Origin of the sequence: Serratia sp. CY33525 (assembly GCF_052169115.1) — a bacterium.
GTDB classification, from domain to species: Bacteria; Pseudomonadota; Gammaproteobacteria; order Enterobacterales; family Enterobacteriaceae; genus Serratia; species Serratia sarumanii.
In genome coordinates this window covers 386,635-617,320 of sequence record NZ_JBJNLK010000002.1, presented here as the reverse complement: position 1 = coordinate 617,320, position 230,686 = coordinate 386,635, and the positions used below count along the sequence as shown (strand labels likewise).

The 230,686-nt window shown below is 57.7% G+C and carries 207 protein-coding genes and 1 other annotated feature (2 of these 208 running past the window's edge); of the genes, 90 read left to right on the top strand and 117 right to left on the bottom strand.

All coding sequences use genetic code 11. The features are described from left to right. From cydD to infA, 4 genes are all read left to right on the top strand, one after another. A protein-coding gene (gene cydD / locus ACJ8IM_RS07920; RefSeq protein WP_033654255.1) for a heme ABC transporter permease/ATP-binding protein CydD crosses the window boundary here: on the top strand, positions 1-887 show its 3' portion. The gene continues 880 nt to the left of window position 1, outside the view; 887 of the gene's 1,767 nt are visible here — the last part of the coding sequence; its start codon lies off the left edge, out of view; its stop codon occupies positions 885-887. A 2-nt stretch (positions 888-889) separates the two neighbouring features. Next, the gene (gene cydC, locus ACJ8IM_RS07915) at positions 890-2,629 is read left to right on the top strand and encodes a heme ABC transporter ATP-binding protein/permease CydC (protein WP_033654256.1); all 1,740 of its coding nucleotides are present in this window, start codon (positions 890-892) and stop codon (positions 2,627-2,629) included. A gap of 29 nt (positions 2,630-2,658) precedes the next feature. After that, on the top strand, positions 2,659-3,384 hold the full coding sequence (aat, locus tag ACJ8IM_RS07910; protein ID WP_033637838.1) for a leucyl/phenylalanyl-tRNA--protein transferase: 726 nt from the start codon (positions 2,659-2,661) through the stop codon (positions 3,382-3,384). Positions 3,385-3,489: 105 nt separating this feature from the next. Further along, positions 3,490-3,708, top strand: coding sequence for a translation initiation factor IF-1 (gene infA, locus ACJ8IM_RS07905; RefSeq protein WP_002211347.1), 219 nt, complete (start codon positions 3,490-3,492; stop codon positions 3,706-3,708). Positions 3,709-3,913: 205 nt separating this feature from the next. Here infA and clpA read toward each other — a convergent pair whose 3' ends face one another. Both clpA and clpS read right to left on the bottom strand, forming a co-directional pair. Then, positions 3,914-6,193 (bottom strand): ATP-dependent Clp protease ATP-binding subunit ClpA, encoded by a 2,280-nt coding sequence (gene clpA / locus ACJ8IM_RS07900; protein ID WP_025302261.1) that lies wholly within the window; start codon positions 6,191-6,193, stop codon positions 3,914-3,916. Between the two features lie 27 nt (positions 6,194-6,220). After that, on the bottom strand, positions 6,221-6,541 hold the full coding sequence (gene clpS / locus ACJ8IM_RS07895; protein ID WP_004928347.1) for an ATP-dependent Clp protease adapter ClpS: 321 nt from the start codon (positions 6,539-6,541) through the stop codon (positions 6,221-6,223). 355 nt (positions 6,542-6,896) lie between these two features. On the opposite strand from clpS, the gene cspD reads away from it, so the two are divergent. Further along, complete coding sequence (cspD, locus tag ACJ8IM_RS07890; RefSeq protein WP_004928349.1) at positions 6,897-7,118, top strand: cold shock-like protein CspD; 222 nt, start codon at positions 6,897-6,899, stop codon at positions 7,116-7,118. A gap of 87 nt (positions 7,119-7,205) precedes the next feature. On the opposite strand, the gene macB is transcribed toward cspD, so the two are convergent. Both macB and macA read right to left on the bottom strand, forming a co-directional pair. Then, entirely contained in the window at positions 7,206-9,152 is a 1,947-nt protein-coding gene (macB, locus tag ACJ8IM_RS07885) for a macrolide ABC transporter ATP-binding protein/permease MacB (protein ID WP_033654257.1), read from the bottom strand. Next, positions 9,152-10,267 (bottom strand): macrolide transporter subunit MacA, encoded by a 1,116-nt coding sequence (macA, locus tag ACJ8IM_RS07880; protein ID WP_033637836.1) that lies wholly within the window; start codon positions 10,265-10,267, stop codon positions 9,152-9,154. Before macA ends, macB begins: the two co-directional genes overlap by 1 nt. 194 nt (positions 10,268-10,461) lie before the next feature. Here macA and ACJ8IM_RS07875 point away from each other — a divergent pair, with 194 nt between their 5' ends. Continuing rightward, on the top strand, positions 10,462-11,415 hold the full coding sequence (locus ACJ8IM_RS07875) for a VirK/YbjX family protein (RefSeq protein WP_033654258.1): 954 nt from the start codon (positions 10,462-10,464) through the stop codon (positions 11,413-11,415). 17 nt (positions 11,416-11,432) lie between these two features. Here the strand turns inward: ACJ8IM_RS07875 and ACJ8IM_RS07870 are convergent, their stop codons facing one another. After that, positions 11,433-13,091, bottom strand: coding sequence for an ATP-dependent endonuclease (locus tag ACJ8IM_RS07870; protein WP_033637834.1), 1,659 nt, complete (start codon positions 13,089-13,091; stop codon positions 11,433-11,435). 187 nt (positions 13,092-13,278) lie between these two features. On the opposite strand from ACJ8IM_RS07870, the gene ACJ8IM_RS07865 reads away from it, so the two are divergent. The 5 genes from ACJ8IM_RS07865 to ltaE all read left to right on the top strand — a co-directional run bounded on the left by ACJ8IM_RS07865 (position 13,279) and on the right by ltaE (position 20,076). Next, on the top strand, positions 13,279-14,175 hold the full coding sequence (locus ACJ8IM_RS07865) for a lysine exporter LysO family protein (RefSeq protein ID WP_004928363.1): 897 nt from the start codon (positions 13,279-13,281) through the stop codon (positions 14,173-14,175). A 180-nt stretch (positions 14,176-14,355) separates the two neighbouring features. Beyond that, positions 14,356-16,005, top strand: coding sequence for a hydroxylamine reductase (gene hcp / locus ACJ8IM_RS07860; protein WP_101455805.1), 1,650 nt, complete (start codon positions 14,356-14,358; stop codon positions 16,003-16,005). Between the two features lie 56 nt (positions 16,006-16,061). After that, positions 16,062-17,063, top strand: a complete 1,002-nt coding sequence (hcr, locus tag ACJ8IM_RS07855; RefSeq protein ID WP_101455804.1) for an NADH oxidoreductase — start codon at positions 16,062-16,064, stop codon at positions 17,061-17,063. Positions 17,064-17,261: 198 nt separating this feature from the next. Beyond that, positions 17,262-18,983, top strand: a complete 1,722-nt coding sequence (gene poxB / locus ACJ8IM_RS07850) for a ubiquinone-dependent pyruvate dehydrogenase (RefSeq protein WP_060418405.1) — start codon at positions 17,262-17,264, stop codon at positions 18,981-18,983. A gap of 76 nt (positions 18,984-19,059) precedes the next feature. Then, entirely contained in the window at positions 19,060-20,076 is a 1,017-nt protein-coding gene (ltaE, locus tag ACJ8IM_RS07845) for a low-specificity L-threonine aldolase (RefSeq protein WP_033646651.1), read from the top strand. A gap of 30 nt (positions 20,077-20,106) precedes the next feature. Here ltaE and ACJ8IM_RS07840 read toward each other — a convergent pair whose 3' ends face one another. Both ACJ8IM_RS07840 and ACJ8IM_RS07835 read right to left on the bottom strand, forming a co-directional pair. Beyond that, entirely contained in the window at positions 20,107-20,802 is a 696-nt protein-coding gene (locus ACJ8IM_RS07840) for an N-acetylmannosamine-6-phosphate 2-epimerase (RefSeq protein WP_079656394.1), read from the bottom strand. Next, the gene (locus ACJ8IM_RS07835; protein WP_033654651.1) at positions 20,799-22,355 is read right to left on the bottom strand and encodes a PTS transporter subunit EIIC; all 1,557 of its coding nucleotides are present in this window, start codon (positions 22,353-22,355) and stop codon (positions 20,799-20,801) included. The genes ACJ8IM_RS07840 and ACJ8IM_RS07835 overlap by 4 nt, the downstream gene beginning before the upstream one ends. Positions 22,356-22,522: 167 nt before the next feature. On the opposite strand from ACJ8IM_RS07835, the gene ACJ8IM_RS07830 reads away from it, so the two are divergent. After that, positions 22,523-23,350, top strand: a complete 828-nt coding sequence (locus ACJ8IM_RS07830) for a MurR/RpiR family transcriptional regulator (RefSeq protein WP_033646657.1) — start codon at positions 22,523-22,525, stop codon at positions 23,348-23,350. Here ACJ8IM_RS07830 and ACJ8IM_RS07825 read toward each other — a convergent pair whose 3' ends face one another. Next, complete coding sequence (locus tag ACJ8IM_RS07825) at positions 23,351-23,698, bottom strand: DUF1294 domain-containing protein (protein WP_033654657.1); 348 nt, start codon at positions 23,696-23,698, stop codon at positions 23,351-23,353. 150 nt (positions 23,699-23,848) lie between these two features. On the opposite strand from ACJ8IM_RS07825, the gene ACJ8IM_RS07820 reads away from it, so the two are divergent. Beyond that, a complete protein-coding gene (locus ACJ8IM_RS07820; RefSeq protein WP_033654650.1) occupies positions 23,849-25,288 on the top strand; it encodes a DUF2867 domain-containing protein in 1,440 nt (479 codons plus the stop codon). A 158-nt stretch (positions 25,289-25,446) separates the two neighbouring features. Further along, positions 25,447-26,457, top strand: a complete 1,011-nt coding sequence (locus ACJ8IM_RS07815; protein ID WP_033654649.1) for an NAD-dependent epimerase/dehydratase family protein — start codon at positions 25,447-25,449, stop codon at positions 26,455-26,457. On the opposite strand, the gene ACJ8IM_RS07810 is transcribed toward ACJ8IM_RS07815, so the two are convergent. Together ACJ8IM_RS07810 and ACJ8IM_RS07805 are read right to left on the bottom strand one after the other, a co-directional pair. Beyond that, entirely contained in the window at positions 26,458-27,294 is an 837-nt protein-coding gene (locus ACJ8IM_RS07810) for an N-acetylmuramoyl-L-alanine amidase (RefSeq protein WP_033654648.1), read from the bottom strand. 119 nt (positions 27,295-27,413) lie between these two features. After that, positions 27,414-27,737, bottom strand: a complete 324-nt coding sequence (locus ACJ8IM_RS07805; RefSeq protein WP_033637822.1) for a heavy metal-binding domain-containing protein — start codon at positions 27,735-27,737, stop codon at positions 27,414-27,416. 159 nt (positions 27,738-27,896) lie between these two features. On the opposite strand from ACJ8IM_RS07805, the gene ACJ8IM_RS07800 reads away from it, so the two are divergent. From ACJ8IM_RS07800 to ACJ8IM_RS07765, 8 genes are all read left to right on the top strand, one after another. Next, positions 27,897-28,439 (top strand): lipoprotein, encoded by a 543-nt coding sequence (locus tag ACJ8IM_RS07800; RefSeq protein ID WP_033637821.1) that lies wholly within the window; start codon positions 27,897-27,899, stop codon positions 28,437-28,439. A gap of 264 nt (positions 28,440-28,703) precedes the next feature. Then, the gene (gene artP / locus ACJ8IM_RS07795) at positions 28,704-29,432 is read left to right on the top strand and encodes an arginine ABC transporter ATP-binding protein ArtP (protein WP_038884338.1); all 729 of its coding nucleotides are present in this window, start codon (positions 28,704-28,706) and stop codon (positions 29,430-29,432) included. Positions 29,433-29,464: 32 nt separating this feature from the next. Further along, entirely contained in the window at positions 29,465-30,196 is a 732-nt protein-coding gene (artJ, locus tag ACJ8IM_RS07790) for an arginine ABC transporter substrate-binding protein (RefSeq protein ID WP_033637819.1), read from the top strand. A gap of 9 nt (positions 30,197-30,205) precedes the next feature. Next, the gene (artQ, locus tag ACJ8IM_RS07785; protein WP_033637818.1) at positions 30,206-30,922 is read left to right on the top strand and encodes an arginine ABC transporter permease ArtQ; all 717 of its coding nucleotides are present in this window, start codon (positions 30,206-30,208) and stop codon (positions 30,920-30,922) included. Next, complete coding sequence (artM, locus tag ACJ8IM_RS07780; RefSeq protein WP_033637817.1) at positions 30,922-31,590, top strand: arginine ABC transporter permease ArtM; 669 nt, start codon at positions 30,922-30,924, stop codon at positions 31,588-31,590. Before artQ ends, artM begins: the two co-directional genes overlap by 1 nt. A gap of 199 nt (positions 31,591-31,789) precedes the next feature. Further along, positions 31,790-32,524, top strand: coding sequence for an arginine ABC transporter substrate-binding protein (gene artJ / locus ACJ8IM_RS07775; RefSeq protein ID WP_033637816.1), 735 nt, complete (start codon positions 31,790-31,792; stop codon positions 32,522-32,524). Between the two features lie 101 nt (positions 32,525-32,625). Continuing rightward, complete coding sequence (locus ACJ8IM_RS07770) at positions 32,626-32,877, top strand: type II toxin-antitoxin system Phd/YefM family antitoxin (RefSeq protein ID WP_004928423.1); 252 nt, start codon at positions 32,626-32,628, stop codon at positions 32,875-32,877. Continuing rightward, positions 32,867-33,151: a type II toxin-antitoxin system RelE family toxin gene (locus ACJ8IM_RS07765; protein ID WP_033654647.1), complete on the top strand. Its 285-nt coding sequence runs from the start codon at positions 32,867-32,869 to the stop codon at positions 33,149-33,151. The genes ACJ8IM_RS07770 and ACJ8IM_RS07765 overlap by 11 nt, the downstream gene beginning before the upstream one ends. On the opposite strand, the gene rlmC is transcribed toward ACJ8IM_RS07765, so the two are convergent. The 9 genes from rlmC to ACJ8IM_RS07720 form a co-directional block, all read right to left on the bottom strand. After that, positions 33,148-34,275, bottom strand: coding sequence for a 23S rRNA (uracil(747)-C(5))-methyltransferase RlmC (rlmC, locus tag ACJ8IM_RS07760; protein ID WP_033654646.1), 1,128 nt, complete (start codon positions 34,273-34,275; stop codon positions 33,148-33,150). The genes ACJ8IM_RS07765 and rlmC overlap by 4 nt on opposite strands. Positions 34,276-34,344: 69 nt before the next feature. After that, entirely contained in the window at positions 34,345-34,824 is a 480-nt protein-coding gene (locus ACJ8IM_RS07755) for a YbjO family protein (RefSeq protein ID WP_049197168.1), read from the bottom strand. Positions 34,825-34,928: 104 nt separating this feature from the next. After that, the gene (potI, locus tag ACJ8IM_RS07750; RefSeq protein ID WP_016928360.1) at positions 34,929-35,774 is read right to left on the bottom strand and encodes a putrescine ABC transporter permease PotI; all 846 of its coding nucleotides are present in this window, start codon (positions 35,772-35,774) and stop codon (positions 34,929-34,931) included. Next, the gene (gene potH, locus ACJ8IM_RS07745; RefSeq protein WP_033646669.1) at positions 35,771-36,733 is read right to left on the bottom strand and encodes a putrescine ABC transporter permease PotH; all 963 of its coding nucleotides are present in this window, start codon (positions 36,731-36,733) and stop codon (positions 35,771-35,773) included. The genes potI and potH overlap by 4 nt, the downstream gene beginning before the upstream one ends. A gap of 24 nt (positions 36,734-36,757) precedes the next feature. Then, entirely contained in the window at positions 36,758-37,891 is a 1,134-nt protein-coding gene (gene potG, locus ACJ8IM_RS07740) for a putrescine ABC transporter ATP-binding subunit PotG (protein WP_033637812.1), read from the bottom strand. 123 nt (positions 37,892-38,014) lie between these two features. Next, entirely contained in the window at positions 38,015-39,124 is a 1,110-nt protein-coding gene (gene potF, locus ACJ8IM_RS07735) for a spermidine/putrescine ABC transporter substrate-binding protein PotF (RefSeq protein ID WP_033637811.1), read from the bottom strand. 406 nt (positions 39,125-39,530) lie between these two features. Beyond that, positions 39,531-40,010: a YbjN domain-containing protein gene (locus ACJ8IM_RS07730; protein ID WP_004938666.1), complete on the bottom strand. Its 480-nt coding sequence runs from the start codon at positions 40,008-40,010 to the stop codon at positions 39,531-39,533. Between the two features lie 135 nt (positions 40,011-40,145). Continuing rightward, positions 40,146-41,048, bottom strand: a complete 903-nt coding sequence (rimK, locus tag ACJ8IM_RS07725) for a 30S ribosomal protein S6--L-glutamate ligase (RefSeq protein WP_033637810.1) — start codon at positions 41,046-41,048, stop codon at positions 40,146-40,148. 54 nt (positions 41,049-41,102) lie between these two features. Continuing rightward, entirely contained in the window at positions 41,103-41,405 is a 303-nt protein-coding gene (locus ACJ8IM_RS07720) for a YbjC family protein (protein ID WP_033646672.1), read from the bottom strand. 230 nt (positions 41,406-41,635) lie between these two features. On the opposite strand from ACJ8IM_RS07720, the gene ACJ8IM_RS07715 reads away from it, so the two are divergent. Then, entirely contained in the window at positions 41,636-41,899 is a 264-nt protein-coding gene (locus ACJ8IM_RS07715) for a GrxA family glutaredoxin (RefSeq protein ID WP_004938676.1), read from the top strand. Positions 41,900-41,944: 45 nt separating this feature from the next. Here ACJ8IM_RS07715 and ACJ8IM_RS07710 read toward each other — a convergent pair whose 3' ends face one another. Then, positions 41,945-42,334, bottom strand: coding sequence for an inner membrane protein YbjM (locus ACJ8IM_RS07710; protein ID WP_033637808.1), 390 nt, complete (start codon positions 42,332-42,334; stop codon positions 41,945-41,947). 294 nt (positions 42,335-42,628) lie between these two features. Here ACJ8IM_RS07710 and ACJ8IM_RS07705 point away from each other — a divergent pair, with 294 nt between their 5' ends. After that, positions 42,629-44,317, top strand: coding sequence for an aspartate:alanine antiporter (locus ACJ8IM_RS07705; RefSeq protein ID WP_072008430.1), 1,689 nt, complete (start codon positions 42,629-42,631; stop codon positions 44,315-44,317). A 508-nt stretch (positions 44,318-44,825) separates the two neighbouring features. On the opposite strand, the gene ACJ8IM_RS07700 is transcribed toward ACJ8IM_RS07705, so the two are convergent. The 4 genes from ACJ8IM_RS07700 to ACJ8IM_RS07685 form a co-directional block, all read right to left on the bottom strand. Next, positions 44,826-45,176, bottom strand: coding sequence for a hypothetical protein (locus tag ACJ8IM_RS07700; protein ID WP_133159876.1), 351 nt, complete (start codon positions 45,174-45,176; stop codon positions 44,826-44,828). A gap of 184 nt (positions 45,177-45,360) precedes the next feature. Next, positions 45,361-46,053, bottom strand: a complete 693-nt coding sequence (locus ACJ8IM_RS07695) for a 4-hydroxythreonine-4-phosphate dehydrogenase (protein WP_033654641.1) — start codon at positions 46,051-46,053, stop codon at positions 45,361-45,363. Positions 46,054-46,085: 32 nt separating this feature from the next. Next, complete coding sequence (gene pdxA, locus ACJ8IM_RS07690; RefSeq protein ID WP_033654640.1) at positions 46,086-47,087, bottom strand: 4-hydroxythreonine-4-phosphate dehydrogenase PdxA; 1,002 nt, start codon at positions 47,085-47,087, stop codon at positions 46,086-46,088. Then, on the bottom strand, positions 47,084-48,199 hold the full coding sequence (locus ACJ8IM_RS07685; RefSeq protein ID WP_033654639.1) for a four-carbon acid sugar kinase family protein: 1,116 nt from the start codon (positions 48,197-48,199) through the stop codon (positions 47,084-47,086). Before ACJ8IM_RS07685 ends, pdxA begins: the two co-directional genes overlap by 4 nt. A 112-nt stretch (positions 48,200-48,311) precedes the next feature. Between ACJ8IM_RS07685 and ACJ8IM_RS07680 the strand changes: the two genes are divergently transcribed. Then, positions 48,312-49,217: a LysR family transcriptional regulator gene (locus ACJ8IM_RS07680; protein ID WP_051917640.1), complete on the top strand. Its 906-nt coding sequence runs from the start codon at positions 48,312-48,314 to the stop codon at positions 49,215-49,217. A gap of 55 nt (positions 49,218-49,272) precedes the next feature. Here the strand turns inward: ACJ8IM_RS07680 and eco are convergent, their stop codons facing one another. Next, entirely contained in the window at positions 49,273-49,785 is a 513-nt protein-coding gene (gene eco / locus ACJ8IM_RS07675) for a serine protease inhibitor ecotin (protein ID WP_033637803.1), read from the bottom strand. Positions 49,786-49,927: 142 nt separating this feature from the next. After that, entirely contained in the window at positions 49,928-50,773 is an 846-nt protein-coding gene (locus ACJ8IM_RS07670; protein WP_101455802.1) for a 5'-methylthioadenosine/S-adenosylhomocysteine nucleosidase, read from the bottom strand. A 147-nt stretch (positions 50,774-50,920) separates the two neighbouring features. On the opposite strand from ACJ8IM_RS07670, the gene ACJ8IM_RS07665 reads away from it, so the two are divergent. Together ACJ8IM_RS07665 and ybjG are read left to right on the top strand one after the other, a co-directional pair. Continuing rightward, the gene (locus ACJ8IM_RS07665; protein ID WP_101455801.1) at positions 50,921-51,655 is read left to right on the top strand and encodes a phosphatase PAP2 family protein; all 735 of its coding nucleotides are present in this window, start codon (positions 50,921-50,923) and stop codon (positions 51,653-51,655) included. Positions 51,656-51,660: 5 nt separating this feature from the next. Beyond that, positions 51,661-52,266, top strand: coding sequence for an undecaprenyl-diphosphate phosphatase (gene ybjG, locus ACJ8IM_RS07660; RefSeq protein ID WP_033654636.1), 606 nt, complete (start codon positions 51,661-51,663; stop codon positions 52,264-52,266). Between the two features lie 37 nt (positions 52,267-52,303). On the opposite strand, the gene ACJ8IM_RS07655 is transcribed toward ybjG, so the two are convergent. After that, positions 52,304-53,140, bottom strand: a complete 837-nt coding sequence (locus ACJ8IM_RS07655; protein WP_060421614.1) for a hypothetical protein — start codon at positions 53,138-53,140, stop codon at positions 52,304-52,306. Positions 53,141-53,352: 212 nt separating this feature from the next. Between ACJ8IM_RS07655 and deoC the strand changes: the two genes are divergently transcribed. The 4 genes from deoC (at position 53,353) to ACJ8IM_RS07635 (ending at position 58,688) form a co-directional block, all read left to right on the top strand. After that, positions 53,353-54,033: a deoxyribose-phosphate aldolase gene (deoC, locus tag ACJ8IM_RS07650; protein ID WP_033637798.1), complete on the top strand. Its 681-nt coding sequence runs from the start codon at positions 53,353-53,355 to the stop codon at positions 54,031-54,033. A 152-nt stretch (positions 54,034-54,185) separates the two neighbouring features. Further along, complete coding sequence (gene deoR / locus ACJ8IM_RS07645) at positions 54,186-54,950, top strand: DNA-binding transcriptional repressor DeoR (RefSeq protein WP_033637797.1); 765 nt, start codon at positions 54,186-54,188, stop codon at positions 54,948-54,950. 979 nt (positions 54,951-55,929) lie between these two features. Continuing rightward, a complete protein-coding gene (locus ACJ8IM_RS07640) occupies positions 55,930-57,228 on the top strand; it encodes an HAAAP family serine/threonine permease (protein ID WP_004938697.1) in 1,299 nt (432 codons plus the stop codon). A 92-nt stretch (positions 57,229-57,320) separates the two neighbouring features. Beyond that, positions 57,321-58,688 carry an L-serine ammonia-lyase gene (locus ACJ8IM_RS07635; protein ID WP_101455800.1) on the top strand — a complete coding sequence of 456 codons (1,368 nt, stop codon included), beginning with the start codon at positions 57,321-57,323 and terminating at the stop codon, positions 58,686-58,688. 54 nt (positions 58,689-58,742) lie between these two features. Here ACJ8IM_RS07635 and ACJ8IM_RS07630 read toward each other — a convergent pair whose 3' ends face one another. From ACJ8IM_RS07630 to ACJ8IM_RS07590, 9 genes are all read right to left on the bottom strand, one after another. After that, a complete protein-coding gene (locus tag ACJ8IM_RS07630; protein WP_041034282.1) occupies positions 58,743-59,408 on the bottom strand; it encodes a response regulator transcription factor in 666 nt (221 codons plus the stop codon). Beyond that, complete coding sequence (locus ACJ8IM_RS07625) at positions 59,405-60,793, bottom strand: FKBP-type peptidyl-prolyl cis-trans isomerase N-terminal domain-containing protein (RefSeq protein ID WP_101455799.1); 1,389 nt, start codon at positions 60,791-60,793, stop codon at positions 59,405-59,407. Before ACJ8IM_RS07625 ends, ACJ8IM_RS07630 begins: the two co-directional genes overlap by 4 nt. Then, positions 60,790-61,212 carry a hypothetical protein gene (locus ACJ8IM_RS07620; RefSeq protein ID WP_047568423.1) on the bottom strand — a complete coding sequence of 141 codons (423 nt, stop codon included), beginning with the start codon at positions 61,210-61,212 and terminating at the stop codon, positions 60,790-60,792. Before ACJ8IM_RS07620 ends, ACJ8IM_RS07625 begins: the two co-directional genes overlap by 4 nt. 24 nt (positions 61,213-61,236) lie before the next feature. Next, positions 61,237-61,791: a fimbrial protein gene (locus tag ACJ8IM_RS07615; protein ID WP_101455798.1), complete on the bottom strand. Its 555-nt coding sequence runs from the start codon at positions 61,789-61,791 to the stop codon at positions 61,237-61,239. A 50-nt stretch (positions 61,792-61,841) separates the two neighbouring features. Continuing rightward, positions 61,842-62,480: a fimbrial protein gene (locus ACJ8IM_RS07610; protein ID WP_060428350.1), complete on the bottom strand. Its 639-nt coding sequence runs from the start codon at positions 62,478-62,480 to the stop codon at positions 61,842-61,844. Positions 62,481-62,551: 71 nt separating this feature from the next. Next, positions 62,552-63,316 carry a fimbria/pilus periplasmic chaperone gene (locus ACJ8IM_RS07605; RefSeq protein WP_101455797.1) on the bottom strand — a complete coding sequence of 255 codons (765 nt, stop codon included), beginning with the start codon at positions 63,314-63,316 and terminating at the stop codon, positions 62,552-62,554. Between the two features lie 81 nt (positions 63,317-63,397). Continuing rightward, positions 63,398-65,932 carry an outer membrane usher protein gene (locus ACJ8IM_RS07600; RefSeq protein ID WP_049234301.1) on the bottom strand — a complete coding sequence of 845 codons (2,535 nt, stop codon included), beginning with the start codon at positions 65,930-65,932 and terminating at the stop codon, positions 63,398-63,400. A 46-nt stretch (positions 65,933-65,978) separates the two neighbouring features. Beyond that, positions 65,979-66,515 (bottom strand): fimbrial protein, encoded by a 537-nt coding sequence (locus ACJ8IM_RS07595; RefSeq protein ID WP_033654626.1) that lies wholly within the window; start codon positions 66,513-66,515, stop codon positions 65,979-65,981. A gap of 78 nt (positions 66,516-66,593) precedes the next feature. Continuing rightward, a complete protein-coding gene (locus ACJ8IM_RS07590; RefSeq protein WP_025302212.1) occupies positions 66,594-67,115 on the bottom strand; it encodes a fimbrial protein in 522 nt (173 codons plus the stop codon). Positions 67,116-67,780: 665 nt separating this feature from the next. Here ACJ8IM_RS07590 and ACJ8IM_RS07585 point away from each other — a divergent pair. The 3 genes from ACJ8IM_RS07585 to ACJ8IM_RS07575 all read left to right on the top strand — a co-directional run bounded on the left by ACJ8IM_RS07585 (position 67,781) and on the right by ACJ8IM_RS07575 (position 69,672). After that, positions 67,781-68,110 carry a hypothetical protein gene (locus tag ACJ8IM_RS07585; RefSeq protein WP_033646709.1) on the top strand — a complete coding sequence of 110 codons (330 nt, stop codon included), beginning with the start codon at positions 67,781-67,783 and terminating at the stop codon, positions 68,108-68,110. Between the two features lie 133 nt (positions 68,111-68,243). Further along, positions 68,244-69,161 carry a fimbrial protein gene (locus tag ACJ8IM_RS07580; RefSeq protein WP_103830106.1) on the top strand — a complete coding sequence of 306 codons (918 nt, stop codon included), beginning with the start codon at positions 68,244-68,246 and terminating at the stop codon, positions 69,159-69,161. Between the two features lie 19 nt (positions 69,162-69,180). After that, on the top strand, positions 69,181-69,672 hold the full coding sequence (locus tag ACJ8IM_RS07575) for a fimbrial protein (protein WP_223181936.1): 492 nt from the start codon (positions 69,181-69,183) through the stop codon (positions 69,670-69,672). Between the two features lie 98 nt (positions 69,673-69,770). On the opposite strand, the gene ACJ8IM_RS07570 is transcribed toward ACJ8IM_RS07575, so the two are convergent. Further along, on the bottom strand, positions 69,771-70,976 hold the full coding sequence (locus ACJ8IM_RS07570) for a serine hydrolase (RefSeq protein WP_033637786.1): 1,206 nt from the start codon (positions 70,974-70,976) through the stop codon (positions 69,771-69,773). A gap of 466 nt (positions 70,977-71,442) precedes the next feature. Between ACJ8IM_RS07570 and ACJ8IM_RS07565 the strand changes: the two genes are divergently transcribed. Both ACJ8IM_RS07565 and ACJ8IM_RS07560 read left to right on the top strand, forming a co-directional pair. Beyond that, entirely contained in the window at positions 71,443-72,810 is a 1,368-nt protein-coding gene (locus tag ACJ8IM_RS07565) for a pyridoxal-phosphate dependent enzyme (protein WP_033654625.1), read from the top strand. A gap of 12 nt (positions 72,811-72,822) precedes the next feature. Continuing rightward, complete coding sequence (locus ACJ8IM_RS07560) at positions 72,823-73,968, top strand: trans-sulfuration enzyme family protein (RefSeq protein ID WP_033637784.1); 1,146 nt, start codon at positions 72,823-72,825, stop codon at positions 73,966-73,968. Between the two features lie 59 nt (positions 73,969-74,027). Here ACJ8IM_RS07560 and ACJ8IM_RS07555 read toward each other — a convergent pair whose 3' ends face one another. Further along, positions 74,028-75,050, bottom strand: coding sequence for an isopenicillin N synthase family dioxygenase (locus ACJ8IM_RS07555; RefSeq protein ID WP_033654624.1), 1,023 nt, complete (start codon positions 75,048-75,050; stop codon positions 74,028-74,030). 288 nt (positions 75,051-75,338) lie between these two features. On the opposite strand from ACJ8IM_RS07555, the gene ACJ8IM_RS07550 reads away from it, so the two are divergent. Continuing rightward, positions 75,339-75,995, top strand: a complete 657-nt coding sequence (locus tag ACJ8IM_RS07550; protein WP_033654623.1) for an HAD family hydrolase — start codon at positions 75,339-75,341, stop codon at positions 75,993-75,995. An 89-nt stretch (positions 75,996-76,084) separates the two neighbouring features. Further along, a complete protein-coding gene (locus tag ACJ8IM_RS07545) occupies positions 76,085-76,705 on the top strand; it encodes a glutathione S-transferase family protein (RefSeq protein WP_033637781.1) in 621 nt (206 codons plus the stop codon). Between the two features lie 13 nt (positions 76,706-76,718). On the opposite strand, the gene ACJ8IM_RS07540 is transcribed toward ACJ8IM_RS07545, so the two are convergent. Continuing rightward, entirely contained in the window at positions 76,719-77,819 is a 1,101-nt protein-coding gene (locus ACJ8IM_RS07540) for a PQQ-dependent sugar dehydrogenase (RefSeq protein WP_033654622.1), read from the bottom strand. Between the two features lie 131 nt (positions 77,820-77,950). Between ACJ8IM_RS07540 and ACJ8IM_RS07535 the strand changes: the two genes are divergently transcribed. Beyond that, a complete protein-coding gene (locus ACJ8IM_RS07535) occupies positions 77,951-78,370 on the top strand; it encodes a GNAT family N-acetyltransferase (protein ID WP_033654621.1) in 420 nt (139 codons plus the stop codon). Positions 78,371-78,381: 11 nt separating this feature from the next. Beyond that, complete coding sequence (gene corA, locus ACJ8IM_RS07530) at positions 78,382-79,365, top strand: magnesium/cobalt transporter CorA (protein ID WP_033637778.1); 984 nt, start codon at positions 78,382-78,384, stop codon at positions 79,363-79,365. Between the two features lie 62 nt (positions 79,366-79,427). Here the strand turns inward: corA and ACJ8IM_RS07525 are convergent, their stop codons facing one another. The 4 genes from ACJ8IM_RS07525 to speB form a co-directional block, all read right to left on the bottom strand. After that, the gene (locus tag ACJ8IM_RS07525) at positions 79,428-80,240 is read right to left on the bottom strand and encodes a nitrilase-related carbon-nitrogen hydrolase (protein ID WP_033654620.1); all 813 of its coding nucleotides are present in this window, start codon (positions 80,238-80,240) and stop codon (positions 79,428-79,430) included. Continuing rightward, positions 80,237-81,664: a purine-cytosine permease family protein gene (locus tag ACJ8IM_RS07520; protein WP_033654619.1), complete on the bottom strand. Its 1,428-nt coding sequence runs from the start codon at positions 81,662-81,664 to the stop codon at positions 80,237-80,239. Before ACJ8IM_RS07520 ends, ACJ8IM_RS07525 begins: the two co-directional genes overlap by 4 nt. 34 nt (positions 81,665-81,698) lie before the next feature. Next, on the bottom strand, positions 81,699-83,084 hold the full coding sequence (locus tag ACJ8IM_RS07515; RefSeq protein ID WP_033654618.1) for a sodium:solute symporter: 1,386 nt from the start codon (positions 83,082-83,084) through the stop codon (positions 81,699-81,701). 76 nt (positions 83,085-83,160) lie between these two features. After that, positions 83,161-84,093: an agmatinase gene (gene speB, locus ACJ8IM_RS07510; protein WP_033654617.1), complete on the bottom strand. Its 933-nt coding sequence runs from the start codon at positions 84,091-84,093 to the stop codon at positions 83,161-83,163. 248 nt (positions 84,094-84,341) lie between these two features. On the opposite strand from speB, the gene ACJ8IM_RS07505 reads away from it, so the two are divergent. After that, positions 84,342-85,247: a LysR family transcriptional regulator gene (locus ACJ8IM_RS07505; protein ID WP_033654616.1), complete on the top strand. Its 906-nt coding sequence runs from the start codon at positions 84,342-84,344 to the stop codon at positions 85,245-85,247. Here the strand turns inward: ACJ8IM_RS07505 and ACJ8IM_RS07500 are convergent. Further along, on the bottom strand, positions 85,238-86,428 hold the full coding sequence (locus ACJ8IM_RS07500) for an MFS transporter (protein WP_033654615.1): 1,191 nt from the start codon (positions 86,426-86,428) through the stop codon (positions 85,238-85,240). The two genes, ACJ8IM_RS07505 and ACJ8IM_RS07500, sit on opposite strands and share 10 nt — an antisense overlap. Before the next feature lie 137 nt (positions 86,429-86,565). On the opposite strand from ACJ8IM_RS07500, the gene ACJ8IM_RS07495 reads away from it, so the two are divergent. Then, the gene (locus tag ACJ8IM_RS07495) at positions 86,566-87,450 is read left to right on the top strand and encodes a LysR family transcriptional regulator (protein ID WP_033637772.1); all 885 of its coding nucleotides are present in this window, start codon (positions 86,566-86,568) and stop codon (positions 87,448-87,450) included. A 15-nt stretch (positions 87,451-87,465) separates the two neighbouring features. On the opposite strand, the gene ACJ8IM_RS07490 is transcribed toward ACJ8IM_RS07495, so the two are convergent. After that, the gene (locus ACJ8IM_RS07490; protein ID WP_033654614.1) at positions 87,466-88,290 is read right to left on the bottom strand and encodes an SDR family oxidoreductase; all 825 of its coding nucleotides are present in this window, start codon (positions 88,288-88,290) and stop codon (positions 87,466-87,468) included. 229 nt (positions 88,291-88,519) lie between these two features. Here ACJ8IM_RS07490 and hisL point away from each other — a divergent pair, with 229 nt between their 5' ends. From hisL to hisIE, 9 genes are all read left to right on the top strand, one after another. Continuing rightward, positions 88,520-88,567: a his operon leader peptide gene (gene hisL / locus ACJ8IM_RS07485; RefSeq protein ID WP_100396937.1), complete on the top strand. Its 48-nt coding sequence runs from the start codon at positions 88,520-88,522 to the stop codon at positions 88,565-88,567. Continuing rightward, positions 88,543-88,669: a sequence feature (His leader region), on the top strand. (Overlaps the previous gene by 25 nt.) Before the next feature lie 68 nt (positions 88,670-88,737). Beyond that, positions 88,738-89,637: an ATP phosphoribosyltransferase gene (gene hisG / locus ACJ8IM_RS07480; protein ID WP_033654613.1), complete on the top strand. Its 900-nt coding sequence runs from the start codon at positions 88,738-88,740 to the stop codon at positions 89,635-89,637. Positions 89,638-89,641: 4 nt separating this feature from the next. Further along, positions 89,642-90,949 (top strand): histidinol dehydrogenase, encoded by a 1,308-nt coding sequence (hisD, locus tag ACJ8IM_RS07475; protein WP_033654612.1) that lies wholly within the window; start codon positions 89,642-89,644, stop codon positions 90,947-90,949. After that, positions 90,946-92,034 carry a histidinol-phosphate transaminase gene (gene hisC / locus ACJ8IM_RS07470; RefSeq protein ID WP_033654611.1) on the top strand — a complete coding sequence of 363 codons (1,089 nt, stop codon included), beginning with the start codon at positions 90,946-90,948 and terminating at the stop codon, positions 92,032-92,034. Before hisD ends, hisC begins: the two co-directional genes overlap by 4 nt. Next, positions 92,031-93,098, top strand: a complete 1,068-nt coding sequence (gene hisB / locus ACJ8IM_RS07465) for a bifunctional histidinol-phosphatase/imidazoleglycerol-phosphate dehydratase HisB (protein WP_033637767.1) — start codon at positions 92,031-92,033, stop codon at positions 93,096-93,098. Before hisC ends, hisB begins: the two co-directional genes overlap by 4 nt. Further along, entirely contained in the window at positions 93,098-93,688 is a 591-nt protein-coding gene (gene hisH, locus ACJ8IM_RS07460) for an imidazole glycerol phosphate synthase subunit HisH (RefSeq protein WP_033637766.1), read from the top strand. The genes hisB and hisH overlap by 1 nt, the downstream gene beginning before the upstream one ends. Before the next feature lie 5 nt (positions 93,689-93,693). After that, complete coding sequence (gene hisA, locus ACJ8IM_RS07455; protein WP_033654610.1) at positions 93,694-94,431, top strand: 1-(5-phosphoribosyl)-5-[(5-phosphoribosylamino)methylideneamino]imidazole-4-carboxamide isomerase; 738 nt, start codon at positions 93,694-93,696, stop codon at positions 94,429-94,431. After that, positions 94,413-95,189, top strand: a complete 777-nt coding sequence (gene hisF, locus ACJ8IM_RS07450; protein ID WP_033637764.1) for an imidazole glycerol phosphate synthase subunit HisF — start codon at positions 94,413-94,415, stop codon at positions 95,187-95,189. The genes hisA and hisF overlap by 19 nt, the downstream gene beginning before the upstream one ends. Then, entirely contained in the window at positions 95,183-95,803 is a 621-nt protein-coding gene (hisIE, locus tag ACJ8IM_RS07445) for a bifunctional phosphoribosyl-AMP cyclohydrolase/phosphoribosyl-ATP diphosphatase HisIE (protein ID WP_033654609.1), read from the top strand. Before hisF ends, hisIE begins: the two co-directional genes overlap by 7 nt. Before the next feature lie 74 nt (positions 95,804-95,877). Here the strand turns inward: hisIE and gndA are convergent, their stop codons facing one another. After that, entirely contained in the window at positions 95,878-97,284 is a 1,407-nt protein-coding gene (gene gndA, locus ACJ8IM_RS07440) for an NADP-dependent phosphogluconate dehydrogenase (RefSeq protein ID WP_004938815.1), read from the bottom strand. A 1,027-nt stretch (positions 97,285-98,311) separates the two neighbouring features. Here gndA and ACJ8IM_RS07435 point away from each other — a divergent pair. The 7 genes from ACJ8IM_RS07435 to ACJ8IM_RS07405 all read left to right on the top strand — a co-directional run bounded on the left by ACJ8IM_RS07435 (position 98,312) and on the right by ACJ8IM_RS07405 (position 107,312). Further along, the gene (locus tag ACJ8IM_RS07435) at positions 98,312-99,139 is read left to right on the top strand and encodes an ABC transporter permease (protein WP_033654608.1); all 828 of its coding nucleotides are present in this window, start codon (positions 98,312-98,314) and stop codon (positions 99,137-99,139) included. Continuing rightward, entirely contained in the window at positions 99,129-100,451 is a 1,323-nt protein-coding gene (locus tag ACJ8IM_RS07430; protein WP_033654607.1) for an ABC transporter ATP-binding protein, read from the top strand. Before ACJ8IM_RS07435 ends, ACJ8IM_RS07430 begins: the two co-directional genes overlap by 11 nt. Then, on the top strand, positions 100,444-103,212 hold the full coding sequence (locus ACJ8IM_RS07425; protein WP_051917638.1) for a glycosyltransferase: 2,769 nt from the start codon (positions 100,444-100,446) through the stop codon (positions 103,210-103,212). Before ACJ8IM_RS07430 ends, ACJ8IM_RS07425 begins: the two co-directional genes overlap by 8 nt. Beyond that, positions 103,202-104,251, top strand: a complete 1,050-nt coding sequence (locus tag ACJ8IM_RS07420; protein ID WP_072008428.1) for a glycosyltransferase family 4 protein — start codon at positions 103,202-103,204, stop codon at positions 104,249-104,251. Before ACJ8IM_RS07425 ends, ACJ8IM_RS07420 begins: the two co-directional genes overlap by 11 nt. Before the next feature lie 61 nt (positions 104,252-104,312). Then, entirely contained in the window at positions 104,313-105,425 is a 1,113-nt protein-coding gene (gene wecB / locus ACJ8IM_RS07415) for a non-hydrolyzing UDP-N-acetylglucosamine 2-epimerase (protein ID WP_033654605.1), read from the top strand. Then, on the top strand, positions 105,422-106,507 hold the full coding sequence (locus tag ACJ8IM_RS07410; RefSeq protein WP_033654604.1) for a glycosyl transferase: 1,086 nt from the start codon (positions 105,422-105,424) through the stop codon (positions 106,505-106,507). The genes wecB and ACJ8IM_RS07410 overlap by 4 nt, the downstream gene beginning before the upstream one ends. Then, positions 106,488-107,312, top strand: a complete 825-nt coding sequence (locus tag ACJ8IM_RS07405; RefSeq protein ID WP_072008427.1) for a glycosyltransferase — start codon at positions 106,488-106,490, stop codon at positions 107,310-107,312. Before ACJ8IM_RS07410 ends, ACJ8IM_RS07405 begins: the two co-directional genes overlap by 20 nt. Before the next feature lie 88 nt (positions 107,313-107,400). On the opposite strand, the gene rfbD is transcribed toward ACJ8IM_RS07405, so the two are convergent. From rfbD to galU, 25 genes are all read right to left on the bottom strand, one after another. After that, the gene (rfbD, locus tag ACJ8IM_RS07400; RefSeq protein ID WP_033654602.1) at positions 107,401-108,279 is read right to left on the bottom strand and encodes a dTDP-4-dehydrorhamnose reductase; all 879 of its coding nucleotides are present in this window, start codon (positions 108,277-108,279) and stop codon (positions 107,401-107,403) included. After that, the gene (gene rfbC / locus ACJ8IM_RS07395; RefSeq protein ID WP_033642476.1) at positions 108,279-108,812 is read right to left on the bottom strand and encodes a dTDP-4-dehydrorhamnose 3,5-epimerase; all 534 of its coding nucleotides are present in this window, start codon (positions 108,810-108,812) and stop codon (positions 108,279-108,281) included. Before rfbC ends, rfbD begins: the two co-directional genes overlap by 1 nt. Positions 108,813-109,493: 681 nt before the next feature. Continuing rightward, positions 109,494-110,507 carry a UDP-glucose 4-epimerase GalE gene (gene galE, locus ACJ8IM_RS07390; RefSeq protein ID WP_033654601.1) on the bottom strand — a complete coding sequence of 338 codons (1,014 nt, stop codon included), beginning with the start codon at positions 110,505-110,507 and terminating at the stop codon, positions 109,494-109,496. Positions 110,508-110,683: 176 nt separating this feature from the next. After that, on the bottom strand, positions 110,684-112,057 hold the full coding sequence (gene cpsG, locus ACJ8IM_RS07385) for a phosphomannomutase CpsG (protein ID WP_033654600.1): 1,374 nt from the start codon (positions 112,055-112,057) through the stop codon (positions 110,684-110,686). A 12-nt stretch (positions 112,058-112,069) separates the two neighbouring features. Then, the gene (locus ACJ8IM_RS07380; RefSeq protein ID WP_033654599.1) at positions 112,070-113,494 is read right to left on the bottom strand and encodes a mannose-1-phosphate guanylyltransferase/mannose-6-phosphate isomerase; all 1,425 of its coding nucleotides are present in this window, start codon (positions 113,492-113,494) and stop codon (positions 112,070-112,072) included. Between the two features lie 274 nt (positions 113,495-113,768). After that, a complete protein-coding gene (locus ACJ8IM_RS07375; protein ID WP_016928415.1) occupies positions 113,769-115,145 on the bottom strand; it encodes a TolC family outer membrane protein in 1,377 nt (458 codons plus the stop codon). A gap of 2 nt (positions 115,146-115,147) precedes the next feature. Continuing rightward, a complete protein-coding gene (locus ACJ8IM_RS07370; RefSeq protein ID WP_033637755.1) occupies positions 115,148-116,479 on the bottom strand; it encodes an HlyD family type I secretion periplasmic adaptor subunit in 1,332 nt (443 codons plus the stop codon). 52 nt (positions 116,480-116,531) lie between these two features. Further along, entirely contained in the window at positions 116,532-118,304 is a 1,773-nt protein-coding gene (locus ACJ8IM_RS07365) for a type I secretion system permease/ATPase (protein ID WP_033654598.1), read from the bottom strand. A gap of 389 nt (positions 118,305-118,693) precedes the next feature. Then, positions 118,694-121,699 (bottom strand): beta strand repeat-containing protein, encoded by a 3,006-nt coding sequence (locus ACJ8IM_RS07360; protein WP_308317387.1) that lies wholly within the window; start codon positions 121,697-121,699, stop codon positions 118,694-118,696. A gap of 1,381 nt (positions 121,700-123,080) precedes the next feature. Then, a complete protein-coding gene (locus tag ACJ8IM_RS07355) occupies positions 123,081-124,910 on the bottom strand; it encodes a hypothetical protein (protein ID WP_144337697.1) in 1,830 nt (609 codons plus the stop codon). 67 nt (positions 124,911-124,977) lie between these two features. Then, the gene (locus ACJ8IM_RS07350; RefSeq protein WP_051917650.1) at positions 124,978-126,144 is read right to left on the bottom strand and encodes a hypothetical protein; all 1,167 of its coding nucleotides are present in this window, start codon (positions 126,142-126,144) and stop codon (positions 124,978-124,980) included. A 56-nt stretch (positions 126,145-126,200) separates the two neighbouring features. Beyond that, positions 126,201-127,595 (bottom strand): undecaprenyl-phosphate glucose phosphotransferase, encoded by a 1,395-nt coding sequence (wcaJ, locus tag ACJ8IM_RS07345; RefSeq protein WP_033654977.1) that lies wholly within the window; start codon positions 127,593-127,595, stop codon positions 126,201-126,203. Positions 127,596-127,751: 156 nt separating this feature from the next. Further along, on the bottom strand, positions 127,752-128,846 hold the full coding sequence (locus tag ACJ8IM_RS07340; RefSeq protein ID WP_080289928.1) for a glycosyltransferase: 1,095 nt from the start codon (positions 128,844-128,846) through the stop codon (positions 127,752-127,754). Between the two features lie 18 nt (positions 128,847-128,864). After that, positions 128,865-129,917, bottom strand: a complete 1,053-nt coding sequence (locus ACJ8IM_RS07335) for a glycosyltransferase family 4 protein (protein WP_033654951.1) — start codon at positions 129,915-129,917, stop codon at positions 128,865-128,867. 55 nt (positions 129,918-129,972) lie between these two features. Then, positions 129,973-131,103 carry a glycosyltransferase family 4 protein gene (locus ACJ8IM_RS07330; RefSeq protein ID WP_033654952.1) on the bottom strand — a complete coding sequence of 377 codons (1,131 nt, stop codon included), beginning with the start codon at positions 131,101-131,103 and terminating at the stop codon, positions 129,973-129,975. Between the two features lie 31 nt (positions 131,104-131,134). Then, positions 131,135-132,151: a polysialyltransferase family glycosyltransferase gene (locus tag ACJ8IM_RS07325; RefSeq protein WP_033654953.1), complete on the bottom strand. Its 1,017-nt coding sequence runs from the start codon at positions 132,149-132,151 to the stop codon at positions 131,135-131,137. A 52-nt stretch (positions 132,152-132,203) separates the two neighbouring features. Next, on the bottom strand, positions 132,204-132,710 hold the full coding sequence (locus tag ACJ8IM_RS07320; protein ID WP_072008442.1) for an acyltransferase: 507 nt from the start codon (positions 132,708-132,710) through the stop codon (positions 132,204-132,206). Continuing rightward, entirely contained in the window at positions 132,707-133,945 is a 1,239-nt protein-coding gene (locus ACJ8IM_RS07315) for an oligosaccharide flippase family protein (protein WP_033637744.1), read from the bottom strand. Before ACJ8IM_RS07315 ends, ACJ8IM_RS07320 begins: the two co-directional genes overlap by 4 nt. After that, complete coding sequence (locus tag ACJ8IM_RS07310) at positions 133,946-136,186, bottom strand: N-acetylneuraminate synthase family protein (RefSeq protein ID WP_033637743.1); 2,241 nt, start codon at positions 136,184-136,186, stop codon at positions 133,946-133,948. Positions 136,187-136,189: 3 nt separating this feature from the next. Beyond that, complete coding sequence (locus ACJ8IM_RS07305) at positions 136,190-136,879, bottom strand: acylneuraminate cytidylyltransferase family protein (protein WP_033637742.1); 690 nt, start codon at positions 136,877-136,879, stop codon at positions 136,190-136,192. A 99-nt stretch (positions 136,880-136,978) separates the two neighbouring features. Then, positions 136,979-139,132: a tyrosine-protein kinase Wzc gene (gene wzc, locus ACJ8IM_RS07300; RefSeq protein WP_033654955.1), complete on the bottom strand. Its 2,154-nt coding sequence runs from the start codon at positions 139,130-139,132 to the stop codon at positions 136,979-136,981. Between the two features lie 12 nt (positions 139,133-139,144). Continuing rightward, positions 139,145-139,579 carry an arsenate reductase/protein-tyrosine-phosphatase family protein gene (locus tag ACJ8IM_RS07295; protein ID WP_072008443.1) on the bottom strand — a complete coding sequence of 145 codons (435 nt, stop codon included), beginning with the start codon at positions 139,577-139,579 and terminating at the stop codon, positions 139,145-139,147. A gap of 10 nt (positions 139,580-139,589) precedes the next feature. Then, the gene (locus ACJ8IM_RS07290) at positions 139,590-140,726 is read right to left on the bottom strand and encodes a polysaccharide export protein (RefSeq protein WP_033654956.1); all 1,137 of its coding nucleotides are present in this window, start codon (positions 140,724-140,726) and stop codon (positions 139,590-139,592) included. Positions 140,727-141,159: 433 nt separating this feature from the next. Then, complete coding sequence (locus ACJ8IM_RS07285) at positions 141,160-142,053, bottom strand: sugar phosphate nucleotidyltransferase (RefSeq protein ID WP_033654957.1); 894 nt, start codon at positions 142,051-142,053, stop codon at positions 141,160-141,162. A gap of 53 nt (positions 142,054-142,106) precedes the next feature. Then, positions 142,107-143,003 (bottom strand): UTP--glucose-1-phosphate uridylyltransferase GalU, encoded by an 897-nt coding sequence (galU, locus tag ACJ8IM_RS07280; RefSeq protein ID WP_033638708.1) that lies wholly within the window; start codon positions 143,001-143,003, stop codon positions 142,107-142,109. A 609-nt stretch (positions 143,004-143,612) separates the two neighbouring features. Here galU and ACJ8IM_RS07275 point away from each other — a divergent pair. Further along, positions 143,613-145,196 carry a TerC family protein gene (locus ACJ8IM_RS07275; protein ID WP_033654958.1) on the top strand — a complete coding sequence of 528 codons (1,584 nt, stop codon included), beginning with the start codon at positions 143,613-143,615 and terminating at the stop codon, positions 145,194-145,196. A gap of 31 nt (positions 145,197-145,227) precedes the next feature. Here ACJ8IM_RS07275 and dcuC read toward each other — a convergent pair whose 3' ends face one another. The 4 genes from dcuC to udk all read right to left on the bottom strand — a co-directional run bounded on the left by dcuC (position 145,228) and on the right by udk (position 149,982). Further along, complete coding sequence (dcuC, locus tag ACJ8IM_RS07270) at positions 145,228-146,580, bottom strand: anaerobic C4-dicarboxylate transporter DcuC (RefSeq protein WP_033654959.1); 1,353 nt, start codon at positions 146,578-146,580, stop codon at positions 145,228-145,230. A gap of 175 nt (positions 146,581-146,755) precedes the next feature. Further along, the gene (gene asmA / locus ACJ8IM_RS07265; RefSeq protein WP_033654960.1) at positions 146,756-148,588 is read right to left on the bottom strand and encodes an outer membrane assembly protein AsmA; all 1,833 of its coding nucleotides are present in this window, start codon (positions 148,586-148,588) and stop codon (positions 146,756-146,758) included. Between the two features lie 44 nt (positions 148,589-148,632). Then, positions 148,633-149,214, bottom strand: coding sequence for a dCTP deaminase (dcd, locus tag ACJ8IM_RS07260; protein WP_004938917.1), 582 nt, complete (start codon positions 149,212-149,214; stop codon positions 148,633-148,635). A gap of 126 nt (positions 149,215-149,340) precedes the next feature. Further along, positions 149,341-149,982, bottom strand: coding sequence for a uridine kinase (gene udk, locus ACJ8IM_RS07255; RefSeq protein ID WP_004938922.1), 642 nt, complete (start codon positions 149,980-149,982; stop codon positions 149,341-149,343). Between the two features lie 231 nt (positions 149,983-150,213). On the opposite strand from udk, the gene ACJ8IM_RS07250 reads away from it, so the two are divergent. Continuing rightward, the gene (locus tag ACJ8IM_RS07250) at positions 150,214-150,843 is read left to right on the top strand and encodes a phosphatase PAP2 family protein (RefSeq protein ID WP_033654961.1); all 630 of its coding nucleotides are present in this window, start codon (positions 150,214-150,216) and stop codon (positions 150,841-150,843) included. Between the two features lie 45 nt (positions 150,844-150,888). Here the strand turns inward: ACJ8IM_RS07250 and apbC are convergent, their stop codons facing one another. Continuing rightward, positions 150,889-152,001, bottom strand: coding sequence for an iron-sulfur cluster carrier protein ApbC (gene apbC, locus ACJ8IM_RS07245; RefSeq protein ID WP_033646773.1), 1,113 nt, complete (start codon positions 151,999-152,001; stop codon positions 150,889-150,891). 159 nt (positions 152,002-152,160) lie between these two features. On the opposite strand from apbC, the gene metG reads away from it, so the two are divergent. The 8 genes from metG to sanA all read left to right on the top strand — a co-directional run bounded on the left by metG (position 152,161) and on the right by sanA (position 161,915). Continuing rightward, entirely contained in the window at positions 152,161-154,188 is a 2,028-nt protein-coding gene (metG, locus tag ACJ8IM_RS07240) for a methionine--tRNA ligase (RefSeq protein WP_033654962.1), read from the top strand. Between the two features lie 222 nt (positions 154,189-154,410). Then, positions 154,411-155,478 (top strand): sugar ABC transporter substrate-binding protein, encoded by a 1,068-nt coding sequence (locus ACJ8IM_RS07235; RefSeq protein ID WP_033654963.1) that lies wholly within the window; start codon positions 154,411-154,413, stop codon positions 155,476-155,478. A gap of 130 nt (positions 155,479-155,608) precedes the next feature. Beyond that, complete coding sequence (locus tag ACJ8IM_RS07230; RefSeq protein WP_033654964.1) at positions 155,609-156,823, top strand: MFS transporter; 1,215 nt, start codon at positions 155,609-155,611, stop codon at positions 156,821-156,823. A gap of 138 nt (positions 156,824-156,961) precedes the next feature. Then, positions 156,962-157,369 carry a CidA/LrgA family protein gene (locus ACJ8IM_RS07225; RefSeq protein WP_033654965.1) on the top strand — a complete coding sequence of 136 codons (408 nt, stop codon included), beginning with the start codon at positions 156,962-156,964 and terminating at the stop codon, positions 157,367-157,369. Beyond that, positions 157,366-158,061, top strand: a complete 696-nt coding sequence (locus tag ACJ8IM_RS07220; protein WP_033646779.1) for a CidB/LrgB family autolysis modulator — start codon at positions 157,366-157,368, stop codon at positions 158,059-158,061. Before ACJ8IM_RS07225 ends, ACJ8IM_RS07220 begins: the two co-directional genes overlap by 4 nt. Positions 158,062-158,198: 137 nt before the next feature. After that, on the top strand, positions 158,199-159,083 hold the full coding sequence (gene cdd / locus ACJ8IM_RS07215) for a cytidine deaminase (protein ID WP_033654966.1): 885 nt from the start codon (positions 158,199-158,201) through the stop codon (positions 159,081-159,083). Positions 159,084-159,304: 221 nt separating this feature from the next. Next, positions 159,305-161,002: an NAD-dependent malic enzyme gene (locus ACJ8IM_RS07210; protein ID WP_033637726.1), complete on the top strand. Its 1,698-nt coding sequence runs from the start codon at positions 159,305-159,307 to the stop codon at positions 161,000-161,002. 169 nt (positions 161,003-161,171) lie between these two features. After that, the gene (gene sanA / locus ACJ8IM_RS07205) at positions 161,172-161,915 is read left to right on the top strand and encodes an outer membrane permeability protein SanA (protein ID WP_033637725.1); all 744 of its coding nucleotides are present in this window, start codon (positions 161,172-161,174) and stop codon (positions 161,913-161,915) included. A gap of 124 nt (positions 161,916-162,039) precedes the next feature. Here sanA and ACJ8IM_RS07200 read toward each other — a convergent pair whose 3' ends face one another. The 8 genes from ACJ8IM_RS07200 to ACJ8IM_RS07165 form a co-directional block, all read right to left on the bottom strand. Further along, positions 162,040-162,432, bottom strand: coding sequence for a tautomerase family protein (locus ACJ8IM_RS07200; RefSeq protein ID WP_033654967.1), 393 nt, complete (start codon positions 162,430-162,432; stop codon positions 162,040-162,042). 239 nt (positions 162,433-162,671) lie between these two features. Beyond that, a complete protein-coding gene (mglC, locus tag ACJ8IM_RS07195) occupies positions 162,672-163,682 on the bottom strand; it encodes a galactose/methyl galactoside ABC transporter permease MglC (protein WP_004938953.1) in 1,011 nt (336 codons plus the stop codon). Between the two features lie 11 nt (positions 163,683-163,693). Next, positions 163,694-165,202 carry a galactose/methyl galactoside ABC transporter ATP-binding protein MglA gene (gene mglA, locus ACJ8IM_RS07190; protein WP_033637724.1) on the bottom strand — a complete coding sequence of 503 codons (1,509 nt, stop codon included), beginning with the start codon at positions 165,200-165,202 and terminating at the stop codon, positions 163,694-163,696. A gap of 99 nt (positions 165,203-165,301) precedes the next feature. Beyond that, complete coding sequence (gene mglB, locus ACJ8IM_RS07185) at positions 165,302-166,294, bottom strand: galactose/glucose ABC transporter substrate-binding protein MglB (RefSeq protein WP_033637723.1); 993 nt, start codon at positions 166,292-166,294, stop codon at positions 165,302-165,304. Between the two features lie 264 nt (positions 166,295-166,558). Continuing rightward, the gene (gene galS / locus ACJ8IM_RS07180; RefSeq protein WP_033646782.1) at positions 166,559-167,596 is read right to left on the bottom strand and encodes an HTH-type transcriptional regulator GalS; all 1,038 of its coding nucleotides are present in this window, start codon (positions 167,594-167,596) and stop codon (positions 166,559-166,561) included. Positions 167,597-167,723: 127 nt separating this feature from the next. Further along, complete coding sequence (gene yeiB, locus ACJ8IM_RS07175) at positions 167,724-168,896, bottom strand: DUF418 domain-containing protein YeiB (RefSeq protein ID WP_033654968.1); 1,173 nt, start codon at positions 168,894-168,896, stop codon at positions 167,724-167,726. Between the two features lie 79 nt (positions 168,897-168,975). Further along, positions 168,976-169,641, bottom strand: coding sequence for a GTP cyclohydrolase I FolE (gene folE / locus ACJ8IM_RS07170; RefSeq protein ID WP_004938969.1), 666 nt, complete (start codon positions 169,639-169,641; stop codon positions 168,976-168,978). 244 nt (positions 169,642-169,885) lie between these two features. Beyond that, on the bottom strand, positions 169,886-171,043 hold the full coding sequence (locus tag ACJ8IM_RS07165; RefSeq protein WP_442516234.1) for a YbfB/YjiJ family MFS transporter: 1,158 nt from the start codon (positions 171,041-171,043) through the stop codon (positions 169,886-169,888). A 105-nt stretch (positions 171,044-171,148) separates the two neighbouring features. On the opposite strand from ACJ8IM_RS07165, the gene ptrR reads away from it, so the two are divergent. The 3 genes from ptrR to fghA are packed head-to-tail and all read left to right on the top strand — an operon-like array spanning position 171,149 to position 174,080. Then, a complete protein-coding gene (gene ptrR, locus ACJ8IM_RS07160; protein ID WP_033654969.1) occupies positions 171,149-172,069 on the top strand; it encodes a putrescine utilization regulator PtrR in 921 nt (306 codons plus the stop codon). A gap of 29 nt (positions 172,070-172,098) precedes the next feature. Beyond that, positions 172,099-173,223: an S-(hydroxymethyl)glutathione dehydrogenase/class III alcohol dehydrogenase gene (locus ACJ8IM_RS07155; RefSeq protein WP_033637718.1), complete on the top strand. Its 1,125-nt coding sequence runs from the start codon at positions 172,099-172,101 to the stop codon at positions 173,221-173,223. A gap of 14 nt (positions 173,224-173,237) precedes the next feature. Further along, positions 173,238-174,080, top strand: coding sequence for an S-formylglutathione hydrolase (gene fghA / locus ACJ8IM_RS07150; protein ID WP_033654970.1), 843 nt, complete (start codon positions 173,238-173,240; stop codon positions 174,078-174,080). A gap of 39 nt (positions 174,081-174,119) precedes the next feature. Here the strand turns inward: fghA and ACJ8IM_RS07145 are convergent, their stop codons facing one another. From ACJ8IM_RS07145 to ACJ8IM_RS07110, 8 genes are all read right to left on the bottom strand, one after another. Then, positions 174,120-174,428, bottom strand: coding sequence for a CcdB family protein (locus ACJ8IM_RS07145; protein ID WP_033654971.1), 309 nt, complete (start codon positions 174,426-174,428; stop codon positions 174,120-174,122). Positions 174,429-174,430: 2 nt separating this feature from the next. After that, positions 174,431-174,673 (bottom strand): type II toxin-antitoxin system CcdA family antitoxin, encoded by a 243-nt coding sequence (locus ACJ8IM_RS07140; RefSeq protein ID WP_078061989.1) that lies wholly within the window; start codon positions 174,671-174,673, stop codon positions 174,431-174,433. Positions 174,674-174,754: 81 nt separating this feature from the next. Further along, entirely contained in the window at positions 174,755-175,663 is a 909-nt protein-coding gene (gsiD, locus tag ACJ8IM_RS07135) for a glutathione ABC transporter permease GsiD (protein WP_172448764.1), read from the bottom strand. Between the two features lie 9 nt (positions 175,664-175,672). Further along, complete coding sequence (gene gsiC, locus ACJ8IM_RS07130) at positions 175,673-176,593, bottom strand: glutathione ABC transporter permease GsiC (protein ID WP_033637716.1); 921 nt, start codon at positions 176,591-176,593, stop codon at positions 175,673-175,675. A gap of 52 nt (positions 176,594-176,645) precedes the next feature. Next, positions 176,646-178,181: a glutathione ABC transporter substrate-binding protein GsiB gene (gene gsiB / locus ACJ8IM_RS07125; RefSeq protein WP_033654972.1), complete on the bottom strand. Its 1,536-nt coding sequence runs from the start codon at positions 178,179-178,181 to the stop codon at positions 176,646-176,648. A gap of 23 nt (positions 178,182-178,204) precedes the next feature. Then, a complete protein-coding gene (locus ACJ8IM_RS07120) occupies positions 178,205-180,082 on the bottom strand; it encodes a dipeptide ABC transporter ATP-binding protein (RefSeq protein ID WP_033654973.1) in 1,878 nt (625 codons plus the stop codon). 19 nt (positions 180,083-180,101) lie between these two features. Continuing rightward, positions 180,102-181,058, bottom strand: a complete 957-nt coding sequence (locus tag ACJ8IM_RS07115) for an isoaspartyl peptidase/L-asparaginase family protein (protein WP_033654974.1) — start codon at positions 181,056-181,058, stop codon at positions 180,102-180,104. A gap of 357 nt (positions 181,059-181,415) precedes the next feature. Then, positions 181,416-181,952, bottom strand: coding sequence for a DUF924 family protein (locus ACJ8IM_RS07110; RefSeq protein WP_033646798.1), 537 nt, complete (start codon positions 181,950-181,952; stop codon positions 181,416-181,418). A gap of 157 nt (positions 181,953-182,109) precedes the next feature. On the opposite strand from ACJ8IM_RS07110, the gene moeA reads away from it, so the two are divergent. Then, the gene (gene moeA, locus ACJ8IM_RS07105) at positions 182,110-183,348 is read left to right on the top strand and encodes a molybdopterin molybdotransferase MoeA (RefSeq protein ID WP_033654975.1); all 1,239 of its coding nucleotides are present in this window, start codon (positions 182,110-182,112) and stop codon (positions 183,346-183,348) included. Positions 183,349-183,350: 2 nt separating this feature from the next. Beyond that, positions 183,351-184,106, top strand: coding sequence for a molybdopterin-synthase adenylyltransferase MoeB (gene moeB / locus ACJ8IM_RS07100; protein WP_101455791.1), 756 nt, complete (start codon positions 183,351-183,353; stop codon positions 184,104-184,106). A gap of 51 nt (positions 184,107-184,157) precedes the next feature. On the opposite strand, the gene ACJ8IM_RS07095 is transcribed toward moeB, so the two are convergent. Next, a complete protein-coding gene (locus ACJ8IM_RS07095) occupies positions 184,158-185,750 on the bottom strand; it encodes an ABC-F family ATPase (RefSeq protein ID WP_033637709.1) in 1,593 nt (530 codons plus the stop codon). Positions 185,751-186,427: 677 nt separating this feature from the next. On the opposite strand from ACJ8IM_RS07095, the gene ACJ8IM_RS07090 reads away from it, so the two are divergent. Continuing rightward, entirely contained in the window at positions 186,428-187,732 is a 1,305-nt protein-coding gene (locus ACJ8IM_RS07090; protein ID WP_033653367.1) for an MFS transporter, read from the top strand. A gap of 22 nt (positions 187,733-187,754) precedes the next feature. Here the strand turns inward: ACJ8IM_RS07090 and cynR are convergent, their stop codons facing one another. Further along, a complete protein-coding gene (cynR, locus tag ACJ8IM_RS07085) occupies positions 187,755-188,654 on the bottom strand; it encodes a transcriptional regulator CynR (protein WP_033653368.1) in 900 nt (299 codons plus the stop codon). A gap of 114 nt (positions 188,655-188,768) precedes the next feature. Here cynR and ACJ8IM_RS07080 point away from each other — a divergent pair, with 114 nt between their 5' ends. Beyond that, a complete protein-coding gene (locus tag ACJ8IM_RS07080; RefSeq protein ID WP_033653369.1) occupies positions 188,769-189,422 on the top strand; it encodes a carbonic anhydrase in 654 nt (217 codons plus the stop codon). A gap of 19 nt (positions 189,423-189,441) precedes the next feature. Continuing rightward, on the top strand, positions 189,442-189,912 hold the full coding sequence (gene cynS, locus ACJ8IM_RS07075; protein ID WP_060457391.1) for a cyanase: 471 nt from the start codon (positions 189,442-189,444) through the stop codon (positions 189,910-189,912). 115 nt (positions 189,913-190,027) lie between these two features. On the opposite strand, the gene ACJ8IM_RS07070 is transcribed toward cynS, so the two are convergent. Together ACJ8IM_RS07070 and ACJ8IM_RS07065 are read right to left on the bottom strand one after the other, a co-directional pair. Next, complete coding sequence (locus ACJ8IM_RS07070) at positions 190,028-190,525, bottom strand: AAA family ATPase (protein ID WP_033653370.1); 498 nt, start codon at positions 190,523-190,525, stop codon at positions 190,028-190,030. 167 nt (positions 190,526-190,692) lie between these two features. Then, the gene (locus ACJ8IM_RS07065) at positions 190,693-191,589 is read right to left on the bottom strand and encodes a LysR family transcriptional regulator (RefSeq protein ID WP_033653371.1); all 897 of its coding nucleotides are present in this window, start codon (positions 191,587-191,589) and stop codon (positions 190,693-190,695) included. 132 nt (positions 191,590-191,721) lie between these two features. Here ACJ8IM_RS07065 and ACJ8IM_RS07060 point away from each other — a divergent pair, with 132 nt between their 5' ends. Then, positions 191,722-192,453: an isochorismatase family protein gene (locus ACJ8IM_RS07060; RefSeq protein ID WP_033653372.1), complete on the top strand. Its 732-nt coding sequence runs from the start codon at positions 191,722-191,724 to the stop codon at positions 192,451-192,453. A 31-nt stretch (positions 192,454-192,484) separates the two neighbouring features. Here ACJ8IM_RS07060 and ACJ8IM_RS07055 read toward each other — a convergent pair whose 3' ends face one another. After that, entirely contained in the window at positions 192,485-192,832 is a 348-nt protein-coding gene (locus ACJ8IM_RS07055; protein WP_033653373.1) for an antibiotic biosynthesis monooxygenase family protein, read from the bottom strand. Positions 192,833-193,007: 175 nt separating this feature from the next. Here ACJ8IM_RS07055 and ACJ8IM_RS07050 point away from each other — a divergent pair, with 175 nt between their 5' ends. From ACJ8IM_RS07050 to ACJ8IM_RS07030, 5 genes are all read left to right on the top strand, one after another. Continuing rightward, positions 193,008-193,691, top strand: a complete 684-nt coding sequence (locus ACJ8IM_RS07050; RefSeq protein WP_033653374.1) for an ArsR/SmtB family transcription factor — start codon at positions 193,008-193,010, stop codon at positions 193,689-193,691. A gap of 74 nt (positions 193,692-193,765) precedes the next feature. After that, the gene (locus ACJ8IM_RS07045; RefSeq protein WP_033653375.1) at positions 193,766-194,473 is read left to right on the top strand and encodes a glutathione S-transferase N-terminal domain-containing protein; all 708 of its coding nucleotides are present in this window, start codon (positions 193,766-193,768) and stop codon (positions 194,471-194,473) included. A gap of 131 nt (positions 194,474-194,604) precedes the next feature. Then, a complete protein-coding gene (gene phoA / locus ACJ8IM_RS07040; protein ID WP_033653376.1) occupies positions 194,605-196,032 on the top strand; it encodes an alkaline phosphatase in 1,428 nt (475 codons plus the stop codon). 461 nt (positions 196,033-196,493) lie between these two features. Continuing rightward, positions 196,494-198,074: a malate:quinone oxidoreductase gene (locus tag ACJ8IM_RS07035; protein ID WP_033653377.1), complete on the top strand. Its 1,581-nt coding sequence runs from the start codon at positions 196,494-196,496 to the stop codon at positions 198,072-198,074. Positions 198,075-198,280: 206 nt separating this feature from the next. Continuing rightward, on the top strand, positions 198,281-198,739 hold the full coding sequence (locus tag ACJ8IM_RS07030; RefSeq protein ID WP_033646824.1) for a helix-turn-helix domain-containing protein: 459 nt from the start codon (positions 198,281-198,283) through the stop codon (positions 198,737-198,739). A 73-nt stretch (positions 198,740-198,812) separates the two neighbouring features. Here the strand turns inward: ACJ8IM_RS07030 and ACJ8IM_RS07025 are convergent, their stop codons facing one another. Genes ACJ8IM_RS07025 through ACJ8IM_RS07010 form a run of 4 tightly spaced genes read right to left on the bottom strand, consistent with a single transcriptional unit; the run spans position 198,813 to position 203,779 of the window. Continuing rightward, on the bottom strand, positions 198,813-199,880 hold the full coding sequence (locus ACJ8IM_RS07025) for a fimbrial protein (RefSeq protein WP_033647471.1): 1,068 nt from the start codon (positions 199,878-199,880) through the stop codon (positions 198,813-198,815). A gap of 14 nt (positions 199,881-199,894) precedes the next feature. Further along, positions 199,895-202,489: a fimbria/pilus outer membrane usher protein gene (locus tag ACJ8IM_RS07020; protein WP_033646825.1), complete on the bottom strand. Its 2,595-nt coding sequence runs from the start codon at positions 202,487-202,489 to the stop codon at positions 199,895-199,897. A 12-nt stretch (positions 202,490-202,501) separates the two neighbouring features. Next, entirely contained in the window at positions 202,502-203,188 is a 687-nt protein-coding gene (locus tag ACJ8IM_RS07015) for a fimbrial biogenesis chaperone (RefSeq protein ID WP_033646826.1), read from the bottom strand. 48 nt (positions 203,189-203,236) lie between these two features. Next, on the bottom strand, positions 203,237-203,779 hold the full coding sequence (locus tag ACJ8IM_RS07010) for a fimbrial protein (RefSeq protein WP_033647475.1): 543 nt from the start codon (positions 203,777-203,779) through the stop codon (positions 203,237-203,239). 512 nt (positions 203,780-204,291) lie between these two features. Between ACJ8IM_RS07010 and ACJ8IM_RS07005 the strand changes: the two genes are divergently transcribed. From ACJ8IM_RS07005 to ACJ8IM_RS06995, 3 genes are all read left to right on the top strand, one after another. After that, positions 204,292-205,008, top strand: coding sequence for an EAL domain-containing protein (locus ACJ8IM_RS07005; RefSeq protein WP_033637688.1), 717 nt, complete (start codon positions 204,292-204,294; stop codon positions 205,006-205,008). A gap of 21 nt (positions 205,009-205,029) precedes the next feature. After that, positions 205,030-205,620 (top strand): LuxR family transcriptional regulator, encoded by a 591-nt coding sequence (locus tag ACJ8IM_RS07000; RefSeq protein WP_004939094.1) that lies wholly within the window; start codon positions 205,030-205,032, stop codon positions 205,618-205,620. 186 nt (positions 205,621-205,806) lie between these two features. Beyond that, positions 205,807-207,432, top strand: coding sequence for an FMN-binding glutamate synthase family protein (locus tag ACJ8IM_RS06995; RefSeq protein ID WP_033653380.1), 1,626 nt, complete (start codon positions 205,807-205,809; stop codon positions 207,430-207,432). A gap of 109 nt (positions 207,433-207,541) precedes the next feature. Here the strand turns inward: ACJ8IM_RS06995 and betA are convergent, their stop codons facing one another. The 3 genes from betA to betI form a co-directional block, all read right to left on the bottom strand. Continuing rightward, positions 207,542-209,209, bottom strand: a complete 1,668-nt coding sequence (gene betA, locus ACJ8IM_RS06990) for a choline dehydrogenase (protein WP_033637685.1) — start codon at positions 209,207-209,209, stop codon at positions 207,542-207,544. A 138-nt stretch (positions 209,210-209,347) separates the two neighbouring features. Next, the gene (betB, locus tag ACJ8IM_RS06985; protein ID WP_033653381.1) at positions 209,348-210,820 is read right to left on the bottom strand and encodes a betaine-aldehyde dehydrogenase; all 1,473 of its coding nucleotides are present in this window, start codon (positions 210,818-210,820) and stop codon (positions 209,348-209,350) included. 14 nt (positions 210,821-210,834) lie between these two features. Beyond that, a complete protein-coding gene (gene betI, locus ACJ8IM_RS06980) occupies positions 210,835-211,437 on the bottom strand; it encodes a transcriptional regulator BetI (RefSeq protein WP_033653382.1) in 603 nt (200 codons plus the stop codon). Between the two features lie 399 nt (positions 211,438-211,836). Here betI and ACJ8IM_RS06975 point away from each other — a divergent pair, with 399 nt between their 5' ends. Continuing rightward, positions 211,837-213,876, top strand: coding sequence for a choline transporter (locus ACJ8IM_RS06975; protein ID WP_033653535.1), 2,040 nt, complete (start codon positions 211,837-211,839; stop codon positions 213,874-213,876). 44 nt (positions 213,877-213,920) lie between these two features. On the opposite strand, the gene ACJ8IM_RS06970 is transcribed toward ACJ8IM_RS06975, so the two are convergent. The 4 genes from ACJ8IM_RS06970 to ACJ8IM_RS06955 all read right to left on the bottom strand — a co-directional run bounded on the left by ACJ8IM_RS06970 (position 213,921) and on the right by ACJ8IM_RS06955 (position 216,205). Continuing rightward, complete coding sequence (locus tag ACJ8IM_RS06970) at positions 213,921-214,391, bottom strand: YkgB family protein (protein ID WP_033637683.1); 471 nt, start codon at positions 214,389-214,391, stop codon at positions 213,921-213,923. A 65-nt stretch (positions 214,392-214,456) separates the two neighbouring features. Then, positions 214,457-214,747, bottom strand: a complete 291-nt coding sequence (locus ACJ8IM_RS06965; RefSeq protein ID WP_033653383.1) for a pentapeptide MXKDX repeat protein — start codon at positions 214,745-214,747, stop codon at positions 214,457-214,459. 59 nt (positions 214,748-214,806) lie between these two features. Next, positions 214,807-215,583 carry a molybdopterin-dependent oxidoreductase gene (locus tag ACJ8IM_RS06960; protein ID WP_033653384.1) on the bottom strand — a complete coding sequence of 259 codons (777 nt, stop codon included), beginning with the start codon at positions 215,581-215,583 and terminating at the stop codon, positions 214,807-214,809. A gap of 10 nt (positions 215,584-215,593) precedes the next feature. Then, positions 215,594-216,205, bottom strand: coding sequence for a cytochrome b/b6 domain-containing protein (locus ACJ8IM_RS06955; RefSeq protein ID WP_033653385.1), 612 nt, complete (start codon positions 216,203-216,205; stop codon positions 215,594-215,596). A gap of 150 nt (positions 216,206-216,355) precedes the next feature. Here ACJ8IM_RS06955 and ACJ8IM_RS06950 point away from each other — a divergent pair, with 150 nt between their 5' ends. Continuing rightward, positions 216,356-217,069, top strand: a complete 714-nt coding sequence (locus ACJ8IM_RS06950; protein WP_033653386.1) for a response regulator transcription factor — start codon at positions 216,356-216,358, stop codon at positions 217,067-217,069. Positions 217,070-217,072: 3 nt separating this feature from the next. Continuing rightward, positions 217,073-218,539, top strand: a complete 1,467-nt coding sequence (locus ACJ8IM_RS06945) for a sensor histidine kinase (RefSeq protein WP_033653387.1) — start codon at positions 217,073-217,075, stop codon at positions 218,537-218,539. Here ACJ8IM_RS06945 and ACJ8IM_RS06940 read toward each other — a convergent pair. The 9 genes from ACJ8IM_RS06940 to ACJ8IM_RS06900 all read right to left on the bottom strand — a co-directional run bounded on the left by ACJ8IM_RS06940 (position 218,536) and on the right by ACJ8IM_RS06900 (position 229,413). After that, positions 218,536-219,195 (bottom strand): fimbria/pilus periplasmic chaperone, encoded by a 660-nt coding sequence (locus ACJ8IM_RS06940; protein ID WP_072008395.1) that lies wholly within the window; start codon positions 219,193-219,195, stop codon positions 218,536-218,538. The genes ACJ8IM_RS06945 and ACJ8IM_RS06940 overlap by 4 nt on opposite strands. Positions 219,196-219,213: 18 nt before the next feature. Beyond that, positions 219,214-220,848 carry a fimbrial adhesin EcpD gene (gene ecpD / locus ACJ8IM_RS06935; RefSeq protein ID WP_033653389.1) on the bottom strand — a complete coding sequence of 545 codons (1,635 nt, stop codon included), beginning with the start codon at positions 220,846-220,848 and terminating at the stop codon, positions 219,214-219,216. Continuing rightward, the gene (locus tag ACJ8IM_RS06930) at positions 220,838-223,390 is read right to left on the bottom strand and encodes a CS1-pili formation C-terminal domain-containing protein (protein ID WP_051917614.1); all 2,553 of its coding nucleotides are present in this window, start codon (positions 223,388-223,390) and stop codon (positions 220,838-220,840) included. Before ACJ8IM_RS06930 ends, ecpD begins: the two co-directional genes overlap by 11 nt. Before the next feature lie 17 nt (positions 223,391-223,407). Next, the gene (locus ACJ8IM_RS06925) at positions 223,408-224,076 is read right to left on the bottom strand and encodes a hypothetical protein (RefSeq protein WP_033646845.1); all 669 of its coding nucleotides are present in this window, start codon (positions 224,074-224,076) and stop codon (positions 223,408-223,410) included. A gap of 77 nt (positions 224,077-224,153) precedes the next feature. Beyond that, the gene (gene ecpA, locus ACJ8IM_RS06920; protein WP_033646847.1) at positions 224,154-224,741 is read right to left on the bottom strand and encodes a common pilus major fimbrillin subunit EcpA; all 588 of its coding nucleotides are present in this window, start codon (positions 224,739-224,741) and stop codon (positions 224,154-224,156) included. A gap of 428 nt (positions 224,742-225,169) precedes the next feature. Next, entirely contained in the window at positions 225,170-225,799 is a 630-nt protein-coding gene (locus ACJ8IM_RS06915) for a helix-turn-helix transcriptional regulator (RefSeq protein ID WP_033653391.1), read from the bottom strand. Positions 225,800-225,967: 168 nt separating this feature from the next. Further along, on the bottom strand, positions 225,968-226,807 hold the full coding sequence (locus ACJ8IM_RS06910) for a winged helix-turn-helix domain-containing protein (RefSeq protein WP_033646852.1): 840 nt from the start codon (positions 226,805-226,807) through the stop codon (positions 225,968-225,970). Between the two features lie 516 nt (positions 226,808-227,323). Then, positions 227,324-228,745, bottom strand: a complete 1,422-nt coding sequence (locus ACJ8IM_RS06905; protein WP_033653392.1) for a heavy metal sensor histidine kinase — start codon at positions 228,743-228,745, stop codon at positions 227,324-227,326. Continuing rightward, positions 228,742-229,413 (bottom strand): heavy metal response regulator transcription factor, encoded by a 672-nt coding sequence (locus ACJ8IM_RS06900; protein WP_033637675.1) that lies wholly within the window; start codon positions 229,411-229,413, stop codon positions 228,742-228,744. The genes ACJ8IM_RS06905 and ACJ8IM_RS06900 overlap by 4 nt, the downstream gene beginning before the upstream one ends. 140 nt (positions 229,414-229,553) lie before the next feature. Here ACJ8IM_RS06900 and ACJ8IM_RS06895 point away from each other — a divergent pair, with 140 nt between their 5' ends. Together ACJ8IM_RS06895 and ACJ8IM_RS06890 are read left to right on the top strand one after the other, a co-directional pair. After that, positions 229,554-230,180, top strand: a complete 627-nt coding sequence (locus ACJ8IM_RS06895; protein ID WP_033653393.1) for a hypothetical protein — start codon at positions 229,554-229,556, stop codon at positions 230,178-230,180. 12 nt (positions 230,181-230,192) lie between these two features. Then, on the top strand, positions 230,193-230,686 hold the 5' portion of the coding sequence (locus tag ACJ8IM_RS06890; RefSeq protein ID WP_033637673.1) for a cytochrome b/b6 domain-containing protein. 112 nt of this gene lie beyond the right edge of the window; 494 of the gene's 606 nt are visible here — the first part of the coding sequence; the start codon lies at positions 230,193-230,195; its stop codon lies off the right edge, out of view.

Below are 230,686 nucleotides of genomic sequence, written 5' to 3'. Positions count from 1 at the left end.
TGATTCTGGCGCCGGAGTTTTTCCAACCGCTGCGCGATCTCGGCACCTTCTACCATGCCAAGGCGCAGGCGGTCGGCGCGGCGGAAGCGCTGGAAACCTTCCTCAGCGCTGAAGGCGAGCAGATGGGCAACGGCACGCGGCAACTGCCCGCCGATCAACCGCTGACGCTGCAGGCGAACGCGTTGGAAATCCTGTCGCCGAACGGCGTACTGCTGGCCGGGCCGCTGAGCTTCACCCTGCAACCGCAGCAGCGCGTGGCGCTGGTCGGGCTGAGCGGCGCCGGTAAAAGCTCGCTGCTGAATCTGCTGCTCGGCTTCCTGCCCTATCGCGGATCGCTGACCGTCAACGGCGTCGAGCTGCGTGACCTGTCCGCAGAAAACTGGCGCCAGCAGCTGAGCTGGGTCGGTCAGAACCCGCACCTGCCGGCGCAAACCCTGCGCGCCAATATCCTGCTGGGCTGCCCGCAGGCCGACGAAGCGCAGCTGCAGCAGGCGGTGGAACTCGCCTACGTCAGCGAACTGCTCCCTTATCTGCCGCAGGGGCTCGACACTGAAGTGGGCGACAACGCCGCCCGCCTGTCGGTCGGCCAGGCGCAGCGCGTGGCGGTCGCCCGGGCACTGATCGGCCCGCGCCGCCTGCTGCTGCTGGATGAACCGGCCGCCAGCCTCGATGCCCACAGCGAGCAGCGGGTGATGCAGGCGTTGAACGCCGCTTCGCATCAGCAAACCACCCTGCTGGTGACGCACCAGTTGGAAGACACCGAAGACTACGATCAGATTTGGGTGATGGATAACGGGCGCATCGTGCAACAGGGCGATTACGCCACCCTCAGCGCCCAGCCGGGCCTGTTCGCCACTCTGATCGCTCATCGCCGCGGGGAGCTTTAATCATGCGCGTTTTGCTGCCGTTTTTGGCGTTGTACCGCCGCCATAGCCTGCTGATTAGCCTCGGCATCCTCTTGGCGATCGTCACTCTGCTGGCCAGCATCGGCCTGCTGGCGCTCTCCGGCTGGTTCCTGGCCGCCTCGTCGCTGGCCGGATTGGCGGGCCTGTTGACCTTTAACTACATGCTGCCGGCCGCCGGCGTGCGCGGCGCGGCGATCTTCCGCACCGCCGGGCGCTACGCTGAGCGCGTGGTCAGCCACGACGCCACCTTCCGCGTGCTGTCGCATCTGCGGGTGTTCACCTTCAGCAAGATCCTGCCGCTGACGCCGGGCGGCATCGCCCGTTTCCGCCAGGCCGAGCTGCTCAACCGCCTGGTGGCGGACGTGGACACGCTGGATCACCTTTATCTGCGGGTGATCTCGCCGCTGATCAGCGCAGCGGTGGTGATCCTGGTGGTCACCTACGGCCTGAGCTGGCTGGATCCTGCACTCGCCCTGACGCTGGGCGGCATCCTGTTGCTGTTGTTGCTGCTGGTGCCGCCGGTGTTTTATCGCGCCGGCAAGCCGATCGGCGGCCAGCTTACCGCGCTGCGCGGCCAATACCGCACCGACCTGACCGCCTGGCTGCAGGGGCAGGCGGAATTGGTGGTGTTCGGCGCCGTCAACGACTTCCGCCAGACGCTGAACGCCACCGAACAGCGGTGGCAACGCCGCCAGTGGCAGCAGGCCTCGCTGAGCGGCATGGCGCAGGCGCTGATGATCCTCGCCAGCGGGCTGACGGTAACGCTGCTGCTGTGGCTGACCGCCGCCGGCATCGGCGGCGATACCCAGCCCGGCGCGCTGATCGCGCTGTTTGTCTTCGCCGCGCTGGCGTCGTTCGAAGCGCTGATGCCGGTCGCCGGCGCCTTCCAGCACCTCGGCCAGGTCATTGCCTCCGCCACGCGGGTCAAGCAGATCATCGATCGTCAGCCGGAGGTCACCTTCCCGGCCGCCGGCCCGGCCGCCGCCGATCGGGCTCAGCTTAGCCTGCAGCAGCTGAGCTTCACCTACCCCGACCAACCGCAGCCGGTGCTGCGCGACGTCACGCTCGAGGTCGCGGCCGGCGAACACATCGCTTTGCTCGGCCGCACCGGCTGCGGCAAGTCCACCCTGCTGCAGCTGCTGACCCGCGCCTGGCGCACCGACGGCGGAAAAATTCTGCTCAACGGCGAACCGCTGGAGGATTATGATGAAGCCACGCTGCGTCGGATGACCACGGTCGTCAGCCAGCGGGTGCATATCTTCAGCGATACGCTGCGGGAAAACCTGCGGCTGGCCGCGCCGGATGCCGACGACGCTTGCCTGAGCGAGGTGCTGCGGCAGGTGGGGCTGGATAAATTGCTGGACAGCGACGGCGGGCTGAACGCCTGGCTGGGCGAAGGCGGCCGGCAGCTGTCCGGCGGCGAACAGCGCCGCCTGGGCATCGCCCGCGCGCTGCTGCACCCGGCCCCGCTGCTGCTGCTCGACGAACCGACCGAAGGGCTGGACGCCGAAACCGAGCAGCAGATCCTGGCGCTGCTGCGCCGGCATTGTCAGGGTAAAACGCTGATCCTAGTGACGCACCGTCTGTACGGCCTGGAGCATCTCGACCGCATTTGCGTAATGGACGACGGCCGGATTGTCGAACAGGGCGATCACGCCACCCTGATGCGCCGGCAGGGCCGCTATGCCCGCTTTCGCAACCGTATCAGCAACCTGGCGCCGTAATCGGCCCGTAGAGGACGCAGAGACCCCGTATGCGCATCGTGAAGCTTTCCCCACAGTCGCTGGCGTTCCCCTCGCCTGAAAGCGCCCTGCGCGACCCTAACGGCCTGCTGGCTATCGGCGGCGACCTGACGGCGCCGCGGCTGCTGGCGGCCTACGAGCGCGGCATCTTCCCCTGGTATTCGCCGGGGGAAGCCATCCTGTGGTGGTCGCCCGATCCGCGTGCGGTGCTGTTCCCGACAGAGTTTCATCTCAACCGCAGCCTGAAACGCTTTTTGCGCCACGATCCGTTTCGCATCACGCTCAATCACGACTTCGCCGCGGTGATCGCCGCCTGCGCCCACCGGCCGGATGAAGGCACCTGGATCGGCCCGGAGGTGCAGCGCGCCTATCAGCATCTGCACCGCCTCGGCTACGCGCACTCGGTGGAGGTATGGCAGGATAATCAACTGGTCGGCGGCATGTATGGCGTGGCGCAGGGCGCGTTGTTCTGCGGCGAATCGATGTTCAGCCGCGTCACCAACGCCTCAAAATGCGCATTGATGGCCTTTTGCCGCCATTTTGCCGCTTATGGCGGGGAATTGATTGACTGCCAGGTGCTGAACGCTCACACTGCCCGCCTTGGCGCGCGTGAAATTCCGCGCCGTCAATTTTTGCAGCAGCTCAGCACCCTTCAACGGCGGCCTTTGGCGCCGGCGTGCTGGGAGCCGCAAGTCATATCCCCACAGCCGGCTGAACCGCCCTCTCCAGTAAACTAATTGGTGGAAACGGTGCAATGTTCACCGACACATCTTTACATAATGGGGGTTTTTCGGCATTATCTTGCCGGTTAAAAACTAAGGTAGTTAGACCTAGAGGATTCGATGGCCAAAGAAGACAATATTGAAATGCAGGGCACCGTTCTTGATACGCTGCCGAACACCATGTTCCGCGTTGAATTGGAAAACGGGCACGTGGTAACCGCACACATCTCCGGTAAAATGCGTAAAAACTATATCCGCATCCTGACGGGCGACAAAGTCACTGTAGAGCTGACCCCGTACGACCTGAGCAAAGGCCGCATTGTCTTCCGTAGCCGTTAATCGGCTCACCGCGCGCCACACGTTGGCGGCATCGAGGATGTAATCCCTCGGGAGCCCTTTCCGTTTACCCCCGCAGCGACGTTACACAACGGGTTGCAGGTGCGCAGGTAAACTGAGAGGGCTCACTCGTTTCTGTTGTACGGTGAATCTCACCCATAAAAAAAGCGATGCCGAAGCATCGCTTTTTCTTTGCCTGAAGGCGGCCTTAGTGCACCGCGCCCTCGTCCGCCTTGCGCTTGGCGGCGCTGAGGAAGTGGTAGGTCAGCTGTTTCTTGTCCTTGTCCAGCTCGACCTTCACGGAGCCGCCGTCCACCAGCGAGCCGAACAGCAGTTCGTTGGCCAACGGTTTCTTCAGGTTCTCCTGCATGACGCGCGCCATCGGACGAGCGCCCATCGCGCGGTCGTAGCCCTTCACCGACAGCCAGTCGCGCGCTTCGTCGCTCACTTCCAGCGAGACGCCCTTCGCATCCAGCTGCGCCTGCAGTTCGACAATAAACTTGTCGACCACCTGCTGGATCACCTCGGTAGACAGATGGTTGAACCAGATGATGTTGTCCAGACGGTTGCGGAACTCCGGCGTAAACACCTTCTTGATCTCTTCCATCGCGTCGGTGCTGTTGTCCTGCTGCACCAGGCCGATCGATTTGCGTTCGGTTTCCCGCACCCCGGCGTTGGTGGTCATCACCAGGATCACGTTGCGGAAGTCCGCCTTGCGGCCGTTGTTGTCGGTCAGCGTGCCGTTGTCCATCACCTGCAGCAGCAGGTTGAACACGTCCGGGTGCGCCTTCTCGATCTCATCGAGCAGCACCACCGCATGCGGATGCTTGATCACCGCATCGGTCAGCAGCCCGCCCTGATCGTAACCGACATAGCCCGGAGGCGCGCCAATCAGACGGCTGACGGTATGCCGCTCCATGTACTCGGACATGTCGAAACGCAGCAGCTCGATATCCATCGCCTTGGCCAACTGTACGGTGACCTCGGTTTTCCCGACCCCGGTCGGCCCGGCGAACAGGAAGGAACCGACCGGCTTGCGCTCGTGGCCCAGGCCGGCGCGGCTCATCTTGATCGCTTCGGTCAGCGCTTCGATCGCCTGATCCTGGCCGAACACCAGCATCTTCAGGCGATCGCCCAGGTTTCTCAGCACGTCGCGATCGCTGGCCGACACGGTTTTCTCCGGGATGCGAGCGATGCGCGCCACCACGGATTCGATATCGGCCACGTTGACGGTTTTCTTGCGCTTGCTGGCCGGCATCAACCGGCTGCGGGCGCCCGCCTCGTCGATCACGTCGATCGCCTTGTCCGGCAGATGACGATCGTTGATGTATTTCACCGACAGCTCCACCGCGGCGCGGATCGCCTTGGCGGTATAACGCACGTCGTGGTGCGCTTCATACTTGGTCTTCAGGCCGTTGATGATCTGAACGGTCTCTTCCGCCGTCGGTTCGGTGATGTCAATCTTCTGGAAACGGCGCGCCAGGGCACGATCCTTTTCGAAGATGTTGCTGAACTCCTGGTAGGTGGTCGAGCCGATCACCCGGATCTTGCCGCTCGACAGCAGCGGTTTGATCAGGTTGGCGGCATCCACCTGCCCACCGGAAGCCGCGCCGGCGCCGATGATGGTGTGAATTTCATCGATGAACAGAATGCTGTTCTGATCCTGCTCCAGCTGCTTGAGCAGCGCCTTGAAGCGCTTCTCGAAGTCGCCGCGGTATTTGGTGCCGGCCAGCAGTGAACCGATGTCCAGCGAATACAGCGTGCAGTCCGCCATCACTTCCGGCACGTCGCCCTGCACGATACGCCAGGCCAGGCCCTCGGCGATGGCGGTCTTGCCGACGCCGGATTCGCCGACCAGCAGCGGGTTGTTTTTACGACGGCGGCACAGCACCTGAATCGCGCGCTCCAGCTCACGATCGCGGCCGATCAACGGGTCGATGCCGCCCACACGGGCCAACTGATTGAGGTTGGTGGTGAAGTTTTCCATACGGTCTTCCCCTCCGGACTGCTCTTCGTTCACCGGGTTTTCCGCATTCGGCGCTTGGCCCGGCTCGTCTTTACGCGTGCCATGTGAAATGAAGTTCACCACGTCGAGACGGCTGACGTCGTGTTTGCGCAGCAGATAGGCCGCCTGCGACTCCTGCTCGCTGAAGATGGCCACCAACACGTTGGCGCCGGACACTTCGCTGCGGCCGGAAGATTGCACATGGAAGACCGCGCGCTGCAGCACGCGCTGGAAGCTGAGCGTCGGCTGAGTGTCGCGCTCTTCTTCGCCGGCGGGCAGCGTCGGTGTGGTTTGTTCGATGAAGGCTTCCAGCTCCTGGCGCAACGCGGCCAGATCCACCGTACATGCCTCAAGCGCTTCTCGCGCGGCAGGGTTGCTCAGCAACGCCAGCAACAGGTGCTCCACGGTCATAAACTCGTGTCTGTGCTCACGCGCCCTGGCGAAAGCCATGTTGAGACTGAGTTCCAGTTCTTGATTGAGCATAAGCACCTCCCCAATAGATTGCCTTATTCAGGCTTTTTCCAGCGTACAAAGCAACGGATGCTCGTTCTCCCTTGCGTACCGGTTCACATGGACGACTTTGGTTTCCGCCACCTCGGCGGTAAAAACACCACAGATCGCCTTGCCTTGATAGTGGACCGTGAGCATCAGTTGCGTTGCGCGTTCAATATCATAAGAAAAGAACTTTTGCAGAACGTCAATCACAAATTCCATCGGTGTGTAATCGTCGTTGTTAAGTATAACTTTATACATAGACGGCGGTTTTACCGCATCGATTTGTTTTTCTTCGGCCAAGTGTTCAAAGTTTAGCCAGTCGTTGTTATTGCCCATCGCTGCTCATCTTCTCTGCTCTGCCCTCAGATATGGGGGCAGGTTTCGGTTATTCAAAGTGGGGATAGTTACTATTTTATCATCTTCGGCATCGTCCCGCCGCACTGTAACGTGCGCAAAAAAACGGGCCAATTGTGACTGAATCGTGGCAATAGCGTTACCTGCTTCAAACTTTGGTGAACTGCTCCCCGCCGACAAAAGCCGATCCCTTGACGCCCCGATCATTTGCTCTAGAGTGTAAATTCGTGGCTGGTGGTCTTTTAACCACCCCTTGTCCACCCTGCTACCCGCCCACGGCGGGTGCGAAATCAGTTATTCATCTCACTTAAAATAGCGTTGCGAGGGATGTAAAAGCATGGAGACGGGTACTGTTAAATGGTTTAACAACGCCAAAGGTTTTGGCTTCATCTGCCCAGCCGGCGGCGGCGAAGATATTTTCGCGCATTATTCCACCATCAAGATGGATGGTTACAGAACGTTGAAGGCGGGCCAGCAGGTCAGCTTCGACGTGCATCAAGGGCCGAAAGGGAACCATGCCAGTCTTATTGTGCCGGTGGAAAGCGAGGCGCTGTCCTAAACGCTTCCGGCAAAGTCGCGCTGCACTGAGCGTGACTGCGATAAAAATGCCAGCCGCCGTGTGACTGGCATTTTTTATGCCTGTTACCTACTCGCGCGCCAGCGCATCGATCGGATTCAGCCGCGCGGCATTGCGCGCCGGCAGATAGCCGAACACCACGCCGATGCCGGTGGAACAGAGGAACGCACTCAGCAACGCCGCCGGCGGGAAGCTGATCTGCCAGCCCGGCAATACCAGCTGCACCGCCAGGCCGATGGCGAACGACAGCGTAATCCCCAGCGCGCCCCCCACCAGGCAGACCAGAACCGCTTCGATCAGGAACTGCTGCAACACGTCGCCGGAACGGGCGCCCACCGCCATGCGGATGCCGATCTCGCGCGTGCGTTCGGTCACCGACACCAGCATGATATTCATCACGCCGATGCCGCCGACCACCAGCGAAATCACCGCCACCAGCGTCAGGAACAGCTGCAGCGTGCGGGTGGTTTTCTCGGCGGTTTGCACCAGGCTGTCCATGTTATAGGTGAAGAAGTCCTTCTTGCCGTGGCGCAGCGTCAACAGGCGCGACAGCTGCTGTTCCGCTTCCTTGCTGTCGTAGCCGTCGCGGATGCGCACGGTGATCGAGTCAAAATAATTGTTGCCCATCAATCGGTTGGCCATGGTGCTGTAAGGCACCCACACGTTCAGCGTCTTGCTGCTGCCGAACATCGACTGCTTCTCCCTGGCCACGCCGACCACCGTCGCCGGCATGTTGCCTACCAGGATCACCTCACCCACCACGTTCTTCTGGTGCGGGAACAGCCGCCGCTGGGTATTGGCGTCGATCACCACCGTCTGCGCCTGCGACTGCACCTGCATCGAGTCGATGCCGACGCCCTGGGTAAAGCTCATGCCGTACACGCGGAAGAACTGCTCGCTGACGCCGTTGACGTTGGCCGCCGCGTCGACGTTGCCCAAGCGCAGCCGCATGCTGCTGCTGATGCTCGGCGACAGCGCGCTGATGTACGGCTGTTCGCGCAGCGCATCGAGATCGCCGTATTTCAACGATTGCCGGTAGGTCGGATCGTCGTCGCCGAAGTCCTTGCCGGGATAGATATCGACGGTGTTGGTGCCGATAGATTTAATGTCCGCCAGCACCATCTGCTTGGCGGCATCGCCGATCACCAGGATCGACACCACCGAGGCGATGCCGATAATGATGCCGAGCATGGTCAGCGCGGTGCGCATCTTGTTGGCCGCCATCGCACGCCAGGCCATCACCAGCGCCTCGCGGAAACGGCCGCCCACCTGCCGCCAGGAAGGTGCCGCAGTGGCCAGCGCCAGCGGCTTGGCCTGCGCATTCTCCTGCTGTGCCGGACGCGAATCGGCGATGATCTCGCCATCGCGGATCTCGATGATCCGCTCCGCCTGGCACGCCACCGCCGGATCGTGGGTCACCAGGATCACCGTGTGGCCCTGGGCGCACAGCTGTTTGAGGATCGCCATCACCTCTTCGCCGGAGTGGCTGTCGAGCGCGCCGGTCGGTTCATCCGCCAGGATCACCTGCCCGCCGTTCATCAGCGCGCGGGCGATGCTGACGCGCTGCTGCTGGCCGCCGGAAAGCTGGCTCGGCCGGTAGTTGACGCGCTCCCCCAGCCCCAGACGCCGCAACAGCGCCTCCGCCCGCTCGCGCCGCGCCGCTTTGCCCAGCCCCGCGTACACCGCCGGCACTTCGACGTTGTGCGCTGCGCTCAGGTGCGGCAGCAGATGATAGCGCTGAAAGATAAAGCCGAAATGCTCGCGCCGCAGCTGCGCCAGCGCATCGTCGCTCAGCGTCGCCACATCCTGCCCGGCCACCCGATACACGCCGGCGCTCGGCTTGTCCAGACAGCCGAGAATGTTCATCAGCGTCGATTTGCCGGAGCCGGAGGCCCCCATGATCGCCACCATTTCACCGGCGTCGATGCTCAGGCTGATCCCCTTCAGCACCTCCACCGTCTGCTCACCGGAACGGTAGCTGCGGCGGATGCCGCTCAGCTGCAACAGCGCCGCCATCAGCCGGCCTCCACGCCGCCGCGGCTGACGATCACCTCATCGCCCGCCTCGAGGCCGCTGAGGATCTGCACGTCGATATTGTTACGCAGGCCGATAGCCACCTCGCGCTTCTCTTCCTTGCCCTGCTTCAGCACCGAGACGTGGTAGCGATTGTCGGCGATCTGATCGCCCAGCGCCGCCAGCGGGATCACCAGCGCCTGCTCGACGCCGGCCAACTGAATATGCACCTGCGCCGTCATTTGCAAGCGCAGCAGCCTTTCCGGGTTGGGCACTTCGAAACGCGCATAATAGAAGATGGCGTTGTTGACCTTTTCCGGCGTCGGCTGAATGTCTTTCAGCACGCCGTCGAAGCGCCGGGTCGGATCGCCCAGCACCGTGAACCAGGCCTTCTGACCCGGCTTGAGGTTGATGACGTCGGCCTCCGACACCTGCGCCTTCACCAGCATGGTGCCGAGATCCGCCAGCGTCAGAATGTTCGGCGCCTGCTGCGCCGCGATCACCGTCTGGCCCTGCAGCGTGGTGATCTGCACCACGTCGCCATCCATCGGCGCCTCGATGCGGGTATAGGCCAGGTTGATCTTGGCGGTATCCAGGCTGGCCTGGTTCCGCGCGATCTGCGCATTGATGGTGCCCACCTGCGCTTTCTTCACCGCCAGCTGCGTCGCCGCCTGATCCAGATCCTGGCGCGACACCGCCTGCAGCTTGGCCAGCGCCTGGTTGCGCTGCAGCGTGACCGCCGCCAGCTGCTGTTCGGCCTGCGCCTGCAGCAGTTGAGCATGCAGTTCACGCAGCGTCGCCTCGCCTTCGCGGATGCTGTTCTGCGCCTGTTGCGGATCGATAACGCCCAGCAACTGGCCTTTCTTCACCTTGTCGCCGATCTCGACATACAGCTTTTCCAACTGCCCGCTGACCTGCGCGCCGACGTCAACCTTGCGCACCGCGTCCAGCTGGCCGGTCGCCAACACGTTCTGCTGCAGATCGCGTTTGCTGGCTTTCACCGTTTTGAAATCGGTTGGCGCCGGATGGCGAAAGTGCCAAACGGCCGCCGCGGCAAGCGCCGCAATGACCGCCAGAACGAGTATCCAGCGGCGTTTATGTCCTGTAAACCCTGTCAAAATTGACCTGCCTGTGCTTGTGAATATCAACCGCCCATTGCGGCGGCGGAGCTAAATTAGCACGCACCGTAGGGAATAACTAAACCTTAGCTCAACACAATGTGGAGACACGCCTGGTTACAGTTCAGCATTGAACTCCCGTTTAGTGAAGCCTTGATGAAATAGCGCCATTCAATACAGCCAAGGATTTCATCATGTCACAGCTCAGCTACCCACTCGCCTCCGCCCGGCCGCTTAACGGCTGGCAACTGATGACGGCGCTGATCAATGGCGAAAAGGCGCCAAGCAACGCCTGGAAAAAGCCCGCGTTTCGCCTGAAGTTTCTCGGCCGTTCGCTGCTCAACTGGCGCACCACCAGCGGCCTGCTCAGCACCCTGGCCAGCAACCCGCTGCTGGAGGAGATCCTGAGCGCGCAGCCGAACCTGCCGTGCAAACTGCATCGCCCGTACCTGGCGGCCAACATGAGCAAGATAGAATGCCTGTTCGCCCTGCGCGATCATTACGATCTCATCGCGCAGCGCATGCCGCTGAAGATGCGCCTCGGCCACCTCGGCCCGCAGCCTTTCGTGCTGGCCCGCGCGATGGGCAAAAACGGAGCGCCGATCGCGCTGGAACTGGCGGCGATCGACAAGCTGAATAAGGAAGGGGAAGCCACGCTGCTGCTGCGCAACGCCAACGGCGTGATGCTGGCGGAGATCACCTTTGCGCTGATGCATTATCAGCAGCAGCCGACGCTGTTCATCGGCGGCCTGCAGGGCGCAAACCATGAGGTGCCGCACGCCGAGATCCAGCACACCACCAAAGAGTGCCACGGCCTGTTCCCCAAACGGCTGGTGCTGGAAGGCATCTGCACGCTGGCGCGGCACCTCGGCATCCGCCAGATCGTGGCGGTCGGCAACGCCACCCATATCTATCAAAACTGGCGTTACCAGAGTAAGAAGAAGGACCAACTGCACGCCGATTACGATCAGTTCTGGCTGTCGATGGGCGCCAAACCGCTCGACAGCGGCTATTTCCTGCTGCCCGAGCGCATCGCCCGCAAGCCGATCGAAGAAGTTGCCAGCAAGAAGCGCGCCGAGTATCGCCGCCGCTATCAGCTGCTGGACGAGCTGGAACAGGGATTGGCGGCGCATTTCTGCGCCCGATAACGCCCGGAGGGCCGTCGTCAGTCCGCCCGGCCGCGCGCCAGCCAGATCACCCGTGAGAACATTTTCTTCAGCAGCGGCGGCACCGAGTCCGTGCCCCATTCGCCGGCCTGCATCGCGACCTCGATCGCCAGATCCGGCTTCGACGAGTGGTGGACCGCTTTCAGGATCACCTTGCGCACCGGCATTTGCGCGTTGATCGGCACCGACGCCATCCGGTGATAGACCGGGCCGAACCCTTCGCGGAACATGAAGTGTTCCATATCCGGCGCCGGCAGCGCGGTCAGCCGATCGCGTTCGTTGTCTTCATGATTGTCCAGCAGGCTGCGCACGGTATTGGCGTACTTTTTGCCCGCCTCATCGCCGTCCACCAGCGCATGCCACTCGATGCCCATGCGGCGGGCGAAGCGCAGCAGCGGCTTCAGGCCGCACTGGGCGAACTCGATGACCCGCACCCCTTCCGCCTCGAAATGGTAGCCGCACTGCCGCGCCAGCTCGTTCAGCAGCCACACTTCGGTCTCGCCCTCCACCAGCAGCCAGCAGCGGGCGAACAGCGACGACGGCCGGTTGAAACGGATGTGAAACGCGATGCGCCGCCCGTCTTCGGCGCTCAGCCCGCGCGGCCCGAGACGGTAGGTCGCGACCCGCCCCGACTCGCGCACCAGCCGGCAGACGTGCTCCACCGGCACCAGCGACACCAGTTCGCTGGAGTTGGTGGTGGTGATGCGCTGCAGCGGCAACTGATTGAGCAGCCCCCAGGCCACCGACAGCATAATCGGGTGCAGGCGAGTTTCCGGGTCTTCCACCAGCAGCAGCGGCCGTGCATGCGCATCCAGCTTGACGTCGCCCTTGGCCTGCAGCAGGGTGGAAAACATCCCCAGCAGGATCAGGCGCATGCTGCGGCTGTTCGGCTCGGCCACCATACGGTTGATGCCGTCCAGCGCACGCCAGGCATCCTGCTCCGGTTCGCCGCCGCGGCGGCGCGGCCGCGTCACCTGCGAACTTTGCTCAGCGAAGTAGTGCTCCAGCAGTTGCTGCATGGCCGCCAGCCCCTGACGCAGTTCGCCGTTGGTCAGCTTCTGCGGATTGCGCACCAGCTCGCGCGTCAGCTGATCCAACTGCTGCGCCAGCGCCTGGGTATCGGGTTTGCGTTCATCGCCGAGGCTGCTGGGGCGCAGGCGACGAATAAAGCGCGCGTCGCGCAGGCGCAATACCGGATGAATGCGGATGATGGCGTGGGCCAGCTGTTCGATATGGTGCAGTTGAAAGGCGTTGCCGTCGGCGTCGAGAAAACCGCGCCAGGTGCACACCGTGCCGTCGTCGGCCAGCTCGCCTTCGCAGCGGTAATGAATGCGGCTCAGACCATCTTCGCCCTTGACCCACAGCGGCGTCAGGTGGCGATAGCGCGGCAGGTGCGCATGGCCGATGTCTTTTTCGCAGAAGGTGAACACCACCTGCAGGTGGCGCTCTTTGGCCGCCTCTTCTCCGGGCGGGAAATGGAAGTCGTGCGCCTCAAACCGATACAGCTTCTGCTCCGGCGCTAGCAGCAGCGTCAGCGCATCCAGCAGGCTGGATTTACCCCAGGCGTTTTCGCCGAGCAACAGCGTGTTGTCGTCCAGCATCAGGGACAGCCGGTTAATGCCGCGAAAACCTACAATTTCGATACGCTCCAAGAACATCCGCCGCCTCCCGTGCGCGCCGTCGCCTCGTCAATGAGGCAACCTTCACAGAGCATGGTCAAAAAACCCCTTGCAGGTCAAGCGGCCAACGTCAAATCTGCCGCTTTACTCCGGCCGGGCTTTTGGTTAGCGTGTGCTCCTCGCCGCCGTTCGGCGCGCGCCAAAACTCAAGGACACAAGCTGCACCATGTACTCAGGACTGTTGATTATTCTGTTACCGCTGATTGTCGGTTACCTCATTCCCTTACGCCATCGCCCGCTGCTGGTGCTGATCAACCGGCTGCTGAGCTGGATGGTGTACGTGATCCTGTTTTTCATGGGTATCAGCCTGGCGTTCATGGAAGATCTCAGCAGCAACCTGGTGCTGATCTTCCAATACAGCGCGGTGTTCTTCTTCTGCATTCTCTGCGCCAATCTGCTGTTGCTGGCGCTGCTGGAGCGGCGCATGCCGTGGCGCAGCAGCCATAAACAGGAAAAGCTGCCTTCGCGCGTGCACATGGCGCTGGAGTCGCTCAAGCTGTGCGGCGTGGTGCTCGGCGGCTTCCTGCTCGGCCTGACGCAGTGGCAATGGCTGCAGTTCGCCCATAAAGGCAGCGAATATGCGCTGATCTTCCTGCTGTTGCTGGTCGGTATTCAGCTGCGCAACAGCGGCATGACGCTGCGCCAGATCGTGCTCAACCGCCGCGGCACGCTGGTGGCGTTGGTGGTGACCGTCGCGTCGCTGGCCGGCGGCGCGCTGGCGGCGCAGCTGCTGGGGCTGCCGGTCAAGGCCGGGCTGGCGATGGCCTCCGGCTTCGGCTGGTATTCGCTGTCGGGTATTCTGATCACCGACGCCTACGGCCCGGTGATGGGCAGCGCCGCGTTCTTCAACGATCTGGCGCGCGAGCTGGTGGCGATCATGCTGATCCCGACGCTGGTGCGCCGCAGCCGCTCCACCGCCCTCGGCCTGTGCGGCGCCACCTCGATGGACTTCACCCTGCCGGTGCTGCAGCGCAGCGGCGGGCTGGACATGGTGCCCCCCGCCATCGTGCACGGCTTCCTGCTGAGCCTGCTGGCGCCGGTGCTGATCGCCCTGTTCTCCTGATCCTCTCCCCTGGGGGCCGGCCGGCCCCCAAAGCGTAATAATTCCCATCCGCACGGCAAAATTGCGCTAAATCAAACTTGCCCGCAGTAGTCGCACAAAAGCCTTTTGCAACCCCGATCGCCGATCTATGCTTTTAAACAAGCATTACAAATGCAACTTTAAAAATAAAAGGAAGCGACTATGTTCTGTGTGCAATGTGAACAAACCATCCGTACCCCGGCAGGCAACGGCTGCGCGTATGCTCAGGGCATGTGCGGCAAGACGGCGGAAACCTCCGATCTGCAGGATCTGCTGGTGGCGGCGCTACAGGGCCTCTCCGCCTGGGCGCTGCAGGCGCGTTCGCTGGGCATCGTCGATCACGAGATCGACAGCTTCGCCCCGCGCGCCTTCTTCTCCACCCTGACCAACGTCAACTTCGACTCCCAGCGCATCATCGGCTACGCGCGCGAAACCCTGCTGCTGCGCGATTCGCTGGCTGCCCGTTGCCGGCTGCTGGATGCCGGCGTGCGCGTCGATCACCCGATGGCGGCGCTGCAGCTGGCCGGTGACGATATGCCTGCGCTGCTGCAACAGGCGGCGCAGTTTGCCCTCAACGGCGACAAGGCCGAGGTCGGCGACGACGTCCACGGTTTGCGCATGCTGTGCCTGTACGGCCTGAAAGGCGCCGCGGCCTATATGGAACACGCGCACGTGCTCGGCCAGTTCGACGAGCAGCTCTATGCCGACTACCACGCCTTTATGGCCTGGCTCGGCACTCGGCCGCACGACGTCGACACCCTGCTGAACAACGCCATGGGCATCGGCAAGATGAACTTCAACGTGATGGCGATCCTCGATCGCGGCGAAACCCAGGCCTACGGCGATCCGCAGCCCAGCGCGGTCAACGTGCGCCCGGTGGCCGGGAAAGCCATTCTGATCTCCGGCCACGATCTGAAAGATCTGCGCATGCTGCTCGAACAAACCGAAGGGCAAAACGTCAACGTCTACACCCACGGTGAAATGCTGCCGGCGCACGGCTATCCGGAGCTGAAAAAATTCAAGCATCTGGTGGGCAACTACGGCAGCGGCTGGCAGAACCAGCAGACGGAGTTCGCCAAATTCCCCGGCCCGATCGTGATGACCTCCAACTGCATCATCGATCCGAACGTCGGCAACTACGGCGATCGCATCTGGACCCGCAGCATCGTCGGCTGGCCGGGCGTCAACCATCTGGAGGGCGACGACTTCGGCGCCGTGATCCGCCAGGCGCAGGGCATGAACGGCTTCCCTTACACCGAGATCGAGCACCTGATCACCGTCGGCTTCGGCCGCCAGACGCTGCTGAACGCCGCCGACACGGTGATCGATCTGGTGTCGCAGAAAAAACTGCGCCACGTCTTCCTGGTCGGCGGCTGCGACGGCAGCCGCGACGAGCGCAGCTACTTCACCGACTTCGCCCGCAGCGTGCCGCAAGACTGCCTGATCATGACGCTGGCCTGCGGCAAGTACCGTTTCAACAAGCTGGACTTCGGCACCCTGGAAGGGCTGCCGCGCCTGCTGGACGTCGGCCAGTGCAACGACGCCTATTCCGCCATTATGCTGGCGGTCAAGCTGGCGGACACGCTCGGCTGCAGCGTCAACGAGCTGCCGCTCAGCCTGGTGCTGTCGTGGTTTGAACAGAAGGCGATCGTCATTCTGCTGACGCTGCTGTCGCTGGGGGTGAAAAACATCGTCACCGGCCCGACCGCGCCGGGCTTCCTGACCGACAACCTGATGGCGATCCTCAACGAGAAATTCGGCCTGCGTCCGATCACCACCGTCGAGCAGGATATCAACGCGCTGCTCGCCTGATGCCATTACGTTATGGGGCCGCCTGCGCCGGCCCCTTTGCTTTTTGAGGTGCCCCGATGACTCAACCCACTCCGCTTTGCCCGAACCGCATGCAGGTACATTCCATCCAGCGCGAAACCGCCGACGTCTGGACGCTGAACCTGATATGCGACGTTTTCTACCCTTATCAGGCGGGCCAGTTTGCGCTGGTCAGCATCCGCAACAGCGAGGAGACGCTGCGCGCCTATACGCTCTCCTCCTCGCCCGGCCAGAGCCGCTTTCTCAGCATCAGCGTGCGCTGCCTGCCGGACGGCGTCGGATCGCGCTGGCTGACGCAAGAGGTCAAGCCCGGCAACACGCTGTGGCTGTCCGACGCGCAGGGCGAGTTCAGCTGCGAGCGCCACCCGGCCGATCGTTATCTGATGCTGGCCGCCGGCTGCGGCGTGACGCCGATCGTCTCGATGTGCCGCTGGCTGACCGCCAACCGTCCGGCCTGCGATATCGCCGTGATCTTTAACGTGCGCACCCCCGCCGACACGATTTTCGCCGATCAATGGCGCGCGCTGTGCGCCGCCCATCCGCAGCTGCGCCTGACGCTGATGGCCGAGCGGGATCTGCAACCCGGTTACCTCAGCGGCCGCATCGATGAACAGACGCTGCGGCAGGCGGCGCCGGATATCGCCGAACGCACGGTGATGACCTGCGGCCCTGCGCCCTACATGGACCACGTGGAGCAGCTGTGCCGCCGGCTCGGCGTGCCGGCCGAGCGTTTCCATAAAGAGCAGTTCCACACGCCGGCGGCGCAGGCCGATGCCACCGAAGGGCTGACGCTGCGCGCCGCCCGCCCGCTGCGCGAATTCCGCGTGCCGGTCGGCAGCACGCTGCTGGCGGCGATGGAGGCCAATGCCCTGCCGGTCAACGCCGCCTGCCGCGCCGGGGTGTGCGGCTCGTGCAAAACCCGCATCCTCGAGGGCGACTACACCACCACCAGCACCATGACGCTGAGCGCGGAAGAAATAGCGCAAGGCTACGTGCTGGCCTGCAGTTGCCAGCTGCAGGGCGACGTCACGCTGGCGTGATCCCCTGGCCCCATCGCCGCGATGGGGCATTTATCGGCAAGTTCCCCCCTCCCCGCCCGGTTACACTTCCCCCGTCCTACGCTCTTTACCCTTCCTGACCGCATCTCGTCCACCGCCGGTAAGCTATGCTTGCAGTTGTTCTGCTGCCGCTCACCGGATCGAGTACACATCGTTTTTTAAACCATGTTTGGGGGAACCATGAAGCAAACCGTAGCCACACTGATCGCCAAAACGCTGGATCAAGCCGGCGTAAAACGCATTTGGGGCGTGACCGGCGATTCGCTCAACGGCCTGAGCGACAGCCTGCACCGCATGGGCACCATCGAATGGCTGGGCACCCGCCATGAAGAGGTGGCCGCCTTCGCCGCCGGCGCCGAAGCCCAGCTCACCGGCCAGTTGGCGGTGTGCGCCGGTTCCTGCGGCCCCGGCAACCTGCACCTGATCAACGGCCTGTTCGACTGCCACCGCAACCATGTGCCGGTGCTGGCGATCGCCGCGCACATTCCTTCCAGCGAAATCGGCAGCGGCTACTTCCAGGAAACGCATCCGCAGGAGCTGTTCCGCGAATGCAGCCACTATTGCGAGCTGGTTTCCAACCCGGAACAGCTGCCGCGCGTGCTGGAGATCGCCATGCGCAAGGCGATCCTCAACCGCGGCGTCTCGGTGGTGGTCCTGCCGGGCGACGTGGCGCTGCGCATGGCGCCGGAAGACGCGCCCCTGACCTGGCATACCCCGGCGCTGCCGCTGGTGCAGCCGCCGATGAGCGAGCTGAACAAGCTGGCGGAAACGCTGAACAAGGCGAAAAACATCACCCTGATGTGCGGCAGCGGCTGCGCCGGCGCGCACGATGAGGTGGTCAAGCTGGCCGAGCTGCTGCAGGCGCCGGTGGTGCATGCGCTGCGCGGCAAAGAGCATATCGAATGGGATAACCCTTACAGCGTCGGCATGACCGGGCTGATCGGCTTCTCCTCCGGCTACCACGCGATGATGAACGCCGACACGCTGGTGCTGCTCGGCACCCAGTTCCCCTACCGCGCGTTCTACCCCACCAACGCCAACATCATTCAGATCGACATCAACCCCGGCAGCATCGGCGCACACTGCCCGGTCAATATGGCGCTGGTGGGCGATATCCACACCACCCTCACCGCCCTGCTGCCGCAGCTGGAGCCCAAGCGCGACCGGGCGTTCCTCGACAAGGCGCTGGAGCATTACCGCAACGCGCGCAAGGATCTCGACGGGCTGGCGACCGCCAACGACGACCAGCCGATCCACCCGCAGTATCTGGCGCAGCAGCTCAGCCGGTACGCCAGCGACGACGCCATCTTCACCTGCGACGTCGGCACGCCGACGGTGTGGGCCGCCCGCTACGTGAAAATGAACGGCAAGCGCCGCCTGCTCGGTTCGTTCAACCACGGTTCGATGGCCAACGCCATGCCGCAGGCGATCGGCGCCCAGGCCACCGCGCCGGATAAACAGGTGATCGCCATGTGCGGCGACGGCGGCTTCACCATGCTGATGGGGGATTTCCTGTCGCTGGCGCAGCTCAAGCTGCCGGTGAAAATCGTGGTGTTCAACAACAGCGTGCTGGGGTTCGTGGCGATGGAGATGAAGGCCGGCGGCTACCTGACCGACGGCACCGATCTGCATAACCCGGACTTCGCGGCGATCGCCAACGCCGCCGGCATCAAGGGCATCCGCGTGGAAAAAGCCTCGGATCTGGACGGCGCGCTGCAGGAGATGTTGGCGCACCCCGGCCCGGCGCTGCTGGACGTGGTCACCGCCAAGCAAGAGCTGGCGATGCCGCCGCAGATCAAGTTCGAACAGGCGAAAGGCTTCAGCCTGTACATGCTGCGCGCCATCATCAACGGCCGCGGCGACGAAGTGGTCGAGCTGGCGAAAACCAACTGGCTGCGCTAAGCAAGCTGCCCCCCGGTGAAATAAGGGTATATGATGCCATGTACCCTTTTCCTCTCCCTTACATTCCAGGAACCCTATGCTTATCGATCTACGCAGCGACACCGTCACCCGCCCCAGCGCCGCCATGCGCCAGGCGATGGCTCAGGCAGAGGTCGGCGACGACGTCTACGGCGATGACCCGACGGTCAACGCGCTGGAGGCCGAGGCGGTGCGCCTGTCGGGCAAAGAGGCGGCGCTGTTTTTGCCCAGCGGCACCCAGGCCAACCTGGTGGCGCTGCTAAGCCACTGCCAGCGCGGCGACGAGTATCTGGTCGGCCAACAGGCGCACAACTATAAATACGAGGCCGGCGGCGCAGCGGTGCTGGGCAGCATCCAGCCGCAGCCGATCGAGGCCGACGCGGACGGCACGCTGCCGCTGGACAAGCTCGCCGCCGCCATCAAACCCGACGATATCCACTTCGCCCGCACCCGGCTGCTGAGCCTGGAAAACACCATCGGCGGCCGAGTCCTGCCGCAGGCTTACCTGCAGCAGGCGTGGCAGTTTACCCGCGAGCGGCAGCTGGCGCTGCATATCGACGGCGCGCGCATCTTCAACGCCGCCGTGGCGCTGAACCTGCCGCTGAAAGAGATCGTGCAATACTGCGACACCTTCACCATTTGCCTGTCGAAAGGGCTGGGCGCACCGGTCGGATCGCTGCTGTGCGGCAGCGAGGCCTTCATTCAGCGCGCGCTGCGCTGGCGCAAGATGACCGGCGGCGGGCTGCGTCAGGCCGGCATCCTGGCGGCGGCCGGCCTCTACGCGCTGGAGCATAACGTCGCGCGGCTGCGCGAAGACCATGACAACGCGGTCTGGCTGGAGCAACAGCTGCGGCAGATCGGCGTGGAGGTCGTCGAACCCGGCGCACAGACCAACGTGCTGTACCTGCGCCAACCGCCGGCGCTGGCGGCCAAATTCGGCCCGTGGATGCGCGAACGCGACGTGCTGATCAGCAGCGGCCCGCTGACGCGCATTCTGACCCACCTCGACGTCAGCCGTCAGGATCTGCAGCGGGTGGTCGAGCTGTGGCGGGAGTTCCTCCAGCAGCACGCCTGATTTCCCCTCCCCGGCGCGCCGGGGAGCCCTTCACCGCCCGCCGATGGCCTCGACAAAGCGGCGGGTAATCTGCTGCGGGCGCGTAATGGCGCCGCCCACCACCACCGCATGCGCCCCCAGCGCCAGGCAGCGCGCGGCCATCGCCGGCGTTTCGACATTGCCCTCGGCGATGACCGGCACCGGCACCGCCGCCAGCACCGCACGCAGAAAGCCGAAATCGTCCTCCGCCAGTCGGGCGCCCCGGCTTTCGGCGGTATAGCCGTGCAGCGTGGTGCCCACGCAGTCGAACCCCAACCTGGCAGCCTCTTGCGCTTCTTCCACGGTGGCGATGTCTGCCATCAGCAGCAGCCGGGGATACCTGGCGCGGATCGCGGCAACCAGCGCCGCCAGCTGCAGCTCCCCTGGCCGCCGGTGGCTGGTAGCGTCCAATGCAATCATCTGCGGCGCCGCAGTCATCAGCTCATCGATTTCACGCAGGGTCGGCGTGATATAGACATCGCTACCGGCATAATCGCGCTTGATAATGCCGATCACCGGCAGCGCCACCGTGCGCAGGATGGCTTTAACGTCTTCGACGCCGTTGGCGCGGATCGCCGCCGCACCGCCTTGCTCGGCCGCCAGCGCCATGCGCGCCATGATAAAATCGCTGTGCAGCGGCTCGTCGTCCAGCGCCTGGCAAGACACCACCAGCCGGCCCTTAATCTGCTGCAAAATGGAAAGCGTCATAAATCCAACAACTCCTCGACTTCGTTTTTAATAATGGTCACGTGCGGGCCATAGATCACCTGAACGCCGTTGCCGCGAACGATCACTGCCCGCGCGCCGCTGGCCTTCAGCCCGCCCTCGTCCAGCAACCGGCTCTGTTTTACCGTCACGCGCAGCCGCGTGGCGCAACAATCCAGTTCGACGATATTCTCTTTGCCGCCCAGCGCCGCCAGCACCTGCTGCGAGCGTTCGGTGCCGGTCGTCACCGCTTCCGGCGCGGTTTCCACCTCGCGCCCCGGCGTTTTGAAATTGAAGCGCAGGATCAGGAAACGGAACGTGAAGTAGTACAGGAAGAACCAGGGCACCCCGACCAGCGGCACATACATCCAGTGGGTTTTCGCTTCGCCCTGCAACACGCCGAACAGCATGAAATCGATAAAACCGCCGGAGAACGTCTGGCCGATGGTGATATGCAGAATGTGCGCGATCGCGAACGCCAGGCCGTCGAACAGCGCGTGCACCACGTACAGCGCCGGCGCGATGAACAGGAACGAGAATTCGATAGGTTCGGTGATGCCGGTCAGGAAAGAGGTCAGCGCCGCCGACAGCAGCAGCCCGCCGACGCGTTTGCGGTTCTCCGGGCGCGCGCTTTGGTACATCGCCAGGCAGGCGCCGACCAGGCCGAACATCATGGTGATAAAGCGGCCGGACATGAAGCGCGCCGTGCCGATGTAGAACTGCTGCGTATTCGGGTCGGCCAACTGGGCGAAGAAAATGCGCTGCGTGCCTTCCACCAGCTGTCCGTTGATCACTTCGCTGCCGCCGAGCGCGGTGGTCCAAAACGGCAGGTAGAAGATGTGATGCAGGCCGAACGGCCCGAGCATGCGCAGCACGAAGCCGTAGATAAAGGTGCCGAGATAGCCGCTGGCGTCCACCAGGCCGCCCATGCCAAAGATCAGCCGTTGGAAAGGCGGCCACACCACGGTCATCAGGGCGCCGACCGCCATCGCCGCCAGCGAACTGACGATCGGCACAAAGCGCGAGCCGCCGAAAAAGCCCAGGAACGGCGGCAGCGCTATCTTGTTGTAGCGGCCGTGCAGATACCAGGTCACCAGACCGATGACCACCCCGCCGAACACCCCGGTCTCCAGCGTCTGGATCCCGAGAATCGTTCCCTGCCCCACCGCGCCGGCGTTCTGCGCGGCCAGCGTGCCGTTGATTTTCAACAGCGCATTGATGGTGGCGTTCATCACCAGGTAGGCGATCAGCGAGGCCAGCCCCGCCGTGCCCTTGTCGCTTTTGGCCAACCCCACCGCCACGCCGACCGCGAACAGGACCGCCAGGTTGGCGAACACGATGGCGCCGGCGCTGGCCATCACGGTAAATACGCTTTGCAGCCAGCCAACATCGAGGAAGGGATAAGCCTCGACGGTATTGGGATTGGACAGCGCACCGCCGATCCCCAACAGCAGGCCGGCCGCCGGCAGCACGGCGATCGGCAGCATGAACGATTTGCCGAACAGCTGGGCTTTTTCGAACCAGCCGCCGGAGCGCGACAATTCTGGTGTTGACATAAATTTTTCCCCGCTATCATTTTTATGATGAAAATTTTTACCACATTAAGATTAATTTAATGAAAATTTTACCCATAACGATGATCGGCTTCACAATCCGTCGATTTCGCTGGCGAGCGGCGGCGTCTTTCCGCCACAATAGAAACGGGAATACTCAGAAAGGTAACGTGATGAATACAGGCAACTTGTTATTGCGGCTGCGGCAGGATTTGGCGGGGTACAGCCCCACGCTGCAAAAGCTCGGCAACTATCTTCTTGCGCAGCCCTCCCGCGCCGTTTACCTGACCATCACCGAACTGGCGCGTGAAAGCGCCACCAGCGAAGCCAGCGTCACGCGGCTGTGCCGCCATCTGGGCTGTAAAGGCTATACCGAATTTAAAATGGCGCTGGCCCTCAGCCTACAACAAAGCCAGCCGGAGGCGGCGACGCGGCAAAGCGCGACGGAAAATTTGGTGGAAGAGAGCGTTCAGGCGCTGCGGGATACCGGCGCGCTGTTGGATCCGCAGGCGCTGCAACAGGCGGCGGACAGCCTGCAGCGTTGCGCTTCAGTGCAGATTTACGGCGTCGCCGCCAGCGCCATCATCGGCGATTTCCTGCACTACAAGCTGCTGCGCCTCGGCAAACCGGCGCAGCTGTTCAGCGACATGCACCGGGCGGCGATGAACGCCGCCTCGCTGAGTGAGCGGGATCTGCTGATCGTCATCTCCAGCTCCGGCTCCACCAAGGACGTGCTGCATGCGGTGGCATTGGCCAAAGGGCGCGGCGCACGCGTGATCGCCGTCAGCAACACCCAACGCAGCCCGCTGGCCAAGCTGGCGGATACGCTGCTGGTGGCGGCCAAACCGGAAGGGCCGCTGACCGCCGGCGCCCTGCCGGCCAAGGTCGGCGCCATGCTGCTGGTGGAGTTGATGATCGCCGAACTGGCTCGGCGCGATCCCGCCTACGCTCAGGCGATGCAGGCCACCGCCAGCGCCACCCTGCCGCTGCTGCTGTAATCAGAAGATCCAGCGGCCATAAACCCAGTACCACAACCCCAGCACCGCCACCAGGTTGAGCGCCACGCTGAGGATGAACCAGGTTTTAAACGGCTGCTTCTGGGTTTTGTGGCGAAACAGCTGCTGTGCCGCCAGTGCGCCCAACCACCCGCCCAGCGCGCCGAACAGCAACAGCGTCGCCTCCGGCACCCGCCGCCACCCCTTGCGCGCCGCCAGCTTATCGCCGCCGTAGATCAGAAACGTCAGCAGGTTGGCCAGCAGCAACCACATCCACACCGGATGCAGCGAGAACAGGCTGGCGACCAGCGCCAGGCCCAGCAGGGCGTAACAAATCACATTGAGCTTCATGGCATCCGGTTTTTCGTTCGATAAAGGGCGCGTAGTGTGAACCTGCGCCACGATGGATGCAACCGGCTTATACCCATACAAAAAGTGCATTTAAACCCCGAATTTGGCATCCTGTCGTTCTGCCAATCCTCTACCGCACAAGGCGGCCCGATGACACCCCAACGCGTACTGGTTCTTGGAGCCAGCGGCTATATAGGCCAGAACCTGATCCCGCACCTGATCGAACAGGGGCACCAGATTACCGCCGCCGCGCGGCGCATCGAGTGGCTGCAGGAGCGGAACTGGCCGCAGGTCAACTGCCTGTATGCCGATCTGTACCGCCCGGAGACCCTGAGCGCGGCGCTGTGGGAGACAGATACGCTTTACTATCTGGTGCACGCTATGGGCGACGGCGACGATTTTATCGAGAAGGAGCGCCAGGCAGCGGAAAACCTGCGCGACGCGCTGCGCAATGCCGGCGTCAAACAGGTGATCTTCCTCGGCGCGCTGCAGCCGAACGACGACAGTTCGCCCCACCTGGCGGCCCGCCGCCTGACCGGCGAGATTTTGCGCCAGAGCGGCGTGCCGGTGACCGAACTGCGCGCCGGCATCATCGTCGGCCCCGGCTCGGCGGCGTTCGAAGTGATGCGCGACATGGTCTATAACCTGCCGGTGCTGACGCCGCCGCGCTGGGTGCGCTCGAAGTCGTCGCCGGTGGCGCTGGAGAACCTGCTGGTTTATCTGGCCGATCTGCTGGCGCACCCGGCGCAGGAGCACCGCATCTTCGACGTTGCCGGGCCGGAGTACCTCAGCTATCAGGATATGTTCCAACGCTTTATCGCCATCAGCGGCAAACGGCGCTGGCTGATCCCGATCCCCTTGCCGACGCGGCTGATTTCGGTGTGGTTCATCAGCCTGATCACCTCGGTGCCGACGCCGATCGCCCGCGCGTTGATCCAGGGGCTGAAGCACGATCTGCCCGCCGACGGCCGGCCGCTGCAGGCGCTGATCCCGCAGCGGCTGCACACCTTCGATCAGGCGGTCGCCACCACGCTGCAGCGCGAACAGGAGGTGGTCGATTCCGCCGACTGGGGCTACGATCCGGCGGCGCGGGCCCGCTGGCGCCCCGGCTACGGTTACTATCCGAAACAGGCCGGTTGTTCGCTGGACACCACCGCCACCCGCGAGGCCCTATGGCAAACGGTGCAGCAGCTGGGGGGCAAAGAAGGCTATTTCTACGCCAATATTCTGTGGCGGATCCGCGCCCGCATGGACGACATGATCGGCAACGGCGTGGTCTATGGCCGCCCGGCGCGCGCGAGCCTGGCGCTGGGCGACGAGATCGACGGCTGGAAAGTCATCACGCTGAAACCGCTGCGGCAACTGGCGCTGCTGTTCGGCATGAAGGCGCCGGGGCTGGGGCGGCTGAGCTTCACCATTACCGATCACGGCGATCGCCGCACGCTGGACGTGCGCGCCTGGTGGCATCCGGCCGGCTTCAGCGGGCTGCTGTATTGGTTCGCCATGATGCCCGCGCATCTGTTCATTTTCCGCGGCATGGCGAAGCGCATCGCCGAACTTGCCGAGGGCCTGGACCGCCAACGGCGCTGAACGCCGTTCATTTGTCGATCAACCGCACAGTTTGCCGCTGTGCTTCGGGGCTTTCCGATTGCATAGCGCACGAAATCACGGAAGAATGGCATCTTATTTGCTGGGAGCGCCGCAAGCGCCCGCCGGTATTCCGATTTTGGGTGAGAATAGAGTCCGTTATGAAGGTATTGGTCACCGGTGCCACCAGTGGGTTAGGCCGTAACGCCGTCGAATATCTGCGCCGTCAGGGCATCAAAGTGCGTGCCACCGGCCGCAACCAGGCGATGGGCGGCCTGCTGGAAAAAATGGGCGCGGAGTTCATTCATGCCGATCTCACCAATCTGATCTCTTCGCAGGCCAAGGCGATGCTGACGGACGTCGACGTGCTGTGGCACTGCTCCAGCTTCACCTCGCCCTGGGGCACCGAAGAGGCCTTCGAACTGGCCAACGTCCGCGCCACCCGCCGCCTCGGCGAATGGGCGGCGGCCTACGGCGTGGCGCAGTTCATTCACATCTCTTCCCCGGCGATCTATTTCGATTACCACCATCACCGCAACGTGGCCGAAGACTTTCGCCCGCAGCGCTACGCCAACGAGTTCGCGCGCAGCAAGGCCGCCGGCGAGCAGGTGATCCAGCAGCTGGCGCTGTCCAATCCGCAGACCCATTTCACCATTCTGCGCCCGCAGGGATTGTTCGGGCCGCACGACAAGGTGATGCTGCCGCGGCTGCTGCAGATGATCAAACGCTACGGCAACCTGCTGCTGCCGCGCGGCGGCGCGGCGATGGTGGACATGACCTACCTGGAGAATGCGGTGCACGCCATGTGGCTGGCGACGCTAAAAGAAGATACGCCGTCCGGCCGCGCCTACAACATCACCAACCAGCAGCCGCGTCCGTTGCGCACCGTGGTGCAGCAGCTGATCGACGATTTGGGCATGAAGTGCCATATCCGCTCCGTCCCCTATCCGATGCTCGACATGATGGCGCGCGGCATGGAGCGCCTCGGCAGCAAAAGCGAAAAGGAGCCGGTGCTGACCCACTACGGCGTCGCCAAACTCAATTTCGACCTCACGCTCGATACCACCCGCGCGCAGCAAGAACTGGGCTATCAGCCGATCGTCTCGCTGGAAGAAGGCATCGCGCGCACCGCCCGCTGGCTGAAAGATCACGGCAAGCTGCACGGCCTGTAATCAACGTGCCGCGCCGTACTTCACCAGCAGCGCATCGACAATCGCTTCACTCTCCGCATCCGGTTCGCCGCGCACATCGTCGGGCCGGAAGTGCATCTGAAACGCCGCCAGCACATTGCGCTGCTGCCGCGCATTCCACGACGGGTCGATCGCATAGCCGTAACGCGCCAGCTTTTCGAGCAGCGGCGCCATCGCTACCGGCGCATGGCGATCGCGCCCCGCCAGCAAACGCTGCACGTCGCGTTCGTCCGGCCAGGCGCCGATGCCGGCCTGGGCCAGCTGCCGCCAGGGGAACAGCGGGCCGGGATCCTGTTTGCGCTGCGGCGCGATGTCGCTGTGCCCCACCACGTCCTGCGGCTGGATGCCATAGCGTTGGATGATGTCGCGGCTCAGCGGGACCAGCACGGCGATCTGCTCCGCCGTATAGGGCTGCCAGTGGGTGAACAGCATGCTGCGGGTGAAGCCCTTGTTGACGATTTCGATGCCGATCGAGGTGTCGTTGAGGTTGCTGCGGCCGCGCCAGGCGCTGGCGCCGGCATGCCAGGCGCGCATCGCTTCCGGCACCAGGCGGAACACCGTCGGTTTACCGTGTTCGCGCTGCGGATGCGCCGGCAGCAGATAATGCGCGCTGACGTGTTCGTCGGTCAGCGTTTTCAGCGATGAGTGGAAGTCTTCCGCCGTGTAGTGCATCACCAGAAAGCGGATGCGTTGATCCGCGCCCTGCGCCTGATGCAGGGTTTCGAGCTGGTAAGCGCCGCGATCGACGAGCGTGTCCTGCTGCGAACTTTGGCATCCCGCCAGCAGCGCGGCGGCGATGATCCCTGGCCAAATTTTCACTTATCCTCCCTGTGATGTGATGACCTGATATAGCGTTAACGTTAATCAATAATCGCCACGGAAGCCACCGTCGGACAAAGTAAAACGCCCCGGACGCGCCAGGGCGTTGAGGAGTGGGATTAGCGGCTGGCTTTCACCGCGGTGCCGCTGACGGTCACCATCAGCATGCTGCCGTCTTTGCCAACGGTTTCATAATCGATATCGATGCCGACCACCGCGTTGGCGCCCAGCTCTTTCGCCTGATCTTCCAGTTCTTCGAACGCGATCAAGCGCGCCTTGCGCAGCTCTTTCTCATAAGCGCCCGAGCGGCCGCCGACGATATCGCGCACGCCGGCGAAGAAATCACGAAAGATGTTGGCGCCGAGGATCGCTTCGCCGGTGACCACGCCACAGTATTCGGTGATGGTGAACCCTTCCAGGGTCGGGGTAGTTGAAAGCTGCATCAGAATTCCTTGTTTGATTAATTCAACGTATCTATGACCAGAAGATTAGCGTTATGTTCGCTTAATCAATGGCACGCAGTACGAATGCAAGGCCAAAAAACGCATTTATACTGTAAGCTATCGGTCTTCATGGTAGAGACTTTCACATAAGGTAATAAGATGAAAACAAAAACGATTGCGGCTGTTTTACCCTTAGCGCTGTTGCTGAGTGCCTGTACCACGGTGGAACCGGCATACAAGGATATCGGCACCCGCAGCGGCAGCTGTGTGGAAGGCGGCCCGGATACGGTCGCGCAAAAGTTCTATGACCTGCGCATCCAGCAGGGCGCCGGCCTGCCGGACAGCAACCGCCTGGCGCAGTTGCAGCCTTACCTGAGCAAAGTGCTGTATCAGGATCTGGTCAGCGCCGCCCAGAACCCGGGCAAGCATCGGATCACCGGCGACTTGTTCTCCGGCAATGCGCAGGGGCCAGGCAGCGCGTCCGTCGCCAGCGCCTCGACCATTCCTAACACCGATGCGAAAAACATCCCGCTGCGCGTCGACTTGAGCTACCAAAAAGACGCCAACAGCACCGTGAACTGGCAGGACGAAGTGCTGATGGTGCGCGAAGGCACCTGCTGGGTGGTTGATGATATTCGCTACCTGAATGTTCCAGCGCATGCCACCAACGGCAGCGTGCGCCAGGTGTTGGAAAACCAGTAACCCGCGATCCCCAGGCCGACGCGGGTTTGCCGCGTCGGCCATCCCCGCCTCCCGCCTGCCGCTCAGATTTCGTCCAATAGAAAAAATTTCGCTACCGATCTCACAGCCTGCACCACAAATCCCCTCCCTCGGCTTGAGTCGCGGTATCTTGTGCTAATCTTTTACTGTCCCGCCGCACACTCATAAATTTTAACGCACAAAGATTGCATAAGTATTCTGTGGAAGTTAACATTTGCGGCATCAATGTCTATTCAATTCTGGCGCATGAGTATTCAACTTAACGGTATCAATTGCTATTACGGCGCTCACCAGGCGCTGTTTGACATCACGCTGGATTGTCCAGCCGGGGAAACCCTGGTGCTGCTTGGCCCAAGCGGCGCCGGGAAAAGTTCATTGCTGCGGGTGCTGAACCTGCTGGAAATGCCGCGTTCGGGCCAACTGCAGATCGCCGGCAACCAATTCGACTTCAAGCAGGCGCCTGGCGAGAAAGCCATTCGCGAACTGCGTCAAAATGTCGGCATGGTGTTCCAGCAATACAACCTGTGGCCTCACCTCACCGTGGTTCAGAACCTGATCGAAGCGCCTTGCCGCGTGCTGGGTCTGACCAAGGCTCAGGCGATGGAGCGCGCCGACAAGCTGCTCAAGCGCCTGCGCCTGACCGACTTCGCCGATCGCTTCCCGCTGCACCTTTCCGGCGGCCAGCAGCAGCGCGTGGCAATCGCCCGCGCCCTGATGATGGAACCGCAGGTGCTGCTGTTCGATGAACCGACCGCGGCGCTGGATCCGGAAATCACCGCTCAGATCGTCAGCATCATTCGCGAACTGGCCGGCACCGGCATCACGCAGGTGATCGTCACCCACGAAGTGGAAGTGGCGCGCAAGACCGCCAGCCGCGTGGTGTACATGGAAAACGGCCACGTGGTGGAGCAAGGCGACAGCAGCCACTTCACGCAGCCGCGGACCACCGAGTTTGCCAACTACTTATCACACTAACAATTAACTTGCTGTAATTTGGGGAGTTTGCGATGAAAAAACTAATAATCGCCGCCGTTCTGGCCGGCATCAGCGTTTCCGCCTCCGCAGCCGAAACCATCCGTTTCGCTACCGAAGCCTCCTATCCTCCATTTGAATTTATTGACGCCGGCAACAAGATTCAGGGTTTTGATGTCGATCTGGCCAACGCGCTGTGCAAAGAGATGCAGGCCGAGTGCACCTTCACCAACCAGGCGTTCGACAGCCTGATCCCAAGCCTTAAATTCAAGCGTTTCGATGCGGTGATGGCCGGCATGGACATTACGCCGGAACGTGAAAAGCAGGTGCTGTTCACCAAGCCGTACTACGATAATTCGGCGCTGTTCATCGCGCAGAAAGGCAAAATCGCCGACGTGGCGGCGCTGAAAGGCAAGAAAGTGGGTGTGCAAAACGGCACCACTCACCAGAAATACCTGACCGACAAGCACCCGGAAATCACCACCGTGCCTTACGACAGCTACCAGAACGCCATTTTGGATCTGAAGAACGGCCGCGTTGATGCGGTGTTCGGCGATACCGCGGTGGTCAACGAGTGGCTGAAGCAGAATGACGCGCTGGCGGCAGTGGGCGCCAAAGTCACGGATAAAGACTACTTCGGCACCGGCCTCGGCATCGCGGTACGCCAGAAGAACACCGAGCTGCAGGGCAAGTTCAACGCCGCTCTGGACAAGATCAAGCAGGATGGGACCTATGAAACCATCTACAAAAAATGGTTCCAGCAGTAATACGCCCCGATGAATGAATTTCAACCTTTAGCAAGCGCCGCCGGCATGACCGTCGGCCTTGCCGTTTGCGCCCTGATCCTCGGGCTGATTCTGGCGATGCTGTTCGCCGTATGGGAATCGTCCCGCTGGAAAGCGGTCAGTTGGCTCGGCACCGCCTGGGTGACCGTGCTGCGCGGCCTGCCGGAAATCCTGGTGGTGCTGTTTATCTATTTCGGTTCGTCGCAGCTGCTGCTGATGCTCTCCGACGGCTTTACCCTCAACCTCGGTCTGTTCCAGCTGCCGATTCAGCTGGCGATCGACAATTTCGAAGTCAGCCCGTTCCTGTGCGGGGTGATCGCTCTGGCCCTGCTCTATTCCGCCTACGCCTCGCAGACGCTGCGCGGCGCGCTCAAAGCGGTGCCGCAGGGGCAGTGGGAGTCCGGCCAGGCGCTGGGGCTCGGCAAGGCGGCGATCTTCTTTCGCCTGATCATGCCGCAGATGTGGCGCCACGCCCTGCCCGGCCTCGGCAACCAGTGGCTGGTGCTGCTGAAAGACACCGCGCTGGTGTCGCTGATCAGCGTGAACGATCTGATGCTGCAAACCAAAAGCATCGCCACCCGCACCCAGGAGCCTTTTACCTGGTATGTGATCGCGGCGGCCATCTACCTGCTGGTGACGCTGTTCAGCCAATACGTCATCAAACGCATTGAGCTGCGCGCCACGCGCTTTGAGCGGGGGCCGGTCTGATGATTGAGTATTTGCCGGAAATCCTCAAAGGGTTGCACACCAGCCTGACGCTGACCGTCGCCGCGCTGATCGTCGCGCTGGTGCTGTCGCTGCTGCTGACGGTGATCCTGACGCTGAAAACGCCAATCCTGACGCCGCTGGTCAAGATCTACGTGACGTTGTTCACCGGCACGCCGTTGCTGGTGCAGATCTTCCTGATCTACTACGGCCCCGGCCAGTTCCCGGCGATCCGCGACTACCCGTGGCTGTGGAATCTGCTGTCGCAGCCTTGGTTGTGCGCGATGATAGCGCTGGCGCTGAACAGCGCGGCCTACACCACGCAACTGTTCTACGGCGCGGTGCGCGCCATTCCCGCCGGGCAATGGCAGTCGTGCGAAGCGCTGGGCATGTCGCGCCGGCAGACGCTGCGCATCCTGCTGCCGTTCGCCTTCAAGCGCGCGCTGTCGTCTTACTCCAACGAAGTGGTGCTGGTGTTCAAAAGCACCTCGCTGGCTTACACCATCACGCTGATGGAAGTGATGGGCTACAGCCAGCTGATGTACGGCCGCACTTACGACGTCATGGTGTTTGGCGCCGCAGGCCTGGTGTACCTGTGCGTCAACGGCCTGCTGACGCTGCTGATGCGGCTGGTGGAGCGCCGCGCGCTGGCGTTTGAGCGCCGCAACTGAGGCCGCCTCCCCTCATGAGCCCCGCCGTCGTGCGGGGCTTTTTTTATCTCCAAGGCAATATTTAATCATTTTCATTGCATTTTAATTCACTCGATGGCAGGGTTATCAGCAGGTGTCCTCGCAAAAACCTCTGGCGATTACCAGTAAAAACAAACGATAGCGAAAAATCACTTTCAGGATCCAGACAGGAGCTCTACGCATGAAAAAACTGCTGCTTGCCGCGACGATGTTGGCCGGAATCACCTTTAACGCCACCGCGGCCGAGACCATCCGCTTCGCCGCCTCCGCCACCTACCCGCCGTTCGAATCGCTCGACGCCAATAACCAGATCGTCGGCTTCGATATCGATCTGGCCAACGCGCTGTGCAAGCAGATGCAGGCGCAGTGCACCTTCACCAACCAGGCGTTCGACAGCCTGATCGCCGCGCTGAAATTCAAGAAATACGATGCGGTGATTTCCGGTATGGATATCACGCCGGAGCGCAGCAAACAGGTCGCCTTCACCCAGCCTTACTACGCCAACTCGGCGATCGTGATTGCGCAAAAAGGCAAGTTCAGCTCGCTGGCGGATCTGAAAGGCAAAAAGCTCGGCATGGAAAACGGCACCACCCACCAGAAATACATGCAGGACAAGCACCCGGAGATTAACACCGTCTCTTACGACAGCTACCAGAACGCCATTCTGGAGCTGAAAAACGGCCGTATCGACGGCGTGTTCGGCGACACCGCCGTGGTGAACGAGTGGCTGAAAACCAACCCGCAGCTGGCGCCGGTCGGCGAGCACATCACCGATGCGCAATACTTCGGCACCGGTCTCGGCATCGCGGTGCGCCCGGACAACCAGGCGCTGCTGGCCAAGCTGAACGCCGCGCTGGACGCCATCAAGGCCGACGGCACCTACAAGGCCATCAACGACAAGTGGTTCCCGCAGTAAGTCCGCATGTGGAGCCGCCATCCTTTGGCGGCTCCATCCGATTGCCACCCCATCCGGTTAGTGCTAAATTTGATACTGAATTTAGCATCAAGGATAACATCATGACGGTTCAACCCATTCTTGCCGATTCCGCAGTCAGCATCAGCGATTTTAAGAAATCGCCCAACGCCGCCCTTAAAGAGGCACAAGGGCAGCCGGTCGCCGTCCTGACCAACGGTAAGATTTCGGGATATTACGTCTCACCGGAAACCTGGGAGGCTATCGCGGAGTACCTGGAAGATATCGAACTCGCTGAAATCGTTCGTTCACGGATGAACGGCAAACGCATTAAGGTCAATTTGGATGACTTATAAGCTTGAATTCGAAGAACATGCGCTGAAGGAATTTAAAAAACTGTCCCCGGTGATCCGGGAACAGTTCAAAAAAAAGCTGGTATCGGTATTGGTTAATCCCCACGTCCCCGCCAACAAACTCGCCGGTTTGCCCGATTGCTACAAAATCAAACTCAGAGCATCAGGCTTTCGTTTGGTGTATCGCGTCATGGAAACGGAGATCGTGGTTCTGGTCCTGTCTGTGGGCAAACGCGAACGTTCAGCGGCTTATACGGCTGCCAAAAAGCGCCTTTAACACCGCACCAACAGCGTCAGCACTTCGTAGTGCGCAGTATGCGGGAACATGTCGAACAGCTGCACCCGTTCGATGCGGTACCCCGGCAACATCTCGATATCTTTCGCCATGCTCTCGGCGTTGCAGCTGGAATAGAGAATATAGTCCGGCGCCATCCGGCTCAAATAGTCGCACAGCGCCTGGCCGATGCCGCGCCGCGGCGGGTTAACCAGCACCAGTTGCGGCACCTGGCCTTCGGCGGTGGCGAAACGGGTAGAATCGAGCGCCTGAAAATCTACGTGCAACAACCCTAACCGCTGCGCCGACTGGCGCGCGCAGGCGATCGCTTCCGCGCTGATTTCGATGCCGGTCAGCCGCGTTTGCGGCTGCGCGCAGTGCAGGCCGAAACCGCCGACGCCGCAGAACAGATCCCACATGCTGTCGATACCCAGCGCGCGCACCCAGTCGCGGGCGGTGGCATACAGATCGGCGGCGACCTGCGGGTTGGTCTGGAAGAAGCTTTGCGGGCGGATGAACAGCGGCACCTGATTGAACCGTTCCTCCAGCGCCTGCTGTTCGGTCAGCGCAATCTCGCGCTCCCCTTCCATGATCGCCATGTGCACCGGCTGAATATTGGCGGAGATCACCTTGAGCTGCGGCAGCTGCTGCTGCAGCCACGGCAGCGCGGCGCGCAGCTGCGCCAGCTTGGTTTCCGAGCGCAGCACGAAGCGCAGCATCACGCCGCCGTCGAGCGTGCTTTCGGTCAGCAGCAGGTACTTCAGCTCGCCGCGTTTGCGCGCCACGTTATACGGCGTCAGGCCCGCGCGGGCGATAAAGCTTTTCAGCACCGCGAACATCGGCGCAAAACCGGCAGGGTACAGCGGGCAGTCGCTCAGATCGGCCGGTGTGCCGTCGCGGTGCAGCATGCCGAGCAGCGGGCGCTCCACGCTGCCGCTGACCACCATCTTGGCTTTATTGCGAAATGCGCTCAGTTCCCCCGCCACCGGCTGCAGCCACTGCGCGACGTCGCGCCCGGCCAGCAGCGAGTGCAGGTGATGCTGTTTGTCGGCCAGTTGCTGCGGATAGGGCTTTTCCAGCCACTGACAGGAACGGCAGGTGCCCGCCGTATACAAAGCGCAATGCATGAAGATTACCGTGAAGTTCAGGATGACGAATCAAGGGCGCAGAGTTTACCACTCCGCGCGCCTAAAATCTCACTTGCGCGCGGTGAAGAAGCGGCGGCTGGCGGTGGGAACGAACAGCAACGCCAGGATCACCGCGTCGGGGATCTTTTGCAGGATCAGAACGTGCAGGATTTGGCCGCTGGTTTCGCCTTCCACGGTGAACACCTCGGGAAAGACGCTGCCGATGGTGGCCAACAGCAGGTAAAGCACCACGATGCATTGGCAGGCCACATATCCCCAGCGCCCCCAGTTGCGGCCGCGCATCACGGCAAAACCGCAGCTGATTTGCAGGCACAGCAGCAGCAGGCCGGCCAGAAAGATAAAGGTAGAATCCCACGCCTGCGCGCTGGTATTGACGAACTCCTGCGCGCCGTCGACGCCCAGCTCGCCCAGCAGCAGCACCACGCTGATACATTTGATCGCGACCATGGCGGTACCCGCCACCATCACCGGCACCGGCGCATCCGAAGTCGATCCCATTCCCTGCCCGCTTTTCAGCATGTCTGACATATCCGTATTCCGCTACGACGCGCCACCTATACAGGTGGCGCATGTAAAGTCAGGTAGTTAGTTGCAATACTTATTGATTGCAAAAATAGCAGGTTTGTTACGATTCAGCTACGGGCCGCCCGCTGCAATTCGCGCGATCGTTGTTTTTCCGAGCGCGCCATAAACCACCAGGCGATCAGGCCGAGAATGCCCACCACCAGCAGGATCAGGCTGGCCAACGCGTTAATTTCCGGATTCACCCCCATGCGCACGCTGGAGAACACCAGCATCGGCAGCGTGGTAGCGCCCGGGCCGGAGACGAAGCTGGCGATCACCAGGTCGTCCAGCGACAGGGTGAACGCCAGCATCCAGCCGGAGATCAGCGCCGGCGCGATCATCGGCAAGGTGATGACGAAGAACACCTTCAGCGGCGGCGCCCCCAAGTCCATCGCCGCCTCTTCAATTGAGCGATCCACCTCGCGCAGGCGCGAGCTGATCACCACCGCCACGTAAGCGGTACAGAAGGTGACATGCGCCAGCCAGATGGTGAACATGCCGCGCTCCGACGGCCAGCCGAAGGCGTGCCCCATCGCCACGAACAGCAGCAGCAGCGACAGGCCGGTGATCACGTCCGGCATCACCAGCGGCGCAGTCAGCATAAACGCGAAGCCGGTCGAACCGCGAAAGCGGCCGAAGCGCACCATCACCACGGCGGCGATGGCCCCCAGTACCACCGCGGCGGTGGCGGAAGCGGCAGCGATGGTCAGGCTGAGCCCCACCGCGCTGATCATCGCCGAGTCGTGGAACAGTTCGGTATACCAGCGCGTGGACCAGCCGGCCCACACCGTCACCAGCTTGGAGCTGTTGAAGGAGTAGATCACCAGCATCAGCATCGGCGCATACAGGAAGGTAAAGCCGATCGTCAGGATGGCGATGCGCCACGGTGAACGCACTACCGGCAAGTTGTTCATGCCTGCCCCCCCATTTCCTTGTTCTGGTGTTTGTGGAACCACAAAATTGGCACGATCAGCAACAGCAGCATGATGGTGGCGACCGCCGAAGCCACCGGCCAGTCGCGGTTATTGAAGAACTCCTGCCACAGCACGCGGCCGATCATGATGCTGTCCGGCCCACCGAGCAGTTCCGGGATCACGAACTCCCCCACCGCCGGAATGAACACCAGCATCGAACCGGCGATGATGCCGCCGCGCGTCAGCGGCACGATCACGCTGAAGAAGGTTTTCAGCGGCCGGGCGCCCAGATCCAGCGACGCCTCCACCAGCGAGTAATCCAGCCGGATCAGCGCCGTGTAGATCGGCAGCACCATAAACGGCAGATAGGAATAAACGATGCCGATATACACCGCCAGGTTGGTGTGCAGGATCACCAGCGGCTGATCGATGACACCCAGCCACATCAGGAAGTTATTAAGAATGCCGTTGTTTTTCAGAATGCCCATCCAGGCATAGACGCGGATCAGGAACGAGGTCCAGGAAGGCAGGATCACCAGCAGCAGCAGAATGTTGCGGGTTGACGCCTTGCTGTGAGCCACCGCCCAGGCCAGCGGATAACCGATGATCAGGCAGCACAGCGTCGAGACCGCCGCCACGCGCAGCGACTGCAGGTAGGCGTCGATATACAGCGGATCGTCGGTCAGTTGCAGGTAGTTGGCGAAGTTGAGCGCGATGTTCAGCTTGCCGTCCACCCAGCTCATCAGCTCGGTGTAAGGCGGCACCGCCAGCGCCAGCTCCGCCAGGCTGATCTTGAACACGATCAGGAACGGCAGCATGAACAGCAGCGTCAGCCATAAATACGGCAGCGCGATCACCAGCTTGCGGCCGTGAGCCATCAGCAGGCGGTGGAACAGCGCCTTGAGGGTGCCGGGCGTTTTGGCCGGCGGTTCCGGCGTGCGTTCAGAAAGCAGGGTCATACGGGTTACTCCTCACCGGCTCCACTACACCGTCAACACTACGCAGCTGTCGGTTTCCCAGCACAGACGCACTTCATCGCCCCAGGTCGGCATCCCCTTGCGGAAACGGTGGCCGTTTTGCAGCTGGGCGCTGATAATCTGCCCGCTGTGCAGCTTCACGTGATAAATGGACAGATCGCCCAGGTAGGAAATATGCGCCACTTCTCCCACCGCGAAGTTGCAGCCGTCTTCCGGCACCTGTTCGCACAGCAGGATCTTTTCCGGCCGCAGCGCCACCTGGATCGGCACGCCGTCCACCACCGAGGCGTCCGGATCGACTTTGATCGCATGGCGCAACCCGGGGCTTTGCAGGATCAGCGCATCGTCGTGGCGCTCTTGCAATACGCAGTCGAAGACGTTGACCGAGCCGATAAATTCGGCGCTGAAGCGGCTGTTCGGATGCTCGTAGATCTCTTCCGGCTCGCCGATCTGCACGAACTTGCCGCGGTTCATGATGGCGATGCGCCCCGCCATGGTCATCGCCTCTTCCTGATCGTGCGTCACCATCACGCAGGTGACGCCGACGCGCTCGAGAATGTCGGTCACTTCCAACTGCATGCGATCGCGCAGTTTCTTGTCCAGCGCGCCCATCGGCTCATCCAGCAGCAGCAGCTTGGGCCGCTTGGCCAGGCTGCGCGCCAGCGCCACCCGCTGCCGCTGGCCGCCGGAAAGCTGGTGCGGCTTGCGTTTGGCGTACTCTTGCATGTGCACCAGCGCCAGCATTTCCGCCACCCGCTCGGCGATCGCCGCCCGTGGCATTTTGTCCTGTTTCAGGCCGAAGGCGATGTTCTGCTCCACCGTCATGTGCGGGAACAGCGCGTAGGACTGAAACATCATGTTGATCGGCCGCTGGTACGGCGGCACGTGCGACATATCCTGCCCATCGAGCACGATCTGCCCTTCCGAGGGCTGCTCGAAACCGGCCAGCATGCGCAGCAAGGTGGACTTACCGCAGCCGGACGGGCCGAGCAGCGCAAAGATCTCGCCCTTGTAGATGGTAAGGCTAACGTCTTCGACCGCGTTCTGCCCGTCGAAGGTTTTGGTGAGGTTACGGATTTCCAGCAGAGGGGTGAAAACCTTCTGCGACTTGGCTTGAGGACGAGGGATGGCGTCGTTCAATCGGGGTGCTCTCCGGCGTAAAGCGGCACAAAACCACGGCGAGCGCCGTGGCCCAAAACGGCAATGCAGGCGGGGAGCGCCCGCCTGCCGGTTTACCGACGATCGGGGGATATCCCCCCATCATCACTTCCCGCTTTTAACTTTAGTCCATGCGCGGGTAATGACACGGTCCAGCTTCGGCGACTGTACGTTAAGCGTGAACAGCTTGGCGCGCAGATCGGCCGGCGGATAGACGTTCGGGTTATTGCGCACCTCAGCGTTCACCAACGGCGTGGAGTCCTTCACCGCATTGGCGTAATAGACATAGTTGCTGATGCCGGCCATCACGTCAGGTTTCATCAGGAAGTTCAGGAACTGGTAGGCTGCGTCTTTGTTCTTGGCGTCCGCCGGCATGGCGAACATGTCAAAGTAGGTCAGCGCCCCTTCTTTCGGGATCGCGTAGGCCACGTTCACGCCGTTCTTCGCCTCTTTGGCGCGATTGGCCGCCTGCATCACGTCGCCCGACCAGCCGATCGCCACGCAGATATCACCGTTCGCCAGATCGTTGATGTATTGAGACGAGTGGAAGTAACGGATGTTCGGCCGCAGCTTCAGCAGCAGATCGTTAGCCGCGCCGGTATAGTCCGCCGCGTTGGTGCTGTTGGGATCTTTGCCCAGGTAGTGCAGCACGGTGGCGTAGACCTCGCTCGGCGCATCGAGGAAGGAGACGCCGCAGCTTTTCAGCTTCTCGAGGTTTTCCGGCTTGAGGATCAGATCCCAGCTGTCGACCGGCGCGTCTTTGCCCAATGCCGCCTTCACCTTGTCGACATTGTAGCCGATGCCGGTGGTCACCATCAGGTAAGGGATGCCGTATTTGTTGTCCTTGTCATTGTGCGCCACCAGCTTCAGCATCTCGGGATCGAGATTCTTGTAGTTGGGCATTTTGCTCTTGTCGAGCGGCTCGAAGATGCCAGCCTGCGACTGGCGCTCGAGGAAGTTGGATGAAGGAACCACCAGATCATAACCGGTGCTGCCCGCCATCAGTTTGCCTTCCAACACTTCGTTGGAGTCAAAGACGTCGTACACCACCTTGATGCCGGTTTCTTTCTGGAATTTGGCCAGGGTATCCGGCGCGATATAGTCGGACCAGTTATACACGTGCAGCGTTTTCTCTTCGGCTGACGCCGTGACGGACGCGGCCATCAACAGGCCGGCAACCACACCCGATAACCACTTTTTACGTTGGGTGACCATCCGTAACTTCCTCCAAAACAGGGTGAATCATAGAATTGAACTTGTATCTGCAGCGATACAAAACCTTTCCTGATCGAGCACAATCGTTGCAACCGCGAACTGAATGGCTATGCATATGATTGCATGCGCCTTTTTTCACTGCCCTGCTCGCGTGGCCACAAGGGAAATCGCAAGCCCTTTGCAGAATCAGCAGCATAGCCGCTGCCATCGCAACCCGCCAGCCCCCAGGGTAAAAAACGCCTTTTATCGATTTTTTATGCAGTTTTTCTCTATGTGATACGCCATTAACGGCACAAAAGGCGAGAAAGATCGGGCGGCAAAGGCCAAAGTGCAGAATATTTTATTGCGGAGGGGAATAACGGCAGCATGCCGCCGGAGCGACGGCATGCTTAAGGTACGACGAGGATCAGTGCAGCATCGGCTGACGCACGGCGCCAGCGGGGATCTCTTCTTCATCACCCATAAACAGCAGATCGTTCGCCCGCGCCTCGAGGATCACCATCGAGACCTGCTCTTCGCCCTGCTGCATGAAGTGGGTAAACTGCTCGTAGGTGATGCCGACCGCCACGCTCAACGACTGGCAGACGATCAGCTTCGGCAGGTTGTCGTCCTGAATGTCGACGAACGCCTTGATGGTCAGCGAACTGGCGTTGATCTGGCTCAGGTCCGCCACCAACGGGATCAGCGCGGTCGGCTTCACCTCGGCCAGCGCGGAAAACAGAATGACGTTGTCCACCAGATCTATCTTGGCGTCGAACACGCCGTCGAAGTTCTGCATGTGCGGCAGGTGCAGCGCCTGGCAGGAATCGCACTCAAAGAAAGAGATGCCCGACTGATCCAGCCAGCGCCGCAACAGCGCCAAATCGGGGACAATGAGTGAATCCATAATAACCAGCCTCACAATATTCAATACGCGAAAAGGCGCATAGCTTACGGAATATTCACCCGATACGCCACGATCAATGCGGCTTAATTCACTAATTCAGATATTGCACGGCGGGAAAAGCGCGCCCCCGCCCCGTCAACCGCCGGATTTCAGGCGAAAGCCCGGCCGGCCGCGCTGCTCAATGTATTCGATCATCATGCCGGCGATGTCCAGCCCGGTGGTGGTTTCCACCCCTTCCAGCCCCGGCGACGCGTTGACCTCCATCACCAGCGGGCCGCGCTCGGCGCGCAGGATATCCACCCCGGCGACGTCCAGCCCCAGCGTACTGGCCGCTTTCACCGCGATCGCCCGCTCCCTGGCGGTGATGGTCACCTTGCGGGCGGTGCCGCCGCGGTGCAGGTTGGAGCGAAACTCGCCCGGCTTGGCCTGCCGTTCGATGGCGGCCACCACCCGGCCGCCGACCACCAAACAGCGCACGTCGCGCCCCTGCGCTTCACGCACGTATTCCTGCACCAGGATGTGGGCGTTCAGCCCGCGAAAGGCGTCGATCACGCTTTCCGCCGCCTGGCGGGTTTCCGCCAGCACCACGCCGATGCCCTGCGTGCCTTCCACCAGCTTGACCACCAACGGCGCGCCGCCGACCAGTTCGATCAGGTCGCCGGTATCGTCCGGCGAATGGGCAAAGCCGGTAATCGGCAGATCGATGCCCTGCCGCGCCAGCAGCTGCAGCGAACGCAGCTTGTCGCGGGCGCGGGTAATGGCCACGGATTCGTTTAGCGGGTAGCTGCCGAGCAGCTCGAACTGGCGCAGCACCGCCGTGCCATAAAAGGTGATGGCGGAGCCGATGCGCGGGATCACCGCATCGTAACGCTCCAGTTGGCGGCCGCGATAATGAATGGTCGGCGCCGCCGGATTGATGTTCATGTAGCAGGAGAGCGGATCGATGATATCGATGCTGTGCCCGCGATCTTCCGCCGCTTCACGCAGCCGCTTGCATGAGTAGAGCGTTCCGTCGCGAGAAAGAATGGCAATTTTCACTCGTCACCCCAAAGGCCAACGCCTGCCCGGCAGGCGGGTTAGCGGCCGCGGCGCTCAGGCGCGCGGATCGCTGTCCTGATTATCTTTCGATTGCGGTTTGCGGCGATCGTTTTCCGGCGGCAACCCGCCGCGCATCAGCGGCCCGAAGCCCTGCACCACGCGCCACACCAGAAACGCCGCCGCCGGCACCATCAGCGCCACGCCGAGGAAAATCATGCCGACCGCCGCCTGCTGCGAAGCCAGCCAGCCCGGCAGCTGCAGGTGCCCGTGAATGCTGAGGTAGGCCAGCACCAGCATCACGATGCCCAGCCCTTCCAACACCAGCACCGGGCGCGGTAAGTCACCGAATGAACGCATATTTTTCTTCTCCAGAAGGTCTGTCTCCAGTGTAGTGAATTCCCGTCGGCGGCGACAGCCCCGGCCGACTAATTGGTTACATGAATCAAACTAACAGGTAATTCCTGCTTTTTTTTCGCCGTCTCAACGGGCATAGTAGGCGCCATCTGACGCAGGTAATGACTTTTTCGGTGACGGGATGTCGTTGCGGTAGCGAACAATTTATTGAAAATCCAATTAAGGAGCGTTGCATGTTTGCAGTAATCTTCGGGCGTCCTGGCTGTCCTTATTGTGTCCGCGCTAAAGAACTGGCGGAAAAACTGACTGAAGAACGCGACGATTTCAACTTCCGTTACGTTGACATCCACGCGGAAGGCATCACCAAGGCCGATCTGGAAAAAACCGTCGGCAAACCGGTTGAAACCGTGCCGCAGATCTTCCTGGATGAGAAGCACATCGGCGGTTGCACCGATTTCGAAGCTTACGCCAAAGAACACCTGAACCTGTTCCAGTAAGTTTTTGAACGACAAAGACAAAAAAGGCGCTTAACGCGCCTTTTTTTATTGCCGCTGCCGCCGGTGCAGCTGCTGCAGCGTCTGCAACAGGCCGAGGGCGAACAGCATCAGCATCGCGCCGAACACGCACCAGAACACCGCGCTGGTGGCGTAAGCCAGCTCCTGCCAGAACGAAGAGGACGGCGTCAGCCAGAAGTGGCGGATCAACAGGCACAGCGGCAGCGCATACAGCGCGCCGAGCAGCGGGCAAAGCAGCCGCTTGCGGCTCGACAGATAGCTGGCGATCGCACCGGGGATCACAAACAGCAGCAGGCCGGTTTCGCCGTGGTGCTCATGATCGGTGCTGCCGAACAGGCCGGTTTGCTGGCCGAGAAACACCAGGCTGAACAACAGAAAACAGCTGAGAATGCCCAGCCAATATCTATAACTCGTCATGCGAATTCTCCCCCGCCCAATTACCGCATCAATAGAAATCGGCCCGCTCACCCGCGCGGTGACGCTGAACCGAATTTTTTCCTTGGTCAAAAGAGAGTTAAATGCGCACGGCGGCGCAGGAAATCAGCTTTCTGTGCTGGCTGTCATCGGTCATAGCGTCTAGAATGAACGCCGCCGAACGATGGTTCGCTTTGCCTTCCGCTGGTGGTGATTTATAACGTCGTTTTAAGGCTGAATCTATCTCTTATAGTTATCTATATCAAGCACTTACTGGTAAACAATAAGTTATCCTCCGTGAACATAAACGTCGCTAGTTTGTTAAACGGTAACTACATTCTGTTACTGTTCGTGGTACTCGCACTGGGGCTGTGCCTCGGTAAACTCCGTCTGGGCTCCGTCCAACTCGGTAATTCCATTGGCGTTTTGGTGGTTTCGCTGCTGCTCGGCCAGCAACACTTCGCCATTAACACCGAGGCGCTGAATCTCGGCTTTATGCTGTTTATTTTCTGCGTCGGCGTGGAAGCCGGGCCCAACTTTTTCTCGATTTTCTTCCGCGACGGCAAAAACTACCTGATGCTGGCGCTGGTGATGGTCGGCTCGGCGATGGTGATCGCCATCGGTCTCGGCAAACTGTTCCACTGGGACATCGGCCTGACCGCCGGCATGCTGGCCGGCTCGATGACCTCGACGCCGGTGCTGGTGGGCGCCGGCGACACGCTGCGCAACACCATCGTCAACGGCCCGGCGCTGCTGGCGGCGCAGGATCATCTGAGCCTTGGCTACGCCCTCACCTACCTGATCGGTCTGGTCAGCCTGATCTTCGGCGCGCGCTACCTGCCGAAGCTGCAGCACCAGGACCTGTCCACCTCTGCCCAGCAGATCGCCCGCGAACGCGGCCTGGACACCGACAGCCAGCGCAAGGTCTACCTGCCGGTGATCCGCGCCTACCGCGTCGGCCCCGAACTGGTGGCCTGGGCCGACGGCAAGAACCTGCGCGAACTGGGCATCTACCGCCAGACCGGCTGTTACATCGAACGCATCCGCCGCAACGGCATTCTGGCCAACCCGGACGGTGACGCGGTGCTGCAGGTGGGCGACGAGATCTCGCTGGTCGGCTACCCGGACGCCCACGCGCGGCTGGATCCGAGCTTCCGCAACGGCAAGGAAGTGTTCGATCGCGATCTGCTCGACATGCGCATCGTCACCGAAGAGATCGTGGTGAAGAACAGCAACGCGGTGAACAAGCGCCTGAGCCAGCTGAAGCTGACCGACCACGGCTGCTTCCTCAACCGCGTGATCCGCAGCCAGATCGAAATGCCGATCGACGACAGCATCGTGCTTAACAAGGGCGACGTGCTGCAGGTGAGCGGCGACGCGCGCCGGGTGAAGAGCGTGGCGGAGAAGATTGGCTTTATCTCGATCCACAGCCAGGTGACCGACCTGCTGGCATTCTGCGCCTTCTTCATCATCGGCCTGCTGATCGGCCAGATCACCATTCAGTTCAGTAACTTCTCGTTCGGCATCGGCAACGCCGCCGGCCTGCTGATGTCCGGCATCATGCTCGGCTTCCTGCGCGCCAACCACCCGACCTTCGGCTACATTCCGCAGGGCGCGCTGAACATGGTGAAAGAATTCGGCCTGATGGTGTTTATGGCGGGCGTGGGCCTGAGCGCCGGCGCCGGCATCGGCCACAGCCTGGGCGCGGTCGGCGGCCAGATGCTGATCGCCGGGCTGATCGTCAGCCTGGTGCCGGTGGTTATCTGCTTCCTGTTCGGCGCCTACGTGTTGCGCATGAACCGCGCCCTGCTGTTCGGCGCCATTATGGGCGCCCGCACCTGCGCACCGGCGATGGAGATCATCAGCGACACCGCACGCAGTAATATCCCGGCGCTGGGCTATGCCGGTACCTACGCCATCGCTAACGTGCTGTTAACGCTGGCGGGTTCACTCATCGTGGTGCTATGGCCGGGGATACTCGGCTGATCGATTAGCGGGAGAGATGGTTCGGCGATAAGAATATTTTGATTTTTTTGTCGCCGGCCAGAACTTTCGTTGGGGACCGCAGTCTGAATTAGTGCCACTGCTTTTCTTTGATGTCCCCATTTTGTGGAGCCCGATAATCCCGCCTTTTAGGTTCAAGATTATCGGGTTTTTTGTTGCCTTGAAAAAGCCGTCTGTTGCCCGTTATCGCTTTGTGCGAAGCCAGTTCATAGCCAAACTCGCCAGAAAATCGGTGACCGAGGCCGCAGCCGCAACAGCGAATAATTTTCCCTCTCGTCACCCCCAAAAAGGCGAATAACGCCGCAAAAAAAGGTCCACCACGCCTGACTCAGCCGCCTCGGCCGTTTGTCGGCCGACAAGACAAATTTAATTAACGTCACAAGAACGAATTTGAGCCAGTTAATGATTAACGCCTGCACAACACTCACGAAGCGTTCGGTTTCCCTAAAGTGACGTTCTTTAAACCCCAAGCCGGCGCAGCAACGCCTGTTTAGAACCGCTGCTTGATAGGTTCATCACTGTTCAGATTGCCGTTGGCCTGCGCTTCCCCGCAGGTGGTGGGGCCAAAGGCCACCACTTTGCCGTCGCTGTTTCTGAAGCCGACGTAGAACGGCGTCACGGTGCCGTTCGGCAAGCGGTGGTGGTAGTCGTGGCATACGCCCTGGCCGTTCAGCGTCGGCAGGGTGGCGATCGGCGCGCCGAAATCCCGGCTTATCGAACGCTTGTCGGCGCCGACGTGAAAAGCGTCGGCGATCTTTTGATCGCGCAGCAGGCTGAAGGTATCGCAGCCGGTTAACAACAGGCTCACCGCCACAACGGCACTCCCTAACCCTTTATTCATTTTTCACTCCCTCTATATATATTGAACCTGGCGGCAATTACGCTGTTTTGCCGGGTAAACGTCGGCGAGCACCCAAGGGCGAGCCTGCTCGCAAGAGCATTAAAAAAGAGAAGCCATGCAAATTAATGATTCAACGAATGAGATAACCGCCCCATCGCCCTGGAAAGAACCGAATGGAGACGCGTTACAGTTTGCGGATCACATTGCCAATCAGGCATTTCACCGCGTTGATTTGCGCCGTCAGCCCCGGCTTATCGGCGGGAAACACGCCGTCCAGCGCCGCGGTACCGACGGTGAAACCAACCGCATTGCCCGTCACCACGGCGGCGATGCGATCTTCCCGGTCGATAGACCCGGCGATATAAACCGGTTTGTCGACCGCATCGCACACCCGCCGAATCAACGTCGGCACGTCGCCGGCAAAGCGGTAGGCCAGCAGATCCAGCCCTGTCACGCCCGGTAAAGCAGCGCGCTGGCGGGCGCTGGCGACAATATCGTCAATGTCACCTTCCAGCACGCTGGGGTGGCCGCTGATGCGGCCGGCGAACGGATAGTAGCGCAGGCCAGACTGACGAATGATCGGCAGCACGCTTTCCGGGCGCGTTCCCCCCATCAATACATCAACGCCCAATTCCAGCGCCGCGCGCGCCGAATTCATCTCGCTTTCCTCATCCAGGCTGACCACTTCCAGATACGCGGTGGCGCCGCCGGCGTGGATCGCCTGCGCCAACTGTTTGAGTTGATCCAGCGGCAGGCCGATATCCTTAAAGCCGATATGCTTCACGCCGGCAGCCAGCACTTCTGGCAGCCGCGCTTGCGCATCGGGCACCGTGCTGTCGTTGCGCGTCAGCATGAAAATAAACTCGGGTGTGTGCATGGTGTTTCCTTATTGTCTTCAGGTGATATGAGTTATTGGGCGCGCAGCATTTTTTCCGCCTGCCGGAAGGCGTACAGCAGGCTGGCGTGTTCCGCCCGTCCGCTGCCCGCAATATCGAACGCCGTACCGTGGTCGACCGAGGTGCGGATAAACGGCAGGCCGACGGTGACGTTAACGCCGTGATCCACCCCGAGATATTTCACCGGGATCAGGCCCTGGTCGTGATATTGGGCGACCACAATGTCGAACTCCCCGCGCCGGGCACGCATGAAAACGGTATCGCCGGGCCAGGGGCCGCTGACGTCCAACCCCTGTTCCCGCGCCAGGGCGATGGCGGGCACGATGACGTCAAGATCTTCGCGGCCGAACAGGCCGTTCTCCCCGGCGTGCGGATTCAGGCCGGCCACCGCAATGCGTGGTTTCGCTATGCCCAACGCCCGACAGGCCGTTTGCGCCAGATGAAACGCGCGCAGCTCATTTTCCACGGTCGCCGCGTCGATGGCGTCCCGCAGCGAAACGTGAATGGAAACCAGGATCACCCGCAGCTCGTCGTTGGCCAGCATCATGGCGAAATCCTGGGTGCCCGAGCGCGCCGCCAGGATCTCGGTGTGCCCCGGATAATCGATCCCCGCCAGGCGCATCGCTTCCTTGTTCAGCGGCGCAGTGACGATGCCGGCGATGCGCCCCGCCAGCGCCAGATCGATGGCGGCAACCACCCAGGCATAAGACGCCGCCCCCGCGCGCTTATCGAGCCTGCCGAGGGGCAAGTCCGCCGGCAGCGCAACGCCGGCGGAATAGACGGCGGTCTCCCCCCGCCGCCAGGCTTCGTCCCATCCCGCCAGCAAGGCGGGCAGTTCGCGGATAGGCAGCGTCAGCCCCAGACTGGCCGCCGCGCGCGCCAGTGCGCCGGCATCGCCAATCACCACATAAGGCGTGCTCAACCGCTCTGTGGCCGCCAGTTTGGCAATGATCTCCGGCCCGATGCCGGCGGGATCGCCCATGGTTATCGCCAGCGGCAAAGTGGAAAGGGTCATCGTTCTTCTCCTTCTCGGTCAGCGCGCAACCGGGTTACGCAGTTCAACAACGTACCGGCCCGGCCGAAACCGCCCGCCTTGGTGGCGAACGGCAGCCTGCGGCCCGGCAGATTCAACAAACCGAAAGGCACGCCGGGTTCCACCTCACCGAACAGCGTCAATGAGCCGGCCGCCATAGCGTCGACGATGCGCCGCGCGGTATCGCCGCCGGTCGCCACCAGCCCATCGAAGGCTGGCGTGCAACGGCTGACGACCGCGCCCAGCGCAGCGGCATGATCCGCCGTGGCCGCTCGCGACCGGGGCGACATCAGGCAAACCACATCGGCGCGCGCAAACGCCGTTCGCACCTCTTGCGCTACCGCCTCGGGATCGGCCGCTTCAGGCAGCGTGACCAGCACCGCGCCCGCCTGCCGCAGGCTTGCCAGCTGGGCGTCATTCGCCGGATGCAGGCTGCCAATCGCCACCAGCACCTTGCGGGCTCTCAGCGGCGGTTGAGCGGGCGCCGCGTTCTCCTTAGGGGACAACGCACGCGACAGCGCCGCCGCCAGGCCCGGCGATCCCACCCACACCACCGGTTCGGCAATGCCGATCCGCCTCACGACCTCATCCAACTCGCCGTTGTCTGCGGCGTCGAATACCTGAAAACGCGTCGGCTCCAGCCCCGCCATGCGCTCCATGACGTAGCCGGTGACGATCGGGTTCTTCGGATCGCGCGCAAAAGCGGTCTGCTCCAGCGCGACGCCGTCGACGTATTGCCGGCCGCCCACCGTGGTGCGGCCGGCATCCGGGAAGGCCGGCGCGACGATGGCTAGACGGCGCCCGCTGCCCGACAGCGCCCCGCGCGTTTCCGGCCCCAGATTGCCGCGCAGCGTGGAATCGATCGTTTTGTATATGAGGCGCGCTGGCTTCACACTGGCGGCGGCATGGCGAAAACGCCGCTCCGCCTGCTCCGGCGAAACGAAGCGGGAATCTAAATCGAAGGCGACGATCTCCGCGCCCTGCAACGCGGCATCGGGCAGGCGCAGCATGACGCAGGCGCTCAGTCCGCGTGCGGCGAACGGGGCCGCGCCGTCGAGCGCGCTGGTAAGATCATCGGCGAGAATGGCAATCATCGCAGTTACCCGTAAGTGGAAAGTGATGCACACTTTGGCGGATTTGGCTGGCAATAAAAAACGATTTGCGTAGTATCGATGATTGACAAAAACTCAATCAAAAGGGGGCGCAGTGCGTCAACGAAGGTTGCCTAACCTGGCGGTATTACGGGCTTTCGAAGCTACGGTGCGGTACGGCAGCGTGTCGAAAGCCGCCAAATCACTCAACGTCACCGACGGCGCCGTCAGCCGTGCGGTGCGCGAATTCGAGCAGACCCTGGGATTCGCGCTGTTTCAGCGCACCAGCCGCATGGTGCACCCGACGCCGCAGGCGCAAGAGCTGGCGAGCGAGATCGGCCGGGGGCTGGACAACCTGCAGTCGGCGATCGACCGCGCCTGTCGGCATCATCAGAATCGCCCGTTGGTGATCTCCTGCGAGCCGACCTTTCTGATCCGCTGGCTGATCCCGCGCCTGGCCGGTTTGCAGCAGGCGGTGGGGAAAGAGCGCGATCTGCAGCTGGTCTCCGCCGGCGGCGCCGTCGCCTTCTCGCGCGAAGGCATCGATCTGGCGATTCGCCGCAACGATTTCCCGATCGCCGACGACGTGGTCGCCCACCCGTTCCTCAAAGAACGGGTCGGCCCGGTTTGCCGCCGGGAGCATGCCGCGGCGGGGCGTGAACTGCGCGGCACCCTGCTCCACACCGAGACGCGACCGTTCGCCTGGCGCGACTGGTGCGCCCACAGCGGCTTCGAGATCCAGCCGGGCAACGAGCTGCGTTTCGAACATTTCTATCTCAGCCTGCAGGCGGCGGTCGCCGGCGCCGGTATCGGCATCGGCCCTTTGGCGCTGGTGGCGGATGACATCGTCAACGGCGCGCTGGTGGCGCCATATGGCTTTGCGCCTGACGGGACGGATTACGTGCTGATGACCCAGGCCGACGGCCAGGAGGATGCGATATTCTCAACGGTGTTGGATTGGCTGATCGCCATGGGGGAAGAAACCGAACGGGCGGTATTGGCGGGCGGAAAGAAAGCGTAACGGGGAAAAGTCTCCGCCTGCCGCGCAGGGCAAGCGGAGCGGCGTCAGGCGGCGATTACTTCTGCTCGGCCTGGCTTACGGTATCTTCGGCTTTCCAGATGCGGTATTTCACTTCCGCGTCTTTCGGCGCATACACCACGATCGGCAGGCGGCTGTTGTAGCGCTGCATCGCGGCGTCACCCAGGTTGGCGGCGATGAATTGCTTGGTCTTGGTGTTGTCCGGGCAGCCCATCATGGTCGAGGCCGGTTCAGAGAGCTTCTCCAGCACCAGATAATCGTAGCCCCAGCCGGACAGGGTTTTGGTTTCCAGCGTGCCGCCGATCATGTGGCGGTTGCAGTCCACCTCCAGCGTCTTGCCGATCAGCAGCTCCACCTTGTAGTTCTCTTCGTGCTCTTGCTTCGGCAGGTAGATCACCTGGCGGTTCATGCCCTTTTCGGCTTTCGGGTAAGGCGCGACCTTTTCCAGCGGCTGTTTGCTGATATCCGCGTCATCGCCAGAGGTAGCCGCCATAGCGCCGGCGGAAACGGCCATCAGCAGGCCGGAAAATACAACGGATGCCTTGTTCATGTTTTATCCCTACACGTTTTGTCAAATAATCCGCCTATAAACTAATACACTACCGCTAAGCCCGCCACAGGTTTAATCTTCTTTACAATAGGCGATAAATAGTGACAATCGCCTGATATCGTCGATTAACCGAAGCAATGGCTCAGTGTTTCTTCAGGTTGGCGATATAGGCCTTCGCCACCTGATAAACATAATCCTGGCATGCCAGCCCGGTTTGCGGATCGTATTTGCCCTGATTGGTGATGTTGTTGGACAACACGCGAATGCCGACGAACGGCACCTTGAATTCGGCGGCGATCTGCGCGGCGGAGGCGGTCTCCATCTCTTCGACCGAAGTTTGATAGCGGTCGTGGAAATAGCGAATGCGATCCAGCTCGCTGTTCCACACGTCGGCCGAGCCGATCACCCCTTCCACGACCTTGCCCTGTCGGTAATCGCTCTTAACGCTTTGCGCAATCGCCAGCAGGTTGGGGTCGGCGGGAAACTGGCGCAGGCTGTGCGCCTTTTTGTCCTCGCCGGCGCTGCCTTTGGAAGCCAACAGATCCATCGGCTGCCACTGCCGCGAGTCGCTGCCTGCCCCCAACGCCTTGGCCGGCGTTTTGAACGCCCCGAGATTGATCGAATATTTGCCCAGCACGATGTCATATACTTTCAGTGCCGGATCATGGCCGCCGGCGGTGCCCTGGTTGATGATCGCCACCGGGTGAAACTGCGTGGCGGCGATCGCCGTGGCCGCCGCGGCGTTGGACATGCCCTTCAGCGTCTCCGACACCACCACCGGGTAGCCGTCTACGGTGCCGTGCCAAAAGCGCCAGCCGCCAATCTGCTCCTCGCGCGGGTTTTCCAATCGCTGGGCAAAACGTTCCGCCTCCACCGGCATGGCGCCCTGCACCACGATCGGCCCGGCGGCCGCAGGTTGGCCAAAGCTCAGCGGAGAAAAGGCCGCACCGGCAGCCGCCAACAGTAAGACACGCGCGTTATTCTGCATCACCACACTCTCATCCCGAAAAAAAGCAAACGATTACCTTAGCCGAAGGCGGTGGCCTCGGATAGGATTTTCTTACCGGCGGACTAAGGTTTTCTTAAGACAGAATGATTACAGTGGCGTTATTCAATCCTGCCACCGAGCCTGCGCGTGAATCCAGAATCGTCATTAAATCAATCCTCAACGGCACCGCAAATTAAGACAACCGCCCTTTACTCCCTGCCGGCATCCTTTTACCGTTGGCAGGTTTTTGGCCTGCTGATCAGCGGCCTGCTGTTCCTGTGGCTTTCCCGCAGCGAACAGCTGGACTGGGCGATCGGCAACCTTTGGTACGATGCCGCCAGCGGGCATTTCCCGTGGCAAAACAATTATTGGCTGGATCTGATCAACCACCGCCTGCTGAAGCAAATAGTGATCGTCGGGGCGGTACTGGCGCTGTTTTGGGGCATCTATCGCCGCAGCGCGCGCCTGATCGTCAGCATGTTGCTTCTCGGCATCGGCCCGCTGGTGGTGGGCATTCTCAAGGCCACCAGCGCGCACTCCTGTCCGTGGGATCTGATCGAGTACGGCGGCAAGGCGATGTCCTTCCCGTTGTTCGGTGCGGTGCCGGCGCTGCCGGGCCCCGGCCGCTGTTTCCCCGGCGGGCACGCCTCGAGCGGTTTCGCGGTCATGGCGTTGTTTTTCCTGTTTTATCCGCAGCGCCCGCGCCTGGCCTGGTGGTGCTGGTGCGGCGGCATTGCGCTCGGCATGCTGATGGGCTTTGGTCAGATCATGCGCGGCGCACATTTTCTTACCCATAACCTGTGGGCGGGTTGGTGGGTTTGGTTAAGCCAGTTGGTTATTTATTGGATAATTAGCGGCTATTGGTGCCGCAAGATGAGGTAACGGTTATGGAGCAGTTAAACCATGTTCTTTTCGCCTGGATCAATGCGACCCCGGCGTCTCCCGAGTGGATGATTGATTTCGCCACCTTTTTGGCGCGCGATCTGATCATTATCGTGCCGCTGCTGATCGTCGGCCTGTGGCTGTGGGGGCCGCAAAGCCAGCTGGTTTCGCAGCGCGAAGTGGTGGCGAAAACCACGATCGCGCTGCTGTTCGCCATGCTTGCCGCCTCCACTATCGGCGCGCTGCTGCCGCATGAGCGCCCATTCGTCGCCGGCGTGGGGTATACCTTCCTGGCGCACGCGCCGGACAGCTCGTTCCCAAGCGATCACGGCACCGCCATCTTTACCTTTGCGCTGGCGTTCCTGTTCTGGCACCGAGTCTGGTCCGGTGCGCTGCTGATGATTGTCGCCGTCGGCATCGCCTGGTCACGCGTTTACCTCGGCGTGCACTGGCCGCTGGATATGGTCGGCGGTTTCCTGCTCGGCCTGGTCGGCTGCCTGTTCGCCCAGCTGGTGTGGAATCTGTTCGGCGATCCCCTCGCCGACAAGCTGTCGCGCCTGTATCGTTTCCTGTTCGCCTTCGCCATTCGCCGCGGCTGGGTGAAAGAGTAACCGTACAACATGACCGGGGCATTACCGCCCCGTGATTTCACACCACGCCGGTGGTCACGCAGAACGCACGCGTTTTTCCCGCTCCCAGCATCACCCCCGCCTCACCCTCTGGCGCATTCGGGCGACAGTTCGCCGGCTGAACAAAGGCCAGCAGCCGCCGGTTGCCCTGAACGGCGATGCGCCGCAGGCCATAGTTGAATTGCCCGGTGGCGAAACGCGTGACATAACGCCGGCCTTGCGGCGTCAGCATAAAGAACTCGGCCTGATCCACATAGCGCGTCAGATCGTCGGAGCACAGCAGTTCTTGCCCGATCGCATCCCCTAACAAAGCCGGCGTCGGCAGATTCTGGCGGAATACCGCGTCGGGAATGCAATCATAGTTGAGGCGACACACATAGCGCAGCGGCTGCGGCCGCTCGGCCAGGTTAGTGACCTTCATCTCTATGGCGAACTGCGCGCTCTGGGCTGCCAAACGCAGCGCCGGGCCGATGCGCCAACGCCCGCCCAACCGCTCGCCTTCGCCATGCAACGTCAGCTCATCGCCTGTCAGCTGCAGCCACACGCGCTGCATCTGCAGCGGCGCGCCGTCGTGGCTCGGCCAGGCGGGGCAGAACGCCGCGTCGTCAGCGCGCTTTCTCCCGAGACCGCGGGCGCTGCGGCGGCCCGATTTCAATGAATAACCGTCAAACTCGGCGTCCCAAATCGCCAGGCCCTCATACGGCAAGACCGTCAGCGCGCCGCGGCAGTTCGCCAGCGTCAGCATCGGCCCGCGTTCTGCGCAGCGATGCGCGCTCACCGCGAAATCCGCATTGCGGAACAGTTCCTGCCGATGCGCCCCGAAAGCTTCAGGATCCAGTTCGATGTTGATCTTCATCTTTTTTCCCTCGACGTTGCGCCCGCGCAGGCCGCGAGCCGTTAAATGTTATTTAAATAACAAAACTCCGCCTTTAAGTTATACGTATAACGGCCTGTTCGCGACGATCTCGTCGACATTTTTTAAACATCGCTAGGTTTATCGGCATCTGAATGTTATTATTTTCACATTACCCATCCGGCTTACTGTCTTAACTTCACTAAGGAATCGCGATGACCACCGAAAACATCGATTACGCCAGCTACGTTGACCACACCCTGCTGGCGATGGACGCCACCGAACTGCAGATCGCCAAACTGTGCGAAGAAGCGCAGCAGCACAACTTCTATGCGGTATGCGTCAACTCCGGCTACGTGCCGCTGGCGGCCCAGCTGCTGCAGGAAAGCACCGTGAAAGTCTGCTCGGTGATCGGCTTCCCGCTGGGCGCCGGCCTGACCGTCGCCAAAGCCTTTGAAGCCAAAGCGGCGATCGCCGCCGGCGCGCAAGAGATCGATATGGTGATCAACGTCGGCTGGCTGAAAAGCGGCCTGCTGGACGAAGTGAAAGCCGACATCGCCGCCGTGCGCGAGGTTTGCGCGGCGATCCCGTTGAAGGTAATATTGGAAACCTGCCTGCTCAGCGATGCGCAGATCGTCCAGGTTTGTGAAATGTGTCGCGAACTCGATGTCGCCTTCGTGAAAACCTCTACCGGCTTCAGCACCGGCGGCGCTCGGGAAGAGCACGTCAAACTGATGCGCGAGACCGTGGGCAGCGAAATGGGCGTGAAAGCTTCCGGCGCCGTGCGCGATCGTGCCACCGCCGAGAAGATGATCAACGCCGGCGCCACGCGTATCGGCACCAGCTCCGGCGTCGCCATCGTATCCGGCGCCCAGCCGGCGGCGGGCAGCTACTGATCGTCGGCATGCCCTGACGGGCATAGCCAATACACAACGATGCGGGACAATACGGGCGGCCAATGCGGCCCGATATTGCCCCGCATCGTTGTGTTTAACGCCGGAAACGCCGGCACGCCCTTTACCTCTACTACCTGTGGGAAGACGGATCTATGGAAACGCGGCGCGAAGAACGTATCAACCGGTTAGTTCAGGCGTTAAAACGCGCTGACAAGATCCACCTGAAAGAAGCCGCCGTGCTGCTGGGGGTCTCGGAGATGACCATTCGCCGCGATCTGAGCGCCGAACCGGCGGCGGTGGTGCTGCTCGGCGGCTACGTGGTGACCGATCCGCGCAGCAACGGCGTCACCAACTACTTCGTTTCCGATCAAAAAGCCAAGCAGGTGACGGAGAAACGGCGCATCGGCCTGCTGGCGGCGCCGTTGATCAATGAAAACGACACGGTGTTTTTCGACTGCGGCACCACCACCCCGGCGATCATCGACGCCATCGCCGACGAGCTGATCTTCACCGCCGTGTGTCACTCGCTGAACACCTTCCTGGCGCTGCAGGACAAACCGAACTGCAAAGTGGTCCTGTGCGGCGGTGAGTTCAAGCCGAACAACTACATCTTTTCCAGCGTCGGCGGCCGCAACGAGCTCGATCACATCTGCCCGAACATCGCCTTTATCTCCGCCGCCGGCCTCAGCCTGCAGCACGGCGCCACCTGCTTCAACTTCGACGAGCTGGAGATGAAGCATCGCGCCATGGCGATGGCGCAGCAAAAGATCCTGGTGGCGGATCACAGCAAGTTCGGCAAAACCAAACCGGCCTGCATCGGCCCGCTGACGCAGTTCGATCGGGTGATCAGCGACCGCCAACCGGACGCCGACTTCATGGCGTTCTTCAACGACAACGCCATCGCTACCCGCTATTAATTCGCCTTCTGCGCCGTCGAAACCGACGGCGCACCGCTGCAATCCCCTTCTTTCCCCGCCCGAAAATGAACAAATAATGCGCAATCGATTCGCGTTTTTCGCTTATCCGCACGCAACATCAGGTTAATAAAATGCAACAGGTCACCCGGGTGATTATTTTCTCGCAGGCTAAACCCGCTGCCGGCTGGGTAAATTAACGACTATTTATGGCTTTTATATGATAAATCGCGCCAAAGGCCGCGATGTTTAAATAAACGGCGGTTTAAGCGGTTGCAGCAAATATCGCCAATACCTGTTAGGCATCTGTTATTTATATGATGAATGGTTACGCATTTCTATCCGCTAACCACGTAAGTAATTTCCCTTCGTTATTAACGGCGATTTTCATTAAAAACCATTTAAAAACAAATCGATGAATGAAATTTTACTTAAAAATACAATGTGATCCACATCACTAAAACTGCTTAATCCGGGTTTTTCGCTAGATCCAAAACCACGCATAAAATATATTGCTCGGCTTGCTGCTGAGCACAGCGCTTTATCCGGCTAATTATTGTACAAACCGCATAATCGCAGAAATTATTATGAGAGCGTTCTCAGCACAAAATCTTACACAAATGTGCAACAAATGCGCGAAAAATCGATAAAAAAGCAGATAACTGCACATATTGCGCATTTGAGAGCAGGATCACGGTTGTTTCTACTGTAAATCGTTATCTTGCCGCCAACAAAAATCGACAGGCAAAGACCTGTCGGCAGCGGTAACGACTTTTATCGCCCGTGACGGTGAAAAGTCTTTAGTGAATTACCCGGCGCTGTGCCTTGGTAATGAACACAATAAACAACCAGGGGGACGCCAAAACATCCCCGCAAGCAACACCTGATTCTTACCGCAAGCGTTGCCTGAATAGGACGTTTGACGGTTTAACCTTAAGTTTTGCCTTTTAATTTTAAATTCGTGTTCACTTCGGAGATATTTATGGACACTACACAGACCGGCACAATTGCCTCTGCGGCCTCGGGCTCCAGCAGTACCTGGCGTAAAACGGATACCATGTGGATGTTGGGCCTGTACGGCACCGCCATCGGCGCAGGCGTCCTGTTCTTGCCAATCAACGCCGGCATCGGCGGTTTGATTCCTCTGATCATCATGGCCATCATCGCTTTTCCGATGACCTTCTTTGCCCACCGCGGCCTGTGCCGTTTCGTTCTGTCCGGCAAGAATCCCGGTGAAGACATCACCGCCGTGGTAGAAGAGCACTTCGGCATCACCGCCGGTAAACTGATCACCCTGCTGTACTTCTTCGCCATCTACCCGATTCTGCTGGTTTACAGCGTGGCGATCACCAACACCGTCGACAGCTTCATCACCCACCAGTTGGGTATGACGTCGCCACCGCGCGCCATCCTGTCGCTGATCCTGATCGTCGGCCTGATGACCATCGTGCGCTTCGGTGAGCAGGCCATCGTGAAAACCATGAGCATCCTGGTCTTCCCGTTCGTCGCGGTGCTGATGCTGCTGGCGGTGTATCTGATCCCTAACTGGACCGGCGCCATCTTCGAAAACGTGTCGCTGTCCGGCAGCGGTACCGGCATGGGCCACGGCCTGATCATGACCCTGTGGCTGGCGATCCCGGTAATGGTGTTCTCCTTCAACCACTCGCCGATCATCTCCGCCTTCGCCGTCGCCAAACGCGAAGAGTACGGCGCAGACGCCGAGAAGAAATGCTCCCGCATTCTGGCCTACGCACACATCATGATGGTGCTGACCGTGATGTTCTTCGTGTTCAGCTGCGTGCTGAGCCTGACGCCGGAAAACCTGGCGGAAGCCAAGGCGCAGAACATCTCGATTCTGTCTTACCTGGCTAACCACTTTAATAACCCGATGATCGAGTACATCGCGCCGGTTATCGCCTTCGTCGCCATCACCAAATCGTTCCTGGGCCACTACCTGGGCGCGCGTGAAGGCTTCAACGGCCTGGTTGCCAAGTCGATGAAGAGCCGCGGCAAAACCGTCAGCACCGCCAAGCTGAACCGCATGACCGCTATCTTCATGCTGGTGACCACCTGGATCGTCGCCACCCTGAACCCAAGCATCCTGGGCATGATCGAAACCCTGGGCGGCCCAATCATCGCCATGCTGCTGTTCCTGATGCCGATGTATGCCATCCGTAAAGTGCCAGCCATGCGCAAGTACAGCGGCCACATCAGCAACGTGTTCGTGGTTGTGATGGGTCTGATCGCCATCTCTGCTATCGTGTTCAGCCTGCTCGGCTAATCACGTCCGGCCGGCGCCGCTGCGCGCCGGCCCTCCCGCACTCCCCCATTTCCCGTATTCACCGCCTGAAACCTGAAGAAGGAGGCGAGACCATGGTCAGCGTTTTCGATATTTTCAAAATTGGCATCGGCCCATCCAGTTCCCACACCGTTGGCCCGATGAAAGCCGGCAAACAGTTCGTCGACGATCTGATCGCCCACCAGCAGTTGCAGGACACCACCCGCGTGGTGGTCGACGTGTACGGTTCGCTGTCGTTGACCGGTAAAGGCCACCACACCGATATCGCCATCATCATGGGCCTGGCCGGCAACCTGCCGCACGACGTGGACATCGACAGCATTCACGGCTTTATCCGCGACGTCGAACAGCGCGGCCGCCTGCCGCTGGCCAACGGCCATCATGAGGTGGATTTCCCGCAGCACGGCGGCATGAATTTCCACAGCGACAACCTGCCGCTGCACGAAAACGGCATGCGCATCCGCGCCTTCGCCGGTGAGCGCCTGCTGCACAGCAAAACCTATTACTCGATCGGCGGCGGTTTCATCGTCGACGAAGAGCACTTCGGCCAGTCTGCCGAGGGCGCCACGCCGGTGCCCTACCCGTTCAAATCGGCGCACGATCTGCAGCAGCATTGCAAAGACACCGGGCTGTCGCTGTCCGGCCTGGTGATGCAGAACGAGCTGGCGCTGCGCAGCAAGGCCGATATCGACGCGCACTTCGCCGACGTCTGGCAGGTGATGAGCGCCGGTATCGAGCGCGGCATTAACACCGAAGGCTTGCTGCCCGGCCCGATGAAGGTGCCGCGCCGCGCCGCCGCGCTGCGCCGCATTCTGGTGACCGGAGACAAGAACAATATCGACCCGATGAACGTGGTCGATTGGATCAACATGTTCGCGCTGGCGGTCAACGAAGAGAACGCCGCCGGTGGCCGCGTGGTCACCGCGCCGACCAACGGCGCCTGCGGCATCATTCCTGCGGTGCTGGCTTACTACGACAAGTTCATCCGTCCGGTAAACGCCAACTCCTACACCCGTTACTTCCTGGCGTCCGGCGTGATTGGCGCGCTGTACAAGATGAACGCCTCGATCTCCGGCGCCGAAGTGGGCTGCCAGGGGGAAGTGGGCGTGGCCTGTTCGATGGCGGCGGCCGGGTTGACCGAGCTGCTGGGCGGCAGCCCGGCGCAGGTGTGCATCGCGGCGGAGATCGCCATGGAGCACCATTTGGGGCTGACCTGCGATCCGCTCGCCGGCCAGGTTCAGGTGCCCTGCATCGAGCGTAACGCCATTTCCGCCGTCAAGGCGGTCAACGCCGCACGCATGGCGATGCGCCGCACCAGCGAACCGCGAGTTTGTCTGGATAAGGTGATCGAAACCATGTACGAAACCGGCAAAGACATGAACGCCAAATACCGCGAAACCTCGCAGGGCGGGCTGGCGATCAAGGTCGTGGCCTGCAACTGACCGCCACGGCGAGGCACTTAAGGCGCCGGCCGCTCCGATTGGGCCGGCGCCGTCTCAGTGCTGCGCCTTCCCTGCCGCAATGCCAGGCTGAATGCCGGCTCGCGCCCCCACGGCGCCGGGACGGGCGCTGTGCCGCAGCCAGCCGTAAAGTTCGGCATTACGCCGGAACCCCATCTTGCGCATAACGCTCATCTTGTGATTACTGACGGTTTTCACGCTGATGTCCAGCATCCGTGCGATTTGCGTCACTCCCATCTCCCGCGTCATGCAGCGCATGATCTCCTGTTCGCGCAGCGTCAGGCCTCGGTGCTGGCATACGCAGTTCATGCCACAACTCGGCCTGCCCGGCCATTTGCTGCGCCGCTCCAACTCGGCGTTCACCTGATACAGCGCCGATACCAGCGGCGTATCGTGGTAGATGACGCCGGCCTCCAGCGCGCAGCGAGTGCCGGCGGTGCGTTTATGCCGCCCCTCCGGCGTTCGCAACGAGAAATACAGCGTTTGGCGCCCCGCAGCCTGCGCCTCAAAGAAGTGACAAAAACAGCTTTGCACGCCGGGAGGAAAATAGCAGAACACCAGATCGGCTTCGTGAACCTGCTGCGCATCCAGTAACAGCGTGCGCTTGCCGTAAGTGCTGAAGTGCAGCGCCAGAGCCTCCTGCCAACCAGCGCTGAAGTAACGGTTTTCATCAAATAGCGCGATTTTTATCATGGTGTTCATCCCTGCCCTCCCGCCGTGTCGGCTTCCCGTTTAACCGCCTTGGCACCCTTTGCCGGTGCCTGGCTGTTGTCGATGCGTAATTCATAAACCATGGTGGCGTTGGGCGGCACCTTCGGCGGATAGCCGGTTTCGCCGTAGGCCAGCGCCGGCGGCACGACCATCGTCAGCGAACCGTGGTTATGCAGATGGCTTATCGCCTCCCGAAACAGCGGCGGATATTCGGACAGCGGTTGCGACAGCACCTTGCCGCTCAGTTCCATATCCTGGATCACCGTGCCGTCGGTCAGTTTCTCCTTCACCACCACATCGACCACCGCCGTTGGCGCCAACGCCCCCTCCCCGGCGTAATCCACCCGATACCAGAAGCCCATCGCCGACGGCTTAACGCCCTTTTGTTGACGGAACTGCGCCAGGTAATCTTCGTCACGCCGCCGCTGTTCGTTAACGCGTTTCTCACGCGCGGCCACGGCGGCGGTATCCGCCTGCGCCGTCAGCGCATTCAGTTCATCCGGCGGCAGCTGCAAACGCCCCGACACGCTATCGATGACGCCCGCCAACAGGCTGTCGCGATCCACCGGTACGCCCCAGCTTTGACGCTCCGCCACAACCCCCTGAATGTCGCGCCCCAGCGCACTGCCCGCCGCGTAGGACAAACGCTTGCGTTCATCCTTCAACTGCTCCGGCGTCATCTCCCATTGCAGCCGCTGATGCAGCGCCAACAGCGCCTCGCGCGCCTGCTGGGTCGCCTTCTGCTCAGCGGCTCGCTTCTGCTCACTCGCTTCCAACGCGGCGCGCAGAGCGTGCAGCGCCTCCTGGTGCTCGCGCTGGCGTTGTGCAAGCGTCTGTGCCGATGCCTGTGCGGCGGACTCCAGCTCGCTGGCGCGCCGTTCGGCCTGCATCGCCGCCGCTTTGGTTTTGGCGGTTTCCTGCGTCGCCTGACGCAGCAGCGCCTCGGCGCGCTGGGCATCGGGCGAACCGCGCCAGGCGGCGCCCAGCCCGGCGATCCACTGCTGCAGCGTTGACGAATCAGGCAACGTCGCGACGGGTGGCGCCGCTTTCTCCGCCCGCAGCGCGGCAAGTTCCTGGCGCAACATCGTCAGTTCCATTCGCTGGCGCGCCAGCTGTTGGTCACGCGCCAATAATGCCTGGCTCAGCGTAAAAGCTTTGGCCGGTGAAGCCGGCTGGTGGGTGTCCAACGGGCGCTTCGCCGGCTCACGCTTTTTTTGCCCCGACGCGCGGTCGGCGGGCGCCGCGTTTTCGCTCTTCGGCTCGGTGCTCTGCCGTTGATACTGTTCGGCAAACTGCAGCAGCGCCGGCACGCCGTCGTCCGCCTGCGCAACGCCGGTGAACAGCAGAGCGACACAGCCGAGCAGACGCATCCTCATTTAACCTGCTCTCCGCGATCCGCCAGCCCGGTCAACACCGCCTGATTCACCCCGGCGCACAGATAGTTGACCTTGTAGCGATACAGCGCATCCACCGTCTCCTGCGTGTCGCCGTTTACCCGTGCGCGCAGATTGGCGTACTGCGAAGCGCCGCTCATCAGGCTGTCGAAGGCCTGTTTATAGCGCTGATACTGCTTCTCGTTGATGGTGCGCAATGCGCCCAGTTGCTGCTGGCACTGCTGCAGCTGCTCGGCCTCACGCTGCTTGCGCAAAGCCTCTTCTGACGGCGCTTGCACAGCCTGATTTTGGGTGTTCACGGCGGGTTTGCCCGATTTTTGGTTTTGACAGGCGGCGGCGCTCAACGCCAACAGGCACAGCAGGCCCATGCGCAGGGTGCGATTGAGGGGCTTTATCATCATTGCGTTTTTTGTCCTTGTAGACGCTTATTCGTATTCCAGCGTAAAAGTGGCCACCGCGCTGAAGGTGCCGCGGCCAATGGTCTTCGTTTGGATAGCCTCCGGCTCCCCCTGCACATAGGCCTGCAGCGTGAGCGTGGTGTTGCCGGCATTCAGGCGGAATTTATCGCTGGCGCGATTGAGCGGCAGCGCCTTGCCGCTGCTGTCCTCCAACCCGATGCCGATCCCCGAGGCCAGGCTGCCGGCATCCAGCGCCAGCAGGCCGGGCAGTTTGGCGTTCTCGGTGCCGGTAAACGTAATGGCCACCGTATTGCCCAGGCTGAGATCGCACTCGGTCAGGTGCAACGCGAAGGTTTGGCTATGGGTGCGGGTGTTCAGATACAGGTATTTGTCGACGATGGTGCCGAAATCCAGTTGGATATCCTCATCTCCCGGCTGAATGACGCACGGCTCGGCCTCCAGCGTCCCGTGAAAGCGCATGTTTTCCGCCGCGTCCGCCGGCTGCGCCATCATGCCGGCCACCATGACCATGCCTGCCCCCAACAGCGCGCTCCGGCGCCGGTTCGTCTCTGTCGCGCGCATGACGCCACTCCCTTTGGTTAGGCTTGCGCCGGCTCGGCGCAAGCGGCGTATTAGTCGTAATAAAGGCGGAAATCGATCGCCGCACGGTAGGCGCCGGCGCTCAGCGTCGCCGGGGTGCGCACCGGCGTCACCGTATACGTCAGGGTGTTTTGTCCCGGCGTCAGCAAGATCGGTTTGTTACGCGCGCCGAGGCGCACCGGCAGGCCGCTGGCATCCGCCAACTGCAGCCCCAAGCCGGTGACGCCGGCGACCCTGACCAGGCTCGGCGCGTCGTCATCCGCCGACGCGGCAAACGCCACGGACACCGCAGGCTGGCTGCCGCTCCAGGCCAGCACCCCGGTCCAGGCGTCGCGGTTGCTCGCCGGCGCCCGCAGGCAGTCTTTCAGCGTCAGCTCGAACGCCACCGGCGTGCCGCGATCGCCCGGGCGCTGAAAATGCGCCGTTCCCGTCTCCCCCAGCCACACTTCCTGACGCGCGGTGGTCATTTCCAGACTGCAGGCGCTTTCCGTCAACGCGCCGTAGACGTGGAGCGTGCCGTTCGCGCCCTCCACCTCCCAGTTGTCCACCGCGCGGGCCGGTGGCATCAGCACCAGCATCGTGCCCGCCGTCAGCGGCACCATCAGCGCGGCCAACACCGTCAGGCCGATAGTGCGTCGCTGATGACGTTCATAGGCTTTTCCCAACAGCATGGGGATCTTTCGTTGCATGATTCGTTCACTCCGCTGTGTTCACTCTGTCTTCCCTGCTGGCGCGCGGATCGTCATTTGGCGACCGGCACGACCTGGCAGGCATTGCCGGCGCAGCGGAAGTTCAACTGCGGCCGCCCACCGTAATCGTTGATGTACGCCAGCGACGGCCCGTTGCCGAGGCTCGCGGCGGAGACGTTCAGCGGGGCGCTGGCCTTCGGCGCCACCATCAACGGTTCAAAGCCCGCCGCCCCTTTCTCGCCCTTGCCGGCGCTCGCCTCAACGATCGTCACGTAATACGGGGTCGGGTTGTTCACCACGTACTTGTCGCCCTGCCGGGTCAGCGTCAGCTGCTCCTGCCACGGTGCGGCATTCTTTTTCGGGGCGAGCGCCGCCGGGCGATAAAACATTTTGATGCGCGTCTGCAGCGCTATCTGCAGCGTGTTCGGCTTATTGCTGCGCGGCGGGATCTCACGCAGGTTGAAGTAATACAGCGTCTCCCTGTCCTGCGGCAGCTGACGCGCCGCCGGCAGCGACTGGATCTTCACCTGGCTCGGTTTGCCCGGTTCCACCCGCTGCACCGGCGGCAGCACGGTGAAAGGGCTTTGGATCTTGTTGCCGCGATCGTCTTCGATCCATCCCTGCGCCAGATACGGCAACTGTTTGTTCTGGTTACTGATGTTGAGACTGACCGTTTTCAGGTCGCCGTCGAAAATCACGCGCGTGCGATCCAGCGCGATGGCCGCATGAGCGGGCAGGCTGACCGCGCCGATCGTCAACGCGGCGGCGAGCGGGCCCACAAGGAAAACGGTCTTTCTGGTCATAGTCAGATTCATCATGTCTTCACGGTTCCAGTCGGCCGGAAGCGGACGAGCCCGCCCCGGCGGTTTAGCGGCGGAGCGCACTCCGCCGGGTGTATGTCAGTTGGCGTCGGCCGCCGGCTTGTCGCCGGCAAGAGGACGGCAAGGCAGCAGCAACGTGTTCATCAACATTTCGGCCGGCAGCGGCGCCGGCAGCTGGATTTCACACTGCGCCGCGCCGTTCCAGTGCACGCTCATGCGCTCGCCGGGATTGAGGCCGGACAGGTAAACGCTGCCGCCGTCATTGATGATGCCGGTCTCCTGTTTGCGGGCATTCAGCACCGTGGCGCCGAACGGCGGCTCGCTGCCGTCCGCCAGCTTGACGATCGCCATCGCCTTCTCGCCGGCGATCACCTCAAACTTGCGGTAGCCGATGGCCCCCTCGGTCAACGTGGCCTGCACCACCGAACGCGTCGCCTCGACGTTGTCGCTCAGGCTGTTGAGATCGATACTGGCCTTATTGCGGTAGTAGCTGTTTACATCCGCCACCACCGCCTTGCCGTAACGGTTGGTCAGCACCGTACTGCCGTAGCCACGCACCGGCACACCGGCGACGCCTTCGGTATCGAGCAGCAAACGCGTGCCGCCCGGCGTATTGACGCGGTGCAGCACCGCCCCTTCCGCCGCCATTGTCAGGCCGCCCTGCGCGCCGATACCGACGGCGCTGTAGCGGCCGGCCTGGTAGCTGGCGTTGGCGTTGATCTGCGCCATGTCGCCCTGATGGCTGTAATAGCCGCTGGCCGTCGCTCCGCTGCGTGCGGCGCCGGCGCTGATCTGATAGTTGTTGTGTTCATCGACCCGGTTGTAGTACCCGACCCGGTGGGCGTTCTCTTCGCGATCGAGCGTCATGTTGTAACTGAGCGTGCCCGCGCTGCCCCAGGGCAGCGACAGCGACAGATACATCCCGTCGTCGTTGCGCTCGTTGTAACGGTTGCGATAGGCCGACAGCGACACGCTGACGTTCTTGAAATCGCCGATGTCGAAGTAGCGCGACACCATCAGGTTGTAACGATCGTTCGGTGCCCGATCCCAGTAGGTTTGGTGGCTGTAGTTGAGATAAGTGCTCAGCCCCAGATCGCGGAACTGTTTGTTGAAGGTGATGGTGTACATCTCCTTGCTCTTGCCGCTGCGCCCCCCTTCGTAACGCGCATCCAGGTAGTCCCCCATGCTCATGAAGTCTTCCTGAGAGAAGCGGTAACCGGCGAAGGTGACCTGGCTGTCGTATTCATCGAAGTTCTTCGAATAGCTCAGCCGGTACGAACCGCCGGTCAACGTGCCATCCTGCGGCAGACGCGCACGCGACTGCGTGGCATCGAACGACAACGCCCCCAGCGCCATCAGATCGCGCCCGATCCCCAGCGACAGCGCGTTGTAATCGCCGCCGGCGATGCCCCCGCCGTACAGCGACCAGCCGTTGCTGATCCCCCAGGAGAACTCGCCGGTGCCGAACATCGGCCCGCGCAGATGGTGCCCCCACTCCGACGGCTTGCCCGTCGCCAGCTTGTAACGCACCGTACCCGGCCGCGTCAGATAAGGGATGTTGGCGGTGTTCATCTTGAACTCCTGCACGCTGCCGTCCTGCTCTTCGACGCGCACGTCCAGCTCGCCGGAAACCGCATCGTTGATGTCCTGAATGCGGAACGGCCCCGCCGCCACCTGCGTTTCATACAGCACGCGCCCCTGCTGGCTGACCACCACCTTGGCGTTGGTTTTCGCCACGCCGGTCACTTCCGGCGCATAGCCGCGCAGGTTGGGCGGCAACATGCTGTCGTCGGATCGCAGACTGACGCCGGTAAAGCGCAGGCTGTCGAAAATGTCGGAGTTCAGGTAATCCTCACCCATTGTCAGCCGCGAACGCAGCGCCGGGATCGCCCGGTAGGCGTAATAGCGGCTCCAGTCGAACTGTTTGTCGGTCGGCTGAGAAGAACCGGTCTGATGGTTGAGGTTGGCCTGCCAGTCGGCGCGCAGACGCCAGGCGCCCAGGTTGGCGCCGCCGGTGCCGTTGCCGCTCAGGCTGTAACTGCTGCCGCCCTTCTGATGTTTTTGCGTTTGGGCGTTGACGTTATAGTCAAACAGCAGCCCAGGAATACCATCATCCCAGCGCGAAGGCGGGTCCCAGTTTTCCGAGCTGTATTCCAGATAGGCCTGAGGAATGTTGAGATACAGCGAAGAGCTGGCAAGATCGCCGCGGGCTTCCATCCCCGCCAGGCTGGAGGCGTCAAGGCAACGGCCGCCGTGCGTCCAGTTCAGCGTGCTTAACAGTTTTTCTTTCAGCCCCAGTTGGTTGACCAACTCCGGCGAAAGACAGGCTTCGCTGCCTTTAGGATCGTTCTCGGGCGCCATAAACGTCACCGGCTGTTCCGGCAGATCGTTCTTATTGACGTGCACCACCATGGTATAAACGCCCGGCATGATGTAGCCGCTGCGCGTGAATTGGCTCAGATCGATATTTTTGCGATCGTTGATGTCCAATACGTCGGTATTGAATTGAATCACGTCGGCGGCATAGACCAACGCGATTGGATTTCCCAGAGAAAGGGCAACGCAAAGCCCCAAGGCCTGAAGACGAAATAACTTCCCTGCCGGTGAAAGCATAATAAAGTCCTTTCAATAACGAATTAACCGTCAGTACGAGAAAAAATCAAAAATAATCCAGCTTAAAACGCACTGTGGAAAAATACGCTCCCACCTTCAACGGCTGGTGATTCGGCATCAACGTCATGGAATAATTCAGCACTCGGTTCCCCGGTATTATTCCCTCCATCGGCAAAGGTTTCCCTGGAATAACCGCCGTGCCGCTGCTGTCTTTTATCTCCAATGCAACGCCGCGCGCATCGCCCTGTACGCCAAACAGAGCGCCTTCCGCATAACCATCAAACGTGACCTGAAAGAATTTCCAGTCAGGCTTGTTTTCCGGCCGTTCCAAAATGCAATTGACCAATTCGATACTGAAAGGTTTGGTCATCCCCTGGCCGTCACGAATGATCTGCCCGAGAGGAATAGTGTCCATATCGATCGTCTGATCGCGGCTGCCGGCGGCAATGGCGCAGGCGGTGTCGATAATGGCGCCGTGCATGTTGACTTTGCCCCACCCCTGCGCGGCGGAAGTTGCATGGCCGGGCGCAAACGCCAACGACGCCAAAAGAACGGCACCCGCTCGATTCCTTGGTAAAAACATCGCGACATTCCTTTGACAGGGAGATTCACCAGGCATGCGGCGAACCCCATGCCTGGTTGATTAAGCCTTCGGGCTCACTTACTGATAAGCCAGGGTGAAATCGGCTACGGCAGTGAAATCGCCCGGAACGATGGCGGCGGAAGCGCCTTCGCCCTGCAGGTAGGCGGCGAAATGCAGGGTGTTGTTGCCGGTATTCAGGGTCTGCGCGGTAGTCGCTTCACCCAGTTTGATCGGCTGGCCATTGTAAGAGATGGCTACGCCGGCGCCGCTGGCGGTGCCCGCGATACCCAACAGATCCTTGTCGGTGGACGATGCGACGCCGCTGAAGGTGGTTTTAACGGTTTTCAGCGTGGTGATGTCGCACTGCTCCAGTTTGATTTCAAACGGACGCGGGTTGGATTTGCCGCCGTTTTTCAACGCCACGTTGGAAACCTGGCCCAGATCTACGGTCTGATCGATCGACTCGGGCGCAATAGAGCATGGCGCATCAATAATAGAGCCCGTGAAGGTGACCTTACCGTGTCCCTGATCGGCTGCCTGTGCAAAAGAACTTGCGCCAAATGCAATCACTGCAGCCATCATGATTTTGTTAAGTTTCATAGAACCTATATTCCTTATAAGAAAAAATGCATATTCCAATCAAGAAAAAGAGCAACAGGAAACCTGCTCGCGCTTATATGTGCGCAGCCCTGATTCTTTAGCATCTTGCTGGTTGGTTAACTGCCAAAACCCAAAGGCATCGACAATAAATACGTCGATAACGGCAAGTCTGCAGCGGCCCACCTATTAATGAATCCGTCATATAAAAATAAACGAAATCACAACAAGCAGAGGCCAATACTTTCTAATCCGTCCTTCTTGTCCGGCGATGAATATTCTGGCAAATGCCTCTCAGCAAAAAAAGGCTTTTTTTGATCAAGGCGAACATTCGCAATTTATTTCCTAATTGAAGTTAATTTACTGTTATTTTTAGCCTCATAGATCGTAAAAGATGCTTTTATAGAGCAATATCCTGTTTTTCTTTGATTCCCAAGTAATCAGATCGCAAAGTGGCGCTTTGTGAATATAATAAACCAAAATTTTAGGTTTCAGCGTGACGCCACCCCTGCCTAAGCATAGGTAAAAACGGGGCGGGCAACGCCTTTTTTTTCAATCCTGATAAATAGATAGGAATTTTCTTTGTTCGCGTTTTACCTCGTTGTTGGTAGGCAGCGAAAGTTTGTTTTTTCTTAGGAATACGGCAATCGGAATACAGAGGAAGTGCTATGGAAGCGTTATCTCCGAAACAAAAGGAAATACGGCAATTGCAGCACGATCTGCTGCAAACATTATTCGCGCAGTCGCCCCGTAAGTGCCCTATCGGCGGGTTGCCGCCACAGCAGCAATGGCTATCGACGCGGCAACTGGCCAATGCCGTCAACGTCGGTGTTTACCGGGCGCGGCGGCTATTGCTGGATCTTGTCTCCCGGAAAAAAGTGATTGTGACGGACGGCTCTATCAACAACTCATTGAGGTGGTATCCCACCGCGTTGCTGAACGGTGATAACGACGGCATCTCCAACAGCGATGCCCCTCACTCCCCTTTAACGGAATAAATATGGCCAGCCGGCCTGATTGGCAATATTTCATTGCGGAGTAACGCCGCACACTATTTATATATATTGGGATATTATCGTGAGAAAAACAGCCCTGCTATTTTTACGTTGCTGCCTGGCATTATCTTTCTTCATGCTGTTTGGCAACGCCAACGCGTTTACCTGCCGCACGTCCGATGGCGGACTGATTCCACCCGGGGGCTCGACCACGCCGGTTGACGTCCGGGTGCGCATCGGGCCACAGCTTTCTTATGGCAAAAACGAAATCGTCAACGTCAGCCAGGTCACCTGTAAAAACGACGTCGCGAGCTGGTATGACTATCTCAAAACCGACAGCCCGGCGCTGTCGATGAACAGTGCGATTTTTGGCGCCATCGGCAGCGGCACCACCATCAACGGCAGCGATTACAACTCCCCGGTGCCATCAGGCATCAGCGTACTCAGCCTTACCGGCCTGCAAACCCAGTCGGTCGCCATCCGGGTTTATATCGTGTTGAACCGTTTCCCAACGCCGGACATCAAGGTGAACAAGGGCGACGTCATCGGCCAAATCAACTTTATTCAGACCAACGATCAGCCGGGTTGCCCACAGTGCGGCGTTTATCGCTGGCGCCTGATCGCCGACAACGACGCTTACTTCGTCACCACCAGTTGCACCATCAACAACGGCCAGCAGATTAACGTCGACTTCGGCCAGATCCGTCAGGACTTTCTGACCCAGAGCGCCAATGATGCCCAGATAAAACAGGACAAAGCGCTCAGCTACCAATGCGACGACCAGAGCGCGACGCAGGATATTCTGATCCGCATGGTCAGCGATGCCAGCGACTTCTCCAGCGATTTTATCAAGACCACCAATCCTAACGTCGGCGTGGCGATGATGTACAACGGCGCGGTGGTGAAGCCGAACAATGCCTTCAGAACGCGCATCGTCAACGGCCAGGGCAACGATACCGTGACCTTTGTACCGGTAAAGAACAATGTCCCTTACACCAGCATCGCCACCGGCCCGCTGTCGGGTTCGGCCACGCTGATCTTCAGCGCACCTTGAGACGGGAGCCAGAATGAACATGACGAGTAAAACGCGCTGCGCTCTGCTGTGGGCACTGAGCCTGATTAGCGCCGCGGCTCAGGCCGCCGACCAGGGTACCAAGGTCAACATCACCGCCACCGTGGTGGCGCCTCCGCCTTGCGTGATCAACGACGGGCGCACCATCGATATCGACTTCGGCAAGGTCGGCATCAAGCGCATCGATGGCAATCGCTATATGCAACGCATCGATTACAGCATCAAATGCGAGTTTCTGGATAACAGCCGCCAGCTGAAAATGAAGATCATGGGCAGCGCGGCGGCCTTCGACGGCAGCGTGTTAACCAGCAGCGTCAATGGATTGGGCATCAAACTGTTGGCCAACGGTAAGGCCTTCGCCATCAATACGCCGCTGAACATCGACTACGCCAATCCGCCGACGCTTGATGCGGTGCCGGTGAAAAACAGCGCCGTCACCCTGGCGGAAGGCGATTTCACCAGCGGCGCCACCATGCTGGTGGACTACTTTTAATCACCGCCCCAAAAAATCGCGAAAAAAAAGCCGCAACCTCGCAGTTGCGGCCTGGTCGAGGATCGTGCGCCCGGGGCGCGCTCCTCACATCAGGGTATTCAGCCGAAGATCCCGCCGAACCACTGGCTCAGCTTCATCATCACCATATCCCAGATGCGGCTGAAGAAGTTGCCCTCTTTCACCTCTTGCATCACCACCAGCGGGTGCTGTTCGATGGTCTTGCCGTCCAGCTGGAAATCGATGGTGCCGACCACCTGGTTTTTCGCCAACGGCGCTTCCAGCGTCGGTTGGGTCAGCTTGTAGCTGGCCTTCAGATTTTTCATCTGCCCTTTCGGAATGGTGACCGAGGCGTCTTTCGCCACGCCGAGCGGCACTTCGCTGACGTCGCCGAACCACACTTTCTGGGTGACGAACGGCTTATCGGCCTTGATCGGCGTCGCGGTTTCATAGAAGCGGAAGCCCCAGGTCAGCAGCTTTTCGCTTTCGCTAAAGCGCACGCGATCGCTCGGCGCGCCCAGCACCACCGAGATCAGGCGCATCGGGCCGTCGGTGGCCGATGCCACCAGGTTGTGGCCGGCGCCGCTGGTGTAACCGGTCTTGATGCCGTCGACGTTCAGGTTGCTGCTCCACAGCAGGCGGTTGCGGTTAACCTGGCGGATCTTGTTAAAGGTGAATTCTTTCTCTTTATGCAGCGCGTATTCGTCCGGCACGTCGCGGATCAGCGCCTGGCTCAGCAGCGCCATGTCGCGCGCGGTGCTGTACTGCCCTTCCGCATCCAGGCCGTGCACCGTCAGGAAGTGGGTGTTCTGCAGCCCCAGAGATTTGGCGTAATTGTTCATCAGGCCGACGAACGAATCCTGGCTGCCCGCCACGTAATCCGCCAGCGCGATGCTGGCGTCGTTGCCCGACTGGATCACGATGCCTTTATTCAGCTCCAGCACCGGCACCTGATCGCCCGGCTTGATGAACATCAGCGAAGAACCGCGCAGCGCCGGGTTGCCGGGTGCCCAGGCATCTTTGCCGACGGTGACCATGTCTTCCGGCTTGATCTTGCCGGCCTTGATCGCCTGCCCAATCACGTAGCTGGACATGATCTTGGTCAGGCTGGCGGGATCGAGGCGGGTGTCGGCATTGCCTTCGGTCAACACCTTGCCGCTGTTGTAATCCATCAGAATGAAGGCCTTGGCGTCTACCTGCGGCGGCGCCGGCGGCTCGGCCGCATGCACGGCCGGGGCGGCCAGCAACAGGATGCCTACGCTGAAGGTCAGTTTTTTCAGGGAAGTGGATAAGTTTTTTTTCATCATGACGTCGCCAGAGTGTCCATTCAAATCATTGAAATAGCGTTAACTTTCAAACATGTTCACGTTTTAAGCCAACCAGCGAGAGTGGCCCGGTGCGCGCGTGCCGGCCGCAACCCCCTGCGGCGCCCGTAGCGGGTAACGCAGCGCACCGAAAATGCCCTTGCTGTGAGTTTATGTGATTTATCTTATTTTTGCAGGGTTTAGCGTGAATTTTCAGCATTTTTACATAACTGTACGCAGCCCCCCGCTTATCGTTCAAAAAAGCATCGCGACGCGCATTTTTGCACCCACCCACGGCTACACGGCCAAGCATCTGCACCGCTAAACATCTGCGCATCCATACGTCTAAAAAAGATTAATATATTCCATAATGGCATATATAACCGTTATTTGTTCTTTTTAAAGCGCTTATTCTCAGCGCTATCATCCACATAACGACTTTTATACCGAATAATCCTGGAGATGAGTCATGGCGATCCCCCATTCCGTCATCGAGATGATTGGCAATACCCCGATGCTGGAACTGACCCGGTTCGATACCGGCCCGTGCCGGCTGTTCGTCAAGCTGGAGAATCAAAACCCCGGCGGTTCGATCAAAGACCGCGTGGCGCTGTCGATGATCGAACAGGCCGAGCGCGACGGCAAGCTGCAGCCGGGCGGCACCATCATCGAAGCCACCGCCGGCAATACCGGCCTGGGGCTGGCGCTGGTGGCGGCGCTGAAAGGCTATAAGCTGCTGCTGGTGGTGCCGGACAAGATGAGCCGCGAGAAGATCTTCCACCTGCGCGCGCTGGGCGTGGAAGTGCTGCTGACCCGCTCGGACGTCGGCAAGGGGCATCCGGCTTACTATCAGGATTACGCCAAACGCCTGGCCGGGGAGATCCCCGGCGCCTTTTATATCGATCAGTTCAACAACCCGGCCAATCCGGCGGCCCATACCACCACCACCGCGCCCGAACTGTGGCGGCAGATGGAGCATGACGTGGACGCTATCGTGGTTGGCGTCGGCTCCGGCGGCACGCTGGGCGGGCTGAGCCGCTATTTCGCCGAGGTTTCGCCGCAGACGGAATTCGTGCTGGCCGACCCTGCCGGCTCTATCCTGGCGGACTACCTCGACAACGGTCACATCGGCGAAGCGGGCAGCTGGCTGGTGGAAGGCATCGGCGAAGACTTCGTCCCGCCGCTCAGCGACTTTGACCAGGTCCGCCACGCTTACCGCATCGGCGACGCCGAAGCCTTCGCCACCGCGCGCGATCTGCTGCGCAAGGAAGGCGTGCTGGCGGGATCGTCCACCGGCACCCTGCTGGCCGCCGCGCTGCGTTACTGCCGCGCACAGACCGAAGCCAAGCGGGTGGTGACCTTCGTCTGCGACAGCGGCAACAAATACCTGTCTAAAATGTATAACGACCACTGGATGCTGGAACAGGGCCTGCTGAGCAAGCCGCAGCACGGCGATCTGCGCGATTTGATCGCCTACCGCCACGACGAAGGCGCCGCCGTCTCCGCCGCGCCGGACGACACGCTGGCGATCGTGCACGCCCGCATGCGGCTGTACGACATCTCGCAGCTGCCGGTGCTGGAAGGCGATCGGGTGGTCGGTTTGATCGATGAGTGGGATCTGCTGAACGCCGTCCAGGCCGACGCCGCCCACTTCAGCCTGCCGGCCGGCAGCGCGATGACCAAGCAAGTCCAGACGCTGCAAAAGGAAGCCGGCTACGACGAATTGCAGGCCACCTTCAACCATGGCCACGTCGCGGTGGTGCTCGACGGCGAGCGCTTCCTCGGCCTGATTACCCGCACAGACGTGCTAAACGCCTGGCGCCAAAAATTACGTTAATAAGGACCCTTTATGGCCAAGTTTGATACGTTGACCGTTCACGCCGGTTACACCCCGGACGCCACCGGCGCCGTGATGCCGGCAATTTACGCCACCTCCACCTACGCCCAACCGGCGCCGGGCGAGCATACCGGCTACGAATACTCCCGCAGCGCCAACCCGACGCGCACCGCGCTGGAAAGCGCCATCGCCGAACTGGAGGGCGGCAGCCGCGGCTACGCCTTCGCCTCCGGCCTGGCGGCCTGCTCCACGGTGCTGGAGCTGCTCGATAAGGACAGCCACCTGATCGCAGTAGACGATCTGTACGGCGGCACCTATCGCCTGCTGGAAAAAGTGCGCAGCCGCACCGCCGGCCTGCGCGTCACCTACGTGTCGCCGGCGGATCTCGCCGGGCTGGAGCAGGCGATCGAGCCGGACACCAAAATGATCTGGGTAGAAACCCCGACCAACCCGCTGCTGAAGCTGGCGGATCTGAGCGCCATTGCCGCGATCGCCAAAAAGCATGGGCTTATCAGCGTGGCGGACAATACCTTCGCCTCGCCGTATCTGCAGCGCCCGCTGGATCTGGGCTTTGACGTGGTGGTGCACTCCGCCACCAAATACCTCAACGGCCACTCCGACGTGGTGGCCGGCGTCGCGGCGGTGGGGGATAACCCGGCGCTGGCGGAACAGCTCGGTTTCCTGCAAAACGCGGTCGGCGGCATTCTCGATCCGTTCAGCAGCTTCCTGACGCTGCGCGGCATTCGCACCCTGGCACTGCGCATGCAGCGCCACAGCGACAGCGCGCTGCGCATCGCCCAGTGGCTGGAGAGCCAGCCGCAGGTGGAAAACGTCTACTATCCCGGCCTGCCTAGCCATCCGCAGCACGCGCTGGCGGCGCGCCAGATGACGCGCTTCGGCGGCATGATCTCGGTGCGGCTGAAAGGCGACGATGCCTATGCGCGCCGGGTCATCAAGCGCTCGCGCCTGTTCACCCTGGCGGAAAGCCTGGGCGGCGTGGAAAGCCTGATCAGCCAGCCGTTCAGCATGACGCACGCCTCCATTCCGCTGGAACAGCGCCTGGCAACCGGCATCACGCCGCAGCTGGTGCGCCTGTCGGTGGGGATTGAGGATGTGGAAGATCTGATCGCCGATCTGCAGCAGGCACTGGCGGAATAATCGCCTGCATCAAGCGCCATCAGCCCGGCCGGCGCGCCGGGCTTTTTTGTGCCCGTTATTCAGACGCCGATGACGTCCCGATAAAAGCGCTGCGCCACATCGGGGTGGGAACGGATGCGGCCTTTCAGGTAGTTATACCCCACGTCGCGCAGCAGCGGGTTGAGCGGATCGCTGGCCGGGCCGCGCGCCTGCGCCGCCAGCGGCGGCGGCAGTTGATACAACGGCACCACCGCGTCCAAGCGCGCGCCGAGGAAAAAAGCGATCGACAGCCTGTCGCGCCCCGCCGGCGGCGTTTCCACCCGGTGCACAGTGGCGCGCAGATAGCCGTTGGTCGCCAGTTCCAGCAGCTCGCCGATGTTCACCACGAAGGTGTCTTCACGCGGCTGGGCGTCAAGCCACCGCCCTTCGCTCACCTCCACCTGCAACCCTTTTTGCTCGTCCTGCAGCAGGAAGCTGAGAAAACCGGAATCCTTGTGCGCGCCGACGCCCTGTGCGCTGGCGGTAGCGTCCCGCCCCGGATAGCGAATCAGTTTGATGTGCTCGTTGGGCTTATCGCCATACAAGCGATCGAAAGCCTGCTCCGGCAACGACAGCGCCAAAGCGAAAGCGCGCAGCAGCCGCAGCGACATGGCGGTCATCGCCTGTTGCCACTGCAGCAGCAGCGGTTTCAGCGTCGGCAGCGCCGCCGGCCACTGGTTTGGCCCCTGCAGGCGTGCCCAGCGTGGGGTGTCGTCAGACAGCGTCAGCGCCGGGCGTTCGGCACCGATATCGAACTGCTCGCGCCAGTCCGGCTGGCCGCGCGTGAGCTCCGCCGCCGCCCGGTTGTAACCGCGAAAGTGCGGCGAATGCACCATCTGCACCGCCAGCTTGTCGGCTTCCGGCAGCGCGAAAAATTGCCGCGCGCTCTGTTGCAGCCGCGCATTCAGCGCACTGTCCACGCCGTGCCCGCGCAGATAGAAAAAGCCGACGTCGCGGGCCGCCGCGCGCAGATCGTCAAGAAAGGCGCGCCGCTGGCGCGCATCGCCGTCAAGCAGCGAAAGATCCAGCAGCGGCAGCGTCTTCAGCGTCGTCAGATGCGTCATCGTGTGGTTCCTCTTCTTCCCCAATCACAATCGGGCTGCCATACAGGCGAATAATCAACATTGTCACTCTCTACCGGGTAGCTGCATTTGCTCCATAGTTATCACCGCGCTCGCCGGGGCGGCCAATATTGTTGCGTTCTAAGTTATGCAAACGTTCAACAAACTGTCGCAAAACCGTCATCAATGTTTCTTATGCTCTGCGCAATTTCGCCGACGCCGCTGGCTGGCGACGGGCGCTATCCGCTATCCTGTAAACGACCTCATACCCTGCCTGCCGGAGAAATACTGATGGATTTAGCCTTATTCGACCTGGATGAAACCCTGATTGACGATGACAGCGCCAGCCTGTGGATCCGCTGGCTGGTCGGCCAGGGCTTCGCGCCGGCGGAGCTGGAGCTGCAGGAGCAGCAGCTGATGCAGCTTTATTATCAGGGCAAGCTGTCGATGGAGGACTACATGCAGGCCACGCTGGCGCCGCTGGCCGGCCTGAGCGTGCAAACCGTGGCCGGCTGGGTACAGCGTTACATCCGGCGCGATATCCTGCCGCGCGTCTATCCCGCCGCCCGTGAACGCCTGCAGTGGCACCGCGAGCGCGGCGACTGCATTCTGGTGATCTCCGCCACCGGCGAGCATCTGGTGGCGCCGATCGCCGAACAGCTCGGCGCCGATGATGCGCTGGCGATCGGCGTGGAAATCAGCGACGGCCGCTTCACCGGCAACACCTACGGCACCATGACCTATCAACAGGGCAAGGTGATCCGCCTGCAACGCTGGCTGGCGCAGCATCCGCACCTGCAATTCGAACACAGCCACGGCTACAGCGACTCCCTCAACGATAAGGCGATGCTGCAATTCGTCGACAGCGCCACGGTGATCAACCCCGACAGCGAACTGAGCGCGCTGGCGGCGGAGCACGGCTGGGAAGTGTGCCGCTGGGAACGCTGAGCGGCAGGCAAAAAGTGCCCTGCGGTGTGACAAATAGCGTTTTGTGGCGTAGGTATAGAGGGTCCTTAATCCACTAACGGAGTTGCGCAATGCTGACCATTTGGGGCCGTGAGAATTCGAACAACGTCAGGAAGGTGCTGTGGTGCGCCGCCGAACTGGGGCTGAGCTACACCCACATCAACGCCGGCGGCGCGTTCGGCAAGGTGAACGAAGAGAGTTACCGCGCGCTGAACCCGAACGGCCTGGTGCCGCTGCTGCAGGACGATGACTTCGTGCTGTGGGAATCCAACACCATCGTGCGCTACCTGGCGGCGAAATTCGGCGACGCGACGTTCTATCCGCAAGATCTGCAGGCGCGCGCCGCCGCCGAGAAGTGGATGGACTGGACCACCTCAACCATCGTCCCGGCCTTCACCATCGTCTTTTGGGGCCTGATCCGCACCGCGCCGGAATTGCGCGACATGGCGAAAATCGAAGCGGCGATCGCCACGCTGGAAAAGCACTTCGACGTCATCGAACAGACGCTGGCGCGCCAGCCTTACCTCTCCGGCGACGCGTTCGGCTTCGGCGATATCCCGCTCGGCAGCTTCGCCTACGCCTGGTTCGAAATGCCGATCGCCCGCCGCCCGCGGCCGAACATGGAGCGCTGGTATCAGCAGCTGCGCGCCCGCCCGGCCTATCAGCGCGGCGTGATGAGCGAACTCACCTGATCGCTGCGGGGCGTTACGACGCCCCGACCTTCAGCAGCTTGCCGTTCCGCTCGTCCGTCAGCAGATACAGATAGCCATCCGGCCCGCTGCGCACCTCGCGAATGCGCTCGCCGCGATCGCCCAGCAGCCGCTCTTCCGCCACCACCTTGTCGCCTTCCAGCGTCAGGCGAATCAGTTCCTTTTGCGCCAGCGCGCCGATGAACAGCGAGTGCCGCCAGGCGGGGAAGCGCTGCCCGTCATAAAACGCCATGCCGCTGAGGCCGGGCGATACCCGCCAATAGTGCAGCGGCTGTTCGGTGCCGGGCACCCGTTCCCCTTTGGCCTCGGGGATCGGCTGGCCGGAATAGTTGATGCCGTAGGTGGCCAGCGGCCAGCCGTAGTTTTTACCCGGCAGCGGGAGGTTGAGCTCATCGCCGCCGCGCGGGCCGTGCTCGTGTTCCCAGATCGCGCCGCTCCACGGGTTCAGCGCCAGCCCTTGCGGATTGCGGTGGCCGTAGGACCAAACCTCCGGCCGTTTGCCGGCCTGGCCGACCCAGGGGTTGTCCGGCGGCACCGCGCCTTCGGCGGTCAGCCGCACCAGCTTGCCCTGCAGCTTGTCGGTCTCCTGCGCCGTCGGCCGCTGGTTGTTTTCGCCCAGCGCGATAAACAGGTAGCCCTGACTGTCGAACGCCAGCTTACCGCCGAAGTGATTGCCGACCGACAGCTTGGGCAGCTGGCGGAAGATCACCTTGAAGTTTTCCAGCCGCGCGCCGTCGTCGCTCAAACGGCCGTAGCCGACCGCCGTGCCGGCTTTGCCGCCGTCACCCGGTTCGGCGAAGCTGAGGTACACCCGGCGGCTGGCGGCGAAGTCGGGCGCCGGCAACACTTCCAGCAGGCCGCCCTGCCCCTCGGCGTAAACCTGCGGCACGCCGGCGATCGGCGGCGACAGGCCTTTGCCCTGCTGCCACAACCGCAGCCGGCCGGGCCGCTCGGTGATAAGCAGGCCTTGTTCCGCCGGCAAAAAGGCCAGCGACCACGGGTGTTCCAGGCCGTCCTGCAGTTGGCTGACCGTCGGCGCGGCGTGCAGCAGGCCGCTGCACAGCAGCAAACCGGCCAGCAAAGTCAATCGGGGCATGGCGTCCTCCTGAGAGTGAAATGACCCGTTTAGTGTAGCCCACTCAGCAGGAGCGGTCGTTTACATTACATTTCAACAGGTTGCCTTTTAGCCGCAGTGTGCTTAAGTTAACCCATCACCCAGGAGGAAAAATGGACATTACCGTTACCGACGCGATTGACGAACACACCCTCGATGCGATCAGGCAAGGCCTGCGTGCTTACAACCTGCCGCATATCGACGCCCGTCATCGCAAGCCGCTCAGCGTCTATGCGCGCGACGAGGCCGGCACGGTGATCGGCGGGCTGACCGCCGAAACCTGGGGCAACTGGCTGAGCGTCGAATGGCTGTGGGTGGCGGATTCCCAGCGCGGCAGCGGCCTCGGCGGCCGGTTGATGCGCGCCGCCGAACGCGAGGCGCAGGCGCGCGGCTGCCGCTACGCTCGCCTGGATACCTTCAGCTTCCAGGCGCGGCCGTTCTACGAAAAACTCGGCTATCAGCTGCAAATGACGCTGAAAGATTATCCGGTGGAACATGAGTGTTATTTTCTTACCAAAACCCTGACTGATTAATGGATGGACGGATGGACAGCAAAAGCATGGTGGTGAACTGTGTGGCGTACAAAGCCGGCCAACGGCTGGGCGAAGTGACCATCGACGATATCAGCGAGGTGGTCAAACAGCCGGATACCTTCATCTGGCTGGGGCTGCGGCAGCCGGAGCCGGCGTTTATGCGCAAGGTGCAGGAAGAGTTCGGCCTGCACGATCTGGCGATCGAAGACGCGCTGTGCGCGCACCAGCGGCCGAAGCTGGAAACCTACGGCGACTCGCTGTTCATCGTGGTGAAAACCGCGCAGTGGGGCGAGAACGACGAAATCGAATACGGCGAAACCCATTTCTTCGTCGGCAAAAACTTTCTGGTGACGGTGCGCCACGGCGCCTCGCCCAGCTACGCGCCGATCCGCGCCAAGGCGGAGGAGAACCGCAAGCAGATGTGCCGCGGGCCAGGCTTCGCCCTCTATTCGGTGTTGGACTTCGTGGTGGACAACTACCGCAGCGTGGTGACGCGCTTCGAGAGCACCATCGAGAATATCGAAGCCAACATGTTTCAGTCGGAGTTCGATCAGGCGGCGATCGAGAACGTCTATACCCTGCGCCGCCACCTGTTGGCGCTGCGCAACGCCGCGCTGCCGATGGATGAAATCTGCAACCAGCTGATCCGCCTGCACGAAGAAGTGATCCCGAAAGAGCTGCGCGCCTATGTGCGTGATGTGCAGGATCACGCGCATCAGGTGGTCAGCAATATCGACGACATGCGCGAAATGCTGACCAACGCCATGCACGTCAACCTGGCGCTGGTGACGGTCAAACAGAACGAAGTGGTGAAACGCCTGGCGGGCTGGGGGGCGATTTTGGCCATCCCGACGGTGATCTTCAGCCTGTACGGCATGAACTTCGCCGACATGCCGGAGCTGAAGTTCCCGTGGGCCTATCACGCCACGCTGGGGGTGACCGCCGTCGGCTGCATTTTCCTGTATCAGAAGCTGAAGAAATCGGGCTGGCTGTAAGCGCCAAAACGGCGGGTTTTCCCGCCGGAGAAACGATCTGCGGAGCGGCGCGCCACGCCGCTTCAATACAGCATCGGCCGCCGATCGCGATGCACGTGATTGTGGCGGCCGATGTGCTTGTCATCGGCCGAGCCGATATCCATCGATGCCAGCACCATGCCTTCGCCTGCCAGGCTCTGCGTCAATGGATAGCCGTCGGCGTCGACGATCACCGAGCCGCCGATCCACGCAACGCCGCGCTCCGTTTCGCAACGGTCGCACACCGCGATGAACAGCCGATTGACGGCGGCGTTGGCCTGCGCCTTCACCATCTCCGCCGGCCGTTCGCCCTGCGGGCGCGGCGCCAGTGGCCAGTTGACCGGCGCGCACAGCAGCTGAGCGCCGGCCAGCGCCGGTAGCCGTACCCACTCAGGGAATTCGAGATCGTAACAGATCATCATCGCCAACCGGCCGAAGCGGGTCTCGATGACCGGCGGCGGCCGATCGCCGGCGGTAAAGATGGTGCTCTCTTCGTGCCACAGGTGCGCTTTGCGATAAATCGCCCTCACCCCCTGCGCATCGATCAATGCCGCGCTGTTGGCCACCTCGCCATCGGGCAGGCGCTCGCAGAAACCGGCGACGATCGCCACATCCAACTCGCGCGCCAGGGCTCCCCACAGGCTGAGGCTCGGCCCGTCTTCAGCCTCGGCCAACGCCCTCGCCTCCGCCTTATCGCGCAGCACGTAGCCGCTGTTCACCAGCTCCGGCAGCACGATAACGTTGGCGCCGCGCTGCGCCGCCCGGCGGATAGCCTGGACGGACAGCGCCCGATTATGTTCCGCTTCCCCGACCCGCAACGCTAACTGGCAGCATGCGACGCTGATTTTTTCCTTCACTCCGGCTCTCCTTCCAATAAACCCTCGCTGCGCAACGCCACCCGCCGTTCGGCTTCAAGATCGAGCTTTCGGCACATCACGACATAAACGCTCCCGGCCACCAGCAGGCCGATCAGAAAAGCGATATCCGCACCGCCCAGTAAAACAGCAAAGGGGCCGGTGTAAAAGCCCAACGTCATGAACGGCACCATCGCCAGCAGGCCGATCGCGTAGGCCGTCAGGCCGGGGCGCCCCCAGCGGCCGTAGATCCCCGCCGGGTTGAAGATTTCACCAATCGCGTAATGCCCGTCGCGCACCACGTAAAAGTCCATCAGATTCACCGCCGTCCAGGGCACCAGGAAATACAGCATCAGCAGCACAAAGGTATTGAAGCTGGCGAGGTAGCTCGCCGGGATGGCCAACGCCACCGCAAACACCGTCAGGGCGACGACGCCAATGCCGGTCATGCGTAATTTCAACGTCGGCGTCACTTTACGGAACGCGTCAATCGCACTGAGGCTGGTCAGCATCGCGCCATAACAGTTGACCGCCATGATACCGACCAGCGAGGGCACAGCGATCAGCACGGCCAGCGTGCCGAACCCCGGATAGACGGCATTTCCCACCGCCTGTACGCTGCCGATCGCATCGGGGGACGGTAAGGCTGAAGCCAGAAACGCGCCCAGCGACATCAGCCAAAGCGCCGATCCGGCCGCCCCCAGATAAGTCCAAAAGATCACCTTGGCAGACGGCGTTTCATGCGGTAAATAACGCGAGTAGTCGGAAACGTACACCGCGTAGCTGATCTGGTAGCCGGCGGCGGCCGACAGCTGAATCAAAAAGGCCGCCCACGAGAAATGCCCGGCGCCGACGGCGGCGTCCATCCGCAGCGACAACACGGCGCCGACCGTCAACACGCCAAACACCGCCATCATCACATAGGTCAGCCAGCGCTGCACCGCATGCAGCATATCGTGGCCGACGATTGCCAACAGCACGGCCACCGCGATCAGCAACGCATACCAGGGCAGACGGTGGCCCGGCAACACCGTGTTGATCGCATCGGTCGCGAGAATAACGTTGAACACGTTGAAACCGATGTAGACAAACACCACGGCGGCAAAGGGAACGATGGCGCCACGCAGGCCGAATTGAGCCCGCGACTGGATCATCTGCGGTAGCCCCATGCGCGGCCCCTGGTTGGCATGACACGCCATGAAGAAGGTGCCGAACCCTACGCCGGCGGCAATGGCCAGCATCGAATAAAGCGCACCCAGCCCCAGCGCCGGGCCGGTGAAACCGACCACCATCGTCGTCAAAACAAAATTACCGGTGAACCAAAACGGCGCCTGATGCCAAACCTTGCCATGCCGCTCGTGACGGGGCACATAGTCTATCGAGCGCACTTCAATTTTTGGGCGTGACGCCACATTGCGATTGTCCATGTCCCACCTCGTCGCGGTCATTAGCCTCGTCTTTTCAGCGCTCGGTTTGCGGCTGCAGCTGCGGCGCCGGGCGGCTCAACAGGCTGCCCAGCACGAAGGCGACGCCGCCGCCCAGCAGGCCGCCGTAGATTGGGCTGTTGGCGTCGATGCCGTGCCAGACCATCAGCCCCACCACGCACAGGCTGCCGGTCAGCATGCTGGCGATGGCGCCGGCGCTGGTGGCGCGCGGCCAGAAGATCGCCCCCACCAGCGGGATCAGCATGCCGCCCACCAACAGGTTGTAAGCCAGGGTCAGCGCCGCCAGCACGTCGCGCACCACGAATGCCAGCCCCAGCATGACCGCGCCCATGAGGAGCGTGGTGAAGCGCCCGGCGGCCAACCCGCCGGAAGGTTTGCGCCGGATGGCCGGCAATACGTCCTCCAGCGCGATGGTGGAAGAGGCCAGCAGGCAGGCGCTGGCGGTGGACATCAGCGCCGCCAACGCCGCGGCGGCCACCAGCCCGCTGACGCCGACCGGCAACACCGCCTGCGCGATAGCGGCGAAGGCGCCGTCGGTGTTGCTGAGCGCCGGCAGCACGATCTTGCCGGCCATGCCGATCAGCGCGCCGGTTACGCCGTACAGCACGCAGTAGACGCCCGCCCCCAGCCCGGCGAAGCGCGCCACGTTGGCGCTGCGGGCGGTAAACACCCGCTGCCAGATGTCCTGGCCGATCAGAATGCCGAAGAAGTAGATCAGGAAAAATACCAGAATGGTGTCCAGCCCGATCGACGACAGCTGGTAATAACCGGCGGGCAGCAGGCTGGTGAACGCCTCCCAACCGCCGGCCTTGACGATGCTCATCGGCATCAGCACCAGCATCATGCCGACGGTCATGATGATGAACTGAATGATGTCGGTCAGCGTCAGCGACCACATGCCCCCCAGCGTCGAATACAGCACCACCAGCCCGCCGCCGAGCAGGATAGACGCGCTGAACGACAGGCCGAACATCACCTGCATCACGCTGCCGATGGCGATGATCGAAGTCACCGCCACCATCAGATCATACGCCAGCATGATCGCGCCGCTGGTAACCCGCGCCGCCGGATGATAGCGCCGCGACAACACCTGGCTGACGGTATACAGCTTCAGCTTGAGCAGCGGCTTGGCCAGCACCAGGCTCAACACCACGATGCCCAGCCCCAGCGCGCCGCACAGCCAGACGCCGGAGATGCCGTAGGTGTAGCCGAGCTTGACGCTGCCGATGGTCGACGCGCCGCCGAGCACCACCGCCGACAGCGTGCCCAGATACAGCCCCGGCCCCAGGTTGCGCCCGGCGACCAGATACGCCTCTTTGGAATTGGCGCGGCGAATGCCCATCCACCCCACCGCGCCTATCACCAGAAAGTAAAACACCACGACCAGCAGATCGAGATTCATGGGTACCTCCACTCCGTTGTTATTGTTATCAGGGGCCCCGACGCAACCGCTCCGCCGGTAGGGTCAGTGCGCCGTCTCAGCGGGCCGGCAGCACGCACAACATTTCAAACAGCAGGTTGGCCGCCAGCAGCGCCGTGTTGCCGGAGCGATCGTAAGGTGGCGACACTTCCACCACATCGCCGCCCACCAGGTTCAGCCCGCGGCAGCCGCGCACGATCTCCAGCCCCTGCCAGACCGACAGTCCGCCGACCTCCGGCGTGCCGGTGCCCGGCGCGAAGGCCGGATCCAGCCCGTCGATATCGAAGCTGAGGTAAACCGGCGCATCGCCCATCTGTTCGCGGATCTCCGCCATCAGCGGCGTCAGCGATCGGTGCCAGCAGGCCTCGGCCGGCACCACGCGAAAGCCCTGACGGCGCGACCAGTCGAAATCGTCCGCCGCATAGCCGCTGCCGCGCAGGCCGATCTGCACCACTTTTTCCGGCGCCAGCAGCCCCTCCTCGAACGCGCGGCGGAAGGTGGTGCCATGCGCCAGCTGTTCGCCGAACATCTCTTCGTTGGTGTCGGAATGCGCATCGACGTGGATCAGCCCGACCGGGCCATGCCGACGGGCGACGGCGCGCAGCACCGGCAGCGTCAGCGTGTGGTCGCCGCCGAGCGTCAACGGTATGCAGCCGTGCGCCAGGATCTCGTGGTAAGCCGCCTCGATGCGCTGCACGCTATCCGCCAGGCTGTAAGGGTTGATGGCGACATCCCCCAGATCGGCCACCTGCAGCCGTTCGAACGGGGCGGAGCCGGTGCCCATGTTGTAGGGGCGGATCATCACCGATTCCTGGCGGATCTGGCGCGGGCCATAGCGGGTGCCGCTGCGGTTGGAGGTGCCGATATCCAGCGGAATGCCGACAAAGGCGGCATCCAGACCGTGCGCCTGGTCGGCCGCGGGCAGGCGCATCATGGTGGGAATACCGGCAAAGCGCGGCATGTCGTTACCGCTTTGGGGTTGGTTCAGCATGGCGTTTCCTTGTCTTGATCTGCGATGAATTGAAACATTTGAGCAACATTCGCAGACTACCCCGCTGGCCACCCCGGCTACCATTCCCGCTTTTGCATGTAAACATCGAAAAACGCGATGCAACTAACTTATTGAAGTATTGATTTTTATTTCCAATTCATGCCATAAGGAAGGCCATATCTTCAGCGCCGCCCCTATTTCTTCGATGTTAAAAATGGGTTAACCGGCCGACGTTCTGCGGAGGGGGAATGCTCACCAACCTAAGCGATATCGATCTGAAACTGCTGCGGGTATTCGTCGCGGTGGCGGAAGCTCAGGGCGTCAGCGCCGCGCAGGAAGCGCTGCTGATGAACCAGTCCACCATCAGCACTCACCTGGCCTCGCTGGAAACCCGGCTGGGTTTTCGCCTGTGCCAGCGCGGCCGCTCCGGCTTCCGGCTGACGCCCAAGGGCGAACGCATGCTGATCGCCTGCCGCTCGCTGTTCAACGCCGCCCGCGACTTCACCCGAGTCAGCCAGTCGCTGAACGGCCTGCTGACCGGCGATCTGCAGATCGGTCTGGTGGATAATCTGGTTTCGCTGCCGGGCAATCCGTTCAGCCAGGCCATCAAACATTTCCAGCGCCGCCACCAGGACGTGCAATTGCAGTGCCGCATCTGTTCGCCGAACGAGATTGAGCAAGGGCTGCTGCACCGGCAGCTCGATCTGGGCATCGGCTACTTTGGCCAGCAGTTGGAGGCGTTGCGTTATCAGCCGTGGCTGGAGGAGACGCAGGCGATCTACTGCAGCGCGGATCACCCGCTGTTCACGGTGGAAGAACCGGAGCGCGAGCAGATTGAAAACGCGCGCTGGGTCAAGCGCGGCTACCTGCTGGCGCAGCAGTTGTGCCCGATCGCGCCGCCTCACCTGGCGGCGGTGGCCCACCATATGGAAAGCGTCGCCCATCTGGTGCTGAGCGGCACCTGTCTCGGCTATCTGCCCACCCACTACGCGGCGCGCTGGGTGGAACAGGGGCTGCTGCGGCAGCTGGGCGGCGCGGCGCTCTCATACCGCGCCACGCTCAGCCTGGTCAGCCGCCCCGTCCAGCCCGACGAGGCGTTGAACGCGCTGCTGGAGGATTTGGCGCGCGCCGCACGCCAATCGCCTCATCGCTGAAAGGCCAGCGCCCGATTCATGGCAAACAGCGTGCCGGTTAAAGACAGGATGAGGAGCCCGATAATGGCCCAGGCAAAAGAGGCCGCCCCGCCCCTGTCGAGCAGCATGCCGCCGATCGCGCCACCGGCGGCCACGGCGGTATTCCAGCCCGTGGTATACATGGACTGTGCCACGTCGGCCGCACGGCCGGAAAGGCGTGACAATGCCGTCTGCGTGAGGGTGGCAAAACCGCCGAAAGCCGCGCCCCACAATGCGACCGCGAGATACACCATCGGGGCTATCCGCCCCCCACTTCCCAGCAGCACGGCGGCGAGGGCAAAGATGACGATGCTCATCACCGTAAGAGATTGGACTCGTCGATCGACCAGTATCCCGGCGACGCCCAATCCTGCAATCGCGCCCAGCCCGAAGATAAACAGCACGATATCGACCCGCTCGGATAACCCCGACGGCGTGAGGAAAGGCTCCAGGTAGATATACAGAATGTTGTGGGCAACGATGAAGGTGAACACCACGAACAGCACGGCGCGGATCCCGCATTGCAAGAATACGCCGCTTAGAGACGGGCGATGCGCCTTAGCCTGGCCGGGGAAATCCGGCACGATGGCGATGATCCACACCACGAGCATCAGCGCCATCAACGTCATCAGGCCAAAGGCGCCCTGCCAGCCGATGGCTCGGCCAAGCAACGTGCCGAGCGGTACGCCGAGCACCAGCGCCAGGGTGGCGCCGGCGCCGGAGATCGCAATAGCGCGGCCGCCAAGATGGGCCGGTGACATGCGCACGGCGTAACCGGCCAGCAAGGACCAAACGATGCCGCCGAAAACGCCGGCGAAGAAACGCGTCGCCAATGAGACGTGGTAATCATGCGACAGCGCCGTGACGAGGTTAACGATGGCAAAACCGCCGATCGCACTCAAGAGCAAGGGGCGGCGCCGCATGCCTTGCGTCAATGCGGTGAGCGGAATAGCGGCGACCAACGCCCCCACCGCATAGGCGGTGATGAACTGCCCCGCCAGACTTTCAGATACGTTCAAATCGCCCGCGATCGAAGAAAGCACGCCCGCCGGCATGATCTCGGTCAGCAGCGTGATAAAAGCGGCCATCGCCAATGCCAGCAGGCCCCCCAGCGGCAACCGCTCGCTGCTCGCGGCAGGCGCAGATATCGTCGTTTGATTCATCAATCACTCCCCATTCAAAGATGTTTCCGCTCATTGCGGATGACGGTTGCATCATGCTGCCCACTCGCCGATAAAAGAAAAACAGGCTAAAGTGAATAACACTCATGACAAAAAAGTCATCAATAGAATGGAAGCCTATGGAAAGTCTGGGTTCTCTCGACGTTTTCGTGCGGGTCAGTGAAAGCCGCAGTTTCACGGCGGCCGGGCAACAGCTGGGGATCTCCGCGTCGGCGGTCAGCAAAACCATCGCCCGGCTGGAGGAACGGCTCAGCGTGCGGCTGTTTCACCGCTCCACCCGCACGGTCAACCTAACGCCGGAAGGGGCCTTGTTCCTGGAAAGGTGCCGACGCATTTTGAGCGAGGTGAAAGAGGCGGAAGCCGAACTGTTGCAAACGCGGGGAACGCCCCAGGGCAAGCTGCGCATCAGTCTGCCGTCGCTGGGCACGCTTTTCATGCCAAAACTGGGGGACTTCAAACGCCGCTATCCTGAGATCGAGCTGGATATTGATTATTCGGATCGGCTGGTTGACGTGATTGAGGAAGGTTTCGATGCCGTTATCCGCAGCGGAACCCCGAGCGACTCACGGCTGGTTGCCCGTCGGCTGGGTACCTGCCGCAAGGTTTTCGTTGGCGCGCCGGGTTATTTCAGCAAAGCGGGTATGCCGAGCAAGCCCGAGGATCTGACAAGCCATGCCCGTTTGCATTATCGCTTTCCCAGCACCGGCAAACTGGATGTCTGGCCGCTGGGAGACAAGACGGAGATGATCCCCGAACGGCCGGCCAGCATGGTGACAAATACTCTCGATCCGCAGGTGTGCTTCGCCGAACAAGGGCTGGGCATCGCTTATTTGCCGGAAATCGCCGTGCGCAGACAGCTGGAACAAGGCAGCCTGGTGACGGTCCTGGATGAATACGACCGCGAGAACATGGTTTTTCATGTCCTCTGGCCGTCGGGCCGCCACCTGTCAGTCAAAATCAGGCTGTTCGTCGACTTTGTGACGAGCCACCTTTTCCCGCTTTAAACGGCGTAGGCTGCCTTAACTGACCGGCATGCGCGCCGGATCGGGATACTGATACTCAAAACCCAGCTCGTTGCAGATGCGGTTGCCATCCACCAGCCGCTCATCCTGCTCCGCTTCGTCGGCGAACTGCGGCGGCTCCAGGTGCAGCTGCTCGGCCAGCGCCGGATAAAATTCGCGTTTGGCCGGATGATGCGGCGCGCACAGATTGTACACATGGCCGCCCTTCGGCAGCTTCAGCAGCAGTTGGATGGCGGCGATGACGTCGTCCTGGTGCACCAGATTCACCCCCTGCGAACCGCCCTTCACGTCGAGTTTGCCCGCCAGGAAGCGGCCGGGGTGACGGTCGGCGCCCACCAGCCCCGCCAGCCGCAGAATGTCCACCGAGGTATTCGGCAATTCATGCAGCCAGCGCTCCAGCTCGGCCAGCACCCGGCCCGACGGCGAGACCGGCCGCAGCGGCGACTCTTCGCGCAGCGTGCCGGCGGTTTCGCCGTACACCGAGGTGGAACTGGTGAAGATCACGCGCGGCACGCCGAAGGCCATCGCGCTGTCCACCAGCATGCGCACCGCATTGAAATAGTTCTCGCTGCCTTCGACGGTGCGGCGCGCGGGCAGCGTCACCACCAGCGCATCCACGCGCAGCAGCGATTCCAGATCGTCCGGATCGCACTCCAGCTCCGGCGTCAGCTCCAGTTGATAGCATTCGATGCCGCTCATGCGCGCGGCCTCGACGCCGTCCGGCGTGGTTTTGCTGCCGACCACGTCATACCCGCGCCCCATCAGCGACAGCGCCAACGGCATGCCCAGCCAACCCAAACCAATAATGGCTACCTTTTTCATCCTCTTCCTCTCCTGAAGATCGCAGCGCCCTGCCCCTAAGGCTACGCCACTGTGCACGGCGATACAATCTGCCCGGCTTAAGGTTAGGTAAAGCCGTGTGTGGCTAATAACCTAACCTGTTTCAATAAATTAAATTTATGACGTTAAAAAAGGGTTGCGCGGTGGACTGCGGATAGTTTAGCTTAATTGGCATACGGTTTTTACCGGCTTTTGATTAGAGAAAAACACCATGACACGCGTTCAGTTCAACCACCATCATCACCATCACCCTGACTAGTCTTTCAGGCGATGAGTGCTGGAAGACGGTTTGTTAATCTTCCAGTGGCGCGCAGAACGCAAGAGAGAGCCCTCGGAAGATTTCTTCCGAGGGTTTTTTTTGGCTTCGGACAGACAGAAAGAATATTTTTACAACAAATTCATAAAATTACAGATTAAACAGAGGTTACCATGCTGGACAAGACACGTTTACGGATCGCAATGCAGAAGTCGGGCCGCCTGAGCGAGGAATCCCAGGAACTGCTGGCGCGCTGCGGCATCAAGATCAACCTGCAGCAGCAGCGTCTGATCGCCTTCGCGGAAAACATGCCGATCGATATCCTGCGCGTGCGCGATGACGACATTCCGGGCCTGGTGATGGACGGCGTGGTCGATCTGGGCATCATCGGCGAAAACGTGCTGGAAGAAGAGCTGCTCAGCCGCCGCGCTCAGGGCGAAGACCCGCGTTACTTCACCCTGCGCCGCCTCGATTTCGGCGGCTGCCGCCTGTCGCTGGCCACCCCGCTCGACGCCGAATATACCGGCCCGCAAAACCTGCAGGACGCCCGCATCGCCACCTCTTACCCGCACCTGCTGAAGCAATACCTCGACCAGCAGGGCGTGCGCTTCAAATCTTGCCTGCTGAACGGTTCGGTGGAAGTGGCGCCGCGCGCCGGCCTGGCCGACGCCATCTGCGATCTGGTCTCTACCGGCGCCACGCTGGAGGCCAACGGCCTGCGCGAGGTGGAGGTGATCTACCGCTCCAAGGCCTGCCTGATCCAGCGCGACGGCGAAATGCCGGAAGCCAAACAGCAGCTGATCGACCGCCTGATGACCCGCATTCAGGGCGTGATCCAGGCGCGCGAATCCAAATACATCATGCTGCACGCGCCGAGCGAGAAGCTGGACGAGATCGTCGCGCTGCTGCCGGGCGCCGAACGCCCGACCATCCTGCCGCTGGCCGGCGCGCAGAACCGCGTGGCGATGCACATGGTGAGCAGCGAAACCCTGTTCTGGGAAACCATGGAAAAACTGAAAGCGCTCGGCGCCAGCTCGATTCTGGTGCTGCCGATTGAAAAGATGATGGAGTAACGCCATGTCGACCTTCAACACGCCGATCGACTGGGCAACGTGCAGCGCCGAACGCCAGGCCGAGCTGCTGATGCGCCCGGCAATCGCCGCTTCCGACAGCATCACCCGCACGGTGAGCGAGATCCTCGACAACGTGAAGGCCAACGGCGATCGGGCGCTGCGCGACTATAGCGCCCGCTTCGACAAGGCGGAAGTCGCCGCGCTGCGCGTCAGCGCCGAGCAGATCGCCGCCGCCTGCGCGCGACTGGGCGATGACATCAAACAGGCGATGGCGGTGGCCGTCGCCAACGTGGACACCTTCCACAACGCGCAGCGACTGCCGGCGGTGGACGTCGAAACCCAGCCGGGCGTGCGCTGCCAGCAGGTGACCCGCCCAATCGACTCGGTGGGCCTGTATATTCCCGGCGGGTCGGCGCCGCTGTTCTCCACCGTGCTGATGCTGGCGACGCCAGCGCGCATCGCCGGCTGCCGCCGGGTGGTGCTGTGCTCGCCGCCGCCGATCGCCGATGAGATCCTGTATGCGGCGCAGCTGTGCGGCGTGCAGGAAGTGTTTCAGGTCGGGGGCGCGCAGGCGATCGCCGCCCTGGCGTTCGGCACCGAAAGCGTGCCGCGCGTGGCGAAGATCTTCGGGCCGGGCAACGCCTTCGTGACCGAAGCCAAGCGGCAGGTCAGCCAGCGTCTCGACGGCGCGGCTATCGACATGCCGGCCGGCCCTTCGGAGGTGCTGGTGATCGCCGATGCCGGCGCCACCCCGGCATTCGTCGCTTCCGATCTGCTGTCGCAGGCCGAACACGGCCCGGATTCGCAGGTGATCCTGCTGACGCCGGACGCGGCGATGGCGCAGGCGGTGGCCGAAGCGGTGGAAAGCCAGCTGGCCGAGCTGCCGCGCGCCGAGACCGCCCGCCAGGCGCTGGCGAGCAGCCGCCTGATCGTGGCGCGCGATCTGCCTGAGTGCGTGGCCATCAGCAACCGCTACGGCCCGGAGCACCTGATCATTCAGACCCGCAATGCGCGCGAGCTGGTGGACGGCATCACCAGCGCCGGCTCAGTGTTCCTCGGCGACTGGTCGCCGGAGTCCGCCGGCGATTACGCCTCCGGCACCAACCACGTGCTGCCGACCTACGGTTACACCGCCACCAGCTCCAGCCTGGGGCTGGCCGATTTTCAAAAACGCATGACGGTGCAGGAGCTGACACCGCAGGGCTTCAGCAACCTGGCCGCCACCATCGAGACGCTGGCTGCCGCCGAGCAGCTGATCGCCCACAAGAACGCCGTGACCCTGCGCGTCGCCGCCCTGAAGGAGCAAGCATGAGCATCGAAAAACTGGCGCGCGCCAACGTTCGCGAGCTGACCCCTTATCAATCGGCGCGCCGCCTCGGCGGTAAGGGCGATGTGTGGCTCAACGCCAACGAATACCCGATCGCGCCCGAGTTCCAGCTGACCGCGCAAACCTTCAACCGCTATCCGGAGTGCCAGCCGGCGTTGGTGATCGAACGCTACGCCGCCTACGCCGGGGTGAAGAAAGAGCAGGTGCTGGTCAGCCGCGGCGCCGATGAAGGCATCGAGCTGCTGATCCGCGCCTTCTGCGAGCCGGGTAAAGACGCCATCTTGTTCTGCCCGCCGACCTACGGCATGTACGCCGTCAGCGCCGAAACCTTCGGCGTGGAGCGCCGCACCGTAGCCGCCAAAGAGGACTGGCAGCTGGATCTGCCGGCCATCGCAGACAGCATGGACAACGTGAAGCTGATCTACGTCTGCAGCCCGAACAACCCGACCGGCAACCTGATCGATCCGGACTCTCTGCGCAACCTGCTGGAGCTGACCAAAGGCAAGGCGATCGTCGCGGTGGACGAAGCCTATATCGAGTTTTGCCCGCAGGCCTCGGTGGCCGGGTGGCTGAGCGACTATCCGCACCTGGCTATCCTGCGCACGCTGTCGAAGGCCTTTGCGCTGGCCGGCCTGCGCTGCGGCTTTACGCTCGCCAACGAAGATCTGATCGCCCTGCTGCTGAAGGTGATCGCGCCTTACCCGCTCTCGACGCCGGTGGCGGATATCGCCGCGCAGGCGCTGAGCGAAGAAGGTATCCGCACCATGCGTCAGCACGTCACCGACATCGCCGCCACCCGCAGCTGGCTGCAGCAACAGCTGGAAAAATGCGCCTGCGTCGAGCAGGTTTTCGCCAGCGACAGCAATTACCTGCTGGCCCGCTTCACCGCCTCAAGTAATGTGTTTAAAAGCTTGTGGGATCAGGGCATTATCTTACGAGACCAAAACAAACAGCCCGGGTTGTCCGGCTGCCTGCGCATCACCATAGGCACCCGCGACGAATGTCAACGCGTGGTGGACGCCTTGTCCGCCCTGCCCGGCGCCAACCAGACTCGCCAGGAGCCAATGTGAGCCAAAAAATCCTCTTTATCGATCGTGACGGCACGCTGATCGCCGAGCCACCGGAAGATTTCCAGGTTGACCGCCTGGACAAGCTGGCGCTCGAGCCGGACGTGATCCCTTCCCTGCTGGCGCTGCAACAGGCGGGGTATCAGCTGGTGATGATCACCAATCAGGATGGGCTCGGCACCGCCAGTTTCCCGCAGGAAACCTTCGATCCGCCGCACAACCTGATGATGCAGATCCTCAGCTCGCAGGGCATTCAGTTCGCCGATGTGCTGATCTGCCCGCACCTGCCGGCGGACAACTGCGACTGCCGCAAACCGAAAACCGCGCTGGTGAAGGGCTACCTCGAACCCGGCGTGCTGAATGCCGCCCACAGCTACGTGATCGGCGATCGGCCGACCGACGTGCAGCTGGCGGAAAACATGGGCATCCAGGGGCTGCGCTACCAGCGCGGCGTGCTGGGCTGGAAAGAGATCGTGCGCCAGCTGACCCTGCGCGACCGCCACGCGCGGGTTAACCGCGTGACCAAAGAGACGCAGATCGACGTCAACGTCTGGCTGGATCGCGAAGGCGGCAGCAAGATCAAAACCGGCGTCGGCTTCTTCGATCACATGCTGGATCAGATCGCCACCCACGGTGGCTTCCGCATGGAGATCGACGTCAAAGGCGATCTGTATATCGACGATCACCACACGGTGGAAGACACCGGTCTGGCGCTGGGTGAAGCGCTGAACAAGGCGCTTGGCGACAAGCGCGGCATCGCCCGCTTCGGCTTCGTGCTGCCGATGGACGAGTGCCTGGCGCGCTGCGCGCTGGATATTTCCGGCCGCCCGCACCTGGAATACAAGGCCGAGTTCAACTATCAGCGCGTCGGCGATCTCAGCACCGAAATGGTCGAGCACTTCTTCCGTTCGCTCTCTTACACCATGGGCTGCACGCTGCACCTGAAGACCAAGGGCAAAAACGACCACCACCGGGTCGAGAGCCTGTTCAAAGTGTTTGGCCGCACGCTGCGCCAGGCGATCCGCGTCGAGGGCAATACCCTGCCGAGCTCGAAAGGAGTGCTGTGATGAACGTGGTGATTTTGGATACCGGCTGCGCCAACCTGGCCTCCGTCACCTACGCGGTGCGGCGCCTGGGTTACCAGCCGGAGGTGAGCCGCGATCCGGAGATCGTGCTGCGCGCCGACAAGTTGTTCCTGCCGGGCGTCGGTACCGCGCAGGCGGCGATGGATCAACTGCGCGAGCGCGATCTGATCGAGCTGATCAAGGCCTGCACGCAGCCGGTGCTGGGCATCTGCCTCGGCATGCAGCTGCTGGCGGCCAGCAGCGAAGAGAACGGCGGCGTGACCACGCTCGGCCTCATCGATACGCCGGTCAAGCAGATGACCGACTTTGGCCTGCCGCTGCCGCACATGGGCTGGAACCAGGTGTCCGCGCAGGCGGGCCACCATCTGTTCCGCGGCATCGATGACGGCGCCTACTTCTATTTCGTTCACAGCTATGCGATGCCGATATGCCCCAGCACCATCGCCCAGGCGAACTACGGCGAGCCCTTCACCGCCGCCGTGCAAAAAGACAACTTCTTCGGCGTGCAGTTTCATCCAGAACGTTCTGGAGCGGCCGGCGCGCAACTGTTGAAAAACTTTCTGGAGATGTAGGCAGCATGATTATTCCGGCTTTGGATTTGATCGACGGCAACGTGGTGCGTTTGCATCAGGGCGATTACGGCCAACAGCGCGACTACGGCAACGATCCGCTGTTACGCCTGCAGGACTATCAACAACAGGGCGCGCAGGCGCTGCACCTGGTCGATCTGACCGGCGCCAAGGATCCGGCGGCGCGCCAGATCCCGCTGCTGCGCAAACTGCTGGCGGGGGTTAATGTGCCGGTGCAGGTCGGCGGCGGCATCCGCAACGAGCAAGACGTCAGCGCCCTGCTGGAGGCCGGTGCCACGCGCGTGGTGATCGGCTCCACCGCGGTGAAACAGCCGCAATTGGTGCAGAGCTGGTTCGAGCGCTACGGCGCCGACGCGCTGGTGCTGGCGCTGGACGTGCGCATCGACGCGCAGGGCGTGAAACGCGTGGCCATCAGCGGCTGGCAGGAGGATTCCGACGCCACGCTGGAACAGGTGGTGGAGCAGTTCCTGCCCTACGGGCTGAAGCACGTGCTGTGCACCGACATTTCGCGCGACGGTACGCTGGCCGGTTCCAACGTGGCGCTGTATCAGGCGATCAGTCGCCGCTATCCGCAGGTGGCCTTCCAGGCCTCGGGCGGCATCGGCAATCTGGACGACATCGCCCAGCTGCGCGGCAGCGGCGTTGCCGGCGTGATCGTGGGGCGCGCCCTGCTGGAAGGTAAATTTAGCGTTGAGGAGGCGATCGCATGCTGGCAAAACGGATAATCCCGTGCCTGGATGTTAAAGACGGGCAAGTGGTGAAAGGCGTGCAGTTCCGCAACCACGAAATCATCGGCGACATCGTGCCGCTGGCGCAGCGCTATGCGCAAGAAGGTGCGGACGAGCTGGTGTTTTACGATATCACCGCCTCGAGCGACGGCCGGGTGGTGGACAAAAGCTGGGTATCGCGCGTGGCGGAGGTGATTGATATTCCGTTCTGCGTCGCCGGCGGCATTAAAAGCGCCGAGGACGCCAGCCAGATCCTGTCTTTCGGCGCCGACAAGATTTCGATCAACTCGCCGGCGCTGGCCGATCCCGAGCTGATTAGCCGCCTGGCGGAACGCTTCGGCGTGCAGTGCATCGTCGTGGGCATCGACACCTGGTTCGACAGTGAAACCGGCAAGTATCACGTCAACCAATATACCGGCGACGAGAGCCGCACCCGCATCACCCAGTGGGAAACCCTCGACTGGGTACAGGAAGTGCAGCGCCGCGGCGCCGGTGAGATCGTGCTGAACATGATGAACCAGGACGGCGTGCGCAACGGTTACGATCTGCAGCAGCTGCGCCGGGTGCGCGAGGCCTGCAAGGTGCCGCTGATCGCCTCGGGCGGCGCGGGCACCATGGAGCACTTCCTGGAAGCGTTCCGCGATGCGGACGTCGACGGCGCGCTGGCGGCGTCGGTGTTCCACAAACAAATCATCAATATCGGCGAGCTGAAAAGGTTCCTGGTTGAACAAGGCGTGGAGATTCGCGTGTGCTGACAGAACAACAGAACAACCAGCTGGACTGGGAAAAAACCGACGGCCTGATGCCGGCCATCGTGCAGCACGCCGTTTCCGGCGAAGTGCTGATGCTGGGTTACATGACGCCGGAAGCGCTGGCGGCCACCGAGCAGAGCGGCAACGTCACCTTCTTCTCGCGCACCAAGCAGCGCCTGTGGACCAAGGGTGAAAGCTCCGGCCACTTCCTCAAGGTGGTCAGCATCACGCCGGACTGCGATAACGACACGCTGCTGGTATTGGCCAACCCGATCGGCCCGACCTGCCACCTCGGCAACAGCAGCTGCTTCCACCCGGCCGCCAGCGACTGGACGTTCCTCTATCAGCTGGAGCAGCTGTTGGCGGAGCGCAAGCACGCCAGCCCGGACAGCTCGTACACTGCCAGCCTGTATGCCAGCGGCACCAAGCGCATTGCGCAGAAGGTCGGGGAAGAAGGCGTGGAAACCGCGCTGGCCGCCACGGTCAACGATCGCGAAGAGCTGACCAACGAGGCCTCGGATCTGATCTATCACCTGCTGGTGCTGCTGCAGGACCAGGATCTGGACCTGAGCGTGGTGATCGGCCGGCTGCGCGAGCGGCATCAGAAAAAAGCGTGACGCTAACTCGCGCCCAATAAAAAAGCCGCCGGGCGTTAACCTCGGCGGCTTTTTTTATCGCTCAACGGGCGGGCTTATTCCATCCATTCGGTATGGAACACGCCTTCCTTGTCGATGCGTTTATAGGTGTGCGCACCGAAGTAGTCGCGCTGCGCCTGGATCAGGTTCGCCGGCAGCACCGCGGAGCGGTAGCTGTCGTAGTAGGCGATCGCAGCGGAGAAGGTCGGCGTAGGAATACCGTTCTGCACGGCATAGGCCACCACGTCACGCAGCGCCTGCTGGTACTCGTCGGCGATTTGCTTGAAGTATGGCGCCAGCAGCAGGTTGGCGATATCGGCATCCGCCGCGTAAGCGTCGGTGATCTTCTGCAGGAACTGGGCGCGGATGATGCAGCCGGCGCGGAAGATCTTGGCGATTTCGCCGTAGTGCAGATCCCAGTTGTTTTCTTTAGACGCGGCTTTCAGCTGAGAGAAGCCCTGCGCGTAGGACACGATCTTGCCCAGATACAGCGCGCGACGCACTTTCTCGATGAATTCGGCTTTGTCGCCGGTGAACGGCGCCACTTTCGGGCCGGTCAGCACTTTAGACGCGGCAACGCGCTGGTCTTTCAGCGAGGACAGGTAGCGCGCAAACACCGACTCGGTGATCAGCGACAGAGGTTCGCCCAGATCCAGAGAGCTCTGGCTGGTCCACTTGCCGGTGCCTTTGTTGGCGGCTTCGTCCAGGATCACATCGACCAGGTATTTACCCTCTTCGTCTTTCTTGGTGAAGATGTCTTTGGTGATGTCGATCAGGTAGCTGTTCAGTTCGCCCTTGTTCCACTCGGCGAAGGTTTCGGCCAGCTGCTCGTTGCTCAGGTTCAGCGCCTGCTTCAGCAGGGAATAGGCTTCGGCAATCAGCTGCATGTCGCCGTATTCGATGCCGTTGTGCACCATCTTCACATAGTGGCCGGCACCGTCTGCGCCGATGTAGGTCACGCAAGGCTCGCCTTCCGCAACCGCAGCGATTTTCTCCAGGATCGGCGCCACCAGCTCGTAAGCTTCTTTCTGGCCGCCAGGCATGATGGAAGGCCCTTTCAGCGCGCCCTCTTCACCGCCGGAAACGCCGGTACCGATGAAGTTGAAGCCCTGGTCGGACAGTTCGCGGTTACGACGGATGGTGTCCTGATAGTAGGTGTTGCCGCCGTCGATCAGGATATCGCCCTTGTCCAGGTGCGGAGTCAGCGAGGCAATGGTTTTATCCGTTGCTTCGCCCGCTTTCACCATCAGCAGGATGCGGCGCGGTTTTTCCAGCGATTCGACAAACTCTTCAACGGTATAATACGGCGCCAGATTCTTGCCCGGGTTCTCAGCGATCACTTCGTCAGTTTTGTCGCCAGAACGGTTGAAAATGGAAACGGTGTAACCACGGCTCTCGATGTTCAGCGCGAGGTTGCGGCCCATTACCGCCATGCCGACAACGCCGATTTGTTGCTTGGACATTTAGGAACTCCTGTCTGAGATAATTACTACATTGTAATCAAATGGTTATACAACATAGTAGGGTTGCATTGCTTTATTGTACATGATTATTCCTAAGCATGTACCTATCGCAGCCATAACAATCTTTACAAAATCACGCACAGTTGGCGGTTCTATATACGCCCTGAGCGCATTGCTACATTACCGGTAACATTGCGGAAAAGAAAAGGTTCGGATGTGCGGTTTGCCGCACTCGTGTCAACGGCCAAAAATCAACCAGAACATGTGGTTCAAGATGAGGATATCGCATTGGCAAACCTGCTCCACACCTTCGAAAGAAGTCATCCCATTACGCACCACGCTTGCATTTTGGTCTGTAATCCTACAATTCCTAGCAATTGCACATATCTCATTTGAATATGTCATCACTGGTTACTAGGAACAGACTGAAACCCTGAAAATCCAGAGGCATTACAAGTGATTTAGTGGTAGGATATTAAAGGTTTTCTAGCCTATTTATGCTGAAAATAGTTTCAGCATATGAATGAAAACTAACACGCGCCCCCCTCTATTGGTTCTCGCTTACCAAGGGCGGTAGCGTGCTTTTTTAGACTAAACACGCTTGCGCAGAGCAACGCCCTGCCTAAAAATCAGGCAATCTGTACGCGAAAAACTCAGTGTTCACTTCCGCTTCATCAAGAAATGTGATGTTTTTTGCTGAAGTGAAGGCATCGAAAAATAAAAGAAAATCTCATGTATCATTGATGTGTTCCGCGACATTACCGTAGGACCGAAACGCGTTTGACAATAGCCAGTGGTAATGCGATGCGGGTGCGCACGGACAAAACAGATTATGTTCACGATATGAAAATCTCCGAGAGAAAATTTTGGCGTATTTTCCATGGAATGCTCGCGGAACAGTGTGTTTAGCCCTATAGCTATTTTCTCATCCTCCGCCATATCAATAACGCATCCGTTACACATGATTATGTTACGAAGAAAGTTAAACCATAAAGTCAAAAAAGTTAATCAATAGCCTAGGTGTTAAATGAATATTTTCTCTATTCTTGTTAAGACTTTTTATCGGTGTCTTCATACACTTACCACCAATAAGAATCTTGTTATTTCACTTTCAAAACGGGATATCGGCAGTAAATACAAAGGGTCATTCATCGGGCTTCTTTGGTCGTTTATTAATCCAGTATTGATGATGGTGATTTATACCTTCGTTTTCAGCGTCGTATTTAAAATTCGCTGGAGCGCAGGGGTAGACTCCAAAGGAGAATTTGCGTTAGCACTATTTATTGGTTTGATTTTTTTCGGGCTTTTTTCTGAATGTATTAACCGAGCTCCCTCATTAATTGTTAATAACGTTAACTATGTTAAGAAAGTTGTTTTCCCAGTTGAAACGCTGCCGCTCGTGTCTTTGCTGACCGCGCTGTTTCAAATGGTGATAAATTTGATCGTCTGGTCGTTATTTTATGTGGCAATTGTAGGACTTCCTACCTGGCACATCCTGTGGTTACCAGTGATCATTGCGCCATTCCTCATGATGGTCCTGGGCGTATCCTGGTTTCTTTCATCTCTAGGTGTTTACTTAAAGGACATCGCCCAAGTCGTTGGCGTGCTCACCATGATTTTGATGTACCTCTCGCCGATATTCTATCCGATATCCATGCTGCCTGACGCCTATCATATCTTCATGCAACTCAGCCCGTTGACTTACGTGATTGAGCAGGCAAGAGATTGCATGATGCTGGGTAAAAATATCGCCTGGGGCAGTTGGGGCGTTTATACCCTCACCTCTTTCGTCATCATGCTGCTAGGTTATGGTTGGTTTATGTTCACGCGTAAAGGGTTTGCCGATGTCATCTGAATTCGCAATTTCAGTCAAAAATATTTCGAAACGATTTGAAATGTACGCAAACCCGAAGCATCGCTTATATCAGATGCTCTCGTTTGGTCACCGTACGTTTTTCAAAGAGTTCTGGGCATTAAACGGCGTTACCTTTGACGTTAAGCGCGGTGAAACACTCGGTATTTTGGGGCGTAACGGCGAAGGGAAAAGCACCTTGTTGCAGATTATCGCCGGTACGCTGACAGCAACCTCAGGGAGCGTCGAAGTCAATGGCAAACTGGCTGCGCTGCTGGAACTCGGCGCCGGTTTCAACCCTGAGTTTACCGGCCGTGAAAACGTTTATCTGAGCGGCATAATTCTTGGCATGACGCGCAGTGAAATGGATCAGAAGTTCCCTGAGATCGAAGCCTTTGCCGACATCGGCGAACATATCGACCAACCGGTCAAAACCTACTCCAGCGGAATGTATGTACGTTTGGCTTTTGCCGTTCAGGCTTGCATAAAACCTGAAGTGCTCATCGTTGACGAAGCACTGTCGGTCGGTGATGAGAAATTCCAACGCAAATGCTTCGACTATATCGAATCCCTGCGCGCGCAGGGATGTTCGATCATCCTAGTGACACATTCAACATCGACCGTAGAGAAGTTTTGCCAGCGCGCTATTTTATTGCGTAAAGGTCGGGTTGAAGCCATCGGTAGCGCTAAGGAAATCATCGATCAATACCATGCCCTGCTTTATTCGGACGAAAAGACCTACCTTCGTTATCTGAATAACATCGCTAAAAACACCAATAAATCAGCCGACGCGCCGGTAAAAGAAAGCCAGGACGCCGTCGCTGCCCATGAGGGCTCAATCGAGGAACAAGCCGAAAGCGACCTGACAAGCGGAGCACTGATTGAAAGTTGGATTATCAAAGATATCCACAATCAGCCATGCGATCTTTTCCGCGTAGGCGAAAAGGCTGTTATCAGCTTTGATATTAGCGTGTTTGGACCAATAGCAGAACTGCAAGCCGGTTTAGTCATCAAGACCGTTGAAGGCATCACGGTATTTGGCACCAGCACTTTATACCATAAAAAGAATATACATGATGCTAAGGGCGGCGATATTCTTAGGGCAACGTTTGAACTTGACCTGGCTCTGTGCGAAGGCAGCTATTTTGTTTCATTAGCTATCGCCAACGCCATCAGCCACGCTGATATGTCCTACCTTGATAAGAAAACTGACGTGATCGTTCTTAAGGTCATAGAGCCCCGTACAACTATGTCAGGTATTGCTGCCTTGCCTGTTTCGTTATCACTCGAAAAGTGGTCAGGAGAACATGAATAAATCAATACTTATCATAACTCAGTATTACTCTATCGGCGGGTTAGAGACCTATATAGACACCCAGGTAAAGGATCTGGTTGCCCACGGTTATCAGGTACATCTTATGTCTGCCGCTGTAGCAGACTCGACATTATTGCCCGAAGAACTGAGCTCATACCATGAAAATTCCGATTTGAATATAGGCTCAATCAGCCAGCTCATTCAGGCGATCGACACGATACGTCAAGTAATCAAAGAAAAGGATATTGATCTCGTTCATGTTCACCCCTTTGATTGCATTTTCCCCGCAGTGATTGCTGCAGATTGTGAGAAAATTCCCTCGCTATTGACGCTGCATGGACCACTGTCGCTGCAACATTTCACCAAGAACATTTATAATCAAACGCTGGCCATCTACTTTCTAAAGACACTGCAAACAATATTCTGCGTGTCTCAAGAAATAGCAGACCAACTGGCGGAAATTATCGACCATCCGTCGGTCATGATCGTCCCTAATCTGATCGATAATAATCAAATTCACAACACAGAGATAGAGTGCCCTGAGAATAAAAGCTGGCTGATCGCCAGCAGATTAGATAGTGACAAATCCGATGGTATTATAAGCTTCATCGATTTCGCAAGCCGCTGCGAATCCATAAGCGGCTTAGATATTTATGGGGACGGTGATAATGCACACCTAATTAGAACTTATGTAAGTGATAACGGTTACAATGAGTGGGTTCATTTTAAAGGTATCGTGAGCGATATTCCCGCAGTGATGAAAAATTATGCTGGGTTCGCAGGAATGGGACGTGGCGTACTTGAGGCGGGTTTTAGTCAGCTTCCTATCTGCCTGGTAGGATATGACGGCATCAAAGGAATACTTGATGACGAACTCTTTAAGCAAGCCGCCTATTGTAATTTTTCAGGCAGGAACTTGAGCAATGTCGATGAAGAACAACTCATAGCTGCATTTTCCAGCGCTCGTCCTCTTTCTCCATCACTGCTCAACCAATATCAAAGTGAAGGTCGATGGAGCCAAATTTTCGAAGGTTTCACGGCTCCTGATAAAGAAAGATATGACAACAGCGATTCTTTAAGCCTTTACCAAAATTTAGCAGAACCCCCTGAGTTGCAGCACGACGAAAATTATTTATACGCTAACGAATTTATTACCGCTATTTTCAAAACGGTAGCAAATCGTTTATTAGAAAGCCGCACTATAATAACCATGCACGATGAATGTTTAACCGAGAACGTCGGAATGAAAAATAAACTCGATAAGGAAATGGGGGATTTTCAAAGTAGTACGATCATCCCTCCGAGTGCCGAGCAGTCTGTGATGGCAAAATTAAGTGAACTAGAGCAGCAAAATCAATCGTTGCAACAAGACGTTAAATCTCTGGTTCAACTATTGACCTCTATGGCGGAACAGCAAAACCAGCATATGCAAACTCAAGCACAAGCCTTGGGGGCAACCTCACTGCAAAAGCTCAGATATTGGTTCCAGCTCACCAGCCAGTCTGTCACCAGACCAGACAAACGTTATGAATTAGCTAAAACCCTTTACTGGAAGCTTCCCGAGCCTCTAAGAGTGAAGCTACACTCACAACGTCATCGCTACGTGCAAAAATATTTCCAGTATCGCTGCAATGCCGCTGCAACTGAAATTACAGCGTCGGAAAACTTGCCGACATGGCTCTTAGAGGTGAACAACGCGGAAAAAATCATCTTTATTCCTTGTAGCTTTGAATTTGACGAACTGGTCAACCAACGTCCGATTAATGCGGCAAAATATTTTGCTGAAAAAGGGTATAAGGTTATTTTCATCGCCTGGCAATGGACACCGCAGGAGTCCCTGTCGAAAGGTTGCTCTCAGGTGTGGCAAAACGTTTACCAAGTGCCTTTGTATGAATTCGTCAACTTTACCAAACAATGCAAATTGAATGGTAAAACGGCGCTATTCATCATTACTCTGCCAGCACAGGTATTTATACCAGCTATCTACGATTTCAGAGCGCAAGGCTGTCACATTGCTTACGATATCATGGATGAGTGGGAGTGCTTCAATCAAGTGGGTCAAGCACCTTGGTATCTGCGAGAAGCGGAAGAAACTATCATATTACAAAGTGATTATGTATGTGGCGTTGCTCCATCACTGCGCGATAAATTCTCCTCGCTCCGAAGTGATATTGAGGTTATTGGCAACGGTTACTCAGAGAACGTATTGGGCGATACACGAAATATCGCGCAGAGCACCTCAAATAAAGTGGGTTACTTCGGCCACCTTACGGACTCCTGGTTTGACTGGGATATCATTTTTAAACTAGCCGAACATAACCCTCAGTATCATTTTGAAATTATTGGTTATGGCGAGCCCGAATGGGTTGTCGAAAAAGTGAAGCATTTTACCAACATCATGCTAGTTGGTAAAGTGATGCCGAAAGATCTCCATCAATATGTTAAAGAATGGTCGATCGGGTTAATCCCCTTCAAAAGTGGTGAGCTTGCCCAAGCGGTAGATCCTATTAAAATATATGAGTACCTTTATTTTGGTTTGCCAACGTTGGTAACAGGTATCGAACATATTAAACGCTATCCGATGACTTATTTTTCCGACGGAAGTGATATCCTTGAGTTGTTTAATAAAACATTAAATTGCGAGCGAAACTCATCCGAACTTGAAACATTCCTGAAAGAAACAACCTGGGCAGCCAGGTTCAAAAAAATGGAGTCAGACATTTTGACTCAAAATGGAATCGGAGAACTTTATGCTTCGTAAAATAGCATTTATCTACCCTTGGGCAACCCACGGGGGTGTTGAAAAGGTCATGCTTACTCGTGCAAAACTGCTAAATGACACGGGGATTTATCAGATTGACGTTCTCTTTACTCACGACTCTGGTGCAGCTAAAGCGATTAATTCCGCTCTGTCTGATTGTAAAAACGTCAATGTAAAAATAGTCAGCCTGAATTATCTGCAGGAGCAGAATTACCACTATATATTCTGTATCGATTTTCCTGCCGCACTTGAATTTTGCCATACTAAAAAACTCAAATACTTTGCAGAATGCCACACGCCTTATAAGGATAACAGAGCCTATCTGAGCAATATCCCGGAAAGTTGTTCGGCAATACTTTGTCCTTCAAACCTGTTCATGGAGCAACTTGAGCCTGAGTTGAAGAAAGTGCCCTGTCAACTATCACTGCTGCGCAATTTTGTTCCTTGGGATCATGTATCTCATGAGGCAGATAGTATTCCAACGTTACCGCGTTGGTCGAGAAGGCCTATCCTATTTTTGGGACGTATGGATAAGTTAAAAAACCCACTTGAACTATTAGATGCATTTGTTTCACTGAAAACGCGCCATCCTGAAAAATATATGCTTCTTCTGTGCGGCCCACAATCCTCTGAGATCGACATCAATACCGAGTTAGCAAGCCGAGGCCTGATTGGCGATGCCGTTGTCTTGCCGCCAGTGCCATTTTTAAAAGTTGATAAGCTTCTCATCGCAGTCTCCAAAGCAAATGGCATATTTATTTCGCCATCAACAGGGGAGTCCTTTGGGCTATCAGCTTCAGAAGCCATTTGTTCCGATATACCTGTCGTTTTATCCGATATCGAAGCACACCGGTATTTAGTGGCTCCCCGTGAGAAAGAGTTCACCTATCCTCTGCATGGTGCACGTCAATTGTCAGAAAAAATAGAGTTTATTTCTGAAAACTATGCAAATTCCAAAGTATCACTGTCCGAACTTAAAGATAAGTTTTCAGCTCATGCCTTTATGAGCGATTGGGATGAATTGCTACGTAGACACTAATTTCGACCATCCTATGCTGACTTTGCTTTCAGAATGGGGATGTTAATTTTTTGAGGAAGTTATGCTAAAGAAAATTATGTGCGTTGTGGGCACTCGGCCGGAAGCGATAAAAATGGCGCCGGTGATCAAGGCTCTTCAGATCTCCGGCGAATTCGACGTTAGCGTATTGGCGACGGCCCAACACCGAGACCTGTTGGATCAGGCTTTCCAACTTTTCGAAATTGAAGCCGATTATGATCTTAATGTCATGACGCCTGGGCAAACATTGCCAGAGTTGACCGCGCGCCTGATGACCAGCATCGACCGAACTCTCGAAGAGGCAGCACCGGATTTGGTTATCGCACAAGGCGATACGACGACCGTCTTCGTGACATCCCTGGCCTGTTTCTACAAGAAAGTGCCTTTCGCTCATCTCGAGGCGGGGCTGCGCACACACGACCTCTATTCACCTTTTCCTGAAGAAGCAAACCGTATTCTTGCCGGACATTTAGCACGCTTGCATTTTGCTCCGACCGAAGTATCTAAAAGCAACCTCTTGCACGAAGGCATTCCTGCAGAGCATATTCACGTTACAGGAAACACCGTGATTGATGCCTTGCTGACGACCGCACAAAAGACGTTTGATATCGGCATCGATATCCCCCAAGACGCCCGGATGCTTCTTATCACTTCTCATCGCAGAGAGAACTTCGGCCAACCTATTGTCAATATCTGCAACGCGGCTCTTGAACTTATTGAAAAATATAGTGATATCTATATTCTTTTCCCCGTTCACCCCAACCCAAACGTGCGCGAAGTCACGGACCGTCTGTTAAAAGACCACGAAAGAATTAAGCTGGTCAGCCCATTTGACTATGGCCCTTTCGTTGCCGCCATGAAGAATGCCTACCTGATTCTTTCCGACTCTGGCGGCGTGCAAGAAGAAGCTCCGGCCTTGGGCAAACCCGTCTTGGTCTTACGTCGCGATACTGAGCGCCCAGAAGCCGTCTCGGAAGGAGTGGTGAAATTAATCGGAACGGAACAAGCGGACATCGTAAGAGAAGCGTCTTTGCTGCTTGATAGCCCTCAGGCCTATCAAGAAATGGCAAAAGGAAGCTCTCCTTACGGTGATGGTGAGTCCAGCCAGCGTATCGTCCGTATCGTCCGCAATTTCTTTGCTAAACAATGCCAATGAAAATCGTCTATCTTTCAGCGGTTCCCTGGTTGAGCATAAGTCAGCGCCCTCATTTTTTCGCCAAATACGCGCTGACCCATGCCACCCAGGAACTTTTGTGGATTGAGCCTTATCCTAGTCGTTTCCCTACCCTCGCCGATCTGACCCCCGGCCGTCATGCCCCTGAACCTGCAGGATTGGATTTGATAGAGGGTCTGCAACTGGCTCGGTTGGGTTTTGTAGCCCCCGTGGAGCCGCTACCTGCGTTGTTTAAGCTGTTCAACCAAGGGAAAATAAAGAAAATCATTGACGATATAAAGAATTTTATATCTGAAGATACCACCCTAGTTATCGGCAAACCCTGTCTGCTGGCCAACATGCTTATCAAGCAATTTAAATGGCGGCAAGTGTGGTATGACGCCATGGATGATTTCCCTTCATTTTATTCTGGCCTATCAAAGAAAAATACGGCTAATCTTGAAAAAGAAATCGCCCGACAAGTTGACCGTATATTCTGCTCAAGCCATGCCTTAATTGAGAAATTTTCGTCTATCGCCCCCAGCAAAACTGAGTTGGTGTTGAATGCGTGTTCAGATGACTTGCAGAAAATTCATATCCCGAAAGCATCGCATGAAAAAATCACATTTGGCTATATCGGCACAATCGCAAGCTGGTTTGACTGGAAGTGGGTGTTCGAGTTAGCCACTAAAAATCCGGAAGCAGTCATAAACCTGGTAGGGCCAAGAAAAACAGGAATTCCGGAAAGCTTACCTCAAAATATCATCCTGGAGCCGCCCATTCCACACCCCCAGGTAATGAATAAGATATCCACCTTTGATTATGTGATTATTCCGTTTTTGCAGAACGACATTACTAAATATGTCGACCCTGTTAAATTCTACGAATACAGGTTGGCAGGGAAAGCCATACTATCGACTCCATTTGGCGAGATGCTATGGCATCACAAAGAAGAAGCCTACAATTCTGACGCAACGCTAAGCATTACTATACCTGACAACACGCTAGTTTTTCCTTCACCTAAAAAACCAAACGACATCCCAAGATGGAGTGGACGATTCTCTCATGTCTTTACCGGCTATTGAAGATGAAAAATTTCTTACAATCTCATTAGTAATTTTCAAACCGAATCTTGTAGATTTAAGAAAAACCCTTGCCGCACTTGTTGAGACAAACGTTTTTAAAGCACACGACTGTTATTTATTGGTTGTTGATAACTCGCCAACTACTGAGCCTGCAGTCACTTCGCTAATTAAAGAGTTCCTTGACGTCATTCCCGGAAATTACATATCGCGACCAGACAACCCTGGCTTTGGAGTGTCACATAATTTAAGCTTAGCTATTAAGTCAAAATACACCCTTATATTAAACCCTGATTTAGAGATGGATAATAATGCATTAGAGAATGCATTTTCCTTTATGGATAAGCATCCTGAATGTGGTTTAATTACGCCTTATGCAACTTGGGGGAACGGCGAAACACAGTATTTATGTAAACGATATCCTTCTGTGTTTGTATATATATTACGTTTCTTTGCGTCGGTTAAAGGAAAGCGCTTTTTCAAAAATTATCTCCGTAGCTATGAAATGGCTGATACGCTGACACCGCACGATGTTTATTTCGACCCACCGATTGTGAGCGGTTGCTTTATGTTTTTCCGCTACTCCGTACTGAAAGAAGTATCCGGATTCAATCCCAAATTTTTTCTCTACTTCGAGGATTTCGATCTCAGCATCCGTACGGGAAAAATTACCAGAATCGCCTATGTCCCTGATGTCAAAGTAGTACATTACGGTGGCCATGCCGCACGCAAAGGCTGGGTTCATATTAAGCTATTTTCACGTTCAATGATTACTTTCTTTAATATTCACGGCTGGAAAATTTGGTAACTCCATAGCGAATAAGCTATGCGCCAATTACTGCCGGGTGAGCATGAAAAGAACAAAATACATCATGCTCACCCTCGCAGTGCCGACATTACTCTTGTAAGTAACCTATTTTTCTCAATCGAGAAATCACGAATTCCAGGGCTGACTGCCAGTTAGAAGCAGGAATACCTATCCCATTGATTTTATTGCAACTCAAGGTTGAATATTTAGGACGTTTGGCCAAAGTCACATATTGTTCTGATGTTATTTTACTGACCTTTGGCATGCGAGAAATCGCCCCCACCTCCGCGGCAACTTTAAATATGTGCTCCGCAAACTCACTCCAGCAGACCTCTTCATCCCCGCAGAAGTGATAGATCCCTCCCTGAGCCTCACAAAGCAACATTTTTATCATCGCGTCTGCGATGTCCCCCGCATATGTCGGGCAACCGCGTTGATCGGCTACGATATCAAGAGATTCACGTTGCTTTGCCAACCTCAGCATGGTTTTAACGAAATTTTCGCCATATTCACTGAAAACCCAGGAAGTGCGAAGAATTATCGCATCTTGCATTTCTGAGACGATCGCCAATTCGCCATCACGCTTGGTTTTCCCGTAAATGCACAGTGGGCGAGTTCCAGCCAACTCATTGTATGGAAGCCTGCCCAGGCCATCGAAAACATAATCTGTAGAAATATGAAGCAGTCGGCACTCCATTGCGTTTGCAACCATGGCCAAATTGGCTGGGCCGACAACGTTGGCTAACAACGCAGCCTCGCAATCTTGTTCCGCTTTATCAACGGCGGTATAGGCTGCAGCATTGATGATCGCCGTCGGTTTAAACTCCTGGACGACAGCCTTAACCTGCTCCAGTTTGGAAATGTCCATCGTATTGCGGTCGGCCGCTAAAATAACCCAATCGGCGGGTACCCGATCGATAAAACAGCGCCCGACCTGCCCTTTAGCCCCGGTTAAAAGAACTCTCATTAAATCAGTTCTCTGAGAAATTTGCCGTTCTTGTCCTTTTCCGACAAAACAGGGTGCCGAACAGGCCAGGCCACGCCGACATCGGGATCATTCCACATCAGGCACCTTTCATGTTCTGGCGAATAGTAATCCGTGCACTTATATTCAAAATCCGCGATCTCAGAAAGTACGACAAAACCGTGGGCCAAACCTGGCGGGATCCAAAGCTGAGTTTTGTTCTCTTCCGATAGCACAATGCCTTCCCACTTGCCAAATGTGGGTGAGTCTGGGCGAATATCTACTGCAACATCATAAACTTCGCCCCGCACCACACGAACCAACTTGCCTTGCGGCTTGATATCTTGATAGTGCAATCCGCGCAAAACCCCCCGAGAAGAGCGTGAATAATTGTCTTGGACGAAGTCCAAATCGATATCCAGCATGTCTTGAAAGCGACGCTTCTCGAACGTTTCCATAAAAAAACCGCGAGTATCACTGAATACCGTTGGTTGAATGACTTTGACTCCATCGATTTTAGTATCGATAACCTGCATTCTGCATACCTCATAAGACGCGAGAATTTGTGCTCAAAAAATTCTCGCAAAATACAGTCAATTACAATATCTTAGCTTTATTGGCGTGATGGCGAAAAACGTAAACAAAGCCTAATCCTCCTTACCGCCACCTGTTAACAACATGAGAACAGAGGCAAACAAGGGAGCCAGGAAGCATCATTTTGAGGTAAACGATTGATAAAATCCGTGACCAACCACAGCGTCTTCCTCTCAACGCCTTGATACTCACTACCATTAGCGCAAAACTTCAGTGTACCTTACTGATGCAAAGTAAGTGAAATGGTGGAGTTTAAAGCTTCACAAGCCTGATAGGCTAACATACTCGCTGCTCTTGTCTCTCTCAACAGATCTTCAACAAGGCATTTCCAGGAGGGAACATCTCATATTCACACACCAGATACCGTGACCAGCAATACCCTGCGGTTTTATGCCATAACGACATATCGTCCCAACAAAGTATCTTCAATGGCACCAGTATAATCTGATAGTGCGGATTTTTCATAAGGAAGTGCTGATTATTATCAGATAAAGCCCATAAAAAAGCGAGGGTGATAAACCCTCGCTGATCGGTGCTCTTCTTGTTTATTAGATTCCGATAGCCTTGTGGCTGTCGGAGCACCGCCCAGACTACCAACAATCGATATTTTTAATCAGCGCTGTTTAACGGTATCCTTGCGGATTTTTCTTCTGCCAGTTCCAGGTATCGCGCATCATGTCATCGATACCCCGACTGACTTTCCAACCCAACTCCTGATAAGCCAGATCGGCGTTCGCCCAGAAAGCAGGCAAATCGCCGTCGCGGCGAGGTAATATTTGGTAAGGGATCGTTACGCCGGACGCTTTTTCAAACGCCTGAACCATCGCCAGCACCGAGTGCCCTACGCCAGCCCCCAGGTTATAAGCCTTAAACCCGTTGATCTTCGGCAAATGATCCATGGCTTTCAGGTGGCCTTCAGCCAAATCCATGACATGGATGTAATCGCGCTCTCCCGTGCCGTCCTTCGTCGGATAATCTCCGCCGAAAATGCCCAGCTTTTCCAACTTGCCGATAGCCACCTGTGAGATGTAAGGCAGCAAGTTGTTGGGGATACCGTTAGGATCTTCGCCAATTAGTCCGGACTCGTGAGCCCCCACCGGATTGAAGTAACGCAAGGCAATAATCGAAAATTGCGGTTCAGCCTTAGCGAAATCCTGCAGGATCTGCTCCACCATCAACTTGGACGTGCCATAAGGGCTGGTTGTCCCGCCGATCGGTGTCGTCTCCACATAGGGCACCGGCGAATTGGCGCCATAGACAGTGGCGGAGGAACTGAAGATGAAATCATGCACGCCGGCACGGCGCATAGCGTCCAGTAACACCAGCGTTCCTGTAACATTATTTTGGTAGTATTCCAGCGGTTTACGCGTAGATTCCCCAACGGCCTTAAGGCCGGCGAAGTGGATCACAGCGGTAATCGTGTGCGCTTCAAAGATGCGATGCAGGCATTCAGCATCCTGAACATCGCCTTGGTAAAACACGGCGGCTTTTCCCGTCAGTTTCTCTACGCGGTGTAAAGATTCCGCTGACGAGTTCGACAGGTTGTCCAACACCACCACGTCGTCGCCACGTTCCAGCAGAGATAAAACGGTGTGAGATCCAATGTAACCGGCACCACCGGTAACTAATATTGTCATTTCAACCTCTTATACCTCGGTTGTACCGAAAGATATCTCTTCGTATTTTAAGAAAGCTACCTGCCAAGTCGCCTAAACAGGCCTGGATCGCAACTCAAAGGTATCACAACAACCTCTAAGCGAGAGCGGTAAAAACCGCCCTCATCACTGACTTATCGCAAAACCTCAAACAAACATTACGACCCTGCGGCCAACAGCGCCAAAATCTCGTCGGTTTTTTCTTGCATCAGTGCAACATCGGCCCGCGACTCGACATTAAGACGTACCACAGGTTCCGTATTGGAGGAACGCAGATTGAAACGCCAGCCTGCGAACGCCATGCTGATGCCATCTGTGTAGTCTACCTCATCGGCATGCGGTAAATAGTGTTGTTTAACGCTTTCAATGGATACGTCTGGCTGAGCCAGTTTGATATTGATCTCACCGGAAGACGGGTAGGCGGCAATGCGATCCTGTACCAGTTGCCCCAGAGTTTGTCCCTTCACACTGACCAGTTCAGCGACCAGAAGCCACGGGATCATGCCGCTGTCGCAATAAGCAAAATCACGGAAATAGTGGTGAGCGCTCATCTCTCCGCCATAAATGGCATCTTCCGCACGCATGCGTTCCTTAATGAAAGCATGGCCGGTTTTCGACATCACGGGTACGCCCCCGGCATCGGTGACTACATCGACGGTGTTCCAACTCAGACGTGGATCGTGGATGATCTTCGCGCCAGGCTGTTTCTGCAAGAAGGCCTCCGCCAGCAAGCCGACGATATAATAACCCTCAATAAAATCGCCTTTTTCATCGAACAGGAAGCAGCGGTCGAAATCGCCGTCGAACGCGATGCCCATATCAGCGCTATGCTCACGCACCGCATCGGCGGTATCCGCGCGACACTCAGGCAGCAATGGGTTGGGAATACCGTTAGGGAAAGTGCCGTCCGGCTGGTGATGCACCTTGATAAACTCCAGCGGCACGCCCCGCGCCTTCAGTTGCGCTTCAATAGCATCGATCACATGCCCCGCCGCACCGTTGCCCGAGTTGATCACCAGCTTCAATGGTTTGAAATTTTTCACGTCGACGTAGGACAGAATGTGTTCTACATAAGCCCCTAATACGTCCTGGCGAACATAGCTACCGCGCATTGCAGGCGGGGCCTGAAATTGGTTTTTCTCCGCCAGTTCTTGGATCGCCCGTAACCCGGTATCGCCGCTAATCGGCCGAGAGCCATCACGCACCAACTTCATGCCGTTGTAATCGATCGGGTTGTGGCTGGCGGTGACTTCCACGCCACCATCCGTTTTTAAATAGGTTGTGGCGAAATAGATTTCTTCGGTACCGGTTAAGCCGATGTCTATCACATCAGTGCCCGCATCCTGCAAACCCTTCGCCAGCGCCAGTTTCAGGCTTTCACTGGTTAACCGAACATCGCTGCCCAACACGATATTTTTGGGCTTCAAAAACTCGCCGTAGGCGCGTCCAATACGATACGCGATGTCCTCATTCAGCTCTTCGCCCAGCTTTCCCCGAATGTCATAAGCTTTAAAACACGTCAATTTTTGCATTACCAAACCCTATTAAACTCTGCCATAGCGATCTTGCAAACGCTCAATATCATCTTCTTCCAGATAGTGCCCCGACCTGACCTCGATCATTTCCAAATCGATTTTTCCCGGGTTTTCTAACGTATGGACACTGCCCGGAGGAATGAAGGTAGACTGATTTTCCGACAAGAAGAACTCTTGATCATCAACGTTAACTCTTGCTGTCCCACTCACGACGACCCAATGTTCGGCACGGTGGAGATGGCGTTGTACCGACAGCCCCTCCCCTGGCCGCACAATGATTTTCTTCACCTGGAAGTACGTGCCGCTGTCGATATCGCAAATCTTGCCCCAGGGACGATAGGCGGTGGAATGCTGGCGAAAATGATGAAGATTGCGTTTTTTAAGCTCATCAACCACTTTCTTCACATCCTGCACCTTGTCCTTGTGAGCGATCAGCAAGGCATCACTGGTGTTGACCACAACCAGGTTTTCCAACCCGATGGTCGCCACCAACGCGGACTCAGAGGAAATGTAGTTATCATTGGAATCGATTGAGATAATTTCACCCACGTTGACATTACCCAAATGATCCTTCTTTGACACTTCCCACAATGAGGACCAGGAACCGACGTCACTCCAGCCCGCATCAATAGGAATCACCACCGCGTCATGTGTCTTTTCCATCACCGCATAGTCGATGGAGTCACTAGGGCAGTGCTTGAAGATGTCTTGCTCAACCCGGATAAAATTCATGTCGCGTTGACTGTTGCTCACAGACTGCTGGGTTGTGCTGAAAATTTCAGGACTGAACTGCCGCAGTTCCTGCAGGAATTTGGCCGTCTTGAACATAAACATACCGCTATTCCAGCTGTAATCACCGCTGGCGAGGTATTCGACCGCTTTCTCCAAACGCGGCTTCTCAACGAACGAATCAACTTTGAAACATGCATTGGAAAGGTGCTCGCCACGCTTAATATAGCCATAGCCCGTTTCAGGGTGCTCAGGGATAATGCCAAACGTGACCAATTGGTTGTTTTCTGCAAACGAAATAGCCGTCTGAATAGCCGCGTGAAAATTATCCACTTTGGTGATCAGATGGTCCGCTGCCAGCACCAAAAGCATACTCTCTTCGTCTTCCTCAGCAGCAAGATGAGCGGCTAACGCCACTGCTGGGGCAGTATTACGCCCTACGGGCTCTAAAATAATATTGGTCGCTAATTGTCCAACTTCACGTAATTGTTCGGCAACTAAAAAACGGTGTTCCTCGTTGCAGATGACCAGAGGAGCAGCAACTTCGATACCGGTCAGACCCGACAAACGCTGTAACGTTTGTTGCAGCAGGCTCACCCCGCTGTCATCAATAGATAAAAACTGTTTAGGAAACGATTCTCGCGACATCGGCCACAGACGACTCCCAGTACCACCGGCCATAACCACAGGAATTAGTTTGGACATTATCTACCCTTTACTCAGCCATCGTTCTTACAAGGACGCCGCCGCACGTCAGCAGCATCACTCTAAAATTCGTACGGATATTAACCAATCGTTACACTTTGCGAAAAGCATGCATCCTTCTAACCTACCGTTCCTTAACAGAAAATTATGTATAAAAATAAACCAAGCAAGTATAAATACAGAAGGAACTACCAGCCAATAACATAACGTATTAACGCAAAAAAGAGCAGCATAGTGCTGCTCTTTCAGATTAATGCTCATAGTGAATATGTTGCTAGCGACTGCGGGCAAAATACTGCGCTACCCGCATAACATCTTTTTCATCCAACGTACCGGAGTCGCTCAGCAAGGTAATCCACGACTTGATGTAGGCGTACTTGGCGGAGGCCAGATCGCGCTGGGCGCTATAGAGCTGCTGTTCGGCGTTGAGCACGTCAACGTTGACACGTTGCCCGGCCAGCACGCTTTGCCGGGTCGCCGTTACCTGTGTGGTGGCCGATTGTACCGCCAACTCATAGGCCGCCACCTTGGCGCGGCTGCTGATGCACAGATTGTACTGCTTGCGCAGATCGTTGAGCGTGGTGCCCGTCTGCGCATCCATCTCATACATCGCCTGGCCATAGCGCGCCGCCGCCTGCCGGGTCGACGCCGAAACGCCGCCGCCGGAATAAATAGGCATGCTGACCTGCACGCCGATGCTGTCGGTGCGGTATTTCTGGTTAACCGTGTTATCGCTGCTGGAGTCGTTTTCCGAATGCGAAGCATACAGCTGAACCTGCGGCATAAAGCCCGCCCGATTCCTTTCGACGTCATACTTGGCGGCATCCACGCCATGACGCGAGGCGGCCAGCACCGGGTTATTCTCCAGCGCGATCTTTTGCCACTCTTCAAACTTGGACGGGATCAGCGGCGCCACCTTGAACTTGCCCGGCCGCAACACCTGCAATTCATCCAGCTGGTTCAGCGGCATGCCGATAATCACTTCCAATTCGCGCTGCGCGGCATCCAGCGCATCGCGCGCTTCGATGACCTGCGCTTCGGCCAGGCTGTAGCGCGCCTGGGTTTCCGATACGTCGGTAATGGTGCCTTCACCGGCGCTCATCAGGCGATCGTTCAAGGTCAGCTGTTCCTTGTAAGCCGCCTTTTGCGCTTCGGCCAACGCGATTTGATCCTTGGAATAGGCCACTTCGACATAGGCGTTAATCACCCTAACCGCAAGATCCAGCAACTTACCGCGATAGCGCTCGTCCGACATCATCGTCTGCGCGACGCCGGCTTTGTAGCGCGCGTACGCTTCATAATCGAACAGCGGCTGCGTCAGCGTGATCGAACTGGAATAACTGCGATATTGCTGCCGCCGGGTGACCTCCGAAACATTGCCGAAAAAGTCGCTCTGCGGATATTTTTGCGTCTGCCAGTTGCGCGGCGAATTCTGATAGTTCAGCGACACTTTCGGCAGCAGCCCCGCCCTGCCGATGTTTTCGTTCTCATCTCCCGCTTCTTTCTCTTTTATAGCCGCCCGGAAAGTCGGGTCCTTTTCTAATGCCAGCGAATATGCGTCTAAAATCCCTATCGAATAAACCGGCGCAGATATCGCAAACAAAAGGGTGCCGATAACCAGACCGGCAGCCTGTCGTTTTGATTGAATCAAAATTATTCCTCGGTTAATGAAGTATGAGCGCGATCCAAAATAGGTTTAAACAGATAGCTCAGCAGCGAGCGCGACCCCGTTTTCACGAACACCTCCACCGGCATCCCCGGCTTGATGTCCTCGCCACTGAGCATCTTCATGCCCTCCGGCGAGACCGTGACCTGCATCTGGTAGTAAGGCTCACCGTTGGCTTTGTCGACCAGGCGATCGGCGGAAACCAACGTGACCGTTCCCGGAATTTTCGGGGTTTTGTTTTGGTTGAAGGCGGTAAACATCAGATCCACCGGCAACCCGTTGTACACCTTGTCGATCAGGTCAACTTTGAGGCGAGAATCCACCACCAATGTCGCCTGGCTGGGTACAACGTCCATCAGGTGGTCACCCGCTCCCACGACGCCCCCCTGAGTGAAGATATTCAATCCGACCACGGTGCCGTCCACCGGTGAGGTGATGGCAGTGTTGCCCAGATCGAAATCTGCCATTTGCAGCTTATTGCGAAACTCGCTGGCGTCCATTTGGGTTTGCGCCAGTTGCGTTCTGACCTCGCGCTGATAGTCGGCGAAACGCTGGTCGATACGCTGCTGAGATTCCTGCAGCTGCTTTTGCAGCTGGCCAATCCGCCCGACGGTTTCATCGATGCTGCTGTTCACCTCGGCAAACTGACGCTGCACTTCCAGGTAGCGGTTGCGCGGCAGGTAGCCGTCCGCCGCCAGTTGCTTCATGCTGTTCATCTGCTCACGCAGGCTGGAAAGTTGAATCTGCTTGTTGGCGCGCGAATCCTGCAGGCCTTTCAATTGGAAACGAATCCCGTCCATCGACTGCTTATAACCGTCAATTTCACTTTGCAGCCCCTGGCGGCGGGAGGCGAACAGCTGCGTTTGCAACGCGATGATTTCAGCCACGCGCGGCTGAGTTTTGATCTGGGCAAAAATAGGGGAAAAAGTGACGTTGCTCAGACCGTCGCGCTCGGCGAGTAAACGCCCTTCGGTGGCCAGCGTGGTGTAGTACTGGTCGCGCAGGGAATCGACCTGCGCCTGTGCCTGCACCTGGCTCAACTGCACCAGGACTTCTCCGGCTTTCACCTTGTCGCCGTCTTTCACCGCGATATTCTTGATGATGCCGCTGGCCGGGGCCTGCACCGTTTTGCGATTGCCGGAAACGGTTACCGATCCCGGCGATGCCACCCCTTTATCCAGAGGCGCGAACGCTGCCCAGGCCAAAAATCCGAACAGACCAATTCCCACCACCAGCCAGCCCATCCGGGTAAACCGCCGTTCATCCTGCGGGATCTCTTCAATATACGAGTCTTGCGGCTCGCCAATGTGCGTCGACATACCAACTCCTTTAAACTGCGGACGGCAATAAAGCCGCCAGGCAATTCACGGCTTAATTAATTTGCGTTTTCGGGATATTGCCTTCATCCGGCTCGGAATTTACCGCCCTCACCGCTTGCTGAGGCGGTTGCGTCTGCGCTTTTTGCGCATTGGCTAACGCCTGAAGCACTTGTTGAGTCGGGCCGAATGCGTTGACGTTGCCATTTACCAGGAGCAACAGCTTGCTGGTCATCGACAGCAAATTGGTGCGATGGGTAATCAGAACCACCGTTTTATTACGTTGCTTGAGGAACATAATGGCCTGGTTCAACGCTTTCTCGCCCGCATCATCCAGGTTGGAGTTAGGCTCATCCAATACCACCAGCGAAGGGTCGCCATACAATGCGCGCGCCAGGCCGATACGCTGTTTCTGTCCACCGGAAAGCCCAGCGCCACCGTTGCCGAGCACCGAATCGTAGCCGTTAGGGAAACGCAGGATCAGTTCGTGCACGCCGGCCAGCTTGGCGGCTTCAATGACTTTCTCTGAGTCAATATCGTTAAAGCGGGCGATATTCTCGGCGATAGTCCCGGCAAACAGCTCAATGTCCTGTGGCAGATAGCCGATATACGGCCCCAACTCATCCTTGTTCCACTGATAGATGTCGGCATTATCCAACCGAACAATCCCTTCGCTGACCGGCCAAATGCCGACCAGCAAACGCGCCAGCGTCGATTTCCCCGACGCGCTCGGGCCAATGATCCCCAGCACATCACCGGGCTGGATGGCAAAACTCACGTTATGCAATACCGCATCGCCTTGGGATCCCGGCGGCGTGGCGGTGACGCCTTCTACGGCCAGCACCCCTTCCGGGCGCGGCAAGGACATGCCGGTACCCCGTTGCGGATGCGTTTCCAGCAGCTTGACCAACCGGCCATAAGAAAGCTTCGCCGCGCTGTAGCTCTTCCAGACGTTAATAACCTGCTCAATCGGCGCCAGGGTTCGCCCCATCAGAATGGAACCGGCGATCATCATACCGGGCGTGATGTGCCCATCGATCGCCAGCCAGCCCCCCAGCCCCAGCACCAATGATTGCAGCGACATGCGCACAAACTTGGTGATCGACGTGACCCGCGATGCGCGTTCGCTGGCGATGCGCTGACTGTTCAAGAACCGCTGGTGCAGACCGAACCACCGGCGTTTCAGGTTGGGCAACATCCCCAAAGCTTCGATCACTTCGGCATTGCGCAGATTGGTGCTGGCCAGCGTCCCGGACATAATCGACAGCTTGCTGGCTTCCGCCAGCGGCTTTTTCGACACCATTTCGTTGATCACCGCCAATGCGATCAGCAACAGCGCACCGACCAAAGCGAAAAGCCCCAACCAAGGGTTAAAGAGGAATATCACCAACAGATAGATTGGAAACCACGGCGCATCAAAGAAGGCGAACAGCGCGCTGCCGGTGAGGAATTGGCGCAGATTGGTCAAATCGCTCAGCATCTGGCCGGCATCAGACGAGCCGTTTTTCAGATTCGCCTCGTAGGCCGCGGTATAGACTCGCGTGTTGAGCCGCATATCCAGCTGGCTGCCGATGCGGATCACCACCATGCTGCGCACGTATTCCAACAGCGACATCATGCCGAACATGCCCAGCATGATCAGCGTCAGCATCAACAGCGTGATTTCATTGCGAGAAGGAAGCACCCGGTCATAAACCTGGAGCATATAGATAGAAGGAACTAGCATTAATAAATTAATAAATGCGGTAAATATGCCAACGGTCCAGAAAACCTTGCTGCGAGTCCGTATAACATCCGCAATTTCATTGCGCGGTATAAATTGATTCACTTTCTGCCCTTACATCATGTGCACTGTCAGTCAAAATCCGCATTGGACTCTTATAAGGAAAATCCTAAAAAGGGAAAAATAAAATAAATCCTAAAGAACCCCACCCCAGACATGCTCGAGACTGCAGATACTTTTCCTAACTATAGGTAGAGAAAGCGGATACCAGCAAGGCCGTAAGCAAAAAAAATCGCATCACAAACCACAGAAAAAAACAAATGAAAACAGTGGGGTAAATAATAGGCGGGGCAAAGCGGGTTTAGTACGAAAGGGAATAAATTAGAGATAATGACGTAGTTCACAAATTTCAAAGAATACGGGGTGTTTATACACCCCGTATTATTTATTGACTAACAGTTTCAATGGGAATTATAACCCACTGGAACTCATACTTACGCGTAGTGCAGCGTATCCACCAATTGCTGGTGGTTTTGCCCAGTCAGGTATACCACGGTATCGTTGAGGTCCAGCGAGTGGTTATCGTTGTTGTCGATAATCACGTAAGAGCTGGCAGTGTTACCGCCACCGCTGAATACAACGGATGCCACACCCACTTTCGACGTCAGCGAGTTGCTGCTATCCAGGCCAAGAATACCGCCCAGCAGGCCGATAACGCCATTGGTCAAACCGCCCACCAGTGTCCCCAACAATGCATCCAACGTGTCGGCAGAACGCGTACCGTAGTTCGCTACCGCGGTGCCGCTGGCGTCATCGGAGATAGTCAGGCCGCCATGGTTCACGTCGACAATCGAGTCCTTGAGGCTATTAAAGTCCTTGATGGTCACACCCGCCTGCGTGTTACTGGCCTTGATGTCGTAGGTGTTGGCACCTGCGCCGCCGGTCAGCGTGGTGTTGCCAATCACGCCCAGAGTATCGGCAGCACTGGTACCTTCTACGGTCATTTGGTAACCGTTCAGGCCCAACGCCGTCAACACCGGTGCCAACAGGTTGGTGGTGACAATACTCAGCGGCAGAATGTTCAGCAACTGAATGATGATACCGTCACCGGTACCGCCATGGCTGGAGTCGAGATTCAGCCCCGCGGTATTGGTGGACGCATTGATATCACGCACGTTGCTGAAACCGCTGCCCACCGTCAGATCCAGCGCGTGATCACCGGTCACGTTGATGGTCTGAACCTGCGCATTGGTGCCGGCCAATGACAGAATATTGTCAAAGCTGCCGGTACCGCCCGAGGCCACGTTAACCGCGGTCAGAGCGGTGCCCAACAAGGCGCTGCTGCTGCTGTTGAGAGTGATGGCGCCGGCATTCACGTTGGCAGAACTCACCGCATCGAAGTTGATATTGAAGTGATCGGTGGCGTTCTGGACAAAGGTGAAATTCAGCGTACTGGCAGCGGTCGCGTCCCCTTTCACTGCCAACTGCGCAGCGTTGCCGCCGGCGGCATTGATGACGTTGACGTTAGCCAGACCGGAGACCACAAACCCCTGTGTGCCCAGATTGGTGGCCGCTGCGTTCTGCGTAACCGTGCCGCCCGTAGTGCCTTCGACCGTGGACGTGCCGTTGGTCAGGCCAAAGTCAAAGGTGTTGTTTGGCGTTGTCACGCTGGTGGTAGTCGGTGAACCAATCAGCGGCGTCGTAATCAGCGTACCGACGGACTTGCCGATATAGCCGGTCAGGTCGATCTGCTCGAAGTTCGAGAAGTTGTTGGCGTTGCTGGTCACGGTGCTGGTACGAACGCCCAAGGCGTTTTGGTTGGTCACCACGGTTTTGGTGATGAAGTTGGCGGAGATAGAGTCCGTACCCGCGCCGCCATTAGCGGAGATGCCGGCGCCGACGGTGTTGGCTGCGCCGGTTGCCGCATTCCCCGCCCATTTCAGCGAGTCGTTGCCGTTGCCAAGGTTAAAGTCGCCGGTGCCCGTGGCGATATTGGCCGTCGACGTCACGATGACATCGTCATTCCCGGAACTGGCGTTCAGAATCACGTTGCCATTGTTAACGGTAATATCGACACCAGGGTTAACCCCGTTGTCAGACAGGTTGACCGTTGCTGCACTGGTGCCGTTGATGGTCAGATTCGCCAGGTGGTCGGCGAACTTCAGGTTCACGATGCTGGCGGCATTGGCGTTCAGTTGCACATTCGTGAGTACCGCTGTTTCGGCGTTGCTGATTTGATGCGACGTACCGGTGTTGACGGTGCCGGTTGCGTTACCGCCGGCGGCCGTTGCCGTCAGAGACGCGGAGGTTTTATACAGCAGGCTGGTACCGATATCGAACTCGAAACCATGCTGCTGGGTTACAGTAATATTATCTGTAGCCGTCGAGTTACGCAGATCGTTAATAATAGCCTGAGTAATAAGTGCCTTATCAGATCCTAACGAGCTATACACCAAAAGCTGCGCGGCTGTAGCAGCTACACCATGTACCCCAGTGTAAACATGTTGTATAAAGTCATCACCCGTTAGTTGGGCACCTTTCTTCTGAAACTCGCTTGATTTCAATATGGTCCCAATAAATCCTTTATAAGTCATCGCTCCTTTCGATAAATACTTACTCCAATCATCTAATCCACGAGCATCAATATCACGCTGCGGAACTGCAAGATAAACTGCAGAAACCTGCTCTTGATAACTTAATGAAGGCAGTTGCCCTGGCTGATAGCTGATAGTCGCGCTATTGAAATGTTGCTGCGCGGTAGTATCGCCTGAAGCAACAGTACCACGAAGAGAATCAATCACTTGAATCAGAACTTCTGCACGAGAAGTCCCTCCAGTCAGTTCAGTGACATAGTTAGATAATTCGGTCGCAGAGGGAGACCTTTCGTAACCCCATTTAAATAAACGAATCACATAATCGGTATTGCTAAGAGAAGTCAGATTTGCAGAGAAAATTATTTCTTGCGCTACCTGGACGAAGGTTTTCGTACCGGCATTAATGGCCGCTCCATAGTTGTTTATGCCAAGTGCAGATTGAGCCGCCCCAGTAACATAATAGATAGCCTGCACGTCTGAGGCGCCTTGCCCAAGGGCAGCGGCGCTTACCGACGGGAACAGAACAGCATTTACTTGCTGATCAAGACTAGCCTGCGCAGCGGATAGAGTAGAGTCAAATCCCGAATAATCAAGAACCTGATTTACAACTTTAGCCATTGCCTCGGCAAGAGTACTACCCGTCAGGTAATCTTGCAAAGTTGAGGTGGGTGCAGCAGAGCCAAAAATTTTTGTATAAACAATTTGTAAAGCATTTAAATCTGATAAACCGTTAAAGAGGGCTACACCATCCGCAGAAGTCAATAAAGTAGTAACATATGCTGAGGCAGATAGTTCACCTCGCTGCAATTGCGCACCTATTGAGTCGAACGTAGCGTGTGACGCGCTTTTCCCTAAAACAGCGTATAAAATAGCTGCTGCTTCTTTCTGATACGCTAATGAAGCCATGATTCCCCCCTTAGAGGACTAACTTGAGAAGCCATAAAAAAATCGGAAGCATAAAAGAGATATAACTCATTAATAATGCAGCTAAACATGCATTCCGACTGGTTATACCCAAACAAAGACAGCAAAGCTGTCTGAATTAAAAGAAAGGATAAGATTCAGGTTATGTCAAGGCAGACGGCGAAAGGTTTTAGCAAACAAAAACCATATAGTTAACATGGATAATATTTTTCTCACAAAATTCCCAAACAAGAAAAATCCATAAAAACACTGAGATCACATAAAAAAAACAAAATAGTTATAAATAAAATAAATTATAATGATTTTAATAAGCAATTAAAACTATAGCAACACTACAAATACACCAAAAAAACTGAGCATCAACATCCTGAAGTCAGCACAATGCATTACCTCTAAAAGACTTTCACACAAGTTATATTCTGGATATAGAATAGAGATAAGTCATAACTTCAACTGAAAATAGGTAGCAGGTAAATAATTAGCTATAATCAAAAAAATACAATATTATAATCTCGAGGTGTAAACACAGAACTCAATGAAAAATAAATTTGACCTCCGCCATGTCGTTACAAGGGGGTCAAACTGTGCCGAGAATATATTTTCTCGATGACATAATCACTCACGCAACTATTTAAAAATAAAAATGCCGGTCTCGGCCTGTTACCAAAGAGATCCCCCCCTTTCCCTGATAGAGGAGAGCAAACCTAAAGAGTTATATAAATGATTTATGAATAAATTTTGCATCAGCTTAATTACGATGAATGGTCGCTTCTCTCTAAAAGCACGCGATATATGGTATTAAATCATGAGCAGATTTTAAATAAAAATGGGGAAACAGCAAAGAATGGACGGGGAATAAGATCTTTATTAAGATGCACAATGGAGGGAGTAAAAGAAATAAGTCGCAAACGGTAACCGACGATTCGCTTCGCATACAAAATAAACATTGAGAAATTTACGAGCAGCTCAAAAAAACGAACACCGCAGAGAGGAAATACATCATCAGTATCAAGGGAAAAACGTTATCATTGGGGATAGATAAGTAACAGGAAAGATGTTATTTCTTACGAGGGAGGGAGGGGGAGGAATAGCGCCTATCAATTTCGATATAGGGGTACACGAGAGAACAATGCGTTAGCAGGAACATTCTCTCGTCAAATTAACATCGGACACTCTTTAGCGATAATAAAAGGTAATAAGTCCATTAATTCAGCATACACTTAAACAAGCAGAAATCAATCTTCAACGCACTCCTTCGTAATGAATTGCATTACACGCTGCTCAACAAATAAAAAGATCATAAAGATACACAGATATATAGAGAAATTAGCTGAACATTTAATATCACTAAAAATGAAAATATTTACTCGTCTATTTTACCAAAACCCTTCCAAATCCCCGGGCTGCCAGCTTCAACACATACCCACCCCATGAAACTACCTCTCTGTGGTAAGGAGTTATCGATAACATCACCAACAGAAAAGCGGCCGTTCTTTGGTGGTCCTGGCAGTAATAAGCGTCTTATCGAAGGGATAATTACACGTGACTCTACGCCAAGAACGGTAAATCTACCGACGACATTATTATTTAGCCACATCCCATTTTTTGAACCAAATTGGACATCACCTGCAACCATGCAATCATCAATTAGCACATTCGGTACTTTTGGGTCAATAAAAACATCTCCGTCGATAATAGAAGAAATAACTCTTATCCTCAATTTCTTTGAACCAGACCTGGCAAAAAATGACTTTTTGATTCGGCAGTTTTCAAAAATAACGTCACCATCAAGGTTCGACCAGTCAATTGAATTAAAGATGCAGTCTTTAAAAATTTTAAATCCTGAGGTGGATATTGCATCAACTGTATCAATAGTTACATCTTTGAAAGTGAACTTGCTGTTCGTCCCTGTTTTTATCTTTATATTTTTCGCGGGGCTGCACCGGTGCGAATCAATATAAAACTCACCATAAACATGCTTCAAAAGATATTTAATTTCATCACTTCCTCCGCCACTGACTTTGATCGTCCCTTTTCTCTGCATAAAAAGAGTACAGCCTTCAGTTCCAGAGACATCCCAATGCGCATTATATTCAGCATGCAAATTGACGAAATAGTTTTCTATGCCACCGGCAAAATCACAAATTGGCGAAACAGGGTTATCTTCCCATTGGCAATCATTAAAACGAAGATAATTGCAATCATCTCTTAGAGATGACATTATAACTACTGGGCTAACCAGCGTTTTAGACTCATCAAAGCCATCTTTTAAATTGGCTCGATCGCCAGATGTTCTTCCGCAATTGAAAACATCAACTTGTTCAAAAACAGAGTCTTGGCATTTGTCGATAAACAGCCCCGCACCATCAAACCCCTCCAGAGTAACCTGTTCTAGACGCATTGCATATTGATATTGCAGAAAAAAACCATGACACTTGCTCAAGTTTCCAATGAGTTGAATATTGCTAATGGATACAGCACGGAAGCCAGGACTTTTAGCAGATTTATTAGATTTCCCAGGAAAATGAAAGACACCGAAATTTTCGTAGCCTTCATTCATGCGAACATCAATGACGGTCCCCCCTTTTTTGCCAAAGCCATCTATTTTAGCCCCAGAGTCTAAAGGAAAGATAATAGGTGTTTTAACTACTAGCTTTCCTCTCGGCAAAACGATTTTACGATTGCTGGAAAAATTAATAGCACGAGTAATCGCCGGTCCATTATCATCTTGTGTGTCGCTGATCCCAAAATAACTGCCTAAAATAGGCTCATCGTTTGAAAACACTCTTTTCCAACGCTTACCATCATCTGTAACAATTACCATCCCCCCATCATCAGGAGAAGTATTGTCATCAGCATCATAATAGAACTCCCCACCTCCAGAATGTTGAGATTGCACGGACGGCTTATGGTTAGCAACTACGCTTCTCATCACGGAATTAACTGCAGTAGTACCTTGTGATGGATAATAGCTGAGTACATTTACCCGTTGACCAGGACTGATGGGAGAAAGTTTCTTTAAGCTACCAATATCAGGACAATTACTAGCTAAGGATTCGGTACTTGCATTTTTTATCGAATTATCAGCAAAGGCATTTTCTGTCCTTGAGATAGCAGCAATGGAAGCCAATGCCATAACGATACCGTTCTTTAGTGATTCTCGCTTAGAAAAATCAGGACTACTTTTCTTCATTTTCTGCCTCCAGAATAAATTTATTGATCTTGTTCCCAGAGAGAAACCACCATATTAACAAGCAGCTTTAAATGAGATCACTCTTATTCTTAGTGTGATTTGAGTATATGTAATAATAAGTAAGTATTATAAAACTATCAACAGTGAAAAATGTTACAGTGGCAGTAAAAAGCACCAAAATAACAACATCATAACTATCTAATTTCAAATACATACAGAAGAATACTATTGCGATGAGACCAATAACCCCCATCTCCATAGTAACACCTAGAAGCCCCACATTTGGCTTGAAACCAAATCCACCTAAATAATCAACAATAGGCTGATAATTGGTAAAACATTCGTATTCTTTTCCACACCCAATTAAGAAACTCGGTACGTTCATATTTAAGACTAAATATGATGCAGAAAAGCGATGTGCTATAGATTGATTTTCGTAGAAAAAGGCAGGAATCCCGACATTAAGATAGTTTGCGATCGAAACGAAAACGACAATAAAGAGTGAAAAAGTGAGCACAACAGGGATTTTAGCTAATATGCGCCGAAATGGATAAACAGCTGCTATAAGGAAAAGTATAACTGAGGCCTTAGACAAACTGAAAATATAACCTAATGCAAATAATACAATCTCCCAAGCCTTTAGCTTAAAATCTCTTAGTCTTATCATAAACGAGATGATTAATAGGGAAACAAAAAAACCAGCCTCTCGAGATAACCCAGACATTCTTGGCAACAGAAAAACTTCATATTGGTTAGTAAAAGTTTTGGTTGCATAGTCGCCCCATATTGCAATCGATATTGCCTTTGGCCCTATTGCAGCAGAATAGTTTGTACCAGCGAACTCATATAATGAAAACTGTAAAATACACCAAATAACAGAAATAAGCATACAGACATATATTTTACTAAAAACTGGCTTTCCTATTTTGTGAATATATGCAACACCCAATACTAGAGCAAATGTTTTAACGACTAAATCATACCGCCAAAATGCTAGACACAAGACAGTCCACACACAAAAACACAGTAATATTTTTAAAGATACTGTAGACAATTTTCTTATAAATTCATAATCCATGAAAACCAGAGGAATCCAAAGATATAAAGTCACATCACCGACGTAAGGATTGAAAGGTGTAGCGATGAAAAAAAATGCAATCCCCCATCTCAGAATATTTAGGAAGAGTCTTTCCTTTTCGCTACTATCAACGATAGTGTGTGTTGTAATACTCATTGATTTTTGCTCTCATGAAGAAAATTTTCTTATAATATACTAACCATTAATCACAATCAATAAGCCGATTTATTTATAAACCCTTTAAAGACCGTAAGAAAGATAATTCGGATATCGAACCAAACGCTCCAATTCCTAATATAATCGAGATCATATTCAACTCGACTTTGCATCTTGTCTAGAGTGTCCGTTTCACCTCGCCATCCATTTATCTGGGCCCAGCCAGTGATTCCTGGTTTAACTTTATGACGAAGCATATAGCCTTTAATTAGCTTTCTGTATTGCTCATTATGCGCGACAGCATGTGGGCGAGGTCCAACAATCGACATGTCCCCCATCAACACATTTATAAATTGCGGAAGTTCATCAAGCGATGTCCGACGTAAGAAAGCACCAACGGCAGTAACCCGGGCATCACCTTTTTTTGCCTGAACAACTTTATCTCCATTTTCCATAACGCTCATGGATCTAAACTTCCAAACCATTATAGATTTTCCATCCATGCCATAACGTCTCTGCTTGAAAATAATCGGGCCTGGAGACGTGAACTTAACAGACATCGCAATCAATAAAAGAACAGGGGAAATAAATATTAATATTGCAAGCGAAAGTATAATATCCTCTACACGCTTTATTATTTTATTGACACCGCTGATTGGTGTATCAAAAAGAGAAACTACAGAAACACCATTTATTTCTTCGCTACGCGACTGTAGAATATTAAAAGTAAAAACATCTGGTATAAGCATTACCGAGCAAGTTGTATCAGATAATTCAGCTACAGTATCCTTGATTAAACGTTCTTGCTCCATTGGCATCGCAATATAAATTCTATCAATCCGTCCATCTTTTGCGTCTCTGATAAGTTGCTCTAAATCACCACATTTTCCGACTTTCGTGTCGATAGAGTTACATGCGTCATCATATATTCCAAGGACTTTGAAGCCCATCCAATGAGCATCATTTAAAGTTTCGGCTAACTTGATACCAACAGGGAGCGAGCCCATGATCGCAACATTGCGGGTGTTAAACCCGAGATTTCGCATATAACCAAGCAATAAACGAATAATCGAGCGAGAAACTATCAAACCACAACATGCCAAGAGGTACCACTCAGCATATAGCGTTAAATCACTATAAAAACCATCGATAAAAGATATAAGACCAATAGTTAATAAAACACTTAAAGACCAGTTTTTTATGATGAGTTGGATCTCTAAGGTAACACGGACTCCACGCCACGAGCGGTAAAACTCGGTTATCCCACCTACCATTTGAAATATGACGATTGATATCAATACTACAATCCAGTACTCCATGGTAAATACATTGCCTGACAGCTTGCATGCCAAATAAAGACAGAAACTTATAATAGCAATGTCTGAAAACCGCTGTATCATTGAAGTTAGCGAAGCATTAGACTGTAGAGCACCACGACGAAAACCATTCATAGCTGTTTGCCTATTAACCAACATAGTATAACTCCTGCCCAGTACCTGCCAGATTAAAAATATAATTTTTATAAAACAGAAGAATACATTATATATCAGGAGAATCGCGTTCAACTCTCCTATTCCAGAAAAAATATCTTTGTTGCACTTTAAATATCATGCACCAAGATCAAGGTATAATTTTTTAGTTGCCTCAATCATCTTGTCCGCGGTAAATTTCTTACTGAACGTCTCTATTGCGGCATTCCCCATTCTCTGCCACTCCTCTCTTGATGTACTTTCGAGTATATGACATAGCTCCTCCGTTTGCTCAGGAGAAAATAGCCGGCCATTTATGCGATCTTCAACAACCTCCGGGAAAGAACTACAGTTACTCGCTAAAATAGGTAATCCATAGCTCATTGCTTCTAACGGAACCATTGCAAAACCTTCCCATCGACTTGGTATTAGCAATACATCAGCACGACAGAAATGTGGTGCCAATTGTTCAGCGGATAACCAGCCGGCATACGTCGTCTGCGGTAGATCTTGAATATTATCATTCTCATTTTCAAGCACAAAGTCGCCGACAACTGTCAAATGGAATGCTTTACCTTCTAATTGGTGCATAGCTTTGGATAAAATATCAAAACCTTTTTGGTAGTCGAAGCGGCCAACAAAAAGCAGCTGAATAAGCTCATTATCCTCAGGGGAATTGACTTTTTTGACGTAATTTTTATTACTCGGAACGCCATTATGAACGACGACCAATTTATTTTCATTAAGCCCTGCATCAACAGCCATTTTTTTTTCACAATGGCTGACACAAATAACAACATCAGTTATAGGAAGCAATGCTTTTTCGATGACGGTATATATACGTGATTTAAAACGAGATACAGTCATCATAAATGCGAAAGCATGCGGGCAATATATTACTTTTGGCCGATAAATTGGCCATAATAAAATTAATGACAATCGCCCTAAAGCACCAGCAAAACTACTATGTAAATGAACCACCTCTGGTCGATGCTTTAATACAACCCCCGTAAATATAAAGAAAAACTGTAGAAAACCTCGAATCCCACGCCCTAGTCGAGGAAAAGGTTTTATCGACCTCGAGTCGACACCATATAATTCTGAAACCTGATCGGCAGGAACTAAGCAACAGATTTTGTCCTGCCCTATATCAGCAATCTGACTTTTGGCTAACTGACGAAGGACCGTAGCCACTCCCCCTTTGATTGTTTCTGCCGCATGAAGAACTCTCATCAAAACTCCCAATAATATTTATTCTAAATATTGTGATATTATTTTATTAACTGCTTGTGCCGATTTCTCCCATGAGAAGCGACGTGTGTTTTCAAAACCCAGTCTTATGAGCTCCTCGCGGACTGTATCATTGCCAATGATAGTTTCCATTGCTTTAGCGATTTCATCAATTTTGTAAGGATCAAAATACAAAGCACTCGTCCCCAAAACCTCAGGAATCGACGCGGAGGAAGACGCTATAACTGGACACCCGCAAGATTGAGCCTCAAGAGGAGGGATCCCAAACCCTTCATAGAAAGATGGGAAAACAAATGCTGTTGCATTCTGGTATAATTTAACAAGTTCCAGATCATCGACGCGCCCCAAAAATTCTATATTTGAATTAGTATTCTCGGCATTCGCATACATCTGCTTATTGAAGTTATCAGCAGAACGACCAATAATCTTTAATTTAATTTCAATTTTATCGTCTAACATGGCAAAGGCTTTTAACATGCCATGAAAATTTTTATGGTAATTAGGGGAGGATACGGCAAGAAGGTATTTTTCTTGTTTACCTGAGTCAATCGATTTAAAATTTGCAGATGACGCATTATAAACCACTGATATTTTTTCTTTTTCAACATTGAAAGCTTTGGCTATCTCACCTTTAGAAAACTCACTGACCGTAATAATTTTTCTGCTATTTTTTAGCATGATTGGAATAATCAAGTTGTAAATATAACGGAACTGTCTAGAAAAGCTCTCAGGATATCTTTTGTAGGTGATATCGTGATGTGTGACTATTTGATTCCTATAGAATAAGGGAGCAGTACTGCACAGGTTAAGTAACGGCGGAGAGCCAATACTTTTGAGATATTTAGGGAGATCGATTTGTTCCCACAAATGACCATATTTTTTTCCAATCACCTTGATTTCAAAAGACGGATCAATCTCAATCTTAAATTTCTCGTCAGGAACGAGGAAAACAATATCGTTTCTGATTCCATTCAAACTTCGAGATATCTGTTCTGCAAAACGTTGCACGCCCGTCATATCTTGCGTAAGAAATCTTGCATTAATATAAATCATTAACGGCACCAATTATTAATCATTATAGGGAGACATTTTAATATAAAAGCTAACATCAATATAGCTCGGTATATTTTTCTGCAATATGTTTTATATCAAAGTCCCGCACCGGATTTATATCAAATGTAGGATGCGTCATAAGATAGTCAATATTAAAGTCTTGAATGGGGTATATATTTTGATAAAATTTAGCTATTTCCGCAACCCCAGCAGTAAAATTAGTATAAACAATTTTCCCTGCATTGGCAGACTCAGCAACTGCCCGCCCAAATGGTTCATTCCATTTGTTAGGCAGAACAACAACATCGACCGATGCCATAAAATCTTCTACCTTAATAAAACCCATCGTCTTTATATTACTGGCAGATGCTAACATCTCCAATTCGTTACCTTCCATATCATTACCGAAGCGCCCTGCAGCATAGAAATCGATACCTTTTGTATTTCTATATTTTTCAGCTAACAAACAATAATCATCAAACCCTTTATCTCTAGTCAATCGTCCAATGAAGCCCACTCGTACATTTTCATGACCACTATCATCTTTTTTAAAATCAATATGTGAAATAGGATTATAGATATATGCATGAGCAGCGCTAATGCCAAATTTATTTGACTTATGAAGTTTAGAGATATACTCACTGATACCTACAAAACAATCAACATTTCTGCTGCAATTTTTTTTCACAGCAGAAAGAAGCTTTACACCAATACTATTAACATCAATATTATTTCCCGACTTAAACAATGTACTATTAGGATGAAAAAGATAGTAATCTCGCGTTGTATGGACTATTTTTATGTTTTCTTTTTTAGCTGCTTTCCAAACAGAAACTGAAAAGCCACTTAAGTTATTTGTATGTACAACATCGGGTTTTATCCTTGCCAACTCTTTACCAACAAGTGACATCATCCAGGGGTTGTACATGTCAATGAGATGCCATACAAGCTTCTTCAATCGCCCTTTCCTACCATTAGCGAATGGCCAGTAAATATTTTTTAGAGGGAAATAAAAAATGCGAACACCATTTAGTGTCTCTTCTAACATCTCACTATGATTGTGCAAACAAAAGACAGTCACATCGTGACCATTACTGATTAACTCCTCTGCCAGCAGTTGAACAGAAACTTCAGCACCACCGACTTTATAAGGAGCATAAAGTGTATTGATCATGACAATTTTCATAGCCTACCTATTTAAGCGTGGAAGTGTTTAATCAAAGCACCTTGTTAATCAGTTCAATATTGGCATTATTATATCGCGAATAATTATCGTATATACAGCCGACAAAAGATTTCCACTCTGGCGATAAATTAGCCTCATTGATTACGTAAGACGTTATTTTTATCTTATCCCCATAGATCATGATCAAATTGTCGTATAAAGAAGAGTAAAATCCAGCAATGGAAGACACGTTTTCTTTTTCCATTAAAGGATATACTTCGAAAGGAAAATCTAATCTTTTAACTTTAACAAGCTCTGATATTATTTTTATTTTTTCAGTCCTTTCTCTGCGATGTGGCACATAATAAAAAACAGATTCAGGTTTTGATTTCAATAAGTCTTTTATCATATTTAATGTTAATTGAATATCATCAATCGATGTTACTCCTGCCTCAAAAAGCGGCGCCCCAATAATGAACACTTTATTATTGTCACTGGGTAAGCTTGCTAGCTTTTTTTTATAATTTTCGTAACAGTGCCTTATGACGGTATCACTCTTTTTGACTTTTTCCCCAATGTTATATACGGAAAAAAATGTGATTTTTTCGAACTCATTGTTAACCATGCCAATGGATTTCAAGAATAAGGACTTAATAATTTTTCGCGGACTAATTCCCTCCTCTCGATTTATTCTGAGCGTCGCCGTCCCATCATCAAGAAGAACAATGCTTCTTTTTTTAAATTTTCCGGCTAGCATCCAGAAAACGCGCGCACGATATTCGCCCGCAATAAGAGTGACTCTGTTTTTATTTATTCCTCCACCACCAATCCCTTTAAGAGCACTTTTGATCTTTAATGAGTTTTTTAGAGTTCCTTCAACATCAATAACAACCAATTTCTTGTACTTAATCATATCCACTATGTTCATGATCTGATTATAATTAAGCGCAGAATTTTCTGTTTTTTTATTGATGATCAAGATCTCCAGACTTATTTTTTTAACATCCAAAAACTCTATTAAATTAAACGCCTGCAATGGCGATTCGATATACGCAATATAAGTATCCATAATTATTTCACCATAGCACTCATTCAATTGTTATTTAAAGCCTTCAGATATATCAGTGGAATTTTTTCTCATCACGCAACTTTATATAATGTTCAACATCTCGTTGAGAAAACACTTTTGCCGGATGTCCTCCAGCAATAGCAAACGCCGGAACATGCTTAATTACGACGCTACCTGCCTGTATGATTGCACCCTCACCAATTGTAACCCCGGGCAGAACAATCACATTGATCCCAAGCCAAACATTATCCCCGATATGCGTATCCTTAATCACATAAGTGTTATCGTAGGGAATCGCATTCCCATGATGATTATGATTTTCTGTGATCAATACACAACCAAAACCACAGTGAAAATTATCGCCGATAGTAACACCGCCCTTTCCAACCACCGTCAAACCATTGGAGTTAAAGTTATCACCAAGTCGGGTTTTATTATTAACGATAGTTAAAAAGTTAATTTTCGGATCTTGACCACATCTTTCAGCCATTCTGATAACTTTTGAACGATAACGCTGCTTACGTAAGTTTCGCAACCATCGTTTAAGACTTGCTATCATCTTTTCCTCTCAATACTGATCTGTCGCTTGCCACAATAAAAAGTCACTGCACACGCATAAAAACTAGAAATTGCATAAACCAGGCAGAAATACTCAACTTTGATTTCTGTCATGGTGATGACAAATATACCAATCAAATGCGTTATCATCGAGCCCATGGTAATAATTGAGATTAATTTATTTTTACGATAGTAAAACAGTGAGTGCGTAAAAATATAATAAATCGATAAAAATGCAGTTCCAGGCAAAAGAATGTTGAAGTAATAAATGGCGCGATTGAACTCAGCATTAAACAGATACGGGAAAGCAAATGGCAAAATAAAGAAGTAAATAATGCACGAAACGATAACCAGAGCTGTGTAACCATATTGAATGAGCTCGACCCCTCTAAAATCGTTCGCTTTAAGCTTGCGATAAATGAAAGGTTGGAACGCCTGGTTGATTACGCCGAAAAAGAGCATAACGATAGAGGTTAGCTGAAACGCCAAGCCATAAACCCCGACTACCGCCGTACTCATGTAATGCGCTATGAAGAATCTATCCACCGAGGATTTAATCCAATAACTGCCATGATGTGGCAATAGGGATACCCCGTAGCTAATGATTTCCTTATAACGCTTACGCAACGGTTGGAGCACGCTGCGTTCAACCGCTATTTTTCTGTAAACAAAGAACTCGTAGGCCAGCTGAATGCTGAAAAATGATGCCGCGATCGCTATCAAACGTTGTCCTGGCGTCGACGCTATCATTTCAAAAAGAGCGATAGTGAATAAAACGTTGAATGCGGAAAGCAAAAATTGGCCGATAGCGGCAACTTTATAGGTCTGACTAATGCGCAAATGCGATAAATTGATAAAGTTCAGCGCCTGCGCCAGAGATGCCAAAACAACCAGAAAACCGTCGCTGAAAGAAACAGAGATCTTGGTGACCAGTGTGACAATGTAGAATATAGCCACCAGTAGCGCGCTCGACGCGAAAGCCAAGGCGATGTTATCTCTGCGGAACACCAGGGAGCTCCCTTCCCCCTCCTGCATGTATTTGACCGGCAACAGACCTTGACCACTGAACGAAATGAAAATGATCAAGATCTGAATAACGGACAAATAAAGAGTCAGCGCGCCGTACCCCGACGCGCCTAGGTGTGCTGTCAAATAAGGCAATATGATGAAGCCGATGACCTTGCCGAGAATGTCCCCTACCGACAAGGCCGCAGCCCCCATAATGGCTTTACTCATTTACAGATACTTTTCCAGGAAGTTAAGCGCATGCCAGAACCCTTCCCCTTGGTTTTTGTGCCCCTGCCACACTTCAGGAATAAACTGCGCTCCCGGCGCATGACGACGCAGATCATCAGCCAGCTCGTCAAAGTTCACATCGCCTTTACCGATCTGTACCCCTTCACCATCCACTCCCAAAGCATCAACAATATGCATATGTGCGGTGTAAGGGCCGACCTTCTGGGTAAACTCATGAAGATCCCATTGGTAGTAATTACAAGCCATCATGGAATGCGACGTGTCATAGCAGATGCGGTAGCCGTATTTCTCACAGAACGCTTTAATCTCGTCCGGATCGACAAACAGGTTATGGTAGCTTTGACCACCAAAGTGCCATGGGAACGGAGGCATCGTCTGGATGATGATTTCAACGCCTTCTTGATTGATTTCACCCAGAGCGGCGCCAATGCGTTCGTACATCGCCTGGCGTGATTCTTTTGGCAAGAAACCGGTGGTATTGAAACCGCCTGCATTCACCACGATGACCGGACGCTCAGTTTTCGGGAAATATTGCTTCAACGCGCGAGTCACATCGCAGACACGCTGCAGCTGTTTGATCGAATGAGCAAGATAAACGGGATCATCCGTCGCCAGATCCAAAATATGATCGTTGGCAAACAGCTCGGGGCTATGTACCGCAAAACCGATATTTTCAGCGCCGGAGAAGAATTCTGTCAAATCGAGTTCCATATCCTGATAGCTCAGATGGAACTCGACGAAGTCCAGATTGGATTTATTCTTCAACTTGCCATAATCGTGGTAGCGCACTGGAATGCCGAACGGACGATTGAAATCATAGTCCTTGGCTTCTATCGCCACATCATTTAGATCCGACTCATAGAAATACCCGCCTTTTTCGTGGTCACGATTGGCTTTCTTACCGACCAATTGCTCCAGATAAAGAGGCTGCAGACCCTGCCCCGGACTCTTCACTTCAACCATCTCGCGAGTGATGATTTCACCTTTTTTCAGATCGCGATTGATAATCAAACTTTTTGCCAGAGTTTCGCGGTTGATCATTTCCCCTTGGGTGATAGTACGTTCGCCGGCGTTGCCCATGGACTCTTCAACTTCGCGGATACGTACGACCATCTCTTTGAACTCAGGGGGTAACAACGACACCTTGTGGTCGTTGCCTTCCATGGATTTGTCGATGGTGAAGTGTTTTTCGATTACTCTTGCGCCCAGCGCGGTTACGGCGATCGGCACTGAAATGCCACGCTCATGGCCAGAATAGCCGACCAAGCAGCCCGTCACCTGCTGCAGACGTTTGATATAGGCCAGGTTGACGTCTTTGAACGGCGTCGGATACGTAGAGTTGCAATGCAGGATCACAAACTCGGCACCTTTCGATTTCAAGAAGTCTACCGAGCTTTTGATTTCTGCTTCGCTGCACATACCGGTAGAACAAATCAGCGGTTTGCCCGTAGCGGCCAACGCGGCCAACATTTCGTGGTTAGTGAAGTCAGCGGAAGCGACCTTATAACCTTCCATGCCGTAGTTTTCCAACACTTCCAGGCTCTTCAGATCCCAAGGGGTACACAGCGGGGTCAGCCCCTTCTCCTTACAATAATCGAACACTTCAATCAGTTCTTCATTGCTGAGCTGGAATTTTCTCAGCAGATCCAGCGTGTACTGTGCGCCAAGATCGGCGGATTTGTCTTTATCGTTGCCGCCCTTATACAAAGAGCTCAGATCGCGCATTTGGAACTTGACGCAATCGGCGCCCGCGTCAACCGCCAGGTCAACCAGATGCTTAGCCAGCTTAATATCGCCATTATGGTTGTTGCCAATTTCAGCAATAATGTAAGTCGGCGAGGTTTCCGTGATAGTGTGTTTGCCAATCGTCAGGCCTTTTTCGCTTTGCAGCGCAACGGCGACCAAACGACGATAATCATCAACCAGCGGCAGAACGTCAACGCCATTCGAAAACAGCGATTCAATCTCATTGCGTGGCGCATCCACTTTTTTATAGCGGACGTTCTGATTCATCACTTCCGACATTTCGCGGCTCAGATCGAAGTCGCCGTTAGTGATCCAACGACGGAAATCACCGTCTGAGAAAGAACCGCACAGCTTGCCGTCTTCGGTGACAACAAAAATAATGCGTTTTTTATTCGAGTTGATTTTTTCTAAGGCTTTAATGATTGATTCGGTTTCAAACACTAAAAAGTCAGATATTTTTTTCTGAATTAACATAAATTATCTCCCACTCCAATTTTTCAAAATTACTTCAACAACCGCCCAGTCCAGCATGGTGTCAATTTCAAAGCTTTCCTCTTCCGACATCTTATGCGCTACAACTTTGCCACCAAGACGATTACCGGTACTGAGGAGAATTTCGCTTTTCGTAACGTAAATTGAACCATTTTCTTTAAGTTTGATATTTTCAGGCTTAATATCTTGCCGACGCGGACGGTTTAAGTAGTCGTAATAGGCTTTCGGATTATCTTCATTTTCCCACAAGAAATGCCAAAACTCACATACGCTCAGCAGTGAATCGGCTTTCTTTTCAATAATCTTTCTGATTGCAGAATCAATCGCATCATCTTTGCGAACAGGAGAAGTAGCCTGCAACAGGACGGTATACTCAGGGTGGTAACTCTCATGTTCAGCCAACCACTCCAGCGTATGCAAAAGCGCGGGCTCAGTCGCAGCGGTATCGTTCGCCAGATGGGCCGGACGCATGAACGGGACTTCCGCGCCATATTCTCTGGCTACGGCAGCGATATCTTCACAATCTGTAGAAACAATAACACGATCAATACTCGAAGAATTTAATGCCTGCTCTATGCTCCAAGCGATTAATGGTTTACCTGCAATTTCTTTAATGTTTTTTTTGGGAATACCTTTCGACCCACCCCTTGCCGGAATAATTGCAAGATTACTCATTTTTTCTCCAAATATCCTGTATTATTAATTCTTTATTGAACTAAAAGCCCCTCTATATCGAGATATCGAGGAGCTTTATTACTTTAAGAGAGGAAAAAATTACTTATACTCGTAAGCGTAGTAGCCGTAAGCGTCACCGGATTTATTTTCAACGGCATTAAGAATAACACCTTTAATCTCGGTACCATTCTGTTCGAAACGACGAATACTCACTTCAATTTCTTTCAATGAATTTATACCATGACGCGCAACAAGTAATGTTGTGCCTATGTTTCGCCCAACAATAGCTGCATCCGTAACCGCAAGGATAGGCGGCGTATCAACAAGCACTATGTCATAGTGTTCGCTTGCCCATGTTAAGAGATCGGTTAACCGTTTATGCATCAATAGCTCAGATGGGTTTGGTGGGACTTTACCCCGGGAAATAAAGTCTAGACTAGACAACTCTGTCTTTTTAATTACGCTCTCGACAGACGTTTGACCGGATAAGAAATCTGATAGCCCCATACCTAACTCACAACCTAACAGGCTATGCGCATACCCTTTACGCATATCAGCATCTATAAGGAGGACTTTTTGCCCAGCCTGTGAAACAACAGCGGCTAAGTTTAAACTTACAAACGTCTTACCGATATTCGGGCTAGCGCCACATATCATCAGCACATTATTTTTAGCTTCAATCATCGCAAAATGCAGGCTGGTACGTAGACTACGTACAGCCTCAATAGCAAGGTCTGCTGGGTTGCCTACAGCAAGCAACGAGTCAACATTAGCTTGATTCTTTCTTTGTCCTTTATTAAGGATAGAGCTATCTTTCTTCTGTTGCCATTCAGAGAGAGGAATACTCGCATACACATTAATGCCTTGCTGTTCAAGTTCCTCAGGACTTTCTATCCCTCTGTGAAGCATATTTTTCAAGACTACTACAACAACTGAAAGCACACCGCCAAATAAAGTAGCAATAATTATGATTAGCACTTTTCTCGGTTTTACCGGTTTAGGGGCAGCCTCAGCAGAGTCAATAATGCGGACGTTACCAACGGTACTGGCTTTAGTGATCGAGAGCTCTTGCTGTTTATTCAACAATTGCATATAGATTTCTTTCCCAGCATCAACATCTCGTGTTAAACGAAGTATTTCCTGCTGGGTTTGAGGCATCTTGCTAACACGTTTATTCAACTTATCTTTTTCTTGCTGCAATGTCGAGCGTTTCTCCATTAATGCTCGATATGCTGGGTGCTCTTTCGTATAAAGCTTGGATATTTCAGCCTCTTTGAAAGTAAGCTCATTTAATTGAGCTTCCACACCAACGATTGTATCAAGAACAGATTTTGCCTCTAAAGATAAATCGACAGAATCATTCTTTTGGCGAAAACTATTAAGCTTATCCTCCGCAGAATTTAAAGACTCTCTGACTAATGGCAATTGATCTTTCAGAAATGCCAAACTACGAGCGGCTTCTTCTGATTTTCTTTCTACGTTTTGCTCAAGATAATTACGGCTTATGCTATCTACAATTTTTTTAATTTGAACAGGATCATCACCATTATAACTTATAGATAAAACACCAGTGTCTTTTCCTTTATCCTCAACTGTCAGATTATCTAAAAGGTTTAATGTTGCGGACAGTTTTGACAATTTTTCAATTTCAAAAACAACTCCTGGTGCGGACTCTATTCCACTGACAAGTAGAGATATATTATCACCTGACGCCAACTGTCCCACTTGTCCTTTAAATAAAAAATCACCATTCTTTGAAATGATATAGTTTTCTTTATCGACTACTGTCAATTCGAGATTAGCATCAGATAGCTCAGGTGGTACATTTAACCGCGATAATGCGATCTGCCCAGGTTCTTCTCCCATCAGTCTAGCCCAACCGCGTCCGAATATAGGAAAATATTTCTGATTCGCGATCGTATCTAGATGCAGATCACTTACCGTTTTACCCAAAATCATCCGTGAAGTTATCAGCTCGATTTCGGTTGACGACGCAGGCTGTGCATCAGGAAGCATTTGAGTCAGGTCATTAACAAGCGAATTACCATCGCTCCTTTCCACCTGAATTAATGCGTCGGCTCTATATATTGGAGTGGCAAAAAGACTATATAGGAGCCCCAACACACAAAAAAACGTTGTGAACCCTAAAATCAACCAGCGATGATCAAAAAGGATGCTAATCAATCTGGCTAAATCTATCTCATCATTGCTTTGGCTAGCTGGAAGCTGGCCAGCTTTACTGTTGTTAGTCATGTTGTTCTCTATTCAACGGTTTAAAGCATCAGCCCATTTCTGAGCTGATTCTGCAAGCAAATTGTAGGCATATTCAAATGCCTCAGGACTTTTCCTGTAAGGATCAGGAATATCTTTTTGCCCTTGCCAGTGTGCAAAAAGCATTGTCTTCCCTCTTACTTCAGGAATGAGCCTACATACAGCATCTACATGTCCCCTTTCCATTACAAGAATGAGAGAATATTCTTGACACATACTCTTTGTAAGCTGCCGTGCCACATGACCCTCAAGAGAAATACCGTTCTTACTGGCTATCAGTGCCGCTTGATTATCAGCACTGTGCCCAGCTAAAGCATGTATACCTGCGGAGGCAATATTTTTAGCCGGACACAGTTTTTTAAGCAAAGCCTCGGCCGTCGGTGAACGGCAGATGTTGCCTACACAAACTACCAAAATGGAATCAAACATACTCTATGCCCTATGGCCAATTACGAATGCGCAATGTACCTTCAGTCAGGTCATTGAAGCTCGATATTGTAGGTGCCAGCTGACTGATAACACGATTCCAACGGACAATTGGTGCAGCAGTGACATAGACGATATCATAAGGCTGAAGTTGGAATTCTGCCCCCATAACCATGGCTGTCGCATCAGCCATGTTCAACTGATAGATATCAGCTAATTTGCTACCCTGTGTACCATGGAGAGGTCGGATGACAAACACACCGGTTGCATCTGCGGTCGTTTGGCTTATCCCATTGGTATTACCTAAGGCTTCCGTGAGTGTCATACCACTCCGATCCATTTTCAGTGTCGCTGGTGTTTTAACCTCACCCATAACAAATATCTTAAGATCGTCATTTCGAGGAATATAAAGAATATCACCCGGGTACAATAATCTGTTCTGTGTAAGATCGCCGTTTTGCATCATTTTCTGCAACGATAGGCGCTCTTCTTTACCATTGTGGGTGAGCACGATATTGCGCCAATCGGCATTTTCCGTCAGGCCGCCCGCGACGTTAATTGCATCAAGTACCGTCAAGGGAACATTAGTGATAGCTTGTTGCCCTGACTTCGATACCTCACCAGTAATGTATGCTTTCTGCGAACGAAACGCAGCTATATTGACATCGACCTGAGGGCTTTCAATATATTGAGAAAGCCGACTTGCTATTTCTGAACGAACCTGGGTCGCAGTTTTTCCCGCTACACGAACTTTACCAATATAAGGATAAAAAATTGTACCATCCGATTGGACCCAGTTCCCCGTATCGCTTGCGCTTCGGTATTGGCCTGCTGGTGTAGTCAACTCCGGGTGATCCCACACGGTTACATTAAGGACATCACCAATACCGATATGATATTCGTAACTACGAAGTGCTTGTTCAAGCAACGCGTTCGGCTGAGCGACTACTCGTGGGGGACGAAGCTTGTCAATCAACTTTGGCGTAACCGGATACACATTCACCAGTTCATCGATATTAAAATCACTATCCTCTTGTTTTACCGTTTCTTTTCCTGAGGTGTGTAAATGCTGTCCGGGAAGGATAGTACAGCCACTGAGGATACCGACGGATACAAGTATCGATATAATTTTCAATTTTCTTTTTGCCATCGAGTTATCATCACTTTCAAGTATGTGTTTCAGCAAAGCTGACAAGATAATCCTATCTAACCTTGGCAGCTGATTTGCAATCTAACGAAAATTCCAAGCACAAAGTCATGTGAATTCTGCTCTTGCTCTGTAACATTCATCAAGACGTGCACTCTCTCGTCATTGAGCTATCGTTGAAGTGTCAGAAGGTAGTATTAGGATGGTATGGGAAGACAGGTGGCCATCCTGGCAAATCAAGTACTACGTCTAACACTGGCATTCGCATCTGAAGTCTACGAACTGCCGTTTGGTCGATATCTCTTTCAATCTGCTACAAACTCAGGGTGGAAAGAATCTAAACAATACCGACCATTGGAAGATTTTAATATAAAAATCAATCATGCGAAATGCTGGCGTTTAAGACTCAACCCTCAGTATCATGATTTATAACCTCTTAAAATGCCAACTTTTCTGCCCACTCACGGAAGGCTTTTCCCTGCGTAGGATGGCGCAACCCGTAAGTCACGAACGCCCGCAGATAGCCCATTTTCTCACCGCAATTGAACGACTCACCAACCAATTCAGTGGCCTCTACTATTTGCTGCTGAGTCAGCTCAGCAATAGCATCTGTCAGCTGAATGCGTCCCCAAGCGCCCGGCTCAATTTTCTCGAGAATAGGCCAAATATCCGCAGATAGCGCATATCGCCCAACGGCTGAGTAGTTTGATTTTAGCGGAACATCGCGTCCCGGCTTCTCGATTATTGAACTGATACGCGAAGAATCGCCAGGTTGCAGTGCGTTATTCTCACACTCGACAACAGAATATTCACGCAGAGTATACTCGTCGACAGTTTGAACCAGTATCTGGCTATGACCCGTTTCTTCGAAACGAGAAATAAGATGCGACAAATTATCTTTTCTCAGATCAGCCTTAGCATCATCAAGCAATACATCCGGCAACAGCACGACAAACGGAGAATCACCGACCAACGGCTTAGCGCAGAGAACGGCATGCCCCAGTCCTTTCGGCTGCCCTTGGCGAATGTGCATCAGCGTCACGCCTTTTGGCGTTATCGACTGCACCTCATCCAGCAATTGCCGTTTCACGCGCGCCTCCAACATCGCCTCCAGCTCGAATGAGGTATCGAAATGGTTTTCAATGGCGTTCTTGGAAGAATGCGTCACCAGGATGATCTCTTTAATCCCCGCCGCGACGCATTCGTTGACAATGTATTGAATCAACGGCTTATCAACGATTGGCAACATCTCTTTCGGAATCGCTTTGGTCGCCGGCAGCATACGCATGCCCAATCCGGCAACGGGAATAACCGCTTTCAACTTCGTCATGGTAGACCTCATTCAATCTCGTGATCGCTTTCAGCCGCGGTGGCGACAACCTGTTACTTTCCTAACGTCTGCTTCAACCAGCGGCTGAAATTCTCACCTTCCGTACCGTGACGCAGACCATACTGCACAAACGCCTTCATATAGCCAAACTTGTCGCCGCAATCGTGGGACTTGCCGCTCATGTGGAATGCTTCCACCGTTTGCTCATCCATCAACATCGCAATCGCATCGGTCAGTTGAATCTCATCGCCCGCGCCGGGAGGGGTTTTCTCAAGTAACGGCCAAATATCGGCGGCAAGCACATATCGGCCGACGACGGCCAGATTGGAAGGCGCATCCTCGCGGGCCGGCTTCTCAACCACCGCCGTCATCGGCGCGCTTTCTCCTGCCGCGATCGTCGCGCCAGCGCAATCTACCACACCGTATTTGGACACATCTTGTTCCGGCACCGGTTCAACCATAATTTGGCTGTAACCCGTATCACCAAAACGCTGGATCATTTTAGCCAGATTTTCCTTACGCAAATCCGCCGTAGAATCATCCAATAAAACATCGGGCAACAGCACAACGAAAGGAGAATCACCCACCATTGGCTTGGCGCACAGCACCGCATGCCCCAACCCTTTCGCCTGTCCCTGACGCACCTGCATCACGGTAACGTCCGGCGGGCAAATACTTTGCACTTCGCTCAGGAGCTGGCGTTTCACACGCGCTTCGAGCATGGCCTCCAGCTCAAACGAAGTGTCAAAATGGTTTTCAATCGCGTTTTTCGATGAGTGCGTAACCAATACGATATCTTTAATCCCCGCCGCCACGCATTCAGCAACAATGTACTGGATTAAGGGCTTATCGACCACGGGCAACATTTCTTTAGGGATCGCCTTGGTCGCCGGCAACATACGGGTTCCCAACCCCGCAACGGGGATCACTGCCTTGAGTCTTGTTTGCATTTTCATTCCAATTCATCGTAGCGCTGCATTCACCTGCGCAGCGTGAACAAAGGGATTCAATCGGGCACGCTACCGCCCTTGGCTTGCAGCTACCAAAGTACTGTTATGACGTATCCACCACGTCATTGCATGAGCCAAACAATTTTTATGCAAAACGGCTCTCATTCTTCGTTTGAACTGCCATGCCGTTCACAAAAAAGTAAAAAAACCGGTGCCTTTATAACCAAACAATGCTAGTTACTGCCGTTATATGACTAAGATTCTTATACTAATGTCTAAGTGATACAAGCCTTAGATCCCCCCAGCCAGCCGTTTTCAGAATAAGACTACTCATGCCTGATACCGATAAGAATCATAGTCAAGGAAAATTGTTTTAATGTTTTGATTTAAATAAATTTAATAAGGCGTTTCTTTTCTGAGCGCATACATCCCGGTAGATATTTGCGCCCTCCGGCCCCTGGCTCCGTTGGCCACTCGGCGCCGATCGATGTTTGCGGCAATCCTCCTGTTCTGATCCACGTCCTCCCGATTAAAGTTGAATTTTGCCGCCTCAACGCCCATCATTCCCGAGCGGCATAAGCCGTAGAACTTACAGGTGAAATTGGGCGTATGGAATGGATCGCTGATCCAACAATTTGGGCCGGCCTGGCCACGTTGGTCGTGCTGGAAATCGTGCTGGGTATAGACAACCTTGTCTTCATCGCCATTCTGGCGGACAAACTACCAAAACAACAAAGAGATAAGGCCCGTGTCGTCGGTCTGTTGCTGGCGCTGGTCATGCGTCTGGCGCTGCTCGCCTCCATCTCGTGGCTGGCGACGCTGACCAAACCGATGTTCATCGTCGCGGAGCACCCCTTCAGCGGCCGCGATCTGATCATGCTGGTCGGCGGGATATTTCTGCTGTTCAAGGCCACCATGGAGCTGAACGAGCGGCTGGAAGGCAAGGATGAAGAGCAGCACGGCGCGCGCAAAGGCGCACGTTTCTGGCTGGTGGTGGCGCAGATCGTGGTGCTGGACGCCGTTTTCTCGCTCGACTCGGTGATCACCGCCGTTGGGATGGTCGATCACCTGGCGGTGATGATGATCGCGGTCTGTATCGCCATCGGCCTGATGCTGCTGGCCAGCAAACCGCTGACGCGTTTCGTCAACGCTCACCCGACTATCGTTATTCTATGCCTGAGCTTCCTGCTGATGATCGGTTTCAGCCTGGTGGCGGAGGGCTTCGGCTACCACATTCCGAAAGGCTATCTCTACGCGGCGATCGGCTTCTCGGTAATGATCGAGGCATTGAACCAACTGGCGCAGTTCAACCGCCGTCGTTTCCTGTCAAAGGTGCGGCCACTGCGCGAACGTACCGCCGAGGCTGTGCTGCGCATGCTGAGCGGCAAACATGAAGAAGCGGAGGTCGACAGCCATTCCGCCAACCTGCTGGCGGACAGCGACAGCGAAAACGGCGAGATCTTCAACCAGCAAGAGCGGCGCATGATCGAACGCGTGCTGGGCATGGCGCAGCGCACCGTCAGCAGCATCATGACCTCGCGTCACGACGTCGAATACCTTGAGCTGAACGATCCGCAGGAAAAGCTGACGCAGTTGCTGGAGCGTAATCAGCACACGCGCATCGTGGTGGTGGAAAGCAGCGCCAGCGATGAGCCGTTGGGCGTGATCCACACCATCGACGTCCTCAAACAGCAGCTGGCGCAGGCGCCGCTGGATCTGCGTGCGCTGATACGCCAACCGTTGATCTTCCCGGAACAGCTCACGCTGTTAAGCGCCCTGGAACAATTCCGCCAGGCGCAGACGCACTTTGCCTTTGTGGTCGATGAGTTCGGCTCCGTCGAAGGCGTCGTCACCCTGACGGACGTGATGGAAACCATCGCCGGCAACCTGCCGGAGGCCGGCGAAGAGGTGGACGCACGCCACGACATTCAGCAAAACGAGGACGGCAGCTGGATCGCCAACGGCTATATGCCGCTGGAAGATCTGGTGTTGTACTTGCCGATGCCGCTGGAAGAAAAGCGCGAATACCACACGCTGGCGGGGCTATTGATGGAACACAGCCAGCGCGTGCCGCAAGAAGGCGAACAAATCAGGATCGGTGACTACCTGTTCGAGCCGTTGGAGGTCAACAGCCACCGCATCCTTAAAGTGAAGATCACCCCGCCTCTCCCAGCGGAGGACTACGAGGTTTAACATTGAGGCCGGGCATTGCCCGGCCTTTGTGTTACTGGGGAACCAGCAGCTCCGTCGCCACGATCACCACCACCAGCCCGACAATCACCGGCACCGAAGTGCGCTTCACCACGTCGAACGGCGAGATTTTCGCCATGCCGGAGACCGCCACCACCACACCGGAGACCGGCGACAGCGTGCGGCCGAGATTAGACGCCTGCAGCATCGGGATCACCAGGTAGGCCGGATTCACGCCCATCTGCGCCGCCAGTTTCGGGATCAGTTCGACAAACGCATAGAACGGCGCATTGCCGGAGCCGGTGGTCATGGCCGCCAGCATGGTAATCACCACCAACACCAGCATCATGATCAAACCGCCGGTGCCGAACGACTGCGCCAACCCGATCAATCCGCTGATAAAGCCGACGGTGCTCAACCCCTGCGCGAAGACGCCCGCGGCCACCAACAGCATCACTACGCTGGCGAATGCGTCCGCCATGCCGCGATACGCCACTTCCAGGCCGCTGAATACCTGTTTGGCGCTGAAGCTGCGCACGAACTCAATCAATGCCGCCAACAGTATGCACCCTACCAGCACGGTAATGATGTGCAGCTCCGGCCCCCATTTGCCGTCGAAGATCAGCACGCCGAGGATCGGCGTAAACGGCAGTATCGCGTAGAACCCCGGCGCATGCGTTTTGATTTCGCTGACGTCCACGATGTGATGCTGTTCATCACTCTTCCTGTCGAGATAACGCTGCCAGAAAAAGTGCGCCACGGCCATGCAGACGATGGCGGCAATCGAGATAGGCAGCGTGGTTTTGAACGCGAAGTCCACCAGCGGCATCTCCGCCGCCTTGGCCGCCAGCACCACGTCGCCGGAGGTCGGCGCCAGGATAATCGCCGCCGGCGAAGCGCAAATGGCCGCCGCCGCCCCGCGGCTGATGCCAACGTTCACCATCAATGGGAACAGCGTCGCCATCAGCAATACGCCGAGACCAGTGGCGGAAGAGACCGCCAATGACATCAGGCAAGCGACAAAATAGGCCGCCACCATCAGCAGATAAGGCGAGTTGATCATCTGCAACGGGCGCGAGGCCAGCTTGACGACCACGTCGTTGGCGCCGATATGCGTCATGTAGGCGGCGAAACCGCACAGCATCATGATCATCATGCCCAGATCGCCGCCGCGGCTCATCAGCAAGATCTTGACGTATTCGATAATATCGGTCGCGCGCCAGCCGGTAGACGCGGCGCCGGACGGCAACAGCGTTTTCCCCATCAGGGCGCTGATGCCGAGCAGCAGTAACCCGCCCACCATCAAGACACCGGTGGCGGAATATCCTTTGATGATGTAACGGCCCACGCCCGCCGCCACCGCCGCGCCAATAAGAAGCTCTATCATGTTTCCTCAACTCGTTATGTTTTCGCGCTCAGGCGCATAGTCATAGCAAAATATGCTCTTACTCTGCACAAATCGAGCGTGAGTCTTCATGACCTTCATCAAGGTAACGGAGGGAAATTATCGCGGGAAACGCCGATATTGACGCGAGCCGTAAAACGGCCCGCGTCAGGAGGGATTACAGCTTGTCGAGCAGCTTCTTCAGATCCTGGCCTTCACGCGAATCCTTGTTCTTTTCAGCCCATTTGTTCAGCGCATCTTTAGCCCGATCCTGCAGCGTTTTGCGCAGCACCTGATCGACCTGCAGTTGGTAATTCAGCCGTTGCCACGGCCCGTAAACCCGCAGCGGGATCGGCGTTTTTTGCAGTTGCTCGATCAGTTCGCCGCGCCCTTGCCAGCCGCCTGTAACGCGCACGTTAAGCGCCATATCACACTGTTTTCCCGGCATATCGATACTGCCGGCGCCGGTCAGCGCCAGCAAAGGCGAATCCGCCGTCAGGCTGCTGAGCTTGACAGTGCCCTGGCTCAGGCTGGCCCGCGCCGAGACGCTTTTGACTTCGGTATAGCGCTGATAGCTGTCTTGCCCGCGCACGCTGTTATCGTTGCGCGCCACCGCCTGTTGGATCAATTGCTGAATGTTCAGGCCGTGCAACTGCGCATCCTGCATTGCCAACTGCGCCGTACCGCGCCAACGGTGCTCAAATGACTGTGAAGAAAGGCGATCGCCGGTCAAATCTCCTTTCATGCTGAATTTGCCGGTCAGCATCTGCGGCATGTCGAAGGCTTTGAGCACCGTGCCGAGCTCAACCTGGTTCAGGGTCGGCTGCACGTTTATCACCGGTTTATTGCCGCGAGCATCGAGCGATCCCGGCAAGGAGAAATCGCCGCCGGCCAATTGCCCGGCAAGTTTATGCAGCGTCAGCAGGCCGCGTTGATTATCCGCCGCGACGGCTAACTGGGTAACGTTCATACCGCGGTAGGTCAACTGCGCCGCCTGCAGATTCAGCTGTGCATTGAAATCGCGCAGCGCTTCCAGGTTCTGCTGCCGATCGTCAACCTGGCTGGCGATCACCGGCGCGGCGGTCACGGCGGGCTGCTCGGCGGTATTGGTGCTGGATTGCCAACCGGAAAGCGCGTCGAGATCGAGATTAGCCGAATTCAGGTTCACCACATAGCCGGGCACCGCCCCCAGGCTGGCGCTGATATCGCCGGTCAACTGGCTGTTATTGGCACTGACGTTCAGCTGGCTGACGGCAATCTGCGCCGGCGTCTGCTGATAGACCACCTGAGCATTGCCCTCGCCTTGAATACCGCCGTTCGGAATATCTGCCCCCGCCAATTGGTAATTGAACTGGGTCACCTTGGCACCGATCTGGTGCGGGAACTGCTGCAGATCGATATCGGCCGCCATGCTGAAGGCCAGGTCGCGCTGATCGCGGTTGACCCGGCTGGAGATGTCCAGCCGCGCCTGCCGTTTCTCCGTTTGCTGCAGGGTAAGATTGATGTCCCGGACATTGATTTGCTCGTTGTCGGCGCGCTGCCAAATCAACAGGCTGTCCACGATGCGCAGGTTATCGATATCGAATTTCCAGGCCGCGTCTGCCGCATCAGCGCCGCTGCCGGCCGGCGCAATCGGGGCGTCCACTTGCGAGTGCTCTTCACTGTCGGGGGTGAGGCGAATGACGGCGTTTTTCAACATCACCTGTTTCACAAACAGCTGATGCGACAGCAGCGGCAACAGTTTGACGTCAAGGCGCATGTTTTCCGCGCTCACCACCGGCGCCTTGGCGCCCGGCGCGGTCAGCGTCATGCGCCCGGCCAAAATGCTGAGCTGCGGCCAGATATGCCAACGCAGGTCGCCTTCGAGCGTCAGCTGGTAGCCGCTCTTCTGCTCGACCTTTTTGACCATGTAACCGCGAAAATCATTCGGATTGACCAGCAGTACCAGCGCGGACATCCCCGCCACCACGACCACCAGTAAAATCGCCAATGTCGTCAGTAATCTTCTCATGCCACCCTCTTGTCAGCGCCACACCGACGGTGCATCCCGCGCCGTTAGTCCTTGTCGATTCGACTGGCTACTGCGCCCTGCTGATCGCGATATTTTGCGTCCTGCCGGCTGTTGTATGGCCGGGCCGCCGGGCCGGACAACGGCTCAAAGCTCAAGGCGCCAATCAGCATCCCCGGCCGCAGCGCCAGCGGCAGCTTGCCGGAGTTGTAAAACTCCAGCACGATGCGCCCGTGCCAGCCCGGATCGATACGGTGCGCGGTCACGTGCACCATCAGCCCCAGACGCGCCAGAGAAGAACGGCCGTCGAGCCAGCCCACGAGATCGTTCGGCAGCGTCACGGATTCGAAGGTCACCGCCAGAGCCAGTTCACCGGGATGAAGGAAGAACGCCTCGCCTTCCGGCAGGACAATCTCGTCGCTCATCACGCGATCCAGCGCGGCGCTGACTTCATCTTTCGGCCCGCTAAGATCGATAAAAGGCGCGGTATGGCCGCGGAACACGCGGAACTGATTGCCCAAACGGACATCTACTGTGGCCCCGTTGATGCGTTCGAGCGGCGGGCGCGGGGAAATCACCAGTTTCTCGCTATCCAGCCAGGCTTCTATATCGCGGTCGCACAGTCTCATGTCTTTCTTCTCCATCAAAACGCGTAACTAAACAAAAATTGCCACACAACGGGCGAAAGGTCTACGCCGGGGTGCAAATAGTTGGCCACCGGCCGGAAATGCGCATTTCCGGCCATGTAAGCGGCATTATTCAAAGAATTGGCTGATTTTGGCTTTCAGAATATCGATCGCGATGCGGTTTTTGCCGCCGCGCGGGACGATGATATCGGCGTATTGTTTGGAAGGTTCGATAAACTGCAGGAACATCGGGCGCACGGTTTTCTGGTATTGCGCCATCACCGAATCCATCGAGCGGCCGCGCTCATTGACGTCGCGCTTCATGCGGCGCATCAGGCAGATATCGAGCGGCGTGTCGACAAAGATCGAGAAGTTCATCTCCTGGCGCAGGCGGATATCCGTCAGCAGCAAGATGCCTTCCAGAATGATCACTTTTTTAGGTTCGAGATGGACGGTTTCTTTCTTGCGCGTATGCTCGGTGTAGCTGTACAGCGGCAGTTCGATCGCCTTGCCGGCCTTCAGCATCTGCAGATGCTGGAACAGCAGGTTGTGATCCATGGCGCTCGGGTGGTCATAGTTGGTTTTGACCCGTTCTTCCATGGTCAGGTGAGTCTGGTCTTTATAGTAACTGTCTTCTGGAATAACGCCGATGTGCTCATCGCCGACCTGCTCGCGGAGTTCGCGGTACAACGTGCTGGCGATAAGGCTTTTTCCGGAGGCAGATGCGCCAGCTATACCAATAATGACGCACTGATGCGGATTGTCAGTCATAAAATTAAAGACCTGATTTCGTGTTGTGAAGGGGGGGAACTAAAACGCGACAATTATAGGGAGTCGCCGGGGATTGCGCCACTGTATATTACGCGGCGGCGAGCGAATTCGGGCTGCCACGCCACGGGCACGCGGCATTTTAAGAATCTCGCGGCTAGGGCAACGCGCCGTAACGGGTTACACTCCCCGGCGCTGACTTTTGCTCCCCGCCCCCTTTCATCGGAGATTGATGTGCTGGATTGGTATTTTCTGACTTTTTTCGGCGACAGCATGTTGTTGCTGCCCTGCGCGCTGATTCTGTTTTTATTGCTGCTCATGTCTCCCGCCACCCGCGCGGCGGGTTGGCAGTGGGCGCTGATCTTCGGATCCACCGGCGGGGTGGTCTGCCTGTCCAAACTGGCCTTTATGGGCTGGGGCATCGGCAGCGAGCGCTTTGATTTCACCGGATTCAGCGGCCATTCAGCTCTCGCGGCCAGCATCTGGCCGCCACTGCTCTGGACGTTGAGCGGCCGCTTTTCCCACCCGATACGCAGCATCGCTTTGCTGACCGGATGGATATTGCCTTTTACCATCGGCGTGTCGCGGCTGGAAATTCGCGTGCACTCGGTATCAGAGGTGATCAGCGGGCTGATTTTAGGCTACCTGGCCAGCGCACTGTTCCTGTGGTTGCAGCGGAACAAAGCGCGCCCGCATCTCTCCTGGCCGCACTTCGCCATCGCGCTGGCCTTGCCCTTGGCGCTGATGGGGCAGCGGCAGCCGGCCCCCACCCAGGGATTGCTGGAGCATATCGCCAAAACGCTGGCGCAGATCGAACGCCCTTATACCCGGGCAGATTTGCACACCCCCGCCCGCATTCCATAAAAAAACCCGGCGCTTGAGCCGGGTTCTTGCAGTGCGATAGGCAGATTACAGCGCGCGGAACGCGATCTCCGTCGGGATCGCCTCGCCCTGCCAATACATCTGCGCAGCCACGCGACCGGCCAGTTGACGATACATTTCGGCGAATTCGCTGTCCGGGCGGCTGATCACCGTCGGCGTACCGCGATCCAGGTCTTCGCGCAGCGAGATATGCAGCGGCATCTGCCCCAGCAGGCGGCTGTGGTATTTCTGCACCAGCTTCTCGGCGCCGCCGGTGCCGAAGATCGGCTCATGGTGGCCGCAGTTGCTGCAGATATGCACGCTCATGTTCTCCACGATGCCCAGCACCGGCACATGCACTTTCTCGAACATCACGATGCCCTTGGCGGCATCCAGCAAGGCGATATCCTGCGGCGTGGTGACCACCAGCGCGCCGGTTACCGGAATGTTCTGCGACAGCGTCAGCTGGATGTCGCCGGTGCCCGGCGGCATATCCAGCACCAGGTAATCCAGATCCGGCCACAGCGTATCCTGCAGCAGCTGCATCAGCGCCTTGCTGGCCATCGGGCCGCGCCACACCATGGCGTTGTCGTCGGTCACCAGATAGCCGATGGAGTTGGTCGCCAGGCCGTGCGCCATGATTGGCGCCATGTGCTGACCGTCCGGCGAAGTCGGCCGCTCATGTTCGGTGCCCAGCATGTTGGGGATCGACGGGCCATAAATGTCGGCGTCCAGAATGCCGACCTTGGCACCCTCGGCGGCCAGCGCCAGCGCCAGGTTGACGGCGGTACTGGATTTGCCCACCCCGCCTTTGCCGGAACTGACGGCGACGATGTTGCGCACGCCTTTGATGCCGGCCTGGCCGTTGGCGCGTTTCAGCGTCGTGATATCGTGTTTCAGCTTCCAGTCGATGGCGGAAGCGCCGGTCACGCGCAGCAATTCGGGGCCGACGCTCGCCTGCAGCGCCTCAAAACCGCTCTGCCAGGCAAACGGCATCGTCAGTTCGATATGCAGCACATCGTCCAGCAACGCGCAGTGATGAATGGCCTTCAATGCGGTCAGGTTGTTTTTCAACGTCGGGTGTTCAAAGGCGGCCAGTACACCGGTCACCAGGGCGCGCAGAACTTCGGGGTTGGTCTGCTCAGGGGATTTTGCGTTCATCCCGGCTCCTTGATTTTGAATGGGTAGCTTCCGGCTAAGCATATCAGAACTGCGCTGCCGCTGACGCATATAACCTGCAAGAAACCGCCCTAGCAGCGAAGGGCGCGATCGGTTAACATCGAAGGCCCTTTTATTCATTACAGAAAGCAAGTTCTCACTATGGCTCAAGTCGCGAAAAAATTATTGGTGACGTGCGCGCTACCGTACGCAAATGGTTCCATCCATCTCGGCCACATGCTCGAGCACATCCAGGCGGATATCTGGGTGCGTTACCAACGAATGCGCGGCCACGAAGTGCATTTCATCTGCGCGGACGACGCGCACGGCACGCCGATCATGCTGAAAGCGCAGCAGCTGGGCGTGAAACCGGAAGAAATGATCGCGGAGATGAGCCAGGAGCACCAACAGGATTTCGCCGGCTTTGGCATCAGCTATGACAACTACCATTCGACCCATAGCGATGAAAACCGCGAGCTGTCCACCCTGATTTACAGCCGCCTGAAAGAAAACGGTTTTATCAAGAACCGCACCATTTCTCAGCTGTACGATCCGGAGAAAGGCATGTTCCTGCCGGACCGTTTCGTGAAAGGCACCTGCCCGAAATGCAAATCGCCGGATCAGTACGGCGACAACTGTGAAGTGTGCGGCGCCACCTACAGCCCGACGGAGCTGATCGATCCGAAGTCCGTGGTTTCCGGCGCGACGCCGGTGATGCGCGACTCCGAGCACTTCTTCTTCGACCTGCCGGCCTTCAGCGAAATGCTGCAGGCGTGGACGCGCTCCGGCGCGCTGCAAGAGCAGGTGGCGAACAAAATGCAGGAGTGGTTCGAATCCGGCCTGCAGCAGTGGGACATCTCCCGCGATGCGCCTTACTTCGGCTTCGAGATCCCGGATGCGCCGGGCAAATACTTCTACGTCTGGCTGGACGCGCCGATCGGCTACATGGGCTCCTTCAAGAACCTGTGCGACAAGCGCGGCGATCTGGACTTCGACGAGTTCTGGCGCAAAGACTCCACCACCGAGCTGTATCACTTTATCGGCAAGGACATCGTCTACTTCCACAGCCTGTTCTGGCCGGCGATGCTGGAAGGCAGCAACTTCCGCAAACCGACCAACCTGTTCGTGCACGGCTACGTGACGGTGAACGGCGCCAAAATGTCCAAATCGCGCGGCACCTTCATCAAGGCCGGCACCTACCTGCAGCATCTGGACGCCGACTGCCTGCGCTATTACTACGCCGCCAAGCTCTCTTCGCGCATTGATGACATCGATCTCAATCTGGAAGACTTCGTGCAGCGCGTAAACGCCGACATCGTCAACAAGGTGGTGAACCTGGCGTCGCGCAACGCCGGCTTTATCAACAAGCGCTTCGGCGGCAAGCTGGCCGACAGCCTGGCCGATCCGGCGCTGTACCAGACCTTCGTCGACGCGGCGCAGAGCATTGCCGAAGCTTACGCCGGCCGCGAGTTCAGCCGCGCGATCCGCGAAATCATGGCGCTGGCCGATCTGGCCAACCGTTACGTGGATGAGCAGGCACCGTGGGTGGTGGCGAAGGAAGAAGGCCGCGACGCCGATCTGCAGGCCATCTGCTCGATGGGCATCAACCTGTTCCGCGTGCTGATGACTTACCTGAAGCCGGTGCTGCCTTCGCTGACCGAACGCGCCGAAGCGTTCCTCAACGCCGAGCTGAGCTGGGACGCGATCCCGCAACCGCTGCTGGGCCATCAGGTGAACGCCTTCAAAGCGCTGTTCAACCGCATCGATCTGGACAAGGTCAGCGAGATGGTCAACGCCTCGAAGGAAGACATGGCCGCCGCCAAACCGCTGACCGGCCCATTGGCCGATGATCCTATTCAGGAAACCATCACCTTCGACGACTTCGCCAAGGTGGACATGCGCATCGCTCTGATCAAGAGCGCCGACTTTGTCGAAGGCTCCGACAAACTGCTGAAGCTGCAGTTGGATCTGGGTGGCGAATCGCGCCAGATCTTCTCCGGCATTCGCTCCGCGTACCCGGATCCGAAAGCGCTGGAAGGCCGCCTGACCATCATGGTCGCCAACCTGGCGCCGCGCAAAATGCGCTTCGGCGTTTCGGAAGGCATGGTAATGGCGGCGGGCCCCGGCGGGAAAGAGATCTTCCTGCTGAGCCCGGACAGCGGCGCGCAGCCCGGCATGCAGGTCAAGTAACCGCGCCGGCGCGTTACATCAAGGGTCGAGCTTGCTCGGCCCTTTTTTAATGCCTCAAACCCAAGGTTATAAACAGTAAGAAAACGTCATAACCGCTCTGATTCCCTCGCCCGCCGTATCCCGCTATGATGCTCAGCAACAACAAATAGACGTCCAGACAGAAAGACTGCTATAACAGACCTTCACCGGGACCCTTTACCCGCTTTTTTGGAGCCTATAATAATGAAAAACCTCAAGACTTCGCTGCTCGCCCTCAGCCTGCTGGCTGCCCTGCCGCTGCAGGCGGCGGAAAATGCCGCCGTGCCGGCCGCCATCGCTCAGCATCAGGGGCCGGTGCGCATCGCGGTGATCCGCAATCTCGGCTCCGACGACAACACCACGCAATTCTTGGCGGGCGCCATTCAGGAAGGGCGCAAGCTTGGCTTCAAGGTGGACACTTTCCTCAGCAATGGCGACGACGCGCGCTTCCAGGACTTCGTCAACCAGGCTATCAGCCAGAAATATGATGGCATCATTCTCTCGCAGGGGCGAGCCCCCTATTCCACCGAGCTGGTCAAACGCATCGCGGCGGCCGGCATCGCCGTCGCGGCTTTCGATACCGACGTCAGCGGCAGCGTTCCCGGCGTCACCGTCTCACAGCAGGACGACGCTTCGCTGGCCAACGCCTCCTTCGGCCAGCTGGTGAAGGATTTCAACGGCCAGGCCAACATCATCAAACTCTGGGTGGCCGGCTTCCCGCCGATGGAACGCCGCCAGGCCGCCTATCAGCAGCTGCTGAAACAGCATCCGGGCATTCACGAGCTGGAATCGATCGGCGCGGTCTCCTCCGACGTGCAGGGCGATACCGCCAACAAGGTGGGCGCGGTGCTGGCGAAATACCCGAAAGGCAAGATTGACGCCATCTGGGGCACCTGGGATGCCTTCACCCAGGGCGCTTACAAGGCGCTGAAAGAGAACGGCCGCACCGAAATCAAGCTGTACAGCATCGATATCTCCAACCAGGACTTGCAGCTGATGCGCGAGGCCGGCAGCCCGTGGCAGGTCAGCGTGGCGGTGGATCCGAAGCTTATCGGCGCAGTCAACCTGCGCCTGGTGGCCAACAAGATCGCCGGGGAAAGCACGCCGGACAGCTATCAGTTCAAAGCGACGGTCATTCCGCAAGCGCTGCTGCTGGCGCAGCCGGGGCCGGTCAACGTCGCCGGGCTGGCGAAGCTCATCCCCGGCTGGGGCAGCAGCAGCGATTTCGTCCAGCCGTGGTTCGCCACGCTGCAGGCCGAACACGGTAAATAGTGCTGTTTTTGACGAGGCTGGCGACGCAGCCTCTGTTTTTAACCTAATTATCGGCTTTCCCCTTCCGTCCTCGCCAAAATACGCTATGTTATCTGCATCGCCCATAACTGTATGCATAAACAGGCTTCGAATGAAGGGATTCCCCTCGCTGATCAACATACTGCTGGCCAGTTCACTGGTGTTGACCATCGGCCGCGGCGTGACGCTGCCGTTCATCACCATCTACCTCACCGAGCATTTCCATCTGCTGCCGAAGAGCGTGGGCGTGATCCTGGGCGTCAGCCTGACCCTCGGCATCCTTGCCAGCCTGTACGGCGGCTATCTGGTGGACAAATTCAGCAAAAACCGCCTGATCCTGCTGTCGATTGTCTTGTTTGCGCTGAGCTTCTTCGCCATTCCCTGGATCCCGCGCCCCGGCGGCGTCATCGTGGTGCTGGCGATCCTGCATACCTGCTATTCGGTGTTGAGTATCACCATCAAGGCCTGCTTCGCCGACTGGCTGCCGGTCGAGCAGCGCATCAAGGCTTTCTCTATCAACTATACGTTGGTCAACGTCGGCTGGGCGATCGGCTCTGCGCTCGGCGTGCTGGTGGCCGGGCTTAGCCCGCTGCTGCCATTTTATCTGTCGGGCGGGTTGGCGCTGGCGACGGTGGCGGCGCTGAGCCTGCGCTTGCGCGGCCGGGAACAGCGCCCGGCGCCAACCGCCGCCGCACCGGCGGCGCTCCCCAACTTCCGCCAGACGGTGACTATCCTGCGCAGCGATCGGCGGCTTATCTACTTCACTCTCGGCAGCACCCTGGGCGCCGTGGTGTTCGGTCAGTTCACCGGCTATCTGTCGCAGTACCTGATCACCGTCTCCAGCGCCGAGTTCGCCTACAAGATCATCGGGCTGGTAATGATCGTCAACGCCGGCATCGTTATCGCCCTGCAATACTTGCTCAGCCGCGGCATGCGCCAGGAAAACATGCTGCGCTGGCTGGTGCTGGGCACGCTGTTTTTCATCGTCGGGCTGCTCGGTTTCATGATGGCCGGCCAGGCGGTCTGGCTGTGGATGGTGGCGATGGCGGTGTTTACCCTCGGCGAAATCATCGTCATTCCGGTGGAATACATGTTCATCGACTTTATCGCGCCGCCGCATCTGAAAGGCAGCTACTATGGGGTACAGAACCTCAGCGCGCTGGGCGGCGCCATCAACCCGGTTCTGAGCGGTATGCTGCTCAGCTATGCCGCGCCGCCGTTGATGTTCGTGATGTTGATCGTTTGCGCACTGCTTAGCCTGCTGTTTTTCTTCCTTGGCCATCGGCTGGCAGAACAGGCTGCGGCAACCGCCGAAGACGCGCGCTGAATCCGCGCGTAGCGGCCATTCCGGGCTGTCAACCCGCCGATCGGGCATGGCGCCCATAGCGAGAATTCATGGCGCGATCTGTGGCATGGCTCACAGTTTAATTGTATGATGAATGCATCGGTTAAACGGGAAAAGACAATGGCCAACGTGCTCACACTATGCTGGAAATACCTGAGGGCTCTGCTCCTCATCTACCTTTGTCTGTTCGTCGGCAACGCGCTGGCGGCGCTGCTGCCGTTCGCCATTCCCGGCAGCATTCTCGGCATGCTGCTGCTGTTCGCCCTGCTCTCTACCCAGATTATGCCGGCCAAATGGGTTAAACCCGGCTGCCATCTGCTGATCCGCTACATGGTGCTGCTGTTCGTGCCGATCGGCGTCGGGGTGATGAAATACTACGACCAGATCGTCGCGCATCTGGGCCCGCTGGTTATCTCTTGCCTGATCAGTACGCTGATGGTGCTGGTGGTGGTCGGCTATACCTCACATTATTTTCATCGCGAGCGCCGCATCGCCGGCAAACCCGACGACACGGAGGGTAACTCATGATCCATGAAATCTGGTGGTCGCTGCCGCTGACGCTGGCGGTCTATTTCGCCGCGCGCTGGCTGGCGCGCAAGCTGAATATGCCGCTGCTCAACCCGCTGCTGGTTTCCATGGCGGTGATCATCCCGCTGCTGCTGCTCACCGGCATCCCCTATGAGCGTTACTTCCTGGGCAGCAAAATCCTCAACGATCTGCTGCAGCCGGCGGTCGTCGCGCTGGCCTTCCCGCTGTATGAGCAGTTGCACCAGATCCGCGCGCGCTGGAAATCGATTATCGCGGTGTGCTTCATCGGCAGCCTGACCGCCATGATCAGCGGCGGCGCCATCGCCCTGTGGCTGGGTGCCACGCCGGAAATCGCCGCCTCTATCCTGCCGAAATCGGTCACTACGCCGATCGCCATGGCCGTCGCGGACTCACTCGGCGGCATTCCGGCGATCAGCGCGGTCTGCGTCATTTTCGTCGGTATCCTCGGCGCCGTGTTCGGCCATACGCTGTTCAACCTGTTGAAAATCACCACCCACTCGGCGCGCGGCCTGGCGATGGGCACCGCGTCCCACGCGCTGGGCACCGCACGCTGCGCGGAGATGGACTACCAGGAAGGCGCTTTCGGCTCGCTGGCGCTGGTGATCTGCGGCATCATCACCTCGCTGCTGGCACCGTTCCTGTTCCCGGTGCTGCTGCACCTGTTCAGTTGAATAGGGTAAAACTTGCGATACATCTCGCATTTATGTATCTCATTGCACTAATTTCATCAATTAAGAGACATTAATCACACTTTAATGTCTCTGGCCTGCCTAGAATGTTATCCCGTTAACCTGTAGAGAGACTTTCTATGCACCCGCGTTTTCACACCGCGTTCAGCGCACTGCCCGCGACACTGCAATCCGCCCTGCAGCCCTATCTGGACGCGCCTGACTTTCCGGCGATGTTCACGGCCGAGCAAGCGGCGGCGATCCGCACAGGCTGCGGGCTGGACGATGATGCGCTGGCATTCGCGCTGCTGCCGCTGGCGGCGGCCTGCTCGTTAACCCCGATATCGCACTTCCACGTCGGCGCCATCGCGCGCGGGCAAAGCGGCAACCTCTATTTCGGCGCCAATATGGAATTCAGCGGCGCACCGCTGCAGCAAACCGTGCATGCGGAACAGTGCGCGGTTACCCATGCCTGGCTGCGCGGCGAACCGGCGCTGGCCTCGGTCACCGTCAATTACACGCCTTGTGGCCACTGCCGTCAGTTTATGAATGAGCTGAACAGCGGCGGCGAACTGCAGATCCGTCTGCCGGGCCGCGCGCCGGCCACGCTGGCGGACTATCTGCCGGACGCCTTCGGCCCGAAAGATCTGGATATCGCTTCGCTGCTGATGGACGAGGTCGATCACGGCCACCGGCTGACGCTGGACGACGCGCTGGCACAAGCGGCGCTGGCGGCGGCAAATCAGAGCCACGCGCCGTACAGCAACGCCCACAGCGGCGTGGCGCTGGAAACGGCGGACGGCATCATCTACGCCGGCCGCTATGCGGAAAACGCCGCCTTTAACCCGAGCCTGCCGCCGCTGCAGGCCGCGCTGATCCTGCTGAACATCTCCGGCGGCGACTGCCTGAACATCCGCCGCGCCGTGCTGGCCGAACCGCAGGAGGCGATCATCAGCCAATGGGACGCCACCCGCGTCACCCTGGCGGCGCTGGGCTGCCAAAACGTCAGCCGCGCCGCGTTCTAAGCGCTCAACGGCGGAGCCATCCGGTTCCGCCGCTAACAGCCCCGCCCGCCAAATACAATGCCCCGACGCCGCCGGAGACACTTTCTTTAGTTAAAAAATCATTTGATTGTCGATAATTACGCCAACCTGGTTCATCATCTGGCAACAAATGCTGTACATCTGCTCTTTATCTTTTAGGATCGTCGGCAATAAAGTTATCTGATACGTGAAGAGTAAAACTGATGGAACTAGAATACGAAAGCAAACGCCCGCTCTACATCCCTTACGCCGGCCCGATTCTGCTGGAATTTCCGCTGCTGAACAAAGGCAGCGCTTTCACCGAGGAAGAACGTAGCCACTTCAACCTGCACGGCCTGCTGCCGGAAGCGGTGGAAACCATCGAAGAACAGGTGGAACGCGCCTACCGTCAGTATCAGGATTTCAAGAACGATAACGACAAGCACATCTACCTGCGCAACATCCAGGACACCAACGAAACCCTGTTCTACCGCCTGCTGGACTCGCACCTGAGCGAGATGATGCCGATCATCTACACCCCGACCGTCGGCGAGGCCTGCGAGCACTTCTCCGATATCTATCGCCGCGCGCGCGGGCTGTTCATCTCCTACCCGAACCGCGATCGCATCGATGACATGCTGCAAAACGCCACCAAGCAGAACGTCAAGGTGATCGTGGTCACCGACGGCGAGCGCATTCTCGGCCTGGGCGACCAGGGCATCGGCGGCATGGGCATTCCGATCGGCAAACTGTCGCTGTACACCGCCTGCGGCGGCATCAGTCCGGCCTACACCCTGCCGGTGGTGCTGGACGTCGGCACCAACAACCCGCAGCGCCTCAACGATCCGCTGTACATGGGCTGGCGCCATCCGCGCATCTCCGGCGAGGAGTACCACGCCTTCGTCGAAGAGTTTATTCAGGCGGTCAAACGCCGCTGGCCGAACGTGCTGCTGCAGTTCGAAGACTTCGCGCAGAACAACGCCACCCCGCTGTTGAATCGCTACCGCGATGAGATCTGCTGCTTCAACGATGACATCCAGGGCACCGCCGCGGTCACCCTCGGCAGCCTGATCGCCGCCAGCCGCGCCGCCGGCAGTCAGCTGCGCGATCAGACCGTCACCTTCCTCGGCGCCGGTTCCGCCGGCTGCGGCATCGCCGAGCAGATCATCGCGCAGATGAAGTCCGAAGGGTTGAGCGAAGACGAAGCGCGCGCCCGCGTGTTCATGGTCGACCGCTTCGGCCTGCTGACCGACAAACTGCCGAACCTGCTCGACTTCCAGAGCAAGCTGGTGCAGAAGAGCGACAACCTGGCCGGCTGGGAAACCGCCAGCGATGCCATCTCGCTGCTGGACGTGGTGCGCAACGCCAAGCCGACCATTCTGATCGGCGTGTCCGGCCAGCCGGGGCTGTTTACCGAAGAGCTGATCCGCGAGATGCACAAGCACTGTGAACGCCCTATCGTGATGCCGCTGTCCAACCCGACCTCGCGCGTGGAAGCCCGTCCGGAAGACATCATCAACTGGACCGACGGCGCCGCCCTGGTGGCGACCGGCAGCCCGTTCGCGCCGGTGAGCTATAAAGATCAGCTGTACCCGATCGCCCAGTGCAACAACTCCTATATCTTCCCCGGGATCGGCCTCGGCGTGCTGGCCTCCGGCGCCACCCGCGTCACCGACGCCATGCTGATGGCCGCCAGCCGCGCGCTGGCGGACTGCTCGCCGCTGGCCACCGACGGCCACGGCGCGCTGCTGCCGAATATCGACGATATTCAGGGCGTGTCGAAGTGCATCGCCATGGAAGTGGGTAAAGCCGCGCAGCTGCAGGGCGTGGCGATCGTCACCTCCGAAGACGCGCTGTCGAAAGCCATCGAACACAACTTCTGGCGGCCGCAATACCGCAGCTACAAGCGCACCTCGTTCTGAATGGCGCGCTGAAATGACCCAGCCCGGCTCCGCCGGGCTTTTTTGTGCGGCAAAAACGCCGAAAAATGCGGCGGCGCGCGTGCTTCAGGCGGTTCGCGTCTTGCGTAGGTCGGTCAGGTAAAGTAGCCTTGATCCATCTTTTTCAGCCCGGCGCGCGTAAGGCAACAACATGTGGAAACGCCTGATCATCAGCCTGTTCATCTTCATTGCGGTGTTGATGGGTTCGGCTATTGCGCTCGATCGCTGGATCAGCTGGAAAACCGCGCCTTACGTCTACGACGAACTGCAGGCATTGCCGCACCGCCAGGTCGGCGTGGTGCTCGGCACCGCCAAGTATTACCGCACCGGGGTGATCAACCAGTACTACCGTTACCGCATTCAGGGGGCGATCAACGCCTATAACAGCGGCAAGGTGAAATACCTGCTGCTGAGCGGTGACAACGCCCAGCAAAGCTATAATGAGCCGATGACCATGCGCCGCGATCTGATCGCCGCCGGCGTGGCGCCGAGCGATATCGTGCTGGACTACGCCGGCTTCCGCACCCTGGACTCCATCGTGCGCACCCGCAAGGTGTTCGACACCAACGATTTCATCATCATCACCCAGCGCTTCCACTGCGAGCGCGCGCTGTTCATCGCCCTGCACATGGGTATTCAGGCGCAGTGCTATGCGGTGCCGTCGCCGAAAGACATGATGACGGTGCGCGCCCGCGAGATCTTCGCCCGCCTGGGCGCGCTGACCGATCTCTATATCCTCAAGCGCGAACCGCGCTTCCTCGGCCCGCTGATCCCGATCTCCGCCATGCACACCGTGCCGGAAGACGCCCAGGGCTATCCCGCCGTTTCGCCGGAACAGCTGGTGGAGCTGGAGCACAAGCTGAAAGAAGAGAAGCAGAAAGCCAAACAGCCTTAATCATCCGGCAGAGGGTTTTACACGCGCCCCCAGCAATACGCTAAAAGGGCGTATTATGCGAGAAAACGCCGTGTTAACGAATACCGGATGATTTGCGTAAAGCCCCTCTACGTACGCTGACAGCTTATTGCGACATTGAAAGTGGGGATGCCCTTCTGCCACCGCCGAATGAACTATTCAAACGGTCCAATTCAATGAAGAGGACCATCAGGTCATTGCTGTCCAGTCCAATCAGGGCGAGTTCCTGTACCAGTGACTGTAAGAGTAATTGTTTGCGGGCATCGGGGGAGCCAGAGGAAAGCATAGCTTCAATCAACACGAAGTTAGCGCTGCGGGGGGATTCCAGATCGGGATAAGTGGGATCCACATATAAATCGTCTTCCTCAAGACTGATAAAGCGCTGGAATTGATCGTTCGCAGGATAGCCGGTTTTTACTACCGCCGCGTGAATAGCTGATGAAATTCTTTTCTTATCAAGCGTATTACGTCTTTTCAGCGTAATGGTAAATACAGGCATAGTTTGCTCCCTGAGAACGGTAGATAAAACCAGTTTACTGACTTCATGTCATGTTGGTAGCCCGAAAACTGTGTCACGCTGTAACCAACCCAACCTCAAGATCGGGCAATATCCCTTACCCGAAACCACCCAGCCAGCCATTGCCAAATAATACCTTATTATTTTGCCTAGCCCCGTACACCGCCCAACGTAACAAGGCCGGCAATAGGCCGGCCTTTGTCGTCTGCGAAGTGGTAAATCTACTTCTTCTTGGCGTATTTCAACGAGTCCAGCGCCACGGCGAAGATGATGATGCTGCCCTTGATGATGTACTGCCAGTACGGGTTGATGCCGATATAGGTCAGGCCGTAGTTGATGACGGTGAAGATGATCACCCCGGTCACCACGCCCCACACCGTACCCACCCCGCCGGCGAAGGAGACGCCCCCCACCACGCAGGCGGCGATGGCGTCCAGCTCGTACATAAAGCCGAGGTTATTGGTGGCGCTGCCGATGCGCCCCGCTTCCAGCAGGCCGCCGAAGGCGTAGAACACGCCGGACAGCGCATAGATCATGATCAGGTTCAGCGGCACGTTGACCCCGGACACCTTGGCCGCTTCCGGGTTGCCGCCGATGGCGAAAATGTTCTTGCCGAAGCGGGTCTTGGTCCACAGGATCCAGACGAATATGATGGCGATCAGCGCATAGAAGGTAATGTACGACAGCTTAAAGTCGCCGAAGCGCAAGAAGCCCTGGGCAAAGGTGGAGAACTTCGGATCGAAGCCCGCCACCGGCGAAGCGCCGACCGAATCGTAATACAGCGAGTTGATGCCGTAGACGATGATCATGGTGCCCAGGGTGGTGATGAACGGCGTCACGTTGAGATAGGCGATAATCAGGCCGTTAACCAGGCCGATCACCGCGCCGACCGCACACACCAGCAGGATAACCAGGGGAATCGACCAGGTTTCCATGTGCGGGAACACCTTGTTGACGTTATCCATCGACTGCAGCAGCGTGGCCGCCACCACCGCCGCCAACCCCACCTGCCGCCCGGCGGACAGGTCGGTGCCCTGGGTCACGATCAGCCCCGCCACGCCCAGCGCGATGATGATGCGCACCGAAGACTGCGTCAGGATGTTGCTCAGGTTCATCAGGCTGAGGAAAGTCGGATCCTGAATGATGATGATGGCCAACAGCACCAGCAACACCACGTAAATGCCGCCTTCCTTGAAATAGGTAAATAAGGTTTTTTTATTTAGCGCGTTCATAATTCCGATCCTTAAAGGTGCAGGGAGGCGAGACGTAAGATTTCATTTTGCGAGGTCTGTTTGGTGTTAACGATGCCCGCAACCTGACCATTGCTCATCACCAAAATACGGTCGGTGATCCCCAAAAGCTCCGGCATTTCGGACGAGACGATAATGATCCCCTTGCCCTTCTTCGCCAGTTCGGTCATCAGCTGATAAATCTCGAACTTGGCGCCCACGTCGATGCCGCGCGTCGGTTCATCCAGCATCAGGATCTCCGGCTGCGTCAGCAGCCAGCGGCCGATGATCACCTTCTGCTGATTGCCGCCGGACAGCGAGCCGATATGGGTGTGATGCCCCGGCGTTTTCACCCGCATGGCGTCGATCACCCACTGGGTGTCGCTCTTCATCCGCGCGTTATCCAGCAGGCCGAGCTTGTTTTTATAATTGCGGATATTGGAGATCAGCGAGTTGAAGCCCACGTCGAGGTAAGCGTAAATCCCGGTGGATCGGCGCTCTTCGGTCACCAGCGCAAAACCGTGGTTGATCGCTTCGTTGGCGCTGTGGTTATCGATCGCTTTGCCGTGCAGCTTGATGGTGCCCGCCACCTTTTCGCGAATGCCGAACAGCGTCTCGACGATATCGGTGCGTTTGGCGCCCACCAGCCCAGCGATGCCGAGGATCTCGCCTTGGTGCAGATCGAAGGACACATCGCGGATCGAAGGTTGACGCAGCGACGTCAGGTTTTTCACCTCGAGGATCACCTCACCCGGCGTGTTCTGCCTGTCGGGGAAGCGCTGGCTGAGCGAGCGGCCGACCATCATGGCGATGATCTTGTCCATATCCAGCCCTTCCAGCGGTTGGGTGGCGATCCATTGCCCGTCGCGCAGCACCGTTATCTCGTCGCACAGCTGGAAGATCTCTTCCATCTTGTGCGAGATATAAACGATGCCGCAGCCGCGCTCTTTCAGCTTGCGGATAATGGTGAACAGGTGATTGACCTCTTTCTCCGTCAGCGAGGAGGTCGGCTCATCCATGATGACGATTTTGGCGTCGTAGGAAAACGCCTTGGCGATCTCGATCATCTGCATCTGCGACACCGACAGGTTGCCCACCTTTTCGCGCGGGTTGATGTCGATATCCAGCTCGTCGAAGATCGCCTGGGTGTCTTTGAGCATTTTTTCCTGATCGACGAACAGGCCTTTGGTCGGATAGCGCCCCAGCCACATGTTGTCCATCACGGTGCGCTGCAGCACCAGGTTCAGCTCCTGGTGCACCATGGAAACGCCGTGCTCCAGCGCTTCTTTCGAACTCTTGAAATCGATTTCCCGGCCCTGAAATACAATGCTGCCGCTGTCTTTTTTATAAATGCCGAACAGGCATTTCAGCAACGTCGATTTCCCCGCGCCGTTCTCTCCCATCAGGGCGTGAATCGAGTGCGGACGGACGCGTAAATTGACATTGTCCAAGGCTTTGACGCCGGGAAATGACTTACAGATATCCGTCATTTCCAGCAGAAATTCGCGTGAGCTATCGGCCATAAATACACCTGGCTTAACTGTCTTGCAGTCGTAAACATCCCCGCCGGCGGTATTCCTGGTGTTGGCGCCGCAGGCGGGGTCTTAGCGGGATCTCAATTCTTATTTAACAAACTGAGACAGGTTGTCTTTATCTACGCCGACGTAAGGAATACGCACGACTTTATTTTCGATTTTATATTGGGTGCCTTCGGTGGCCGGTTTGCCCGCCGCCAGGTTCTTCGCCAGCTCGAAGGTGGCTTTCGCCTGGTTGTCGGCGTCGTTCAGCACCGTGCCCGCCATCGCGCCGGATTTCACCAGCGCCAGCGCCTCAGGCAACGCATCGACGCCAAACACCGGGATAGTGGTCTTGTTATGCGCTTTCAGCGCCTCCACCGCGCCCATCGCCATGGCGTCGTTGTTGGCGATCACCACTTCAATCTTGTTGGCGTTCGGGCCGGAGAGCCAGGCGTCCATCTTGTCTTTCGCCTGCGCGGTATCCCACATCGCGGTATCCATCTGTAGCTGCTGGGTCTTGATGCCTTTCTCGTTCAGCGTTTTCACCACGTAGGTGGTGCGCGCTTCGGCATCCGGGTGGCCCGGCTCGCCTTTCAGCAGCACGAACTGGATCTGGCCGTCTTTGTTCAGATCCCAGGCCGGGTTGGCTTGCCAGTGTTTGGCGATCAGCTCGCCCTGGATCACGCCGGATTCTTTGGAGTCGGTGCCGACGTAATATGCCTTCTCATAGCTGTCCAACGCCTTGCGGGAAGGCTCTTTGTTGTAGAACACCACCGGGATATCGTTTGCGCGCGCCTTATCGATAACCACCGGCGCCGCGGCCGGGTCGACCAGGTTGATCGCCAGCGCTTTCACGCCCTTGGCCAGCAGCACGTCGATCTGATCGTTCTGCTTGGACTGGTCGTTCTGCGAGTCATTCATCAGCAGGGTGACGTCCGGTGAAGCCTTGGCGTCTTTCTCAATAGCCTTGCGCACCACCGACATGAAGTTGTCGTCGTATTTGTAAATCGTGACGCCAATACGGGTGTCAGCATGGGCTGCGGCGCCAAACATCATGGCTGCGGCCATGGCGGCCAGGGTGAAAACCTTCTTATTCATTGTCAGTCTCCGGTTCTGTGTAGGGTATTACTCGTCTTTGAGCCAATGGTCACCGGCAGTGCGCACACCCCAGGCCAGGCGATTTCCACTCAACACCTGCCGTCCGTGGATTTTGTTATTTCCGAGAAATGCTGTGTCAGCGCGAGATAAAGGTTGCAGCGGCAAGGGCCTTTGCGCCGGAAAACGCCTAGAGCATAGACGGCGTGATGTTAATATTCTGTGAATTTTCTCACAGATTGAAAACGGTTACACAAGATTAAATCGTCAGAGAGTGACCGTCGCCTCACTTTGCCAGGGGGCGACAGAATGGCGCCGCACCAGCGTCGGCATGAACAGATGAGCGGCCTGCGGCTCCGTCAGGCCTGCCGCGCCCTGCAACGCCAGCTCGGTGGCCAGCGTGGCCATCGAGACGATCGGGTAGCGCACCGTGGTAAGCTTGGGGCTGGTGTAACGCGCGATGGGGATGTCGTCGAAGCCGATCAGCGAGAAATGCTGCGGCACCGTGATACCGTTTTCTTTCAGCACCGCCATGGCGCCGGCGGCCATGGCGTCATTGTAGGCGAACACCGCGCTCAGCTGTAAGTTGCGCCCCAGCAGCTCCACCATCGCCGCCTCGCCGCCCTGCAGATCCGGCGAACCGTAGGCGCGCCAGTTGTCGGGCGTGGCCAGCCCGGCGGCGGCCATCGCCTGTGCATAACCCTGCTGGCGCAGCGGCCCGTCTTCGATCGGGTGATTGGAGCCCAGATAGCCGATGCGCCGATGGCCCTGCGACAGCAAAAGACGCATCGCCATTTCCGCGCCGCAGACGTTATCCAGCCCGACGCAGCGCGGCTCATAGCCGGGAATAATCCGGTTGATCAGCACCATGCCCGGCACCTGCTCCAGAAAGCCGATCAGCTCGGCGTCGCTCAGGGCTTTGGCGTGAACAATCAGGGCGTTACAGCGCTGGCGAATCAGCACTTCGATCGCGTGGCGCTCTTTGTCCGCCTGATGATAGCTGTTGCCGATCAGCAAGTATTTGTGGTGTTTCTGCGCCACCGTGTCTACCGCTTTCACCAGCGCGCCGAAGAACGGATCGGAGACGTCCATCACCACCACGCCCAGGGTATCGCTGCTTTGGGTCGCCAGCGCCTGCGCGTTGGCGTTGGGGCGATAGCCCAGCTCTGCCACCGCCTGCAGCACCTGCTCGCGCGTCTCCTTGCTGGTCAGCGCGCTGTGGTTCAACACGCGGGAGACGGTCGCCACGGAGACCCCGGCGCGTTTCGCCACGTCGCGGATGGTGATCGGATGAACTGGAGGCATGCGGGATCCTGAAATCGGGGTAGTGGCCGGTGGCGCTATCCTACCCCGATTGGCCCGCTGCTCTGCGTGAATTACGTCACAGGAAAGAAAACGTTTACATACATTTTTTTAACCTGCCAGCGGGCGCTCACTTCAGCGTTTTGGGTTCCGCTTCGCCGGCGGCCAGCTGCGTTAGCTTGCGCCACAGCCACTCCATCGGCCCCTGTTCGAAGTAACGCAGCCACAGTGCGGAAAACGCCAGGTTGGCCAGCCAGACCAGCGGCACGAACGCCAACAGCTGCAGCCGGTCGAACTGCTCATAGAGGCCAAAGCGATAAAACAGCGTGGTGCAGATCAGCGTTTGCAGCAGGTAGTTGCTCAACGCCATGCGCCCCACCAGGGTCAGCCAGTGGGCGATGCGCATGCGCGACAGCGCGGGCCAGAAACCGTAACACAGCGCCAGATAGCCCATCGCCTGCAGCGGGGCGCCCAGCTCGCGCGGCACCTGCAGCAGGAAACCGCTCCAGCGATAGTCCCAATGCACCTGCCATTGCAGCGCCACCGCCGGCAGCTGGATCAGCACCGAAAGCGGCAGCAGCCACGCCGCCTGCCGCAGGTAATAGCCGGAGGAATAACTGCCGCGCAGCCAGCCGCTGCGCATCAGCCCGGCGCCGAACAGCATCAGCCCCGCCAGCTCCCAGCCATACTGCGCGCCGATGGCCAGCAGGCTGGACGAGAGCAGATCGACACGGCTGCGCCAGGCTTCGAAACCGCCCTGCAGCTTCCAGAACTTCTCGTACTGCAGCTCCGCCGCGCCCGGCTGCCAGAAGCTGCCCGGCTCACCGTGCGAGACGAAGCCGAGCAAAAGCAGCACCGCCACGCCGATCAAATACAGCACCACGCCGGTTTTCAGCAGTTGGAAGGTTTCTTTGGCTTCGCGGATCATGCGCCAGCACACCAGGCCGATCAGCCCGTAGGCCAGCAGAATGTCGCCGTCCCACAGGAAGATGGCGTGCGCAAGGCCGAACAGCAGCAGCCACGACAGCCGCGCGCGGATCCAGCTTTTGCCGCGCCGCAGCAGCATTTGCAGCCCGGCGCCGAACAGCAGCGCGAACATCGCCAGGAACTTGGCCTGGGCGAACAGATCGAGCAGCGCCCAGGTCCAGGCGTCGCGCGATGACGGCATGCCCAAATAGGCCGGGTTGAGGTAGGCGGCCTTCGGCAAGCCGAAGGCGCTGATGTTCAGCAATAAAATGCCGAGGATGGCGATGCCGCGCACGCAGTCCAGCGTGGCGATGCGCGGCAGAGGGTGACTGTTCATTTTTTATCGCTGTCTTCCGCTCATGAAAAAGGCGCCCGCAGGCGCCTGTTGTCGTCGTGCGGGTCGCCCCGCAACGCCATCACCCCTGGTGATGACGCACCGCACGCAGGAACTCCTGGCGGGTATTCTGGCTGGACTTGAACAGCCCCCCCAACGAAGTGGTGGTGGTGGCGCTGGTCGCGTCGCGGATGCCGCGCGCCTTGACACAATAATGGACCGCATCGATCGATACCGCCACGTTATTGGTGCCGAGCAGGGTCTGCAGCGCCACCAGGATCTGCTGGGTCAGGCGCTCTTGCACCTGCGGACGCTGGGAGAAGAACTGCACGATGCGGTTGATCTTCGACAGGCCGATCACCGAGTCTTTCGGGATATAGGCCACGGTGGCCTTGCCGTCGATGGTCACGAAGTGGTGTTCGCAGGTGCTGGTCAGCGTGATATCGCGCACCGTCACCATCTCATCCACCTTCATCTTGTTCTCGATAACGGTGATTTTCGGGAAGTTGGCGTAGTCCAGCCCGGAGAAGATCTCGTCGACATACATTTTGGCGATGCGATGCGGCGTCTCCGCCAGGCTGTCATCGGACAGATCGAGGTTCAGCAGCTGCATGATTTCGGTCATGTGCTCTTTGATGCGGCGCTTGCGCGTTTCGCGATCCAGCACTTCCCCGCGCAGCGGCGTCTCCAGACCACGCTCTTCCAGCGCCGCATGCACCAGCGCGGCTTCTTTACTTAATGATGTCATGTATTTGTTCTCCTGCGGACGGAACCCGCCGGCGGCCTGGTAGGGCGTGCGGCCGGCGAATTGCTTGCTCTCGTGACGGCAGAGTTTTCGTGGTGGATAACGTGAACCCGGTCAAGATTTTGCCCCCACTGTAGATGAGAGCGCGGCGATTATCCAGTGATTGTGCTTCATCCGCAGGTGAAATATTCGCATTTAGCACAATCAGGCCGGCTGCGGGATTCCACGCTTTTTGTATGGATTTCAATCACCGCATCGCCGTTTTTTGCGCCAACCGCCGCGCCGGGGTATTCACCACCAGCGCACCGGCCACCAACAGCGCCGCCACCGCCACGTACAGCGCCGGCTCCAGTCGATGGGTCAAGGCGGTCGACAGCGCCGACAGCATCGGCCCGACCAGTTGGCCGATCGCATAACCGGTGGTCAGCAACCCGGCCATGTAGCGCGCATGGCGCGGCGCCAGTTCACGGCCGTGCTGAAGGGCGAGCTGCACCACGCAGAGGAAGCCGCCGCCGGTCAGCAACGCCCCGAGCGCCAGGCCGGCCACGCCCGGCACCACTTCGGCGCTCAGCACGCCCAGCGCCTGTATCCACAGCGTGATCGCCAACCGGGTCTGGGTAGTGAGCCGATGGCGGGTCAAAATGCCGATAACGATCCCCAGCACCGCCGCGCCGCCGAACACCGGCCAGACGAACTGCGCGAACAGGCTGCCGGGAAAACGCGCCGCCGCCATCTGCGACAAGAACGTCGCCGGCAGGATGTAGCCGAACCCGGCCAGGCTGTAGCTCCACACCAGGCGTTTGAGCGCCGGCGTCAGCAGCAGCGGTTCCGGGGCCACGTCCGGGCGATGCAGCTCGCCGCTGCGCGGCAGAAAGGCGCTAATCGCCCCCACCAACGCCAGCGCCGGCACGCCATACACCAGCCAGGCCTGCGCCGCCGTCAGCCCCAGCGTGTTGATGCCCACCGCCAGCATGCCGCTGAGGAAGATACCGACGCCCGGCCCGGCGAACACCGCCGCGCTCAGCGCCGGCCGGCCGTAGTGCGCCAACCGCTCATTGGTCCAGGCCGCCACCAGCACCATCGCCCAGCCGCTGGCCCAGCCGATGACGAAGCGCAGCGCGCCGTGCGTCCATTCATCCTGCGCCAGCGCCGACAGCAGCGTCAGCGCCACCGCGCCCCACACGCCAAGCCACAGGCGCCGCTCGACGTGGCGCGTGGCGCGCATCGCGTCGTAGGCGCCGCACAGATAGCCCAAATAGTTGATCGCCGCCACCAGCCCGGCGCCGGTCAGTGTGAACTGGTGTTCCGCGATCATCAGCGGCACCTGGGGGGTGAAAGCGAAGCGGCCGATGCCCATCGCAACGATCAGCGCGGCAAAACCGCTCAAGGCAATACGTAAAGCCATATCGGCATCCAAAAGGTTAAAAGAAAGTTGCCAGTATCATGCCGCAGTATTAAACTCACAAAAACTGAATAATACTAATCAAGTTCATCACGAAACGAGAATATTATGGATCTGACCCAGCTTCGCATGTTCTGCTGCGTAGCGGAAACCGGCTCGGTCGCCCGCGCCGCCGAGCAGCTGCACCGCGTGCCGTCGAATCTGACCACCCGACTGCGCCAGCTGGAACAGGAGCTGGGCGCCGATCTGTTTATCCGCGAAAAACAGCGCCTGCGCCTGTCGCCGATGGGCCATAACTTTCTGTGCTACGCCAACCGCATCCTGGCGCTGAGCGACGAGGCGATGAGCATCACCCACGCCGGCGAACCGGCAGGCAACTTCGCCCTCGGCTCGATGGAGAGCACCGCCGCCACCCGCCTGCCCTCACTGTTGGCGGCTTACCACCAGCGTTTCTCGCAGGTTTCGCTGTCGCTGACCACCGGCACCTCCGGCGAAATCGCCGATCGGGTGCGCGCCGGCACGCTGGCCGCGGCGCTGGTCGACGGCCCGGTACCCTATGACGAGTTGAACGGCTGTATCGCCTATCCTGAACATATGGTGGTGATCTCCTGTCTCGATCACGCGCCGATCCACAGCGCCAAAGACGCCAACGGCGAAACGCTGTTCGCCTTTCGCGCCAGCTGCTCCTACCGCCTGCGGCTGGAGGCCTGGTTCAAGCGCGAAGGCGCGCGGCCGGGGCAAATTATGGAGATCCAGTCCTATCACGCCATGCTGGCCTGCGTCGCCAGCGGCGCCGGGCTGGCGATGATCCCGCATTCGGTGCTCAGCCTGCTGCCGGGCCATGAGCGGGTCCGGGTTCACCCCCTGCCGCCGGACGTGGCCGACACCGCCACCTGGCTGCTGTGGCGCCGCGACGCGTTCGGGCCGAACGTGCGCGCGCTGAAAGAGTTGATTATTGAACAGACGGAAACCGCCGCTGTTGATGAAAGCACCCCCAACGATTTATCAGACGTTGTCGATATCGCCTGATTTAAAAGAAAACCACTGAGGAGACTATGATGGAGATGATCAAAACCCGCGCCGCCGTTGCCTGGGGCCCGAACCAGCCGCTGAAGATCGAAGAAGTCGAGCTGATGCCACCGCAAAAAGGCGAAGTGCTGGTGCGGATCGTCGCCACCGGCGTTTGTCACACCGACGCCTACACCCTGTCCGGCAAAGATCCGGAAGGCGTGTTCCCGGCAATCCTCGGCCACGAGGGCGGCGGCGTGGTGGAAGCGGTCGGTGAAGGCGTCACCAGCGTGGCGGTCGGCGATCACGTGATCCCGCTCTACACCCCGGAGTGCGGCGAGTGCAAATTCTGTAAATCCGGCAAGACCAACCTGTGCCAGGCGATCCGCGCCACCCAGGGCAAAGGGCTGATGCCGGACGGCACCACCCGCTTCTTCAAGGACGGCAAGCCGATCTTCCACTACATGGGCACCTCCACCTTCTCCGAGTACACCGTGGTGCCGGAAATCTCACTGGCGAAAATCAACAAGGAAGCGCCGCTGGAAGAAGTGTGCCTGCTGGGCTGCGGCGTGACCACCGGCATGGGCGCGGTGATGAACACCGCCAAAGTGCAACCGGGCGACACCGTGGCAATCTTCGGCCTGGGCGGCATCGGCCTGTCGGCGATCATCGGCGCGCAGATGGCCGGCGCGGGCCGCATCATCGGCATCGACATCAACACCAGCAAGTTCGATCTGGCACGCAAGCTGGGCGCTACCGATCTGATCAACCCGAAAGACTATGACAAGCCGATTCAGGACGTGATCGTCGAGCTGACCGACGGCGGCGTCGACTTCTCCTTCGAGTGCATCGGCAACGTCAACGTGATGCGTTCCGCGCTGGAGTGCTGCCACAAGGGCTGGGGTGAATCGGTGATCATCGGCGTCGCGGGCGCTGGCGAAGAGATCTCGACCCGTCCGTTCCAACTGGTCACCGGCCGCGTCTGGCGCGGTTCGGCGTTCGGCGGCGTCAAGGGCCGTTCGCAGCTGCCGGGCATCGTCGAGCGCTATCTGGACGGTGAATTCGCGCTGAACGACTTTATCACCCATACCATGGGGCTGGAGCAGATCAACGAAGCGTTCGATTTGATGCACGAAGGCAAATCGATCCGTTCCGTCATCCACTTCGACCAATAAGCCAGGAGGCAGAGATGACGTTGTCATTGGAACTTCTCGAAGAGCACCGCATGTTCGGCGGCTGGCAGCAGCGCTATCGCCACGCGGCGCAGAGCCTGAATTGCAACATGACATTCAGCATCTACCTGCCGCCGCCGCGCGATGACAACCCGCCGCCGGTGCTGTACTGGCTGTCGGGGCTGACCTGCAACGACGAGAACTTCACGTTGAAAGCCGGCGCGCAGCGCATCGCCGCCGAGCTGGGCCTGGTGCTGGTGATGCCGGACACCAGCCCGCGTGGCGACGAAGTGCCGAACGACGAAGGCTACGATCTGGGCCAGGGCGCCGGGTTCTACCTGAACGCCACCCAGGCGCCGTGGGATCGCCATTTCCGCATGTACGACTACATCAGCGCCGAACTGCCGGCGCTGATCGAACAGCACTTCAGCGTCAGCGATCGTCAGTCGATCTTCGGCCACTCGATGGGCGGCCACGGCGCGCTGATAATGGCGTTTCGCAATCCGCAGCGCTTCCGCTCGGTATCGGCGTTCGCGCCGATCGTTAACCCGTGCCAGGTGCCGTGGGGCCGCAAGGCGTTCACCGCCTATCTGGGCAGCGACGAAAGCCAGTGGCTGCAGTACGACAGCTGCCATCTGCTGGCCAGCGGCGCGGAAAAAATGCCGGTCCTTATCGACCAGGGCGACGACGACCAGTTCCTGGCCGATCAGCTGCAGCCGGCGCGGTTGGCGGAGCTGGCGCGCCAGCGCGACTGGCCGCTGACGCTGCGCATTCAGCCGGGGTACGATCACAGCTACTTCACCATCGCCACCTTCGTGGAAGATCACCTGCGCTTCCACGCCGAGCACCTGTTCCGCTGATAAAAAAATCCGGGCGGTTATTAAAGCGCCCGGATTTCTTCAAATACCGTCAAGAAGAAAGTCGATGGCGGCTTTAATTTGATTCCTGTGCTCATTGGCATTACCAACGGCCTTGCCGATCTGTGAAATACGTACGGCAGCCATCTCATGCGTCATAACAAGAAACTTTTCGCCGTTTACCTCAATCTCCGGGCATAAGCGTGCAGAAATTTTAACCCTGACGTTATCCAAAGCATAAAGAGGGATCATTAACCGGGTCGAGAGGACATCAATAAGATCGCTTTGAACGTCCAGCAAGTAGGGATAGGCTGATGCCGGATACGTATTGTCATATACAGTAAACTGCATATTCAAAATGTCCGATATTCATCAGACAACAAACCATTTTCTTCAGTGATACGATTAAGTTCTTCTAACGCCGCGCGATTTTGCTCGCGCCACTGTTGAATCTCAATATCCCTGACACGGACGCTCAATGCGTCTGTCAATACGGATGACACATTGACGCCCAGGGATTTTGCGCGCTGGAAAAGATCGCGATCGATGGTTACGTTGACTGTCTTTTTCGTCACATTGTTATTTGCCATATCCATTCCTCATCCCTGTAATATACACGGGTCAAATTTTCATCAATTATACTCGTAAAACAGGGGTATGCCAATTCAGTGATGCCATCACCCCTTCAGCTTAGGATCGAGCGCGTCGCGCAGTCCGTCGCCCAACAGGTTGAACGCCAGCACGGTAATGAATATCGCCAGGCTGGGGAAGATCGCCACGTGCGGCGCGATCACCATATCGGCGCGTGCCTCGTTGAGCATCGCCCCCCACTCCGGCGTCGGCGGCTGGGCGCCCAGGCCCAGAAACGACAGGCTGGCGGCGGTGATGATCGAGGTGCCGATGCGCAGGGTGAAATAGACCACAATCGAAGACAGGGTGCCCGGCAGAATGTGCCGCAGGATGATGGTCCAGTCCGAAGCGCCGATGCTGCGCGCCGACTCGATATAGGTCAGGCGCTTCAGCACCAGCGTATTGCCGCGCACCAGGCGGGCGAAGGCCGGAATGCTGAAGATCGCCACCGCGACGATCACGTTGGCCATGCCGCTGCCCATGATCGCCACCACGCCGATCGCCAGCAGAATGCCGGGAAACGCGAACAGCACGTCGCAGACGCGCATGGTGAGGCGATCCCACCAGCCCTCATAGTAGCCGGCCAGCAGCCCCAGCAGGGTGCCGATCGCCCCGCCCGCCAGCACCGAGAACACCCCGGCCGCCAGCGAAATGCGCGTGCCCATCAGGATGCGGCTGAAGATATCGCGCCCGAGAGAATCCACGCCCAGCCAGTGCATCAGCGAAGGCCCCTCGTTCAGCCGATCGTAATCGAAATAGTTTTCCGCATCGAACGGTGCCAGATAAGGCGCCAGCAGCGCCGCCGCAATCAGCAGCAGCACCAACAGACCGGCGACCAGCGCCGCCCGCTGGCGGCGAAAACGCCGCCAAAACTCGCTCCACGGCGTGCGTACCGCATTGGGATCGATAAGCGGCATCGCCTTCAGTGCGGCGTTGCGCCGCCAATGCTTAATCATGCCGCGTCCTCATTGATAACGAATCGCCGGGTTGATCGCCGCGTACAGCATATCCACCAGCAGGTTGATCAGGATGAATTCCAGCGAGAACAGCAGCACCTCGGCCTGGATCACCGGGTAATCGCGCATCTCCACCGAGTCCACCAGCAACCGCCCCAACCCCGGCCAGTTGAACACCTTCTCCACCACGATCGAACCGCCGAGCAGGAAGCCGAACTGCAGCCCCATCATGGTCACCACCGGGATCATCGCGTTGCGCAGGCCGTGTTTCATCACCACCACGCTTTCCCGCACGCCCTTGGCGCGCGCGGTGCGCATGTAGTCTTCCTGCAGCACCTCGACGAACGAAGCGCGGGTGAAACGCGCCATCACCGCCGCCACCGCCGCCCCCAGGGTGATCGAAGGCAGAATGTAGTGTCGCCAGCTGTCGGCGCCCACCGTCGGTAGCCACCCCAGTTCGACCGAGAACACCTGCATCAGCAGCATGCCGAGCGCAAAGGCCGGGAACGAGATCCCCGACACCGCCAGCGTCATGCCGAGGCGATCCGGCCAGCGGTTGCGCCACACCGCCGACACCACGCCGATCGCCAGGCCGAACGCCACCGCCCACAGCATGCTGGTGACGGTCAGCCAAAAGGTCGGCATAAAACGCGAGGCGATCTCTTCGCTCACCGGGCGCTTGGACACCATCGAGATGCCGAAGTCGCCCCGCAGCGCGTTGACGAAGAAGTGTGCGAACTGCTGCGGCAGCGGCTGATCCAGCCCCAAATCCTTGCGCACCAGCTGCACCACCGCCTCGTCGGCCTCCGGCCCCGCCGCCAGCCGCGCCGGATCGCCCGGCAGCAGGTGGACAAACAGGAACACCAGCACCGCCACGATCAGCAGCGTCGGGATCAGGCCCAGCAGTCGTTTCAGAAAATAATTGAGCATCTCATTCCTTCCCCCGCCCGCCGCCGCTTGGCCACGGGCGGGGATGGGCGCCTTATTTCAGATCGGCGTTATCAAAGTTGAACGAGGTATCCGGCATCACGTAGAAGCCGCTCAGCTGCTTGCTGTTGGCCGACAACAGACGTTCAGTCGCCAGGAAGATCCAGGGCGCGTCGGCCCAGATGCGATCCTGCGCGTCCTGATACAGTTTCTGCTTCTCGGCGCGATCGGTGGTCGCCAGCGCGTCGGTCAGATCCTTGTCCACCTGCGGATTGCTGTAGAACGCGGTGTTAAACTGCTTCGGCGGCGCCGCCTGGGTAGAGAACAGCGGCGACAGCGCCCAGTCCGCTTCCCCGGTCGAGGCCGACCAGCCGGTGTAGAACAGCCGCACGCCGGTGTCCTTCACCCCGACGCTCTCCACCTGCGCCGCACGCTGCCCGGCATCCATCGCCGTCACCGTCACTTTCACCCCCACCTGCGCCAGCTGCTGCTGGGTGAACTGCAGCACCTTCTGCGCGGTGCTGTGGTTGTGGGAAGACCATAGCGTGGTGGTGAAGCCGTTCGGGTAGCCGGCCTCTTTCAGCAGCTCGCGCGCCTTGGCCGGATCGTACGGCCACGGCTTATAGCGGGCGGCGAAGTCGATCGCCGGCGGCACCGGGCCTTCCGCCGGCACCGCGTAACCGGCGAACGCCACCTTGATCAGCGCGTCCTTATTGATGGCGTAGTTCAGCGCCTGACGCACCTTCGGGTTGTCGAACGGCTTTTGGGTGACGTTCATGCTGATGTAACGCTGCAGGATCGACGGCGCGGCCACCACATCCAGCTTGGCGTTGCCCTCCAGCACCTTGGCCTGCTCGTAGGGGATCGGGAAGGCAAAGGTCGCCTCGCCGGTCTGCAGCATCGCCGCGCGGGTGTTGTTATCCACCACCGGGCGCCAGGTGATGCTGTCGAGCTTCGGCAGCCCCGGCTGCCAGTAGCCTTCGAACTTCTTCACCTTGACGAAATCGGTCTGGTTCCAGGTCACGAACTGATACGGGCCGGTGCCGACCGGGTGGAAACCGATCTCCTTGCCGTATTGCTTCAGCGCCGCCGGCGAGATGATCGCCGCCGCCGGATGCGCCAGATTGTTGACGAACGCCGAGAACGGCGCCTTCAGCACGATCTTCACCGTATTGGCATCCACCGCCTCGGTTTTGTCGATCATCTTGAACAGGTTGTAGCGCTTGAGGTGGCTGTCCGGGTTGCTGGCGCGATCGAGGTTGATCTTCACCGCCTCGGCGTTGAACGCGGTGCCGTCGTGGAATTTAATCCCCTGGCGCAGTTTGACCGTGTAGGTCAGGCCGTCTTTGCTGACCTCATAGCTGTCCGCCAGCACGTTCACCAGCTTCATGTCCTTATCGAAGCCGAACAGCCCCTGATAGAAAGATTTGGCCACCGCCTGCGACAGCGTGTCGTTGGCGTCGTAAGGATCGAGGGTGGTGAAATTGGAGGCCACGGCGATCACCGCGTCCTTCGCCGCCCAGACCGGGCCGGTTCCCGCCGCCAGCAGTACGGCGGCCAACAGCGCATTGCGTTTGAATGTGTGCTTCATGTCGCTTGTCTCTCCTGAGGTCTTTAAAAAGCACCGGCGATCGGGTGGCGGGCGACAAAGTGCCCGGCGCCAACCTGCACCAGCGGTGCGGTAACGGGTTCATCGCCCAGCGCGCGCACTGGGCTCGGGATCTCATCGGCCGGCAGCGGCTGCCGTTTGTGGGCATGAGCGGGATCGGCCACCGGCACCGCCGCCATCAGCTTGCGGGTGTAGGGGTGCTGCGGATTGTCGAACACCGCCTGCCGCGGGCCAATCTCGACGATCTGCCCGAGGTACATCACCGCCACCCGGTGGCTGATGCGCTCCACCACCGCCATGTCGTGTGAAATGAACAGAAAAGCGATACCGAACTCGCGCTGCAGATCGAGCAGCAGATTAACGATCTGCGCCTGAATCGACACGTCCAGCGCCGACACCGCCTCGTCGGCGATCACCACTTTCGGGTTCAGCGCCAGCGCGCGCGCGATGCAGATGCGCTGGCGCTGGCCGCCGGAAAATTCGTGCGGGTAGCGGCGCGCATGCTCCGGCAGCAGGCCGACGCGCTCCAGCAGCCAGGCCACCCGTTGCTCCGCCTCGCGGCCGCGCATCACGTTGTGCACCAGCAGCGGCTCCATGATGGAAAAACCGACCGTCAGACGCGGATCAAGCGAAGCGTATGGATCCTGAAAAATGAACTGAATATCGCGCCGCAGGTGCTGCAGGGCCGGCCCCTTCAACTGATCTATCCGCCGCCCGGCGAAGGTGATGGTGCCGCTCTGGCTGTCCACCAGCTTCAGCAAAGAGCGCCCGGTGGTGGACTTGCCGCAGCCGGACTCGCCCACCAGCCCCAGTGTCTCGCCGGGGTAAAGATCGAAACTGACGTTTTCCACCGCGTGCACCCGGCGAGTGACCCGATTGAACAACCCGCCGCGCAGATCAAAGCGCGTAACCAGATGCTCCACCTGCAGGATCGGCGCGGCGCCGGGCGGCACGGTATCCTGCGGCGCCGTATCCCCCTCGCCGCCCGGCAACGGAAACTTCGCCGGCAGCGGCCGATCGGCCATCGCCCCCAGCTTCGGCACCGCCGCCAACAGCGCCCGGGTATAGGCCTGCTGCGGCGCGGCGAACAGCTCGCGCACCCGATTTTGTTCCACCTGCTCGCCGCGGCGCATCACCAGCACCCGGTCGGCTATCTCCGCCACCACGCCCATGTCGTGAGTAATGAAGATCACCCCCATCTGCATCTCCCGTTGCAGCACGCGGATCAGCTGCAGGATCTGCGCCTGAATGGTGACGTCGAGGGCGGTGGTGGGCTCATCGGCGATCAGCAGCGCCGGCTTGCAGGAGAGCGCCATGGCGATCATCACCCGCTGGCGCATGCCGCCGGAAAGCTGGTGCGGGTAGCGCCCCAGCACCTCTTTGGCCTCCGGAATACGCACCAGATCGAGCATGCGCAGCGCCTCCTGGCGCGCGCTGCGGTGATCCATGCCCTGATGCAGGCGCAGCGATTCGGCGATCTGCTCGCCGACCGGAAATACCGGGTTGAGCGAGGTCATCGGCTCCTGGAAGATCATCGCCATGTCGGCGCCGCGCACCGTGCGCAGCGTGCTCTGCGAGGCGCGCGCCAGATCGAGCAGCGCGCCGTCGCGCCGGCGCAGCGTCATGGCGCCGCCGACGATGCGCCCGCCGCCCTGCTCCACCAACCGCATTAGCCCCAGCGAAGTGACCGATTTGCCGGAGCCGGACTCACCGACGATCGCCAGCGTCTCGCCGCGATCGAGATCGAACGACAGGTTGCGCACCGCTTCTACGGCGCCGTCCGGTTGAGGAAAGCTGATGCTCAGATCGCGCACCGTCAGCACCCGCTGCGGCGGCAATGACGGCCCGCCGCTGGCGGCGGGTCGAAGTAAAACGTCGGTCATGCACCCTCCCGGTGAACGCTTAGCGGTAAATCCCGACGGACGGCGCATCGCCGACATAGCCAAAACCGCGATACATCCCCTCGCAGTTGAACGGCAGCGCGATATTGCCGTGGCGATCGACGGCGATCATGCCGCCGCTGCCACCGAGGGCCGGCAGCTTCTCCATCACCACCCGATCGCTGGCCGCCTGCAGGCTCAGATCGCCGTATTCGATCAGGGCGGAAACATCATAGGCCGCCACGCCGCGCATGAAGATTTCGCCGGTGCCGGTGCTGGAAACCGCCACGGTGGCGTTGTTGGCATAGCAGCCGGCGCCGATAATCGGCGTGTCGCCTACCCGTCCGGCCTGCTTGTTGGTCATGCCGCCGGTCGAAGTGGCGGCGGCGAGGTTGCCCAGCGCATCCAGCGCCACCGCGCCGACGGTGCCGAATTTGCGATCGGGATCGAGCGGATCGCCGGCCTGCGCCGCGCCGTCGTGATCGAGCAATACCCGGCCCTGCTCCGCCTGGGCGCGGTGCAGCTGATCGAAACGTTCTTGGGTAAAGAAGAAGTCAGGGGTAACCATTTCCAGGCCGTGGGCCGCGGCAAACTTCTCGGCGCCTTCGGCGGCAAACAGCACGTGTTCGCTGTTTTCCAGCACCGCGCGCGCCGCCAGCACGGGGTTGCGGATGCGGCTGACGCCGGCGACGGCGCCGGCATCGCAGGTGCGGCCGTCCATCACGCAGGCGTCCAGTTCGTGAGTGCCCTGATGGGTAAACACCGAGCCTTTGCCGGCGTTGAACAGCGGGCACTCTTCGAGCAGCCGCACCGCTTCGGTCACCGCGTCCAGCGCGCTGCCGCCCTGGGCCAGTATCGCCTGCCCGGCGGTCACGATCTCGGACAGCGCCTGGATATACTGCCGTTCTTTTTCCGCACTCAGCGCCGCCCGGGTAATTGCGCCCGCGCCGCCATGAATGGCAATCACTGGTTTGCTCATTTGCCTGACACCCTGTGTTAATCCCGCCGTTGCGCAGCGAATAAGCTGAGCGCGGTATCATTATTATTCAGTCTTTTTCGACTCTATTTAGTCCTACAGTGGAAGTACAGCATAACGTCCACGTCCCGCTTTTAGCGTAGTCCGCTTAGACCGTTTCGCACCTTGAAATAGCTTATTGGAATAAAAACAGCAGGTTATAAAAAGCCGTAAACCGCCGATCGTACGGCCGAGATTATTGGTAATTCCGCGTGCGGAAATAGCGGCATGGCGTAAGGAAATAAACGTTCGCGCTGAATAACGCTTATTGCGGCGCCCGGCCTGCTGTTTTTTCCCCGGCCGGGCGCAGATGATCCGAGATTAAAAACCCGATCCGGGCTGCTGTAAAAAAGCCTCTTCTTCCGGCGTGCTGGTGCGCCCCAATATCGCATTGCGATGCGGGTAGCGGCCGAAACGATCGATGATCGCCTTGTGCCGAAGCTCGAACTCCAGCTGGTCGCCGTTATTGAGCTCGGTGTACAACACCAGCGCCTGCTGGTGGATTAGCGGCGATTCCGAATGCATGAACGGCAGATAAAGGAAACCGCGCTGCTCGCGGCTCAGCCGTTCGCACTCGCCGCTGCGGATCGCCTCCTGCGCCAGGATCAGCGCCATGCCGTCGCAGGCGAACGACTGCGGTGTGCCGCGGAACAGGTTGCGGCTGAACTGATCGAGCACGATCACCTCCGCCAGCCGCCCCTCGATGGTGTCGCGCCAGTGCGCCAACTCCCCCGCCGCCGCCGCGCGCCAGATTTCGCCGAAACGGCTGTGCAGCAGACGATCGAAATCGTCGTCCTTTTTGAACCACATGATCGGTTCGATCTCGTCGAACCAGAAGTCGATAACCTGTTTATGCATCATGATTCTCCTCTGTTTTACGCAGTTTATACCCGATCGCCCCAGCGCCGCAGTGCGAAAGATGGCGGGCATAACCCGTTCTCCCCCCCGGCGTTCTCTGCCATAATACCCGCACTTTGTCGCTATTTTAGCGCACCCTGATTACGGAGTTCCCTTTATGGATCATTGCCATACTTCCGATCTCATTTCCCTGGAGCAAGCGCTGGAAAAAATGCTCGGGCAGATCGCCCCACTGCAGCAGACCGAATCCATCGCCCTGACCGCCGCCGCCGGCCGCATCACCGCCGCGCCGGTGGTCTCGCCGCTCGACGTGCCGCCGTTCGCCAACTCGGCGATGGACGGCTATGCGCTGCGCCTCGCCGATCTGGCGGCCAATGCGCCGCTGCCGGTCGCCGGTAAGGCCTTCGCCGGCGCGCCGTTCGACGGCCAATGGCCGGCCAACAGCTGCGTGCGCATCATGACCGGCGCGCCGATCCCGGCCGGGGCGGACGCGGTAGTGATGCAGGAGCAGGCCGAGGTGAGCGACCAGGGCGTGCGTTTTACCGCGCCGGTTGAAGCCGGACAGAATATCCGTCTGGCGGGTGAAGACATTCGCCGCGGCGCGAGCGTGTTGCCGGCCGGCGTGAAGCTGGGCGCCGCGCAGCTGCCGCTGCTGGCTTCGCTTGGCGTCGCCGAGGTGCAGGTGATGCGTAATCTGAAGGTGGCGGTGTTCTCCACCGGTGACGAACTGCAGCCGGTCGGCCAGCCGCTGCAGGCGGGCCAAATCTACGACACCAACCGCTTCGCGGTGCGCCTGATGCTGGAACAGCTGGGCTGCGAGGTGCTCGATCTCGGCATTATCCGCGACGATCGCGATGCGCTGCGCGCCGCCTTCACACAGGCAGCCAGCCAGGCCGACGTGGTCATCAGCAGCGGCGGCGTCTCGGTCGGCGAGGCCGACTACACCAAACAAATGCTCGACGAACTGGGCCAGGTCAGCTTCTGGAAGCTGGCGATCAAACCCGGCAAACCCTTCGCCTTCGGCAAACTGGGCCACGCCTGGTTCTGCGGCCTGCCGGGCAACCCGGTTTCCGCCGCCCTGACCTTCTACCAACTGGTGCAACCGCTGCTGGCGAAGCTGGCCGGCCACAGCGACTGGCGCCTGCCGCCGCGCCTGCGCGCACGGGCGCTGACCCCGCTGAAGAAATCGCCGGGCCGCCTCGATTTTCAGCGCGGCGTGTTCAGCAGCAACGCCGCGGGCGAACTGGAGGTCAGCACCACCGGCCACCAGGGCTCGCACGTCTTCAGCTCCTACAGCCAGGGCAACTGTTTCATCGTGCTGGAGCGCGAACGCGGTTCGGTGGCGGTAGGCGAAACGGTGGAGATCGAGCCGTTCAACGCCCTGCTGAGGAGCTGAGCATGCTGCCGGAATTGACCGACGCCGAAGCGCTGCGCTACAACCGCCAGATCGTGCTGCGCGGCTTTGACTTCGACGGCCAGGAGAAGCTGAAGGCCGCCCGCGTGCTGATCGCCGGGCTGGGCGGGCTGGGCTGCGCCGCTGCGCCATATCTGGCAGCGGCCGGCGTCGGCCATCTGGTGCTGGTGGATTTCGACACCGTCTCGCTCTCCAACCTGCAGCGCCAGATCCTGCACCGCGACGATCGCATCGGCCAGAGCAAGGTCGCTTCCGCCAAGCGGGAACTGAGCGCCATCAACCCGCATATCCGCATCGACGCGATCGACGGCCGTTTGGAAGATGACGCGGTCGCGGCAGAGATCGCCGCCTGCGATCTGGTGCTGGACTGCACCGACAACGTGGCGGCGCGCGATACCCTGAACCGCCTGTGCCACGCGCAGCAGAGGCCGCTGGTTTCCGGTGCGGCGATCCGCATGGAAGGCCAGCTCAGCGTGTTCACCTATCAGCCGGGCGAGCCCTGCTACCGCTGCCTGAGCCGGCTGTTCGGCGACAGCGCCCTCACCTGCGTCGAAGCGGGCGTGATGTCGCCGCTGGTCGGCACTATCGGCACCCTGCAGGCGATGGAGGCCATCAAGCTGCTGGCCGACTATGGTCAGCCGCTGCGCGGCAAGCTGTTGATGTTCGATGCGATGAGCATGCAGTTCCGCGAGATGAAACTGCCGAAGGATCCGCACTGCGAGGTGTGCGGCGGGGAATGACGGATAAAAAAAGGGCGGGATAATTCCCGCCCTGATGCGTTGCCGCGAGGGTTAGACGATGCCCTGGCTGCGCAGATAGTCTTCGTAGTTACCGGTAAAGTCGATCACCTTGTTCGGGGTGATTTCCAGAATGCGCGTCGCCAGCGAGCTGACGAACTCACGGTCGTGGGAGACGAAGATCAGCGTGCCTTCGTACATCTCCAGCGCCATGTTCAGCGATTCAATGGATTCCATATCCAGGTGGTTGGTCGGTTCGTCCATCACCAGAATATTCGGGCGCTGCATCATCAGCTTGCCGAACAACATGCGGCCCTTCTCACCACCGGACAGCACCTTCACTTTCTTCTTGATGTCGTCCTGGCTGAACAGTAAACGGCCCAGCACGCTGCGCACCGCCTGCTCGTCGTCTTTTTCCTGCTTCCACTGGCTCATCCAGTCGAACACGGTCAGGGTATCGTCAAACTCGTATTCGTGATCCTGCGCGTAGTAACCGATACGGGCGTTTTCCGACCACTTCACGGTGCCGCTGTCCGGCTGCGCGTCGCCCACCAGCGTTTTCAGCAGGGTGGTTTTACCGATGCCGTTGGCGCCCAGCACCGCAACCTTCTCACCCACTTCCACCATCAGGTTCAGCTTGCTGAACAGCGGGCCGTTGTCGAAGCCCTTGGTGAGCGCTTCCACTTCCAGCGCGTTACGGAATAGCTTCTTGTCCTGATCGAAACGGATGAACGGGTTCTGGCGGCTGGAGGCCTTCACTTCTTCCAACTGGATCTTGTCGATCTGGCGGGCGCGCGAGGTGGCCTGCTTGGATTTGGAGGCGTTGGCGCTGAAACGGCTGACGAACGATTGCAGTTCGTTGATCTGCGCCTTCTTCTTAGCGTTGTCGGCCAGCAGACGTTCACGCGCCTGGGTGGCGGCGGTCATGTATTCGTCGTAGTTGCCCGGATAAACGCGCAGTTCGCCGTAGTCCAGATCCGCCATGTGGGTGCAGACCATGTTCAGGAAGTGACGGTCGTGCGAGATGATGATCATGGTGCTGTTGCGTTCGTTCAGCACCTGCTCCAGCCAGCGAATGGTATCGATGTCCAGGTTGTTGGTCGGTTCGTCGAGCAGCAGGATTTCCGGATCGGAGAACAGCGCCTGCGCCAGCAACACGCGCAGCTTCCAGCCCGGCGCGATTTCGCTCATCGGGCCATAGTGCTGTTCCACCGGAATGCCGACGCCAAGCAGCAGTTCGCCGGCGCGCGCTTCGGCGGTGTAACCGTCCATCTCGCCGTAGGCGACTTCCAGATCGGCCACTTTATAGCCGTCTTCTTCGCTCATCTCCGCCATGGCGTAGATGCGGTCGCGCTCTTCCTTCACCGCCCACAGCTCGGTATGGCCCATGATCACGGTGTCCAGCACGCTGTACTGTTCGAAGGCGAACTGATCCTGACGCAGTTTACCCAGGCGCTCGTTCGGATCGAGGAACACATTGCCGCCGGTCGGCGCCAAATCGCCGCCGAGGATTTTCATAAAGGTGGACTTGCCGCAGCCGTTGGCGCCGATCAGGCCATAACGGTTGCCGCCGCCGAATTTAACAGAGATGTTTTCAAACAACGGCTTGCTGCCGAACTGCATGGTGATGTTGTTGGTGCTTAACACAGCGCTCGCTCTTTATACATAGGGAATGTGATTTGGCGCGCATTATGCCACAACGGGGTTAAGAGATCGCGGGAAGTTTTGGTGACATTTTGAGCGGTGACGACGAATGAGTCATATTTGGGTTGAATAACACCGATAAAATTCACGGCGAGATTTCACGCAGCGAGCCGTACAATATTTGAAACCAATTCGCCAAATATATTAATTAAACTTAAAAATGACATTTATTCTCCTCAGAACCGCCCCAGGCACGAATAAATCGTATCTGTTCATCTTATGAAAATCATTAATACAGCCAACACGTCTCTATTTAATTCTAGTTTTTTCCGACTATCGCCACACATTCTGCTATACGCGACATTTTGTGACCGCCTTCTTAAATACCAAGGTTTTTTAGAGGATTAATGCGTTACAGCTCACTAAACCGACATGGCACATTCGTTCAGATAACAGGAAAAACCAAATAAAAACAATTGAATACAGGGAGATGTGAAAATCAAACCACCGTTATCGCGCTAACTACTCTCATATTGCATATGATTGTACATACAAGTATATGTAAACATGACGTTGCCGTTTTGTTGGCGTTTCGGGGCTCGGTTATCGCCGCCCCGGATAACGCCACCCCGGCCAGAAAATAATAACAACACACCGTCCACCTATCGCGAGAGACAACGATGAACACTGCTGAAAACGCATTGCCCAAAAGCCAAACGGCGGAGAAGGGCGCGGTAAATTACAAAGTCATTGTCGGCGCCAGCCTGGGCAACGGCCTGGAGATTTTCGACTTCACCGTCTACAGCTTCTTTGCCGCCATTATCGGCAAACTCTATTTTCCCAGCGACAGCGCCTACGGCTCCTTGTTGATGTCGGTGGCGGTGTTCGGCGTCGGCTTTATCATGCGCCCGCTGGGCAGCATGGTGCTGGGTGCCTATGCCGATCGGGTCGGCCGCAAGGCCGCCATGCTGATGACCATCGTGCTGATGGGCGTCGGCACCGCGCTGATCGCCTTCGCGCCCACCCATGCGCAAATCGGCGTTCTGGCGCCGGTGCTGATCGTGGTTGGCCGCCTGATTCAGGGGTTTGCCGCCGGCGGTGAAGTGGGCTCGGCCACCACGCTGCTGCTGGAGTCGGCAGGGGCCAACCAACGCGGCTTCTTCGTCAGCTGGCAGGCGATAAGCCAGGGCATCAGCGCCCTGCTTGGCGCCTCTTTAGGCCTGGCGCTCACCTATTTTCTGCCGGAGCAGGCACTGTATGCCTGGGGCTGGCGCGTGCCGTTCATCATCGGTTTGTTGATCATTCCCGTCGGCATCTATATTCGCAAACATCTGGAAGAGACCTACAGTGGAGAGGCGCCGGCTCACGCGCGGCCGCCGCTGAATCCGGTATGGGATCTGGTGAGCAATCATGCCAAAGATCTGTTGCTGGGCGTATTGATCATCATGTCCGGCACCGTGATGGTCTACGTGGTGCTGCTGTATATGCCGACCTACATGATGCAGACCTATCACATCGCCGGCCCGACCGCCTACCTGTTCAGCTGTATTGCCTCTGTGGTACAGATCATCGCGGTCTATTGCGCAGGCCGTTACGTCGATCGGGTGCAGAACTACAAAAGGCCGCTGCTGTTCTCAATCTTTGCAGCACTGATCCTGATTTACCCGACCTTCTGGTTCCTCAGCGCCACGCAAACCCTGTGGCTGGCGATCGTTTTCCGCATCCTGCTGATCGGCGCGCTGGGCATCAACATGCTGGCCAGCACTATGCTGATCGTCTCGGCGCTGCCGCGCCACGTGCGCGCCACCGGCACCTCGATGATTTACGCCTTTGGCGTGACGCTGTTCGGCGGCTCGGCGCAGTTGGTCGTCACCTGGCTGCTGGACGTCAGCGGCAATCCGATGGCGCCGGCGTGGTACGTCACCGGCATGTTGACCGTCAGCCTGATCGCCACTCTGCTGTTCCGCGAACGTCATAAAGAATAGCGCCTGCTGCCGGGCCGTGCGGCTATCGGCTGCCCGGCGCCGGCGTAACGCCCTGTTCTTGCAAGAGGGCAATAAACGCCTGCGCGGCGGCACTACGGTAAGCGCCTTTGCGCTGCAGCCATACCGCCTGCCGCACCGGCATGGCGTTGGCCAAAGCCACTTTTTTCAACTGCCGGTTCTCGCGCGCAATGGCGGCCGGCAGCAGCGTGGCGAGCTGCCCGCGCCGCACGATCTCGACGATGGCGCCTAGCGCATTGGCCTCCACCGCCACCTGCGGCCGGAAACCCAGCTGCGTGCAGTAGCGATCGATAAACTGACGCGTGGCAAAGTCGCCGCTCAGCAAGGCCAGCGGCAGATGTTGCCACTCCGCCAGCGTCAGCGGCCGGCGATGAGATGCCAAGGGATGATCGGTGCCGACCATCAGCTCCAGCGACTCATTGAACAACGGTGCCGCTTCCACCTCCGCCGACTGCGCCATCTTGAAGGCAATGCCCAGATCCAGCCTATCCTGCGCCAGCAGCGCCTCCATTCGCTCTTGCGCCATCTCTTCAATGCTCAGCGTAATCCCCGGATAGCGGCGGTAGAAGGCATCGACCGCCGGCCCCACCAGATAGGCGGTGAACGTGGGGGTCATCGCCAGCCGCAAATGGCCGCGCGCCAACGTCGCCACGTCATGGATCGCCCGCGCGCCGGCATCCAGATCCTGCAACGCCAAGCGCGCATAGCGCATCCACGCCTCACCGGCGTCGGTCAGGCGCACGGCTCTGCCGCTGCGATCGAACAGCGGCGCTCCCAATGTGTCTTCCAACTGCTTGATCTGTTGCGACAGCGTCGGTTGCGACACGTGCAGCGCTTCGGCGGCGCGGGTGAAGTTGCCCTGCTCGGCAACGGCCAGAAAATAACGGATGTGTCGCAGCAGCATAACGCCCCAGTTATTAGTAAAACCTATAGCTGGCATTATAAATGGGTCTTAGACCCTATAGCCAGAAGCGTTCATCATGCCGCCATCGCATAACGACACCCAATGGAGAAACGGATGAAAGAGGTGATTGAAGGCTTCCTGAAGTTCCAGCGCGAAGCCTTTGTTGAACGCACGGCGCTGTTTCAGCAGTTGGCGACCCGCCAAAACCCGCGCACCCTGTTTATCTCATGTTCCGACAGCCGCCTGGTGCCGGAGCTGGTCACCCAGCGCGAGCCGGGCGATCTGTTCGTGATCCGCAATGCCGGCAACATCGTGCCTTCTTTCGGCCCCGAACCCGGCGGGGTTACCGCCTCGGTCGAGTACGCCGTCGCCGCGCTGGGCGTGGAAGATATCGTGATCTGCGGCCATTCCGACTGCGGCGCAATGACCGCCATCGCCACCTGCCAGTGTCTGGATCACCTGCCCACGGTCGCTGGCTGGCTGCGTTACGCCGATTCAGCGAAGGCGGTCAATCAGGCTTATCCGCACGCCTCCGACGAGGCGCGGGTCGCATCGATGGTGCGCGAAAACGTCATCGCCCAGCTCAACAACATCAAAACGCACCCTTCCGTCGCCCTGGCGCTGGATCAGGGCCGCCTGACGCTGCACGGCTGGGTCTATGACATCGCCAGCGGCGCTATCGACGCGCTGGACGGCGAAACCCGCCGCTTCGTGCCGCTCGCCACCCATCCCGAGGTGACCGCCACTCCGGCGATCGCCCGTTTTTAAGTCAACAAAAGGAGCTAACATGACACACTCTCTGCACAACGCCGCCCCGCGCGCAGCGCTCACCGACACCATCATGGCCGCCAAGATCCGCCATAACCTGACTTTCGACGCGCTGGCTGAGGGCACCGGACTCAGCCTGGCGTTCGTCACCGCCGCGCTGCTGGGGCAGCATGCGTTGCCGGAACAAGCGGCACGCACCGTGGCGGCCAAGCTCGGGCTGGACGAAGAGGCGGTACAGCTGCTGCAAACCATCCCGTTGCGCGGCAGCATTCCCGGCGGCGTGCCGACCGATCCGACCCTTTATCGCTTCTATGAAATGCTGCAGGTTTACGGCTCCACGCTGAAAGCGCTGGTGCACGAGCAGTTCGGCGACGGCATCATCAGCGCCATCAACTTCAAGCTGGATATCAAGAAGGTGGCCGATCCGGAAGGCGGCGAACGCGCGGTGATCACCCTGGACGGCAAATACCTGCCGACCAAGCCTTTCTAATCTACTTCCGCGCCATCGCCTTCCAGGCCGCGCTGCCGTGCGCGGAAGTCGCCTTCCACAACGTGTTTAACGCCAAAGCCTAGCCCTGTTGCCGGCGCCGTCATGGCGCCGGTTTTCAGTCCTGTTCGCCATAACGCAAGACTGTCATCCCTTCCTCTTCCGCCGGGGGAACAAAGTACTGCGCCAGGCGCTCAAACTCCGCTTCGCTCAGTGTAAACGGGTGCTCGCCGCGCGCGTTTCTCAGCGTTATCCGGCTCAGGCACTGCGCATGGCTGACGTCGAGAAAATGCAGACAGTGCGCAACGCCGGCCTCCTCCGCCAACGCTTTGGCCCAGCGCCGCCTGTCCGGCGTATTCATCGGGAAATCGAGCGCCACGGACCAGCCGCCGCGCAGCAGCTGAACGAGGTGCCCGCCCAGCGCCCGCCGCAACCGGTCGGAACAGCGCGCATAGTCTTGCAGGCTGGTCATCTCCTGTTCATACAGCGTCGCCAGCCACGCATCTTCGACCAGCAACAGCGTTTGCGGTTGCTGCGCCAAACGCTGCGCCAGCGTCGATTTGCCTGCGCCGGCCTTGCCGCACATCAGGTGTAAAACTGCAGGGTAGGTTTTCATGACGCTCTCCGGTCGTTGCCGGAAGGGGATAAAAAACCCGCCTGCCGGCGGGTTTTTATTGGCGACACACGCGCTATCCCACCCTTTGGAGAAGGGTGATAATAATTTGCGCGAATGGGCGGTAGGATTTTTTCATAGCTAATGAATATGACAATCGTGCGCCGTTGTCAATTCGCCGTCATCAATCCCTGTTCTCGCACAAATTCGGTGAATAAACTCACTTTCTGCTGCACATGCCGGCGCGTCGGGTAAACCGCAAAAACCTGATGCACGTCGGCAATCTGTTCAGGGAACAGCCGCACCAGCCTGCCGGCGGCGATCTCGGGGTCCGCCACGAACGACGGCAGCGAACCGATGCCCAGTCCCGCCACCAGCATATCCCGCAGCATCAGGCTGTTGTTGGCGATCAACCGGGGAGTGAACGTCACGCTCAGGCTCTCCTCACCGGCGGTGAACTGCCACTGCCCCGGCCTTTCCGCCAGGGAATAGGCCAGACAGCTGTGTCGCTGCAATTCATTCGGCGTTTGCGGCACGCCGTGCTGCGCCAAATAGCCGGGCGCGGCGCAAATTCGCTGGTGCACTTCACCCAGCGCCCGGGCGCTGAGGGAAGAATCCGGCAGCCGTCGGCGAATGCGCAAGGAAATATCGAAACCGGCCGCCACCACGTCCAATACCCTGTCGTCCAACGTCAGCTCCACCTGCAGCTGCGGGTAACGTTGCATAAACGGCGGCAGCAGTGGCGACAACACCGTCAGGCCGAACGAAAGCGGCGCATTGACCCGCAGCGTGCCGGAGACCTGCTGCGCGCTGGCGGCAACCGTCTGCTCCAGCGCGTCGAACTCGCCGAGCAACCGACAGGCTTCCTGGTAATAGAGCTGCCCGGCTTCGGTCAGGCCCATGCTGCGGGTAGTGCGCACCAGCAACAGCGTCCCCAACCGATTTTCCAACTGCTTAATCTGCTTGCTCAACGCCGCCGGCGTGATCGCCAGATCCTCCGCCGCCTTATAAAAACTGTTGCGCTCAACCACGCGACGAAAGGCGCGCATCGTCAGTAGCACGTCCATATTATGTCCTGATGGTTAATTATAAATTCAATAAAACACAGATTATTAACTTCAACAACCTCAGTAGACTTTATTCAACCGCCTCCCTGAGTGAGAGGTGAATTTAATCTACTGATAATCATGGAGTTAATAATGAAAAAGACCCTGTTCGCCCTGATGCTCGGCCTGAGCGCCGCCGCCGCCCCCGTCGCCGCGCTGGCGCAATCCCCCGTCGCCGACAGCCGCCAAGCGGGTTATGTGCAGCCGCTGACCGCCGAGAACAGCCTGTTGCTGTTGGTCGATCTGCAGGACATGTTCGGCATGACCATTTCCTCTATCGATCAAACCAACCTGGTCAATAACGCCGCCGGCATCGCCAAGGCCGCCAAGGTGTTCAACGTGCCGACCATTCTGGCCTCGGCCAACGCCAAAAGCTTCGCGGGGCCGGTATTCCAGCCGGTGACGCAGGCACGCCCGGATCTGCAGGTGTACGATCGCACCGCCATCAACGTCTGGCAGGACCGGCGCGTGGTGGATCTGATCAAACAATCCGGCCGCAAGAAAATCATCATCGGCGGGCTGTGGACTGCCAGCTGCGTGATGCTGCCGGCGCTGTCCGCCCTGGGCGAGGGTTATGAGGTTTATATCCTGTCGGACGTCACCGGCGACATTACGCCAGACAGCCAAAACAACGCCATGCAGCGTCTGGTACAGGCGGGCGCCACGCCCATCAACTGGGTGGCGTTGATGCTGGAATGGCAGCAGGACTGGAGCCGCAAAGCCACGGCGGGAGGCGTATTGCAGATCGCCCGCGACCACGGCGCCGCCTGGGGGATGGGCGCCAGCTACGCCGGGGCAATGAAGGTGGGCAGCGAAGCGAAATAACGGACGAAAGCCCGCCGCCGGCGGGCTTTTTTCAGGTGCGGTGATAACAACGGCTATCCTGCGGCGCCTGGTCGCGTCTCTCCAGCCCGTAGTCCCGCACCACCTCCGCCACCCGCAGCCGATAGTGCGCCAGCACCTCGCCACGTCCGCGCGCCTGCGCCGCCCGGTGCTGCTCGAGATTGCGCCACTGCTGCACCGCCGCCTCGTCGCGCCAGAAGGAGAGCGACAGCAGGCGCGCAGGATCGGCCAGGCTTTGAAAGCGCTCGATGGAGATGAATCCGTCGATCTGCGCCAGCAGCGGCTTCAGCTCCGTCGCCAACGCCAGATAGGTATCACGCTGCCCGTCGGCGGCCTGCAGTTCAAAAATCACGGCGATCATTATCGTCTCCTCTCAACGGTAAAACTCAGGTACGCGCGCATTGTAGGAATGGCGCCACCGCACCGATTCCAACGCCCACTCATCAATATCCAGCGAACACAGACGCACAGCACCAGAATGCGACAGCCACAGGTTAGCAATGGACGCGCAGTCATACTTCGTCTAACCTCGAAGTATGCATAACATCGACCTAGAAGATCGTTTGGCGGCGCTGAGCGCCGCCATCGCCGACCGCACCCGGGCGCGCATGCTGTGCCTGTTGATGGATGGGCGCGCCTACACCGCCACCGAGCTCAGCGCGGCGGTCGAGGTCGCCCCGTCCACCGCCAGCGCACATCTGGCGAAACTGCTGGAGCAGCGGCTGATCGCCTGCGTCAAACAGGGGCGCTACCGCTATTTTCGGCTGGCCGGGCAACCGGTGGCCGAAGCGCTGGAAGGCCTGATGGCGCTGGCGGGCGTGCCGCGCACGTCGGTGAAAAGCAGCACGCCCACCACGCTGCAATATGCCCGCACCTGCTACGACCATATGGCGGGCGAGGTGGCGGTGAAGCTGCACGATCGGCTGCATGCGCTGAATTGGCTGAGCGGTGAGGAAGACTACCGGTTAAGCGACGCCGGTCAGGCCGCGCTGGCGCGGCTGGGCGTCGATTGCTCCCCCGCCCCTACCCGCCGCCGCTTCGCCTGCGGCTGCCTGGACTGGAGCGAACGCCGCTCTCACCTCGGCGGCGCGCTGGGCGCCGCACTGTTGGCCGCCTTTATCCACCGCGGCTGGATCGTCCGCCGGCTCGACAGCCGCGAGTTGCAGCTGACCCCTGCCGGTAAAAAAGCGCTGGCAGCACATTTTGAACTCACGGTGTAACCCGGCGGCGGGGTAGTTTTACTGCAATACTCACGGGGTACGCTTAAGCCACCCCGCCAACCCGAGGAGTTTCCATGCTCGATTCCACCCAATTCCCGATCGTCAAACGCTGGCCGGCTCAGCATCCTGAAAGGCTGCAGCTCTATTCCCTGCCGACGCCGAACGGCGTCAAAGTGTCCATCATGCTGGAAGAGATCGGCCTGCCCTATGAGGCGCACCTGATCGACATCGGCAACAACGAAACCTGGACGCCGGAATTCCTGGCGCTGAACCCGAACGGCAAGATCCCGTCGATCATCGATCCCGACGGCCCCGGCGGCCGGCCGCTGCCGCTGTTCGAATCCGGCGCCATTCTGCTCTACCTGGCGGAAAAGAGCGGCCGTTTCCTGCCGCAGGATCCGGCGCAGCGTTACGAAACCATTCAGTGGGTGTTCTTCCAGATGGCCGCCGTCGGCCCGATGTTCGGCCAGCTCGGTTTCTTCCACAAATTCGCCGGGCGCGCGTATGAAGATAAGCGGCCGCTGGAGCGCTACAAAAACGAATCGAAACGCCTGCTCGGCGTGCTGGAAACGCGCCTGGAAGGCCGCGACTGGATCATGGGCTCGGACTACACCATCGCCGATATCTCGCTGCTGGGCTGGGTGCGCAACCTGATCGGCTTCTATGAGGCGCGCGAACTGGTAGAGTTCGACAGTTTCCCCCGCGTCGCGCAGTGGCTGGAACGCGGTCTGGCGCGGCCGGCGGTGCAGCGTGGGCTCACTATACCGGCGCGCGCGGCCTGATCGTCAAACGGGATGGCCGCCGGGCCGTCCCGCTTTCCGTTGTCATAAAATTGTCATCCCTCTGCTCTACTCTCCTTACGTAACAATTTGATGTTATTTACATTGTTGTATTACGACAAGGAGCTTGCCCCATGCAACCTGCTGTATCCCTGATCGCCGGCGCCGTGCTGTCCGCCCTGCTCTGTTCCTCCGCCATCGCGGCAGAAAACTCGGCCAATGCCGATGGCCTGACCGAGCGCGCCGCGCGCGGCACCCTCACCGAACCGGGCGGCGCCCGTCGTCTGGCCGGCGATCAGACCGCCGCGCTGAAGGCGTCGCTGTCGGACAAAACGGTGAAAAACGTGATCCTGCTGATTGGCGACGGCATGGGAGACTCCGAGATCACCGCCGCCCGCAACTATGCCGAGGGCGCAGGCGGTTACTTCAAGGGCATCGACGCCCTGCCGCTGACCGGGCAATACACCCACTACTCGCTGGACAAGAAAACCCACAAACCGGATTACGTAACCGACTCCGCCGCCTCCGCCACCGCCTGGGCCACCGGGGTGAAAACCTATAACGGCGCGCTCGGCGTGGACGTGAACGGCAAAGACCAGCCGACGCTGCTGGAGATCGCCAAGGCGGCCGGCAAGGCCACCGGCAACGTCTCCACCGCCGAACTGCAGGACGCCACGCCGGCGGCGCTGGTGTCGCACGTTACCTCGCGCAAATGCTACGGCCCGGAGGAAACCAGCGAGAAATGCGCCGCTAACGCGCTGGAAAACGGCGGCCGCGGTTCCATCACCGAGCAGTTGCTGAAAACCCGTGCCGACGTCACGCTGGGCGGCGGCGCGAAATCCTTCAACCAACTGGCGAAAAGCGGCGAATGGCAAGGAAAATCGCTGAAAGATCAAGCGGCGGCGCAAGGTTATCAGTGGGTGAGCAACGCGGATGAACTGCAGGCCGTTACCCTGGCCAATCAGCAAAAACCGCTGCTGGGCCTGTTCGCCGACGGCAACATGCCGGTGCGCTGGCTGGGGCCGAAAGCCAGCTATCACGGCAACCTCGACAAACCGGCGGTGACCTGCGAAAACAACCCGGCGCGCACCGCGGCCACGCCAACGCTGGCGGCGATGACCGAAAAAGCGATCGCGCTGCTGAAAGACAACCCGAACGGCTTTTTCCTGCAGGTAGAGGGCGCGTCGATCGATAAGCAGGATCACGCCGCCAACCCGTGCGGGCAGATTGGTGAGACCGTCGATCTGGACGAGGCGGTGCAAAAAGCGCTGGCCTTCGCCCGCGCCGACGGCAACACGCTGGTGATCGTCACCGCCGACCACGCGCACTCCAGCCAGATCGTCGCCGCCGACGCCAAAGCGCCGGGCCTGACCCAGACACTGACCACCAAAGACGGCGCGCCGATGACCCTCAGCTACGGCAACTCGGAAGAGGAATCGCAGGGGCACACCGGCACCCAGCTGCGCGTCGCGGCCTACGGCCCGCACGCCGCCAACGTGGTGGGGTTGACCGATCAGACCGATCTGTTCTTCACCATGCGCGATGCGATGGGCATCAAATAACCGCCTTGTGAATCCTGGCCGCCCGCAACGGTGGCCGTTTATTATTGGTTACCGATGCGTATTTGCAATTTAACCGCAATTATTGTGTGATAACGAAATAACGTTTAATTACGCGACAATTAACCCCTGAAAATAACGCGGTTATATGGCCTTACTCCCCTCTCTGTTTATTCCTGCGACAGCAACCGGCCTATTTTTGCTTATATTCATTTTTTTTAGTTACAAAAGTAGTTTTTAACATTCTCGCAAACAATAATACCCCGCCAGTAACGTGAACCGATCAATTTGCATCCGGACGGCCTGCAATAGTTCACTTTTCGTTAAAAACCCTATTAACAAAAAGGCATTATCGCTGCCTATCGGCACACGCCGGGCGGTCGGCTTCACTATTTTCCAGGGTAACTCCCGCTAAATTCTTTCACCTGCAATGAGTAGAATTTACACACAAGAGATTTAATTCAATGAGAAAATTACTCGTCCTGATTTTCAGTCTCAGCCTGTTTAGCGTTACGCAGCAGGCGGCGGCTGAAGAGAAGAATAAAACCATCGACGTGGTGTTGATCGGCGGCGGCATCATGAGCGCCACCTTGGGCACCTATCTGCATGAGCTGGAGCCGACCTGGACCATCGACATGTACGAGCGCATGAACGGCGTGGCGGAAGAGAGCTCCAACGGCTGGAACAACGCCGGCACCGGCCACTCCGCCTTCAGCGAAATGAACTACACGCCGGAAAAAGCCGATGGCACCATCGACATCAGCAAGGCGGTGAAGGTCAACGAGTCTTTCGAAATCTCTCGCCAGTTCTGGTCTTATCAGGTGAAAAACAATGTCCTGAAAGATCCGAAATCCTTCATTAACAGCGTGCCGCACATGAGCTTCGTGTGGGGCGACGACAACGTCAACTTCCTGCGTAAACGCTACGCGGCGCTGCAGCACAGCACCCTGTTCCGCGGCATGGAATACTCCGAAGATCCTGCGCAAATCAAACAGTGGGCGCCGCTGGTGATGAACGGCCGCGATCCGGCGCAGAAAATCGCCGCGACCCGCATGCCGCTGGGTACCGACGTCAACTTCGGCGTGATCACCCACCAGCTGGTTGACGCGCTGAGCACCAGCGACAAGTTCAAGCTGAACCTGAGCCACGAAGTGCGCGACATCAAGCGCAACGCCGATCAGACCTGGAGCGTGACCGTTGCCGATCTGAACCGCGACGGTAAAGAAACCACCGTTAACGCCAAGTTCGTGTTCATCGGCGCAGGCGGCGCCTCCCTGACCCTGCTGCAGAAATCCGGCATCCCTGAAGCCGACGGCTACGGCGGCTTCCCGGTCGGCGGCCAGTTCCTGGTCACCACCAACCCGGCGATCGCCAACCAGCACCTGGCCAAAGTGTATGGCCTGGCCAGCGTAGGTTCGCCGCCGATGTCCGTGCCGCACCTGGATACCCGCATGCTGGACGGCAAGCGCGTACTGCTGTTCGGGCCATTCGCCACCTTCTCCAGCAAGTTCCTGAAGAACGGTTCGCTGTTCGATCTGCTGCACTCGCTGAGCACCTCGAACCTGATGCCGATGACCCACGTCGGTCTGGATAACTTCGATCTGGTGAAATACCTGGTCGGCCAGCTGATGATGAACGACGACGATCGCTTCGCCGCGCTGAAAGAGTACTTCCCGGACGCCAAGCAGGAAGACTGGAAGCTGTGGACCGCAGGCCAGCGCGTGCAGATCATCAAGAAAGACGCGGATAAAGGCGGCGTGCTGCAGTTCGGCACCGAAGTCGTGAGCTCTGAAGACGGCAGCATCGCCGCTCTGCTGGGCGCGTCACCGGGCGCTTCCACCGCTGCGCCAATCATGCTGCACCTGATGGAAACCGTGTTCAAAGACAAAGTGGCGACGCCGGAATGGCAGAGCAAACTGAAAGAGATCATCCCGTCCTACGGCCACAAGCTGAACGGCGATATCGAGATGACCAACAAGATCCGCGGCTACACCAGCAGCGTGCTGGGTCTGAACTACATTGAAGTGAAACCGGAAACCAACTGATTTTCCACTCGTTTCCTGCTGGAAAGGCCGCTTTATGCGGCCTTTCTTTTATCCCCCTGCGATTCAAAGAGCATTTTTGGTCACCTTTTTCCCCCCGGTTTACCCTTGCGTAACGGCGCACTCGCGCCTATTATCAAAGTATATTCTTGGATAATTAAGCTAAGTCACTGTGACCTGAATGTCGTTTTTGCGGGAGAACTAAAACCATGGATCGCGTCAATATCATTCACGATTTACTAGACTGGATTGAAACTCATCTGGACCAGCCGCTGCTGCTGGATAACGTCGCCGCCAAGTCGGGCTACTCCAAATGGCACCTGCAGCGCATGTTCCGCAGCACCACCGGCCACGCGCTCGGCAGCTATATCCGCGAGCGGCGCCTGTCGCAGGCGGCGCAGGCGCTGCGCTCCACCCCGCGCCCGATCCTGGATATCGCCCTGCAATACCATTTCGATTCTCAGCCTTCGTTCTCACGCGCCTTCAAGAAACAGTTCGGCAAAACCCCGGCGGTGTATCGCCGCACCACCCGCTGGGACGTGGCGGAATGGCCGGCGCAGCCGGTGGAAGTGGAGGCCGAGCCACGCCACGATGCCCCCACGCTGCCTCGTTGGTATGCAGGCAAACCGCCGGAAGGCGTTTGCACCACCTGGATGGGGCTGCGCTGATAAACGCGGCATAACACGTAAAAAGGGTTCAGTTCTCGCGAACTGAACCCTTTTTAATTGAAGCGACACCGGATTATTTGAAGGTGACGTCAACGTTGGCGGTGGCGTTGAACACCCCGGTCTTCGGCGTATTGGTCAACCACTTCAGGTTCGCGATAAAGGTCTCTTTCACTTCGTTCTGCTTATCCTGCAGCACGCCGCCGAAATCCACGTTGGTTTGCAGTGGGATCGGCGTTTTGTTGGTGTCGCGTTGCTGAGTCAGGAAGATCGCCACGCCCGGTTTGGTGGTCGGCAGGATCTGCGTGTTATCTGACGGATCGGCGTTGGTGCTGCTGAAACTGGCCTGCAGAGACTGGCCGGCACACTCGCCGCCGCTCAAGGTCGCCTTGATATCGAACGGCACCTGCTTGGCGATAGTGCCGGTTTTGGCGCTGGACGTCGTCAACACACCGAAATCGACGCTGGCGCCGTTGTTGGCCAACACGGTGATCTGCGGATTGCACTGGATCACGCGGATCTTGTCCAAACCTTTGATATAGGCGTTAAAGTTGCTGTCTTTGGTGGCGTTCAGGCCCAACTCACCATCGATCTGGAACAGCGAAGCGCGCGCCAGCGGCGGGAAGTTACCCGCCGGCGGTTTCACCCCGGTGGCTTTGATATACACCGAATAAGTGGCGGTCACCGCCTGAGGATCGGCTTTCCTTCTATTACTGCCCGGTTTGGTACCCGGCCCCAAATCAGGGCCCGTCGGCCGGTTGGAACTTTGCTTCAGGTTGATCGCATCATAATCACGCCCGTTGATCGACACCCCAATCTCCAACGACTTATCCAGTGCGCCGAACGAGTTCTGCGGGTTCCAATAGATGTAAGCGTTCTCTCCACGCGGGTAGTTGTCGGTATCCCAGCAGGTAAAGGTGGAGGTAAAGTTCTGCGAACGCCAAATCAGGTTGCCTTTAACAAAGTCGCTGGCAGCCAACACGATCGGGCGGCCGACGTCGATATCCTGCGTCACGCTGCCGGTTGGCCTGCTACTGCCGGTCGAGTTGCCGAAACGGCACTGCATCGCCGCCGCCTGTTGCGCCATCGCCAACCCCGCCAGCCCCACCACCGACAGAAGTGTGTTACGTGCTAATTTGCTCAAGTTCATGGTGTACCTTACAGTTTTTGGCATTGCAGGGTCAGTTCCTGATATCCCATGGCCGCTTGTTTATCGCCCACGTCCGCCGGGATCGGCAGTACGCATTGCTGGTCGGCTTTCGGCCCCCATTTGATCGTCAGTTTCTCACCCGCTTTCACGCCGGAAACATAGGTTGCGCCTTCCAGGCCCACGGTGCCGCTGTTGCGGCCGGACTCGTTGAACACGCCGGCGCCGATGGCCGGATAACCGTTGTCACCCAGACGAGCATGAATCAGCAGGCTGACGCCCTTGAAGGTATCGAAACTCACCTTCACCACCGATTTCTCGGTCGGCACCACTTGCTTACTGGCCACCGGCACATCCAGGCCCGGGCCGAAATCTTCGGTGCGCAGCGCCACATAGTTGTAGCGGTACGGGTTGGCCGACGGCACAACCGCATAACCGAAGCGATCGATGGTCACGCCCGGCTGGTTTTCCAGACGCACGCCTTTGGCGTCTTTCGCTTCCACCAGCAAGATAGTGTTCTGCAACGGCTGCGTCAGCGTCGCGCCGCCGGAGTGCACCAGCAGGCCGCCGGAGAGGCCCACCCCTTCCTGACGGTATTTCGAGCTGTAGGCATAGCTACCGTCGATGTTACCGATGCTGCTGCTGTAGCCCAGGTTCAGGTTGCTGCTCTGACCGGAGGACTGCGTATGCCCGGTGGAAACCGAATAGTTCATGCGACGATCGTCCAGCATGGTGCCGCTGATGCCGGTTGAGTAGCTGTCGCCGCTCTGTTTGCTGTGCGCCGCGCTGAAGTTGGCAGTGGTCGAATTGTTGCTCTGGCCCCAATCCAACGGGATCGACATCGTGAAGTTCACGCTGCGATCGGAATAGCCGTACTGGCCGCGCGTATCCTGTAGATAAACGCCGTAGGAAATGCGCTTGAAGCCGTCGTTGTAACCCAACTGAATCGTGCGATCGTTACCGGATACGCCCCAGTAGTTCTGATGGCTCACGTTGGCGTACAGGCTGGCCCCCGCCCACAGCTGCTGGCTGAGCGACAGCTCGACGCGTTCGCGCTTGTTGCCGTAGCGCGCGGTGTATCGAGTGCGTTTCTGATTGTTGCTCCAGGAAGGCTGGCCCGGCTGCAGATCGTTCGGATCCCAGTAATCATTGGCATAAATGCCGTTGCGCCAGCTGTTGCGCTCCTGGACCGCATCGCTGAGATCATAGTAACCGGAAGTCGCATAGCGATAGCCCGCCAACTGGAAGTTGGTGCCCATCTGGTTGAGCGATTTGGAGTACAGGAAACGGAAGCTCTGCCCCTGCTTGCGATCGCCGTTCGCCAGCTCGGTATCGGAGATCGAACCGTCCACGGAGATGGCACCCCACGATCCCAGGCTCTTACCGATACCCACGGCAGCGGAACGGTAGTGCTCGGCAATGATGGCGCCGCCGAACGGCGTCAGGCCATAGTTCATGCCGTATGCCGCAGTACCCTGAATCAGCTTCGGCTGATAGCCACCGTTACCGTTGTGGTATTTACCGGCGGTCAGCTGGAAGTTCCAAATGCCTTCGCGCAGCATGTTGGCCACGGAAGAGTAGGCGACGCTGAACGTTTTATGCGAACCGTCGGCCTCGTTGACGGTCACCTGCAGGTCACCGTTGTTGGTATGCGGATAGACGTCGTGGATCTCGAAAGGACCCGGCGCGACGTTGGTGCTGTAAATGACGTAACCGTTCTGGCGAATCTCGACGCGGGCGTTGGTCGCCGCCACGCCGCGCACCACCGGCGCATAACCGCGCAGGCTGTCCGGCAGCATGTCGTCAACACTGGAGAGTTGTACCCCGCGGAACTGGAAGCTGTTGAACACGCTGTTGTTGGTGCTCGCCTGCCCCATCACCAAACGGCTGCGCCATGGCACGATGTCGGTCTCGGCCCAGGAAGAGACGTTGGTCCAGTTGCTGCTGCTGCCACTCTGTTTGTCCCAGGTGGAGTTGTTGCGCAGGCGCCATCTGCCCAGGTTAAGGCCGCTGTTCAACGCGAGGAACATGTACTCGCTGTCGTCAGCGTCATCTTTGCGATAGCTGTTCTTGTTGTAGTTGAAGTTATAGTTGGCGAACAGCGCGTTGATGCCTTCATCGTACATGCTTGGCGGGATCGCGCCGATAGCGCTCAGATCCATCATGGTCTGAGGTACGGAAATGTTGATCTGCTGCACCGCCGCGTCATAGCTGACGGTGGCGTCTTTAACCAACGCAGGCAGATCAACGCAGCTGCCGGCCTGCAGCGTTTCCGGCAGTTTGATGCCGTAGTTGCGCAGGTCTTCAACTTTCAGGCAGGGTTGAGACGCGGTCTGGCCTTTAACCTGACGAAAAGTAACATCCTTATGATCGACCTGAGTCAGGTTGACGTAGATGTCGAATGGGTAAACGCCCGGTTGCAAAGCATCGCCCTGAGCGACCGCTTCCGCGTTGCTCAGGTTTTCATCGCCGTGAATAAACGACATGTTAAACTCTGCCAGCGCCGCTTCACTCCAGAACATCGGCGCACTGGCGGCAATGATTGCAATTCGGATCAGCTGTGTCAGCCGCGTCGTTCCGCCTGCTACTTTTCGTTGATTTGCCATTCCCTGTCTCTCTTATTGTACTGGAACGTCCTTGACTTCCGTTCTACCGCCAAAATCGTTGATATAACTGAAAGCAATCTTGTTGCCGACGCTGACGCCCGCCGGGATGCTGATCGATAAGCGATCTTTCGGGCTCACCATGTTGGCGTCCACATCCACGGTCTTGCCCGCGCTGTTTTTCAAATGCAGCGCCCCAAAGGTAATATGCAGCGGGCCATCGTTAATCACTTGCAGACGTGAACCTTCACGCTGCCAACGCAAGTTTTGTACTTGCTCGTCCAGCGTCGTTTTCAACGCCACCGGCCGGTAAAAAAGTTTGATTCGAGTACGCACCGCAACCTGCAGCACGTTTTCTTGCTTCGGCGCCGGCGGAATTTCCTGCACGTTAATCCACAGCAGGGTTTCTTTATCCTGAGGTAAGCCATTACCGGAATAGATAAAGCGCAGAACTGCAGTTTTGGCAGCGTCCAATTTCAGAATAGGTGGAACGACAACGACAGGCAGATTTTTCGGCACTTGGTTTCTGTCACCGGTGTCTAGCCAGGTCTGCACCATATAAGCTTCTGAAGCATCGTTATGAATCGGCAGAGAGGCGGATTTGTCGTCGCCTTTATAGATCACGCGAGTGGCATCTACCTGGATACCGGCGTAGCTGTTAAAGGTGCCCAGCATCAGCAGAGCAGCAAAGAACTTTTTCATCGGTTTCCTCTACGGGCCATCCTTGGCCGTGTGTGTCCTGAAAGACGATTATTTGTATTCGATAGTGAACGGGCTGGTGGCGTTAGCCAGACCTGCAGTTACGTTGCTGTCGAATGAACGGTAACGAGCCTGCAGGTTGAAGGTCGCTTTACCGTCAGCAGCGATGGTGACTTTCGCTACGTCGTCGTTGATGTTGGAACCGTCGCCGATAGCGAATGGCTTGCCGTTGTTATCGGTGATTTCGATACCCACGCCGGTAGCTGCAGCGCCAGTGCCGCCAACGTTGCTTACGGACAGCAGGTCTGGGTTGCCGGCAACGGTGTTACCGTCGAAACGCAGGCTGTAATCACCGGCATCACATTTTTCCAGAGAGATCTGGAAAGCTTTAGAAGCGGATTTAGAACCCACGGTTGGGAAAGCAGAAGTTGGGTAAGTACCCAGGTAAACTTCTTTATTCTGAGTATCGCTAGTTACCTGGCAGGTAGACTGTTTGATTTCACCGGTGAATTTAACAGTGCCGTTTGCTGCCATTGCGTTGGAAGCAGTTGCAGACAATACCAGGGCAGCCAAAGGCAATAATACTTTTTTCATTTCCAGCTCCATAGAACAATAAAATAATCGATTCAGTGGCGGGCTTATATATATTGCCGCCACTGAGCATACACTCAGCGATAGCACTCCCTTGCTGAAAAGGAGCGTTGCCTCGATGAACTCATTGCCGGACGAAATATAGACTAAGCATATTCTTAATGTTAAATCGTTTAAAACATTCATAAGGCCCCTCTTGATAGGAATAAACTATCGGCGAATACCTATCGATCGATGTTGACGATTCATATGAATAGGAATAATCTGTGTTTGGGAAAGCTGCAGAGTTCAAGATTTTGCATTAAGGCCTGAAAATCAGCATATTATCCCGAATATTTACATTTAGTAACAGATTGCGACATTTGGACTTTGGCACGAATTACACGTTAAATGGTCTGTCGACACGCTTCGGCCATTCTGGCGCTTTAAATAAGAAATTTACCAATAAACCTGGAGTAACTTTCTTTTTAATCATTTGAAATCAACAAGTTAAATATCAATCCAAGGATTGGGAAATGAGTGGTTCTTTCAGAGAGAAAAATAACGGCATTAATTATGTTTTTCAGCCAATGTTCGCGAAATCGGGACAATTGCTGGCCGTTGAATGTCTGTCTCGCTTTACGTTTAATAGCGAATACGCTCATTTTTCTCCTGAACAGTTCTTTCGCCACGCCGATAGCGCCACCCGGATTGAGATTTTGATGGATCAGATCAATCTGATCGATAAATACAAACACTGGTTTCATGAAAACCAAGTGATAGCCACTTTGAATGTTGACGATTATTCTCTGCAATCGCTGGCGAATACTCACTTTGCCGAAAGAATTAATGCCATGCGCTGTATTCATTTCGAGATCAGCGAGAATTCAACCCGGCTGGTGAAAGATCGCGTGCACGGCGATCCGTCATTGAATAGTTATTCATTTTGGCTCGATGATTTTGGTTCTGGCTATGCGGGTTTTTCCGCGTTGTACAACAGCCAGTTCCGCTTCGTTAAGCTCGACCGTTTTCTGCTCTGGGACTTCATGAAAAAGTCCGGCGGCGAGGGCTTGATGCGCGCATTACTGCGCTTCTTTTACCTTAATCATTACAAGGTAATTATCGAAGGAGTTGAAACTCCCGAACACAAGAAATGGCTGGATGAAATGCCATATTACGCACTGCAGGGAAAGCTGTGGAAGGAATCCAGCATCAAGGATTTGAACTCGCTTCTTACAGCTGAATACTTTTAACTCGGTATTGGTGTTTGCCCTATGTCTAAAAACAACGTTCTTGTGATTAGTGAGTGTAAGTACAGCTATGTTGGCCTGTCGGTGCTGCTGAAGAAACACTACGGCGCGTACGATATCCGCCTGTTTTCCGATTTCATGCACGGCGGCGCCAAAGCAGAGAAGATCACCAAGCACGATATCGCGCTGATTTTCACCTCGCAAAACCTGGAGCAGAGCGTTAACGTGATCGAAAGCCTGGTGTCCCTGCACCAGCAGTACAACAGCAAAACGCGCCTGTTGGTGTTCTACGACGACGAGCGCGTGGTGAAACTGCTGTCGATCCTGGGAATTTCCGTTGAGTTGGTCTCTACCCGCATTCCGCTTTATTCGCTGCAGGAAAAAATCCAGCGGCTGTTGGAAAGCAAAGAACCGGGCGGCATCAGAGTGCAGAAAACCCGCGAGCTCAGCCCGGCAGAAAGCGACGTGATCTTCAATCTGCTGCGCGGCGACAGCCTGCTGCACATTGCGGAAAAGCGCGGCACGCACCCGAAAACCATCTTCTCGCAAAAATACAGCGCGATGAAAAAGCTGCGGCTGCGCAGCATGAGCACCATCTTCGTCGCCGGCAAATAAACATCCTGGCTTGTTGCGCGGTACGCCGCGCGGCAACCCGTCTCCCCTGCCGCCACGTTAAATTAATGTAACAACCGGCGACAAAGCAGCAACAGACACACAACATCTCCTCCTGTTGGCTACGATTCGCACACGGATTATCCGTGAGTCATGTCGTGTGGATTAAAATAAACATCAGGAGATGTTATGAAGTCGTCCTTATTCAGCCGCTATACCTGCTTTGTGCTGAGCATCTTGCTCACCCTGGCTTTCTTGATCATGATGCACAACTATCCGTGGTTCTGGCTGCCGGCCCTGGCCTGCGGTTGCCTGATGGTGTTGGGTATCTACGATCTCACCCAGCAGCGCCACGCCATCTGCCGTAACTACCCGATCATCGGCCGCATGCGCTTCTTCTTCGAGTTCATCCGCCCGGAACTGCGCCAGTATTTCCTCGAGCAGGATAATGAAGAGATCCCGTTTTCGCGCACCCAGCGCACGCTGGTGTATCGCCGGGCGAAAAACGAGATGGGCGACAAACCGTTCGGCACCCTGCTGGACGTCTACCAAACCGGCTATGAGTGCATCGGCCACTCCATGCGGCCGGTGGAAGCCGCCGACCCAACCAGTTTCCGCATCACCATCGGCGGCCCCGACTGCCGCCAGCCTTACTCCGCGTCGATCTTCAACATTTCTGCCATGAGTTTCGGCGCGCTCTCCGCCAACGCCATTCGCGCGCTCAACCTCGGCGCGGCCAAGGGCAATTTCTACCACGACACCGGCGAGGGCAGCATCAGCCGCTATCACCGTGAAAACAACGGCGATCTGGTGTGGGAGCTGGGCAGCGGCTATTTCGGCTGCCGCACCGCCGACGGCCATTTCGATCCGCGGCGCTTTGCAGAACAGGCGCAAAGCCCGCAGGTGAAAATGATTGAAATCAAGCTCAGCCAGGGCGCCAAACCCGGCCACGGCGGCATTCTGCCGGCGAAAAAGGTGGATGCGGAAATCGCCGCCACCCGCGGCGTGCCGGAAGGGGTCGATTGCATCTCGCCAGCGTCGCACAGCGCCTTCACCACCCCGCTGGAAATGATGCATTTCATCCAACAGCTGCGCGAGCTGTCAGGCGGCAAGCCGGTCGGTTTCAAGCTGTGCATCGGCCACCCGTGGGAGTTCGTCGCCATCGTCAAGGCGATGCTGCACACCCGCATCCTGCCGGATTTCATCGTGGTGGACGGCAAGGAAGGCGGCACCGGCGCCGCGCCGCTTGAGCTTTCCAACTATATGGGCATGCCGCTGCGCGAAGGGCTGCTGTTCGTGCATAACACGCTGGTAGGCTGCGGCCTGCGCGACCAGATCAAGATAGGCGCCAGCGGCAAGATCATCAGCGCGTTCGACATCGCCAGCGTGCTGGTGCTCGGCGCCGACTGGGTGAACTCGGCGCGCGGCTTTATGTTCGCCGTCGGCTGCATCCAGTCGCAGAGCTGCCACACCAACCACTGCCCGACCGGCGTAGCGACGCAAGATCCGCTGCGGCAAAAGGCGCTGGTGGTGCCGAACAAGGCGGAACGCGTCTACCACTTCCATCAAAATACGGTGAAAGCGCTGGCGGACATGTTGGCGGCGGCCGGCGTCAGCCGCCCGGAGCAGCTGACCTCGCACCATATGCTGCGCCGCATCACGCCGACCGAGATCAAGGTGTACGCCGATATCTATTACTACCTGGAGCCGGGCGCGCTGCTGCAACCGGAGATCAAAAGCGAGTTCTACGCCCGCATGTGGCGCATGGCGACGCCCACCAGTTTCGATCAGGCGATCTCGCTGCCGGCGGCATGATGGGATAAGGAATAAAAAGAGAGTTGCCCCCTCGCCTTGGGGAAGAGCATATGGAGAGGGGTTGCTTGCTACGGCGGCCCTCCCCCTCAACGGCGAGAGGGCGTGTCGGTTACTGTTTGCGCACCGGCGCATCGCCGGCGACGTAATAGTCGGCGGTGCTGCGCGGCAGCGGCGCGCGCTGGCGAATGCGATCGGCTAACTTCTCGGCGATCATGATGGTGGTGGCGTTCAGGTTGCCGGTGATGATCAGCGGCATGATTGACGCATCCACCACCCGCAATCCTTCCATGCCATGCACCCGGCCCTGCCCATCGACCACCGCCATCTCATCCTCGCCCATCTTGCACGAGCAGGACGGGTGGAAGGCGGTTTCGGCGTGCTCGCGCACGAAGGCGTCCAGCTGCTCGTCGGTCTGCACCTCCGGCCCCGGGCTTATCTCGCGGCCACGGTATTCGTCCAAAGCCGGCTGCGCCATGATCTCGCGCGTGATGCGAATAGCGTCGCGGAACTCCTGCCAATCCTGTTCGGTCGACATGTAGTTGAACAGAATGCTCGGGTGCTGGCGCGGATCTTTCGACTTCACCTGCACCCGGCCGCGGCTCGGCGAACGCATCGAGCCGACGTGCGCCTGGAAGCCGTGCTCTTTCACCGCGTTGCTGCCGTTGTAGTTAATCGCCACCGGCAGGAAGTGATACTGAATGTTCGGCCAGGCGAACTCTGCGCGGCTGCGGATGAAGCCGCCGGCCTCGAACTGGTTGCTGGCGCCAACGCCGGTACCGTTGAACAGCCATTCCGCGCCGATCTTCGGCTGGTTGAACCATTGCAGCGCCGGGTACAGCGACACCGGTTTCTTACAGGCGTACTGCAGGTACATCTCCAGGTGATCCTGCAGGTTTTCCCCGACGCCCGGCAGATCGTGCACCACCTTGATATCCAGGCGGTTCAGCAGCGCCGCCGGGCCGACGCCCGAACGCTGCAGGATCTGCGGCGAGGCGATGGCGCCGGCGCACAGCAGCACTTCGCGCCGCGCTTTGGCGTGGGTCAGCTGATTGCTGTCGCCCTGCAAATAGTTGACGCCCACCGCACGCTTGCCGTCGAACACGATGTGGTCGGTCAGCGCATGGGTGACGATCTTCAGGTTCGGCCGCGAACGCGCCTGATCCAGATAGCCGCGGGCGGTGCTGGCGCGGCGCCCTTTCGGCGTCACGGTGCGATCCATCGGGCCGAAGCCTTCTTGTTGGTAACCGTTCAGATCGTCGGTGCGCGGGTAACCCGCCTGCACGCCGGCTTCCACCATAGCGTGGAACAGTTCGTTGTTACCGGCTTTCGGCGTGGTGACGCTCACCGGACCCTCGCCGCCGTGATAGTCGTTCGGGCCGATATCGCGGGTTTCCGCCTTGCGGAAATACGGCAGGCAGTCCAGATAGGTCCAGTCTTCCAGACCCGGCGCCTTAGCCCAGTTATCGAAGTCCATCGCGTTGCCGCGAATGTAACACATACCGTTGATCAGGGACGAACCGCCCAGCCCTTTGCCGCGGCCGCATTCCATCCGGCGATTGTTCATGTGCGGCTCAGGATCGGTCTCATACGCCCAGTTATAGCGGCGGCCCTGCAGCGGAAACGCCAGCGCGGCCGGCATCTGGGTACGGAAATCCATCCGGTAATCCGGGCCGCCGGCTTCCAGCAGCAGGACGCTGACGTCGGCATCTTCGGTCAATCGGGTGGCTAACACGTTGCCGGCGGAACCGGCACCGATAATGATGTAGTCAAATTCCATTCATTATCTCCTTACTTTTATAGGCCTGCACGATGCGAAAACGCGAGGCGCGGCTCCGCAACAGGCGGTGTATTTTGGCTCTCTAAAGATTGTCGGCCGCAGCCAACGCGGCTGCGGCTCGAAAGACGACGGGGATAGTTAAAATACCGAGGCGTATTCGCCCAGCTCAACCTGCACCGATTTGATCTGGGTGTAGTGTTCCAGCGTAGTCAGGCCGTTCTCGCGGCCAACGCCGGACTGCTTGTAGCCGCCGACCGGCATTTCCGCCGCCGACTCGCCCCAGGTGTTGATCCAGCAAATGCCGGCTTCCAGCTGGTGGATCACGCGGTGCGCGCGCGCCAGATCGTTGGTCACCACGCCCGCGGCCAGGCCGAAGGTGGTATCGTTGGCGCGGCGCACCACTTCCTCTTCGCTCTGGTAGCTGAGAATGCTCATCACCGGCCCGAAGATCTCCTCGCGCACGATTTCCATGTCGTCGCGGCAGTCGCTGAATACCGTCGGCGCCACGTAAGCGCCCTTGCCGAATTCGCCGTGGGTGACGCGTTCGCCGCCGCACAGCAGACGCGCGCCGCTGTTCTTGCCGCTTTCGATAAAGCGCAGCACCGATTCCATGTGCGCGAAGCTGACCAGCGGCCCGAAGTTGGTCTGCGGGTCGGTCGGATCGCCGAGGCGAATGCGCTTCACGCGCTCGAGGATTTTCGCCTCAAACTGCGCCTGCAGCGCCGCCGGCACGAAGACGCGGGTGCCGTTGGTGCACACCTGGCCGGAGCTGTAGAAGTTGGCCATCATGGCGATATCGGCGGCGCGATCCAGATCGGCGTCGTCGAAGATAATCAGCGGCGACTTGCCGCCCAGCTCCATGGTGACTTCTTTCAGCGTCGACCCCGACGCGTTGGCCATCACCTTCTTGCCGGTTTTCACCCCGCCGGTGAAAGAGACTTTGGCGATGCCCGGATGGTCAGTCAGGTACTGCCCAACTTCCGCGCCGCTGCCGGTCACCACGTTGAAGACACCGTCCGGCAGGCCGGCTTCGGTGTAAATTTCCGCCAGCTTCAGCGCCGTCAACGACGTGACTTCGCTCGGCTTGAAGATCATCGCGTTGCCTGCCGCCAGCGCCGGCGCGGACTTCCACAGCGCGATTTGAATCGGGTAGTTCCAGGCACCGATGCCGGCCACCACGCCCAGCGGTTCGCGGCGGGTGTAGACGAATGAGGTTTCGCGCAGCGGGATCTGTTCGCCTTCAATGGCCGGGATCAGGCCGGCGTAATACTCCAGCACGTCGGCGCCGGTGACGATGTCCACCGCGGTGGTTTCCGACATCGCTTTGCCGGTATCCAGCGTTTCCAGCGCCGCCAGTTCATCGTTGCGCTCGCGCAGAATATCCACCGCGCGGCGCAGGATGCGCGAACGCGCCATCGCCGTCATCGCCGCCCACACCTTCTGCCCGCTGGCCGCGCTGGCCACTGCACGATCGACGTCTTCAGCGCCGGCGGCCTGGACTTCTGCCAGAACTTCGCCGTTCGCCGGGTTGATGGCGTTGAAGGTTTTTCCAGCGGTGCTGTCTACATAGGCGCCATGAATATAGAGCTTCTGCAAGCCAAAACGGGACATAGGATCTCCTTGAGTTATCCTCCGGGCGGCGTCTGCCCCCGGAGTTGGAACGTGATGTATTCGGTCGTGAGCGCCAGCGCCTGTGCCTGATTGAACGCCGAGCCGCGCAGCGCGCTGCGCAGCCACAGTCCGTCGATCAGCGCCGCCAGCCCCTTGGCCGCCAACCGCGCCTGCGGCTGCGGCATGACGCGGCGAAACTCGGCGCACAGGTTGGAATAGAGCCGGCGGCCGTTCACCTGCTGCAGCCGGTTGAGCTGCGGTTGGTGCAGACTGCTGGCCCAAAAGGCCAGCCAGGTCTTCATCGCCGCGCTGTTGATCTGGCTGTCGTCGAAGTTGCCGGCGACGATCGCCTGCAGCCGCGCCACCGGGCTGTTATCGGTCAGCGCCTGCAAGCGCAGCTTCACCGCCTCGCCCAGATGGCTGATCAGATAGCGCATCGTGGCTTCCAGCAGGCCGTTCTTGTCCTTGAAATAATGGCTGATGATGCCGTTGGAAACGCCGGCCCGCCGCGCGATCTGCGCGATGGTGGCGTCATGCATTCCCACTTCGTTTACCGCGGCGAGCGTGGCATCAATCAACTGCTGCCTTCTGATTGGCTGCATTCCTACCTTTGGCATATTTCGACTCTCACAAAACCGACTTCGGCCTTATCTCAGCGGGCAAATTTCACTGCCGTTTCGCCCGTGATTCAGGTCATCATGGGGACTATTAAACTTTTTTTTGATTGAACGTTCAATAAAAATTGCATATATTTTATTGCCGCCTGGTTAAAAATTTGTACTATCTGGTTGTGGAACTGGCTGATTTTTGTGAGGTAATTAACGAATCTGACCAAAATCAGTGGCTGTAAGCGGTTCCCGCCGCGAAGCGCGCCGGCGCTTCGTTAACAGGCGAAAGCGGCGTTACTCAGGCCCTCCTGATGGGGTGGCCGCCGCCTTCATTCGCCCGTTTTCCGGCGGCGCCAACGCGCCCCGAAATGCGGAGCGGCACGATTTTACTCAGTTCAGAGGATGACGATGACAACACGCGAAACCTCCTCCAAACCGCAGCAGGACCGCCTCAACCCTGTGGTTTTCTTCACCTCGGCGGGTCTGATCCTGGCCTTCTCGCTGATGACCATCTTTTTCACCGACTTCTCCGGGCAGTGGATCACCCGCACGCTGAATTGGGTGTCGACCACCTTCGGTTGGTACTACCTGCTGGCGGCGACGCTGTACATCGTGTTCGTGGTGTTTATCGCCGCTTCGCGCTTCGGCTCGATCAAGCTCGGGCCGGAGCAGTCCAAGCCGGAGTTCAGCCTGATGAGCTGGGCGGCGATGCTGTTCGCCGCCGGCATCGGCATCGACCTGATGTTCTTCTCGGTCGCCGAGCCGGTGACCCAGTACATGATGCCGCCGGAAGGCGACGCGCAAACGCTGGAGGCCGCGCGCCAGGCGATGGTCTGGACGCTGTTCCACTACGGCCTGACCGGCTGGTCGATGTATGCGCTGATGGGCATCGCCCTCGGCTACTTCAGCTATCGCTACAATCTGCCGCTGACCATCCGCTCGGCGCTGTACCCGATCTTCGGTAAGCGCATCAATGGCCCGATCGGCCACAGCGTGGACATCGCCGCGGTGCTCGGCACCATCTTCGGCATCGCCACCACGCTGGGCATCGGCGTGGTGCAGCTCAACTACGGCCTCAAGGTGCTGTTCGAGATCCCGGAAAACCTGACGGTGCAGGGCTCGCTGATCCTGCTGTCGGTGATCATGGCCACCATCTCGGTCACCTCGGGCGTCAACAAGGGCATCCGCATCCTGTCCGAGCTGAACGTGCTGCTGGCGCTGGGCCTGATCCTGTTCGTGCTGTTCTTCGGCGACACCGAGTTCCTGCTCAATGCGCTGGTGCTCAACGTCGGCGATTACATCAACCGCTTTATGGGCATGACGCTCAACAGCTTCGCCTTTGATCGGCCGGTGGAGTGGATGAACAACTGGACGCTGTTCTTCTGGGCCTGGTGGGTGGCGTGGTCGCCGTTCGTCGGCCTGTTCCTGGCGCGCATCTCGCGCGGGCGCACCATTCGCCAGTTCGTGGTCGGCACGCTGATCATTCCGTTCGTGTTCACCCTGCTGTGGCTGTCTATCTTCGGCAACAGCGCGCTGTACCAGATCATTCACGGCAACGCCGAGTTTGCGCAGGAAGTGATGCAGTTCCCGGAGCGCGGCTTCTACAGCCTGCTGGCGCAATACCCCGGCTTCACCTTCAGCGCCTCGGTGGCCACCATCACCGGCCTGCTGTTCTACGTCACCTCGGCGGACTCCGGCTCGCTGGTGCTGGGCAACTTCACCTCGCGCCTGGCCGACATCAATAATGATGCGCCAAACTGGCTGCGGATTTTCTGGTCGGTGGCCATCGGCCTGCTGACCATCGGCATGCTGATGACCGACGGCGTGCCGGCGCTGCAGAAAACCACGGTGATCATGGGCCTGCCGTTCAGCTTCGTGATCTTCTTCGTGATGGCCGGGCTGTATAAATCGCTGCGGGTGGAAGACTACCGCAAGGCCAGCGCGCTCAGCACCCTGGCGCCGGTGCCGGTCTCCAGCCACGACGTGCTCAACTGGAAACAGCGCCTGTCGCGGGTGATGAACTACCCGGGCACCCAGTACACGCAGAAAATGTTGGATAAAGTCTGCCGCCCGGCAATGCAGGACGTGGCGCGCGAGCTGGAGCTGCGCGGTGCGAAAGTGGAGTTCAGCGAAGTGCCGCCGACCGAAGACGAGCGCCTGAACCACCTGGAGCTGCTGGTGCACCTGGGCGAGGAACAGAACTTTATCTATCAGATCTGGCCGATGCGCTACTCGGTGCCGGGCTTCACCTATCGCGCCCGCTCCGGTAAATCGCACTACTACCGGCTGGAAACCTTCCTGATGGAAGGCACCCAGGGCAACGACCTGATGGACTACAGCAAGGAACAGGTGATTGGCGATATCCTCGACCAGTACGAGAAGCACCTGAACTTCCTGCACATTCATCGCGAAGCGCCGGGGGGCACCCTGACCTTCCCGGATATGTGACGGTCGATCAATAACCAGAGGGCGTAGCCAGGCTACGCCCTTTTTTATGCCTGCTCGGCCGGCAAATCGGCTTTCAGCAGCACCAGGGAACCGGCCAGCAACACCAGATCCTTGATCAAAAAGCTGGTGGCGCCGGCCATGGCCGGAAAACCGCCAGCGGAAGGCTCCCAGGCACCCGGCGTGGAAAAGATCAGCGTCAGCGTGGTCAGGTAGGTCACCGTCGAACCGATCGCCCCCAGCAACCCCAGCCGCCGCGACCAGAATCCCGCCAGCAGCAGCAAACCGAAGCTCCACTCGGCGACGCCCAGCGCATAGCTGGCGCCGCGGATGCCGAACGCCTGATGCATCCAGCTCAGCAGCGGGCTGTTGCCGATCAGCGGCACCAGCCCCTGCGCCTCGTAATCAAACCATTTGGCGTAGCCGAAGGCGGCGAAGATCACCACCAGCGCCGCGCGCATAAAGATAACGTCCCCGTTCGAGCGCTGAAAGCGCCGCAGCCATGTCGCCAGCATCATCCTCTCTCCTTATGTTGCCCGCGGCCGCCGCGGATCGCCCGCTGGTGGCCGCGGAGTGCGGCGGCTTAGTGCCCCATCGCGTCCTTCTTCATTTCGTCTTTCTTCATGCCGTCTTTGGCCATACCGTCTTTCGCCATGCCATCCTTTTTCATGGCGTCTTTGCCCATCTTGTCTTTCTTCATGCAGTCCTTGCCCATGCACTCTTTCTTCATCCCATCTTTCGCCATGCCGTCGTGCGACATCTGGCTCATGCCGTCCTTTTTCATCGCGTCTTTGCTCATGCCATCAGCGGCGTTGGCGCCGGCTACGCCCAGCATCAGCGCGCTGCACATCATCATTGCGAGTAACTTTTTCATGGTATTTCCTTCCGTCATGTCAAAGGCACCGGAGTGCCGGAGAATGGCCGGCGGCCGCCTCAGCTGCCGCCAAACCAGTTGTAGCCCTGGTCTTCCCAGTAACCGCCCGGGAAGCGGTTGGTGACCTCGATCACCTGAATGTGTTTCGGGTTCTTGTAGCCCAGCTTGGTCGGCATGCGCAGCTTCATCGGGTAGCCGTACTTGCGCGGCAAGATCTGGCCGTCATAAGTCAGCGCGATAATCGTCTGCGGATGCAGCGCGGTGGCCATGTCGATGCTGGTGTAGTAGTCGTCGGCGCATTTGAAGCTGACGTAGCGGGCGCTCAGATCCGCGCCAATCGCCTTGAGGAAGGTCGCGAACGGTACGCCGCCCCACTTGCCGATGGCGCTCCAGCCCTCGACACAGATATGGCGCGTCACCTGGCTGACCTGCGCCATCCGGTGCAGCTGCGGCAGGCTCCAGGCGCGTTTGTCCTGCACCAATCCGGCCACCTCCAGCCGGTAGTCGTCGCCGTTGATGTCCGGCGCGTCCTCCTCGGCGTAGAAAGCGTTGAACGGGAACGGCCGGGTGATCATCGATTCCGGGTAGACCGGCGCCAGGCGCTCGCCGTCGAACAGCCAGCCCTGCACCCGATCGTTGAAGCGCGACATGTGGCTAAGCGCCTGTTCGACGTTGGCGTTGTCGCTGAGATCGCAGCCGGTGAGCATGGCGATGCCGCCCAGCGTCAGGCCATTGCGCAGAAAGCGGCGGCGGGATGACGCGCTCAACAGCCGCTGCGCTTCTTTGACGATCGCCTGCCCTTCATCGATCGTCATGATCTGTTTATCCTTTTCCATTATTCACTCCTTAGCGTCCGCGCAGCATGGCCAGCAGCGTGCGCGGCACCAGCGCCACCATCACCAGGTGAATCGCGACGAAGGCCACCAGCGCCGACATAGCGAAAAAGTGGATATAGCGCGCCGCCTCATAACCGCCGAGCAGCGTGCGCAGCAGCGGAAACTGCACCGATTTCCACAGCACCAGCCCGGACAGCGCGCTCATCACGCCGAGGATCATCACCGACAGATAGGCCACGCGTTGCACCATGTTGTAGTGGCGCAGGTCGGCGTGTTGCAGCCTGCCGCGCAGCGCGGCGCCTATATCGGCGAGAAACTGCCGTGGGCTGAGCGGCCAATATTTACGTTTGAAGCGCCCGCTGGCCAGGTTGATCAGCAGGTAGCACAGCCCGTTGACGCCGAACAGCCACATGCCGGCGAAGTGCCACTGCAGCGCGCCACCCAGCCAGCCGCCGAGCGTCAGCTCATTGAGAAAGCTGAAGTTGAACAGCGGCGAGGCGTTGTAGATGCGCCAGCCGCTGGTCACCATGATCAGCATCGCCAGCGCATTCAGCCAGTGCGTCAACCGCAGCCACAGCGGATGCACCGTCTGTCGTTGTTCCGGGGTGAGAGTGAGGCTCATGCGAACTCCTGGCGACCAATGAGGCGATGAGCCGAGTATTCCCCGGATTTGTTCCCCAAGACCTCACGCAAAGTTAAATAAAATGTGATAACTCCGCCGGTGGGGGTTGTGTAGACTTCAGAGAGAAACGGGCAATCAGCGGTAATGAGAATGGACAAGCCAAAACGAATTTTGATCGTCGAGGACGACGGCGACATCGCCGAACTGCTGCAGCTGCATCTGCGCGACGAGGGTTACGCCATCAGCCACGCCGCCGACGGCAACCGGGGCATGGCGATGCTGGAACAGGGCGGCTGGGACACCCTCATCCTCGATCTGATGCTGCCGGGCGTGGACGGATTGGAAATTTGCCGCCGGGCGCGCACCATGACGCGCTACACGCCGATCATCATCATCAGCGCGCGCTCCAGCGAGGTACACCGCGTGCTGGGGCTGGAACTGGGCGCCGACGACTATCTGGCCAAGCCCTTCTCCATGCTGGAGCTGGTGGCGCGGGTCAAGGCGCTGTTCCGCCGCCAGGAAGCGATGAGCCGCAACCTGCGCATGGACGCCGGCGTGCTCAGTTTCAACGATCTGACCATCGATCCCATCGCCCGCGAAGTGCACCTGCACCAGCAGCCGGTCGAGCTGACGCCGCGCGAATTCGACCTGCTGTACTTTTTCGCCCGCCACCCGGGCCAGGTGTTCTCGCGCCTGAGCCTGTTGAATCAGGTCTGGGGCTATCAGCACGAGGGGTATGAGCACACCGTCAACACCCATATCAACCGGCTGCGCATCAAAATAGAGCGCAACCCGGCGGAACCCGAGCGCATCCTCACGGTGTGGGGCATGGGCTATAAATTCGCGGCCGCGCCGCAAGAGTGAGCCATGAAAAACCTTACGTTAGCGCAACGCCTCACGCTGATCTTCGCGCTGCTGATCGTCATCGGCTGCGCCTTTTCCGGCTGGATGCAGGTGCGCAGCAGCACCCAGTACAGCCAGGCGGTGATCCAGCGCCTGTCCGGCAACCTGGCGCAGCATATTGCCGACAGCAACCCGCTGCTGGGGGTGAACGGGCCGGATCCGCAGGCGGTGCATACCCTGTTCGATCAGCTGATGGCGGTGAATCCCAGCGTTGAGGTTTACCTGCTCGACAAACAGGGCACGATTATCGGCAACGCCGCGCCGGCCGGGCATCTGAAGCGGCAGCGGGTCGCGCTGCCGCCGCTGCAGGCGCTGCTCGGTGGCGCGCCGATGCCGGTGTATGGCGACGATCCGCGCAGCGCGGACGGGCGCAAGGTGTTCAGCGTCGCGCCGCTAAAGGTTGATGGCCGGATCGAAGGCTATCTGTACGTGGTGCTGCTCGGCGAAGAGTACACGGCGCTGGCCAGCAACGCCCAGTTCAACTCGGCGGTCAGGATGGCGCTGTGGACCTCCGGGCTGATGGTGCTGTTCAGCCTGCTGGCCGGCGGTTTGGCGTTTTATTGGGTGACGCGCCCTATCCGTCGCCTGACCCGGCAGGTCAGCGCGCTGGACAGCGGCGGCATCGAGGCGGTGCAGGCCTACGCATCGCTGCCGGCGGTACGGGCCGGGCGCGACGAAGTCAGCCAGCTGCAGCAGGCCTTCCACCGCATGGCGCAGCGCCTTGCCGAACAGTGGCAAACGCTGGCGCAGCAGGATCGGCTGCGGCGCGAGTTCATCGCCAACGTCTCGCACGATCTGCGCACCCCGCTCACCTCGCTGCACGGCTATCTGGAGACGCTGTCGGTCAAAGCCGCCACCCTGAGCGAAGCCGATCGGCAGCGCTACCTGGAGATCGCGCTGGCGCAGAGCCGCAAGGTGGGCAAGCTGGCGCAGGAGCTGTTCGAGCTGGCGCGGCTGGAGTACGGCGTGGTGAAACCGCAGAAAGAACCCTTCTCCCTCAGCGAGCTGTTGCAGGACGTGTTCCAAAAGTTCGAACTGGCGGCGGAGGCGCGCAACCAGCGGCTGCACGCCGACATTCCCCCCGGCATTCCGCCGGTGTTCGCCGATCTCAGCATGCTTGAGCGGGTGCTGACCAACCTGCTGGACAACGCCATTCGCCATACGCCGCCCGGCGGCGACATCGGCGTGCGGCTGTGGCGGCAGGACGATCGGGTGATGGTGCAGGTCAGCGACAGCGGCCCCGGTATTCCGCAGACGCTGCGCGCCGATCTGTTCGTGCGCCCGTCTGTCCTGAGCGGCGCCCGGCGCCCTTCCGGCGGACTGGGCCTGATGATCGTGCGACGCATTCTGCAGCTGCACGATAGCGATATTCAGCTGATCGAACAAGCGCAAAGCGGCGCCTGCTTCCGCTTTGCCATTCCGCCGCGTTAATCGAGGCAGCTGCGATCGACGCTAATAAACTTGTCGTTATAGATAATGAATTTCTGCCCCTTCAGCCGAATATCGGCATGGGTCAGCGTATCGCCGGGGCGCAGGTATTCGGTGACGCCCTCTTCATCCGTGCTGTTGCAGCCCGGCTTGAGCAGGAACTTGAAGTAGGTGTTGCCGGTGTTGGTGAGCGTACCGCGCTGGGTATCGAGCCGATAGGCAAAGTTTACCTGACGCGGACGCACCACCAGAATGGTGTCCATCACCACGATCGGCTCCAGGTTGACGCCGGCGCCCCGACGCGGCCCCGGCTCGAACAATCGGGTCGGCACTTCGCGAAATGACACCCGGTAATAACGCTCGCGATTATCCTGCGGCCCGCGGTAGAAAAACTTGTAGTACTCCGCCTGCCCGGCCTGCAGCGTCAGCTGGCGCGGTGCGAACAGCAGCTCGCCGTCCGCCGGCCGGCTGCGCACCTCGCGCTCTCCCGGCCGATCGATGGCGCGAATGCTCACCTGATACAGGCGCGCGCTGCGGTTGTTATTCAACACCCGCTTGGCGGTGAATGAGCGATCCTGATCCATGGCAAACGTCAGGGTACCAACATTGATCGCGGTGGCAGTAAAGGGGAAGGACAGACACAGCAACCCTATCAGCATAAGTTTCACGCTCTGCCCTCAATTGATGTTGCGCCAGGTGGCTTCGACATGAATTTCACCGGCGGCGCTGACGTCGCCGTACCAACCGTTGCCGTCGACGGTTCTCAGCGAGATCGGATTATTCATCGGAATACTAAAGGTCACGCGGGTCTTGTTCAGCACCCCCACTTCGCCGGAAATATCATTCCACGGGGTGCTGCTCCAGAGCGCATTGGTCATGTCGTGCCACTGGCCATCGCAGCCGGCGGCGAAGCTCTGCTGGCCGTTGGTGCTGGTGGTGATGCCGAGGGTGGCGGGAAACGGCACCTGGGTACTGTTATCCGCGGAAGAAAAGAGGCAATAGTTCACCCCGTTGATCGCCCGAGTCGGCCCGGTCGCCATCACCCTCACCTGATCGGCGGCGGTTTTGCCGCTGGTAGTCACCAGGTAGCCGAACTCCAGCGCCGGCTCCGCCGGGCCGACATAACCTTCACGATGAGGGCTGTTGTCGTAATCATCGGAAATAATGCTGATGCTGAAATCGCGCGGCTTGATAATCAGCTGGTTTGAGGTGGAAAACTCATACCATCCCGACTCCGGCGAGGTGGTGTTCTGAAAACGGAAATTGATCAGATCGCGGGTGCCGCTGTCGGAAATCCCCAGCGCAACCATCTGTTTGAAGAAGTTACTGGAGAAGAACACATAGACGGCATTGCTGCTCTTCAGTTCGTTAAAGGTATAGTAGCTGCCGGTGCCCGACGTGTTTTTCCAGGTGTTGCCGTTCAGACTGAACTGCAGGTCGGCGGCGTTCACCGCGGATGACAGCGCCGCATGGTTAATCGCCGGGAAAACATGAATCGAGGTATTACTGACGCTGCCGTCGGTCTGCAAATCATAGCTGACCATCTTGCACATGATGCCCGAGCGGGCGCCGATAGTCTGGTTCTTGCAATCGGCATTGCCCTCGCCGATGATCGGCACCCCATCGCTGTTGACGAACACCTCCGATACGGCGTTGGTATTGATAAAGCGCAGGTGGGCGGCCTTGCTGTGCGTGACGGTGCGCTTGTACCAGCTGCCGCTGGCCTGATCCTGGCAGCGGCCGCCGGCCGCGGCGTCGTAAGCCACCGACGTTTGGCAACCGTTGATCTGCATGCTGAAAGCGTCACCCGCCGCCATCTGCTTCAGATACTGATAGAAGCTCGGCGACATCATGCCGTGCATCCATTTTGCGCCGCCGGGCGTGACCACGGCGCCGTAAAATCCCTTTTCGTCGGTGGTCTGCGGCAGAATCAAGCTGGTATCCATATTGCAACCGGCATACCAGTTGATGCAACGCAAGCCGAGGAACGGATTCTTTATCGGCGCATTTTCCAGCCACATGTCATAGCGCCAGTTGGCATTCAGCACCGTGTTGTAGCCATTATCCACGTACCCCAGGCTTTGCTGATAAATAGTGCCGGAACCGCCGTATTTCAGCCCGGTCCACTTATTGGCGCCGGTCATGCGCGGATCCAGCCCGCCGGCCGGCGTAACGAAAAAATTGTCGTCGGCGTTGTTCTCCACGAAGACAAATTTCATTACCGCCGCATCCGGCCAGTTGGTCTGGCTGACCGCCGCCTGCAGCGCGGGGGCGACCAGCGCCAACAACAACAGCGCAACGTTAGCTCTCATGGTCAGACTCCCCGGATGACAGATTGCCCGCATAGGTTTTCAGCCCGGTGCAGATCACGTCGCCGACCCACACCGCGCCTTGCGCCTTGCTGAGATCCAAATCCACTTCGCACGTCTGATTGCCGCTGTGGGTAAAATCGATAACCGGGAATTTTTTGTCGACGTCCATGATAAATTCGCCTTTCTCATCGGTGCGGGTGCGGCCAATATGGTTCTTGATATAGGCGTTGGCCAGCAGCGTGCCGTCCTCCGCCTTGATGCGGCCGAACACCGTCACCATCTGTTTTATCTCCGGCGAGATCACCGCCACGTTGCCCGGATACAGGGTGAGCTTGCTCTTGCGCTTGGTGACGATGTCGAAGCTCTCCGCCGAGTTTTTGTTGTTCATCAGCTCAACGTCGTACTGACCGTAAGGCGACAAAGGCAGGTAATTCTTATTGCCGCTCAGCTTCACCATCCGGCCGTCAACCCGTGCGGTCAGCAGGCCGTCGTTTTCAATGCCGGTATTGAAGATAATCCCGGCGTTGCCTTCGTTGCGGCCGCTGATGGCAATATCACGCCCTTGCCAGCCCATGCTGCCGCTCGCGGTCAGGCTGCTGTTAACGTAGCCGTCGGCGGAGCTGCTGACGTTGAGCGTGCCGGCAGAATACTTGGTGTCGAAGCGCGCATAGCCACCGCCGTTGAAGCGGTTGTCGCCGCGGGTATCACCGGAAATCGCCCGCGACAGGTTGGCGCCCAGGGTGCGGATCGGCCCGTCCTTGATGTCCTTGCGCGCCGCCAGGTTGGCGGTGGTGTAGCCGTTTTGATTGGAAACGCCGGCGCTTAGCCAGTTGCCCATCGGCAGTGAAAAATCGAGCGCGATGTACTTGCCGGTATTGGCGTTGCTGCTGCCGTTGTTGTAGCGTTGCACGCCCGCCCGCACGCCCAGCGTGCCGAAGCGGCCGGTAAAGATGTTCTGGTAATAGTCGGCGTTGTAATAGTGGCTGTCGTTCTTCTTATCGTCGTTGTAGCTGGCGCTCAGGGTGCCCAGCGGAGACCACAGCGCCCCCAGATTAAGGCTGCCGCCAACGGCGCGGTTATAGGCGTCATTTTGCAACAGACGATCGCCAATCTGCGTTTTCTCCTGATTGATCCATACGCTGCTGAAGCCGCCGGGCAACGCGGCGCTGACGCTATTGACCAGGCTCCAGGAGCGATCGGAGGCCGCCATGTTTTGCAGGTTGATCTGAATCGACTCGGTCACCGGCAGGCTGACGCGGCTCTCGCCGACGGCGTTGCCGTCAAACGAATACCCCGACAGCGCCCAATTAAGCGTTTGCAGATTGCCGGTAGCCGAAGCGCCAAGCAAATAAGAGTCCTTTGCCGGGCGGTGGCGTTCCCGTTCGCCGCGCCAGTCGTCCATGCGCAGCATCCCGCCCCAGAATTGCCAGGCCAGCGGCGCATTGGCGCCGCGATTGGGGCTGAACAGTTTATTCACTCGCTGCATGCGTTTATCGACCACTTTGCCGTTGACCACGACTTCCACCTCTACGTCATAGATACCGTAGGGCAAACTGCCGGTGTCCACTTCATGGTTGCCCATCGTGAAGGTTTGCACGCTGAGCAGCCGCCCGTCGCGCGACAGATGCACCTCGCCGGCCGAGGGGAAAAAAACCACGATCGGCGTCAGCGATTGGGAATTATCGAATACCGTCGAGTTGGCGCGGTTGCCGTAGGACAGACCATAAATCTTGCTCGAGTTGATGGTGGTGACCGGCCCCAGCGACTGCAGATTCCAGCTGTCCAGCATGCCGGCAGCGAAACGGCGGCCGGCGAAATCACGCTCGTACATCGCTTTGTACAGCGTGGCGTTCTCATCGCCGCTGCCGATACCGTAGATGGAACCGTTCAACTCCACGTGGTGTTCACGCAACGCCGTGACGCTGTTGAGCGATAAATAACTGGAGGTATTGCCTTCGCTGGCGCGGGCCCGGTTATCGTAGACCCCGAGGTTATAGTCCAGCGTGCTGCTTACGGCATCCACGCTGGACGCGCCGATGTCGCTGGAGCGAGCGCGCAGCACCGTTCCGAGCGCGGATTCCTTCACCACCAACTGCAGGTTGAGCTGCCGGAAATCCAGCGCCAGCCAGGCGTCGTCCGCGACCCGGATATGCTGCTGCCGATCGAATGGCGCATCCTGCAAAGCCTGCAGCTGGCCGGCTATCGCCGCCGTCAGCCGGGCGCCGTCGTCGTTATCCTCCAGCGTCACCCGACGAATCGTTAGCCTGTCCTGATCCAGGTAGAGAAAGGCATGGCCGATGCGGCTGTCGTCTTTGACGCCATCGCTCTTTTCATAATGCAACAACAGCGGAATACTCATCCCCTCGCGCAACGCCAGGCTGAAAGTGTGCGGGATCAGCACGCCGTTAATCTGCGTCAAACCGGCCGCCATCGCCATACGGCCAGGCAACAGCGTCGGCAGCGCCAGCGCACCGGCAGCCAAAAGCGTTTTCAACAGCACAGCGTTCACATGCCACTCCTTGCGTGATTGTTTTGCATCCATCGTGGATAACGCGCGCATTACTTCACCGGGATAAACTGTTCGCCGTGCCACAGCGCGACGCGCCCTTTTTTATCGTTGACGTCAACCTTGCTGAAGGCGCGATCCTTGCCCGGCATCACGAAATAGTTCTCCTTGCAGTCGCTGCCGTCTTGCTTGTTCCTGCAATTGCCGTAGGCCACCACTTTGAACGTGGCGTTGCCGGTGTTTTTGATCCGTCCGTTGGCGAACTGATAGGCGAAGCGATCCTGCCGAGGCGCCACCACCAAAATGGTGCCGATGCGCGCCGACGTGGTGGCCACGGCATTACGCCGATCCGAGTTTTGCCCCGCCTCGCTCAGCGCCTGATCGAACCAAACGATGCGGTAGTAGCGCTCCTGAGCATCGTTCGGCCCCTTGTAGTAAAAGCGGATCACATCGCTGGCGTTGGCCGGCAAGATCAGGCTGGCGGGCGACAGCAGCATTTCATCCCGGCTGCTCATCGGGATCGCCGTACCGGAGGCCAGGGGGCTGGAAATGCGTTCGATCTTGATGTTCACCAGCCGGCCGCTGTCGGTGGTGTTTTTGATTTCCTTGCTCAGGCGCGCGCTGTCGCCAGGCATGAAGGAGCTGATCTCACCCACATCGAGAGCCAAAGCCGGCCGCAGCAGCATTAACATCAGGGTGACGGCGAGAGAAAAGCGTGTCATTGCGGTATTCCACTGGCGTTGATGAGCGATAAATAGCAGGAGGTCTCCCCCCTGCCAGGTGCAGATCGTTCGGGGGATTAGGAAGTCCAGGTCGCGTTGAACTCGACGCTGACGTCGCCGCTCCAGATACCTTCCGGCAACGTACTGAAATCCGTGACGGCGGTGGTGCCGTTTGACGTCGCGCCGATGATGCTGAAGGTGAATTGATCCTGCGCGCTGGTGCGGCCGGCCTGGTTGTAGGCGTTGGACAGGGCGCTCAGATTGCCGCCCAAAATGCCGGCGGTGGTGTCGATCATGGTGGTTTCAGCCGTTTTCTCTACCGCCGCACCGTTGTAGTTCACCCCGACTTCCAGCGTAGAACCGGAAGTATCCAGCTGAGTCAGCGTATTGGAGACCAGTTTTGAGGTCAGTTTGAAAGCGGTGGCCGTGGTATCGCCTTCCACGGTGACGTCAAACAGGCCTTTCTGACTGTTGAAACCCTTAATGCCTTCTGCATAGTTGAAGGTCAGGCTGCCAATCGGCGTCACAACCAGTTTGCTGGTGGTGTCTTTCTTGGCGGTCGCAGACCAGGTTGCCAACGCCTGAGCGGTAACGTCGGCGGCTTGAGCAGTGCTGACCGCTGCAAAGGCGGAAACGATCGCCAGAGCCAGTGTCATTTTCTTCATGGTATAACTCCCTTCAATGTTGAATATGTTTTCTTTCTTTCGTCCATTCTCAGCCAGCCGTTTGCATCACTGCGTTTAGCCAGTCTGCTTGACGCCACAAGAATATCCCCAGCCGATCAAAAAAGAATCATTAACTATTAAAGTTCAAATATTTAGATTTAAATACCGCAATTAAGGTTTTAACCACCTCCAGTCACGTTAAAACACGGATTAAGCCTTTGATGAAAGCACAATCATATTGTGGTTTACCCCCATCAAAGCGGTTGTTGTTTAACCACAAAGCAGCCCTGTTTATCCTTGCCATGTCCGTACAGAATTTCAGCGCCGCATCATTCGTTGCGGAGAGAAGATTGATTGGATTAACTCAGGAGAGCAGCAGCCAATCCAGATCGGCCGCTGTAGAGAAAAAGGGGGCTTCTCGCCCTGTGTCAGGAAGGGTACCGGGTTCTCAGGGAAAGAATAAGCCGCATAAAACCGGCCTGATTGAGGCCCAGTTTTCGCATAATATTCAGTTTATGGGAGCTGATGGTTTTGTAACTTCGCCGGGTCAGGTTGGCAATGCTTCGTGGAGATGCGCCGGCAGCCATCATGGCCAAAACTCGCCATTCACCGTCAGATAATGCGACAGGCGAATGGACCAACCGGGCGCGAATATGCGGGGAACGATAGCCGGAGAACTCACCCGCAGCCGCAATGGCATCACGCAGGCAATGCAAAGGTTCCTCCTTTGCCACTATAGCTATGCGCGCATCCGTCGCTAACAGCGCTAATATACCGGGGTGTTCTACCGCGGTGAAAATCACCAAGGGAAGTTCCGGCCAGACATTTTTTGCTGTCAGAACGAACCGCAATACATCATACAAATATTCGTTCTGATGATATAACTCCATAATAAGCGCGCGCGGCTTCCCCCCTTTCAATGCTCCCTCCAGCTCGCTCAAGGTATCGATAAAATACCTGTCACTTGATCGGGTAACGAGAAATGCTTCCATTCCTGCTCTCACTAAATAGCTGGGTTCAAAAAATAGCAGCGCATCACCGAGATCGGCTTTAACCATACATAATCACCATAATGAGGTAGAAAGCGGTAGAGAAAGGGAAATACCTCTCGATAAACGCCACACGGCCCCCCGCCAAATGAAAATCAAACGTTCAATTTCAATGCTGTAATATTTTTGTCATATCCACCATCCTTTCAATCGCGTTGGGCCGACGGCTATCGATGGTCAATTAATAAACTCGGCATTGTCGCTTTCCAAACCGGAACAGATCTCCATTTTATGTTCACGCAAAATCTTGCAGCGCAGCAGGAATAAGCGGGAAATGCCGGAAATGTAAGCCCTGACCTGATTGCTGCGCACCACCAGCAAAAACTCATCGCCGCTGCATTCTCCCGTTTGGTGAGCGGCGTAAGCCAGAATGTCCCGATTCAGGCTGGCGTTGACCGACGCCGAGGCGGCAGGCAAGGACATGAAAACCTTACAATTGCCGGACTTTCCCAAGTAGCTCTCCTGCCGGGCCTCCGAGCCGCTGAAATAGGCGGTGACAGCAATGGCCATGAGGATGCCCCCCAGGACCAATGCACAGATCATCAGCCAGCCGCGGCGGGAATCACCGAAAAAAGAGGTGGCCCGGTTGATGACGGTTGCGGATGGCGGGTTTATCGCCGCTTCGGGCGCAGGCTCCGGCAAAGAGGCGGCGGGTTCTGCATCGTGTCTATCTTCCGCTTCCTCATAAGACTCGATGGTAATCTCATCACGCAGCATAAAACCCACTTTAGGGACAGTGACAATAACCTCTTCTTCGACGCCCAGATTTTTAATCACCCGGCGTAATTTGCTGACGCACTGATTAAGATTATTATTGCTGGAAACCATGCCGTAATCGTCCCAGACCTTCTTGAATATCAATTCACGCCCCACGGCCTCGCCATGGTGGGCAATCAGCAGCAGCAACAACCGCTTGGAAGGACTGGATATGGATATGGGATCGTCAGAAAAATCAGTTGGGCTAAGGGTTCTGGTGTCTGCGTCAAAGAGAATATGGTCATTAAATCTATATTTCATTTTATTCACATGTTTTCACTATAGCGATAATTTATAGTTTGGCGTCAAATGTTAATGAAATATTAAATCGGGTTAATTCGCAAAAACACCCAAATGCAGGCAAGAAAAACCACGCAATCAACGCCACGAAATACGCTTTTTCACCTCACCACCGTTATATAGGATTTTTCTTGCAAACCATAACCAAAGGTTAACCAATCACCACGCCCATTGATATATTGACGCGATAAAAACCACAAAGTTAGTTTTTTATATCGCAGATTACAAACTTTAAGGAAAATCATCTCAAAAAATGGTCGCAGAACTAAATTTTAATAAAAAAATAATAACACGTGAATGTTGAGCGCAATCACATATAGCCGGCATACGCATTAGCCTGATGAATTAACACGCTTGCCGCGACGCAAATGTTAAAATTTAGGTTCAGCCAAGGCGCTGGGGAAATAATAATGAAAGGAAAAGCTTACGAATGACGCCTGTCGCATTATTCGCAACAGGCGAAAACATTCGCGCAGTTCATTGAACTGATGAAGGGAATATCAGGCTAAAGGTCAAGCAAGCAGCATCCTGGCCAGCGGAACACTGCGCGCGCACCTCACCGCCGTGCAGCGTCATGATGGCGCGCACGATAGACAGCCCCAGCCCACTGGCATGATTGCCGGCGCTGCGCGCGGGATCGGCGCGGTAGAAACGATCGAACAGTTTTTCCAGCTGTGCCGGCGCGATCGGCGGCCCCTGATTGATAACCTGCACCCACCAGGCATCGGCGCGCCGTTCAGCCCGCAACGCGATCAGGCTGTTTTCATCGGCATAGCGCACCGCGTTGGCCACCAGGTTGCTCAGCGCCCGCTGGAACAACATCGCGTCCGCCTTCAGCTCGCCTTCCCCTTCGCAGCTCAGCGCGATGCCGCGTTCTTCCGCCAGCCCTTCGAAGTAATCCGCCACCCGCCGCAGTTCCAGCGCCACATCCAGACGGCTGTAGTTCAGCGCAGACTGCGCCTCCCCGGCGCGCGCCAGGAACAGGATGTTTTCCACCATGCGGGAAATGCGCTCCAGCTCATCCATATTGTTCGACAGCAGGGTTTCGTACTCCTCCACGCTGCGGGGCTGGTAAAGCGCCACCTGGCACTGGCCCATCAGCGCCCCTATCGGGGTGCGGATCTCATGGGCCAGATCGGCGGAAAACTGCGTCAGGCGCTGATAGCCTTCATTCAATCGATCGAGCATCGCATTGAACGAACGGGTCAGTTGCTGCAATTCCTTCGGTGCCCCCTGCTCGCTGAGGCGCGTCGACAGCGTATTGGGCGCAATCTGCGCTGCCTGCGCCGCCATGCGCCATAACGGCTTCAATCCCCGGCGCATGACCCCATACCCCAGCAGCGCAATCAGCAGGAAAGCCACCGCCACCGCCGCGACGATGCGCCACAGGTAACGCGCCAGCATCTTCTGCTCGTTGACCATCACGTGCGCGGCGGAGATCTGCAACAGGCTGCCGTCTTCCAGGCGCACCATCGCCGACGCCGCACGCAGCGGCACCCCCTGCGCCGTTTCCCCGCCGCGCACGGCGGCCAACGTCTGCGCCTGGCCGGCCGGCGTCGGCGCGATCGGCGGCAATGCCACCCCGGCCGGGTTCACGTTGATGAGCGGTTCTTGCCCCGGAATTTGGAAAATCAGCACGTCCTGTTCATTGCCCAGCATGTTTTCAAACAGGCCGTTATTGGCGGTCAGGCGCGCCAAAGGAAAGCGCTGTCCCAGCAAATGGCGGAAATACTCTACGCGCCCGGTCACCTGCAGATCGCTGCGCAGCGTCATTTCCTGGCGCATGGCGCTATACAGATACCCGCCCGTCCCGCTCACCACCAAAGCGGCCACCAGCGCGAACAGCGTTGCGGTGCGCAGCGTCAGCGATACCGGCCGACGTGAAGTGCGCCCGTTCACGAGCGTGGCTCGCAGACATAGCCGATGCCGCGCACGCTGTGGATCAGCTTGACGTCGAACGGCCGGTCTATTTTGGCGCGCAGGCGTTTGATCGCCACGTCAACCACATTGGTGTCGCTGTCAAAATTCATGTCCCACACCTGAGAGGCGATCTGCGTGCGCGACAGCACTTCGCCCTCGCGCCGCACCAGCAGGTGCAGCAGCATGAACTCCTTGTTGGTCAACGGGATCACCTGTTCCTGACGCACCGCCCGGCGGCGCAGCACGTCCAGCTGCAGATCGGCGATGGCATAATGATCGGCTTCGCGCGCCGGCCCACGGCGCAGCAAGGTGCGTAAACGCAGCACCAGTTCGGTGAACGAAAACGGTTTAATCAGATAATCGTCCGCGCCCAGCTCCAGACCGTGGATGCGATCCTGCACGCCGTCGCGAGCGGTGAGAAACAGAATCGGCACGTCGCTTTTCTTGCGCAGCACCTCGATGATCTGCCAACCGTCCAGCCCCGGCAGCATCACGTCGAGCACGATCGCATCGTAATCCTGCTCCAACGCGCGAAACAACCCGTCGGTGCCGGTGCGCGCCAAATCGACGCCGTACCCCGCCTCGCTCAGCCCTTTCTTCAGGTAATCCCCTGTGCCGATATCGTCTTCAACTACCAGTATTCGCATGCTCGCCACCTCGTTACGTCTGCAAAAATACTAGCAGCTTCAGCGGACAAACTTGATGACATTAATGTCATCAAACGGCCATGGCGCTGACCCAATGGCTCAACCATGCTTACCCGGCAAACTCATTTCAGGAGAACGTTATGATTACCCGTCATCGTATAGCCGGTTTACTGTTGTCCACCTTGCTGCTGTCCAGCGGCCTGGCCGCCGCCGCTCAAACGCCGGGCAAGGTTATCGCGCCGCTGCGCGGCACCATCAGCCAGGTGGCCGACGGCAATCTGCAGCTGACCGATCGCAAGGGTGAGACGCTCAGCGTCAAGCTGAACGATCAGACCAAAGTGCTCAGCGTGTCCAAGGCCACGCTGGACGACATCAAACCGGACAGCTTTATCGGCACCGCCGCCGTGCCGCAGCCGGACGGCACGCTCAAAGCGCTGGAGGTGCACGTGTTCGCCGCCAGCCTGCGCGGCACCGGCGAAGGGCACTCGGCCTGGGAATCCGCCGACGGCAAAGTGGACACCATGACCAACGGCACCGTCGGCAAACTGGTGAAATCCAACGGCCGCACCCTGACCGTCACCTACGGCAACCAGCAGAAAACCGTCGTCGTGCCGGAAGACGTGCCGATCGTGACGCTGGATCCGGGCGATCTGAGCCTGCTGAAGCCGGGCGTGCACATCGTGCTGTTCTCCGCCGTCAACGATAAGGGCGAGCGCGTCGCCACCCGCATATCCGCCGGCAAAGACGGCACCGTACCGCCGATGTAACCGGAGAAAGCCATGAAAACCAACGCGTCGCGGCCGGTGCATCGCTGGCCGGTTCGAATCACTCATTGGATCAACCTGTTCGCCATGGTGTGCATGTTCATGAGCGGCTGGGAGATCTATAACGCCTCGCCGCTGTTCGATTTCCGCTTTCCGCCGCAGATGACGCTGGGCGGTTGGCTGGGCGGCGCGATTGGTTGGCATTTGGCGGTGATGTGGCTATTGGCGCTCAACGCCGCCTGCTATCTGCTGTGGAGCCTGTTCAGCGGCCATTTTCGCCGCGATCTGTTGCCGCTTCGCGTCGGCGCGCTGCGGCAGGATATCTGGCTGGCGCTGACGCTGCGCCTGCGCCACCGGCATGGCCACTACAACGCCATTCAAAAGCTGATGTATCTCGGCGTGCTGGCGCTGGGCCTATTGCTGGTGCTGTCCGGCCTGGCGATTTGGAAGCCGGTTCAGCTGCAGGGATTGGTCGCCCTGTTTGGCGGCTTCGATTTCGCGCGCTACGT

Coding starts and splice junctions, on each gene's coding strand:
- cydC (WP_033654256.1), top strand. CDS start 890: ATGCGCGTTTTGCTGCCGTTTTTGGCGTTGTACCGCCGCCATAGCCTG.
- aat (WP_033637838.1), top strand. CDS start 2,659: ATGCGCATCGTGAAGCTTTCCCCACAGTCGCTGGCGTTCCCCTCGCCT.
- infA (WP_002211347.1), top strand. CDS start 3,490: ATGGCCAAAGAAGACAATATTGAAATGCAGGGCACCGTTCTTGATACG.
- clpA (WP_025302261.1), bottom strand. CDS start 6,193: ATGCTCAATCAAGAACTGGAACTCAGTCTCAACATGGCTTTCGCCAGG.
- clpS (WP_004928347.1), bottom strand. CDS start 6,541: ATGGGCAATAACAACGACTGGCTAAACTTTGAACACTTGGCCGAAGAA.
- cspD (WP_004928349.1), top strand. CDS start 6,897: ATGGAGACGGGTACTGTTAAATGGTTTAACAACGCCAAAGGTTTTGGC.
- macB (WP_033654257.1), bottom strand. CDS start 9,152: ATGGCGGCGCTGTTGCAGCTGAGCGGCATCCGCCGCAGCTACCGTTCC.
- ACJ8IM_RS07875 (WP_033654258.1), top strand. CDS start 10,462: ATGTCACAGCTCAGCTACCCACTCGCCTCCGCCCGGCCGCTTAACGGC.
- ACJ8IM_RS07870 (WP_033637834.1), bottom strand. CDS start 13,091: ATGTTCTTGGAGCGTATCGAAATTGTAGGTTTTCGCGGCATTAACCGG.
- ACJ8IM_RS07865 (WP_004928363.1), top strand. CDS start 13,279: ATGTACTCAGGACTGTTGATTATTCTGTTACCGCTGATTGTCGGTTAC.
- hcp (WP_101455805.1), top strand. CDS start 14,356: ATGTTCTGTGTGCAATGTGAACAAACCATCCGTACCCCGGCAGGCAAC.
- hcr (WP_101455804.1), top strand. CDS start 16,062: ATGACTCAACCCACTCCGCTTTGCCCGAACCGCATGCAGGTACATTCC.
- poxB (WP_060418405.1), top strand. CDS start 17,262: ATGAAGCAAACCGTAGCCACACTGATCGCCAAAACGCTGGATCAAGCC.
- ltaE (WP_033646651.1), top strand. CDS start 19,060: ATGCTTATCGATCTACGCAGCGACACCGTCACCCGCCCCAGCGCCGCC.
- ACJ8IM_RS07840 (WP_079656394.1), bottom strand. CDS start 20,802: ATGACGCTTTCCATTTTGCAGCAGATTAAGGGCCGGCTGGTGGTGTCT.
- ACJ8IM_RS07835 (WP_033654651.1), bottom strand. CDS start 22,355: ATGTCAACACCAGAATTGTCGCGCTCCGGCGGCTGGTTCGAAAAAGCC.
- ACJ8IM_RS07825 (WP_033654657.1), bottom strand. CDS start 23,698: ATGAAGCTCAATGTGATTTGTTACGCCCTGCTGGGCCTGGCGCTGGTC.
- ACJ8IM_RS07820 (WP_033654650.1), top strand. CDS start 23,849: ATGACACCCCAACGCGTACTGGTTCTTGGAGCCAGCGGCTATATAGGC.
- ACJ8IM_RS07815 (WP_033654649.1), top strand. CDS start 25,447: ATGAAGGTATTGGTCACCGGTGCCACCAGTGGGTTAGGCCGTAACGCC.
- ACJ8IM_RS07805 (WP_033637822.1), bottom strand. CDS start 27,737: ATGCAGCTTTCAACTACCCCGACCCTGGAAGGGTTCACCATCACCGAA.
- ACJ8IM_RS07800 (WP_033637821.1), top strand. CDS start 27,897: ATGAAAACAAAAACGATTGCGGCTGTTTTACCCTTAGCGCTGTTGCTG.
- artP (WP_038884338.1), top strand. CDS start 28,704: ATGAGTATTCAACTTAACGGTATCAATTGCTATTACGGCGCTCACCAG.
- artJ (WP_033637819.1), top strand. CDS start 29,465: ATGAAAAAACTAATAATCGCCGCCGTTCTGGCCGGCATCAGCGTTTCC.
- artQ (WP_033637818.1), top strand. CDS start 30,206: ATGAATGAATTTCAACCTTTAGCAAGCGCCGCCGGCATGACCGTCGGC.
- artM (WP_033637817.1), top strand. CDS start 30,922: ATGATTGAGTATTTGCCGGAAATCCTCAAAGGGTTGCACACCAGCCTG.
- artJ (WP_033637816.1), top strand. CDS start 31,790: ATGAAAAAACTGCTGCTTGCCGCGACGATGTTGGCCGGAATCACCTTT.
- ACJ8IM_RS07770 (WP_004928423.1), top strand. CDS start 32,626: ATGACGGTTCAACCCATTCTTGCCGATTCCGCAGTCAGCATCAGCGAT.
- ACJ8IM_RS07765 (WP_033654647.1), top strand. CDS start 32,867: ATGACTTATAAGCTTGAATTCGAAGAACATGCGCTGAAGGAATTTAAA.
- rlmC (WP_033654646.1), bottom strand. CDS start 34,275: ATGCATTGCGCTTTGTATACGGCGGGCACCTGCCGTTCCTGTCAGTGG.
- ACJ8IM_RS07755 (WP_049197168.1), bottom strand. CDS start 34,824: ATGTCAGACATGCTGAAAAGCGGGCAGGGAATGGGATCGACTTCGGAT.
- potI (WP_016928360.1), bottom strand. CDS start 35,774: ATGAACAACTTGCCGGTAGTGCGTTCACCGTGGCGCATCGCCATCCTG.
- potH (WP_033646669.1), bottom strand. CDS start 36,733: ATGACCCTGCTTTCTGAACGCACGCCGGAACCGCCGGCCAAAACGCCC.
- potF (WP_033637811.1), bottom strand. CDS start 39,124: ATGGTCACCCAACGTAAAAAGTGGTTATCGGGTGTGGTTGCCGGCCTG.
- ACJ8IM_RS07730 (WP_004938666.1), bottom strand. CDS start 40,010: ATGGATTCACTCATTGTCCCCGATTTGGCGCTGTTGCGGCGCTGGCTG.
- ACJ8IM_RS07720 (WP_033646672.1), bottom strand. CDS start 41,405: ATGCGTTCATTCGGTGACTTACCGCGCCCGGTGCTGGTGTTGGAAGGG.
- ACJ8IM_RS07715 (WP_004938676.1), top strand. CDS start 41,636: ATGTTTGCAGTAATCTTCGGGCGTCCTGGCTGTCCTTATTGTGTCCGC.
- ACJ8IM_RS07710 (WP_033637808.1), bottom strand. CDS start 42,334: ATGACGAGTTATAGATATTGGCTGGGCATTCTCAGCTGTTTTCTGTTG.
- ACJ8IM_RS07700 (WP_133159876.1), bottom strand. CDS start 45,176: ATGAATAAAGGGTTAGGGAGTGCCGTTGTGGCGGTGAGCCTGTTGTTA.
- ACJ8IM_RS07695 (WP_033654641.1), bottom strand. CDS start 46,053: ATGCACACACCCGAGTTTATTTTCATGCTGACGCGCAACGACAGCACG.
- pdxA (WP_033654640.1), bottom strand. CDS start 47,087: ATGACCCTTTCCACTTTGCCGCTGGCGATAACCATGGGCGATCCCGCC.
- ACJ8IM_RS07685 (WP_033654639.1), bottom strand. CDS start 48,199: ATGATTGCCATTCTCGCCGATGATCTTACCAGCGCGCTCGACGGCGCG.
- eco (WP_033637803.1), bottom strand. CDS start 49,785: ATGAACAAGGCATCCGTTGTATTTTCCGGCCTGCTGATGGCCGTTTCC.
- ACJ8IM_RS07670 (WP_101455802.1), bottom strand. CDS start 50,773: ATGCAGAATAACGCGCGTGTCTTACTGTTGGCGGCTGCCGGTGCGGCC.
- ybjG (WP_033654636.1), top strand. CDS start 51,661: ATGGAGCAGTTAAACCATGTTCTTTTCGCCTGGATCAATGCGACCCCG.
- ACJ8IM_RS07655 (WP_060421614.1), bottom strand. CDS start 53,140: ATGAAGATCAACATCGAACTGGATCCTGAAGCTTTCGGGGCGCATCGG.
- deoC (WP_033637798.1), top strand. CDS start 53,353: ATGACCACCGAAAACATCGATTACGCCAGCTACGTTGACCACACCCTG.
- deoR (WP_033637797.1), top strand. CDS start 54,186: ATGGAAACGCGGCGCGAAGAACGTATCAACCGGTTAGTTCAGGCGTTA.
- ACJ8IM_RS07640 (WP_004938697.1), top strand. CDS start 55,930: ATGGACACTACACAGACCGGCACAATTGCCTCTGCGGCCTCGGGCTCC.
- ACJ8IM_RS07635 (WP_101455800.1), top strand. CDS start 57,321: ATGGTCAGCGTTTTCGATATTTTCAAAATTGGCATCGGCCCATCCAGT.
- ACJ8IM_RS07630 (WP_041034282.1), bottom strand. CDS start 59,408: ATGAACACCATGATAAAAATCGCGCTATTTGATGAAAACCGTTACTTC.
- ACJ8IM_RS07625 (WP_101455799.1), bottom strand. CDS start 60,793: ATGAGGATGCGTCTGCTCGGCTGTGTCGCTCTGCTGTTCACCGGCGTT.
- ACJ8IM_RS07620 (WP_047568423.1), bottom strand. CDS start 61,212: ATGATGATAAAGCCCCTCAATCGCACCCTGCGCATGGGCCTGCTGTGC.
- ACJ8IM_RS07615 (WP_101455798.1), bottom strand. CDS start 61,791: ATGCGCGCGACAGAGACGAACCGGCGCCGGAGCGCGCTGTTGGGGGCA.
- ACJ8IM_RS07610 (WP_060428350.1), bottom strand. CDS start 62,480: ATGCTGTTGGGAAAAGCCTATGAACGTCATCAGCGACGCACTATCGGC.
- ACJ8IM_RS07605 (WP_101455797.1), bottom strand. CDS start 63,316: ATGATGAATCTGACTATGACCAGAAAGACCGTTTTCCTTGTGGGCCCG.
- ACJ8IM_RS07600 (WP_049234301.1), bottom strand. CDS start 65,932: ATGCTTTCACCGGCAGGGAAGTTATTTCGTCTTCAGGCCTTGGGGCTT.
- ACJ8IM_RS07595 (WP_033654626.1), bottom strand. CDS start 66,515: ATGTTTTTACCAAGGAATCGAGCGGGTGCCGTTCTTTTGGCGTCGTTG.
- ACJ8IM_RS07590 (WP_025302212.1), bottom strand. CDS start 67,115: ATGAAACTTAACAAAATCATGATGGCTGCAGTGATTGCATTTGGCGCA.
- ACJ8IM_RS07585 (WP_033646709.1), top strand. CDS start 67,781: ATGGAAGCGTTATCTCCGAAACAAAAGGAAATACGGCAATTGCAGCAC.
- ACJ8IM_RS07580 (WP_103830106.1), top strand. CDS start 68,244: ATGCTGTTTGGCAACGCCAACGCGTTTACCTGCCGCACGTCCGATGGC.
- ACJ8IM_RS07575 (WP_223181936.1), top strand. CDS start 69,181: ATGACGAGTAAAACGCGCTGCGCTCTGCTGTGGGCACTGAGCCTGATT.
- ACJ8IM_RS07570 (WP_033637786.1), bottom strand. CDS start 70,976: ATGATGAAAAAAAACTTATCCACTTCCCTGAAAAAACTGACCTTCAGC.
- ACJ8IM_RS07565 (WP_033654625.1), top strand. CDS start 71,443: ATGGCGATCCCCCATTCCGTCATCGAGATGATTGGCAATACCCCGATG.
- ACJ8IM_RS07560 (WP_033637784.1), top strand. CDS start 72,823: ATGGCCAAGTTTGATACGTTGACCGTTCACGCCGGTTACACCCCGGAC.
- ACJ8IM_RS07555 (WP_033654624.1), bottom strand. CDS start 75,050: ATGACGCATCTGACGACGCTGAAGACGCTGCCGCTGCTGGATCTTTCG.
- ACJ8IM_RS07550 (WP_033654623.1), top strand. CDS start 75,339: ATGGATTTAGCCTTATTCGACCTGGATGAAACCCTGATTGACGATGAC.
- ACJ8IM_RS07545 (WP_033637781.1), top strand. CDS start 76,085: ATGCTGACCATTTGGGGCCGTGAGAATTCGAACAACGTCAGGAAGGTG.
- ACJ8IM_RS07540 (WP_033654622.1), bottom strand. CDS start 77,819: ATGCCCCGATTGACTTTGCTGGCCGGTTTGCTGCTGTGCAGCGGCCTG.
- ACJ8IM_RS07535 (WP_033654621.1), top strand. CDS start 77,951: ATGGACATTACCGTTACCGACGCGATTGACGAACACACCCTCGATGCG.
- corA (WP_033637778.1), top strand. CDS start 78,382: ATGGACAGCAAAAGCATGGTGGTGAACTGTGTGGCGTACAAAGCCGGC.
- ACJ8IM_RS07520 (WP_033654619.1), bottom strand. CDS start 81,664: ATGGACAATCGCAATGTGGCGTCACGCCCAAAAATTGAAGTGCGCTCG.
- ACJ8IM_RS07515 (WP_033654618.1), bottom strand. CDS start 83,084: ATGAATCTCGATCTGCTGGTCGTGGTGTTTTACTTTCTGGTGATAGGC.
- speB (WP_033654617.1), bottom strand. CDS start 84,093: ATGCTGAACCAACCCCAAAGCGGTAACGACATGCCGCGCTTTGCCGGT.
- ACJ8IM_RS07505 (WP_033654616.1), top strand. CDS start 84,342: ATGCTCACCAACCTAAGCGATATCGATCTGAAACTGCTGCGGGTATTC.
- ACJ8IM_RS07500 (WP_033654615.1), bottom strand. CDS start 86,428: ATGAATCAAACGACGATATCTGCGCCTGCCGCGAGCAGCGAGCGGTTG.
- ACJ8IM_RS07495 (WP_033637772.1), top strand. CDS start 86,566: ATGGAAAGTCTGGGTTCTCTCGACGTTTTCGTGCGGGTCAGTGAAAGC.
- ACJ8IM_RS07490 (WP_033654614.1), bottom strand. CDS start 88,290: ATGAAAAAGGTAGCCATTATTGGTTTGGGTTGGCTGGGCATGCCGTTG.
- hisG (WP_033654613.1), top strand. CDS start 88,738: ATGCTGGACAAGACACGTTTACGGATCGCAATGCAGAAGTCGGGCCGC.
- hisD (WP_033654612.1), top strand. CDS start 89,642: ATGTCGACCTTCAACACGCCGATCGACTGGGCAACGTGCAGCGCCGAA.
- hisC (WP_033654611.1), top strand. CDS start 90,946: ATGAGCATCGAAAAACTGGCGCGCGCCAACGTTCGCGAGCTGACCCCT.
- hisH (WP_033637766.1), top strand. CDS start 93,098: ATGAACGTGGTGATTTTGGATACCGGCTGCGCCAACCTGGCCTCCGTC.
- hisA (WP_033654610.1), top strand. CDS start 93,694: ATGATTATTCCGGCTTTGGATTTGATCGACGGCAACGTGGTGCGTTTG.
- hisF (WP_033637764.1), top strand. CDS start 94,413: ATGCTGGCAAAACGGATAATCCCGTGCCTGGATGTTAAAGACGGGCAA.
- gndA (WP_004938815.1), bottom strand. CDS start 97,284: ATGTCCAAGCAACAAATCGGCGTTGTCGGCATGGCGGTAATGGGCCGC.
- ACJ8IM_RS07435 (WP_033654608.1), top strand. CDS start 98,312: ATGAATATTTTCTCTATTCTTGTTAAGACTTTTTATCGGTGTCTTCAT.
- ACJ8IM_RS07430 (WP_033654607.1), top strand. CDS start 99,129: ATGTCATCTGAATTCGCAATTTCAGTCAAAAATATTTCGAAACGATTT.
- ACJ8IM_RS07425 (WP_051917638.1), top strand. CDS start 100,444: ATGAATAAATCAATACTTATCATAACTCAGTATTACTCTATCGGCGGG.
- ACJ8IM_RS07420 (WP_072008428.1), top strand. CDS start 103,202: ATGCTTCGTAAAATAGCATTTATCTACCCTTGGGCAACCCACGGGGGT.
- wecB (WP_033654605.1), top strand. CDS start 104,313: ATGCTAAAGAAAATTATGTGCGTTGTGGGCACTCGGCCGGAAGCGATA.
- ACJ8IM_RS07410 (WP_033654604.1), top strand. CDS start 105,422: ATGAAAATCGTCTATCTTTCAGCGGTTCCCTGGTTGAGCATAAGTCAG.
- ACJ8IM_RS07405 (WP_072008427.1), top strand. CDS start 106,488: ATGTCTTTACCGGCTATTGAAGATGAAAAATTTCTTACAATCTCATTA.
- rfbD (WP_033654602.1), bottom strand. CDS start 108,279: ATGAGAGTTCTTTTAACCGGGGCTAAAGGGCAGGTCGGGCGCTGTTTT.
- rfbC (WP_033642476.1), bottom strand. CDS start 108,812: ATGCAGGTTATCGATACTAAAATCGATGGAGTCAAAGTCATTCAACCA.
- galE (WP_033654601.1), bottom strand. CDS start 110,507: ATGACAATATTAGTTACCGGTGGTGCCGGTTACATTGGATCTCACACC.
- cpsG (WP_033654600.1), bottom strand. CDS start 112,057: ATGCAAAAATTGACGTGTTTTAAAGCTTATGACATTCGGGGAAAGCTG.
- ACJ8IM_RS07380 (WP_033654599.1), bottom strand. CDS start 113,494: ATGTCCAAACTAATTCCTGTGGTTATGGCCGGTGGTACTGGGAGTCGT.
- ACJ8IM_RS07370 (WP_033637755.1), bottom strand. CDS start 116,479: ATGTCGACGCACATTGGCGAGCCGCAAGACTCGTATATTGAAGAGATC.
- ACJ8IM_RS07360 (WP_308317387.1), bottom strand. CDS start 121,699: ATGGCTTCATTAGCGTATCAGAAAGAAGCAGCAGCTATTTTATACGCT.
- ACJ8IM_RS07355 (WP_144337697.1), bottom strand. CDS start 124,910: ATGAAGAAAAGTAGTCCTGATTTTTCTAAGCGAGAATCACTAAAGAAC.
- ACJ8IM_RS07350 (WP_051917650.1), bottom strand. CDS start 126,144: ATGAGTATTACAACACACACTATCGTTGATAGTAGCGAAAAGGAAAGA.
- wcaJ (WP_033654977.1), bottom strand. CDS start 127,595: ATGAATGGTTTTCGTCGTGGTGCTCTACAGTCTAATGCTTCGCTAACT.
- ACJ8IM_RS07340 (WP_080289928.1), bottom strand. CDS start 128,846: ATGAGAGTTCTTCATGCGGCAGAAACAATCAAAGGGGGAGTGGCTACG.
- ACJ8IM_RS07335 (WP_033654951.1), bottom strand. CDS start 129,917: ATGATTTATATTAATGCAAGATTTCTTACGCAAGATATGACGGGCGTG.
- ACJ8IM_RS07330 (WP_033654952.1), bottom strand. CDS start 131,103: ATGAAAATTGTCATGATCAATACACTTTATGCTCCTTATAAAGTCGGT.
- ACJ8IM_RS07325 (WP_033654953.1), bottom strand. CDS start 132,151: ATGGATACTTATATTGCGTATATCGAATCGCCATTGCAGGCGTTTAAT.
- ACJ8IM_RS07320 (WP_072008442.1), bottom strand. CDS start 132,710: ATGATAGCAAGTCTTAAACGATGGTTGCGAAACTTACGTAAGCAGCGT.
- ACJ8IM_RS07315 (WP_033637744.1), bottom strand. CDS start 133,945: ATGAGTAAAGCCATTATGGGGGCTGCGGCCTTGTCGGTAGGGGACATT.
- ACJ8IM_RS07310 (WP_033637743.1), bottom strand. CDS start 136,186: ATGTTAATTCAGAAAAAAATATCTGACTTTTTAGTGTTTGAAACCGAA.
- ACJ8IM_RS07305 (WP_033637742.1), bottom strand. CDS start 136,879: ATGAGTAATCTTGCAATTATTCCGGCAAGGGGTGGGTCGAAAGGTATT.
- wzc (WP_033654955.1), bottom strand. CDS start 139,132: ATGACTAACAACAGTAAAGCTGGCCAGCTTCCAGCTAGCCAAAGCAAT.
- ACJ8IM_RS07295 (WP_072008443.1), bottom strand. CDS start 139,579: ATGTTTGATTCCATTTTGGTAGTTTGTGTAGGCAACATCTGCCGTTCA.
- ACJ8IM_RS07290 (WP_033654956.1), bottom strand. CDS start 140,726: ATGGCAAAAAGAAAATTGAAAATTATATCGATACTTGTATCCGTCGGT.
- ACJ8IM_RS07285 (WP_033654957.1), bottom strand. CDS start 142,053: ATGACGAAGTTGAAAGCGGTTATTCCCGTTGCCGGATTGGGCATGCGT.
- galU (WP_033638708.1), bottom strand. CDS start 143,003: ATGCAAACAAGACTCAAGGCAGTGATCCCCGTTGCGGGGTTGGGAACC.
- ACJ8IM_RS07275 (WP_033654958.1), top strand. CDS start 143,613: ATGGAATGGATCGCTGATCCAACAATTTGGGCCGGCCTGGCCACGTTG.
- dcuC (WP_033654959.1), bottom strand. CDS start 146,580: ATGATAGAGCTTCTTATTGGCGCGGCGGTGGCGGCGGGCGTGGGCCGT.
- asmA (WP_033654960.1), bottom strand. CDS start 148,588: ATGAGAAGATTACTGACGACATTGGCGATTTTACTGGTGGTCGTGGTG.
- dcd (WP_004938917.1), bottom strand. CDS start 149,214: ATGAGACTGTGCGACCGCGATATAGAAGCCTGGCTGGATAGCGAGAAA.
- udk (WP_004938922.1), bottom strand. CDS start 149,982: ATGACTGACAATCCGCATCAGTGCGTCATTATTGGTATAGCTGGCGCA.
- apbC (WP_033646773.1), bottom strand. CDS start 152,001: ATGAACGCAAAATCCCCTGAGCAGACCAACCCCGAAGTTCTGCGCGCC.
- metG (WP_033654962.1), top strand. CDS start 152,161: ATGGCTCAAGTCGCGAAAAAATTATTGGTGACGTGCGCGCTACCGTAC.
- ACJ8IM_RS07235 (WP_033654963.1), top strand. CDS start 154,411: ATGAAAAACCTCAAGACTTCGCTGCTCGCCCTCAGCCTGCTGGCTGCC.
- ACJ8IM_RS07230 (WP_033654964.1), top strand. CDS start 155,609: ATGAAGGGATTCCCCTCGCTGATCAACATACTGCTGGCCAGTTCACTG.
- ACJ8IM_RS07225 (WP_033654965.1), top strand. CDS start 156,962: ATGGCCAACGTGCTCACACTATGCTGGAAATACCTGAGGGCTCTGCTC.
- ACJ8IM_RS07220 (WP_033646779.1), top strand. CDS start 157,366: ATGATCCATGAAATCTGGTGGTCGCTGCCGCTGACGCTGGCGGTCTAT.
- cdd (WP_033654966.1), top strand. CDS start 158,199: ATGCACCCGCGTTTTCACACCGCGTTCAGCGCACTGCCCGCGACACTG.
- ACJ8IM_RS07210 (WP_033637726.1), top strand. CDS start 159,305: ATGGAACTAGAATACGAAAGCAAACGCCCGCTCTACATCCCTTACGCC.
- sanA (WP_033637725.1), top strand. CDS start 161,172: ATGTGGAAACGCCTGATCATCAGCCTGTTCATCTTCATTGCGGTGTTG.
- ACJ8IM_RS07200 (WP_033654967.1), bottom strand. CDS start 162,432: ATGCCTGTATTTACCATTACGCTGAAAAGACGTAATACGCTTGATAAG.
- mglC (WP_004938953.1), bottom strand. CDS start 163,682: ATGAACGCGCTAAATAAAAAAACCTTATTTACCTATTTCAAGGAAGGC.
- mglA (WP_033637724.1), bottom strand. CDS start 165,202: ATGGCCGATAGCTCACGCGAATTTCTGCTGGAAATGACGGATATCTGT.
- mglB (WP_033637723.1), bottom strand. CDS start 166,294: ATGAATAAGAAGGTTTTCACCCTGGCCGCCATGGCCGCAGCCATGATG.
- galS (WP_033646782.1), bottom strand. CDS start 167,596: ATGCCTCCAGTTCATCCGATCACCATCCGCGACGTGGCGAAACGCGCC.
- yeiB (WP_033654968.1), bottom strand. CDS start 168,896: ATGAACAGTCACCCTCTGCCGCGCATCGCCACGCTGGACTGCGTGCGC.
- folE (WP_004938969.1), bottom strand. CDS start 169,641: ATGACATCATTAAGTAAAGAAGCCGCGCTGGTGCATGCGGCGCTGGAA.
- ACJ8IM_RS07165 (WP_442516234.1), bottom strand. CDS start 171,043: ATGGCTTTACGTATTGCCTTGAGCGGTTTTGCCGCGCTGATCGTTGCG.
- ptrR (WP_033654969.1), top strand. CDS start 171,149: ATGGATCTGACCCAGCTTCGCATGTTCTGCTGCGTAGCGGAAACCGGC.
- ACJ8IM_RS07155 (WP_033637718.1), top strand. CDS start 172,099: ATGGAGATGATCAAAACCCGCGCCGCCGTTGCCTGGGGCCCGAACCAG.
- fghA (WP_033654970.1), top strand. CDS start 173,238: ATGACGTTGTCATTGGAACTTCTCGAAGAGCACCGCATGTTCGGCGGC.
- ACJ8IM_RS07145 (WP_033654971.1), bottom strand. CDS start 174,428: ATGCAGTTTACTGTATATGACAATACGTATCCGGCATCAGCCTATCCC.
- ACJ8IM_RS07140 (WP_078061989.1), bottom strand. CDS start 174,673: ATGGATATGGCAAATAACAATGTGACGAAAAAGACAGTCAACGTAACC.
- gsiD (WP_172448764.1), bottom strand. CDS start 175,663: ATGATTAAGCATTGGCGGCGCAACGCCGCACTGAAGGCGATGCCGCTT.
- gsiC (WP_033637716.1), bottom strand. CDS start 176,593: ATGCTCAATTATTTTCTGAAACGACTGCTGGGCCTGATCCCGACGCTG.
- gsiB (WP_033654972.1), bottom strand. CDS start 178,181: ATGAAGCACACATTCAAACGCAATGCGCTGTTGGCCGCCGTACTGCTG.
- ACJ8IM_RS07120 (WP_033654973.1), bottom strand. CDS start 180,082: ATGACCGACGTTTTACTTCGACCCGCCGCCAGCGGCGGGCCGTCATTG.
- ACJ8IM_RS07115 (WP_033654974.1), bottom strand. CDS start 181,058: ATGAGCAAACCAGTGATTGCCATTCATGGCGGCGCGGGCGCAATTACC.
- ACJ8IM_RS07110 (WP_033646798.1), bottom strand. CDS start 181,952: ATGCATAAACAGGTTATCGACTTCTGGTTCGACGAGATCGAACCGATC.
- moeA (WP_033654975.1), top strand. CDS start 182,110: ATGGATCATTGCCATACTTCCGATCTCATTTCCCTGGAGCAAGCGCTG.
- moeB (WP_101455791.1), top strand. CDS start 183,351: ATGCTGCCGGAATTGACCGACGCCGAAGCGCTGCGCTACAACCGCCAG.
- ACJ8IM_RS07090 (WP_033653367.1), top strand. CDS start 186,428: ATGAACACTGCTGAAAACGCATTGCCCAAAAGCCAAACGGCGGAGAAG.
- cynR (WP_033653368.1), bottom strand. CDS start 188,654: ATGCTGCTGCGACACATCCGTTATTTTCTGGCCGTTGCCGAGCAGGGC.
- ACJ8IM_RS07080 (WP_033653369.1), top strand. CDS start 188,769: ATGAAAGAGGTGATTGAAGGCTTCCTGAAGTTCCAGCGCGAAGCCTTT.
- cynS (WP_060457391.1), top strand. CDS start 189,442: ATGACACACTCTCTGCACAACGCCGCCCCGCGCGCAGCGCTCACCGAC.
- ACJ8IM_RS07070 (WP_033653370.1), bottom strand. CDS start 190,525: ATGAAAACCTACCCTGCAGTTTTACACCTGATGTGCGGCAAGGCCGGC.
- ACJ8IM_RS07065 (WP_033653371.1), bottom strand. CDS start 191,589: ATGGACGTGCTACTGACGATGCGCGCCTTTCGTCGCGTGGTTGAGCGC.
- ACJ8IM_RS07060 (WP_033653372.1), top strand. CDS start 191,722: ATGAAAAAGACCCTGTTCGCCCTGATGCTCGGCCTGAGCGCCGCCGCC.
- ACJ8IM_RS07055 (WP_033653373.1), bottom strand. CDS start 192,832: ATGATCGCCGTGATTTTTGAACTGCAGGCCGCCGACGGGCAGCGTGAT.
- ACJ8IM_RS07050 (WP_033653374.1), top strand. CDS start 193,008: ATGCATAACATCGACCTAGAAGATCGTTTGGCGGCGCTGAGCGCCGCC.
- ACJ8IM_RS07045 (WP_033653375.1), top strand. CDS start 193,766: ATGCTCGATTCCACCCAATTCCCGATCGTCAAACGCTGGCCGGCTCAG.
- phoA (WP_033653376.1), top strand. CDS start 194,605: ATGCAACCTGCTGTATCCCTGATCGCCGGCGCCGTGCTGTCCGCCCTG.
- ACJ8IM_RS07035 (WP_033653377.1), top strand. CDS start 196,494: ATGAGAAAATTACTCGTCCTGATTTTCAGTCTCAGCCTGTTTAGCGTT.
- ACJ8IM_RS07030 (WP_033646824.1), top strand. CDS start 198,281: ATGGATCGCGTCAATATCATTCACGATTTACTAGACTGGATTGAAACT.
- ACJ8IM_RS07020 (WP_033646825.1), bottom strand. CDS start 202,489: ATGGCAAATCAACGAAAAGTAGCAGGCGGAACGACGCGGCTGACACAG.
- ACJ8IM_RS07015 (WP_033646826.1), bottom strand. CDS start 203,188: ATGAAAAAGTTCTTTGCTGCTCTGCTGATGCTGGGCACCTTTAACAGC.
- ACJ8IM_RS07010 (WP_033647475.1), bottom strand. CDS start 203,779: ATGAAAAAAGTATTATTGCCTTTGGCTGCCCTGGTATTGTCTGCAACT.
- ACJ8IM_RS07005 (WP_033637688.1), top strand. CDS start 204,292: ATGAGTGGTTCTTTCAGAGAGAAAAATAACGGCATTAATTATGTTTTT.
- ACJ8IM_RS07000 (WP_004939094.1), top strand. CDS start 205,030: ATGTCTAAAAACAACGTTCTTGTGATTAGTGAGTGTAAGTACAGCTAT.
- ACJ8IM_RS06995 (WP_033653380.1), top strand. CDS start 205,807: ATGAAGTCGTCCTTATTCAGCCGCTATACCTGCTTTGTGCTGAGCATC.
- betA (WP_033637685.1), bottom strand. CDS start 209,209: ATGGAATTTGACTACATCATTATCGGTGCCGGTTCCGCCGGCAACGTG.
- betB (WP_033653381.1), bottom strand. CDS start 210,820: ATGTCCCGTTTTGGCTTGCAGAAGCTCTATATTCATGGCGCCTATGTA.
- betI (WP_033653382.1), bottom strand. CDS start 211,437: ATGCCAAAGGTAGGAATGCAGCCAATCAGAAGGCAGCAGTTGATTGAT.
- ACJ8IM_RS06975 (WP_033653535.1), top strand. CDS start 211,837: ATGACAACACGCGAAACCTCCTCCAAACCGCAGCAGGACCGCCTCAAC.
- ACJ8IM_RS06970 (WP_033637683.1), bottom strand. CDS start 214,391: ATGATGCTGGCGACATGGCTGCGGCGCTTTCAGCGCTCGAACGGGGAC.
- ACJ8IM_RS06965 (WP_033653383.1), bottom strand. CDS start 214,747: ATGAAAAAGTTACTCGCAATGATGATGTGCAGCGCGCTGATGCTGGGC.
- ACJ8IM_RS06960 (WP_033653384.1), bottom strand. CDS start 215,583: ATGGAAAAGGATAAACAGATCATGACGATCGATGAAGGGCAGGCGATC.
- ACJ8IM_RS06955 (WP_033653385.1), bottom strand. CDS start 216,205: ATGAGCCTCACTCTCACCCCGGAACAACGACAGACGGTGCATCCGCTG.
- ACJ8IM_RS06950 (WP_033653386.1), top strand. CDS start 216,356: ATGGACAAGCCAAAACGAATTTTGATCGTCGAGGACGACGGCGACATC.
- ACJ8IM_RS06945 (WP_033653387.1), top strand. CDS start 217,073: ATGAAAAACCTTACGTTAGCGCAACGCCTCACGCTGATCTTCGCGCTG.
- ACJ8IM_RS06940 (WP_072008395.1), bottom strand. CDS start 219,195: ATGCTGATAGGGTTGCTGTGTCTGTCCTTCCCCTTTACTGCCACCGCG.
- ecpD (WP_033653389.1), bottom strand. CDS start 220,848: ATGAGAGCTAACGTTGCGCTGTTGTTGTTGGCGCTGGTCGCCCCCGCG.
- ACJ8IM_RS06930 (WP_051917614.1), bottom strand. CDS start 223,390: ATGGATGCAAAACAATCACGCAAGGAGTGGCATGTGAACGCTGTGCTG.
- ACJ8IM_RS06925 (WP_033646845.1), bottom strand. CDS start 224,076: ATGACACGCTTTTCTCTCGCCGTCACCCTGATGTTAATGCTGCTGCGG.
- ecpA (WP_033646847.1), bottom strand. CDS start 224,741: ATGAAGAAAATGACACTGGCTCTGGCGATCGTTTCCGCCTTTGCAGCG.
- ACJ8IM_RS06915 (WP_033653391.1), bottom strand. CDS start 225,799: ATGGTTAAAGCCGATCTCGGTGATGCGCTGCTATTTTTTGAACCCAGC.
- ACJ8IM_RS06910 (WP_033646852.1), bottom strand. CDS start 226,807: ATGAAATATAGATTTAATGACCATATTCTCTTTGACGCAGACACCAGA.
- ACJ8IM_RS06900 (WP_033637675.1), bottom strand. CDS start 229,413: ATGCGAATACTGGTAGTTGAAGACGATATCGGCACAGGGGATTACCTG.
- ACJ8IM_RS06895 (WP_033653393.1), top strand. CDS start 229,554: ATGATTACCCGTCATCGTATAGCCGGTTTACTGTTGTCCACCTTGCTG.